Genomic DNA, 230,686 nt, shown 5'->3' with positions numbered 1-230,686 from the left:
CGACTACTTTTTTATGAAGATAAAAGCAGCGTTCCCCGGTAAGGCGCGATGAACCTTTTTTTATCCCACTTCTGGCAAAACGCCCGCCGCAATAGAGAACTGGACCAGGATAACCCCAACGCCGCAGGCGAAGACAAGCGCTAACAGGAACTTGCCCCCCCAGACCCGATAGCCAGAGTCAGGATGCTGTTGACGGCTTTTCCATGCCAGCAGGGAGGGGAGCAACAGGGCCAGGACCGCGAGCGCGACCCCCGCATACCCCAGCGCCATCACAAATCCGCGCGGATAGAACAGTGCAAACGCCAGAGGCGGCAGGAAGGTAATGATCCCTGTCTGCAGGCGCCCGGCAACGGAGCGACTGCGCTGGAACAGGTCTCCCAGGTAATCGAACAAGCCCAGCGCGACGCCCAGGAAAGAGGTCGCCAGAGCGAGATCGGCAAATAAATGTACTGCCAGTTCGACGTGCGGCGAAGCAACGACCTCGCGCAGCGCCTGCAGGAATCCGTTCAGACCGGAGTGATCTGCCATTAAGCCAATAAAGGTGGACGAATGAATGCTGCCCAATGTCACCAGTTGCCAGAAAATATAGGCAATTAATGGAATGGCGCTTCCGATAACAAAGACGCGGCGCAGCTTACGGATATCGCCATTCATGTAGCTGACGATGCTGGGCACGCTGCCGTGGAAACCAAATGAGGTGAAAATGACCGGAATCGCAGAGAGCGCCAGCCCTTTCTCCAGCGGCAGCGTGAGCAAATTCACTTTATGAATATGTGGAGCGAGTAGCGCGAGCATCACAACGAGGAAAATAATTTTTGCGCTGAACAGAAAACGGTTAAACAGATCGACCAGCGACGTCCCCACGCATACCACTCCACCGCCAATGAGCGTGAAGAAGATAACCCCCGTGGACGGAGAAATATCTGTCCCGAACCAGTCATTGATGCTGGAGGCGATCAGTTCGCCCGCGCCGCTCATGTAAGCCGCAGTGAGGGCATACATCAGGAACATCATACTCAGGCCGGTGATCCACTGGCCGTAGCGACCGAGATAGCGCGCAGCCAGCGAGCCCAGCCCGGTATCCGCCGGGACGTGCTGATACACTTCGAGCAGCAACAATGCGGTATAACACATAAGCGCCCACAGACAGCCTAACAGCAGCAACGTGACGCCAAAGCCGACGCCAGCCGCAGCCAATGGCATCGCCAACATTCCTGCGCCAATTGTCGTGCCCGCAACGATAAAAATACTTCCCAGAGTTCTGTTCTTCACGCTTTCCTCTACCACGACAACAAATCGCAACCCAATCTGCGGCGCAGAGTAAGGGAAAATGGGGTCTTCGTCAAATCAGCGTTACAACAGGTGTAATGATATTTATACACTTTATTGAGCGCGATTCCCTTTGGGCAAGTGGCTGATACTTTTGAGGGTTTTGCCTACTTCATAAGGGCAATGTTATAGGGTGAAAATCAGGCGTACCTTAAACATTCACGATAAATAATCAACAAAAGTGAGAGGCTGATGGCAGGGGAGAATCCATTTACTGCGGCATGGAGTCGTTCAGGTAATCTGTTATGCCATGGACACTGGATCATTCGCTGGAACGGGCAGGCGCTTGAGCTGCCGGAACCGCGACGGGAAAAGGATATGGGGACGTGGGCTATCTACAATATCATCGATCCGGAAGATGAACTGTATGCCCAGGGATTAACGGAAGATGACTGGATTATTGAAAACGTCGACTGGTTAACCGATCTGTTCTTTGAAAATGCGATACCGCTTGAGACTGACAGCTATCGTCATTTTTATCAGGCGATCAATCCTCATGACTGGCGCTGTACCAGCTGTGCGGGGTGCATGTAAACCTGTGCCAGCGCAATGTGTTTGCGGGTCAAAGCGTTTAGCCTGTGCCTTTTAATGGGAGGGGTTATGACGTCAATCCACGGGCACGATGTGCTCAATATGATGCTTGAGTCCGGCGAACAGTACACCGAAAAGAGTCTGATTCAGGCTATTGATTTACGCTTTGGAAACAACGCGCGCTTTCATACCTGTTCGGCTGAAAATATGTCGGCGGGGGAGTTGGTGACATTCCTTGCTGCGCGAGGCAAGTTTATTCCGGTTGAAGAGGGATTTTCGACGCACGAAAGTAAAATCTGTCGCCATTAACGCGCTAAAAAAAGGGTGTCAGCTGAATGACACCCTGAAAAAATTAATTCTGGGTATCGAGGGTCGAAAGTTCTTTATCAATAAAGTAAAGACCTTCGCCTGATTTTCCTGCCAGAGATAATTTATCAATAACTGATTTAAACAGTTTTTCTTCTTCGTGCTGTTCTGCAACATACCACTGCAGGAAATTAAATGTCGGATAATCCTGACTCATCATAGCCGCATGGGTCAGCTCATTAATTTTTTGAGTGATTAACTGCTCATGTTCGTAGGTCGCGCGGAACAGTTCATCCAGAGAGGTGTACTCGGCAAACGGCGACTCGACAGGGTTGATGCGCGGCAGGCTGCCGGTATCAGCCAGGTAGTCAAACAGGCGCTGCATGTGGGTCATCTCTTCCTGCGCATGGCGGCGCAGGAAAGCCGCCGCACCTTCGAAGCTGTGATAGCTGCACCAGGCACTCATTTGTTGATAAAGCAGGGATGAAAAAAGCTCAAGGTTCATTTGCTCGTTGAGCTTATCGATCATTTCAGTTTTCAGCATGGTGCAGCTCCATTCATTATTTCATCGCCGAGAGAAGCGTCACTATAATTTGTTATTTAATTATTTGCAAAAGGTAAAATAAATATATTAATTATTAAAAATACGAATGGGAATAAAACGCATTGGCAGTGATAATTAAATTAATGAGAATTGTTCTGTTTCTTATTTGAATGCGCTGCCAGTGTGCATCTGGCAGCAACAGGATTAATACCAGGCTTGCGTCGCTGAAGGGTTCACGGCGTAACCCAGGCATTTATACTGGATAGTGACGCTTTCATTCAGACAGACCGAACCGCTGAAAATGCTACAGGTTTTGATGGGTTGCCCGTAAAACGAGGCCGTCGCATATCCCATGCTTTGACATTCACGCGTGGCCGTCCCATTGGTCACATAGGCATCATAATGGGCGTTCTGCAGCATCGCCTGACCGTAGTTAAGCCTGACGATCCCGTTTGGCGCATCGGTATGACTCACTTCCGCCTGACGGGTGACACTGCAGCCCGCAAGCAGCAAAAGTAAGCCAGCAACGAGTAATCTCTTCATAATTTGCTCTGAGTCGGAGGGGGACACGTTATCCTAACGCCTGTTGAGGAGCACAATGCCTCGAATAGCCGGAGGATTTTCCCTTTCTCTTTTCAACGGCATAAGTTAGTCGGCCAGACTGTCGAATATCATACAAAACTTAAGATGATGCTGACGGAAGAGAGCGATGAGCTGCGGGTCAAAGTGTTTTCCGGTACCGTCGAGGATAACTTCGCACGCCAGCTCATGGCTAAAACCTGGCTTATAGATCCGCTTTTGCCGCAACGCATCATAGACGTCGGCTAACGCCAGAATGCGCGCCTCAAGCGGAATATTCTCCCCGCGTAGTCCTTCGGGATAGCCACTTCCGTCCCATTTTTCGTGATGGAAATGGATAATATTTTCTGCCACCGGCCCCAGCCCAAGCCCCTGGATAATCATATATCCCTTGGTGGTGTGCAGTTTCATCTCACTGAATTCCTGCTCCGTCAGCGGGCCTTGCTTGCGCAGAATACGATCCGGAACCGCAATCTTTCCCACGTCGTGCAGCGAGGCAAAGCGTTCGATTTCGCTAATCATTTTGCGCGACAAATTCAGTTCACGGGCCATCATGCCGCAGTATTTTGCCACCCGCTGAATATGGCTGCCGGTCTCGTCATCGTGGGCCCGATTAACCTTCTCCAGCGCCTGGACGATATTGCGGTTAACCAGCCGGTTTTCTTTGATATGGCGTCGCATCATCACCAGCATTCCTGAGCTAAACAGCGCGGTGATGAGCAGCACAACGCTGATCACTTTTAAGGTGTTTTTCGTCAACGCCGGGAAGAACTCTTGATCACCGGAACGCTCAAGCTGGGTGCGGAACCCGGACAGCCGGTGCGCCTGCGTCAGCAGATGAAACAGAGGATGGTCTGGCTCTACCCACGGGCCGATCACAAATTCACTGCGGGTGACGCCGGCCACTTTGAGTACACCACGAAACAGTTCGTTGCCGCGAAGCCTCGATTCCAGTGAACTCAAATCGCCCAGAATATAGTCAATCTTGTTGTTGTCGATGGCGTCGATCAGTTCGTTAATACCGCGTTGTTCAACAATCACGACATCGTTGCCAAATCGCGCCTGTAAATATTGTCCGGAGAACGAACCCGCCAGTACCCCCACGCGCTGGCTGCGAATACTCTCTTCATCCCAGAGAAAGGGCTGGTTGATTCGGTTGTAATAGACGTTATGCCAGGCGGCATCCGGGCCGATACGGCCTGCGGCATGTCCGGTATCTCTGTTTTCAGCAACATCCACCATACGGATTGGCCAGCGCTGTTTTTGCAATGCTTCTGTATAATTATCAATAAAATGAACATCCACCTCCATTCCCAGCAGCTCGCGCATGTCGTGGATCATGTTGATGGCAGTACCCTGATAACCGCGGCTATCTTTCCAGATAATCGGCGCAAAGTTCTCGTTTTTGGGAAGCCAGACCTGCAGGCGATGGCTGGCGAGCCAGGCCTGTTCTTCTGGTGAAATAGTGATGCGGCTTAAAAGGTAGTCGCGTTTGCTCTCTTCCAGCGCGTTGCGCATTTTTCCGCTGCGATACCATTCGCCAATAAACGCATTCACTTTTTCACGCAGGTCGCGCAGCTCCGGGCTGAACCCCAGAACCACGGGGATACGCAGCTCCGGGAAAGGGCGCGAGAGAAGATAGTAGCGCTGGGTATTTTCCATCTCGCTGGCATCATTAATGTAGAAGTCGGCTTTATGCTCGCTGAGTAAACGAAAGGCCTCTTCACTGCTGGCAACCAGTCGAAGCGAACGAAACTTCAGGTCTGGGTAGCGCTTTTGCACGCTGTCGAGGGTGGCGTCACTCTGGCGAAACAACACTCGGGCGTTGCGAAGCTCTTCAGCGGTATTGACCGACAGCGACGGACTGGCCGCCACCACTTCATTATTGAAAAGCTGTGATGAGAGAATTTTGGACCGCGCCCGGGCCTCGGTGCGCAAAACGCCGGCATATACGCCGTAGCTGTCGGTGTTGAAACGCTGCCCGATTTCAGGGCCACTTATGGGCTGTAGCTGGAGTTGAGTACGATATTTTTGATTGATAGCGCGGATCAGTTCAGGATAGAAACCGGCCATTTCGCCTTGCGGTGTTCGCCAGAATTCAAAACTGTCGGCATTGTAAATCCAGACCGGGATAATGGGGGGCTCAGGGGTCGGTTGTGCACAAAGCGATCTGGCCCATAGCAGGCCAGCGAGGAGAGCAATCCACACAAGCGGTGTCATGCGAGGCGTCCGGCAGCGCATATTCACAGGTCTTCCCCAAAGGATTTTTATTGTCTTTTAAAAGCAGTCTAGCTAACAGAGGGAAGTGAGAGTAGAGATTTCTTCACTTTATCCTCTGGCAGAGAGTTTCCCTCTCTTTGCATGATTATGTGAACTCACCTTAATTTTTTAAAACATTTTTTCAGTAAATTTGAAAGTATGTTTGCATGATAGTAAGGTTGAGTCGATTAGCTATCTGTGGCGGGAAAACCCGCAACGCATTCAGGAGATGAAGAATGAAAATTGCACTGATGATGGAAAACAGCCAGGCAGGCAAAAACGCCACTATCCTCAATGAATTGAAATCCGTTGTCGATGAGAAAGGCTTCCCGGTCTACAACGTCGGGATGAGTGATGAGAACGATCACCACCTGACCTACATCCATCTGGGTATCATGGCCAGCATTCTGTTGAATTCTAAGTCGGTTGACTTTGTGGTGACCGGTTGCGGTACTGGCCAGGGCGCGCTGATGTCTCTGAACATCCACCCGGGCGTGATCTGCGGTTACTGTATCGACCCGGCAGATGCGTTCCTGTTTGCCCAAATCAACAACGGCAACGCGCTCTCTCTGCCATTTGCTAAAGGATTTGGTTGGGGCGCGGAGCTGAACGTTCGCTTTATCTTTGAAAAAGCGTTCACCGGCCGCAAAGGCGAAGGTTATCCGCCAGAGCGTAAAGAGCCACAGGTCCGTAACGCGGGCATCCTGAACCAGGTTAAAGCCGCTGTGGTGAAAGAGAACTATCTGGATACTCTGCGCGCCATCGATCCGGAACTGGTGAAAACAGCCGTTTCTGGTCAGCGCTTCCAGCAGTGCTTCTTTGAAAACTGCCAGGACAAAGAGATTGAAGCCTTTGTTCGCGGTATCGTAGGTTAATCCAACGCCACCCAAAGACCCCAATCAAAAGCCAGCTATGCTGGCTTTTTTTATGACTTGTTCGACACGGCACTTCCCGCATCTTTTGACAGCCGTAGAGTGTCAAACATGCCCACCAGGCAGATCAACGCGATGGCGACAAAGGCCAGGCGGAAACTCATCCCAGGAATGGCGGCGATATTTAGCGCATCACTCACCTTTTCACCGATACGAATCCCAATCGCTCCAAGTGTAATTCCCAGCCCTACCGCCAGCTGCGTCGCGGTTGAAAACAGCGTATTCGCATAGCTCATCTGCGCAGAGGGCACATCGGCAAAGGCCAGCGTGCTGACGGCGGTAAACTGGATGGAACGAAAAACCCCACCGAGATAGAGAATCAGCATTATCAGCCAGACCGGCGTGTCAGGCGTGATGAGTGCGCAGGCGAGCAAAGACAAAACGTTTAATGCGCCATTGATCAGCAATAATTTCCTGAATCCCAGGCGGCGTATGAGCGGTGTGGTCGCGGGTTTGATGGTCAGATTGCCGACAAACACGGCCAGCACCAGCAGACCGGAGTGAAAGGCATCCATGCCAAAACCCACCTGGAACATCAGCGGCAGCAAGAAAGGGACGGCGCTGATTGAGGCGCGAAACAACGAGCCGCCGTACATGGTCACGCGAAATGTCGGGACCTGCAGCGCGTCGAGACGGATCATCGGCCACTCGGCGCGTTGAAAATGACGCAGAGCATAAATTAACGCCATAGCTCCCGCCGCCAGAAGCGCGACGAGCAGCAGACCTTCCGTCTGCCGGGCTCCCATCGTCTCCATCGCATACACCAGGCAGACCATGGCAATGGTGGTGGCGATAAACCCCGGCATATCAAAAGGACGCCGCGCATCTTCATGGAGGTCAGGAATGATACGTAGCGCCAGAATAATCGCGATAATGCCCAGGGGAACATTGATAAAGAATATCCAGCGCCAGTCAGCGTAGCTGGTGATAAACCCCCCGAGTGGCGGACCGATAATCGGGGCAACCAGCGCAGGCCACGTTAAGGTCGCGATAGCGGTAATCAGCTGATGTTTTGGCGTGGTGCGAAGCACCGCCAGACGCCCGACGGGAACCATCAGCGCACCGCCCATACCCTGAAGCACACGCATGGCGACAAACTGATCGACCGTGGTGGAAATACCGCAGAATACCGACGCCAGCGTGAAAATGGCCAGCGCAATAGCAAAGACTTTACGCGCGCCAAAACGATCGGCAATCCAGCCACTGGCGGGAATTAACACTGCCAGTGTGATCAGGTAGGCGCTGATGCCTATGTTCAGGTCAACCGCCTGCACGCCAAAACTTTTCGCCATCTCCGGAAGCGCCGTGGCAATCACGGTTCCGTCGAGAAACTCCATAAAGAACGCCCCGGCAACTAACAGCGCCGCAGGTGACAGCCCGCGACTCTCCTTTCCGGTGATGTTTTCAGCCATTTTTATCCTGCCATATCAAAAAATTTTATAAAAATTTACTGGAACTTATAAGTGCCTAAGCCACGGATTTATCGTTGTTTTCTGTAACAAATCAGCAGCATCTCGGTTCTTTTGTATGTGACTTGCATCACATAACCGTTGATTTTTGTGATGGTGGTCATATTATATGCGCATAGACAATAACACCTGCATAACACGTTACCGGAGCATCAAATGAAACTGCGCAAAATCCTGAAAAGCATGTGGGAAAACTACTGCAATACATTTAAAGACGTCCCGCCAGGCGCAATGTTCTGATGGAAAAACCTGCTTCGGCAGGTTTTTTTATGCCTGCGAACGACGTGAGGGAAGATGAAAGGGCTGTGGTTTTGCTACTATGGCGGTCTTTTAATTAAGGAGCAGCCTATGTCTCAAAATCTGAGCGCCGATCAGGAACTGGTTTCTGACGTCGTCGCATGCCAGTTGGTTATCAAACAGATCCTGGATGTGTTAGACATTATTGCGCCGATCGAAGTGCGCGAAAAAATGTCTACCCAACTGAAAAACATCGATTTCACCAGCCATCCTGCTGCAGCGGATCCGGTTACGCTTCGTGCGATTCAAAAAGCCATCGCGCTTATCGAACTGAAATTCACACCGCAGGGTGAGTCTCACTAAAATAAACCGATGTTTCGAAATTAGAAACTGTTTTTGATAATATGCTGACGGGCGACAGAGTGTGTCGCCCTGTGGGCGGGTCAGAAGAAGGTTTGCACCAGCAGATAACTTGCCGCGCAGGCGCAGCTCACGCCAATAAGCCCCGGCAAAATGAAGCTGTGATTGATAATAAATTTGCCGATACGCGTGGTGCCTGAACGGTCAAAGCCGATACAGGCCAGGTCGCTGGGATAGGTCGGCAGCACGAAGTAACCATAAGAGGCCGGGAAAAAGGCAATCAGCATTTTCGGCTCAATACCCAGCATTAATCCCATAGGCGCAACGGCTGTCAGCGCCGCCGCCTGGCTGTTTACCAGCTTTGAAACCAGGAACAATACGATGGCATAGGTCCAGGGGTGACTTTTGACCACGCCTTCCAGCGCCATTTTCAGCTCGTCGAGATGCGCCTGAAAAAACGTATCACTCATCCAGGCAACGCCAAACACTGAAAAGATAGCCACCATGCCGGCTTTAAACACGGCACCACTGGAAATCGCAGAAGCATTGACCTTACAGGCAATCAGCATCACCGCCCCGGCAATCAGCATCATCATCTGAATCACCAGGTTCATCGACAGCGCCGTCATTTTACCTTTTATTTCGAACGCTGGTCGCAGATCGGGTAAGGCGCCCAGCAAGACTACCACCGCGATGCCGGCAAAGAAAATCCACGTTGACCAGTACGCCTCTTTTGGGAAGCGTTGGTTCATGAGCGTTTCGGTGCTGCCGTAAATAAATTCACGCTGTTTCGGATCGTTGAGCTTTTCCTGAAATTCAGCGTCATCGGCCAAATCTTTCCCCCGGCGTAAGCTCCATAGTGCGGCAACCATCACTCCAAAGAGCGACGCAGGTACTGAAATCGCTAAAATCTCGAGAATGCCCCAGGCCTGGCCGATCCCGTGCTGTGCCCCAATAATGGAAACCAGCGAGACCACGGCGACAGAGACCGGTGACGCGGTGATCGCCATTTGAGACGCTATCGACGCTACCGCCATCGGTCGCTCGGGACGAATGCCTTTCTTGAGCGCAATATCGGCGATAATCGGAAACATGGTGTAAACCACATGACCCGTTCCGCATAAGAAGGTCAGCATCCACGTGGTGAAGGGAGCCAGCAGGGTAATATGTTGCGGGTGGCGTCTGAGTAAGCGTTCAGCAAACTGCATCATCACATTCAGGCCGCCAGCCGTTTGTAGCGTTGCGGCACAGCCGATCACGGCCAGGATGGTCAGCATGACATCGACGGGCGGTTTCCCTGGCTGCAGGCCAAAAACAAAACTTAAAATGAACAGGCCGATACCGCTTATCAACCCCAGTCCCATGCCGCCGAACCGCGTTCCGACCAGCAGACAGGCAATGATGACAATAAACTCAATGGTGATCATGAAACCCTCGTCATTAATAATGAAATGAATTAAATCATTTCACTTTGTGTGGTTAACGATTGGGAGCCAGATCGAATTTGTAAAAATATAATAAAAGCAAAGAGTTGGTAACGATAATTTAACATGAAAAGGGTGATGGCCTGCAAAACGGGTTAAGCAGGCCGACCAATTAGTGATGCTGGTAATTTACCAGATTCAGTAGATGCTGATCGGTCTGCTCAAGACACATCCCGGCCCGCCTGGCGTGACGAACTTCTTCAAGAATAGTTTGCAGCAACACGCCGTCTTGCTGCTGCTCCTTTCCTATATCCTGTAAGAAATCGAGGGTGGTTTCATCTTTCAGGGCTTTGGCCTCACTGGCGAGGGTGTTCAGCATGGTCAGGCGCTGCTTGTACTCGTCGAGCGTTTTTTGGAAAAGCTCTTCAAGTGAAGAACAGGTTTCATCCTCCATTTCGAGGGCCTTAACGATTGGATTCGCGCCGGATTTTTTCATAAATTCGAAGACGCGCATCATTTGCGTAATGTTGCTTTGAGCTTGTGTACGCAGGAAAGTGGCGGTTCCATTGAGGCGGTGCTCTGAACACCAGTCGCTGAGGTGGAGATAGAGATTAGAGGCATTAAACTCAAGATTCATTTGCGTGTTGAGTTTTTGAATCATTCCAGAAGTAGTCATTATTATATCCTTATTTCGGGGCGGGATGATTAACCTCAGAATAGGACTGTTTGCGGCGTACTGAATGTGATCAACGATTCATTTCCGTTTATACATATCTTTCGGGAACACAAAGGAATAATTGAATCATTCACCGCGACTACATTGTAATGCTGGGTGATAATACCCACCCGGAATCAGTTTGATCAGCGGTAGTTAGTGAAGGTGTGTATTTAACTTACTGATTATTCACTTCTTTTTTATTTATTACATTAATAATTTAATCTGCGCTAAACAAATTAAAAATTTTTAATAGTCAGCATGATTCATCAAATCAGAATGAAATTCTGCCATCAGTCATTTTTTAAAATGACAAAATTGTGATCCAGTCGCAACTTCACTCCAGGTCTTTTTGTGAAAATGAAACGATGTTTTAAGTGTCGTTCATTTATGGGGAACATGATGACTAAAGTGGCGGTGTTGTTAGCACCCGGATTTGAAGAAGCAGAAGCCATTATCACCATTGATATTCTGCGTCGTATGCATATTGAGGTGGAAATGCTGGCCTGCGCAGAGTCGCGGGCGGTCGTGAGCTACCATAATATTCCAATGGTGGCCGACAGTACGCTGACTGAGCGTCTTGATACGCTTTACGATGCGGTTGTGCTGCCGGGAGGGCCTCAGGGTAGCGTGAATCTGGCGGCCAACAAAGATGTCATCCGCTTTGTGACTGCTCACGACGAGGCGGGAAAACTGATATGCCCTATTTGTTCTGCGGCGGCCCGCGTGTTGGGTGGCAATGGCCTGCTGAAAGGGCGTCGCTATGTCTGCTCCGGTGAGTTATGGGAGTCGGTGCAAGGGGGGGAGTATGTCGATGCGCCGGTGGTAGAAGATCAAAATCTCCTTAGCGGGAAAGGTCTTGGCCACGCGTTTGATTTTGCCCTGACTCTCGCGGCGCGTTTGCTTGGCGACGAAGCGCCGGTTCGCGAACATGCCGAACACATCTATTACCCGTGGTAATGGTTTGCCGGACGTGAAAGCGTCCGGTTTCCAGGGACTTCTTTGCTGACCTCATGGATAATCCTGCTTCACCCGCCTCTATTTGTCCGACAATACCCGTCTGATTTATGTCATTTATCGCTGAATCTATGTACGCAATTACTGTAATTCTGCGGTGTGATGGCGCTCTCTTATGGATGATTAATTTCCCGCTAAAACTATCTCCAGCACTATCGCTTATTACATGGTGAGCGCTAATGCCTTGTTTTAAGTCTGATTCTCTTAAAAGCACTTAACGATACCCTACATAAAAGAATGCTAAAGCTGGAGTGAACCATGCACAAATTTACTAAAACGCTGGCGGCCATCGGTCTGGCTGCGGTTATGTCACAATCCGCTATCGCAGAGAATTTAAAGCTCGGTTTTCTGGTCAAACAGCCTGAAGAACCCTGGTTCCAGACCGAGTGGAAATTCGCGGATAAAGCCGGGAAAGATCTTGGTTTCGATGTCATTAAAATTGCGGTTCCGGATGGTGAGAAAACCTTAAACGCGATTGATAGCCTGGCAGCCAGTGGTGCAAAAGGCTTCGTGATTTGTACGCCGGATCCGAAGCTGGGCTCCGCTATTGTGGCAAAAGCCCGCGGCTATGGCATGAAGGTCATCGCGGTTGACGATCAGTTCGTCAACGCCAAAGGCAAACCGATGGACACCGTTCCATTGGTCATGATGGCGGCCACCAAAATCGGTGAACGCCAGGGCCAGGAACTTTATAAAGAGATGCAAAAACGCGGCTGGGACGTGAAAGAGACTGCGGTTATGGCGATCACCGCGGATGAACTTGATACCGCACGCCGTCGTACCTCTGGCTCCATGGATGCCCTGAAAGCAGCAGGATTCCCGGAAAAACAGATCTACAAAGTCCCCACCAAATCCAACGATATTCCGGGCGCCTTTGATGCAGCGAACTCCATGCTGGTTCAGCATCCGGAAGTGAAACACTGGCTGGTGGTCGGGATGAACGATAACACCGTGCTGGGCGGCGTACGCGCCACAGAAGGCCAGGGCTTTAAAGCCGCTGACGTGATTGGCGTGGGGATTAATGGCGTCGATGCGGTAAGCGAACTGTCTAAAGCGCAGGCGACCGGCTTCTACGGATCGCTGCTGCCAAGCCCGGACGTACACGGCTATAAATCAAGCGAAATGCTCTATAACTGGGTCACCAAAGACGCAGAGCCGCCGAAATTTACCGAAGTCACCGATGTAGTGCTGATTACCCGCGACAACTTCAAAGAGGAGTTAGCCAAGAAGGGCCTGGGCGGGAAGTAATTTGTTGTGATTGCGCCCCTCGTCATCGAGGGGCCAGACGTACACTACTGGAATCACGGAGACGTTATGCAACAGTCTGACCCGTATCTCTCTTTTCGCGGCATCGGTAAAACATTTCCCGGTGTTAACGCGCTGACCGATATCAGTTTCGACTGCTATCCCGGCCAGATCCACGCTCTGATGGGGGAGAACGGCGCGGGAAAATCCACGTTGTTAAAAATCCTCAGCGGGAACTATGCCCCCACTACCGGTTCGCTTGTTATTCGCGGCGAAGAGGTCACTTTTGCCGATACCACCGCAGCGCTGAATGCCGGGGTCGCCATTATTTACCAGGAACTGCATCTGGTGCCGGAGATGACCGTCGCGGAAAATATTTACCTCGGGCAACTCCCGCATAAAAGCGGTTTCGTGAATCGCTCACTGCTGAATTATGAGGCGGGCCTGCAGCTGAAACATCTCGGGCTGGATATCGATCCGCAAACGCCGCTCAAATATCTCTCCATCGGCCAGTGGCAAATGGTGGAAATCGCCAAGGCGCTGGCGCGAAACGCCAAAATCATCGCCTTTGACGAACCCACAAGTTCGCTGTCGGCAAGAGAAATCGACAATCTGTTCCGGGTGATCCGCGAACTGCGTAAAGAAGGGCGCATCATTTTATACGTCTCACACCGTATGGAAGAGATCTTTGCCCTTAGCGATGCCATCACCGTCTTTAAAGATGGTCGTTACGTGCGCACGTTTACGGATATGCAGCAGGTCAATCATGACCAGCTGGTACAGGCGATGGTCGGGCGGGAGTTGGGCGATATCTATCACTGGCAGCCAAGACAGTACGGAACCGAACGGCTGCGGCTGGAAGGGGTTAAAGCGCCAGGCGTGCGCATGCCGATCAGTCTGACGGTGCGCAGCGGCGAGATCGTCGGACTTTTCGGGCTGGTGGGGGCAGGGCGCAGCGAACTGATGAAAGGGCTGTTTGGTGGCACGCGCATCACCGCAGGCCAGATTTATATTGATGACCAGGCGGTGGATATTCGTAAGCCGGCACACGCTATCCGGGCGGGCATGATGTTGTGTCCTGAAGACCGAAAAGCGGACGGGATCATCCCGGTTCACTCTGTGCGGGACAACATTAATATCTCCGCGCGTCGTAAATTTATTCGCGCCGGATGCCTGATTAACGACAGCTGGGAGACGAATAACGCGGATCACCATATTCGCTCTCTGAACATCAAAACCCCCGGAGCCGAGCAGCTGATTATGAATCTTTCCGGCGGCAACCAGCAAAAGGCGATCCTTGGCCGCTGGCTGTCGGAGGAGATGAAAGTCATTTTACTCGATGAGCCGACGCGCGGAATCGACGTCGGAGCCAAGCATGAAATCTACAACGTCATTTATGAGCTGGCAAAACGCGGCGTGGCGGTGTTGTTTGCCTCAAGCGATTTGCCCGAAGTGCTGGGCGTAGCCGATCGCATTGTGGTGATGCGTGAAGGTGATATTGCGGGTGAACTACACCATGAACAGGCGAATGAACAACAGGCGTTGAGTCTCGCCATGCCGAAAGTCAGCCAGGCTGTCGCCTGATTAAGGAGTTAACGATGTCATCTGTTTCTACATCCCGGGCGCCGAAATCGGCTTTTAGTCTCGGGCGCATCTGGGATCAATACGGCATGCTGGTCGTGTTTGCCGTCCTGTTTCTGGGGTGCGCGATATTCGTGCCTAATTTCGCCAGCTTCGTGAACATGAAAGGGCTGGGGCTGGCCATTTCCATGTCCGGAATGGTGGCCTGCGGGATGCTGTTCTGCCTGGCCTCCGGCGATTTTGACCTCTCAGTGGCGTCGGTGATTGCCTGCGCGGGAGTCACTACCGCCGTGGTCATCAACCTGACAGAAAGCCTGTGGATTGGGGTTTTCGCTGGTTTGATGCTGGGTATGCTCAGCGGGCTGGTGAATGGCTTTGTGATTGCGCGCCTGAAGATTAACGCGCTGATTACCACGCTTGCCACGATGCAGATTGTGCGCGGCCTGGCCTATATCATTTCCGACGGTAAAGCGGTGGGTATTGAAGATGAACGTTTCTTCACGCTCGGCTACGCCAACTGGTTGGGTCTGCCGGCGCCAATCTGGCTGACGGTGGGTTGCCTGATCATTTTCGGTTTCCTGCTCAACAGAACCACGTTTGGGCGAAATACGCTGGCCATTGGCGGGAATGAAGAGGCTGCCCGTCTGGCGGGTGTGCCGGTGGTGCGCACCAAAATTATTATCTTCGTGCTGTCCGGTCTGGTGTCGGCTGCGGCGGGGATTATTCTCGCATCGCGAATGACCAGCGGCCAGCCGATGACTTCGATTGGTTACGAGCTGATTGTCATCTCCGCCTGCGTTTTAGGCGGGGTTTCCCTCAAGGGCGGCATCGGAAAAATCTCATATGTGGTGGCGGGTATCCTGATCCTCGGCACGGTTGAAAACGCGATGAACCTGCTGAATATCTCCCCGTTTTCTCAGTACGTGGTGCGTGGCCTGATCCTGCTGGCAGCCGTGATATTCGACCGTTACAAGCAAAAAGCGAAGCGCACCGTCTAACGCTTTTCTCTTCTTCAGGCGACCCAACTTTTAAGCTTAGTCGCATCTCCTTACTGCCCGCCAGCTACGCTGGTGGGCGTTTTGCTAAATGGCGAGCAGCGTCACACTGTCTATACTTACATGGCTACTGAGATGTAAACCGTTTCCACATCTCGTAAACCGTAAGGAGGACAAGGGTGGCAGATACGTTAACCGCACCGCCTGCACTGACCGGAGAATGTGCATTCTTTTTTGATCTCGACGGAACGCTCGCCGAGATCAAACCTCATCCTGATCAGGTGGTTTTACCCGCAACCATTCTCCGGGTTTTGCATCAACTTTCGCAGAGCAGCCAGGGAGCACTGGCATTGATATCAGGGCGCTCAATGGCCGAGCTTGATGAGCTGGCCAGACCTTATCGCTTTCCGCTTGCCGGCGTGCACGGTGCGGAGCGCCGCGACATCCATGGCAACGCGCATATTGTTTCACTCCCCGCGCCGTTAATTCAGACGCTGCAGGCGAAGCTGACGACAGCGCTGGCTCATCTGCCGGGGGCAGAGCTGGAAGCAAAAGGGATGGCTTTTGCGCTTCACTACAGACAAGCCCCGGAGCATGAGAAGGCCGTCATCGCGCTGGCAACATCGGTTGTTGAGGCGAACGACAGGTTGGCCATACAGCCGGGCAAATGCGTGGTGGAAATCAAACCGCGTGGAATTAATAAAGGAGAAGCCATCAAGGCATTTATGGCCGAGGCGCCATTTAAGGGCAGAATTCCGGTATTTGTGGGTGATGACCTCACCGATGAAAGCGGTTTTAGCGCCGTAAATCAGGCAAACGGGGTATCAGTAAAAGTTGGACAAGGTGAAACCAGTGCCAGGTGGCGACTGGATAATGTCGCCAGCGTCTGGCAATGGGTAACTGAAGTCGCTAACCAGCAACAAGAAGAAAAAATAGCGGATGAGAACAGGAGAAAACATTATGGGTCGCTTAGTCGTAGTCTCTAATCGTATCGCGCCACCGGACGATAAAAAATCCAGCGCAGGTGGCCTGGCGGTGGGGATATTGGGTGCCTTAAAAACAGCAGGCGGTTTATGGTTTGGCTGGAGTGGCGAAGTGGGTGATGAGGATCAGCCGCTGAAAAAGGTCACCCGGGGCAATATCACCTGGGCATCGTTTAATCTCGGCGAAAAGGATTATGAAGAGTACTACTCTCAGTTTTCCAACGCCGTACTGTGGCCTGCTTTCCACTATCGTCTTGACCTGGTTAAATTCCAGCGCGATTCGTGGGATGGCTACCAGCGAGTCAACGCCCTGCTGGCGGATAAACTGCTGCCATTAATCGAGGAAGACGATATTTTATGGATCCACGATTATCACCTGCTGCCATTTGCCAGCGAGCTGAGAAAACGCGGGGTCAATAACCGAATCGGCTTCTTCCTGCATATCCCGTTCCCGACGCCGGAAATCTTCACCGCATTGCCGCCGCACGAAGAGTTACTCGAAGGTCTGTGTGATTACGACTTACTCGGTTTCCAGACTGAAAACGACCGCCTGGCATTTCTCGACAGCATCTCTGGTAAAACGCGCCTGACAACGCGGAGCGGGAAATCCCATACCGCGTGGGGGAAAACATTTGAAACCGAAGTGTATCCCATCGGTATCGAACCGGACGAGATCGCCGCCGACGCTTCAGGGCCGCTGCCCACCAAGCTGGCACAGCTCAAAAATGAGCTGAAGAACGTCAAAAATATCTTTTCGGTAGAGCGTCTGGATTATTCCAAAGGCCTGCCAGAGCGCTTCCAGGCTTACGAGAGATTGCTGGAAAACTTCCCTCAGCATCATGGCAAAATTCGTTACACCCAGATTGCGCCAACTTCCCGTGGTGAAGTCCAGGCCTATCAGGATATCCGCCATCAGTTAGAAACAGAGGCCGGGCGAATCAACGGGCGTTATGGTCAGTTGGGCTGGACCCCGCTCTATTACCTGAACCAGCACTTCGATCGTAAAGTCCTGATGAAGGTATTCCGCTACGCCGAAGTCGGGCTGGTGACGCCACTGCGCGACGGGATGAATCTGGTGGCCAAAGAGTATGTTGCGGCGCAGGATCCGAAAGATCCCGGCGTGCTGGTGCTGTCACAATTCGCGGGCGCAGCCAATGAACTGACTTCCGCGCTGATCGTCAATCCTTACGACAGTGATGATGTGGCGAACGCCCTGGATCGTGCGCTGACAATGCCTCTCACGGAGCGTATTTCACGTCATGCCGAGATGATGCAGGTCATTCGCAAAAACGATATTAACCACTGGCAAGAGAGTTTTATTCGCGATCTTGAACGGATAACGCCCCGAAGCAAGGAGAGCAACCTGCAAAAAAAGGTCGCAACCTTCCCTAAGCTTGCCTGAATCACCCCCTCGGTGGCGCTAGCTGCCGAGGGGAACCAGCAACACATCGACCTGGCTCGACCCGACGATCGCTTTCGCTGAACACGCCGCGCGTGAGAAGAAGCTTTGGTTATGGTTGCCGCAAATCACCAGGTCGATGTGCTCTTTACGGCAAATATCCAAAATATGCTCGCTGAGTTCGCCGGTAGCGATAAACGTTCTGGCGATGGGGTAGCGGGCCTTTCCTTCCAGTTCATGCAGAAATTGCTGCGTTTCTTCCTGTAACAGACCCCGAATGTCCTCCAGCATTGGCGCGGCCAGCTGGTTATACATTTCGGGTTCGGCGGCAAGTGTAATCAAACTCACCCGGGCGTTGAGCGGTTGCGCGATAGAGACCGCCCGCGCGACAAGCTGATGGCTTTCTGGTGAAACTGCCACAGAAACAAGAATATGAGAGTAACTCATCACTCACTCCTCACATGACCAGAAAAAGAGTATTCATCACCATTAGCGCGATTTCTCCCGCTTCGCAAGGGGACAATACGGCATTGGTGTGACGCTTATCATAATTATTCATTAATTATTCTTATAAAAAGAATAGTGGCATAACTGCGCTCGGCATTGGAAATGAGGAACTTAACTTAAATTGCACAAACCTCATCACCAGGCGCTAAATCCTTGTAACCGGTTTTCTACATCAGAGTGATGATCACGCAGTGAAATCAAATTAACTGAATTCATGGTTAACATATTGTTTTATATGTGTATTATTATTTTGTTTCTAACACAGAAATGCGATATTAACCGCTAATAGAGTAAGGGTAAGCCTCGGGCAAAATCCGTGCCCAAAAGAATGCCTCTTCTGCATGAGTATTCGTTCATTAAGAATATAAAAGTATGCGAGGTGAGCATAAAATGAGCAAATTACAAGTTGCGCTGATGGATTTATCGGTCGTTTTCACTCAAATTATGTGACGTGGATCACATTTTTTTCAAATTTCGGCATGGGCTGGATTGTATGTCGGAATACTGACGAGTAGAGTTGCCTCGAATTAGGAAAAATCTTAGTTATTTGTAAGAAATGATAAAACATGTAAGCGAAATCTCCTTCTAAAACGCCCCATGTTTTGTCTTGTCTCACCCTTAATTCAACTATGCATTTTCGCCTTTTCTTTTTTTTACCGGGGTTTTCCCGGCGACATCACGGGGTGCGGTCTGACCGCATAAAAATAATAGTTGGTTATTCTGGATGGGAAAAATGCATACATCCGAGATGCTGAAACATGTCTATGACATCAATTTGTCATATTTATTACTTGCCCAACGTTTGATCAGTCAGGACAAAGCGTCCGCTATGTTCCGCCTTGGTATCAGTGAAGAAATGGCCACAACACTGGGGGGATTAACACTCCCGCAGATGGTCAAACTGGCGGAAACCAATCAACTGGTGTGTCAATTCCGTTTCGACAGCCACCAGACGATTACGCGTCTGACTCAGGACTCTCGCGTTGACGATCTGCAACAGATCCACACCGGAATTTTGCTTTCAACCCGCCTCCTCACCGAAATCAGCCAGCCTGACGACGTGGCCCGTAAGAAAAGGGCATAACGATGAGCGAAAAAAGCATTGTTCAGGAAGCTCGCGACATTCAGTTGGCAATGGAACTGATCACGTTGGGCGCTCGCTTACAAATGCTGGAAAGCGAGACTCAACTGAGCCGCGGTCGACTTATCAAGTTATACAAAGAATTACGCGGTAGCCCGCCGCCGAAAGGCATGCTGCCGTTTTCAACAGACTGGTTTATGACCTGGGAACAAAACATCCATGCCTCGATGTTTTGTAACGCCTGGCAGTATCTGCTTAAAACCGGTTTGTGTAGCGGCGTCGATGCCGTCATCAAAGCTTACAAACTTTACCTTGAACAATGTCCGCAGCCTGAGGAAGGACCTCTGTTGGCGCTGACGCGTGCATGGACCCTGGTGCGTTTCGTTGAAAGCGGCCTGTTACAATTGTCGCGCTGTAGCTGCTGCGACGGCAACTTTATCACCCATGCTCATCAGCCTGCAGGCAGCTTTGCCTGTAGTTTATGTCAGCCGCCATCGCGAGCGGTAAAAAGACGTAAACTTTCCCCGGAAGCTGCCGATATTAATCCACAACTGCTGGATGAACAGATCGAACAAGCTGTTTAACCCGAACGTATGGGCAAGATTCCAGCAGCGGTAAGCCATTACCGCTGCTTTTTTTTACCCTGCGATCCGGTTATCCACCCGAACTGAACATCCTGCCATAGTCACTAGCGGAAGGATGATGTCGTGCTTATCTTATTAGGTTACCTGGTTGTTATCGGTACAGTTTTCGGCGGTTATATGATGACCGGCGGGCACCTGGGAGCACTCTATCAACCCGCTGAACTGATTATCATCGGCGGCGCAGGGATAGGTGCTTTTATCGTTGGCAACAACGGTAAATCAATTAAGGGAACGCTCAAAGCAATCCCATTACTGTTTCGTCGTTCGAAATATACCAAAAGCATGTATATGGATTTGCTCGCGTTGCTCTATCGCCTGATGGCGAAGTCGCGCCAGCAGGGCATGTTCTCGCTGGAAAGGGATATTGAAAACCCGAAAGAGAGCGAAATTTTCGCCAGCTATCCACGTATTCTCGCCGACGCGATGATGCTGGATTTTATTGTCGATTATCTGCGTCTGATCATCAGCGGCAACATGAATACCTTCGAAATTGAAGCGTTGATGGACGAAGAGATCGAAACGCACGAAAGCGAATCCGAAGTCCCGGCTAACAGTCTGTCGCTGGTGGGCGATTCATTACCCGCTTTCGGTATCGTGGCGGCGGTGATGGGTGTGGTACACGCGCTGGCATCCGCTGACCGTCCGGCGGCAGAACTGGGGGCATTGATTGCCCATGCAATGGTGGGGACCTTCCTCGGTATTCTTTTGGCCTACGGATTTATTTCACCGCTGGCAAGCGTGCTGCGACAGAAGAGTGCCGAAACCACCAAGATGATGCAGTGCGTGAAAATTACGCTGCTCTCGAATCTGAACGGTTACGCACCGCCAATCGCGGTGGAGTTCGGGCGTAAAACGCTGTATTCCAGCGAACGTCCGTCGTTTATCGAACTTGAAGAGCACGTGCGCGCTGTCAAAAACCCAAACCAACAGACGACGACTGAGGACGCATGAAAAATCAGTCCCATCCCATCGTCATAGTTAAAAAACGCAAACACAAATCCCATGGAGGCGGATCCCATGGCTCGTGGAAAATCGCGTATGCGGACTTTATGACCGCGATGATGGCGTTTTTCCTGGTGATGTGGCTGATTTCCATCTCCAGCCCCAAGGAGCTGATTCAGATTGCGGAGTATTTCAGAACCCCGCTGGCAACGGCGGTCACGGGCGGACAGCGTATTTCTAGCAGCGACAGTCCGATCCCCGGTGGCGGTGATGATTTCACCCAGCAGAAGGGTGAAGTAAAAAAAGAACCGAATATTGATGAGCTGAAAAAGCGGATGGAGCAGGCGCGGCTCAAAAAACTGCGGGGCGACCTTGACCAGTTGATTGAGGCTGACCCGAAACTGCGCGCGCTGCGTCCGCATCTGAAAATCGATCTGGTGCAGGAAGGTCTGCGTATCCAGATTATTGATAGCCAGAATCGTCCAATGTTTAAAAACGGGAGTGCTGAAGTAGAGCCTTACATGCGCGATATTTTGCGCGGTATCGCACCGGTGCTGAACGGTATCCCAAACCGGATCAGCCTCTCCGGTCATACGGATGACTATCCGTATGCCAACGGTGAGAAAGGCTACAGCAACTGGGAACTCTCTGCCGATCGTGCCAATGCCTCGCGTCGCGAGCTGGTGGTCGGTGGGCTTGATGAGGGCAAAGTCCTGCGCGTCGTCGGCATGGCCGCCACCATGCGGGTGACCGACCGCGGACCGGAAGATGCCATCAACCGTCGTATCAGTCTTTTAGTGCTCAATCAGCAGGCGGAGCAGACCATTCTGCACGAAAACGCCGAGAGTCAGAGTGAGTCACTGGACGATTTAAAACAGCCTGGGGCAGTTCCTTCGGCTGCCGTTCCAACATCGCCACCAGCCAATCCGAGGTGATAGCGTGAGCATGGATATTAGCGATTTTTACCAGACATTTTTTGATGAAGCCGACGAGTTGTTGGCTGATATGGAGCAACATCTGCTGGATTTAGTGCCTGAAGCACCGGATTCAGAACAGCTTAATGCCATTTTCCGTGCGGCACATTCCATTAAAGGGGGCGCCGGAACGTTTGGTTTTACCATTCTGCAGGAAACGACCCATTTAATGGAAAACCTGCTGGATGAAGCTCGTCGCGGTGAGATGCAGCTCAACACCGACATTATTAACCTGTTTTTGGAAACCAAAGATATTATGCAGGAACAGCTCGACGCCTATAAAAGCTCGCAAGAGCCGGATGCTGCCAGCTTCGAATATATCTGCAACGCGCTGCGTCAGCTCGCGCTCGAAGCAAAAGGTGAAGTCGCTACACCGGCTGTTAATGCAGCAAAATTAAGCGTGGTAGATGCGCTTGCGCCGGAAGAGGCGGCCGCACCGGCAGCAGAACAAAAGCTGCGGGTAGTGCTTTCTCGTCTGAAAGAGAGCGAAGTCAATCTGCTGGAAGAAGAGCTGGGCAATCTGGCGACGCTGAGCAATGTGGTGAAGGGCAAAGATAGCCTCGCCGCCACGATTGACGGCGGTATTGGCCAGGATGATATCGTTGCGGTGCTCTGTTTTGTTATCGAAGCCGATCAGATCGCGTTCGAAACCGAAGTGCCTCAGGAAGCCCCGGCTGAAGTGGCTGAGATCGTTGCTGCGCCAGAAGTTGCAGCGCCTGTCGTCGTCGCAACCGCTCCGGCACTGAAAGCCGTTCCCAACGAAAACGCCGCGCCAAATCGCGCTGAACGCGAAAAACCTGCCGCCCGTTCCAGCGAATCAACCAGCATCCGCGTGGCGGTTGAGAAGGTCGATCAGCTGATTAACCTGGTCGGCGAACTGGTGATCACCCAGTCGATGCTGGCGCAACGTTCGAATGAGCTGGATCCGGTCACGCACGGCGATCTGATTACCAGTATGGGTCAGTTACAACGTAACGCCCGCGATCTGCAGGAATCGGTGATGTCCATCCGTATGATGCCGATGGAATATGTGTTCAGCCGCTTCCCGCGTCTGGTACGCGATCTGGCCAGTAAACTGAATAAGCAAATTGAGCTGACGCAGCTGGGCAGCTCGACGGAGCTGGATAAGAGCCTGATTGAGCGCATTATCGATCCGTTAACGCACCTGGTGCGTAACAGTCTCGACCACGGTATCGAGTCTCCGGAAAATCGAATCGCAGCGGGCAAGTCGCCTGTCGGCAATCTGATTCTGTCTGCAGAACATCAGGGCGGTAATATCTGCATCGAAGTGACGGACGACGGTGCGGGTCTGAATCGCGAACGCATCCTGGCGAAAGCACTGTCGCAGGGCATGCAGGTGAACGAGAACATGACCGATGAAGAAGTCGGGATGCTGATCTTCGCCCCAGGTTTCTCGACTGCCGAGCAGGTAACTGATGTGTCGGGTCGTGGCGTGGGCATGGACGTGGTAAAACGTAACATCCAGGAGATGGGCGGCCACGTTGAGATCAAATCGAAGCAGGGGGCGGGCACCACTATCCGTATCCTGTTGCCGCTGACGCTGGCGATCCTCGACGGTATGTCGGTGAAAGTTGCCGATGAGGTCTTTATTCTGCCACTGAATGCGGTGATGGAATCCCTGCAGCCGCGCGATGAAGATTTACATCCGCTGGCGGGTGGCGAGCGCGTGCTGGAAGTGCGTGGCGAATATCTGCCGCTGGTGGAGCTGTGGAAAGTGTTTGAAGTCGACGGAGCAAAAACCGAAGCGACTCAGGGTATTGTGGTCATTCTGCAAAGCGCCGGCCGCCGCTATGCGCTGCTGGTCGATCAGCTGATTGGTCAGCACCAGGTGGTGGTGAAAAACCTCGAAAGCAACTACCGCAAAGTGCCGGGAATTTCAGCTGCCACCATCCTTGGCGATGGCAGCGTCGCTCTGATCGTCGACGTGTCGGCGCTTCAGGGTTTAAATCGTGAACAACGTGTGGCGTACACAGCCGCCTGATTAGTTAAGAAGGTAAAAACATGACCGGTATGAGTAATGTAACGAAACTGGCCGGCGAGCCATCAGGGCAGGAATTCCTGGTTTTCACTTTAGGCGATGAAGAATACGGCATCGATATTCTTAAAGTGCAGGAGATTCGCGGCTACGATCAGGTGACTCGCATTGCCAACACGCCTTCCTTTATTAAGGGTGTGACCAACCTGCGTGGGGTAATTGTCCCTATCGTCGATCTGCGCGTGAAGTTCAGCCAGGGTGACGTGGAATATAACGACAATACCGTGGTTATCGTCCTGAACCTGGGTCAACGCGTGGTGGGCATTGTGGTGGATGGCGTTTCTGATGTACTGTCCCTGACCGCCGACCAGATTCGTCCGGCGCCGGAATTCGCCGTGACGCTGTCGACTGAATATCTGACCGGCCTGGGCGCGCTGGGCGATCGTATGCTGATTCTGGTGAATATCGAAAAACTGCTGAACAGCGATGAGATGGCGCTGCTGGATATCGCGGCAAGCCACGTAGCGTAACGCCGTTGATAACGGTTGAGATAAAAAAGGAAGGCTAACAGCCTTCCTTTTTTTATATCGAAAGCCTCCGCGCCAGGCTGGAGTACGTAAAGCTTTAAGAACGGAGTCCACGGTCATCCCATCCTTTCACCCTGCGTGAACTATCCCGAAAGTACAATCCTGTGCTGACCTTACTATTGTGCTTTTGGTTATCGCGTCATAGCACCAGCTCATAAAAGTCACTAAAAGTAGGTCTGATTTTTGAACCGGGGAGTAAAATTCGACCAGCACAAGGCAGTCTATTTTCAAATAAAAGGAAAGGAGATTAAGGATGAGTATCAGGAACGATATTATCGACGGGCGCCAAAGCCATCTTAAATATGGCCTTATCTATACTGAAGTTCTTGGATGGATTGATCCCGGACCTGACAAATTCTCCCATGCGTAAGTCTCATAGGGTGTTTGGTACTGCCATCATCGTTGTTGTTGGAGGGCTTATCTGTGCCTGGCCGTGGGTCAAAATGGAGTTCGCCAGTAGCGCTCATTACACCGAGCAGGATAAACGGGAATATGAATTTTATACGCCTGATATTCTGAGAAACATGCCGCGAATTTCTACCCGGTATTCCTTTGATTTTGCAAATATCACAGGGCCTGCGACACATGTATACGCGGTGAAATTTTACGGTACGCAGGATACCCGAAAAATAGACAATTATCTGATGTCCAAAGGATACAAGCGGGGTAAATGTGACTTTGATTCAGTGTGCTGGCGTAGCGCAGATCCTGCGGAATCCATCTATGTTGGTACGTTGAAGGGTGAGAAAACGGTCATCGTGCAGGTTGTTTATCACTTCACGTAATCAGCGAGGGGAATAACCACCAGAGCCGAGGTGTCAGCCCTGGTGGTTTACAATGCGACATGCGGATAAATGCCGCCTGTCGCATTGTGTCGACTGCTTTCTTCAGGACTACAATTTACGCTACCTGCTCTACCAGCTCCGGCTCTTCTTCCAGCAATCCTTCGTTTTGCGCCAGCATTGCGGTGGCAATTCCGTTACCCAGCACGTTAATCGCTGAACGGCCCATATCGAGGAAGTGGTCAATACCCATCAGCAGCAGGATCCCGGCGACAGGAATATGGAAACTCGGGATGGTTGCCGCCAGCACCACCAGTGCGGAACGGGGTACGCCAGCAATACCTTTGGAAGCCAGCATCAGCGTCAGCATCAGCACGGTCACTTCGGCAAAACTCAGCTGGATATTGTACGCCTGCGCGATAAACATCGACGCAAAGGAACAATAGACCATCGATCCCACCAGGTTAAAGGAGTAACCGATTGGGAGCACAAAAGAGACGATATTGCGCGAACAGCCGAAACGGGTGAGCTGCTCCAGCGTTTTTGGGTAGGCGGCCTCTGAACTGCTGGTGGTAAAGGCAACCAGCACCGGATCTTTCAGCATCCCCACCAGGCGGAAGACCTCATTTTTCAGCACCATGTAGCCCACGGCCAGCAGAACCAGACAGGTGAGCAGAATGGCGACGTAGTATCCGCCAATAAAGGAGGCATAGTTCAGGAGAATTCCCAGCCCCTGGGTGGCAATGACCGAAGAGATGGCCGCGAAGATCGCCAGCGGTGCAACGTACATCACATACCCTGTAACTTTCAGCATGATGTGGGAGACCACATCCAGCGCCGCAACGAGAGGGGCGTTGAATTTTTCCCCTAAAGAGGCGCCGCCAATACCGAAGAACATGGAGAACACGACAATCTGCAGAATTTCGTTATTCGCCATCGCCCCGGCAATGCTGGTCGGGATGGTGTGCGACAGGAAGCCTTTCAGCGACATTCCGCCCACAGCAAGTCCGGTATCGACAGACTCCACCGGGATCGCCAGATTCAGGCCTGCACCGGGTTGTTCCAGCGTGACAATGAATAATCCCACCAGAATCGAAAGCACGGAGGAGCTGATAAACCAGACCATGGCCTTGCCGCCGACGCGGCCAATGGTTGAGGTCTCGCCGAGTTTCATAATGCCGACTGTCAGCGTGCTAAAGACCAACGGGGCGATGACCATTTTGATCAGCCGGAGGAAAATATCGGTGAGAAGGGTGATGTTGTCTGCCCATGCTGCTATCGCGTTGGCCGACGCGTATTCATGAATAACGGCCCCTGAAAGAATACCCGCCAGCATGAAAATCACGATGAAGAGCGTGAGTTTGTTTGCACTTGCCACGAAAAAAGACCCTCTGTTATGCGCTTTAGTGTTCACCCGCGCGCTGAGTTATATTGTTTTTTTATTTCAGCGCACCAATGCATTCACCACATAAATTGAAGTAAAGAGACGGCTTATTCAACAAATTTTTAAGTATTATTAATTTAGTTGTTCAGAAAGGGCCGATATATTGTGACGCTTATCACGTTGTTATGAATATATCCTCTATGTGATATTTTTATGTAGCTTGTTAAATTATGTAACATATTGTTTGTTATGATAATAAGTCGTCAATACGGCAAACGTATTAGACTCAAACGGCCAGCTGGTTGAACCCCGATCCATAAACTAAATTCACAATGAGTATTCACTGTGAATGTTAAGTGTTGCTAACAGATTGAGTACTATCAATAAAATACGAAAAATGAAGGGCATCATTTTCTGGAGGGCTGTAAATGAAAAGTAAACTCCTTCTGATTTGTACGGGTGGTATTCTGGCATTGGCGGCACAAAATGCCATGGCGGTGACCAGTAGCGGGACAATCGGTGCAACGCTAACCCTGACCAACGGTTGCCTGATAAACGGCTCTCCGACACAAAACGGGATCAACTTCGGTAGCCTGGATTTTGGGACCCATCCCGCGACTTTTTCCACACTCACCACGCAGCTCGCCGGAGCCAGCGGGGGTAACACCTTCACCATTCAGTGTACGACGGCCAGCTACAGCGTGGCGATCACGGGCAATACCAACTCAACGGCACCGGGAACCGTGGTCGGAACGCCTGGCACGCCGGCGCGTTACCTGGTCAACACATCCAATACCGCGCAGGGCGTGGCTTATAGCCTTTTCAGCGACAGCAGCTTCAATAACATTATCGCCAATAACGCACCGCTTCCGGTGGCCTCAACGGCGGGCGGCGTAGACAGTTACACCCTGTATGGCCGAATCACCGGCGGGGGAAACAGCGTGACCGTGGTGCCGGGAACCTATACCGATACCATTAACGTTAGCGTGACCTACTGACCTAAGCGGCGGATATGATCGTTGTCATCCGATGTCTGCGACAAATCGCAGAGGGCAAACTGCGCATTTTTTTTGCCCTGATTTGCGCTCTGTGTCATGCGACGTCAACGCAGGCGGTGACCTCTCAACCCTTTCAGGTGTCGGCAACGATCGTGCCGGGTTGTTCAGTCACAGCCGGAAGCGGAGGGCTGCTCGGTACGCTGAATTTTGGCACCTTGTCAGGCGTCGCTACCGGGCAGGTCAGTACCAGTTTCGTCCCGAACGGGTCGTTATCCATCGCCTGTACGCCGGGCGTGGCCCTGAGTATGAGCATAGATGGCGGGCAACATTACGCCTCGGTGCGGCGAATGCAGCGGGCCAGCGGCACGGAGACGGTGGGCTATCGGCTCTACAGCAGCAGTTCGCTGGCGGCCAACAGTGAAATAGGGGTCAATCAGGCGGTGCCGGTGACTTATACCAATAGCAATAATATTGCGCTACCGCTTTTTGGTGTGGCGCTTTTGACGGGATTTAGCCCCGCCGGAACGTATTCAGATCAACTCACCGTGACCCTGTCATGGTGAAAAGGGAGAAGGTCGATGAAAGCATCTTATCTGCGGTATGGCGTAGTGGGGGTATGGGCCATATCGGCTGTGGCGACAGGCAGGGCCGATGCCGCGGCAACTATCTTACTGTGGCCTATCGATCCGTGGCTTTCCGCAGAGACCAAAGCCACCGAATTATGGATACAAAATCAGGGAAATCACGCGACAACCATGCAGGTGCGCATCGTGCGCTGGCGGCAGGAAAACGGCTATGAACGTTATACCGCGCAGCAGGATGTGGTTGCCAGCCCGCCGATTGTGACGATCGGTAAAGACGGAAAACAGCTGATCCGGTTGATCAAACAAAACACGATCCCGATGGGGGTTGAACAAGCCTACCGCATTATTGTCGATGAGATCCCCCAGCCCAATGATAAATCCCAGCCTGAGATCGGCCTGAAAATTCAGATGCGTTACTCCATTCCGCTGTTTGTCTACGGGCAGGGTATTCCGACCATCAAAGAAGGGGCGCATCACACGCTGGCTGATACGAAGAATTTAAGCTGGCGGGTGATTCAGGAAGAGGGCCGCTCTGCATTACAGGTGCGAAATCAAGGGGATGTCCATGTTCGCTTAAGCCAGGTGGCGATGCAACAAGGGGGGCAAACGCGCACGGTGGCTGATGGTCTGCTGGGTTACGTTCTGCCAGACAGCACCCGCAGCTGGCCTCTGCCCGCAGGGCTGCATCAACCCAACCAGATGAGTGCGCAAATTAATGCCAGGGACACGCGATGGCAGTCGGCGCCCGTCAACTGAAACCGGCGATGATAATCCTGCTTTGTATGGCGACAAGCGCGTGGGCTGAGTCCGGTGATGATAATTTACCGCCACCACCGGATGCGCAGGCGTTAGATAACGAAGCAGTATTTCAGCTCTCGGTAGTGATTAACCACTACGACACCGGACTGGTGGTCCCCGTCACGCAGCGCGACGGGACCTTTTTTATCTCCAGTGCCGATCTGCTGCGCGCCGGTTTGCCGCCAGAGCAGGTACCGACCGGTGAGGTGAATCTTTCACGACTGGCGCACGTCCGCGTGGAGTATGACAGCGCAGCTCAGCGTCTGCTGCTATCTGTACCGCGCGACTGGGTGTCGGCGCGCGTCACGCCATTCGGCGGAGAGACCACGCACAGCAAGCCCCAGTATGGTCGGGGCGCGCTGCTCAATTACGATCTTTACACCAATCACACGGAACACATTGGCGGGCAGGCGTCGCTTTGGCACGAATTCCGCTATTTCAATGAAAACGGTTCCCTCTCTTCGACGGGCTATGCCCGCAAAAGCTTTGCCGGGAATAACGGCCAGCAGGAAGGGTATGTGCGCTATGACACCACCCTGATGATGACCAACGAAGACGATGCCACGACCTGGACTCTCGGGGATGTGATCAGTGATGCGTTGAGCTGGAGCAGCAGCGTGCGCATGGGGGGCATCAGTTACGGCCGCGATTTCTCGTTACGACCAGATCTGGTGACCTGGCCGCTGCCAGAGTTTTCCGGAGAAGCGGCGGTACCGACGTCGGTGGATCTGTTTATTAACGGCTATCGTTCCGGATCCACGCAGCTACAGCCCGGTCCTTTCACCCTGACCAATCTCCCCTACATCAACGGCGCAGGCGATGCGGTGCTGATCACCACCGATGCGTTGGGTCGGCAGGTGAGTACCACCATGCCGTTTTATGTCACCAGCGACTTATTAAAAGAGGGGTTGAGCGACGGGGCCGTCACGCTGGGAAGTTTGCGTCGCAATTATGGCATCAACGATTTTGACTACGGTCCGGCGGCGGGCAGCGGATCCTGGCGCTATGGCGTGACTGACTGGCTGACGCTTGAGGGGCATGGCGAATCGGCAGAAGAGCTGGCATTGGGTGGTGCAGGTACGGTGGTAAAACTGGGCCGCTACGGTGTGGTCAACTCGTCATATACGCACAGTCGAATGAGAGGCGATGAAGGGGGGCAGGTCAACTGGGGCTATCAGTACAGTACCAGCGCTTTCAGCCTTGCCACTCAGCACTCGCGGCGCGATCGCGGATATGGCAACCTGGCGCTTTACGATCAACCCACGGTATACGATGAACACGATCAGCCGGTTGCCAGCCTCAGTCGTAATACCGACCAGTATTCGTTGACCTTTAACCTTGGGGAGTTCGGGAGTGTAGGGGCGGCATGGATTGGCGTGGAAAGTTTTGACAGCCAAAAGACCGAGCTACTGAATCTGTCATGGAGCCGCAACCTGTGGGGCAATAGCAGCATCTATCTGGCCGCCAGCCGCGATCAGCAGCGCGGTGACTGGACAATGGCGATGTCGCTGCAAATTCCGCTGGGCGAACGGGACAGCGCCGCGGTGACCTTCGAGAACACGCCGGACTCTGGCAATACGCAGCGCCTGAACTACAACCACTCGATGCCGTCGGACGGCGGGCTGAGCTGGAATATGGCATGGGCGAACCAGTCCCGGTCGCGCAATTATCAGCAGGGAACGCTGGGCTGGCGCAACAACAATATCGAAGTCCAGGGCGGGGGGTATGGCGAGCAGAACATGATGACCTGGTGGGGCGAGGCGATGGGTTCTCTTGTGCTGATGGATAACGAGCTGTTTGCCGCCAACAAAATCAACGACGCCTTTGTGGTGATCAGCACCGACGGGCATCCGGATGTGCCGGTCAATTATGAAAACCAGCCCGTCGGGAAAACCAACCGTAATGGCTATCTGCTGGTCAGCGGCGTTTCGGCCTATTACCCGGCAAGCTACAGCATCAATACCCTGAACTTACCTGCCGATACCCGCCTGAAAGAGACCGAACGACGGGTGGCGATCCGCCGTCATAGCGGTTATCTGGTGGATTTCCCGATGGAGCAGGAGCGGGTAGCCAGCGTTATTCTTCATGACCAACAGGGGCACGATATCCCGGTGGGAAGCCAGGTCAGACGCAGTTCTCAAAGCACCGCGGTGGTCGGTTATGACGGCATCGCCTGGCTTGAAAATCTCAGTGATGTTAACCCGCTGGAGGTGGTCCTGCCGGGCGGCAAGCGCTGTCATGCCACGCTGACTATCGGTGCCAATCCTGAACACAAGCTGCAAACTTTCGGCCCGCTGGTTTGTCGGGAGGGGCAATGAAGCGCCTGTGGCTGTTACTGGTGCTGCTGATGCTCTCGGGTGTCAGCCGGGCGGCGTGCACCATTAGCACGGTCAACGCCTCCTTTGGAAACGTCACCTCTTTTGCCTTAAGCGGCACGGGAGAAGTTGAAACCACCGGGACCCTGGTGGTGAGCTGCGATGCGATTCTGAATTTATTAACCAACGATTCGGTGACATTGAATTACACGGCGGCGACGGTGTCTGCCAGCAGCCGGGCCACCATGAAACGTACCGACAATGCGACGATCGCTGACGTCATCCCCACGCGGCTGTGCGGACTAAGCGGATGCTCGGGCAGCAGCGAAGTGCAAATCGCAAAAGCCTATACCTGGAGCGGCGGCACGCTGCTCAATCTGCTGGGGGCCAAGCAGTACAACATTCCGCTCTATTTTCGCACCGTTGCCGGACAAAACGTGACGGCAGGGCCGTATCAGGTGGTGTTGACCTTTAGCATCAACTACAACGTCTGTTCGGTTGGGGCGGTGGGGTTGTGTCTTACTCCGCAAACCGGTACGGCCACGACCAGCATCACGCTGAACATGAATGTGACGAATGATTGCAGCGCGATGACCACCCCCAACGTTAACTTCAACAGCGCGCCGTTGGTGCAAAATTTTCCGACCGTATCTCAGGCTATTTCGGTCACCTGCACCAAAGGCAGCGTCTATACCATCGGAATTAACAATGGTGCGAACGCCCTCAATAGCGTGCGCAGAATGGTGAGCGGCAGCAATTATATGAGCTACGACATCTATAAAGGGGCCACGACCAACCGCTGGGGCGGCAGCGGCACAGAGCGCTGGGCAAGCGCCGGCTCATCGCAAGTCAGTACCGACGGGCTACTGCGGACCTACAACTACACCGCCAAAGTCCTCACCACCCAAACCACACCTCCGGCCGGAACCTATAACGATACCCTGATTGTTGACGTTGCCTTCTGAGCTGACGCTTTTCCCTTTCGCAAATGTAAAGTTCCCGCCACCTTTGCCGATAACACCGTTAATAAATCTTAGAGAAGGTGTTGTATGTTGAACCGTATCCGCGTTGTCACAATGCTGATGATGGTGCTGGTCATTTTCGCACTTCTTCAGCTTATTTCCGGTGGGCTGTTTTTCTCATCTTTAAAACAAAACCAGGCAAGCTTTGCGGCGTCGAACGATTTACGCGTGCAGCAAAGTGAACTGACATCGACCTGGGATCTGATGCTGCAGACGCGTATCAACCTGAGCCGTTCTTCTGCCCGCATGATAATGGATCCGACCAATCAGCAAAGCAGCGCGAAAACGGATCTGCTGAAAAATGCGCGAGCCACGCTCACCGACGCCGCGAAACATTACGACGCCTTCAAAAAGATAACGCCGCTGCCCGCGATGGAGCAGGCGAGTCAGAATATTGATGAAAAATACAAAAACTACGCTGCCGGGCTGAATGAGCTTATCCAGTTCCTGGAGAGTGGCAACATGGATGCCTATTTCGCCCAGCCGACGCAGGGGATGCAAAATGCCCTCGGGGCGGCACTGAGCGAATACGCCAAAGCCAGCAGCGAGCAGTATCACGCCGCCTTTACTGAAAGCCAGAACGACTACCGCTTCGCCAAATGGCAAATGGCGATTCTGGCGCTGGCGCTGGTGATTGTGCTGATCGGCGTCTGGTATGGCATCCGCCATATCCTGCTGAATCCACTGGGTCGGGTCATCGCGCATATTCGTGAAATTGCCAGCGGCGATTTGACGAAAACGCTGACGATTTCCGGGCGCAATGAGATCACCGAGCTGGCCAGCACCGTTGATCATATGCAGCGTTCGCTGACGGAGACGGTGGCCAATGTACGTCAGGGTTCCGATGCGATCTATACCGGGACCAGCGAAATTGCCATGGGTAACAACGATCTCTCGTCCCGTACCGAGCAGCAGGCCTCCGCTCTGGAAGAGACGGCTGCCAGTATGGAAGAGCTGACCGCCACCGTGAAGCAAAACGCCGACAACGCCCGTCAGGCGGCGCATCTGGCTGACAGCGCGTCGGAAACGGCACAGCGTGGCGGCAAAGTGGTGGACGGCGTGGTGAAAACGATGCATGAGATCGCCGGCAGTTCGAAAAAGATCGCAGACATTATCAGCGTGATCGACGGTATTGCCTTCCAGACTAACATTCTGGCGCTGAATGCCGCCGTCGAAGCGGCGCGTGCGGGAGAGCAGGGGCGGGGTTTTGCGGTGGTCGCCGGTGAAGTCCGCAATCTCGCCAGCCGCAGCGCAAACGCGGCAAAAGAGATCAAAGCGCTCATTGAAGATTCTGTCGCTCGCGTGGATACCGGCTCAGTGCTGGTTGAAAGCGCGGGCGAAACCATGACTGACATCGTCAATGCGGTCACGCGCGTGACCGATATTATGGGCGAAATCGCCTCTGCTTCCGATGAGCAGAGTCGCGGTATCGACCAGGTCGCGCTGGCGGTCTCGGAAATGGATCGCGTCACACAACAAAACGCCGCGCTGGTGCAGGAGTCCGCTGCTGCGGCGGCTGCACTGGAAGACCAGGCGAGCCGTCTGAAGATGGCCGTCTCGGCGTTTCAACTTACCTCTAAGCCTGTAAATACGGCGACGTCCCGCGCAATGTCAGCCGGGACCTCGCCTGCCGCAAGGATAAGTCATACCCGCGCGACGGCAGCCGGACAAGATGAAAACTGGGAAACATTTTGATTGAAATTTAACCGCGGCTGCTTGCCGCAAGATGGGAGCGTGGATGTTAAATCGTATTCGTATCTCGACCACACTGTTTTTGATTCTGATCCTTTGCGGTGTGTTGCAGGTTGGCAGTAACGGGTTGTCTTTCTGGGCTTTTCGCGATGGATATCAGAATTTACAGGAAGTTGAGACGAGTAATCAGCAACGCTCCTCGCTCGCGCAAACTCGCGCGGTGCTGTTACAGGCCAGTACCGCGCTGAATAAGGCGGGCACATTGACGGCGTTGAGTTATCCGCCCGATGACATCAAGGCTTTGATGGTCACCGCGCGTGACAGCCTGAAGCAGGCTGACGCCCAGTTTACCGCTTTTGCCGCGCAGGAAGCGGTGAGTGAGAAAGGCAAAACCCTGAAAGCTGAAATGCAAAAGGGCTATAGCCAGTGGCACAGCGATCTGGAGCATCAGGCCACCTGGCTTGAAAACAACCAGCTCTCCGATTTTTTGACCGCGCCGGTGCAGGATTCGCAGGCCGCGTTCGATAAGAGCTTTAACACCTGGCAGCAGGATATCAACAGCTTTGTGGAAAGCGCGAGGAGCGACAGCCGTACCAGCTATCACATGTCGGGGGTGATTTTTGCCACCATGGTGATTCTGGCGGCTCTGCTGACCGGTGCGGCGCTGCTGTGGTCTCGCAAGATGATCGTGCTTCCGCTGGCGATTATCAGCAGCCATTTTGAAAGCATTGCCAAAGGCAATCTGGCCCGCCCGGTGGCGGTATATGGCAAAAACGAAATTTCAGCGATTTTTGCCAGCCTTAAAGCCATGCAGGCTTCACTGCGTGAAACGGTGACCGACGTGCGCCAGGGCAGCTACGCCATGCATACCGGTATTTCAGAGATCGCGGCGGGGAACAACGATTTATCATCTCGCACGGAGCAGCAGGCAGCATCGCTGGCACAAACGGCGGCCAGCATGGAAGAGCTGACTGCAACCGTGAGTCAGAACGCCGATAACGCCCGTCAGGCGTCGGATCTGGCGAAGCAGGCCGCGCTGACCGCCAAAAAAGGCGGCGATCAGGCGTCACATGTTGCCAGCACCATGCAGCAGATTGCCACCAGTTCGCAGAAAATTGGCGACATTATTAGCGTGATTGACGGAATTGCTTTCCAGACCAATATTCTGGCCCTGAACGCCGCCGTCGAAGCCGCGCGCGCCGGAGAACAAGGGCGCGGTTTTGCGGTGGTGGCGGGTGAGGTGCGTAATCTCGCCAGCCGCAGCGCCAACGCAGCGAAAGAGATCAAAGGGTTGATCGAAGAGTCGGTCTCCCGCGTGCAGCAGGGTTCGGAACTTGTCGACACCGCTGCGCATACCATGACGGAGATTGTCACTTCGGTGACCCGCGTTAACGACATTATGGGCGAAATTGCTTCCGCCTCGGACGAACAGCGTCGCGGAATTGAGCAGGTTGCTCAGGCCGTGACGCAGATGGATCAGGTAACGCAACAGAACGCTTCTCTGGTTGAAGAAGCGGCGGCCGCTACCGACCAGCTCGCCAGCCAGGCAGACCATCTGACCAGTCTGGTTGCGGTATTTAATGTTAAAGAGCACGTCGAAAAAGTAGCAGAAGTCGGGCGGTCACAGGCCGTGCCAGTTGTATCCTGAAAGTGATTAAGAAGGCGCTATGACAACACCACAGCCTCCGGGCCAAACGTCATTACTGATGCAAATGACACAGCGCCTCGCGCTGTCCGACGCGCATTTTCGTCGGATATGTCAGTTAATTTACCAGCGAGCCGGGATTGTCCTTGCCGATCATAAGCGAGACATGGTTTACAACCGCCTGGTTCGGCGCTTACGCACCCTTGAGCTTGATGACTTTGGTCGTTATCTGGGCATGCTGGAGGCCAATCCAAACAGTGCGGAATGGCAGGCTTTTATCAACTCGCTGACGACTAACCTGACGGCGTTTTTTCGGGAAGGCCACCATTTCCCGGTCCTGGCGGAACACGCGCGTCGTCGCAGTGGCGAATATCGTGTCTGGAGCGCGGCGGCATCCACAGGGGAAGAGCCTTATTCACTGGCGATTACCCTTGCCGACACGTTGGGAATGGCTCCCGGACGCTGGAAAGTGTATGCCAGCGATATTGATACGGAGGTTCTGGAGAAAGCGCGAAACGGCGTTTATCGCCAGGATGAGCTAAAAACGCTGTCCCCTCAGCAGCTGCAGCGCTACTTCATGCGCGGTACCGGCCCGCACGAAGGGCTGGTTCGTGTCCGGCAGGAGCTGGCCAACTGCGTGGAATTTGCCCCAGTGAATCTGCTGGACAAGCAGTACAACGTGCCGGGTCCTTTTGATGCGATTTTTTGTCGTAACGTAATGATTTATTTTGACAAAACGACGCAGCAGGAGATTCTGCGCCGTTTCGCCCCATTGCTTAAGCCTGATGGCTTATTGTTTGCCGGGCACTCGGAGAACTTCAGCAACCTCGCCCGCGAATTCAGTCTGCGCGGACAGACGGTTTATGCGCTGAGTAAGGAAAAAGCATGAGTAAGATCAGGGTGTTGTCTGTCGATGATTCAGCGCTGATGCGTCAAATCATGACTGAGATTATCAATAGTCATAGCGATATGGAAATGGTGGCTACAGCGCCTGATCCGCTCGTCGCGCGGGATTTAATTAAAAAATATAACCCCGATGTGCTGACGCTTGACGTCGAGATGCCGAGGATGGACGGCATTGATTTCCTTGAGAAATTAATGCGTCTGCGTCCTATGCCAGTGGTGATGGTGTCGTCCCTGACCGGTAAAGGTTCAGAGATTACGCTGCGGGCGCTGGAGCTGGGGGCGGTGGATTTTGTCACCAAACCCCAGTTGGGCATTCGCGAAGGGATGCTGGCGTACAGCGAGATGATCGCGGAGAAGATCCGCACGGCATCGCGCGCAAAACTGGCTGCACATAAACCTGCAGGTGTTCCCGTCACGCTGAAGGCCGGGCCGCTTCTTAGCTCGGAGAAACTGCTGGTGATCGGTGCGTCAACCGGGGGAACAGAGGCAATTCGCCATGTACTCCAGCCATTGCCGCTCTCAAGCCCCGGTATCCTTATTACCCAGCATATGCCACCGGGGTTTACCCGTTCGTTTGCTGAGCGTTTGAATAAGCTGTGTCAAATCAGTGTGAAAGAAGCGGAAGACGGGGAGCGTGTTCTGCCCGGGCATGCGTATATTGCGCCCGGGGACAAGCACATGGAACTGGCGCGCAGTGGCGCGAACTATCAAATCAAAATTCATGACGGCCCGCCGGTTAACCGGCACCGTCCGTCTGTGGATGTGCTGTTTCATTCGGTGGCCAAACATGCGGGGCGCAACGCCGTTGGGGTGATCCTCACGGGGATGGGCAACGATGGTGCCGCCGGAATGCTTGCGATGCACCAGGCTGGCGCCTGGACGATTGCGCAGAATGAAGCAAGTTGTGTGGTGTTCGGCATGCCGCGCGAGGCCATCAATATGGGTGGCGTGAGCGAAGTGGTCGATCTTAGTCAGGTAAGCCAGCAAATGCTGGCAAAAATCAGTGCCGGACAGGCAATACGTATTTAAAGAGGAGTAGTTTTTTATGGCGGACAAAGAGCTCAGATTTCTGGTTGTGGATGACTTTTCCACCATGCGTCGCATTGTGCGCAACCTGCTAAAAGAGCTGGGATTTAACAACGTTGAAGAAGCGGAAGATGGTGTCGATGCGTTGAATAAACTCCAGGCAGGTGGATTTGGTTTTGTCATCTCTGACTGGAACATGCCGAACATGGACGGTCTGGAGCTGCTGAAAACCATTCGCGCTGACGGCAACATGTCTTCTCTGCCGGTTCTGATGGTGACTGCAGAAGCGAAGAAAGAGAATATTATTGCCGCAGCACAGGCGGGCGCGAGCGGGTATGTGGTGAAACCATTTACTGCCGCGACTCTGGAAGAGAAGCTCGGCAAAATCTTCGAGAAACTCGGCATGTGAGGATGGCATGATGATTCAACCTTCTATAAAACCCGCGGATGAGCATTCAGCCAGCGAAATCATAGCCCGGATCGGGAGCCTGACGCGCATGCTGCGCGACAGCCTGCGCGAGCTGGGCCTGGATCAGGCCATTGCTGAAGCCGCTGAAGCGATCCCTGATGCCCGCGATCGTCTGGACTACGTGGTACAGATGACTGCACAGGCCGCAGAGCGTGCGCTGAACAGCGTTGAAGCGTCTCAGCCGCATCAGGATGAGATGGAAAAAGGCGCTAAAGCACTGAGCAAGCGCTGGGATGAGTGGTTCGAAAATCCGATTGAACTCTCTGATGCGCGTGAGCTGGTCACCGATACTCGTCAGTACCTGGGCGATGTTCCAGGGCACACCAGCTTCACGAATGCTCAGCTGCTGGACATTATGATGGCGCAGGATTTCCAGGACCTGACAGGCCAGGTTATCAAGCGCATGATGGATGTGATTCAGGAAATTGAGCGCCAGCTGTTGATGGTGCTCCTGGAAAACATGCCGGAACCAGCGGCGCGTCCGAAGCGCGAGAATGAAAGCCTGCTTAATGGCCCGCAGCTCGATACCACCAAGGCGGGCGTAGTAGCCAGCCAGGATCAGGTGGACGATCTGCTGGACAGCCTCGGCTTCTAATCGCACGGTTTATTCTCAGGCTGCCCGCGCAGCCTGAGAATAACTTATCGCAAATCCATTTTTACGGTGACGTTGCCTTCAAATTTCCCAGGCTCTGGCGTCTCGTTGCTGGTACTCACCGGCGCGGCTTTGATTTGCACGGACCCATTTCCCTGTTCATCCATCTTTACCGGGAACTCATAACTGCCGTCGAGCGCAACGTTGTCGTTATTCTCCGTGTAAACCCTGACCCCGATATCGTCTCTGCCGAGCATTTTAGCGATCAATGGGTCGCTGCTATCCACCACACCCTGATCGGCGCTCAGCGTTAGCTTGATTCGGTCATTATTCCCGACGGCGTTATCGTCACAGTGGTAGCTGATATCCACATTTTTCAGCCCATATCCCGTGGGGGCTTGTCCCTTACTGACAAACTGTTTGCTGACGATATTCCCAAGGTCAACTTCAATGGTACTGCCTTCGTTAATGGTACAGCTCAGCGGAGCAGACAGCGATCCACTCAGCCAGATGTTTGAGACCAGCTGGGCACTGCCGACATCACAGCTGCCTGAGTTAAAATAGAGACAGGCGTAATTTTGGACCACCAGTGTTGGGGGGATGACTTCTTTACCCAGAATTGGTTTCTTGATGTGAAAAGTTGCGCCAATCACATTCCATCGGAACGTGCGTTTTGGTGGCGGAGACGTTTCCGGGCGTGTGCTTTCGCTGCACACACTGGCACTTCCTTCCGTTGATTTAATATTCTCAATCTGCTTCGACATCGAGGAAAGCTGTGTCGGATATTGATTAATACTGAGACCTAACAGGCCCTCGCCATCAGGAGAATGGATCGCGTCACTATACCCCTGAACGTCAATATCCAGTTTATCAGTCAGATAACCGTACCCATTGGCCCCGGCACTAAGCGGACTGCCTGCCAGCGTTAACTCTGTGATTGGTGTGGACTCCAGAAGGGTGGAGGGACAATTGCAGTTGGCTTCCATGGTTGTACCTTCACCGACCAAATGTTCAGGCACATCAACATCATGGTTGGCCAGATTCTCGCTGGCATTGAGCTCGCGGTCATAATTGATATGATAATCCTGAGGCGCTGCAAAACAGTCATGCAGTATCGTGGCAGCCTGTACCGAAAGAGGAGTGGACAGAGAAAGAAATACCCACCCAAGTCGTAAAAGGGATTTGAAGTTAATAGACATGTTGTTATTCCTGCTGACAAAGGGCAGTGACGGTGCGGATACCCATCAGATTTGACGTTTGCTCAGAAGCGTTAAGAGATACCCTGGCGCTACACTGTTGATCCTGCGCATTACCCCATTTCACGCTCAACTGAACGGTATCTGATACCCCTGCCAGATAGAGTGTACCGGTATCGTCGACGATGCCGCTGATGACCGGCGAAAGTGCGGTGGCCATGGCGCCAAAGGGCACAACCTTGCCATCAGGTCGGGTCAGTTTAATCAGTACGCGATAACCGACGTGGGCATCAAAATTTGCAACAACAGCAGCATTACGTGATGGAATGACCGTCACAGCCGTTTCGCTGGTATCGACATCTTCAGGCAGGCTGGTGGTATCAACCCGAATGCTGTTTTCCTGGTAAGGACTGAGAGACGGAATGACCGCATTTCCCTGCCAGTCGGTTTGAATTCCCCGCTGGTTCTGGAAACGAACGCCGGCTGCATGGTTGGCATTGACAATGGCAAACTGGCTACCCAGCGGTTGTGCGAGAGTGATGCCGTGTGGATGCGCCACCAACGCACCGCTAACGCCATAGGTGAGCTGCCGGGAGTTGTCAGAGGAGTAGTAATAACCCGCATTCATATTGGCATACTGCGAGCGATAGGTGCCATAGACACTGCTGGTATCATCGCCATCATGGTTCGAATGACTTTGCTGTAATGAATAGCTCATGCGTTCGTCATCGAGTAACGTGCCGTTTAACCCCAGGTTTTGTTGCGTATAGCCATGTCTTGTATTGCTTAGACTGTAGCTGGTCCAGGCGCGCGGTAGCCATTTGCTTAACGGCATGCTAAACCCGAAGGAGGCCATCTGATCGCTCTCTTCTTCGTTGGTTTTACTGTAGGTATAAGCCACGTGAAGGCTGATGCCATCCACAACGGTATTCAGGCCCGCAGAGACACTGCGTTCTTTTTGCGACGTGTGCCAGTAGTCCTGTTGGTAGCCATTAATGTAAAAACTGGCGCCGGAAAGATTCTGACTAATGCTGGCCTGAATGCGGTTACGCTTGTTGTAATTAAACATAAAATCATCTTCATGATGATCGTACTTCTGATTAGCATCCGCAAAGCTATAGTAACCGCTGGTGGAGTAGCGATAGCTTGCAAGGGTGAAATTGGTCTGCGTGGTATCGATTTCACCGGAATAGAGCAGGCGGTAAGACTGCCCAGTGCTTTGCGTGTCATTATCAAGCTGCGTTTTAGCGGCGGTGACATCCGCAGAGATCGTGCCAAGCGCGCCCAGAGCGATACCGGCCCCCGTATTCACTGCCTGATAATCATCGGAAGCGGTCACACCGCCAAAGAGCGTCATGTAATTGTTCATACCGTAGATGAGGCTGCCCTGAGTAAAAAGCGGCTCATTCTGGTTGCTTCCGCTGTCGGCGCGATAGCGTGCCGCAGTGAACTCATACTTCATATGATCAGGACGCTGCATAACGGCGATACTGGAATAGGGCTGGGTGAAACGGTGTTCGCTGCCGTCGGCCTCTTTGATGGTGACGTCAAGATCGCCACTATTGGTGGTGGAGTAGAGATCTTTTATCTCGAAAGCGCCGGGGGCGACATTCTGTTGATAGATAAGATAACCATTCTGGCGTACCGACACCTCGGCGTTTGAGCTGGCAATGCCGCGGATAATGGGCGCAAAGCCGCGCTGGCTGTAGGGCAGCATCTCTTCATCAGAGGCAATGTTGACCCCACGGTACTGCAGGCTGTCAAACACCTCTCCCTTGGTGCTGTTTTCACCGCCGGTGAACTGGGCCTTCAGGGTATCCAGATCGTGCTGCACATACGTATTAATGGTCTCCCATTTGTCAGCATCATCCGTTTTACTCCACGTCGAATAGTTGCGTACGCGCCAGCCGCCCAGGTTAGCGCCGCTTCGAATATTCAGATATTGATTATCTGTAGTGTTGTGTTCACTGTCCTCATTTTGAGAGCCGGAAAACGTGTAATCGGTGAACAGCACCGAAACGCCATCGTCCCAGCGTGAGGGGGCAATATAGTCCCTGCCGTTAGCAGCAATAGCGGCCTGCGGTATGCTCAGATGCAGCGTCATGGCGGAGAAATCAAGCGTTGCAGAGGCCAGCGGGATGTAATCGCCCAGCGGGTTTGTCAGTGTTGTCGCGCCATTCAGCGCGGAAAGCTTCGGGTATTTATCAACATCAACGCCCCATTTTCGCAGCATATCCGGCGTTAATTGCGGTACCAGTTCGCCGCTTTTTGCGCTCAGGTAGGTAATGCTGGCGTCATCCACTCGGTTTTCATTGATCTTGATTTTTGAGGGATAGACGCCGGGCAGCTGGGTATTGGCGTGCGAGAAAAGTGAAAGATCGATATCCTGTTGGGTCAGCGTATCACCTTCCAGTGCGGATGGGGCAAAGTGGTATTCACGGGCACTGGCACCCGATGAGGTCACTAATAAAACACTTCCCAGGCAACGCACGAGTGACTTAATGCGCCATTGGCGCTGGCGGGACTGACGAGCCATTCCATTAGCCATTGATTGTTCTACCCCTGAGTCAGTGGTGCGGTATATTTTTCGGAGGCGTTGCCGTAATCCGTGATGCATCGCCAGCTGACATTCGATCCTGAAGCCGTCCCGGTGACAGGGACCTGAACGCTGGACAGCGGGCTAACCATGTCTGCTTTATCAAGCTTTGTTGTACCCAGTTGCAGGCTGTCGAAAGTGATGTGGAACGGACCATCATTGGTCACAGTCAACTGTTTACCATTAAGGGAGAAGCGTAGATTTTTGCATGTCTCTTCAGGCGTCCCTTTAAGGTCTTTTGGTCGCCAGAAAAGCTTTATACGGGTCTTATAGATCAGACGTAACACGTTCTTATCGTCGTCCTCATTCGCTGTTGCGGGGATGGTTCGAACGTTCATATAAAACAGCGATTCTTTGTTTTCAGGCAACGCGGTTCCATTCCAGGCGATCCTCAGACTTTGTTCTTTTTGTGGCTCAAGGCGAAACAGCGGTGGCGTAACGATGAAAGGTCCACGTGTTTTACCGTCACCTGTATCCGTCCAGGACTGTATAAGCCAGGGAAGGGTGGTTTCTTTATTGATCAGGGGCAGCGAAATCTCCTTTTTCCCGGCGTCATAGATGATTCGCGTACGCCCAACCTGAATACCAGCGGCATGACTAAGTGATGTAAAAATAACAGGCATCAACAATATGGCTAGCGAGTGAATACGCATGGTAAAACGTGTCCTGATAGAGAAAATACAAACATAAATAGTGTTTTTGAACCGTCTTGAGTTTTTTAAATGCCCACTCGAGTCAATAATTCTCAAATGAGTTATTAGTTTCAAGAATGGGCATGTATTAATTATTAACGATAAATAATGTTGACGGTCATATCCGCATCAGCAGGACCGGCAGTCACCGTTTCCGCGAAGGATTTATATCGCGCATTGAAATCAGCTTTAATTTGATCCCCTTCTTTTGTCGGCAGTTCAATAGAGACCTGGTCTTCCGAACCATCCATCTTGATTAACGTTGTATCCTTTCCCTCAGGGCTCACAGCGATACCCACGCCCGTTGCTGCCGTAGTACCCGCCGTGGTGATTGTGCTGACATCCAGCAGGTTGGTTGCTCCGGTAAGCGTCGTTGTACCGTTAAACGTTAATTGCACCGAAGGCAGGCCATCGCTTTTCAATGGGCAATCTTTCAGCGTAATGGAGAAAGGATTTAACGTGGATTCTGTACCGACTGCTTTGAATGATGTAGTTGTATAGGTTCCCAGTGGAACCGTGCTGTCCGTACCATCATCACCAGCAATTGTGCAACTTGGTTCGATAATTTCACCGGTAAAATGAATAGTGCCTGCGTTCATTTCTGCGGCGTATGTATTAAGAGCGGAAAACGTAATTAAAGTGCCTAAAATAATTTTGCTTCTGATATTCATACTAAGTTCCCTTCTGATGAAATCCATTGATAGAATGTATAAAGAGATGTGGATGAGTTATTTCATGCCAATAGCGAGTATACAATGTTATTTATTTAACGCGCCAGCGAGGAATTTGCAATGGTAATTATCATGTTTTTTATATAATATATTTTATATGTATTTGTTGATATTCAATAGTTGAATGAATAATGACGGGAAAATGTTAAATGTCGTGGTTGAGATACATGTTTTGACATTTAATTATTTGTTATGTTGCAATTTTCAGATGGACTTTATAACTTGTTGTGTTGATTTATTCACCAAAATATAAAACTAATAGATTGTTCATCATTTCAATAAATTAGGCATTTAGTCTAACTTTAGACTTTACAAAGATAAAATTCTGCGTAGTTGGAGTGATTCTACCGTTAAACAGGCTAAAAACGGCTATTTTTAAAGGCTTTTCCGTCCATTGCGTTGGTCACTCTCTGTCATGATAAGTCGACGAAATGGGCAGAGAGCGTGCACTGTGGCAGAAGACAGCGACGACAAAACAGAAGCCCCCACACCCCACCGACTTGATAAGGCGCGTGAGGATGGGCAAATCCCCCGATCCCGTGAACTGACCTCCTTACTGATATTAGTGGTAGGCGTGTGCATCATCTGGATCGGTGGGGAGGCGCTCGCCCGCAGACTGGCAGGTATGCTCTCCGCAGGCCTACGTTTTGATCACAGCATGGTCAATGATCCCAACCTGATCCTGAGCCAAATTATTCTGCTGATTAAGGACGCCATGATTGCGCTGCTGCCGCTGATTACCGGAGTGGTGATTGTCGCCCTGGTGTCACCGGTTATGCTCGGTGGTCTGGTATTCAGCGGGAAGTCACTGCAATTTAAGTTTTCCAAACTCAATCCTTTCCCGGGTATTGCTCGCATGTTTTCTGCGCAAACGGGCGCAGAGCTGCTGAAAGCCATTCTGAAGTCGACCCTGATGGGAAGCACCGCGGGATTTTATCTTTGGTATCACTGGCCCGATATGATGCGTCTTATCAGCGAATCGCCTTTGACCGCAATGAGTAACGCGATGAACCTGGTGGGCATGTGTGCGCTGCTGGTGGTGCTCAGTATCATTCCGATGGTCGGTTTTGACGTGTTCTTCCAAATCTACACCCACATCAAAAAGCTGCGGATGTCTCGTCAGGATATCCGTGACGAATATAAGCAGATGGAAGGTGATCCGCATGTGAAAGGGCGTATTCGCCAGATGCAACGGGCCGCTGCCCGGCGTCGAATGATGGAGGATGTGCCGAAAGCTGACGTTATCGTGACCAACCCGACGCACTATTCCGTCGCGTTAAAGTACGACGAAAACAAAATGAGTGCGCCAAAAGTGGTGGCGAAGGGCGCTGGCCTTATTGCGTTGCGCATCCGTGAGATCGCGAGTGAGAACCGCGTACCGGTACTTGAAGCACCGCCGCTGGCGCGTGCGTTGTATCGGCATGCTGAAATTGGTCAGCAAATTCCAGGCCAGCTGTATGCCGCGGTGGCGGAAGTACTGGCGTGGGTATGGCAGCTGAAACGCTGGCGTTTAGCAGGCGGTCAACGACCTGTGAAACCTGAAAATCTTCCGGTGCCTGAGGCGCTGGATTTTATGAACGAGAAGGACACTGATGGCTAATCTGGTGGCAATGTTGCGCCTGCCCAGCAACATGAAATCGACACAATGGCAAATTCTTGCCGGGCCGATTCTCATCCTGCTAATTTTGTCGATGATGGTGCTGCCGTTGCCAGCATTTGTCCTCGATCTGCTTTTCACTTTCAATATCGCGCTCTCCATTATGGTGCTGCTGGTCGCGATGTTTACCCAGCGTACGCTTGAATTCGCCGCATTCCCGACCATTCTGCTCTTCACGACGTTACTGCGTCTGGCGCTGAACGTCGCCTCGACGCGTATCATCCTGATGGACGGTCACACCGGCGGTGCAGCAGCGGGTAAAGTGGTTGAAGCATTCGGTCACTTCCTCGTTGGCGGTAACTTTGCCATCGGTATCGTGGTGTTCGTTATCCTCGTGATCATCAACTTTATGGTCATCACTAAAGGTGCAGGGCGTATCGCAGAAGTGGGCGCGCGCTTTGTGCTCGACGGAATGCCTGGCAAACAGATGGCGATTGACGCCGATCTCAATGCCGGGCTGATTGGCGAAGATGAGGCGAAAAAACGCCGTTCCGACGTGACGCAGGAAGCGGACTTCTATGGCTCGATGGACGGTGCGAGTAAATTCGTCCGTGGCGACGCTATTGCCGGCATTCTGATCATGGTGATCAACGTTGTGGGCGGATTACTGGTGGGCGTCCTCCAGCATGGGATGGATCTGGGGCACGCGGCTGAAAGTTATACGCTGCTGACCATCGGTGATGGCCTGGTGGCGCAGATCCCGGCGCTGGTGATTTCTACCGCGGCCGGCGTGATCGTGACCCGCGTCAGTACCGACGAAGACGTCGGTCAGCAGATGGTCAGCCAGCTGTTCACCAATCCGAACGTGCTGATGCTCTCTGCGGCGGTACTTGGCCTGCTGGGTCTGGTGCCGGGCATGCCGAACTTTGTTTTCCTGCTGTTTACCGCCGCGCTGTTGGGCCTTGCCTGGTGGCTACGTGGGCGGGATGCTAAACCCGCTGCTGAGCCTGTTCCCGTCAAAATGCCGGAAAATAACCAGGCCGTCGAAGCCACCTGGAATGACGTACAGCTTGAAGACTCTCTCGGGATGGAAGTGGGTTACCGCTTGATCCCAATGGTGGATTTCCAGCAAGACGGTGAGCTGCTCGGGCGTATTCGCAGCATCCGTAAAAAATTCGCCCAGGATGTCGGGTTCTTACCCCCTGTGGTTCATATCCGTGACAACATGGATCTGCCCCCTGCGCGGTACCGTATTCTGATGAAAGGTGTAGAGATCGGTAGCGGTGACGCCTATCCGGGCCGCTGGCTGGCGATTAACCCCGGTACGGCGGCGGGGACTTTACCTGGCGAACAGACTATCGATCCGGCCTTTGGCCTGGCGGCAATCTGGATTGAGAGTGCCCTCAAAGAGCAGGCGCAAATCCAGGGTTATACCGTGGTTGAAGCCAGTACCGTTGTCGCAACCCATCTTAACCATCTGCTTGGGCAATTCTCATCGGAACTGTTCGGACGCCAGGAAGCACAGCAGTTACTCGATCGGGTCACGCAGGAGATGCCGAAACTGACGGAAGATTTGGTCCCCGGGGTGGTGACGTTAACCACCTTGCACAAAGTGCTGCAAAACCTGCTGGACGAAAAAGTGCCCATTCGCGATATGCGGACCATTCTGGAAACACTGGCAGAGCATGCTCCGCTGCAAAGCGATCCTCACGAACTCACCGCCGTTGTGCGCGTAGCGTTAGGCCGTGCGATTACTCAGCAGTGGTTCCCTGGCTCTGGCGAAGTGCAGGTCATTGGCCTCGATACGCCGCTTGAGCGTCTTCTCCTTCAGGCGCTGCAGGGCGGTGGCGGACTCGAACCAGGGCTCGCCGACCGACTGCTGGCTCAGACGCAAGAAGCACTCGCACGTCAGGAGATGCTGGGAGCGCCGCCGGTATTGCTGGTGAATCACGCGCTGCGTCCGCTGCTTTCTCGCTTCCTGCGCCGAAGCCTGACCCAGCTGGTTGTGCTGTCAAACCTTGAGCTTTCCGATAACCGCCATATCCGTATGACGGCGACCATTGGAGGAAAATAATGCGCAAATGGCTGTGGATTTTACTGTTCCCACTGGTGGCGCAGGCCGCCGGTGAGGGCACATGGCAGGCGAGTAGTATTGGGATCACGCTCAGTAACCGTGGGGTGTCGGCTTCGTCGCGCCCGCTCTCTCCGCCTGAGCCGGTATCAGGGCTGATGACGCTGGTGGTCTGGCATTATCAGCTCATCGGCCCGACGCCTGCCGGATTACGCGTACGCTTATGCTCACAGACGCGCTGTACGGAACTGGATGGCGAGAGTGGATCGACCCGAGCCTTTGACAGCGTTCCGGCTCTTGAACCACTCCGCTTCGTCTGGGAAGTACCGGGTGGTGGCCGCCTGATGCCAGCCCTCAAAGTGCAAAGAAATGAAGTGATCGTCAATTACCGCTAGTTGCCTCTCTTTCCACCAGCCGTTGGCAAAATCTGACGGCTGGCTCGCAAAAATGACCCCGCCTTTTGAAGCAAGAGAAACACTGTTTTATAAATCAGTGACACGCGTACATAATCTCTTTGCATTATTGCCATCCGCCTCTGCGCAATGGCAGAAACAGAAAGGTATCAAAAGGTCGATGCTTTTACTGTAGCCGTGTAAAAACTCCCGGATGAGGTTTGCTTCCCAGGGAGTCTCCCAAAACTGACAGGGTTGACGGCAATGAAAACACGTAAAATTGGACTCGCAAATTATCTTGCTTATGGCTCGGGCGATTTCCTTGGCGCTGGTACGACAGCGCTAACCGCAGCCTGGCTTTTATACTTTTATACTACCTTCTGCGGACTCACCCCTATTGAGGCGACATTCATCTTTGCGGCGGCAAGGGTGCTGGATGCGGTGGTCAGCCCGTTAATGGGCTTTTTGACCGATAACTTTGGTACGACCTGGCTTGGCAAACGCTTTGGCCGCCGTAAGTTCTTTATCCTGCTGGGTATTCCGTTTGTGTTCAGCTACTCACTGATGTGGGTCGGCGACATGAGCTTCTGGTATTACCTGCTGACCTATCTGGTGTTTGATATTGTCTACACCATGATTCTGGTGCCGTACGAAACGCTGGTACCGGAAATGACCGACGATTTTAAACAGAAAACAAAATTCTCCGGGGCGCGTATTTCAATGGCGCAGATGTCGGCGATTCTGGCCTCTTTCCTGCCGGGCATTCTGCTGACTCATTTTGGTAAAGACAACGCGATCTCTTTCTTCTATGCGAGTCTGGTCTTCTCCGTGCTGTGCGCGATGATGCTGACTTTCGTCTGGTTCTTTACCTGGGAACGCCCGCGTGAAGAGTGGTCTGAAGCGGCGCTGCGCGCAGAAGAAGAGAAGAAAAAACTGACGCTGGGGCAGAGCCTCAACCGTCTGTTTGTTGAACTCAGCTCTACCCTGCGGGTGAAAATATTCCGCCAGCATTTGGGGATGTATCTGGGCGGCTATATTGCGCAGGATGTCTTTAATGCCGTCTTCACTTACTACGTGGTGTTTGTGCTGATGCAGGAAGCGTCTATGGCGTCCAACCTGTTGGGAACGATGGCTATCTTCCAGTTCATCGCCGTGATTGCGATGATCCCGCTGTGTATACGCTTCGGGCCTGCGCCGTCATACCGGATGGTCGTTGTGCTGTTTGGTCTGGCGTCGCTTTCCTACGCGATGCTCTACTATGCCGGACTGAGCGACATTTATTCGCTGTTGTTACTGGTATCTGCCATCGCAGGGCTGGGACGCGGCGGTATTAACTATGTGCCATGGAATATTTACACCTACATCGCTGACGTCGACGAAGTGATTACCGGCCAGCGCCGCGAGGGCATCTTTGCAGGCATTATGACGCTGACACGTAAAGCCTCTCAGGCTGGCGCCATTATGCTGGTGGGGATTGTGATGCAGATGTCCGGCTTTGTGAGCGGCCAGAAAACACAGCCTGCGGAAGTCAGCCACACCATTCTGATGATCCTGAGCGTGGGAACTATTCTGGTTCTGATCTGCGGTTTCCTGGTCTCACTGCGCTTTAAGCTGAATTTGCAAACCCACAGTACCCTGCGTGAAGAGACCGCCAAAATGCGTGAGTCGGGCCGCGCCATGCCTGAGGCAGCGACGCCACAAGCGCGCGCTACCGTTGAGCTGCTGGCCGGCATGCCGTACGAATCGCTGTGGGGTAACAACAACATTGGTTATCTGAATCGCAATAAACCTGCTGCACCTTCGCTGAAGGATCGCGCTGTACTGAATTCGACATATCACAGAGGTTAAGATTATGAAGGTTTGGCCTGTCAAACATAGCCCGTTACTGCGTCAACCTGAGCATTTCATTGCCAGGGATGAACTGAGATCGCTGATTGAAAAGGTGACGCACAATCTGGTGAACATCCACGATAAAACCGGCGAATTTTTGCTGCGGCTGGACGACGGGCGCGTGATCGACACCAAAGGCTGGGCGGGTTGGGAATGGACCCACGGTGTTGGACTTTACGGTATCTGGCAGTATTACTGCCAGACCGGCGATGACGACATGCGTAACATCATCGACAGCTGGTTTGCCGATCGTTTTGCCGAAGGTGCCACCACCAGGAACGTCAATACCATGGCGCCGTTCCTGACGCTGGCGTATCGCTATGAAGAGACCAAAAACCCGACCTGGCTGCCGTGGCTGGAGAGCTGGGCCGAATGGGCGATGAACGACATGCCGCGCACCGAGCACGGCGGTATGCAGCACATTACGCTGGCAGAAGAGAATCATCAGCAAATGTGGGATGACACGCTGATGATGACCGTACTTCCTCTGGCAAAAATCGGTAAATTACTCAATCGTCCGGAGTATGTTGAAGAAGCGGTCTATCAGTTCCTGCTGCATGTGCAGAACCTGATGGACAGGGAAACGGGGCTGTGGTTCCACGGCTGGAACTACGACGGGCAGCACAACTTTGCGAAAGCCCGCTGGGCGCGTGGAAATAGCTGGTTAACGATTGTCATCCCGGACTTCCTGGAACTGGTGGATCTGCCAGAGAACAATGCGGTACGTCGTTATCTGGTGCAGGTGCTCAATGCGCAGATTGCCGCGCTGGCGAAATGTCAGGATGAGAGTGGCCTGTGGCACACGCTGCTCGACGATCCCGAGTCGTATCTGGAAGCGTCCGCCACGGCAGGCTTTGCCTACGGAATACTGAAAGCGGTGCGCAAGCGTTACGTCAGCCCGGAATATGCCCAGGTAGCAGAAAAAGCGATTCGTGGGATAGTCAAAAATATTTCGCCGGAAGGCGAGTTGCTGCAAACGTCGTTTGGTACGGGGATGGGGAGCGACCTGGAGTTTTATCGCCAGATCCCGCTGACCTCAATGCCGTATGGCCAGGCGATGGCGATATTGTGTCTGACGGAATATTTGCGTAAATACTTCTGATAATAAAAAACCCGGCAATCGCCGGGTTTGTTGTTTCTGTATTACATACGCTCTACGGTTTCGATACCCAGGGTATCCAGACCGAGTTTCAGCGTTTTCGCGGTGAGCTGCGCCAGCTTCAGACGGCTGTTACGGACTTCTTCGCTTTCGGCTGACAGAATCGGACAGTGCTCGTAGAAGCCAGAGAACAGACCAGCCAGATCGTACAGATAAGCACACATCACGTGCGGCGTACCTTCACGGGCCACCACGGCCAGCGTCTCTTCAAACTGCAGCAGACGGGCTGCGAGCTGCGCTTCGCGATCTTCGCTGATGACCACGGTAGCATTCGCCAGCTGGCTTTCATCAATATTGGCTTTGCGGAACACGGACAACACGCGAGTGTACGCGTATTGCATGTACGGAGCCGTGTTGCCTTCGAAGGCCAGCATGTTATCCCAGTCGAAAATGTAATCGGTGGTGCGGTTTTTCGACAGATCCGCGTATTTCACTGCGCCAATACCGACCGCCGTCGCCAGTTTTTCCAGCTCGTCGGCAGGCATATCCGGATTTTTTTCGGCGACCAGACGACGCGCGCGCTCCAGCGCTTCATCCAGCAGATCGGACAGTTTCACGGTACCGCCCGCGCGGGTTTTGAACGGCTTGCCGTCTTTGCCCAGCATCATACCGAACATGTGGTGTTCCAGCGGTACGCTGTCCGGAACGTAGCCCGCTTTACGCACGATGGTCCACGCCTGCATCAGGTGCTGGTGCTGACGGGAGTCGATGTAATACAGCACACGGTCGGCATGCAGCGTTTCATAACGATACTTCGCGCAGGCGATATCGGTGGTGGTGTACAGATAGCCGCCATCCTTTTTCTGGATGATGACGCCCATCGGTTCGCCTTCCTTGTTTTTATACTCATCAAGGAAAACAACCGTTGCACCTTCGCTCTCAACCGCCAGATTTTTGGCCTTCAGATCGGCCACGATGCCCGGCAACATAGGGTTGTAAAGGCTCTCGCCCATGACATCATCGCGGGTCAGCGTCACGTTCAGACGATCGTAAGTGAGCTGGTTCTGGGACATGGTGATGTCAACCAGCTTGCGCCACATCTCGCGGAAATAGGTGTCGCCGCCCTGCAGTTTCACCACATAACTGCGCGCACGTTCGGCAAACGCGTCGTCTTCGTCGTAATGCTTTTTGGCTTCGCGATAGAAACCTTCCAGGTCTGCCAGCGCCATTTCGCCCGCGTTTTCCTGCTGTTGTTTTTCGAGGTATGCGATAAGCATCCCGAACTGAGTGCCCCAGTCGCCAACGTGGTTCGCGCGGATCACTTTATGGCCGAGGAACTCCAGAGTTCGCACCGCGGCATCACCGATAATGGTGGATCGCAGGTGACCGACATGCATCTCTTTCGCCACGTTTGGCGCGGAGTAGTCCACAACCACCGTTTGCGCTTCTGGCTGCGTCACGCCCAGACGGTCTGATTTCAGCGCGGCGTCAACATGGCTTGCGAGGAAAGCAGGTTCAAGGAAAATATTGATAAAGCCCGGACCGGCAATTTCAACTTTGCTGGCAATACCGTTGAGATCCAGATGAGTCAGCACCAGCTCAGCGAGTTGTCGCGGCGGCATGCCCAGTTTTTTAGCCACTGCCATCACGCCATTAGCCTGATAGTCGCCAAACTGTACCTTTGCTGACTGGCGAACCTGCGGTTCGCAATCCGCAGATGCACCTGCGGCAATCAGTGCCTGACTGACTTTTTCGGAGAGAAGAGCCTGAATATTCACCTGGATACCTTACTTTTATGAAGCGGGTCAGCTGCAACCCGCGCCAGTTTGAGAATTTAGGGCGGGAGTATACTGCAAATGCCACCTGGCGTCAGCATTGCACAACCGTAAGCGTGTTCAGAAAACAGGCGATGAAATAGTGCATAAGCATGCAGGCGTAAAATCCCTCAATCTGCAGTTGGTTGCCAGCAGCCAACAGAGTAAATTAGCGGCTTTGCGACCAGATAAGAGAATTTCAAATGGCGAACTGGCAATCCATTGCTGAACTGCATGATATTTCCGCAGATTTACCCCGATTCACCCAGGCGTTCACAGAACTTGCCACTCGTCTGGGGCTGGATATCACGCCTCTCGACGCCGATCACATTTCGTTGCGCTGTCACCAGAACATCACGGCCGAGCGCTGGCGTCGCGGGTTTGAACAGTGCGGTGAACTGCTGTCAGAAACCTTGATCAATGGTCGTCCAATTTGCCTGTTCAAACTGCATGAACCGGTGTGTGTTGCGCACTGGCGATTCAGCGTTGTCGAACTGCCGTGGCCGGGTGACAAACGCTACCCGATTGAAGGCTGGGAACATATCGAAATCGTGCTGCCCGGCGAGCCAGAAACGCTGAACGCACGCGCGCTGGCGCTGCTGGCAGACGAGGGACTCAGCCAGCCGGGTGTCGTCGTGAAAACCAGCTCTCCAAAAGGAGAGCGTGAACGTCTGCCCAATCCGACCCTCGCGGTCACTGACGGCACGGTGACGGTAAAGTTTCATCCCTGGTCTATTGAGCAAATTGTTGCCAGTGAGGGCTAGCCAGTAAAAGTTTGTGAACTTACGCGCTGTCCGTCGTTTTATGGCGTGGCATGATGCTTTGATACCGTAAAAATTAAGGAGAATGATGTGGCGCTGCTGGAGATTTGTTGTTACAGCATGGAGTGTGCTGTGACTGCGCAACAGTACGGGGCCGATCGCGTTGAATTGTGCGCGGCACCGAAGGAAGGGGGGCTTACGCCGTCATATGGCGTGCTGAAGTCGGTTCGTCAGAACGTGACGATCCCGGTTCACCCGATTATCCGGCCACGCGGCGGAGATTTTTGCTACTCCGCCGGTGAGTTTGACGCCATGCTGGAAGACGTTGCCCAGGTTCGTGAACTGGGATTCCCGGGGCTGGTGATTGGTCTGTTAAATGAAGACGGTCATATTGATATGCCACGAATGCGTCGGATTATGACCGCTGCAAAGGGCATGGCGGTGACATTTCATCGTGCCTTCGATATGTGCAAAGAGCCGCTGCAAGCCTTTGAAAATCTGGCTGAACTAGGTGTGGCGCGCATCCTGACATCCGGTCAACAATCGTCTGCGGAAAAAGGACTGAAATTAATTACGGAACTAAAAGCGCATTCTGGTGTTCCAATCATTATGGCGGGTGCGGGTGTCCGTGCCAGTAATCTGGAGTCGTTTTTAGAAGCAGGGGTAGAGGAGCTTCACAGCTCAGCAGGCAAGTGGACGCCTTCGCCCATGCGATATCGCAATACAGGGTTGTCAATGTCGACAGATGCCGAAGCGGATGAATATTCCCGCTACAGCGTAGATGGAGAGTCGGTTGCGGTGATGAAATCAATGATTGATCGTTTTCACGTGTAGCAACGATTTTACCGCGCATCATGTCGCCCAATATGATGCTATTTGTACCAGGCCCCTGCAATTTCAACAGGGGCCTTTTTTTTGGTTCATCGCGGTTAAGCGTGAACCAATAGAAAACGGCGGTAAAAGTGGTTAGTTTTGTATTCGCCAAAACACTAACCAGCCACTCAACCGCCGTCTGCCATGAATGCTAATCTTTCTTCCCTCTTCTGGGAAGGTTTCACTGTTGATTCCTTCACTCATCCTGCACCGGATGCTCTGCTTATTACGCTCCGGCCTGACCCCGGTTTTGCGCCGTCCTGCCGTCGATGTGGCTGTAGAGACTGTGCTGTCCATGATGTCTCTGTGCGACGGGTTCGTGAGCGCGATTTACTTCACTGGCGCGTCACACTTCAGCTTCCCGTTCGCCGTCTGCGCTGTTCCCGCTGCGGGATTGTCACCGAGCGCATCTCATGGGTGCCTGAACGGCAACGTTACACGTCCTCGTTAGCGACCTGGGTGGAATCTCTTACCCGGTTATTGCCGGTTAAGCATGTGGCACAGTTGACCGGTCTGCACTGGCACACCATTAAAAATATCGACTGCCGACGCCTGCGGCGGGAACTCCGGGAGCCTGAACGGCACACGCTGCGCCGCCTGATAATGGATGAGTTCGCGCTGTTCAAAGGGCATCGCTATGCCACGGTTGTGGTGGATGCAGATACACAACGGGTGCTGTGGGTCGGTGAAGGGCGCAGCCGGGTAGCCTTCCGTCCGTTCTTCACCTGGCTGGGCCCGGAAGGATGTGCCGCCATCGAATCTGTCGCGATGGATATGAATACGGCGCTGGACCTGGAAGTGAGAGCGCAGTGCCCGCAGGCGGAAGTGGTGTATGACCTGTTCCATGTTGTGGCGAAGTTCGGCCGGGAAGTCATCGACAGAGTGAGGGTCGATCAGGCGAATCAGTTGCGTGACAACAGCAAGGCGCGGAAGGTTATCAAACGCGGCCGCTGGTTGCTGTTGCGTAATCCAGAGAACCTGCCGGCCGGGCATGATGTGAAACTGGCAGAGTTGCTGGCGGCGAACCAGCCGTTAAATACGGTGTATGTGATGAAAACAGCCCTGAAAGAGCTGTGGTATGCCCCGGATAAAGACGTTGTGAAGCGTCGCTGGAATGAGTGGTACAGGCAGGCACAGGAAAGTGGCATCAGGGCGTTGCAGCAGTTCGCTGATAAGCTGAAGGGTTACGTGAGCGGCATAATCGCGAGTGCCACGCATCGTCTGAATACCAGCGTACTTGAGGGAATGAACAACAAGATCAAAGTGATAAAACGAATGGCATACGGATACCGGGATAACGACTACTTTTTTATGAAGATAAAAGCAGCGTTCCCCGGTAAGGCGCGATGAACCTTTTTTTATCCCCCTCACCCCGGCCCTCTCCCCAAAGGGGCGAGGGTGAAAAGACCGCACCGCGCAATCCCCGCTCCCCAAAGGGGCGAGGGTGAAAAGACCGCACTGCGCAATTGCCTCTCCCCAAAGGGGCGAGGGTGAAAAGACCGCACTGCGCAATTGCCTCTCCCCAAAGGGGCGAGGGTGAGATGACCGCACCGTGCAATCCCCGCTCCCAAAAGGGGCGAGGGTGAAATGACCGCACCGCGCAATCCCCGCTCCCCAAAGGGGCGAGGGTGGAAAGACCGCACCGTGCAATCCCCGCTCCCAAAAGGGGCGAGGGTGAAATGACCGCACCGCGCAATCCCCTCTCCCCAAATGGGCGAGGGTGAAAAGACCGCACCGTGCAATTGCCTCTCCCCAAAGGGGCGAGGGTGAAAAGACCGCACTGCGCAATCCCCTCTCCCCTATGGGGAGAGGGTTAGGGTGAGGGGGTGAAAATCTACGGCTTCGTCGCGATCAGCACTGCACGCATCGGCGCCGGATAACCTTCGATAGTTTTGGTCTGGTCATTCGGGTCGAGGAATTCGGCCAGCGATTCCGTCGTCAGCCATTCGGTGCGACGCTGCTCGTCGGTAGAGGTGACGGACGCATCCACGATGCGAATATCCACAAAACCACACTTCGCCAGCCAGTTTTTCAGCGCCAGCGCAGAAGGAATAAAATAGACATTTCGCATTTGGGCATAACGATCGCCCGGCACCAGTACGGCATTTTCATCGCCTTCGATCACCAGCGTTTCAAGCACCAGCTCGCCGCCACTGACTAACTGATCTTTTAACTGCCACAGATGCTCAAGCGGTGAACGGCGATGATAGAGCACACCCATCGAGAACACGGTATCAAACGCGTTCAGCGCAGGCAGTTGCTCAATGCCAAGCGGTAAAACATGCGCACGCTGGTCGTTACCCAGTAATTTACGTACCGCTTCAAACTGGCACAGGAAAAGCTGCATCGGATCGATACCGACCGCCAGGTGCGCGCCCGCGCCAATCATGCGCCAGAGATGATAACCGCTGCCACAACCCACATCCAGAATCGTGCGGCCCGTTAAATCGGACAGATGGGGTAACACGCGGTCCCATTTCCAGTCGGAACGCCATTCGGTATTAATATTCAGGCCGTACAGTGAAAACGGGCCTTTACGCCACGGCATCAGGTTGCGCATCAGTTTCTCAAGGCGTAGCAATTGTCCCGGGCTTAGCGGCTCTTCGCTTTCCGCCGTCACGCTGTGCAGCAAATCCAGCCTGTAGGGCGTCATCTCTGGCAAAAATTCGACCGCATTACTCCACTGCTTAAACTGACCGTGCAGCGAGTCGCGCTGCCAGGCGGCAACTTGCGCAGGCAGGGTTTCCAGCCAGTGAGAGAGAGGGTTCTTAGCGATAAGCTGATAAAAATTGCTGAAATCGATCATGCCTTACCGCCTTTGAGCGCCACCAGCGAACCAAAATTAAAGCACTGGAACCACAGCTCGCTATGCTCAAAACCGGCTTTCCGCAGACGCGCTTTGTGCGCTTCGACGGAGTCCGTCAGCATGACGTTTTCCAGCATACTGCGCTTTTGACTGATCTCCAGCTCGCTGTACCCGTTGGCACGTTTAAAGTCGTGGTGCATGTTAAACAGCAGTTCACCGACGTTTGCGTCTTCGAAGCTGAATTTTTCCGAGAGGACCAGGGCGCCACCGGGGTTAAGCCCCTGATAAATTTTGTCCAGCAACAACTGGCGATCTTCAGGCACCAGGAACTGCAGGGTAAAATTCAGCACGACCATTGAGGCATTTTCAATCTTAATGTCACGGATATCGCCTTCAATGACGTCAACAGGGGTAGGCGCTTTATAGGCATCTAAATGACGGCGGCAGCGTTCTACCATGGCCGGGGAATTATCGACGGCAATGATCCTGCAGCCTTCGTGATGCACATTACGGCGAACGGACAGCGTCGCGGCGCCCAGCGAACAACCCAGGTCATAGACCTGCGTGCCTGGCTGAACGAAACGTTCAGCCAGCATGCCGATCATCGAGATAATATTGGAATAACCTGGAACAGAGCGCTGGATCATATCCGGGAAGACTTCAGCTACCCGTTCATCAAAGGTCCAGTCGCCCAGACTGGCGATAGGCGCAGAAAAAAGCGTGTCGCGATCAGACATAACGTAAAAATCCGGGAAAAATAAAGTGGCGTATTGTGCGCTAATGGAAAGAGAAAACCAACTCCCACGGCATATACCAAAGGTTAGCCAGCACCATCAGCAAAAGCGAACACCAGGTTGCGCTCATACCGGAACGACGCCAGCGGAATAAGCGGTGGTGAAAGCCGTAATAATGCATTAAACGTCCGGCGATCAGTAACAGCCCGCAGACGTGAACCATCCAGGTTTCCGCACCATCCATTTCCATTAACAGCAACAGAATCAGCGCAACGGGAATATATTCCACCGCATTGCCGTGAATACGGATTGCACTTTGTAACTCCGAAAATCCGCCGTCACCATAAGAGACGCGGTACTGCATTCTCAGGCGCACAACATCAAACGAAAACTTAATCAGCAGTAATGCACCTAATACGGCATACAGCGCGCTGACCATACAAACTCCCTGTTTTTGGCAGATGGCACTTCTATGATAGGGGTTGCGTTCAGAAAAGAGAAGATTGTTGTGGAATAGCGGGGGCGGGTCCAACCGACGGAGCCGCAGTCTGCAAGGCCTGCCAGAGAGCATCGACCAGTTGAGGTGCCTGAGCGATATCGGGCGTATGCAGGAAAAGGTAAGGTGTGGTGGTCTTTTCCCATTTCGCCAGAGTGTGCAGCCAGATGGCAAAAAACTCGCGGTTTTGCTGCATGGCGTCGCTGCCGATAAACCGCACCATCGGATGACCTGCCGTCACAACCGCATGCACTGGCACTTTGGGTTTTTTACGTTGAGCCTCAATAATCGCTTCGTTATGAGGAATGGCGCTGTGCACCGGACGGCTGTCGAGGATCACCCGGTTGACGCCGCGCTCATTCAGGCCGCGATTCAGCGCTTTTTCTTCTTCGCCTTTAGCGAAAAACGATGGATGCCGAACTTCCACACCGTATGTAAATTCACGGGGAAGGGCGTCGAGAAAATGCCAAAGTGCAGGCAAATCGCCCGGACCAAAGGTGGCAGGCAATTGCAGCCAATACTGGCCGATACGGCTGGCGAGCGGCGACATGCGGCTCAAAAATTCCTCGGTCAAATCGTCACAGTGGCGCAGCGCAGCCTGATGCGAAATGGTCGCCGGAAACTTAAAACAGAAGCGAAAATCATCGGTGGTCTGATCGCGCCAGCGCGCGACGATTTCGGCTCTGGGCAGCGCGTACAGCGTGGTATTACCCTCAACGCAATTAAAGTGTCGGGCATACTCTTCAAGACTGGTAATGCCAAGGCGCACCCATTTTGGGTGCGACCATTGGGGAAGGCCCACGTAGATCATAGGGCGTTGAGGATCTCTTCGGTTGTGCGCACGCGACCAATGCGCGGGAAGATATGCGTCATACTCCCTTGATGCTGATCGGCAGAGGCCGCGCTGCAGGCGTCTTCGGCAATAATAAGATTAAAGCCCAGCTCCCAGGCATTGCGCGCCGTCGACTCGACGCCGATATTGGTGGAAATGCCGCACAGGATGATGGTGTCGATCCCGCGACGGCGTAGCTGTAATTCAAGGTCGGTACCGTAGAATGCACCCCACTGGCGTTTGGTCACTTCAATATCGCTGTCTTGTTTGCCAAGCGCGACGGGATACGTCCACCAGTTTTCCGGCAGCGCTGCGGCAGGGGTCTTTGCGTCAACGGGCTGTTTTAACGCCTCGGCATAATCCGCAGACCAGCCAACGCGTACCATGATAACGGGCGAACCACTCGCACGGCATTTTTCGGCCAGACGCGCGCTGCGGCTGACAACGTCTTCGGCGGTGTGGGGGCCGCCAGCGAAGGGCAGGATCCCTTCCTGTAAATCAATGACGACGAGCGCTGTTTTTGTGGTATCGAGTGTTAACATCATGACTCCGGTCAAAGGAAAAGCGATGGCTACACCTTACGACGAGAAAGGCTGTTGAATATCGGATAATTTTGTTAATTTTTGTGAGAATGAGCAATAACAGCGCAGCAATCGCGCGTCTGGCAAGCTTCTCTCTTATCGTACGGCGGAATTTCCAGTATAATAGCCGCCTTTTTTCATCCAGTTGTGACATACAGAAAGCTGCGACATAGTAGCCTGAAAATCAGGCGACATTTAGCCTGCGGCTAAATTAAGGGATATCTCATGCGTACAGAATATTGCGGGCAGTTGCGTCAGTCCCACGTTGGACAGCAGGTGACCCTGTGTGGTTGGGTCAACCGTCGTCGTGATCTTGGTAGCCTTATCTTCATTGATTTGCGTGACCGCGAAGGTATCGTTCAGGTGTTCTTCGATCCGGATCGTGCGGACGCATTAAAACTGGCCTCCGAACTGCGTAATGAATTCTGCATCCAGGTTACCGGCACCGTGCGTGCGCGTGACGAAAAAAACATCAACGCCGATATGGCGACCGGCGCGATCGAAGTTCTGGCCTCTGACCTGACTATCATTAACCGTTCAGAATCGCTGCCGCTTGACTCCAACCACGTCAATACTGAAGAAGCGCGTCTGAAGTACCGCTATCTCGACCTGCGTCGCCCGGAAATGGCTCAGCGCCTGAAAACCCGCGCTAAAATCACCAGCCTGGTGCGCCGCTTTATGGACGATCACGGTTTCCTCGATATCGAAACCCCGATGCTGACCAAAGCCACGCCAGAAGGCGCGCGCGATTATCTGGTCCCTTCGCGCGTTCATAAAGGCAAATTCTATGCGCTACCGCAGTCTCCTCAGCTCTTCAAACAGCTGCTGATGATGTCCGGTTTTGATCGCTACTATCAGATTGTAAAATGCTTCCGCGATGAAGACCTGCGCGCTGACCGTCAGCCTGAATTCACCCAGATCGATGTCGAAACCTCCTTTATGACCGCCCCACAGGTGCGCGAGATTATGGAAGCGCTGGTGCGTGGTTTGTGGCAGGACGTGAAAGGCGTGGATCTGGGCGATTTCCCGATCATGACCTTCGCAGAAGCCGAGCGTCGTTATGGGTCTGATAAACCCGACCTGCGCAACCCGATGGAGCTGGTGGATGTGGCTGACCTGCTGAAAGCGGTTGAGTTCGCGGTCTTCTCCGGCCCGGCGAACGATGCAAAAGGCCGTGTGGCTGCCCTGCGTGTTCCAGGTGGCGCGCAGCTGAGCCGTAAACAGATTGATGACTACGGCAATTTCGTCAAAATCTACGGCGCGAAAGGTCTGGCTTATATTAAAGTCACCGAGCGTGCGAAAGGCATCGAAGGGATCACCAGTCCTGTTGCGAAATTCCTGAACGCAGAGATCGTGGAAGCCATCCTTGAGCGCACCGGCGCACTGGATGGTGACATGATCTTCTTCGGCGCGGACAACAAAAAAGTGGTTGCCGATGCGCTGGGTGCGCTGCGTCTCAAACTGGGTAAAGACCTGAGCCTGACTGACGAAGCCAAATGGGCGCCGCTGTGGGTTATCGACTTCCCGATGTTTGAAGACGACGGGGAAGGCGGCCTGACGGCGATGCACCATCCGTTCACTTCGCCGAAAGATATGACGGCGGAAGAGTTGAAAGCCGCGCCGGAAACCGCGATTGCGAACGCTTACGATATGGTCATTAACGGCTATGAAGTGGGCGGCGGTTCTGTACGTATTCACAGCGGCGAGATGCAGCAGACGGTATTTGGCATTCTGGGCATCAACGCACAGGAGCAGCGTGAGAAGTTTGGCTTCCTGCTCGACGCCCTGAAATACGGTACGCCACCGCACGCGGGCCTGGCGTTTGGTCTGGATCGCCTGACCATGCTGCTGACCGGCACCGATAACATCCGTGATGTGATTGCCTTCCCGAAAACCACCGCAGCTGCGTGTCTGATGACCGAAGCGCCAAGCTTTGCTAACCCGGCCTCTCTGTCTGAGCTGGGTATCGAAGTGGTGAAGAAGGAAGAGAAAAACTGATATGGCATATAAGCGTCCCGTTTCGGTCTTAGTGGTGATTTACGCGCAGGACACAAAGCGGGTGCTGATGTTGCAGCGGCGCGACGACCCTGATTTTTGGCAGTCGGTTACCGGCAGTCTGGAAGAGGGGGAGACGGCGCCGCAAGCTGCCATGCGTGAAGTAAATGAAGAGGTCACCATTAATGTTGCTCAGGAGCAACTGACCCTGAAGGACTGTCAGCGCACGGTGGAGTTTGAAATTTTTAGCCATTTACGTCATCGCTACGCTCCGGGAATCGAACGCAATACGGAATCCTGGTTCTGTCTTGCGCTTCCCCACGAACGGGAGATCGTGTTCACCGAACATTTGACCTACCGCTGGGTTAATGCGGCTGATGCCGCAGCGTTAACCAAGTCGTGGAGCAACCGGCAGGCGATTGAAGAATTTGTAATTCATGCCGTCTAAATTGACGGTTTATTGGAGATATTTTTATGGCAGGTCATAGTAAGTGGGCCAACACCAAACACCGTAAAGCGGCACAGGATGCCAAACGCGGTAAAATTTTCACCAAAATCATTCGCGAGCTGGTAACTGCAGCCCGTCTGGGTGGCGGCGACGCGGGTTCTAACCCACGTCTGCGCGCGGCGATTGATAAAGCACTGTCAAACAACATGACGCGTGACACCCTGAACCGTGCCATCGCGCGTGGCGTGGGCGGCGATGACGACGCGAACATGGAAACCATCATTTATGAAGGTTACGGCCCTGGCGGTACGGCGGTCATGGTTGAGTGTCTGTCCGACAACCGCAACCGTACCGTGGCTGAAGTGCGTCACGCCTTCACTAAAACCGGTGGCAACCTGGGAACCGACGGTTCCGTTGCATACCTGTTCAGCAAGAAAGGGGTGATCTCTTTTGAAGCGGGTGATGAAGACGCGATCATGGAAGCCGCTCTGGAAGCGGGTGCTGAAGACGTTGTGACCTTCGACGACGGTGCGATTGACGTCTACACCGCGTGGGAAGAGATGGGCGCTGTGCGTGATGCGCTTGAAGCGGCAGGTCTGAAAGCGGACAACGCTGAAGTGTCGATGATCCCATCGACCAAAGCCGATATGGATGCTGAAACGGCACCGAAACTGCTGCGTCTTATCGACATGCTCGAAGATTGCGACGACGTGCAGGAAGTTTATCACAACGGTGAGATCTCTGATGAGGTCGCAGCGACGCTCTAATGAGTGTGTTTGAAGCTCTGACCGGAGACGCGTGATGTCGATCATTCTCGGTATTGACCCAGGCTCACGTATTACCGGTTACGGCGTTATCCGTCAGGTGGGTCGGCAGTTGACCTATCTTGGAAGTGGTTGTATTCGCACCAAAGTGGATGATTTACCGTCGCGCCTCAAGTTGATTTACGCGGGCGTGTCGGAAATCATCACCCAGTTTCAGCCCGACTTTTTTGCCATCGAGCAGGTGTTTATGGCAAAAAATGCCGATTCAGCGCTGAAACTGGGCCAGGCGCGCGGCGTGGCGATTGTTGCGGCGGTGAACCAGGATTTGCCGGTGTTTGAATACGCGGCGCGTCAGGTGAAACAAACGGTGGTGGGAACGGGGAGCGCCGAGAAAAGTCAGGTACAGCACATGGTGCGAACCTTACTGAAACTCACTGCCAATCCCCAGGCGGATGCCGCCGATGCGCTGGCGATTGCGATAACCCATTGCCATGTGAGCCAAAACGCCATGCAAATGAGCGAATCACGGCTCAATCTGGCGCGGGGCAGATTACGATAATGACAAATCAGGCTGGATGTTTATCCAGCCTTTTTTTATTATGGCGCAAGTTAATTTTTTATCTCACGCAGGAGCATCATGTGATTGGCAGACTCAGAGGCATCATCATTGAAAAACAACCCCCGTTAGTCTTGCTCGAAGCGGGAGGCGTGGGATATGAAGTCCATATGCCGATGACCTGTTTCTATGAACTTCCTGATGCAGGCAAAGAGGCAATTGTCTTCACCCAGTTCGTGGTGCGTGAAGATGCGCAGCTTTTGTACGGCTTTAATAATAAGCAGGAACGGATGCTGTTCCGCGAGCTGATCAAAACCAACGGGGTGGGGCCAAAACTGGCGCTGGCCATTCTGTCTGGGATGTCCGCCCCGCAGTTTGTCAATGCGGTAGAGCGTGAAGATCCCGCTGCGTTAATCAAATTACCGGGCATTGGCAAAAAAACTGCCGAGCGTTTAATCGTCGAAATGAAAGACCGCTTTAAAGGGCTGCATGGCGATCTGTTCACTCCAGCCGCCGATCTGGTGTTGACCTCGCCGAGCGGGCCGAATACGGATGATGCAGAACAAGAAGCGGTTGCTGCGCTGGTGTCGCTGGGCTATAAGCCTCAGGAAGCCAGCCGGATGGTGAGCAAAATCGCCAAACCGGATGCCAGCAGTGAAACCCTGATTCGTGAAGCGCTCCGTGCCGCATTGTGAGGTAAAAGATGATTGAAGCAGACCGCCTGATATCGGCCGCCAGCACGGTACCAGAAGATGTGGTGGACCGTGCGATTCGCCCGAAGCTTCTGGAGGAGTACATTGGTCAGCCGCAGGTTCGCTCGCAAATGGAAATCTTTATCCAGGCAGCAAAACTGCGCGGAGATGCGCTCGATCATCTGCTGATTTTTGGCCCGCCGGGACTGGGTAAAACCACGCTTGCCAATATCGTGGCCAATGAAATGGGCGTCAATCTGCGCACCACATCAGGCCCGGTGCTGGAGAAAGCCGGAGATTTGGCGGCGATGTTGACCAACCTTGAGCCGCACGACGTGCTGTTTATTGATGAGATCCATCGCCTGTCACCGGTAGTGGAAGAGGTGCTCTATCCGGCGATGGAAGACTACCAGCTGGATATTATGATCGGTGAAGGTCCGGCTGCGCGATCCATAAAAATTGATCTTCCCCCTTTCACGCTGATTGGCGCGACGACGAGAGCGGGCTCATTAACGTCTCCGCTGCGCGACCGTTTTGGCATTGTGCAGCGCCTGGAGTTTTATCAGGTTGCGGATCTGCAGTACATCGTAGGCCGTAGCGCGCGTTTTATGGGACTGGAGTTGAGCGAAGAGGGCGCTTACGAAGTGGCTAAGCGTTCACGCGGTACGCCGCGTATTGCTAACCGTCTGCTGCGTCGCGTGCGTGATTTTGCTGAAGTGAAGCACGACGGGACCATTTCGCTGGATATCGCCTCGCAGGCGCTGGATATGCTGAACGTCGATGCTGAAGGATTTGATTATATGGACCGCAAGCTGCTGCTCGCGATTCTGGATAAATTCTTTGGCGGACCTGTCGGTCTGGATAACCTGGCCGCAGCGATTGGTGAGGAGCGCGAAACTATTGAGGATGTACTGGAACCGTTCTTGATACAACAAGGTTTCTTACAGCGTACCCCGCGCGGCCGTATGGCGACTGTACGCGCGTGGAATCACTTCGGTATTACCCCACCGGATATGCCTGGATCATCATAATGACCTCACAGGTAATGGACCGTGTTTTTAGGATTTTTGCATGGCCCATTATCTTATTCTATCTCCCTCTTACACCTTGAGCCGGTAGCCCCAGCGGCTTCCCTTTATACTCGCCATTATTTTGGCAGCAATAATCGCTGCTTCACTGGCAGCGCAAAAGGGACAGGGAGAGGGATATGGTTAAGAAACTGGGGATTGCAACTTACGTCGATAACACGCCAAATATGATCGAAGAATTTGGCTGGTTGTATAAGAGCTGGATTTACAGCGGATGTTGGCAGACCTCGGATTTAATTATCGTCCATCATCCCGACCTTAAAAATATCTTCCCTGATGAACCCGGAATTGTTCTTATTCCTTGCTTACCCCATTCCCAAACGGATCCGCTCTTCCATGGTTATCACTTTATCAATTCGATCGCCTGCCTGAGTGGACCTCACATTGATGAGATATTTCAGCGCTACCAATGGATACTGCGCACAGATGCAGACGTTTTTTTGACGCATCACTTGGTTAATTTTGAACCTCTTTATCCGGTTCATGGCCGCGGTAATTATCATTTCATGAGTGACTTCAGAGAAAAAATGCTGGATTTTTGCCAGCGACATAATGTCGCTCACCACCATCGTTTCGGGTGCGGTAGCTCAATATTATTAAGCTCAGAGATGATGGTGCGATTCTTACAGAGGCAAATGCACTGGGCGAAAAAGCTCATTGAATATTTTGGTGAGGATCGAAATGGCTGGGGTAAGTGGCCTGGCTGGTACAGGAGCGTACTGTCTATGTATGCCGCGGAGATCGCCGCTAATGAACGCTGGGGGGATTATCTGCAAAACTGTCGCGAGCGTATTCTGGACATGGAGAGCAATAATAAGGGCAACATTGACACTCTGACCTTACATATTCATGCGACGCCGGGGAGTACTGTATTTTCTAAATTCGGCTACAGGAATGGAGAATACAGTGAGATTGAAAAGGAGACTCTCGATGTACGCCGCGTGGGGGAGTATTGCATGTGGATTGCTATGACATCTCCTGAAATGATAAAGCTGCAGGCGCTTTACCCCTACTGAATACGCCAAAAATATAAAAGTACCGCGTTAATGTTATCAACGCGGTACTTATAAAACTACTGGGCTGTTTTTTTCATCATGCTGAAGATAAACATCAGCGCCGCGCTAAGGACCACTGACGGACCCGCTGGCGTGTCATAAAACGCCGAGAAGGTTAATCCCCCGGTGACGGCAATCATGCCGATGACTACGGCAATAGCTGCCATTTGCTCCGGTGTACGGGCGAAACGACGTGCGGTCGCTGCCGGGATTATCAGCAGTGAAGTGATGATCAAGGCACCGACAAACTTCATTGCAACGCCAATGGTTAACGCAGTCACCAGCATCAGCAGCAATTTCACCCGTTGAAGCTTCACGCCATCAACAAAAGCCAAATCTGCACTGACGGTCATCGCCAGCAGATTACGCCACTGCCACAGCAAAATACCCACCACAAGCACAACGCCGATGGCGATAGAGATGAGGTCTTCCGGGGTGACTGCCAGCAAATCGCCAAACAGATAAGCCATCAGGTCGACGCGAATATTGGACATCAGGCTGACCACCACCAGACCGAGCGAGAGCGCGCTGTGCGCCATGATACCCAGTAAGGTATCCACGGCGAGGTGAGGGCGTTTTTCCAGCCAAACCAGACCGGCGGCAAGCAGTAACGTCACCACTATGACAGCGTAAAACGGATTCACATCGAGCAATAAACCAAACGCTACGCCCAGCAGAGAAGCATGCGCCAGCGTATCGCCAAAATAGGACATCCGGCGCCAGACGACGAAAGAGCCGAGCGGGCCCGCCGCGCAGGCGAGCATAATACCGGCCAGCCAGCCGGGTAATAACAGTTCAATCATGAGTGTCCATTTCCCCGGCGCAGAACAATCCGTCCCTGTAAATCATGGCGATGATTATGGTTATGGCGATAAATGCCCAGCTGTTCCGCTCCCCGGGAGCCAAACATCGAGATAAATTCCGGATGCATCGACACCACTTCAGGGGTACCAGAACAGCAAATATGATGATTCAGGCACAGTACTTCATCGGTTTTCGCCATCACCAGATGCAGGTCATGCGACACCATCAATACCGCGCAATCCAGCTCACGACGCAGCTGATCGATTAAGTCATAAAGAGCGACCTGGCCATTCACATCCACTCCCTGGGTCGGCTCATCGAGCACTAACAGCTGCGGCTGACTTAGCAGCGCACGAGCCAGCAGAACGCGCTGGGTCTCACCGCCGGAGAGTTTCTGCAGGGGAGCTTCAAGCAGGTGTCCTGCCTGAACGCGTTTAAGCGCGGGCAGAATATCGTCTTTACGGGTATTGGGCCGCAGCCGGAGAAAACGACTGACCGTGAGCGGCAAAGTGGCGTCCAGATGCAATTTCTGAGGGACATAACCAATTCTCAGCTTCTCGTCGCGCTTGATGACACCAGAATCCGGTGCTACCAGGCCGAGAACCACGCGTACCAGCGTCGATTTGCCCGCGCCGTTAGGGCCAAGCAACGTTAAGATTTTGCCGGGTTTAAGATCCAGCGACACGTCAGAAAGGACGCGGCGCTGACCAAAAGAGACCGAAATGTTTTCAAGAGAAACTAAAGTTGTCATGTCAATTTAAGCTTGCAGAAGTCAACGAATGTTATAATATCACATTCCACGCATTCATTACGATCATAAGTTGCATTATGTTACATAAAAATACGCTTCTTTTCGCAGCATTATCCGCTGCCCTTTGGGGTTCAGCAGCACAAGATGTTAACGCCGCTGTTGTCGCTTCGCTTAAGCCGCTGGGATTCATCGCCTCCGCCATTGCTGATGGAGTCACTGAAACGCAGGTTTTACTCCCTGACGGTGCATCAGAACATGACTATTCGTTGCGCCCTTCGGACGCAAAACGCTTACAGAACGCGGACTTAGTGGTTTGGATTGGTCCTGAGATGGAAGCGTTCATGCAGAAATCAGCCGGGCAGGTTCCGTCGCAAAAGCGGGTCACTATTGCTGAGCTGGCGGGTGTGAAACCGCTGCTCATGAAAGGTACTGATGACGACGAGCACGAAAGTGACCACAACCATGCTCATGGCGAAAAAGGTGACGACCATCACCATCACGGTGAGTACAACATGCATCTTTGGCTTTCTCCAGAGATAGCGCGGCTCTCAGCGGTTGCAATCCATGACAAATTAGTGGAACTTATGCCGCAAAGTCGAGCCAAACTAGACGCCAACCTGAAGGATTTTGAGGCACAATTAGCCGCAACCGATAAGCAGGTTGGTAACGAGCTCGCACCGTTGAAAGGCAAAGGGTATTTCGTTTTTCATGATGCCTACGGCTACTACGAAAAACACTACGGTCTGACCCCGCTGGGTCACTTTACCGTCAACCCGGAAATTCAACCTGGTGCGCAGCGTTTACATGAAATCAGAACACAGTTGGTTGAGCAAAAAGCAACATGCGTTTTTGCTGAGCCACAGTTCAGGCCAGCGGTCGTTGAAGCCGTGGCCAGGGGAACTTCCGTGCGCATGGGAACCCTGGACCCGCTTGGAACCCATATTCAGTTGAGCAAAGCGAGCTACTCGCAGTTCCTCAGCCAATTGGCGAACCAGTATTCGAGCTGCCTGAAAGGAGATTAACGAGGAAGTGAACACGTGCAACAGATAGCCCGCTCTGTCGCCCTGGCATTTAATAATCTGCCTCGACCCCATCGCGTTATGCTGGGGTCACTTACCGTTCTCACATTAGCGGTCGCCGTCTGGCGACCCTATGTGTACCACCCACATTCAGCCCCCATCGTTAAAACCATTGAGCTGGAAAAGAATGAAATCCGCTCTCTGTTGCCAGAAGCCAGCGAACCTATCGATCAGGCGCCTCAGGAAGATGAAGCCATTCCGCAAGATGAACTGGATGATAAAACCGCCAATGAAGCAGGTATTCATGAATACGTTGTCTCTACCGGCGATACATTAAGCAGCGTTCTGAATCAGTACGGCATTGAAATGGGCGATATCAGCCAGCTCGCCGCATCCGATAAAGAGCTGCGTAACCTCAAAATTGGTCAACAGCTCTCCTGGACACTGACGAACGATGGCGATTTGCAGCGTCTGACGTGGGAAGTGTCACGTCGTGAAACGCGCACCTACGATCGTTCTGGCAACGGTTTCAAGATGACCAGCGAAATGCAGCAGGGCGACTGGGTCAACAATGTGCTGAAAGGCACGGTGGGCGCAAGCTTTGTGGCCAGTGCCCGCGATGCCGGCTTGACGAGTGGCGAAATTAGCTCCGTCATCAAAGCCATGCAGTGGCAGATGGACTTCCGTAAACTGAAAAAAGGCGATGAATTCTCGATTTTGATGTCGCGTGAAATGCTGGACGGCAAGCGCGAGCAGAGCCAATTGATGGGCGTGCGTCTCCGCTCAGAAGGCAAAGACTACTACGCGATTCGTGCCGAAGACGGTAAATTCTACGACCGCAATGGTACGGGTCTGGCCAAAGGCTTCCTGCGCTTCCCGACCGCGAAGCAGTTCCGCGTCTCGTCTAACTTCAACCCGCGCCGTTTGAATCCGGTAACGGGCCGCGTGGCGCCGCACCGTGGCGTTGACTTCGCCATGCCGCAGGGGACACCGGTGCTGTCTGTGGGCGATGGCGAAGTGGTTATCGCTAAACGCAGCGGGGCCGCGGGCTATTATGTTGCCGTTCGTCATGGCCGCACCTATACCACTCGCTATATGCACCTGCGTAAACTGCTGGTTAAGCCTGGCCAGAAGGTGAAACGCGGTGACCGCATCGCGCTTTCTGGTAATACCGGACGCTCAACCGGCCCGCATCTTCACTATGAAGTGTGGATTAACCAGCAGGCGGTGAACCCGTTGACGGCTAAACTGCCGCGCACCGAAGGGTTGACCGGCAAGGATCGCAGCGACTACCTGGCGCAGGTAAAAGAAGTTATGCCGCAACTGCGCTTCGACTAGTTTCCCGATATCAGCAAAGCCGGTGCATGCGTGCGCCGGCTTTTTCTTTTGTGCGTTGAAGTCTGCCTCGCTACACTAACTCATTATTATTATTTCTGCGTCACCAGACCCTGGAACCAGCATGGAAACCAAAAAAAACAATATTGAATACATTCCTGAGTTTGAGAAATCATTTCGTCACCCGCGCAACTGGGGAGCCTGGCTTGGCGTCTATGCGTTCGCGGGCCTGGCGTTGTTGCCCGCTTCGGTACGCGATCCGGTGCTGGGTAAAATCGGTCTGATCGCCGGGCGACTGGGGAAAAGCGCGCGCCGTCGTGCGCAGATCAACCTGCTTTACTGCTTCCCGGAGAAAAGTGATCAAGAGCGCGAAGCGATCATCGACGAGATGTTCACCACCGCGCCGCAGGCAATGGCGATGATGGGTGAGCTGGCGCTGCGTGGCCCTGAAAAGGTAATGAAACGCGTTGAGTGGAAAGGGTTGGACATCATTGATGAGATGCGCCGCAACGATGAAAAAGTGATTTTTCTCGTTCCGCACGGCTGGGGAGTGGATATCCCGGCGATGCTGATGGCTTCGCAAGGGCAGAAAATGGCGGCCATGTTCCACAATCAGGGCAATAAAATCTTCGACTACGTGTGGAATACCGTACGCCGTCGCTTCGGTGGCCGTCTCCACGCGCGAAACGACGGCATTAAGCCGTTTATCCAGTCGGTTCGTCAGGGATACTGGGGCTATTATCTGCCGGATCAAGACCACGGCGCAGAGCACAGCGAATTTGTGGATTTCTTTGCCACCTATAAAGCCACGCTGCCCGCTATTGGTCGTCTGATGAAAGTGTGCCGCGCGCGCGTGATACCGCTTTTCCCGATTTACGACGGAAAAACGCATCTCCTGACCATTGAAGTTCGACCGCCGATGGATGATTTGCTGACGGCGGACGACCACACGATTGCGCGCCGGATGAATGAGGAAGTGGAAATTCTGGTTGGGCCCCATGCGGAGCAGTACACCTGGATACTCAAGCTCCTCAAAACGCGCAAGTCGGGCGAAAAAGAGCCTTATAAGCGTAAAGAGCTTTTCCCGAAGAAATAAAAAATCCCCCGGAAACGGGGGATTTTTTTAACTCACGATCCGCATGGTGATTATTCGACGGTCATCACGCGTGTGGTATTGGTGGAGCCAATAGTGCTCATTACATCACCCTGGGTGACGATCACGATGTCACCAGAGACCAGATAGCCTTTGTCGCGCAGCAGGTTAACGGCATCGTTCGCTGCCGCAACGCCGTCATTGGTGCTGTCGAAATACACCGGCGTGACGCCACGGTACAGAGCCGTCAGGTTCAGAGTACGCTCATGACGAGACATTGCGAAAATCGGCAGACCAGAACTGATACGGGATGTCATCAGCGCGGTACGACCGGATTCCGTCATGGTGATGATGGCCGTGACACCTTTCAGGTGGTTAGCGGCGTACATTGCAGACATGGAAATCGCTTCTTCCACGTTATCGAACTGAATGTCCAGACGGTGCTTAGAGACGTTAATGCTTGGGATCTTTTCCGCACCCAGGCAGACGCGCGCCATCGCCGCCACGGTCTCTGCCGGATACTGACCGGCAGCGGTTTCCGCAGACAGCATCACGGCATCTGTACCGTCCAGCACGGCGTTCGCGACGTCCATGACTTCTGCACGGGTCGGCATCGGATTGGTGATCATTGACTCCATCATCTGAGTCGCGGTGATCACGGAACGGTTCAGCTGACGCGCGCGGCGAATCAGCGCTTTCTGGATACCGACCAGCTCTGGATCGCCGATTTCAACGCCGAGGTCGCCACGAGCAACCATCACCACGTCAGACGCCAGAATCACATCATCCATCGCTTCCTGGCTGCATACGGCTTCTGCACGCTCAACTTTCGCGACGATGCTCGCATCGCAACCCGCGTCACGCGCCAGGCGGCGAGCGTAGTTAAGATCTTCGCCGCAGCGCGGGAAGGAGACCGCCAGATAGTCGACGCCAATCTGCGCTGCCGTGAGGATGTCGGCTTTATCTTTTTCGGTCAGCGCTTCAGCGGAGAGACCACCGCCCAGTTTGTTAATGCCTTTATTATTGGAAAGCGGTCCACCGACAGTCACTTCGGTAAACACTTTCATACCCTGAACTTCGAGTACTTTCAGCTGTACGCGACCGTCGTCGAGCAGCAGGATGTCGCCAGGCACGACGTCAGCAGGCAGACCTTTATAGTCGATACCCACTTTTTCTTTATCGCCTTCGCCTTTACCCAGGTTGGCGTCGAGGAGGAATTTATCGCCAATATTGAGGAAAACCTTCCCTTCTTTGAAGGTTGAAACGCGGATCTTCGGACCCTGCAGGTCGCCGAGGATAGCCACGTGACGTCCCAGTTTTGCCGCGATCTCACGGACCTTATCTGCACGTAATTTATGATCTTCCGGCGTACCGTGAGAGAAGTTCATGCGTACCACGTTCGCGCCCGCAGCGATAATCTTCTCAAGATTATTATCGCGGTCAGTTGCCGGGCCTAAGGTGGTAACGATCTTGGTTCTGCGAAGCCTTCTGGACATGTAATACTCCGTTGACTGAAACAACTTTGGTGTTGCGTGAACATTGATTCGGTGCTGTGTAGAAACTTACCGAATACCGAAAAAAGTAACAACCTTATAACAACATTTAGGGTACATCGCCCTTAATGAGCAATTCTTTATCAAAACGCGATTCCTTGAGCGCTTCTTTGACCCGCTTCAAGTTATCTCTGAATTTTGCGCCGCGACGGAGTGTAAAACCGGTCGCCAGAACATCAATGACGGTTAACTGCGCAAGACGAGAAACCATCGGCATATACATATCGGTATCTTCTGGCACATCCAGCGTGATGGCCAGCGTAGATTCACGGGCCAGCGGTGAGCCAGGCGTGGTGAGCGCGATGACCATGGCATCGTTTTCACGCGCCAGCTGAGCCAGCTCCACCAGACTTTTGGTACGTCCAGTATGCGAGATAAGCACCACCACGTCATCTTCGTTACAATTCATACAGCTCATGCGTTGCAGGACAATGTCATCGGAGTAGATAACCGGCACGTTGAAACGAAAAAACTTATTCATCGCGTCATGAGCCACTGCCGCAGAAGAGCCAAGCCCAAAGAAGGCGATTTTTTTCGCCTGGGTGAGCAGATCGACGGCGCGATTGACCGCAGCCTTATCCAGCGACTGGCGAACGTGATCGAGCGTCGCCATCGCCGATTCAAATATTTTTCCGGTGTAGGCCTCGACGCTGTCATCTTCATCGACATTACGATTTACATAAGGCGTGCCGTTTGCCAGACTTTGCGCCAGATGCAGTTTAAAATCGGGAAAACCGCGCGTTTCAAGACTCCGGCAGAAACGGTTGACGGTAGGCTCGCTAACCCCAGCCTCTTGCGCGAGGGTAGCGATGCTTGAATGAATGGCCTGAGCAGGGGACGCGAGAATAACTTCAGCCACTTTTCGCTCGGATTTGCTAAGGTGTTCCAGTTGAAACTGGATTTTTTCCAGCATATTCATGATGACCAGGCGCTCATGGGTGGAAACGATTTCATTAATGGGTGAAATCGTGATTCGAATTAGGAAGAATATACCCCTCCAGGCGGACAGAAGGGTAATCCACGACAAGAAATGTTGTTGTTTTTTTTCATTACTTGATCGCTGTCGAGTTTTAGCCATCGCCGGGCAGAATAAAGATTCAACGGTTTCAAGGTGATTGCCGTGACTAAAGCGTGAAACCATCGAAAAATCGCGGTATCGCACGCGAGGATAAGCGCTAATGGTTTCGGGAATGCCGTAAAAGCAGTACAGTGCATTGTAATAAAATTACAACGATATTCTGGCAAAAGCACCAGGGTATCCAACTGAGGAGAATGACATGGCGGTAACGCAAACAGCCCAGGCATGTGACCTGGTCATTTTCGGCGCGAAAGGCGATCTTGCACGCCGTAAATTGCTGCCTTCCCTGTATCAACTGGAAAAAGCAGGCCAGATCCACCCGGACACTCGCATCCTGGGTGTTGGCCGCGCTGACTGGGATAAAGACGCGTACACCAAAGTGGTACGTGAAGCGCTCGAAACTTTCATGAAAGAGAAGATTGATGAGAGTTTATGGGATGCGCTGAGCGGTCGTCTTGATTTCTGCAACCTGGATGTCAACGATACCACCGCGTTCGAACGTTTGGGTGAGATGCTGGACCAGAAAAACCGCGTCACCATTAACTATTTCGCGATGCCGCCAAGCACCTTTGGCGCGATCTGCAAAGGCCTGGGTGAAGCGAAACTGAACGCCAAACCGGCGCGCGTGGTGATGGAAAAACCGCTGGGCACCTCTCTTGCCACCTCTCGCGAAATCAACGACCAGGTGGGCGAGTACTTTGAAGAGTGCCAGGTCTATCGTATCGACCACTATCTGGGTAAAGAGACCGTACTGAACCTGCTGGCGCTGCGCTTTGCTAACTCGCTGTTCGCCAACAACTGGGATAACCGCACCATCGATCATGTGGAGATCACCGTGGCCGAGGAAGTGGGTATCGAAGGTCGCTGGGGTTACTTTGACCAGGCCGGTCAAATGCGCGACATGATCCAGAACCACCTGTTGCAGATCCTCTGCATGATCGCCATGTCCCCGCCATCCGATCTCTCGGCCGATAATATTCGCGACGAAAAGGTCAAAGTGCTGAAGTCACTGCGTCGTATCGATCGCTCGAACGTCCGCGAGAAAACCGTCCGCGGTCAGTACACCTCCGGTTTCGCACAGGGCAAAAAAGTCCCTGGTTATCTGGAAGAAGAGGGCGCGAACAAGTCCAGCAACACCGAGACGTTTGTGGCCATCCGTGTCGATATCGACAACTGGCGCTGGGCGGGGGTTCCGTTCTATCTGCGCACCGGTAAACGTCTGCCGACCAAATGTTCTGAAGTGGTCGTGTACTTCAAAAACCCGGAGCTGAACCTGTTCAAAGAGTCGTGGCAGGAACTGCCGCAGAACAAATTGACCATCCGTTTGCAGCCTGATGAGGGCGTAGATATTCAGGTGCTGAATAAAGTGCCGGGCCTTGACCATAAGCACAACCTGCAGACCACCAAGCTGGATCTGAGCTACTCCGAAACCTTCAACGAGACGCACCTTGCAGATGCTTACGAGCGTCTGCTGCTGGAAACTATGCGTGGGATTCAGGCGCTGTTTGTTCGTCGCGATGAAGTGGAAGAGGCCTGGAAGTGGGTCGACTCTATTACGGAAGCGTGGGCGGCCGATCAGGATGCGCCAAAACCGTATCAGGCAGGCACCTGGGGACCGGTCGCTTCTGTCGCGATGATCACCCGCGATGGCCGCTCCTGGAACGAGTTCGAGTAAATCCGACAGGTAATCCAAACGGGTTATTTTACCGGTAACATGATCTAACACAGATTGTGGCATAATTTTTAAACATTTAAGCTCCGCGTGGATTCACCCGCGGAGCTTTTTTTATTACACTGGCTGAAGCGATTTTGCCCCCGGACTACGGACAGCAAGCGTTTCAGCCTTGTTAAGACAAGCGATTCATCTTGTTAACTCCCGAGCCTGGACAAATAAATTAGAGGAGCTTCTGTGAATCCTGTATTGTTACGCGTAACACAACGCATTATTGAACGCTCGCAAAAGACACGTTCTGCCTACCTCGCCCGCATTCAGCAGGCAAAAACCGACACGGTGCATCGTTCGCAGCTCGCCTGCGGAAACCTGGCGCATGGCTTTGCCGCCTGCCAGCCGGACGATAAAGCCTCGCTGAAAAGCATGCTGCGTAACAATATTGCGATCATTACCTCCTACAACGATATGCTCTCCGCCCATCAGCCGTATGAGCACTACCCGGAAATTATTCGCAAGGCGCTGCACAGCGCAAATGCGGTGGGTCAGGTGGCGGGCGGCGTGCCCGCCATGTGCGACGGTGTTACCCAGGGCCAGGACGGGATGGAGCTTTCCCTGCTGAGCCGCGAAGTGATCGCCATGTCTGCGGCAGTGGGGCTGTCTCACAACATGTTTGACGGCGCTCTGTACCTCGGCGTCTGCGACAAAATTGTCCCGGGCCTGGCGATGGCTGCACTCTCCTTTGGTCATCTGCCTGCGATTTTTGTGCCGTCAGGGCCGATGGCGAGCGGTCTGCCAAATAAAGAAAAAGTGCGTATCCGCCAGCTGTATGCCGAAGGCAAAGTCGATCGTACTGCGCTCCTCGAAGCCGAAGCCGCCTCTTACCACGCCGCGGGGACGTGCACATTTTACGGCACGGCCAACACCAACCAGATGGTGGTGGAGCTTATGGGCATGCAGCTGCCGGGATCGTCATTCGTCCAGCCAGATGCGCCACTGCGTCAGGCCCTGACGGAAGCCGCCGCTCGTCAGGTAACCCGTCTGACAGGGAACGGCAATGAGTGGATGCCGCTCGGTAAAATGGTTGACGAAAAAGTGATCGTCAACGGCATCGTGGCGCTGCTGGCAACCGGGGGTTCAACCAACCACACCATGCACCTTGTGGCGATGGCCCGCGCGGCAGGCATCATCATTAACTGGGATGATTTCTCTGAGCTTTCTGACATCGTGCCGCTGATGGCGCGTCTTTACCCGAATGGCCCGGCGGATATCAACCACTTCCAGGCTGCGGGCGGCGTACCGGTACTGATCCGCGAGCTGCTGAAAGGCGGCCTGCTGCATGAAGACGTCAACACCGTCGCCGGATTCGGCCTGCAACGTTACACCCTGGAGCCGTGGCTGAACGATGGTCAGCTTGACTGGCGTGAAGGCGCGCAGGACTCTCTGGATGAGCAGGTGATCGCCACCTTTGCGAAGCCGTTTTCGCACCACGGTGGCACCAAAGTGCTAAGCGGAAACCTTGGCCGTGCGGTGATGAAGACCTCTGCCGTTCCGGTTGAGAATCAGATTGTCGAAGCTCCGGCGGTTATTTTTGAAAGCCAACACGATGTTTTACCCGCTTTCGAAGCGGGGTTATTGAATAAAGACTGTGTGGTGGTGGTCCGTCATCAGGGACCGAAAGCCAACGGCATGCCAGAATTACATAAACTTATGCCACCACTTGGTGTATTATTGGACCGCTGTTTCAAAATTGCGTTAGTCACCGATGGACGACTCTCTGGCGCATCAGGTAAAGTGCCATCAGCGATTCACGTCACACCCGAAGCCTATGACGGCGGGTTACTGGCAAAAGTCCGCGATGGCGACATCATCCGCGTAAATGGCCAGACAGGCGAACTTACCCTGCTGGTGGATGAGGCTGAACTTGAAGCCCGTAAGCCGCATATTCCTGACCTGAGCGCGTCGCGTGTGGGCACAGGGCGCGAAATGTTCAGTGCATTGCGTGAGAATCTCTCCGGTGCTGAGCAGGGCGCAACCTGTATTACGTTTTAAGACGACAAGAATTATCGATCTGGCGAGAGAAAAACTCTGATGAAAAACTGGAAAACAAGTGCAGAAGCAATCCTGACAACTGGCCCGGTAGTGCCGGTTATCGTGGTGAACAAACTGGAGCACGCCGTACCGATGGCGAAAGCGCTGGTTGCTGGTGGGGTTCGTGTTCTTGAAGTGACGCTGCGTACCGCATGCGCGATGGATGCTATCCGCGCCATCGCCAAAGAAGTGCCGGACGCGATTATCGGCGCCGGTACAGTGCTGAATCCACAGCAGCTGGCTGAAGTGACCGAAGCGGGCGCGCAGTTTGCGATCAGCCCGGGCCTGACCGAGCCACTGCTGAAAGCAGCAACCGAAGGCACTATCCCGTTGATCCCGGGTATCAGCACCGTGTCAGAACTGATGCTGGGTATGGACTACGGCCTGAAGGAGTTTAAATTCTTCCCGGCTGAAGCCAATGGCGGTACAAAAGCGCTGCAGGCAATTGCAGGTCCATTCTCGCAGGTTCGTTTCTGCCCGACTGGCGGTATCTCCCCGGCAAACTACCGCGACTACCTGGCGCTGAAAAGCGTACTGTGTATCGGTGGCTCGTGGCTGGTTCCGGCGGATGCGCTGGAAGCAGGCGACTGGGACCGCATCACTAAGCTGGCGCGTGAAGCTGTCGAAGGCGCGAAGCTGTAAAATTGTCGATGAACATCTAAAAACGGGCCATTTGGCCCGTTTTTTTATCCTTCCACTTTCACCTGCGCGGCAGCCATCTTCGCTCGCTCAATGGCAATTTCGACGTTATCGCCGGTGGCTAATGCCACGCCCAGACGACGGGTTCCGTCAATCTCCGGTTTAGCAAACAGACGCAACTGCAGACCCGCGCCGACGGCAGCATCCACATTATCAAACGTGACGTTCTGGCTGGTGAGCTGAGGCAAAATCACCGCCGATGCCGCCGGACCATACTGACGAATCCCGCCGACCGGCAGGCCCAGAAACGCGCGAACGTGCAGGGCAAACTCAGAGAGATCCTGAGAAATCAGCGTCACCATGCCCGTATCATGCGGACGCGGAGAGACTTCGCTGAAAATCACCTCATCGCCACAGACGAACAATTCCACGCCAAACAGACCGTAACCGCCCAGCGCCAGCACCACTTTTTGCGCAATCTCCTGCGCACGCTTCAGCGCCAGCGCACTCATCTGCTGCGGTTGCCACGACTCACGGTAATCGCCGTCTTCCTGACGATGACCAATCGGATCGCAGAAATGAACGCCGTCCACGGCGCTGACCGTCAGCAAGGTTATCTCAAAATCAAATTTGACGACGCCTTCAACGATGACGCGTCCGGCTCCCGCGCGACCACCCTGTTGGGCATAATCCCACGCGTGGTCCAGCGATTCAGCGCTGCGAATAAAACTCTGACCTTTACCGGAGGAGCTCATCACCGGCTTAATGATGCACGGGTAGCCAATCTCATCGACGGCCTGAAGGAAATCGGTTTTGCCGTCAGCAAAGCGGTAGCTTGAGGTGGGTAAATCCAGTTCTTCTGCCGCGAGGCGGCGGATACCTTCACGGTTCATGGTCAGTTTTGCCGCTCTGGCGCAGGGCACCACGCGCTGGCCGGCCTGTTCAAGTTCGATCAGCGTATCGGTGGCGATGGCTTCGATTTCAGGCACCACATAGTCCGGTATTTCCTCGGCAATCAGCGCGTGCAGCGCTTCGCCATCAAGCATATTGATGACGTGCGAGCGATGCGCGACATGCATTGCTGGTGCATCGGCGTAGCGATCGACTGCGATGACTTCGATCCCCAGACGCTGGCACTCAATAGCCACCTCTTTTCCCAGTTCGCCTGAGCCCAACAGCATTACGCGCGTCGCTGCCGGACGCAGCGCAGTTCCTAAACGAGTCATAAAATCCCCCTGAAAAAGTTGCGCGCAGTATAAACGAAAACGTTTGCGTGTGTCTTCCTTCGGGACCGTACCGGTAGAAGGAAAGACGCGGAAATTTGCGCATCTTTAGCGCGGCCAGACATTTCCTGACATCTCCTCGCTTAGGCTGTGATGAATGCGAACCGTTAAGTGGGGAAAATCATGTCAGGCTGGCTAAATCAATTGCAATCCATGTTAGGTCAAAAAGCGTCATCATCATCCGGTGAACAGGGGCTAAGTAAGTTGCTGATGCCTGGCGCGTTGGGCGGCCTGGCGGGCCTGCTGGTGGCGAATAAATCTTCACGTAAGCTATTGGCCAAATACGGCACTGGCGCGCTGCTGGCCGGCGGGGGAGCGATAGCCGGAACGGTGCTGTGGAATAAGTACAAAGATAAAATTCGCACTGCGCATCAGGGAGAGCCACAGTATGGCCAGCAAAGTTCACCGCTGGATGTGCGTACGGAAAGATTGATTCTGGCGCTGGTGTTTGCCGCCAAAAGCGACGGACATATCGACGATCAGGAGCGCGCTGCCATTGAACAGCAACTGCGGGAAGCGGGGGTGGAGGAGCAGGGCAGAACGCTGGTCGCCCAGGCCATCGAACAGCCACTCGATCCGGCGCGTCTGGCGCAGAGCGTGAAAAACGAAGAGGAAGCGCTGGAGCTCTATTTCCTGAGCTGCGCGGCCATTGATATTGACCACTTTATGGAGCGCAGCTATCTCAACGCCCTGGGCGACGCGTTGAAAATTCCACAGGATGTGCGTGAAGGGATTGAACAGGATATTCGGCAGCAAAAACAGGCATTACCGGGGTAAATTGAGCCTGCTGATGTCACGTTTCGCTTGCATCATGCGCGCGTTTTGCCACCCTTATAGGGTGTAAACGCAAAAGAAAAACTGACATGTATCCAAAAGCCCGACGCATTCCGAAAGCGATCACCATTCACGGTGATACGCGCACAGACAACTACTACTGGCTGCGGGACGACTCTCGCTCGCAGCCTGAAGTCCTCGATTACCTGCATCAGGAGAATGACTACGGCCGCAAGGTGATGTCGTCACAACAGGCGCTGCAGGACGATCTGCTGGGCGAAATGGTGGCACGCGTGCCGCAACGAGATATCTCCGCGCCGTGGACCCGAAATGGCTATCGCTACCGCCATGTTTACGAGCCGGGCAAGGAGTATGCCATTTACCAGAGACAGTCTGCGCTCAGCGCGGAGTGGGACGACTGGGAAACGCTCCTTGATGCCAATCAGCGCGCATCGCACAGTGAGTTTTACACCCTCGGCGGAATGGGGATTTCGCCCGATAACGCGATTATGGCGCTGGCGGAAGACTACCTTTCAAGACGCCAGTACGGGCTGCGATTCCGCAATCTGGAGACCGGAAACTGGTATCCGGAAATGCTGGATAACGTGTCGCCGGGATTCGTCTGGGCCAACGATTCTGAAACCGTCTACTACATCAAAAAACATGCCTCTACGCTGCTGCCTTATCAGGTCTGGCGACACACGGTCGGCACGTCGTCCCTCAATGACGAGCTGGTTTACGAGGAGAAAGACGAGACCTTTTACGTCAGTTTGCATAAGACAACTTCACTTCACTATGTGATTATCTCGCTTGCCAGCGCTACGACCACGGAAGTGTTGCTGCTGGATGCTGAACTGCCGGATGCCCAGCCACTCTGTTTTCTGCCACGACGTAAAGATCATGAGTACAGCCTCGATCACTTCCAGCACTCTTTTTATCTGCGTTCAAACCGCGAAGGTAAAAATTTTGGCCTTTACAAAACCAAAGTGCGCGACGAGCGTAAATGGGAAGTGCTGATCCCTGCTCGTGAACAGGTGATGCTGGAGGGCTTTACCCTGTTTACCGACTGGCTGGTGGTGGAGGAGCGTCAGCGCGGGTTAACCAGCATCCGGCAAATTAACCGTAAAACCCGTGAGGTGGTGGGGATCGCTTTTGACGATCCGGCCTACGTGACGTGGATTGGCTACAACCCGGAGCCAGAATCCTCGCGTCTGCGCTATGGCTATTCGTCGATGACCACTCCCGATACGCTGTTTGAGCTTGATATGGATACCGGCCAGCGCAAAGTGCTGAAACAGGCGGAAGTGACGGGTTTCGATGCCAGCCGCTATCGGAGCGAGCACGTTTGGATCACCGCTCGCGATGGCGTTGAAGTGCCTGTGTCGCTGGTGTATCACAAAGACCATTTCCGCAAAGGAAAAAATCCACTGCTGGTTTATGGCTACGGCTCTTACGGCTCCAGTATGGATGCCGATTTCAGCAGCAGCAGGCTGAGTCTGCTCGACAGGGGCTTTGTGTTTGCTATCGCGCATATTCGCGGCGGCGGGGAGCTGGGGCAGCACTGGTACGAAGACGGCAAATTTCTGAACAAGAAAAATACCTTCAACGATTATCTTGATGTGTGCGATGCGTTACTCGCGCAGGGTTACGGCGATCCCGACCTGCTGTTTGGTATGGGCGGCAGTGCTGGCGGCATGTTGATGGGGACAGCGATCAATCAGCGTCCCGAGCTGTTTAAGGGCATTGTCGCGCAGGTGCCGTTTGTCGATGTGCTGACCACGATGCTGGACGAATCCATCCCGTTAACCACCGGTGAATTTGAAGAGTGGGGCAATCCGCAGGATGAAACCTATTATCGCTACATGAAAGCGTATAGCCCGTACGACAACGTAGAACAAAAAAACTATCCACATCTGTTAGTCACCACCGGCCTGCACGATTCACAGGTGCAATACTGGGAACCTGCTAAATGGGTGGCTAAACTGCGCGAGCTGAAAACAGACGACAACCTGCTGCTGCTCTGTACCGATATGGATTCCGGACACGGCGGTAAATCAGGGCGATTTAAATCCTATGAAGGGGTGGCGCTGGAATACGCCTTTCTGATTGGCCTGGCACAGGGGACGCTGCCAGGCCATGCTGCTGATTAGGCTTCATCCAGATAGTGACGAAGCGTCAGGCGCAGCTCTGGGCTCATGCGATCGAGGTTATTGTATAACCAGCGCAGGTAGCCCGGGTCGCGATCTGCCACTTCCGACACCGCTTTACCGCGATATTTTCCGAAGGTAAAGGTGGTCAGCAGGGCCGGACGTCCGGTGATGGTCGCCATATCATCCGGTGTCCATCCCGTGTTGTTCATTATATCGATCAGTAGCGCAGCCGTGATGTAGCAGTCATACAAGGCGCGGTGGTGATGCAAACCTTCCGGCGTTTTCACACTGAGCTTGCGGGATTTATACAGCGCCATATTGCTGTATTTAATTCCCGGCCATAAACGCCGCGCCAGCTTCATGGTGCAGATCCATTCCCCGGGCATTTCCGGCAATACCCGGCGGTCAAAGCTGGCGTTATGCGCCACATACCAGGTGCTGCCGTAATAGTGGGGAATGACCTCTTCAATCCACGGCTTGTCCGCCACCATAGATTCCGTGATGTGGTGGATGGCCATCGCCTGTGCGCTGATAGGTCGATCGGGACGAACCAGATGACTCATTGGATTGACGATTTGTCCGTTGATCACATCAACGGACGCGACTTCTACAATCCCGCCCTGAAGGTCACAGGTTTCGGTATCGATTACACGCAGCATGGCTGGCTCCTGACCGTAAAACAGTTAGCGTAATGGAATGATATCACCTTGCCAACCCTGCTGACCCCATGAGCCGGTTAATAACAGCTCGCCCTGGTCGGCGCGCACAATTAACTGACCGCTGGAATCCCAAAGCGCACTGCTGCCATGCGCATTGGCCATCAGTACTGCGATCGCGTGTTTGTGCGCAAAACGCTGCAGGCGATTAATGGCCTCACGCCAGCACGATTCCCCAACCGCCTGGCTACTGGCAAACAGGGCGGCCAGTGGGTCGAGAGTGGGAAGCTCCGCTTTGCCATCAACTATCGTGAGCTGCGGGTTTCCCGGCATCAGGCACGCCCCTCGGCCCTGGGGATAACGTATCGCTCTGGGCTGGGAGGGCGAAAATAAGGCCAGACCTTTTTGCCGCTGGCCGTGAACGTCCACGCTGAGACCGGCGATGACTGTAATTGCATGGGTTCGCACAGCCTCGACAATCGGGGCCAGCGCCTGTTCCCCGGGAGGAGAGGGCAGGCCCAGATCGCTCCCGGCGGGGCCGGTCAGCGATAGTTCAGGAAAGACCAGAAGCTGGCACTGCTGGCCTGCAGCCGCAGTGATAAAGCGAAGGTGGTGCTCGACATGATCGTCAACGCAGTCGTGAAGCGGGGCATACTGGGCAGCGGCAATATTCCAGTGGGACATCGTGACTTCCTTATACACTTAGTCGCAGGGATTCAAAGATACACCTGGTTTTATCAGGGTTTTCTTATCCTGCCAGATAACATGTAAGGAAGTGTAACCAGACGCGGCGTTTACTTAACTTTAGGTTCGTAAGATAAGCGCGACAGCGTGACAGAGGTCAGGCGATGCGCAATCAGTCGCTCACGGAACCAGTCGCGCAGATGGGCCGGTTGTTCGCGTTCAACGACTTCAGCAATTACAGGCATGTTATAACGCTCTTTGAATGCCACGCCCGCTGCGGCGAGATCGACATTCACTTTGTCCATTTCATCCTGTGGAAGAGTTGCCAGATTAATGTTCATTACCTTCTCCTGAATTTGCGCCGCCAACGTTACCGCGCTTGCCCTGTGTTGACAAGCCGTCGCAGGATGATCCTCGACTCAGATATTATACAGAGTTATCCTCTGTCATATAGACATAACCAAAAGGAATGATAGGTATGGTATCCACCGCATCCCGCGCGGCTTGCGCACTGGCATTTCTGCTTTCCGTTGGCGCGGCTCCCGCAGCGTTGGCGCATGCTCACCTCAAACATCAATACCCGGCCGCCGATGCCGCTGTGACCGCCGCACCGCAGGCGCTGACGCTGAATTTTTCAGAAGGTATTGAGCCAAAATTTAGCGGCGTATCGGTGACGGGTGATAAGCAGCAAATCGTGAAGATCGGTACGGTGAAACGCGCCGAAAATGACGACACCCAGCTTATCGCTCCCATTGAACAGGCGTTGACGCCAGGCACCTATACCGTTGACTGGCATGTGGTTTCTGTAGACGGTCACAAAACCAAGGGCAGCTACCACTTCAGCGTGAAATAAGATGCTGGCATTTTGCTATGTCGCCCTGCGCTTTGTGCATTTCGCGGCGCTAATCCTGCTTTTTGGCAATGCCTTATACAGCGCATGGCTGGCACCGTTTTCCTTGCAGCGGCTTATGACCCGCCGTTTTCAGGGGCAGCAAAAAGTGGCAGCGCTGGTGAGTCTGAGCGCTGCCGTGCTAATGCTCGCCATTCAGGGCGGTCAGATGGGCGACGGCTGGGCTGATGTCATCGCCCCGTCAATCTGGCAGGCTGTCGCCAGCACCCGCTTTGGCGGCGTCTGGGTCTGGCAAATCATCTGTGCGCTCCTGACTGCCGGTGCGGCCTGGATTGCACCGGGGAAAAACGCGCGTCTGCTGCTGTTGCTGGCAACCGTCCAGTTCATCTTGCTGGCAGGTGTCGGGCATGCGGCGATGCGTGACGGCATTCCGGGCGTTTTGCAGCGCTTGAATCACGCCACTCATTTGCTCTGCGCGGCGATCTGGACCGGCTCTCTGTTACCCCTGGTGTTTTGCATCCGGCTCTCGAAAGGGCGCTGGCGTGTGGCCGCCATTTATACCATGATGCGTTTTTCGCGCGTGGGTCACGTCGCCGTGGCTGGGGTTATCCTCACCGGGATCGCCAATACGCTGCTGATCCTGGGGGCGAACCTGCCGTGGCACACGGAGTATGGGCAACTCCTTTTGTTGAAATGTGCGCTGGTGGCCATGATGGTGGTCATTGCGCTGGTGAACAGGTATTTTCTGGTTCCGCGATTCCGTCATGACGACGGGCGCGGACAACAATGGTTTATCTGGCTAACACAGGCAGAGGTTGTTCTGGGGGCACTGGTGCTGGCCGCTGTCAGTCTGTTTGCGACCTGGGAGCCTTTTTAACAAGGTTATAAACGAATGAAAAAAACAGTTCTTGCTCTTATCTTGCTGGCCTCTGCCGGCTCCGCCTTTGCGGCCCCACAGGTGATCACCGTGAGTCGCTTCGAGGTTGGAAAAGAAAAATGGGCGTTCAATCGCGAGGAAGTCATGCTGACTTGCCGCCCGGGCCATGCGCTGTATGCGATTAACCCGAGCACGCTGGTGCAATACCCGCTTAATGATGTGGCGCAGCAGCAAGTCGCCAGTGGAAAAAGCAACGGCCAGCCGATTAGCGTGATCCAGACGGACGACCCGGCAAATCCCGGTCAGAAGATGAGTCTGGCGCCGTTTATCGAGCGCGCCGACAAGCTCTGCTAACAGCGAGTTTCCCATAAAAAAACCGCAGGCTTCTCAACGGAAGCAGTGCGGTTTTTTTGTTTATGGATGTTCAAACGCTTTTTTTGCGACCACTTTTGCTGCGGACTGGAAAACCTGGCGTCGTCATCTATTCTTAAAGTGTCAGGCGACTTAGCCTGCATTAATGCCAACTTTTAGCGCACGGCTCTCTCCCAAGAGCCATTTCCCTGGACCGAATACAGGAATCGTATTCGGTCTCTTTTTATCTAGCTTTAATCTCAGTCACTTACGGATCTCCGTCCGAAAACGCCCTGAAATTACCCGAATCTCACACTTCGGTATTTCTCGTTATACCACACCGTTTTTAACATTCACAATTCATTTACACGTAAAAGTTAAAACACCCTGCGTCTGCGAAACGGCGTTCCCATGACCTGTACACCCTGCCAGCAAGCAAACCAAAAGCGAGAAAAGCCGCGCGCCCGATCCGTCGCTCCTGAGTTTTAAGTTAAAAAACGACGCTTATCCTCATCGCCACTTTTTGACGCCCGCACAGGGCTGCAAACCCGGTCTTAGAATCTTCTTCTGCGGAGAAATGCTGTTAAAAGTTGATGTTTAATTAATGGTAAAGTTATCTGTTTTTTTATAAGATAATTCTTAATTCGGCAAAATCGCATCAATTTAACTTTAGTTGGCAATATCCGCCATTTCTGGGGCACATTTCTCATGTCGTTTCGTGACACGATCAATCCTACTGGCATGTTCATTCTTGCGAACATGGTATTTTCTTTCCTTTTCAACTCTGCTTTCGGCTATGGTCTCGCAACGGTATACAGTTTGTTTACTTTTGTTCTACTACTAACATTAAGGGGTAGGGGAGTATATTCGGTCGCCTGTATATCTGGGGCAATTATAGCGTTCCTTTATTGCCCGATAGGATTGACGTTTGGCCCGCCCGATCTGAATGCCATGACTTCCATGACCTATACAGATAAAGCCGAAACGTTAGAGTTCTTCCTCTCTATATCAATATGGAAGTGGTTGATTTCTGTCTCTATTTTTCTTTCGGCTGTCTCATGTTGTCTGCTGAAACCTAAAGCGTCCTTTGTGTTGCCCCGAATCCTTTCTCTTGTGAGCGTGATTACTTTTTTCAGTACGCCTATTAAAGCGGCGTATCAGGAGAATATTTTATCTCCACTTGATTCACATTATCCGCCGATTAGATTCGTCAACGATGCGTACAGTGCTTATAAGCAGGTGAATTCAGATAAAAGCTTTTATGAAAAAAATGTAAAAAAAACCGATAGCTGGAATGCTGACATTAAAAACGATAATTATGACACCGTAGTAATTATTATCGGAGAAAGCGTTCGCCGTGATTTTATGTCGGTTTATGGTTTCCCGGTAAATAATACCCCGTTTATGCAATCAACACCGGGAATTACCTTTACTGACTATATTTCAAGCGGCCCTGCAACGGTATTATCCTTGACCCACTCCCTGTACCGCTTCAAAGATGGACGCGTCGAATACAACAACAGCATTGTGCGGTTGCTGGGCAAAAGTGGCTACCACACCAACTGGATCTCCAACCAGGGGGTCTTTGGCGGTGCGGACAGCCCCGTCTCGCTCGCGGGGAAGCAGGCCGAGGATTATCATTTCGTTAAGAACGGTTCTTCTAATAAGTTTCTCTATAGCCCGGATGAGAAGATGCTCCCCCTGATTTCAGACGCTCTGAATCGCAAAGGGAAAAAAGCGGTTTTCATTCACCTGATGGGTTCGCATCCGGTGGCCTGTGTTCGCACTAACGGTCATTACGACAATTTCTTCCGCTCCAGAGAAGAGTCGTGCTATATCCAGAGCATCAAAAATACAGACGCTTTACTCGACAGTGTGCATGGGATGCTTGGCAAAAATTCCGGAAGTTGGGCAATGATGTACTTTGCGGATCATGGCCTTCAGATCGTCGATAAGGGGACAAGCGAGGAGCGCCTGCAGCATTCGGATAAGTACCAGAATAATTATGATGTTCCGCTTTTTGTGACGACGTCGGACATGGCCGAGAGAAAGGTCATCACTGCGCCGCGTTCAGGTTTTGATCTTATTCCTCTTATCACCCAGCTGCTGGGTATCAGTGAACCTTCCACTGACCTGCAGTGCAATCTTTTTTCGGATGAGATCTGCAATGAAGAAAGGGTGGTTTTGAAGAAAGACGGGTCGCTGATTCCCTATAACACATTACCCAGAGAAGAAGCGCTACAGTAGTCGCCACATACAGTCAATCGTGCAGCAATGTCTCGTAAAAAACGAACGGGCAGAGCTAAATGATAAAAAGGCTATAAAAGATAAAGTTACGTGGTGGCGAAGCCACCACTAACGTTAAAAGCGGGCGTTAATGCCTTCTGCAATCTCGTCCAACAGGCCAAAACGGCGGCGGTATTCGGCGCGTTTTTTACTGGCGATACTTTCAAGGGATTTGCGTTCCATCTGTAACGGCAGCTCCCAGCGGAAGGCGGACAGCTTCTTCCCCTCAACTGATGCCCAGAATTCATCGTAGCTGGCATGAAAATGCCGGCCTTTACTCAGGCGATAGCGCAGGGCGCGGAACACGTGGCCTTCATCACTGACGCCGTATATCGCTTTGATATCGCTTCGCGCGGCAAGATGAAAAATGACCTCCATCAGGACTCGTTTCGGAAACAGGCCATAGCAGGCGCGAGTGGCTTTTTTGATCGTTTCTCGCGTCACACCGCGACGTGGACCCTGAAGCCCACCGATCACCAGAGCGGAATGCTCTCCCTGTGGAACCACGCTGAACGTCAGGCTTGTCAGCAGTGTATCCTCTTCATCGCGCAGCCAGAGGGTGCTTTCACCTTCGCGCTCCGCTTTGCTGGCGGAGGAGGCATAGACGTTATATTGCGCGCCATCTTTCGCCTGGAAGTGGACAACCGGCTGAGCCACCGGATGGGTCAGCGCGTTTACCAGACTCCTGTCCGGCAGGGCATCCAGCCATTCATAGTGGTGAACGATGGCTTCAGCACGCTGGTTAGCGCTTAATCCACGGGTCAGATACTGACGATGCGTTTTGCTCGGGAGCGTTATCTGGGCTGCCAGCAGCTTATCGAAATCAGCCCGATGCGCCAGCGCACTCAGCATGCGTTTTGTCGAAGACCAGAACAGCAATGAGCGCAGGAAGAATTTGATGCGATAGTCTCGTTTCGTCCAGATTGGCCCAGGAATAAGCTGCCCATGGGTCAGGGCGGAAATAATATTTGCGGGCTGCACTTCCGGAATATCAATTTGCAGGCTGGTATTAGACACGATGAAGTCCTCATTAGAATTATGCTTCTATTCTAAGGTTTTCCATGGAGTGATTTAAGAGCTGCTAAACCTTTATTTCCGCTTCGTTTACTAAAGATTTAAACTGGCAACAATAATGCGTCTGATCCCGAAGGCGAGGTATTGGCTATACTCCTTAGTGGAGGCGCTATGTATCAAATTATCGAGGGTAATCGTTGGCGAAATATCTGGGTGGTTGGCGACATTCACGGGTGTTATCAATGCCTTATGGATGAATTAAAGGGCCGTCATTTTAATCACCATGAGGATTTACTCATTTCCGTCGGAGACCTGATCGATCGTGGGCCGGATAGCGTTAAATGTCTGCAGTTAATCCGGCAGAAATGGTTTTATGCGGTACGGGGCAATCATGAACAAATGGCCCTCGATGCGCTCCGTAATAATGATTTTGCGCTCTGGACAATGAATGGCGGTATATGGTTTTCCAGACTGACAAACCCGCAAAAATTAGAAGCTATCGCGCTTCTCGAAGCCTGTCGGCAATTACCGCATATTATTGAAATTAACTGTATAAATGGGCGCAATATCATCGCGCATGCGGACTATCCTTCTTCGGTTTATCTGCGCGATAAACCGGTCAGCGCGCAGCGCGTGTTGTGGGATCGTGCGCGATTGACGGACTGTTTCGCAGGTAAAGGGGAGGGGATTTCCGGTGCGGATCATTTTTGGTTTGGTCATACGCCGGTCGATAAACGCTACGACTTTGAAAATTTACACTATATCGACACCGGCGCAGTGTTTGGCGGCGTGTTGACCTTTGCGCAGATACAGTAACTAAAAGTCACTGTACTCCTGAGCAGGCATCCAGAATCCATCAATAAATTCTTCAACCGGATAGCAGCCGCCATGGCGAATTCGCTGTTCTTTCTTTGACGCAACACACTGGCGTTCAGTGTTGTAGACATCAATCACAATGTCGTCGCAGCCGCCATCCAGATAACAAACAAAAAGTACCAGTGCAAACATCTCATCCCCTGATCTGGCTTCCGTACTGATAGTGTAGGGGATGATTGGGGGCAGGGGAAATATGCGGGATAAATAACCCGCCTTCGGGCGGGTTCCTTTGAGTCAGGCAAGGCGCATGACCCAGGCGTCGGACTGTTGATCGTAGTGCTCACGGTACAGGACGGAATGTTCGCCATCGAGGATAGCCGGAATGCTGGTATCGGCATCCCAGGCGTCAAGTTGCATACATAAATCCGGATCGGATTTACATGGAATGGTTAACGTTCGATCGCCTTGATTATCGCCGCGTAACTCGGCATCGTCGATTTCAAAAGCGCCAATGCGCACATTGGTTTTCGTCATAATGCTCTCCCCGGTTTGCCTGAAATCTGGTACGACCAGTATGATCGCCCATTTTTCAGCGTAGTGCAGGAGAGCAAAATCGCCAGTGAAAACGTGCTGTTTTTTTTATTCGCTGAGCGGGTTACCGGTAAACAGGCGACCATCACGAACCAATTCCCGCGGATAGCTGTTCTTGAGTCGTGACCCTACTTTTTTCGCCAGCCCTAACGGAAAGCCCTGATAGGTGACAATCATTTCATCTGCCGGCGGCGACTGCTCCGGATACACATCACGACCGCGATACCACTCTTCTGCTTCGCTGTGGGTCAGAGCGAAAGTATTCTCTTCTGTGGCGAGGGCGATCACCGCTTCGTGCTGCCATCGGTACCCTTTGTTGTGCACTTCAGCTAACCGCATTCCGATGCGCGAGAAACGCACTTTACCGATCAACGGCTCGATCCCGACCGGGAAGAGCCAGATCTCTTTATCGCGCTGCCACAGGCGAAGGTGTTCATCCCAGTTGATTCCCACTTTTTGCGCGGCCGCCACAATCTGGGCCGTCTCACGTCCTTTCAGCGGAGCGAAGGGGAAATTGCCCGTTTTGAATGTCGGCGCTGGCAACGGTTCAACCGCGGCAGTTTTACGCAAGCGCGCAACAAAGAATCCTTCGCAGTCAAAAATTTGCGGGAAAACATGCAGAAAACCTTCGGGGGTTAACGCTTCTTTTGCAGAATCAAAAAGGGAGCCTAACGGCAGAAACTCAACGGCTTGCGGATATTGTTCTTTAAGCCACAGGCAGACCGATTCGTTTTCGTCACGGTTAAGCGTGCAGGTTGAATAGACCAACGTACCGCCCGGGCGGAGCGCGTGAAAGGCGCTGTCAATGAGCTCGCGCTGAGTGGCGGCAATCTCAAGGTTGCTGGCAACCGACCAGTTTTTAAGCGCATCGGGATCTTTACGCACCACGCCTTCGCCGGAACAGGGGGCATCAAGCAGAATCGCGTCGAAAGATTCCGGTAAAGCCGCACCAAAGACGCGGCCATCAAAGTGGGTCAGCGCCACATTGCTAATGCCGCAGCGGCTGATATTGGCATGAAGTACCTTTACCCGGCTCGCAGAAAACTCATTCGCCAGAATGGCACCATGATTTCCCATACGGGCGGCTATCTGGGTGGTTTTGGAACCCGGCGCTGCGGCGACATCCATCACCCGCTGCGGCTGATTGTCATCCGCGAATAGCGCCGCGACAGGCAGCATCGAGCTGGCTTCCTGAATATAAAACAAACCACTCAAATGCTCGGCAGTGCTTCCCAGCGGCAGGCTGTCTTCATCCTCACGCTCAATCCAGAAACCCTCTTCACACCACGGAACGGGCGTGAGTTGCCAGTGATAAGGGGCAACCAGCGTCAGAAAATCCGCCACGCTGATTTTTAAGGTATTGACGCGAATACTGCGGCGTAATGGCCGCTGGCAGGCAGCGATAAACGCGTCGAAAGAGAGATGAGCAGGAAGCGCCTCGCGCATCTGCGCCAGGAATTCGTCAGGAAAAAATACAGAGTTTTGAGCCACGCTGGTACCACAGGGAATCGGTCGGGCGCGCAGTGTATCATAAACGCTCCGGTGCGTTGACACCGGAGCCTGAGTTTAACGTGGCAGAGCGGTTCCCCATTCCCGCCACTCTTTCGGTTCACTTTCGAGTAACAGGAAATGCTTGCCTGCCTGCGCTTTCGGCGCAAGAGGAGTGCCCGGCGGCGTTGCAAACGCGATACCGCCGCGAATGAACTGGTTAAAGGTGCCGGTTTTCACCACGCCGCCTGTCAGACCAAAGTCGAGAGAGTAACCCGACGCCAGCCAGAAGACGGAGTTGTTGCGGACCAGATGCTGAAAACGTTCGCTGATACGTAAACCGACCATCACGCGATCTGACAACGTGCCCAGCGTCAGTCCCGTCACGGTCCCTACCTCAATACCGCGGAACAGCACCGGTGTGCCGATACTCATGGAACCGGCCTCTGGCACTTCAACCACAATGCTTAGCCCGTTCAGATAGCGCGAGTCAGCGATGGTCGCTTCCTGTAGCTCAAAGTCGCGACGCGCATTGCCGTTGCCCGGCTCGACGTTGATATAGGGCTGCAGAATGGTGTCGAGATGCTCAACCCCGGCCGCTGAAATCTGCGGTGTGACCACGGAGAAGCGTGTTCCCGTGCGGGCAAAGTTCTGCATATATTCAGGGTAGAGTACCGCTTTGGCCTGCACTTCGTTGCGCGCAGTGATAAGCGTCAGCTTCTGCACTTGCCCGATATCAATGCCCAGATAGCGGATAGGCATGCCTTCTGCGAGCTTGCCTGCATCGAAAGCATGGAGCGTAATCTGACCACCCACCGCGCGCGCTGCGGTTTCTGAAGGATAGAGAATCCGCTTATCGCCTTTGCGCTGGCTGGCCCCTGCGCCGCTTAAATTATCAAAGCTAATCGCTCCCTTAAGGGCGCGGGAGAGGGGAGATGCCTGTACGGTCAGTCCACTGCCGTTGAGTTGCACTTTCGCCCCGCCTTCAGCCCAGAATACGCTGTTGCCGGTGAGCAAATGGCGATACTCCGGTTTGATATGCAGTTCGATGTCAAAGGCATCGGCGCGCGGGCGCACGGTGATGACTTCACCCACTTCAAACTTACGGTACAACACGACGGAACCGGCCTGAACATCAGGCAGCGTTTCAGCGCTTAACGTGAGCGTTGTGGTCGGCATATCGCTCAGGCTATTTTCAATCGCTTTGTCCAGATTTGCATACAGCGGATAGCTGTCGCGCATCGCCCCTTTTTGCCCCGGGAGAATACGAATGCCGCCGTTAATCCATTCGCTGGCGCTGGCACCGAGGAATTCGACGCCATCCAGCCCGACTTTGACATCCACACGACTATTGACGACAAATTTGCTGTCACCACGAACCAGGTCGCGGTACTGCGGATCGATGGCAACGGAGAAGGTGACGCCTTTTTCCAGGAGCTTGCGTTCCAGCACCTGACCGACCTGCACCCCGTGCAAGATCAGCGGCTGTCCGGCATCAATACCGTAGCTTTCCGGCGCGCTCAGGGTGAATGTTAAGACGCCAGGTTTTTGCAGAAGGGCTTTATCCGCGGGAGCGATAACAAAGGTATTGTTTGGCTGCCCTTCGCCAGGAATCAGCTCAAACGTACTGCCAGTCAGCAGGCTGCTGATATTGGCATCGCTTAATGAGAGTTTCGGATTGCGCAGCTCAATGCGCGTTTTTTCGCGCAGCAGATCCACCACGCTTGGATCAACCGTCATTTCGCCGGTGACGGAACCGCCCGCGTTGAGTGTCAGTTTCGTGAGTTGTCCCACCTCCAGCCCCTGATACATCAGCGGGGTCGAACCGGCTTTCAGCCCTTTAGCATCCGGTAAAGCCAGCTTCACGATAACGCCGCGCTGGCTGTGGGCCAAATCGGCATACAGACCAAAGCTGTCATCCACTTCGGCTGGTTTTGACCCGTCGGGGGAGTCGAAGGCGATCGCGCCATTAACCAGCGCCGCAAGGCTTTCGAGCTTCACTTTGGCTCCGCTCAGACTGACGTCAGCATCCACTCCTGAAACGTTCCAGAAACGACTGCCTTTTTTGACCAGCGGGGTGAAGCGACGATCGATCAGCACATCAATCGTTACGCCCTGTTTGTTCGGGTTAATGGCATAGTCATACACGCGTCCGACAGGGATTTTACGGAAATAGACCAGCGATCCGCTATTGAGTGAGCCCAGATCCGGTGACTGGAGATGGATCATCAGATCGCCGTTGTTCAGCCGATATTTTGGCTGAGTGTCGAGGGCGGTAAAATGTTCCTGAGGCTCACCTTTGCCGGGCATCATGCCGATGTAGTTCCCGCCTACCAGCGCATCCAGACCGGAAACACCCGCCAGAGAGGCTTTAGGCGTCACCAGCCAGAACTGGGTTTCGCTGCGTAACGCGTCCTTCATATCGGCCTTAATGCTGGCCCGAACCTCAATTTTGTTGAGGTCCTTACCAAGGCGGATATCCTGGACAGTGCCCACCTCAACCCCCTGGAAACGGACAGGCGTTCGTCCCGCGACGATACCGTCAGCGGTCAGGAAGTCGATAGTGATGGTGTTACCGCGATCTTCGTAGCTCGTCCAGATAAGCCAGCCTGCAATCATCAGAGCGATAACCGGCAGCAACCAGAAAGGCGAAATACGGCGTTTAGTTTTAATTCTCGCTTCAGTCGTCGAAGCGGGCGTTTCCTGACTCATGTGCATCCCAAAGTAAGCGGCTATCCAGCCATTCCACAGCAAGAATAGTCAATATCACCGCAGAGCCGAAATAAAAAGCCGCGGGTCCCATGGTAAAAGCGAGTAGCTGATCGCGATTAATCAGCGACATCGTCAACGAAATGACAAACAGATCCAACATTGACCAGCGGCCAATCCACGTCACAAAACGGAGCAGCAGCATCCGGGTGCGTAACCCTTGCTCACATTTGAACTGGATACTGATGAGCAAGGTAAACATCACAATAACTTTAGTAAAGGGCACCAGAATACTGGCAATAAACACGACGCCGGCCACCGCGAGGTTACTGCTGGCCAGCGAAACAATGCCCGACATAATGGTATCTTCCTGCCGCGCGCCGTTGACATAAATAACGGAGATCGGCAGCAAGTTGGCGGGCAGAAGGAACACCACTGAGGCAATCAGCGCTGCCCAGCACTTTTGCAGGCTATGATTGCGCCGCAAACGCAGGGGAATATGACAGCGTGGACAGCGGCCTCGCGCATCAGGCAACCCGGTAAAATGACAGCCAAGGCACGCTCTAAGATTGGGATCCGGCCGGGTCGCCGGGCGCTGCGGATAAAAGCGCTCCCAGAGCTGTTCCACATTCAGGTGAATCAACGTCAGGATGCTCAGCAAAACGAGCGCGATAAACGAAATCAGGCCGACGCCCGGCTGCAAAAAAGCATAGTCCTGAACTTTGATCGAGGCGACGCCAATCCCCACCAGATAGATATCCAGCATCACCCACTCTTTGAGTTTTTCCAGCATAAGCAGCACCGGCCGGAGATTCATCCCCAGAATATTACCGAACCAGAGATAGGCAATGGCTGCCACCAGCACCGTCGGGGCGCCCACGGTGCAAAACAGCACCATCGCGCCTGTCAGCGGATCGCCCTGTCGGGTCATCTGCCAGATCCCCTGCAGCAGGTTGACGTCGATACGAACCCCCAGCAGATAGAGCTTAAGCAGCGGTTCGCTCCAGGCAAAAGGCATCAGCAGAATCATGGTGACAGCCATCGCCGCCAGCCGGGTCAACGACCAGTCTCGCCCGTCGCGGATTTTTGCGTCACAGCGTGGGCAATATGCACTCTGATGCGATTTCATCTTAGGCAGCATAAAAAGCGTATCGCACTGTGGGCAACGCTGATAATGTGCACGAGGTAGCGCATCGCTCACCGAGTGGATAGTGATCTTTTTTGCCGGCGTAATTTTTGAAGTATTGAGTGCCATGAGTCGCGCATTAAAGGATTAATTAACGTTATATTAACTCATCTCGGGATTCATCTTGAGAATGAGCGCATTTAATGTTTATTTTAATAGGCTATGCTCTATTTTTTGTACGACAACCAAGTGATTGATTAATGAACAAAACAGAATTCTACGCGGATTTGAACCGCGATTTCCAGGCATTGATGACAGGTGAAACCAGTTTTTTAGCCACGCTGGCTAATACCAGCGCGCTGCTGTTTGAGCGTTTGTCTGATGTTAACTGGGCGGGTTTCTATCTGCTGGAAGGGGATACGCTGGTGCTGGGGCCATTCCAGGGTAAGCTTGCTTGCGTGCGAATCCCGGTTGGCCGCGGTGTGTGCGGTACTGCCGTTGCTCAAAATCAGGTACAGCGCGTTGCAGATGTGCATGCCTTCGATGGTCATATTGCGTGCGATTCCGCGAGTAATTCCGAAATTGTGCTGCCGCTGACCGTCAAAAATCAGATTATTGGCGTACTGGATATCGACAGCACGGTGTTTGATCGCTTTAGCGCCGAGGATGAGCAGGGCCTCCGCGAGCTGGTCTCTCATCTCGAAAACGTCTTAAATGCGACCGATTATCAAAAATTCTTTGCGAGCGTCGCAGGATAATCAACGGATAACGTAGCAATTACTGATGGCGTCATTATAATGACGCCTGTTCATGCCTGCGCTTGTTGGCAACGTCCGTTGTAATCAGGAAATTTCATGGAAAATCAACCTAAGTTGAATAGTAGTAAAGAAGTTATCGCCTTTCTGGCAGAGCGTTTCCCACAGTGTTTCAGCGCTGAAGGCGAAGCTCGCCCCCTGAAAATTGGTATTTTTCAGGATCTGGTAGCGCGCGTTGAGGGTGAGATGAATCTCAGCAAAACTCAGCTGCGCTCCGCATTACGTCTTTATACTTCAAGCTGGCGTTACCTTTACGGTATCAAGCTGGGCGCTACCCGTGTCGATCTCGACGGCAATCCTTGCGGTGAGCTGGACGAGCAACACGTTGAGCATGCGCGTAAGCAGCTTGAAGAAGCCAAAGCACGCGTTCAGGCACAGCGTGCTGAACAGCAGGCGAAAAAACGCGAAGCAGCAGCGGCAAATGGTCAGGAAGACGCGCCTCGTCGCGAGCGTAAACCGCGTCCTGCTCCACGTCGCAGCGAAACGAGCGAGCGTAAGCCGCGTGCTGATAAGCCAGCCGCTAAAGCCCAGCGCGCGCCTCGTGAAGAGCCGCGTCTCACTCCGGTTTCTGACATCAACGCGCTGAGCGTCGGTCAGGCTCTGAAGGTGAAAGCGGGTAACAATGCGATGGACGCCACCGTACTCGAAATCACCAAAGATGGCGTTCGTGTGCAGCTGACTTCTGGCATGTCAATGATTGTACGCGCAGAACACCTGGTGTTCTGAAACGGAGGCCAAGCCTGGCATGAACACTCTTTTTAGGATCACCGCGCTGGCTGGCCTGTTTGTTATAACAGGCCATGCTTTCGCTGTGGACGATATTACGCGTGCTGATCAAATTCCGGTATTAAAGGAAGAGACTCAGCATGCAACGGTGAGTGAGCGCGTAACCTCGCGCTTCACCCGTTCTCATTATCGTCAGTTCGATCTCGATCAGGCCTTTTCGGCCAAAATTTTCGATCGTTATCTGAACCTGCTGGATTACAGTCATAACGTATTGCTTGCGAGCGACATCGAGCAGTTCGCAAAGCGTAAAACCGATGTGGGCGATGAGCTGCGCAGCGGTAAACTGGATCTGTTCTACGATCTGTACAATCTTTCGCAGAAACGTCGTTTTGAGCGCTATCAATACGCGCTGAAAGTGCTGGAACGTCCTATGGACTTCACCGGCAATGACAACTTTAATCTGGATCGCAGCAAAGCCCCCTGGCCGAAAGACGAAGCCGAGCTGAATGCGCTGTGGGACGGCAAAGTAAAATTCGATGAGCTGAGCCTCAAACTCACCGGTAAAGATGAGAAAGAGATCCGCGAAACGCTGACCCGACGTTATAAATCGGCGATTCGTCGTTTGGCTCAGACCAACAGCGAAGACGTGTTCTCACTCGCCATGACGGCGTTTGCCCACGAAATCGACCCGCATACCAACTACCTTTCCCCGCGTAACACCGAGCAGTTCAATACTGAAATGAGTCTCTCTCTGGAAGGTATTGGTGCAGTGTTGCAAATGGATGAAGACTATACGGTCATCAATTCCATGGTGGCAGGCGGTCCGGCATCAAAAAGCAAAGCTATCAGCGTGGGCGATCGTATCGTCGGTGTTGGCCAGACAGGCCAAAACATGGTGGATGTGATTGGCTGGCGTCTGGATGACGTCGTTGCGCAAATCAAAGGCCCGAAAGGTAGCAAGGTTCGTCTTGAAATCTTGCCGGCTGGCAAAGGCACGAAAACCCGTATCGTCACTCTGACTCGCGAGCGTATCCGTCTTGAGGATCGCGCGGTGAAAATGTCAGTGAAGACCGTTGGCAAAGAAAAAGTCGGCGTGCTGGACATCCCTGGCTTCTATGTCGGTCTGACCGACGATGTGAAAGTGCAGCTGCAGAAGCTTGAAAAGCAGAATGTTAGCAGTGTGATCATCGATCTGCGTACCAACGGTGGCGGAGCACTGACGGAAGCGGTTTCGCTGTCTGGTCTGTTTATTCCGTCTGGCCCGGTCGTTCAGGTTCGTGATAACAACGGCAAAGTGCGCGAAGATGCCGATACCGACGGTGTGGTCTACTACAAAGGCCCGCTGGTGGTACTGGTGGATCGCTTCAGTGCTTCGGCATCTGAAATCTTTGCTGCTGCGATGCAGGACTATGGTCGCGCGCTGATCGTGGGCGAACCCACTTTCGGTAAAGGAACAGTACAGCAATATCGTTCTCTGAACCGCATTTACGACCAGATGCTGCGTCCTGAATGGCCTGCGCTGGGATCGGTTCAGTACACCATTCAGAAGTTCTACCGCGTGAATGGTGGCAGTACGCAACGTAAAGGCGTGACACCGGACATCATGATGCCGACCGGTACCGAAGAGACCGAAACGGGTGAGAAGTTTGAAGATAACGCGTTGCCGTGGGATAGCATCAATGCTGCCACCTTCGTGAAATCTGGCGACATGACCCAGTTCGGTCCGGAACTGCTGAAAGCACATAATGAACGTATCGCCAAAGATCCAGAGTTCCAGTACATCATGAAGGACATTGCTCGTTTCAATGCCCTGAAAGAAAAACGGAACATCGCTTCGTTAAACTTTGCTCAGCGTGAGAAAGAGAACGAGGAAGATGACGCAACGCGTCTGGCACGGATCAACGATCGTCTCAAACGTGAAGGCAAGCCGATGCTGAAAAAACTGGAAGATTTGCCGAAGGATTATCAGGAGCCCGATCCGTATCTGGACGAGACGGTACATATCGCGCTTGACCTGGCAAAGCAGGAAAAAAATAAACCCGCTTTACAGCCCACTCCGGCGAAATAACTCCTCAACAGGCACAAGAAATTGTGCCTGTTTTTTTAAGTTCTGCATCCTCCCGTCAGTAAGCCCACAAGCAATGTAAAGTTGTGTCTTTCTGGTGACTTACACATCTCGAATCCTTGAAAATAGCCAGAATACCCATACGATGTGGGTAATCGCATAGTGCGTTTTGTTAAACAGAGGTTAAAAGAAAATTATGATGCGAATCGCGCTCTTCCTGGTCACCAACCTGGCAGTGATGGTGGTATTCGGGCTCGTGCTAAGCCTGACAGGGATCCAATCGAGCAGCGTTCAAGGCCTGCTGATTATGGCGCTGCTGTTTGGTTTTGGCGGGTCATTCGTCTCTCTGCTGATGTCAAAATGGATGGCCCTGAAGTCGGTAGGTGGTGAAGTTATCGAACAGCCACGAAATGATATGGAACAGTGGCTGATGAACACTGTGGCGCAACAGTCGCGTCAGGCGGGTATCGCCATGCCTCAGGTCGCGATTTATCATGCCCCTGATATTAACGCCTTTGCCACAGGTGCGCGCCGCGATGCGTCGCTGGTTGCGGTGAGTACGGGTCTGCTGCAAAACATGAGCCGTGATGAAGCGGAAGCCGTCATCGCCCATGAAATCAGCCATATCGCTAACGGTGACATGGTGACCATGACCCTGATTCAGGGGGTGGTGAACACCTTTGTGATCTTTATTTCGCGTATTCTGGCGCAGATTGCCGCAGGATTTATGGGCGGAAACCGCGATGAAGGCGAAGAGAGTAACGGCAACCCATTGATCTATTTTGCTGTCGCGACGGTACTCGAACTGGTGTTTGGTATTCTGGCGAGCATTATTACCATGTGGTTCTCTCGTCACCGTGAATTCCATGCGGACGCGGGTTCTGCAAAACTGGTGGGTCGTGAAAAAATGATTGCCGCTTTGCAGCGTCTCAAAACCAGTTATGAGCCGCAGGAAGCGACCAGCATGATGGCATTTTGTATCAACGGGAAATCAAAATCATTGAGCGAACTGTTTATGACTCACCCGCCGCTGGATAAACGTATCGAAGCGCTGCGTAGTGGGGAATATATTAAGTAACGAGCAGTACGAAGAAAAGCCGGGTTGAGCATCGCTGCCACCCGGCTTTTTTTATGCCTGCGAACGAGGCTGCGTGACGCGTAATCCACTGATAATGGCAGCGAGGGTGGCGAGCGATCCGGCTGTGAATAGCGCCAGATGGGTGCCATTTTGTCCGGCAAGGTTGAACATCAGGGCAACCAGTGCTGCACCGGAGCTTTGCCCCAACAGACGCGCTGTCCCCAGCATACCGCTCGCACCACCGCTGCGATGGCGCGGCGCTGCGGTAATAATCGTGTGATTATTGGGTGACTGGAACAGGCCAAAACCGGCCCCGCAGAGCACCATTCGCCAGATAATATCTATATCTGTCGGCGAGGAAGGCAGCAGCGCCAGCGCAAATAAACCCGTCGCCATCACCACCAGTCCGAGCGCACCCAGCAATCCCGCGTGTACTCGTTCGATAAGGTAGCCCGCCAGCGGTGCCATGACCATCGTCGCCAGTGGCCAGGGCGTCAGCAGAAGGCCGGTTTCGACTTCGGTGCGCCCAATCACCGTTTGCAAGAAGAAGGGCAGCGAAACCATCGCCAGCATCTGGGCGCAAAATGAGCAAATCGAGGTGCCGATAGAGAGTGAAAAGAGTGGGATCCGCAGCAGATCTACCGGCAGCAGCGGCACTGGCAAAGTCAGCTGTCGGCGGACAAAGAAGAAACCAATAACCAGCATAGCGACAATTTCTGCGGCAATCAGTGACAGTGATTGTCCCTGGGCGAAGCCGCTCAGCGCGGTGATCAGCAGGCCGAACGTCAGCGCGTTCATCACTGCGCTGGGCAGATCAAAACGCGGCATGGTGTTCTTCGCGCCGTTTGCCGGAAGAAAGCGTAGCGCAAAAAGCAGGGCGACAATGCCCAGCGGTACGTTTATCAGAAACAGCCATTGCCAGGATGCGACGGAAAGAATAGCGGCCGCAATGGTCGGGCCTGCGGCCGAGGAGACTGCAACGATGAACGAGTTGATCCCCATTCCTCGCCCGAGCTGGCGCTGCGGATAAATCAATCGTATCAGCGCCGTGTTGACACTCATCAGCGCGGCGCCGCCAAACCCCTGGGCGATACGTGCGATTGTCAGCGTATGCAGAGAGTCAGAAAGAGCGCAAAAAAGAGAGGTCAGGGTAAAGACAACGAGTCCACACTGGTAAACTCGACGGTAGCCGAACATATCGCCGAGAAATGAGAATGAGAGGAGAGAGACCACAATGGCAATCTGATACGCGTTTACCACCCAAATCGAGCTGGCAGGGGAGGCGTGCAGATCGCTTGCGATGGTGGGCAGAGCAACGTTTGCAATCGCACCATCCAGTACCGCCATCGAAATACCAATAATGATGGTCGCAATCGCGCCGTACCGCTGAGGTAACGGCAAGCCGTCAGAGGGATTTTTTTCCATGGGAAATGAAACACTCAGAGTGATATTATTATCAGATTGATTATTTTAGCATTGTTATATCGGTTTTATGTCGCAGATTTGTAACGAAGTAAACGCAGATTGATTGCAGCATGACGCCCACGAATTTATAATAAAAACCGGTTCTGATTTTTATAAAACACTCGCAATGAGGTGATAAATGGCAATCGCAGATTTGGATAAGCAGCCAGATTCTGTTTCTTCCGTGCTGAAGGTGTTTGGCATCTTACAGGCGCTTGGTGAAGAGCGCGAAATTGGTATTACAGAGTTGTCGCAGCGTGTGATGATGTCGAAAAGCACCGTTTATCGCTTTCTGCAAACCATGAAGTCCCTGGGCTATGTCGCACAGGAAGGCGAGTCTGAGAAGTATTCTCTCACGCTGAAGCTGTTCGAGCTTGGCGCGCGTGCGCTGCAAAATGTTGATCTTATCCGCAGTGCGGATATCCAGATGCGCGAGCTTTCTCGTTTGACGAAAGAGACCGTCCATCTGGGGGCGCTGGATGAGGACAGCATTGTCTACATCCACAAGATCGACTCCATGTACAATTTGCGCATGTATTCGCGCATTGGTCGCCGCAACCCGCTCTACAGCACCGCAATCGGTAAAGTTCTGCTGGCATGGCGCGATCGCGAGGAAGTAAAAGAGATCCTCGAAGGCGTTGAATATAAGCGCAGTACCGAACGTACTATTACCAGCACCGATGAATTATTGACCGTACTGGATAAAGTCCGTGAACAGGGTTACGGCGAAGATAATCAGGAGCAGGAAGAAGGGTTGCGCTGCATCGGTGTCCCGGTGTTTGACCGTTTTGGTGTGGTCATTGCGGGCCTGAGTATTTCGTTCCCAACGCTGCGTTTCTCGGAAGAACATCTGCATGAGTATGTTGAGATGCTGCATACCGCCGCGCGCAAAATATCAGAACAGATGGGCTATAATGAGTACCCGTTCTAAGCGTTAATGCTTTGAACGAAAAACGCCGCATTCTGTGCGGCGTTTTTCGTTCTGCGATAATCATTTTCTGATTATCCGTTGTCCACGATCATCTGGCTTTTGCGCAGCAGCGGGCAGTTAGATAGTCCTATAAAACCGCTGTCAGTGTGCAAATATTGCGCTGTGCTGGTCCCGCTGGCAGTAAGATATTTACACTGAATGCCCAGTCCAGCCGCATTCTCTTTGCTTCCCACAAGCACGCCGTATCCCGACAAAAGTAATCCTGTCCACACAAGGGCCAGAGCAATAATTATTCTGATGAATAATCGCATCATTGCCTCAATTTTTATTGCTAATAATGTCATTCATCGTAATAGTTTTACCTGCTGAAACAAGTGCATGATTCCGAAAAAAATCTGATGAATGTACAGTTAGCCCTTGTTTAAGGTAACCGTGATAACCTGGAGATATCGGGTCATGAGACGGAGTGTGGAGTGAAAAAAATTCGCTGGGTAATTCTGATTGCTGTGCTGATCGCATGTGTCGTTCTCTGGACGCAGACGATCAACGTTCTGTGCGATCAGGATGTACAATTTTTTAGCGGCATTTGTGCAATAAATCAGTTTATCCCCTGGTAATGATGATCCATTTCTCTAACAGATGATTACCTTCAACGGCGTCAGTGGTAAAATGGCGTTTTCATTGAGGTGGTAAAATGGGTGAGTTAATGAATACGGGGTTATTGAACATAGCCTCACTGGCGATTTCCGTTATCGTGATGGTGATTGGTCTGGTTTTATGGTTCTTTGTGAACCGCGCCAGTTCCCGCACGGATGAGCAAATCGAGCTGCTGGAAGCGTTGCTTGATCAGCAGAAACGCCAGAATGCGTTGCTTCGCCGCCTGTGCGAAGCTAACGAACCAGAAGAGAAAATCGCCCCAAAAGCGCCTGAGCAAGAGGTGAAAGAAGAAGACGATGATTTTATTCGTCTGGTGGCTGAACGCTGATTCGCTAAAAAGGGGAGGTGGCTGTGGTCTGGAAGAATCCCTGGTATGACCCCTCCCTGCAGCACCATACGCCAAACGGATTTCGCAATACCCATTCTGTGGGCCATCAGCCGGGTGACGTGGAGCGCTGGCGTAAAGAGCGCAAGGCAGCGGGATTGCCCAAACCGCCTGTGCTGGGTTATGAAAACTTCATTCGTCAATGGTGGCAACCGGTTGAACTGAATGAATTATCTGAAGATGGAGTGTGGTGGCTCGGACATGCGAGTGTACTGCTCCGGTTGAACGGCCGCTATCTCCTCACCGATCCTGTTTTTTCCCGGCGTGCTTCACCGCTCTCCTTTGCGGGGCCGGAGCGCAAAACGCCGCCGCCCATCTCCGTCGATCGCCTTCCGATCATTGATGCTGTAGTCATTTCTCATAACCACTACGATCATCTTGACGATGCGACTGTTCGCCGTCTCCTGCGCCGCTTTCCGGATCTGACTATTTTTGCCCCTTTAGGCCTGGGGGACTGGTTTCGTCGTCGCGGTGCAATCAATATCGTTGAACTCGACTGGTGGCAACGTTTTGTTTTTAATGGTCTTTCGCTAACCGCCGTTCCAGCCCAGCACTGGAGTATGCGCACATTCTGGAATCGCAACCGTTCGCTGTGGTGCGGTTGGGTGATTGAAGGTACAAACCGGCGTTTTTGGTTCAGTGGCGATACCGGATATTCACCTGAGCTGGTAACCATTCCTGAACGACTCGGCAAGATTGATGCAGCGACGTTACCCGTCGGAGCGTATGCACCACGATGGTTCATGTCTGCCCACCATATGGATCCGCAATCTGCCGTTGCGCTCTGGCAGCAAATGGGGATGCCCCTCGCTTTTCCCATTCACTGGGGTGTCTTTGAGCTGGCCGACGAAGCCCTAGATGAACCCGTCACAGAGTTAAAGCAGGCACTCAATGATGTCGCCCCAATTACGGATAAGTTCAGGATATTGAAAATTGGTCAATATTTATCCCTTTGAACATGTGTCGCTCCGTTGGTATATATTCTGTATTTTCCCTCAGCCATTTGTTTTATTTTTATCGAAACGTTTTGATTGCTTTCTTTTGAAGCAGAGTCATACAAATTTCATTATTTTGGTGCATAACAGCAAATGGACACAGTCGACTTAATAGGTTCGGCGTAGGTGACAATAAGTATTGTTATTTCATTATGATGCTCTGGCCGTTACGTTCATTTCAGCATAACTTTTCGCAAATTGTTCTAACTCATGCATTGCAATAATTGAACAACTGGACATTTTTAGGGCAGTTTGAACGCCGGTAAGAGGCAAAAAAAGTCTTAGATAACAGCGTCTATGCCCGTCGGGAGGCAAGAACGTCCGTCTTAGCGGTTCTCTTATCCAGATAAGATATTTGTGCAGATTGTAGCAAGGTGACATCAGAGTTTGTGCGGCGGATCCAGGGGCGTTTAAAAATGGCTTGCCATAATTTTCGTTGTATGTAATAACACGGTTTGGGTCAAACGAGGTACAGTTCTGTTTATGTGTGGCATTTTCAGTAAAGAAGTCCTGAGTAAACACGTTGTCGTTGAATACCGCTTCTCTGCCGAACCTTATATTAGTGCCTCAAGCAGTAATGTCTCAGTTTTATCTATGTAATGCCTGCGGGCTAAGAAAATACTCTAAGGAATTTTGCAAATGGCAAAGATTAAAGGTCAAGTTAAGTGGTTCAACGAGTCTAAAGGTTTTGGTTTCATTACTCCTGCTGATGGCAGCAAAGACGTGTTCGTACACTTCTCTGCAATCCAGGGTAACGGCTTCAAAACTCTGGCTGAAGGCCAGAACGTTGAGTTCGAAATTCAGGACGGCCAGAAAGGTCCGGCTGCTGTTAACGTAACCGCTATCTGATCGGATCCCTGCTGATTCAGAGGCGCCACGGCGCTTCACACTCAGACATAAAGCCTCGCGTGAAGCGGGGCTTTTTTCATTCATTATTTTTCAGAATGTAACTTCCTGAGTTTCTGTTAGCAGTTTGTTGCAAAGCTGCGAGGTTAGAAGCATTGTTTTCTCACTCTTCAGGCTCTTTTTCCCGTTAAATCAGGGCGTTGTTTATCAGCCCTGGAGTTCGGGTGAAAAAGAAATCACTAAGTCCCGCCGGTAATTTTACCCCGGCACGCTTTGCACTGCTTTGTCTCGCTATTTTGCTCAGTCTTGCCTTCCTGTTAGGTCGCGTCGCCTGGCTACAAATTATTAAACCTGACAACCTGGTAAAACAGGAAGACATGCGCTCACTACGCGAGGTGGCGATTGATGCCCCGCGCGGCATGATTACCGACCGCGAGGGGCGGCCGTTAGCGGTCAGTGTCCCCGTCAGAGCGGTGTGGGCCGATCCTAAAACCGTGCTGGCGAAAGGCGGCGTGGGTTTTGATGCGCGCTGGCAGGCCCTGGCTAACGCCTTGCATATGTCTGTCGGAACGCTGGCAACTCGTATCAATCATAATCCTCAGGGCCGGTTTATCTATCTGGCTCGTCAGGTCGATCCTTCTCAGGCGCAGTGGATAGACCAACTCAATTTACCGGGGATTAACCTGCGCGATGAGTCTCGCCGTTTCTATCCGGCCGGACACGTAGCGGCTAATCTTATCGGCTTTACCAATATTGATGGGCAGGGGATCGAAGGGGTCGAAAAGAGCTTTAATTCTCAGCTGAGCGGAAAAGCAGGCGTCAGGCGGGTGAGGGAGGACCGCTATGGTCATGTTATTGAGAATCTGACGGAAGTCCCGCCAGTACCTGCGCACAACATCCAGCTCAGTATTGATGAGCGGCTGCAGACCATTACCGAAGATGCATTAGATAACGCTGTGGCCTGGAACAAAGCAGAGTCGGGTGCGGCGGTATTGATTAATGTCCAGACCGGAGAAATCCTCTCCATGGCGAGTTATCCGGACTTTAATCCTAATAATCGTGAAGGGGCGACGATTAATGATTTTCGCAATCGCGCCATTAGCGATACCTTCGAACCGGGTTCAACGGTTAAACCACTGGTCCTGATGACGGCGTTGCAGCAGGGAATTGTCCAGCCAGACAGCGTTATTGATACCCATCCTTATACGCTGGATGGCCATCGGATCCGGGATGTCGGCTACTATCCCGAACTCTCTCTGACAGGCATTTTACAAAAATCGAGTGATACGGGCGTCTCACGTCTGTCACTGGCGATGCCTGTCCAGCATCTGCTGGATACCTACCGAGGCTTTGGTTTTGGCACATCCACGGGGCTGGGGCTGACCGGAGAGAGTAGCGGCCTGCTTCCGGAACGTAAATTCTGGAGCCAGCTCGATCGCGCGACCTTTGCCTTTGGTTATGGTCTGATGGTTACGCCGCTGCAACTGGCGCACGTGTATGCCACGATTGGTAGCTACGGCCTTGAGAGGCCGCTGTCGATTACGCGTATTGATCCCCCGGTCATCGGGCATCAGGTGATGCCTGAAGAAATTGTTCACCAGGTGGAGCATATGATGGAAAGCGTCGCCTTGCCCGGCGGCGGCGGGATCAAAGCGGCGGTTCGCGATTATCGTGTGGCCATTAAAACCGGCACGGCCAAAAAAATCGGCGATGACGGAAAATATGTTGATAAATATGTCGCTTATACCGCAGGCGTGGCTCCCGCCAGTCATCCTCTGTTTGCGCTGGCGGTGGTGATTAACGACCCGCAAAACGGCAGCTATTATGGCGGTGCCGTATCTGCGCCAGTGTTTAGCCAGATAATGGGGGATGTGTTGCGCCTCGAAAACGTCGAACCCGACGGAATTGCTCATGATTCCACTCATCTTATCGTGATGCGATAAGGCAGGCGTTTTATAGCAGGGCGAATAGCGGTACACTTTCGCCCTTTGATATTGCCTGGAGTTACCATGTCATTCAGTTGTCCCTTATGTCACGCGCTGCTGACGCACGCAGAAAACAGCTTTACCTGTCCACAGGGACACCGTTTTGACAAGGCGAAAGAAGGGTACGTCAATCTGCTGCCCGTCCAGCACAAACGTTCTCGCGATCCGGGTGATTCAGCTGAAATGATGCAGGCACGCCGGGCATTTCTCGAAGCCGGGCATTATCAGCCCCTGAGGGATGCCGTTGCGAAATGGCTTTCAATGACTTTGGATGAGAAGGCGTCCTCGATTCTGGATATCGGCTGCGGTGAAGGCTATTACACAGCTGCATTTGCCAAAGTGGCGGCCAGTAAAGGAGCACAGACCTTTGGTCTCGACGTCTCGAAATCTGCCATTCGTGCAGCGGCAAAACGCTATCCACAAGTCACATTTTGCGTGGCGTCCAGCCATCGTCTTCCTTTCGAAGAGGCCAGCCAGGATGCCATCATCCGTATCTACGCACCTTGTAAAGCCGAGGAGCTGGCGCGAGTGGTCAAGCCGGGCGGCTGGGTCGTGACCGTGACGCCGGGTCCAAAGCATTTAATGGAAATGAAAGGATTGATTTACGATGAAGTCCATCTGCATGCCGCGCACTCTGAACAGCTTGCCGGTTTTACGCTGAAAGAAGAGCAGTCGCTGGGATATGAGATGCGCTTGAAGGGCGAAGAGGCCGTTGCATTGTTGCAGATGACGCCGTTTGCCTGGCGGGCAAAACAGAGCGTCTGGGATACATTAGCGAAACAAGAGGATTTTCACTGCCAGACAGATTTTAGTCTTCACTGCTGGCAGCGCGACCTTTAACCGGCGAAGTGCGACCAGAGGATTTGACCGCCAATTCCGATCAGGACAATACCACCGAGGATCTCGGCTCGCTTGCCAAGCAGCGGGCCGATAAATCGCCCGACCATCATTCCCAGCGTCGACATAATCAGCGTGGCACAGCCGATCGCCAGCGCCGTGGCGATGATATTGACCTGCAAGAATGCCAGGCCGACGCCGACGGCCATCGCGTCAAGACTGGTGGCGATCGCGGTGGTGACCAGCAGCCAGAAGCCGTGGCGATGAACAGGCGCATCATCTTCATCCGAATTACCGCGACAGCCTTCAATTACCATTCGCCCGCCGAGGAACGCCAGCAGAATAAAGGCAATCCAGTGGTTCCACTCCAGCACAAACTGACTGGCCAGCATGCCCAGCGCCCAGCCGATGAGGGGGGTCAGGGTTTCGATAGCGCCAAAGATAAGACCCGTACGAAGGGCTTCGGAGAATTTAGGTTTGTGAAGCGTGGCACCTTTACCCATGGAGGCGGCGAAAGCGTCCATAGACATGCCGAAAGCGAGAAGGATCGTGGCGGAGATATTCATAAAAGCGTCCAGACCGGGGATATCCATATGACACATCACTGCCCCCAGTAAACAGCAGTTGATGTATCAATGGTCTCGCCTGATCTCTGCGCGCATATAAAATGGCACAGTAAAAAATCCGTACGCACCACGTTTTGCAACGAGTATGTTGACACGTACATTTCCCGGAGACAGGAAATCGGCTACTCCCCAACGACGGGCGCAACCTTAACATATTTTGAGAATATAAAACAACAACAGAAAGATATTATACTATTGACTAGTTGATAACGATTTTCATTTAGATTTATGCGTGAAAATAACGTTAAGAAATATAAGTTAAATACCGAAGTAATATAGCTATGGCTATATATCGATCGCAAAAAAAGGACAATATATAGCCAATGCTATAAATGTAATTTATTGAATTTTAACCATTAATTTGTATATTTTTTCTAGGTCGTCAATATTCTTTACCCGGATAAGCAAACGGCGTTGTTCTAGCTGCATCACCAGCACGCCATCTTCAGATAAATTCATCTCTTTAATACGGTTATATTCTATCCACACATTGGCGAAGAAAAAACCTTGATGTTTGAAGATGATTTTAGGTGCCCGGATCCAGAACAGATAAACCGCCATTAATGCCAGCGCACATAATAACCATGTGGTTAATAATGCACCGTGATTGATCGCGTTATTGTAAATCAGAATGGCGAGCAGACCGGCAAAGATAAAGGCATCGATCCGACCACGTCGCAGGAGGGGGATGGTGAGCAGTGTCTCGCCGTGGCGGCGGGGCATGATGAATTCGTCATAAATGGCGTACGCCAGAAGGGCAACAATAAACAGAACCAGTACGATGTCCGTAACCGTCATTCGTCCTCCAGATAAAAAAACCGGGGGCAAGCCCCCGGTGTATAAAGCCTGAATTTACAGACCCAGCAGGCCGATTGCGTAACCGACGATACCGATAACGAAGAAGCCAACGATGATCCACAGGGCGTTAACTTTCTTACGCAGCAGCCACATACAGGCGAAGGTCAACAGCAGCGGTACCAGGCCTGGCATCAGCTGGTCGAGGATCGTCTGCACGGTGGTGACGCGCGTTTGTCCGTCCTGACCGGTGATAGTCGAGACCACAAGCGGGATGTTAACGTGCGTCCACTTGTTGACCAGGGCCCCCATGACAAACAGGCCGAGAATTGACGCCCCCTCGGTCAGTTTTTGCAGGAAGCCACCGCCCATATCAGAAACGATATCGACACCTTTACGATAGCCGTAGGCAACACCGTAGTAACGGGTAGCCAGACGAACCGCGTTAAACAGGATAAAGAACAGCAGTGGACCGAGCAGGCTGCCGCTCATCGCGATACCCGCGCCAAGCGCCGCGAACACCGGACGTACTGTACCCCAGAAAATGGGGTCGCCCACGCCTGCCAGCGGGCCCATCAGACCGACTTTAATACCGTTGATGGCACCATCGTCAATCTCTGCACCGTTTGCACGCTGCTCTTCCATTGCCAGCGTAACGCCAAGAACCGGCGCGGCGACATACGGATGCGTGTTGAAGAATTCCAGGTGACGCTTAATTGCCTGGCGACGCGCTTCGTTATTCTCCGGATACAGGCGTTTGATAGCCGGTACCATAGAGAAGCAAAAGCCCAGCGCCTGCATACGTTCGAAGTTCCATGATCCCTGGAACAGGTTAGAACGCAGGAATACGCCACGAATATCACCCGGAGTGAGTTTTTTCTCTGTGGTAGTTTTAGTCATATCAACCATTTCGCTCACCTGCTAGTCCAGTTCGTTATCGAGATCGTTGCTACCAGCAGCCTGCGCTGGCGCACCCGCGACGCGGTTATATTTCGGGCTCAGCTGGATATAGAGAATAGCCATTACTGCACCAATCACACCCAGAGCAACCAGGTTGAAGTTAGTGAACGCCGCGGTAACAAAACCGAGGTAGAAGAACGGCATCAGGTAGCCTGCGCGCATCATGTTGATGACCATCGCGTAACCGACCACCACAATCATGCCACCCGCGATGTTCAGACCGCCGGTCACGACTTCAGGAATCGCGTTCAGCATGCTCTGGACTTCGCTGGTACCGACAGAAATCGCCACGATAACTGCCGGAATAGCAATACGCATCGCCTGCAGGAACAGAGAGGAGACGTGGATCCACGACAGGGCCGTCAGGTTGCCAGTCTCCGCTGCCTTATCCGCCGCATGCTGGAACGCAACGGTGATAGTACGCACGATAATGGTCAGTACCTGGCCAGCAGCGGCCAGAGGGATAGCCAGCGCGATACCCGCGCCGATGCTTTGGTGACCCGCGATAACCAGAACGGTAGAGATGATAGAAGCCAGCGCGGCATCAGGCGCAACAGCGGCACCGATGTTCATCCAGCCCAGGGCGATCATTTCCAGCGTACCACCGATGATAATACCGGTTTTCATATCGCCAAGAACGGCGCCAATCAACGTACAGGCCACCAGCGGGCGGTGGAACTGAAATTCATCAAGTACGGATTCCATACCCGCAATACACGCGACGATGAACACCAGCACAATCTGAAGAGTGGTAATCTCCATTGTACTTCTCCTATAACATAAGCTTTATGTGAAAAATCAGCGCCGGGTTATTTCGCCACTTTGCCGATCAAATCCATCATTTTCAGTTGCTGATCTGTGGAAACCTTACGGGCTTCCAGCTCAATACCGCGTGCATTCAGCTTATTGAATGCTTCGATATCTTTTTCATCGACTGAAATCGCGTTATTCACCTGCGTTTTACCCTGACGGAACGCCATACCACCAATGTTTACGGAGGTGATTTTGACGCCGCCCTCGACCACACGTTCAACGTCAGTCGGGTTAGTAAACAGCAACATCACGCGCTCGCCGGCATACTTCGGATTGTTATAAACGCGGATCATCTTAGCGACGTCCACGACGTGTGCGGTAACGCCCGGAGGAGCAACCTGGGTCAGAAGTGTTTTACGAACATGATCGGCGGCCACTTCGTCGCTGACGACGATAATGCGTTTCACGTTTGTCTCTTTGGTCCAGCGTGTTGCCACCTGGCCGTGGATTAGACGGTCATCAATACGCGCCAGACCGATAACCATGTAATCATCCGCGCCCATCGGTTTAGCGGGTACGGCGGCCTTAACGGCAGCGGCGACCGGGGCGGGTTTCTCTGCCGGTTTCGCTTTCAGCGCTTTCACGCCTTCACGACCGGTTTCGACTGCGATAGCAACCAGTTCGTCAAAACCTGGATTGTCATCGCGCGCCATCAGCGTTTCTACCAGCATGGGAATGTTGACGCCCGCGACAACTTCATAATGCTCTTTATCGACGACAATGCGGCTGGCGGCATTGAACGGACTGCCACCCCATGTATCTACGAGAAACAGCACGCCTTTACTGGTATCCAGTTTTTCCAGTTGAGCAGTGTATTTTTCAATCAGCGTTTCAGCGTTTTCGCCAGGGACGAAATCGATCCAGCCGACGTTTTCCTGCTCACCCAACAGCATTTCTGCGGTTTTGAGTAACTGCTCTGCAGCCCAACCATGTGTGCCTATCACAATAGCAATGGTCACTTGCTACCTCCTTTTATTATCATTGATACGCCTGCCAGGCAGTCGTACTGAGAATCTACTCCGGGGTACCGAATCGATTCAGATAAAGGGTTAGAGTTAAACTTAATAAGACTTCCGGGAATTATTTTAGATAGTGAAAAAATAATTTATGTGATGAAGATCCGTAATTTAGGTATGTGTGCGAGATTTATCTCAAAAGAAAATCGAGTCTGTAACAGATGTTTGCAAAGGAAAGTAAATCTTTGCTAAAAACCTATTGTCTCTGATATGTTTAGCCTCCGTTTAATTACCAGGAGTATAGGGCACAGCCCACTGTATGGACCGTCACCGACGTCAGTCATCTACCAGGCCATTTCGCGCCTCGCTTATCGGCGATTCTCGCCACACGTTGAACATGTTTACCGCCATTTCGCCCACTTTTTCCGGGGCGCCGTTTTGTCATTCCTTTAGCAGGAGCTTGCCATGGAATTCTTAATGGACCCGTCAATCTGGGTGGGATTACTCACGCTGGTTGTGCTGGAAATTGTTCTCGGTATCGACAACCTGGTGTTTATCGCCATCCTCGCGGATAAGCTGCCGCCAAAACAGCGCGATAAAGCGCGTTTAATCGGCCTTTCGCTGGCGCTGATCATGCGTCTTGCGCTGCTGTCTGTGATTTCGTGGATGGTCACGCTGACCAAACCGCTGTTCACCGTCTGGGATTTCACCTTCTCCGGCCGTGATTTGATCATGCTGATCGGGGGACTGTTCCTGCTCTTCAAAGCGACAACAGAGTTGCATGAGCGGCTGGAGAACCGTCAACACGACGATGGTCATGGCAAAGGTTATGCCAGTTTCTGGGTGGTGGTTCTGCAAATTGTGGTGCTTGATGCCGTCTTCTCACTGGATGCGGTGATTACCGCTGTCGGTATGGTTAACCACCTGCCGGTGATGATGGCCGCGGTGGTGATTGCGATGGCTGTTATGCTGCTGGCGTCTAAACCGCTGACGCGGTTTGTGAATGAACATCCTACCGTGGTAGTGCTCTGTTTGAGCTTCCTGTTGATGATCGGTCTGAGTCTGGTGGCTGAAGGTTTCGGCTTCCATATACCGAAAGGCTATCTGTACGCGGCGATTGGCTTCTCGATTATTATCGAGTTGTTCAACCAGATTGCACGTCGTAACTTTATCAAACAACAGTCTACGCAGCCGCTGCGTGCGCGTACCGCAGATGCCATTTTGCGTCTGATGGGCGGTCGCCGTCAGGCTAACGCCCAGCCCGAAACGGCCAATCGTAACCCTGTGCCCGTGCCGGAAGGCGCGTTTGTCGAAGAAGAGCGCTACATGATTAACGGCGTGCTTTCGCTGGCATCACGTTCATTACGCGGCATTATGACGCCGCGCGGTGAAATCAGCTGGGTAGACGCCAGTCTGAGCGTCGAAGAAATTCGCCAGCAGTTGCTCTCCTCACCGCACAGCCTGTTCCCGGTTTGTCGCGGTGAGCTGGATGAAATCATCGGCGTTGTCCGTGCAAAAGAGATGCTGGTGGCGCTGGAAGAGGGCAGCAATGTCGAAGCGATCGCGGCGACTTCGCCGGCCATTGTGGTGCCCGAAACGCTGGACCCAATCAACCTGCTGGGCGTTCTGCGTCGTGCTCGCGGTAGCTTTGTGATCGTGACTAACGAATTTGGCGTGGTGCAAGGTCTGGTGACCCCGCTGGACGTGCTGGAAGCTATTGCCGGTGAATTCCCTGATGCAGACGAAACGCCGGAAATTGTCGCCGATGGTGACGGTTGGCTGGTCAAAGGGACAACCGACCTGCATGCCCTGCAGCATACGCTTGGCTTCGATAACATCATCAACGATGAAGAAGATATCGCCACGGTTGCCGGGTTAGTCATTGCCATCAATGGCCAGATCCCGCGTACCGGCGATATCCTTGAGCTACCGCCGCTGAAGATCACCATCGTCGAGGCGAACGATTATCGCGTTGATATGGTGCGCATTGTTAAAGAGCAGTCGGCCCACGACGACGAAGAAGAGTAATCAGGCTTAACGTAACGGCATAACCGGCATGATGTGGCGGTTATGCCGCGCTGGCGGAGGTGAACTCTCCGCCAGCCATTTTGGAAAATCCCTCAGCGGCATGGGCCGCGCGTACAAAAAACCCTGCATGATACTGACGCCATGCTTGCGCAAATAGCGAGCCTGCTCCTGCGTTTCGACTCCCTCCGCTACCAGCTCAATATTCAGCCGCTTACCCAGCGCGATAATCATGTCGGTCACGGTTGAGTTGACCGCATCGGTCCCCAACGCCATGGTGAATGATTTATCAATTTTAAGGACATCCGGGCGCAATTTTTCCAGCCACGAGAGCGAACTGTTGCCAGTCCCAAAATCATCAATCGCCAGTTTTACCTCTTTGCGATGCAACTCCCGCACCATGCGATAATCGACATCCAGCAGGGCATCACGCTCGGTCAACTCAATAATCAGCTGCTGGGTCGGATGCGTACTGAACCAATAGCGGTTGAGATCGTGGAGTAACACGCCGTTGCGAAAATGGCTGGCGGCAACGTTAATGCCAATATGAAATCCCTTATTGGCCGGGAAATAGCCAATCTGGCGGACCGTTTCCATAATCACGTAGCGCGTCAGCGGGGCAATCAGGTTATGTTCCTCGGCCAGCGGGATAAACACGTCAGGAGAGATCCATCCCTGGCGGGGATTATTCCAGCGCAGGAGGATCTCCACGCCGACGCATTTCTGCGTGCGGGCGTTGAGCAACGGCTGACAAAACAGTTCAAATTCCCGTGCCGCGATCCCGAGATTAATTTCCCACGTAAAACTCATACGGCTGGCGGTGGCAAGCCAGGCGATATAGCCCAGCAGCAGACTTAACAGCACCGCCAGCGGCAGCTGCGAAGGCAGGTTTTTCAGCGCCAGCTCGCCGGCTCCAGGTCCACTGACGATAATCGTGAACGGAAAGTGCGCGGAGGTCTGGCGCATCACCATCGCGTCTTCTTTCAGGGTCAGGGTATCTGTCACATTTTGATCATAGCGAAGATAGCGATTGCCTACATTCAGGCTCACTTCGGTGATAAGCGGGCGCTGTGGCTCGAGCATGATTCGGGTCAACAGATCGATATTCACCACCTGCATCACCCCATCTTCACCGTTACTGGAGACGGGATACCACTGGATCAGAATAGGGCTGCCTTTGAGCAGTGACTGGTCAGTAGACAGCACGAGCCGGGGCTGGCTGGATGGCAGGTCAGGCTGGAGCTGACGTAGGGGGACGTCGCGGTTGCCGAAGATGCTGGAGCAATACAATATTCCTTCTTTTATCAAAGCAATGGAGCGAACGGTTTGAAGCGTGGCCGCCTGTTTTCGCAGCGTCAGATGGGCTTCAGAGCATGGCGAGCCGACCAAATTTTGTAAGGTTTCGCGGCCCGTCTTGAGAGGAAGAAGGATCTTGTCGAGCGCGCTGACCGAATGGCTGGCAAAGGCGAGAACGCGCTCCTGATTTAAATTACGCTGTGAAATAAAGCGAATGCCCAGCGTTAAAAAAAGCGTAATAAGCGCAACCATCGCACAGACGATAATGCGGTTTCGGCGGTAATTTTTAATAATCCTTTGCGCAGTCTGCATGAAAGGGCGCCTGATACGCCGCCAGCACCAAACGCCAGAGGCAACAAAGCAAGTGTAGTGGGGAAACGTTAAGGTGACGAGAAAGGGGGGAAAATTCGCCCATCCGTTGCAGATGGGCGTATAGCCGTCATACTTCAAGCCGCAGGTGCGTTGATTGCCCTCGTTCACCCCAGTCACTGACTCAAATCAGCTCCCGGAGATTCTCGCTTGCCGCCTTGCTGCAACTCGCCGTATTTAGCGTGTAGACACGGTACTTAGTCGCACTGCACCTTGATAGCCAGACCGCCGCGCGAAGTTTCACGATACTTGGCGTTCATGTCTTTGCCGGTTTCGTACATGGTTTCAATGACTTTATCCAGCGACACGCGTGGCTCGCTGGTGCGGCGCATCGCCATGCGCGAGGCGTTGATCGCTTTCACGGAGGCGATAGCATTACGCTCGATGCACGGTACCTGCACCTGGCCGGCGACCGGATCGCACGTCAGACCAAGGTTATGTTCCATGCCGATTTCCGCTGCCACGCAAACCTGTTCCGGGCTGGCACCCAGCAGTTCAGACAGGCCCGCAGCCGCCATCGAGCAGGCCACGCCTACTTCACCCTGGCAGCCCACTTCGGCCCCTGAGATGGACGCATTCATTTTGTACAATGCGCCCACCGCACCTGCTGCGAGGAAATAGCGGATGTAAATATCGGGCGTCACCGGCTCGATAAAGTGATCGTAGTAGGCCAGCACTGCCGGAACGATACCGCATGCACCGTTGGTCGGTGCCGTCACAACGCGGCCACCGGCGGCGTTCTCTTCGTTGACCGCCAGCGCAAACATATTCACCCAGTCCACCACATTCATCGGGTCGTTGGAGAATTTATCGGTGGTGACCAGCATACGACGCAGGGCAGAAGCACGGCGCGGAACGCGCAGTGGACCCGGCAGTACGCCTTCCGTGTTGATCCCACGATCGATACAGGCCTGCATGGTCTGCCAGACATTGGCGAAATAGTCTTCGATCTCTTTTTTGCTGTGCAGCGCCAGTTCGTTTTGCATCACCATGCCAGAGAGCGACAGGCCGGTTTCTTTGCAATAGCCCAGCATCTCTTGCGCGGATTTGAACGGATAAGGGACATTGACGTCGCCGACAGCGTCTTTACCAAAATGCTCTTCATCGACGATAAAACCACCGCCGATAGAGTAATAGGTTTTGCTGTAGATCACTTTATCGCCGTTGAAGGCGTGGATCTGCATGCCGTTTTCGTGCAGCGATAAGTTATCACTACGGAAGCGCATCCCGTCGTCCTGCGGGAAATCGACCTCATGCTGACCGTTAGCCAGCAGCAGGCGACCGCGCGTTTCGACGTCACGAATAAACGCCGGAATGGCGTCAATATCTACAGTGTCCGGCATGTTTCCTGCCAGACCCATAATAATGGCGATGTCGGTGTGGTGGCCTTTACCCGTTAAAGAGAGCGAACCGTACACATCGACGGCCACGCGGGTAACGCTTTCCAGTAATCCTTTTTCGACCAGATCATCGACGAACTGTTTACCGGCCTTCATCGGCCCTACAGTGTGGGAAGAAGATGGACCAATCCCCACTTTGAACATGTCGAATATACTAATCACTTTCTCACTCCTGACAGGGTTACCGGGGTTCCAGTAACGATGTTATAACTGCGCATAGTGTAAGAGGGAACCGGGATCACAGTGGAACTATTCACATGAATTAAACTAATGAATAACCCCTGTTTTACTAATGATGCGATGCCTCTCGCAAACCCGCAGAAAAAACCGGAATGTAAAGTATAGTCAAGGCTTCAGGCCGATTTGCAGCGCCAGCTCACGGATAATGCCCGCCGTCATGCCCCAGACAAAATAATGCTGATACCACGATAACCATATCCGATGATCGTGCCCACGACGCTGAATATCCAGAGGATGATAGCGCCCCAGGCGCAGGGCTTCGGCCAGCGGCATTTCAAAAACCGCTGACACTTCGTCTACGTTCGCGTGATAGCGCAGATTCGGCGGGATAATGCCCACGACCGGCGTCACCTGAAAACCGGTCACACTGTCCACCGGGGGAAGCACGCCGATAACGTCCACTGACTCGGGGGGAATAGCCACTTCTTCCTGCGCCTCTCGCAGCGCGGCAGCAATTAACGAGGCGTCCGTCGCATCGACCGCCCCGCCAGGGAAAGCAACCTGACCGGCGTGTTTACGCAGATGAGACGATCGTTTCGTGAGTAACAGGCCCGGCTGTTCGCGTCGTACCACCGGTATCAGTACCGCAGCCTGCCGGCTGTTCAGCGCCTCGCGATTGACCTGCGGACGCAAAAGCTGAAAACGCGACAAAAAATTATCCAGGCTCAGATCGTGGGTATCCACCAGTTAACTCTCCAGTTGTTGCAGGATGCGGTTCACTTTATCAAATGTTTCCTGATACTCGGCCTGGACCCTGCTGTCTGCCACAATCCCTCCGCCCGCCGAGCAATACACCTGCCCGTCACAGGCCGTCAGGGTGCGGATGGTAATGCTGGTATCCATCGTGCCGCAAAAGCTGAGGTAACCGATGCTGCCACACCACGCATTGCGGCGATGAGGCTCCAGTTCGTCGATGATCTCCATCGCGCGCACTTTGGGCGCACCGGTGATCGAACCGCCAGGAAACGCCGCGCGCAGTAAGTCGCAGGCGGAACGCGTAGCCGGAAGCCGGGCCGTAATCGTACTGACCAGATGATGGACCGCCGGAAACGGCTCCACGACAAACAACTCGGGAACGCGAACGCTACCCGGGACCGCCACGCGCCCAATGTCGTTACGCATCAGATCGACAATCATCAGATTTTCCGCGCGATCCTTAGGAGAAGCGGCGAGTTTTTCCGCCTGCATTCGGTCGGCGTCTGGCGCTTCCAGGCGCGGCAGGGTGCCTTTAATCGGACGCGTTTGAATCACGCCCTCTGCCAGGTGAATAAAGCGCTCGGGCGACACGCTCAGGATCGCGCCCTGTTCGAGGCGCAGGAACGCGCTGAATGGCGCGCGATTGCTGGCGTTGAGACGTCTGAAAGCCTGCCACTCATCTCCCTGATAAGATGCCTGGAAACGCTGGGCGAGATTCACCTGGTAGCAATCGCCACTGTGCAGATAATCCTGCACTTTTGCGAATTTATCGGCATAGTCCCCGGCGCTCATATTGGAGCGCCAGGCGGATGTCAGTGTAAAATCCGACGTCGGAGCAGGCTGCTGGGCCTGAAGCCAGGCCAGTCGCGCGTCCGCATCGTTGTGGCTCAACAGCGAGACGGTTTGATGGCGATGATCGACAATCAAAGCCCAGTCGTAGAGCCCGACAGCCATATCCGGCAGCGTGATATCACGCTGTGCGTTATCGGGTAAAGTTTCAAAACGGCGACCCAAATCGTAGCCAAAAAGGCCCAGCGCACCGCCCTGAAAAGGGAGGTCCGGATGAGGGTTAGCAGGCAGCGCCAGCGCGGCAATTTCCTGCTCAAGCAATGACAGGGGATCGTCGCCAGAAATCCGGACGCCATTGGCCGAAATTTGCGTGGTTTCGCCGTGGGTGACCAGCGTGGTTAACGGGTCAGCAACGAGGATATCAAAGCGACTGTACGGATGCTCCGCATGTCCTGAATGCAACAACATTGCCCAGGGGAGCGCGCTAACGCGTGCAAACCAGAATTCGGCGGCATCTTGACGCCACGGTAACGAAATGATAGTGGGGGATAACGGGTTCATGTGTGGCATACTACCGGGCAGCGTGAAGTTATTAGCGCAGATAATTTAGCAGGAGTTAACGATGTTTGCAGGTTTACCTTCCCTCAGTCACGAACAGCAGCAAAAAGCGGTAGAGCGAATTCAGGAGCTGATGTCCCAGGGGATGAGCAGCGGACAAGCCATTACTCTGGTCGCACAAGAAATTCGCGCCACCCACACCGGCGAGCGGACAGTGGCGCTTTTTGAGGACGATGAAGACGAAGAGTAATCGGGTTATACCGCCGCGATTATCTTAATCTCTACCTTATACTGCGGTTTCATCAGCGTGGCCTGTACCGTACAGCGTACAGGCGCGTGACCCGCGACTACCCAGGCGTCCCAGGCTTTATTCATTGCCGCGAAATCGTCTTTATCAGCCAGGAAAATAGTGGCATCCAGAATGCGTGATTTGTCGCTGCCCTGTTTTTCCAGCACTGCATCAATCTGCACCAGAGTATTGGCCGTTTGCTCAAACGCCTCTGCGTCCAGATTTTCCGGTACGCCAGTGTAATAGAGCGTCTGATTGTGAATCACAACATCAGACCAGCGGGCTTCGGCATCAATGCGCACAATAGTCATAAACTTTTCCTCGTTATTTTCCGTTGCAGGTCGCAAGACTGCCATAATGTTCCGTCAACGTCTATTTCGACTGGCACAGGAGAAGACAGGCTGACATAATCCCTGTGTAAAAATACAGTGAGAGAGAAACGTGGCAGACGATTTTTCAGAAGAGGGTCAGTTAGCACAGGCGATCCCCGGTTTCAAACCGCGTGAGCCGCAAAGGCATATGGCGGAGGCGGTGACCCGCGCCATCAAAAACACGCAACCGCTGGTCGTTGAGGCGGGAACAGGCACCGGGAAGACCTACGCGTATCTGGCGCCAGCGCTGCGTGCCAAAAAGAAAGTGATCATCTCGACGGGCTCGAAAGCGTTGCAGGATCAGCTCTACAGCCGCGATCTGCCTACGGTGGCAAAAGCGCTGAAGTACAAAGGGCGTATGGCGTTACTCAAAGGGCGCTCCAACTATCTGTGCCTCGAACGTCTTGAGCAGCAGGCGCTGGCGGGGGGCGATCTTCCGGTGCAAACCCTTAGCGATGTCATCATTTTGCGCGCCTGGGCGAACCAGACCGTTGACGGGGATATCAGCACCTGCGCCAGCGTCGCCGAGGACTCGCAGGCGTGGCCGCTGGTGACTAGCACCAACGACAACTGCCTCGGCAGCGACTGCCCGCTGTATAAAGATTGTTTCGTCGTCAAAGCGCGTAAAACCGCGATGGACGCGGACGTGGTGGTGGTGAACCACCATCTTTTTCTCGCCGATATGGTGGTCAAAGACAGCGGTTTTGGGGAGTTAATTCCCGAAGCTGAAGTCATGATTTTCGACGAAGCCCATCAACTGCCTGACATCGCCAGCCAGTATTTCGGACAGTCGCTCTCCAGCCGTCAGTTGCAGGATCTCGCCAAAGATTTCACCATTGCCTATCGCACTGAATTAAGAGATACCCAGCAGTTGCAAAAATGTGCCGACCGCCTGGCGCAAAGCACTCAGGATTTCCGTATGCAGCTGGGGGAGCCGGGTTTTCGCGGTAACCTGCGTGAGCTGCTGGCCGACAGCAATATTCAGCGTGCGCTATTGCTTCTCGATGACGCGCTCGAGCTCTGCTACGACGTGGCCAAATTGTCGCTGGGCCGCAGCGCGTTGCTGGATGCCGCCTTCGAACGAGCCACGCTGTATCGCACGCGTCTCAAACGTCTCAAAGAAATTAACCAGCCGGGTTTTAGCTACTGGTATGAATGTACTGCGCGGCAATTCACGCTGGCGCTGACGCCGCTGACCGTCGCAGACAAATTCAAAGAAGTGATGGCGCAAAAGCCCGGGAGCTGGATATTCACCTCCGCGACGCTCTCGGTGAACGACGATCTGCACCACTTCACGGAGCGACTGGGTATTGAGCAGGCTGAGTCGTTGTTGCTGGCCAGTCCGTTTGATTATCAGACGCAGGCGCTGTTGTGCGTGCCGCGCAATTTGCCGCTGCCTAACCAGCCCGGCGCCGCGCGTCATCTGGCGGCGATGCTTAAACCGATGATCGAGGCCAACAATGGTCGCTGCTTTATGCTCTGCACGTCGCACGCCATGATGCGCGATCTGGCCGAGCAGTTTCGGGCCACCATGACTCTGCCGGTGCTGTTGCAGGGCGAAACCAGCAAAGGCCAGCTGCTGCAGCAGTTTGTGACCGCCGGGAACGCGCTGCTGGTCGCCACCAGCAGCTTCTGGGAAGGGGTCGACGTGCGCGGCGATGCGCTCTCACTGGTGATCATCGACAAACTGCCGTTTACCTCGCCGGACGATCCGCTGCTGAAAGCGCGCATGGAGGACTGCCGGCTGCGTGGCGGCGATCCGTTTGACGACGTACAGTTACCTGATGCCGTCATTACGCTGAAGCAGGGCGTCGGGCGATTGATTCGTGATACCGATGACCGCGGCGTGCTGGTGATCTGTGATAACCGTCTGGTGATGCGGCCTTACGGCGCGACATTCCTTGCCAGCCTTCCGCCAGCGCCGCGCACGCGGGATATTAATCGGGCCGTGCGTTTCCTGGCGAACCCAACGGCGGAGTAATTTGCCGGGGAGTGTGCTAAGATGCGCGCCATTTTGTGACTGACCATTGCGAGAGCGCGAGACCCATGCGAATTCTGGCTATTGATACCGCTACAGAGGCCTGCTCCGTTGCCCTGTGGGATAACGGTAACCTCTTTGCCCATTTTGAAGAGTGCCCCCGGGAACATACCCAACGTATTCTGCCGCTGGTGAAAGAGATCCTCCACCAGGGCAACACCACCTTAACTGAACTTGACGCGCTGGCGTTTGGCCGCGGGCCAGGCAGCTTTACCGGCGTGCGTATTGGCATTGGCATTGCACAAGGCCTGGCGCTGGGCGCTAATCTGCCGATGATTGGTGTCTCAACGCTTGCCACCATGGCGCAGGGTGCATGGCGCAATACCGGCGCTACACGCGTGCTGGCGGCGATTGATGCGCGCATGGGTGAGGTCTACTGGGCCGAATATACCCGTGATGAGCAGGGCATCTGGCACGGTGAAGAGACCGAGTCGGTGCTCAAACCGGACGCTGTTGCTGAACGGTTGAAGCATCTTTCTGGTGAATGGGCTACTGTCGGAACCGGGTGGGTAGCCTGGCCGGAGATGGCTAACGAAAGCGGTCTGACGCTGGTAGATGGCAAAGTGTTGCTCCCGGCCGCAGAAGACATGCTGCCGGTTGCCTGTCAGTCGCTGGCGGCGGGAAAAACCGTTGCCGTTGAACAGGCGGAACCCGTTTATTTACGAAATGAGGTGGCCTGGAAGAAACTTCCGGGCAGGGCGTGAATCTCAGTAATAAGCACTGAGAAAAGGGAGTCGCATCATGGCGGTTCAAACTAAAGCTGTACGCCTTATCATGGCGGGCGTTGTGGCCGTGGCGTTAAGTGGGTGCGTTACTGTACCTGACGCGATCAAGGGAAGCAGTCCCACTCCGCAGCAGGATCTGGTGCGGGTGATGAATGCGCCTGAGCTGTACGTCGGCCAGGAAGCCCGCTTCGGCGGTAAAGTGGTTGAAGTCTCTAACCAACAGGGCAAAACTCGCCTTGAAATTGCGACAGTGACGCTGGACAGCGGAGCACGGCCTCAGCTGGGCGAACCCTCCCGCGGGCGTATTTACGCCGACGTGAACGGTTTCCTCGACCCGGTTGATTTTCGTGGTCAACTGGTGACGGTCGTTGGGCCGATTACCGGTACTGTGCAGGGGAAAATTGGCAACACGCCTTATAAATTTATGACCATGCAGGCAACGGGTTATAAACGCTGGCGCGTGACGCAGCAGGTAATGATGCCGCCGCAGCCGATCGATCCCTGGTTCTGGGGCCCTCATCCTTACCGCTATGGTTACGGTGGGTGGGGCTGGTATAACCCAGGCCCGGCACAGGTTCAGACAATCGTTACAGAATAACTCACTGTTTTTATTAGATAAGAGACAGCGGCTCAGCCGCTGTCTCTGTTTTTTACGGCTATAACACAAAAAAAAGAGTGACGCGCTTCGCAACCTTAAATCTGAACAATTAATAAACTGGTACGCTGAGTTAATATAATGTTAACGAACTGTTTATTATCGGGGTTGTGATGACGACGAACACTCATTTCAGAGGTGATGCATTGAAAAAGGTTTGGCTTAACCGTTATCCCGCAGATGTTCCTGCGGAGATCAATCCTGACCGTTATCAATCCCTGGTTGAATTATTTGAGCACTCCGTCACGCGCTATGCGGATCAGCCTGCGTTTGTGAACATGGGCGAAGTCATGACCTTCCGCAAACTCGAAGAGCGCAGTCGGGCATTTGCCGCATATTTGCAGGAAGGACTGGGCCTGAAGAAAGGGGACCGCGTGGCGCTGATGATGCCCAATCTCCTTCAGTATCCGGTCGCGCTGTTCGGGATTTTGCGTGCTGGCATGATCGTGGTAAACGTAAACCCGCTGTATACGCCGCGTGAGCTTGAGCATCAGTTGAATGACAGCGGCGCGGCGGCGATTGTGATCGTCTCCAACTTCGCCCATACCCTGGAAAAAGTGGTCGATAAAACGCAGGTTCGCCACGTTATCCTCACCCGCATGGGCGATCAACTTTCGACGGCCAAAGGGACACTGGTTAACTTCGTCGTCAAATACGTTAAGCGTCTGGTGCCGAAATATCATCTGCCGGATGCAATCTCGTTCCGCAGTGCCTTGCACAACGGCTATCGTATGCAATACGTGAAGCCGGAAGTGGTCGCAGAGGATCTGGCCTTTTTACAATACACCGGCGGGACGACCGGCGTGGCTAAAGGTGCGATGCTGACCCACCGCAACATGCTGGCGAACCTTGAACAGGTCAATGCCACCTATGGCCCGCTGTTGCATCGTGGCAAAGAGCTGGTGGTTACGGCGCTGCCGCTGTATCACATTTTCGCGCTCACCATGAACTGCCTGCTGTTCATCGAACTCGGCGGACAAAACCTGCTGATCACCAACCCGCGTGATATTCCGGGGCTGGTCAAAGAGCTGGCGAAATACCCGTTCACGGCGATGACCGGCGTGAACACGCTCTTTAATGCTTTACTGAACAACAAAGAGTTCCAGCAGCTGGATTTCTCGACGCTGCACCTCTCGGCAGGCGGTGGAATGCCGGTGCAACAGGCGGTGGCAGAACGCTGGGTCAAACTGACCGGACAATATCTGCTTGAGGGCTACGGCCTGACGGAGTGTGCTCCGCTGGTCAGCGTTAATCCTCACGATATTGATTATCACAGCGGCAGCATTGGCCTGCCTGTGCCATCGACCGAAGCGAAGCTGGTGGATGACGAGGGCAATGAAGTTCCGCATGGCGAGCCGGGTGAACTGTGCGTAAAAGGCCCGCAGGTTATGCTGGGCTACTGGCAGCGTCCGGACGCCACGGACGAGATCATCAAAGATGGCTGGCTTTACACCGGCGATATCGCAGTGATGGACGATGAAGGATTTTTACGCATCGTGGACCGCAAGAAAGACATGATTCTGGTCTCCGGTTTTAACGTTTATCCTAACGAGATAGAAGACGTGGTGATGCAGCATAACGGCGTGCAGGAAGTGGCCGCGGTTGGCGTGCCTTCCGGCAGCAGCGGGGAAGCGGTGAAAATCTTCGTGGTCAAAAAAGAGGCGTCTCTCACCGAGGATGAACTGATTACCTTCTGTCGTCGCCAGCTCACAGGCTATAAAGTGCCGAAGCTGGTGGAGTTCCGCGATGAACTGCCAAAATCGAACGTCGGAAAGATATTACGACGAGAATTACGTGACGAAGCGCGCGCCAAAGTGGACAATAAAGCTTAAGCTTCGAGTGAGTCGTTCTGGACGCCGGTTTAGCCGGCGTTTTTTATGGACGCAACCTAAAGAGAAACCGTTTTGAATTACCAGATGATCACAAGCAACGACGAACTGGCTTCGCTGTGCGATGTCACCCGCGACTTTCCTGCCATCGCCCTGGATACCGAGTTTGTCCGCACGAGAACCTACTATCCGCAGTTGGGTTTGATCCAAATGTACGATGGGAAGAAGGTCTCCCTGATCGATCCGCTGGGCATCACCGACTGGACGCCGATGCGCGAACTGTTGCTCGACACAGCCGTCACCAAATATCTGCATGCCGGCAGTGAAGATCTGGAAGTGTTCCTCAACACGTTCGGCGTGATGCCTGAGCCCTTAATTGATACGCAAATTCTGGCTGCGTTTTCAGGCCGTCCGCTGTCATGGGGATTTGCTGCCATGGTGGAAGAGTACACCGGGATTGCACTGGACAAGAGCGAATCACGCACCGACTGGCTGGCGCGTCCACTGACAGAACGCCAACTGGACTACGCCGCCGCTGATGTATTTTACCTGCTGCCGATTTGTGGCCAGCTGATGAAAGAGGCGGAAGAAGCCGGCTGGCTGGATGCGGCGCTCAACGAATGCCGAATGACACAGCAGCGCCGTCAGGAAGTGGTCGACCCGAAAGACGCCTGGCGCGATATCACCAATGCCTGGCAGCTACGCACGCGTCAGCTTGCCTGTCTGCAACTGCTGGCCGACTGGCGTCTGCGTAAAGCACGCGAGCGCGATCTGGCGGTCAACTTTGTGGTGCGTGAAGAGCATCTCTGGGCGGTCGCGCGGTATATGCCGGGCAGCATGGGCGAACTGGACAGCATTGGTCTGTCCGGGAGCGAGATCCGTTTCCACGGTAAAACGCTGCTCGCACTGGTGGCGAAAGCGCAACAACTGCCGGATGACGAGCTGCCTGAGCCATTGCTGAATCTGATGGATATGCCTGGCTATCGTAAAGCGTTCAAAGATATCAAAGCGCTGGTGCTGGAAGTGGGGGCTGAAAACAAAGTGAGCCCGGAACTGCTGGCTTCACGTCGTCAGATCAATCAGTTGCTGAACTGGCACTGGAAGTTAAAACCGCAAAACGGCTTGCCGGAACTGATTGCAGGCTGGCGCGGGGAGTTGATGGGCGAACGTCTGAAAGCCCTGCTGGCAGACTATCCGCAGTAAGAAATTTGCCGGGTGAGCGAAGCGCCACCCGGCATTGACACGATCATATCGCTATGGACGTGACTCTTCGGCTTCTGGCAGCGTGACGTTCAGCTCCAGAATCGAAATATCTCCGTCCTTCTGCTCCAGCTGCACGGTGACCATTTCCGGGTCGATCTGTACGTATTTACAAATCACTTCCAGAATGTCTTTGCGCAGCTGCGGCAAGTAGTGCGGTTCAGCATCGCTGCGGCGACGTTCCGCGACGATAATTTGCAGTCGCTCTTTTGCGATGTTGGCGGTGCTTTTTTTCCGCGAGAGAAAAAAGTCCAGTAATGCCATAACTTATCCTCCGAACAGGCGTTTGAGGAAACCTTTCTTCTCTTCTTCAATGAAGCGGAAAGGACGTTCTTCTCCCAGCAGACGATCAACGGTATCGGCGTAGGCTTTACCCGCGTCTGCCATGGTGTCGAGGATCACCGGCTCACCCTGGTTTGAGGCACGCAACACGGATTGATCTTCCGGGATGACACCCACCAGTTTGATGCGCAGGATCTCGAGCACGTCTTCCATGCTCAGCATATCACCTTTGTTCACGCGACCCGGATTGTAACGGGTTAGCAGCAGGTGCTCTTTAATCGGGTCCTGGCCATTCTCCGCACGGCGGGACTTGGACGCGAGGATCCCCAGAATTCGGTCGGAGTCGCGCACAGACGACACTTCGGGGTTGGTGGTGATGATTGCTTCATCGGCAAAATAGAGTGCCATCAGCGCACCGGTCTCGATACCCGCAGGGGAGTCACAGACCACGAAGTCAAACTCCATTTTCTTCAGTTCGTCGAGCACTTTTTCCACGCCTTCGCGGGTCAGTGCGTCTTTATCACGCGTCTGAGAGGCGGGGAGAATAAAGAGGTTCTCAGTGCGCTTATCTTTGATCAGCGCCTGGTTTAACGTGGCATCGCCCTGAATCACGTTGACGAAATCGTAAACCACGCGACGCTCGCAGCCCATGATCAGGTCGAGGTTACGCAGGCCAATATCGAAATCAATAACAACAGTCTTCTTTCCCTTCTGGGCCAAACCAGTAGCGATGGCCGCGCTGGAGGTGGTCTTGCCAACGCCTCCTTTACCCGAAGTCACAACAATAATGCGTGCCATAGAAATTCCTTGTTAAAAAGGGATCAATTCAACGGTTGAACAGTCAAAGCGTTCTCTGCCAGACGCAGACGCGCCGCTTTGCCATAAAATTCGGCTGGAATTTTGTCACTCAGCCAATATTCCCCTGCGATAGAAACCAGTTCTGCCGTCAGGTGGGTACAAAAAATTTGCGCATCCCGATCGCCACTGGCACCGGCCAAAGCGCGACCTCGCATCATACCGTAGACATGGATATTGCCATCGGCAATCAGCTCAGCGCCAGCGCTAACGTGGCTTGTAACAATCAGATCACAGTTTGGTGCATAAATGCGTTGACCGGAACGAACCGGCACATCAATCATTCGCGTTTTTGTGACAGGTGTAACATTCTGCGCAGGCGGTGGGGGAGTTGGTGTATCCCTGGACCCGGAACGGGTGGTTTTTTCTTTACCTTCATTGAGAAGAGGAAGACCCGCGCGCTCAATTTCGTCTTTCAGTCGCGCATCTTTACAGCCGCTAATCCCGACGATACGAAGCCCCGTCGAGGAGACAGCCTGTTGAAGATGCTGCCAGTTAACAGGCGCTTGCAGGCCACTGACGTTCACGACTACAGGGGCATGTTTCAAAAAAGCGGGCGCCTGAGCGATTTTGTCTTCTAACGCCTGACGAATAACCTCGGGTTTTGCATCATGCAAATGAACCACTGATAAGGTGAAGCTACTGCCTTTAAGCTCGATGGGCGTGTTTGACATCCTGGCCTTACTCAATTTGCTGTTAATCGCAGCACAATCGTTGCGATATTCCGAAGAGTATCAGGCATGTTATAGTCACTGGTATATTGAGGCAAGCAACCACCCGTTAATTCAGAGTAAAAACATGTTTTGTGTGATCTATAAAAGTAGTAAACGCGACCAGACTTATCTTTATGTCGAAAAGAGAGACGATTTTTCTCGTGTACCTGAAGAGTTGATGAAAGGCTTCGGTACGCCGCAGCTGGCGATGCTTCTGCCGCTGGATGGTCGCAAACAGCTGGTGAACGCCGATCTGGAAAAAGTGAAAACAGCGCTGAAAGAACAGGGCTATTATTTACAGCTTCCGCCACCTCCAGAGAATTTATTAAAACAGCATCTCGAAGGTAGCGGGAAAAAATAACCCCGGTCAATGCCGTGGGTGACATATCAACCGTTTAGGGGACGAGCATGTATCAACATCACAACTGGCAAGGCGCATTACTGGATTATCCTGTGAGCAAAGTGGTCTGCGTGGGCAGTAACTATGCGAAGCATATTCAGGAAATGGGCAGTGCCGTGCCAGAAGAACCCGTGTTGTTTATCAAGCCGGAAACCGCACTCTGCGATATCCGTCAGCCGCTGGCGCTGCCACAAGGCCTGGGGTCGATCCATCATGAAGTTGAGCTGGCGGTGCTGATTGGCGCGACGCTGCGTCAGGCCTCGGAAGAGCATGTACAGAAAGCCATCGCAGGCTACGGTATCGCGTTAGATCTGACGCTGCGTGATGTCCAGGGCAAAATGAAGAAAGCCGGACAACCGTGGGAAAAAGCGAAAGGGTTTGATAACTCATGCCCGATCTCCGGATTTATCCCGGCGGCAAAATTTAACGCCGACCCGCAAAATACGCCGCTCAGCCTGAAGGTTAACGGCGATGTACGCCAGCAGGGCAGTACCGCGGATATGATCCATAAAATCCTGCCGCTAATCGCCTATATGAGCCGCTACTTCACCCTTAAACCGGGCGATGTCATTCTCACCGGCACCCCGGAAGGCGTAGGACCACTCGCCAGCGGTGACGAGCTTGAAGTCGGTTTTAACGGCCAGTCGGTGAAAACTCGCGTGCTGTAAAATCCTGTTGCCGCCTTTTTATCGGCGGCAAAACTTGCATCCACGTGCCAGACTCGTTATAAGGTGCGCTTTCTTCTGACGTGTGGACATCCCTATGAGCGAAATCCCTTTCTGGCAAAGCAAGACTCTCGACGAAATGACCGACGTGGAGTGGGAATCGCTGTGTGACGGCTGCGGGCAGTGTTGTCTGCATAAGCTGATGGATGAAGACACCGACGAGATCTATTTCACTAACGTTGCCTGTAAACAGCTGAACATCAAGACCTGCCAGTGCCGTAACTACGAGCGCCGTTTCGAGTACGAGCCGGATTGCATCAAGCTGACTCGCGATAATTTACCCACCTTTGAGTGGCTGCCGCATACCTGTGCGTATCGCCTGCTGGCGGAAGGGAAAGGGCTGCCGGACTGGCATCCGCTGCTGACGGGTTCAAAAGCGGCGATGCATGGAGAACGTATTTCGGTACGCCATATTGCGGTCAAAGAATCGGAAGTGCAGGACTGGGAAGATCATATTCTGAATCATCCCAAACGTGCATAAACAAAAAACCCGCCGGAGCGGGTTTTTTGTTGGGGTTGTGCGGCTGATGCCCTTACCCCGGCCCTCTCCGACAGAGAGAGGGAAAAGACTTACCTGCCAAACAAATCGCGTTTTTTCGGTTTGAAGGGCTGGGCAATCAGTACCAGCAGCGCCACCACGAAGTAGGCGACAAAAATACCCACCAGCCACTGCGGCATCTCCAGCGTCAAAAATTCCCACTGACGCACAGAACAATCACCGGAAGCGACGAACACCTGCGGCAGCCATTTGTCCAGCGGTAACCAGCTCGGGAAGCGCGCCGCAAAATCACAGGTCAAAAACGGCGACGGATGCAATTGCATCATGGTGTGCTGCCAGGCAAGCTCAATGCCTTTCCAGGCGCTGTACAGCCAGATGGCAATCCCGGCATAGCGTAAAGGCGATTTCGGCGCAATGGCACCGACCAGCCCCGCGCCCATAATGCCGAAAAGCGCGCAACGTTCGTAAATACACAACACACAAGGTTTCAGCAACATCACATGCTGGAACCAAAGCGCTACCATTTCCAGCGCAAAGGCGGTCAGGGCCATCAACAACCACGCTCCGCGACCGCGAGAGCACTGGTTCAAATATCGCAACATAATTATATCCCTGGGACAGGCGTAGAAAGCGCAGTGTAAACCAAAACGATTTAAGCGCCAGATGCTCCTGGCAAAATAAAGCGTAAATGGATGTTTATCATGCAGAAAGTCAAACCGGATGGCGAACCACCCGGTTTCCGGGGCTTAATGCGCCGCCAGTATACCTATTTGCATTAACCATTGCGTATAAGGAATGAGTGTAAATTTGACGCACAGCAAGCCAACGAGGGTTAAGACCAGCGTATAAGGCAGCGCCATCCATACCATTCTTCCATATGAAAGTCTTATCAGCGGCGCAAGTGCCGAAGTCAGCAGGAACAGAAACGCCGCCTGACCGTTTGGCGTGGCGACAGATGGCAGATTGGTGCCGGTGTTGATCGCCACCGCCAGCAGCTCAAACTGGTTGATGCTAATAGCGCCGTGTTCCAGGGCCGCTTTGGCCTCGTTGATATAGACCGATCCGACGAAAACGTTGTCCGATATGGACGACAGCAGACCATTGAACAGATAGAAAAGGGAAAGCTGAGAATCGGGCGATGCCTGTAGAACAAACTCAATCAACGGCGAGAAAAGCTGCTGATCGATGATGACCGCGACGATGGCAAAAAAGACGGCCAGTAGGGCGGTAAAAGGCAACGCCTCCGTAAACGCTTTGCCAATGGCGTGTTCGTCTGTCACGCCCGTGAAAGAGGTGGCCAGAATGATCACCGACAGGCCAATTAATCCCACTTCCGCCAGGTGAAATGCCAGCGCGACAATCAGCCAGACGCCAATAATGCCCTGCGCAATAAGTGCCAGCTTCTCCTGACGGGTGAGCTGGCTGCGGTTGTTGAGATCGTACTCCTGCAGAATGTCACGCACCGCGCTGGGGAGCTGTGCGCCGTAACCAAAGCTTTTGGTTTTTTCCAGCAGGAAGCAGGTGATCAAACCGCAGATGAAGACCGGAACACTCACCGGGGCGACGCGCAGGAAAAATTCAGTAAAATTCCAGCCGGCCGCTTTGGCGATAATCAGGTTTTGCGGCTCGCCGACCATCGTCATGACGCCGCCGAGTGCAGTCCCGACCCCCGCGTGCATCATCAGGCTGCGCAAAAAGGAGCGGAATTGTTCCAGAGTTTGACGTCTTTGCCCGTCAAGCTGGCTGTCGTCCTGCAGATCGTCATGGTTCTGAGCCGACGCGACCCGGTGATAGATAGTGTAAAAACCGACGGCCACGCTAATGACCACCGCAACGACCGTCAGGGCATCGAGAAACGCCGAGAGAAACGCGGCCGCAAGACAAAAAGAGAGCGCCAGTACCGTTTTGGAACGAATGCTCAGCAACAGCCGCGTAAAGATAAACAGCAAGAGCTGTTTCATGAAATAAATACCTGCCACCATGAACATCAGTAACAGTAATACTTCGAGATTGGTGGCCAGTTCGTGTTTCACCCGTTCCGCGCTGGTCATGCCGACCATCACGGCCTCTATCGCCAGCAGCCCTCCAGGCAGGAGCGGATAGCATTTCAGCGCCATCGCCAGGGTAAAGATAAACTCTGCCACCAGCAGCCATCCGGCAACAAACGGATGAAAAATAAACACCAGGGGATTAATAATCAAAAAAGAGAGCAATGTCAGCTTATACCAGTCAGGAGACTGGCCTAAAAAATTGCGCCACAAAGCGCGGCCATAAGATATTTCCACGAGAGACTTCCTTCTCCGCCAACGTTAAGCAAAACATTATTATACGCACATAATTGAGGAATAATGGTCACCGACCAGGCACGGGTATTTGATAAAAATGAAACGGCGATCCCTTTTTTCCCTTCTTGCCGCGCTACCTGCGTCTGCAAGCCTCTGGTATGATGAGTCCATTAGTTAAAGCTGTGTAATGGAAATCTCACTATGGTCATAAAGGCGCAAAGCCCGGCGGGTTTCGCTGAAGAGTACATCATTGAAAGTATCTGGAATAACCGTTTTGCTCCAGGGACCATTCTTCCTGCTGAACGCGAACTCTCTGAACTAATTGGCGTGACTCGTACGACTCTACGCGAAGTTCTGCAACGTCTGGCGCGTGATGGCTGGTTGACGATTCAGCACGGCAAACCGACCAAAGTGAATAACTTCTGGGAAACGTCGGGTCTGAATATTCTTGAAACGCTCGCACGTCTCGATCACGAGAGCGTTCCACAGCTCATTGATAACCTGCTGTCGGTACGAACCAACATTTCCACGATCTTTATCCGCACCGCGTTCCGCCAGCATCCGGAGAAAGCGCTGGAAGTTCTCGCCACGGCGTCGGCCGTTGACGATCATGCGGATGCTTTCGCGGCGCTGGATTACAACATTTTCCGTGGTCTGGCATTTGCCTCTGGCAACCCGATCTACGGGCTGATCCTCAACGGGATGAAAGGCCTGTATACGCGCATTGGTCGCCATTATTTTGCCAATCCCGAAGCCCGCAGCCTGGCGCTGGGCTTCTATCATAAACTGAGCGAACTGTGCACCGAAGGCCTGCACGATCAGGTCTATGAAACCGTGCGTCGCTACGGCCGCGACAGCGGCGAGATCTGGCATCGGATGCAAAAAAATCTGCCCGGTGATTTAGCGATCCACGGGCACTGACAGTAAAAAGCCTCTCGAATGAGAGGCTTTTTTTTGCCCGCCACCGTTGTGCTACAGGGCGTTTGGCCGGGCCGGGCAGCGCTCCAGTAATTCCACGCTACCATCTTCGTTTTGCTGCTCCATCAGCACATCAAAGCCCCACAGCCGATGAACATGCTTAAGGACCTCTTTACGCCCTTTATCCAGCGGAGCGCGGTTATGCGGAATATAACGCAAGGTGAGGGAGCGATCGCCGCGTAAATCCACATTCCAGACCTGAATATTAGGTTCCAGATTGCTCAGATTATACTGGGAGGAGAGGCGCGAGCGGATCTCCCGATACCCTTCCTCGTTATGAATGGCCGAAATTTCGAGATAGTTATTTCGGTCGTCATCGAGCACGGTGAAGAGGCGGAAATCACGCATGATTTTTGGCGACATAAACTGGCTGATAAAGCTTTCATCTTTAAAGTCGCGCATCGCGAAATGCAGGGTGTCGAGCCAGTTGGAACCCGCAATATCCGGGAACCAGTATTTGTCTTCATCCGTCGGCGACTGGCAGATGCGTTTGATGTCCTGGAACATCGCAAAGCCCAGCGCATACGGATTAATACCGCTGTACCACGGGCTGTTATACGGCGGCTGAAACACCACGTTGGTATGGCTGTGCAGGAACTCGAGCATAAACCGCTCGGTCACTTTCCCTTCGTCATACAGATGGTTAAGGATGGTGTAATGCCAGAAGGTTGCCCAGCCTTCGTTCATCACCTGAGTCTGTTTTTGCGGGTAGAAATACTGACTCACCTTACGCACAATGCGCAAAATCTCACGCTGCCACGGCTCCAGTAGCGGCGCATTTTTTTCCATAAAATAGAGCAAGTTCTCCTGCGGTTCGGAGGGGTAGCGGCGTGCCTCGGCGACGGTCTTCTCCTCCTCGCGTTTTGGCAGGGTTCGCCACAGCATGTTCACCTGGCTTTGCAGATACTCCTCGCGACTTTTCTGGCGAGCTTTCTCCTCCTGCAGGGAGATTTTTTGCGGGCGTTTGTAGCGATCCACGCCGTAATTCATCAGCGCATGGCAGGAGTCGAGCAGTTTCTCTACTTCGTCCACACCGTAGCGCTCTTCACATTCGGTAATGTATTTACGGGCGAAAATCAGATAATCGACAATCGAGCTGGCATCGGTCCAGCTGCGGAACAGATAGTTATTTTTGAAGAATGAGTTATGCCCATAGCAGGCATGCGCCATCACCAGCGCCTGCATCGTGATGGTGTTCTCCTCCATCAGATAGGCGATACACGGATTGGAGTTGATGACGATCTCGTATGCCAGCCCCTGCTGGCCGTGTTTGTAGAGGCGCTCGGTCTCGATGAATTTTTTGCCGAATGACCAGTGCGGATAGTTAATCGGCATCCCGATGCTGGAATAGGCATCCATCATCTGTTCTGAGGTAATCACTTCGATCTGGTGAGGATAGGTATCCAGGCGATACAGTTTCGCTACCCGGTCAATTTCTGCCAGGTAGACATCCAGCAATTCAAAGGTCCAGTCGGGTCCATCGCTCAGACGTGTGCTGTCCTTGTTCATGGGGTCAATTGTAGCCATTAGCGCGCCCTCATTGTTGGGAGCCCTCTCTGTCTGGAGAGCCTCATTTCAAGCATAGAACAACGCATTCAAAAGCGTGCTGGCGCAGAAATTTTTTTCTTTGCGATTTCCCGTTTTTGATACCGCATAAAAAGGATGTGATACAGAATTTTGTGCTGGTTAAAAATAACGCGCAGCAGGAGATCCCAAATAAGCCCTGTCGCCCTGGCGTAGGGGAGGTGTGAGGTAAGTCACCATAAAAAAGTCGTATGTTGAATAATATTTTCAACTAGGTTATCAATCTGTAATTAGAAGATTGTTCTTTTGCACATAATGGAGTGACTATGCGTGTTGTCATACTGGGAAGCGGTGTCGTTGGCGTAACCAGCGCCTGGTATCTGAGTCAGGCCGGGCATGAAGTGACGGTCATCGATCGTGAAGCCGGTCCGGCACTTGAAACCAGCGCGGCGAATGCCGGGCAGATCTCCCCCGGGTATGCAGCACCATGGGCTGCGCCGGGTGTCCCGCTGAAAGCGATTAAATGGATGTTCCAGCGCCATGCGCCGCTGGCGATAAGCCTCGATGGCACGCAGTTTCAGCTCAAATGGATGTGGCAGATGCTGCGCAACTGCGACACCCGACATTACATGGAAAACAAAGGGCGAATGGTGCGGCTTGCGGAATACAGCCGCGACTGCCTCAAAGCGCTGCGCAGCTCCACCGGCATCGAGTATGAAGGGCGTCAGGGCGGCACGTTACAGCTGTTCCGTACGGCCCAGCAGTATGAAAACGCCACCCGCGATATTGCCGTGCTGGAAGACGCCGGCGTGCCGTATCAACTGCTTGAGGCAAGCCAGCTTGCGCAGGTCGAACCCGCACTGGCGGAGGTCTCGCATAAGTTAACGGGCGGGCTACGTCTCCCCAATGATGAAACCGGCGACTGCCAGCTCTTTACCCAACGTCTGGCGCAGATGGCGGAACAGGCCGGCGTCACGTTCCGCTATAACACCTCTGTCGACAAGCTGTTATACGAAGGCGAGAAAATCTACGGCGTGAAATGCGGCGATGAAGTGATCAAAGCTGATGCCTATGTGATGGCCTTCGGCTCTTACTCCACGGCGATGCTGAAAGGCATTCTCGATATCCCTGTCTACCCCCTGAAGGGCTACTCGCTCACCATTCCGGTGAAAGAGGACAGCGGAGCGCCAGTTTCAACTATCCTTGATGAAACCTACAAAATCGCCATTACCCGCTTTGATAACCGTATTAGGGTGGGGGGGATGGCTGAAATCGTGGGCTTTAACACGGAATTGCTGCAACCGCGCCGCGAGACGCTGGAGATGGTGGTTCGCGATCTCTTCCCGCGCGGCGGGTTGGTCGAAGAGGCCACATTCTGGACCGGATTGCGTCCAATGACGCCGGACGGCACGCCGATTGTGGGTCGTACGCCGTTCAGGAACTTATGGACCAACACCGGGCATGGCACCCTTGGCTGGACGATGGCCTGCGGATCAGGACAATTGCTCAGCGATTTGATCTCGGGCCGAACCCCGGCGATTCCGTTTGATGATTTAAGCGCCGCGCGCTATCAATCTGGTTTTTCGCCTTCTCGCCCGCAGCATCTGCATGGCGCGCATAATTAACAAGGAGTCGTCATGTCACGTCCTATTCTGGCTCAGCTGGATTTGCAGGCCCTGAAAAATAACCTGCAAATTGTCCGCCGTGCTGCGCCAGGCTCTCGCGTATGGTCGGTGGTGAAAGCCAACGGCTACGGCCACGGAATTGAGTCCATCTGGAGTGCGCTGAACGCCACAGACGGTTTTGCCTTGCTTAATCTGGAAGAAGCGATTCTGCTGCGCGAGCGCGGCTGGAAAGGGCCGATTCTGCTGCTGGAAGGGTTCTTCCACGCCGATGAACTCCCGCTGCTGGACAAATATCGCCTCACGACCAGCATTCACAGCAACTGGCAGATAAAAGCGCTACAAAATGCAAAACTGCAGGCGCCGCTGGATATCTATCTCAAAGTCAACAGCGGTATGAATCGCCTTGGCTTCCAGCCTGACCGCGTCCATACGGTCTGGCAGCAACTTCGCGCCCTGAAAAACGTCAGTGAAATGACCCTGATGGCCCACTTCGCTGACGCCGAGAAGCCGGAAGGGATCGCGGATGCTATGGTGCGTATCGAACAAGCCGCGGAGGGGCTGGAATGCCCTCGCTCGCTGTCGAACTCCGCGGCGACGCTCTGGCATCCAGAGGCCCATTACGACTGGGTGCGCCCGGGAATCATCCTCTATGGCGCGTCGCCGTCCGGTCAGTGGCAGGACATTGCCAACAGCGGGCTGAAACCCGTTATGACGCTGCGCAGTGAAATTATCGGTATTCAAACGCTAAAAGCTGGCGACACGGTGGGCTATGGCAGCCGCTATCGTTCGACCGGTGAACAGCGCATTGGCATTGTGGCGGGCGGATATGCTGACGGCTATCCACGTCTCGCGCCAACCGGCACGCCCGTGTGGGTCGATGGCGTGCGTACCGGCACCGTTGGCACGATTTCAATGGATATGATGGCGGTGGATTTAACCCCTTGCCCGCAGGCCGGTATCGGCTCGCCGGTCGAACTGTGGGGTAATGAGGTGAAAGTGGACGATGTAGCCTCCGCGGCAGGAACGGTGGGGTATGAACTATTGACCGCACTCGCGCCAAGAGTCCCCGTTGTGACGGTGTAACGGACCATAAGCAAAAGGCAACCGTCAGGTTGCCTTTTTAGCGTGTGCTCTCTGCGGGTCCTGCAGTCCAGCCGTATTAATGGATAACGGCCAGGGGAAAGAAAGAGTGAGTAACCTTCAGCCCTCTGAAAGATCGGGATGTACCATCCTGATTTCTTCTATACGCCTGATTGCCATATTGACCTGGCAGCTTAAAGCTATTGAGCCGTAGCCATCAACACCTTCAGCCCCTGCGCTGGCAGCCTGGCAATAGGCCTGGCGATACTTGAGCCACAATGATTGACTAAGAATAAATGATTTCTTCATCTCTTCGCGTCGCTCTTTATCGCCCATCCACCATTGGTTGTCATCGTTATTTGAAATCTCTTTTAATTTATTCTGGTATTCGTCATTTAACTCTTTTTCTGTTCGTTTACTTAATGAACCCAGACACTCACTGTTAATATCACCGTTTTTGTCGGTGCATGCATCCACATCATTGTTTTTGATAATGGTCGCTGAATATAATTCAGCATGACTGTTTATCGCTAAAACGGACAGCACCACGCCAAAGATGCACAGCGAAAAACATCTCATCATCTCCTTAGACTCCTCACCCTTATTTCATTTCTGCGTCGGTCGCCGCTCAAAACAGGTTCATTTTTAAGATATTGTGCCGCCACCGGCCAGTCCAGTGGGAAGCCCTTGCCTTCTGCTTTGGCTGACCTGACAGGGTCTAAAATATTTTTCGCTTGCTGGATCCCCTCTCCCAGGGAGAGGGGGCCGCGCACAGTAAACGTTACTCTGATTCGTCTTCCATCGGGCGTACGCCAACTTTACGCACGGCGTTATCTTCTTTCTCGGCAACGGTCCAGATCATGCCTGCAAACTCCACCTGGTCACCGACTACCGGGGCGGCGCCCAGGAGCTGCTGGATGATCTCACCCAGGGTTTGCTGCTTGTCGCGATACTCCAGACCCTCATCAAGACCATAAATGAGCGCTACATCGGCAAACTTAGCACTGGCTTCCAGAATAAAATCACCAAAGAAGCGTTGATCCAGCGCGACCGGCGGCGACTGGCTGAACAGCTTACCCAGCGCGGGTAAATCGGTTTCGCGGCCAATCACGCACAGGATATCGCCTTCGCGCAGGCGCGTACTGCCCGTCGGATGAAGCAGGGCGTTATCGCGGAATAGCGCTGCAATCCGCGTTTCCGTTGGCATATGCAGGTCGCGCAGCGACGCACCTACGCACCATTTATCGGCGCTCAGCTGGTAGACGAACTGCTCCCACGGGTTTTCCGGATGAATATCCAGCCCGACGCGCGACACGGGTAATCCGACCGGCGGAACGACGACTTTGGCCTTTTTCGCAGCCCATCCGAGCGACGTGCCCTGGAACAGGAGCGACACCAGCACCACGAAAAACGCCACGTTAAAGAACAGCCGTGCGTTATCCAGTCCCGCCATCATCGGGAAGACGGCAAGAATGATTGGCACCGCGCCGCGGAGTCCCACCCAACTGATAAAGATGCGCTCGCGAAGATTAAACCCGCGAAACGGCAGCAGACCGGCAAAAACGGACAACGGACGGGCAAAGAAAATCATCCACGCCGACAGGATCAGCGCCGGAACGGCAATAGGCAGCAGATCGGATGGGGTGACCAGCAGGCCCAGCACCAGGAACATGCCGATTTGCGCCAGCCAGGCCAGCCCGTCAAAGTTCTGCAAAATAGCATGACGGTTACGAATAGGACGATTACCCAGCAGGAAGCCGCACAGGTAGACGGCTAATATGCCGCTGCCGTCCATTGCGGTGGTGAGGGCGAAGATCAGAATACCGCCGCTCAGCGCCAGCAACGGGTAGAGACCCGCCGGCAGTGAGATACGGTTGATCATCTGCTGCAGGAGATAGCCTCCTGACAAGCCGATCAGGATCCCCAGGCCAAACTGCTGCAGAATATGCCAGGCAAACATCCAGCTTAAGCCGGTTTCGTGCTGCTGAATCATCTCAATCAGCGTAATGGTGAGAAATACCGCCATCGGATCGTTGCTGCCGGATTCGATTTCCAGCGTCGAGCCGACACGCTCGTTCAGCCCTTTACCGCCAAGCAGAGAGAACACCGCGGCTGCGTCGGTTGAACCGACAATCGCCCCGATGAGCAACCCTTCCATAATATTCAGGTGAAACAGCCAGGCGGCCATCATGCCGGTCAGCCCGGAGGTGATCAGCACGCCAACCGTCGCCAGTGACAGCGCCGGACCCAATGCCACCCGGAAGGAGCTGGCCTGCGTGCGCATTCCGCCATCAAGCAAAATGACCGCCAGCGCGAGGTTACTCACCATGTAGGCGAAGGGGTAATTATCGAAAGGGATACCGCCGATGCCATCAATGCCCGCGAGCATGCCAATGGCCAGAAAGATAACAAGGATGGGTATGCCGAGACGCGAGGAAAATGAACTTAATAAAATACTACAGGTTACTAATACCGAACCCAGAATGAAAAGACTGATTATCGCTGCGGCATCCAATGTTGTCTTACTCCCACCTCAATGTTGTTACTGATAATAAAACCCTACCATATTAACGACAGAAACAGCGTTTAATTGAGGTGGTTTGATTGGTTTTTTATGCCTTTATGACCGGATGGCCGCTGATTGTTAACCGGCTCTCGCCCGTTTTGTGGGTCAGCGTCGCCTGCGCCCCGAGCGGAAGGGTGACAGTTTGCTGTTCATGACCAAATGACAGGCCGCCGATCACCGGAACAGTCACGCGTGAGCGCAGGTAATCGATCATCGTTTCCAGCGTGTACCCGGCATCGTAATCGTTCGGCGTCGCGCCACTAAAACTGCCCAGCACAATCGCCCGCTGGCGCGAGAGAACGCCGGCGTGGAGCAGTTGCAGTAACATCCGCTCGACGCGGAACGGATGCTCGTTGATATCCTCCAGCACCAGAATGCCGTTCTCAATATTGGGTAACCATGGCGTGCCGATAAGCGACACCAGCATCGCCAGATTGCCCCCCCACAGCTGGCCCTCGCAGTCGCATTGCGGACCGTCGCCCTGCCACTCAATGCTGAAGGAGTCGTTTTGCAACGCGCGCCAGAAATGCGTCTGGGTAAAATCATCCAGCGTAGGTGCGCCGAAATTACCCGCCAGCATCGGGCCGCTAAAGGTAATGACGTTGTGCAACGCCAGCAGCCCGAGTTGAATCGCCGTAAAATCGCTATGCCCGCAAATCAGCAGTGGATCGCGCTGCTGGCGTTTTGCCAGTCTCGCCCAGTCGATGGTTTCCAGTAAACGACTCGCGCCGTAGCCGCCGCGCACTGCCAGAATAATCTGGTTTTTGCCCGCCAGGGTGACCAGATCGTTGATATCAGCCACTCTTTGCTGCTCGGTACCAGCAAAACGCTGCAGACGGCGGGGGATGATCGTCTGATTCGCCACCCGATGGCCGGACGCCTCTAAACGCTCAACACCGCGCCAGGCGGCGTCCTGGTTGATGCAGTAGCCGGAAGGGGCGATCAGATGAAACTGAGACATGGCAATTCCTTGCTGAATGAGAAACTAAATGCCTATATCATGCCGCCTGTATGCTGTCTGCTTCAAGGGGCGGATGCGTAACCGCGATGATCGGCTATAAGGATAGATGACGTGAAATTGAGATGGTTTGCCTTTTTGATGGTGTTGCTGGCTGGCTGTAGTTCAAAACAGGACTACCAAAATCCGCCGTGGAATCCGGAAGTTCCTGTGAAACGTGCGATGCAGTGGATGCCGATCAGCGAAAAAGCCGGAAAGGCATGGGGCGTCAGCCCGCGGCTGGTCACGGCGATAATTGCGGTAGAATCCGGGGGGAATCCTTCGCTGGTGAGTAAATCGAATGCGGTCGGCTTAATGCAGCTTAAAGCCTCTACGGCAGGGCGGGAAGTCTATCGTTATATGGGCTGGAGCGGGCAACCGTCCACCAGCGAACTGAAAAACCCGGAACGGAATATCTCAATGGGCACCGCGTATTTGAGTATTCTGGAGCATGGCATCCTGAAAGGCATCGAGGATCCGGAAGTGATGCAATATGCGCTGGTGGTCTCTTATGTGAACGGGGCTGGCGCGCTGTTGCGCACCTTCTCATCGGATCGTAAAGAGGCCATTGAGGAGATTAACGGGATGGACAAAGACGAGTTCTTCGATCACGTCGTGAAGAATCATCCGGCACCACAGGCGCCTCGCTATATCTGGAAAGTCCAGAAAGCCATGGACGCCATGTAATGCCGTTGCCGGACAGCGCCTGGCTGTCCGGCGTCGCTCAGAGAACTTTATTCGCGCGTTCGCGCGCTTCTCGTTCCAGCGAGAAAATAATGCGCTGAAGCTCACGCTCCGGACCCGGTCCGACATTCAGAAAGCGGAAGCTCAGTCGCGGTGTGGTAATGGTTTCGTTTTTGCTGTCCACGACTTTGCGTTCGCTAATGGCAATCAGCTGCGCGTCAAAGTAAAACCGCCCCCAGCCGCCCATATCCAGCTCAATCTGTGAAAAACGCATCCCTTCAACCAGTCCTTCCGGCCTTGGCGTATCCATCAGCGCGCCCATTCCCCCTAACGAGAGATCGAACAGGCGGAAGCGGATCTCTTTTTTATCCGGCATTTTGGCCTTACAGAAATAGGGCGGGTGAAGCGGGGCGTTGATACGGAAATATTCGCGACGCTGTACAAACCACAGGCTGTCCGGCAACGTGGTAATAAACGCTGGCAAACTGAGATAATTACCCTGTTCCACGCGAGGCAGGACAAATTCGACTTTTGCCCCCCGGGTTTCCGCCAGCACGGAGATGTTTTCTGCGCGCAGTATCGCCCGATTTTCATACTCCTGACTGCCCAGGTCGATCACCAGACGCTCCGGCGTGGCTTCAAGGATCTTGCTGATAAACTGATTCGTAGACCAACTGATGCGCACAGGCACTTCACCCTTGTGCAGGTCGCGTAATACCCCTAATACAGCCAGCGGATTTTGCTTCAGGAACTGCTCACTGTAATGACTCACGCCGAATGGCTCCTCGAATATCTGATAGATCGTCATTGCAGTATCGGCAAAGGCGGGCGGAACTTAATACAAACCGGTGAGTTTTTTTTAAAAATGAGAGGTAATTAAGTCGGTGAGAAAAAACAGTTTTAGCGCCTTGTCCTATACTTAGATCACTTGCGCGGGAGGATTTTTCGGCGCATGCGTTTAATCTGCAAGAGGGCATCGCTATGGGTATCATCGCCTGGATTGTTTTTGGTCTGATTGCCGGCGTCATTGCAAAATTCATCATGCCTGGACGGGATGGTGGCGGCTTCATTCTGACCTGTGTCCTTGGGGTTATTGGGGCAGTTGTCGGAGGCTGGCTGGCGACGATGTTTGGCGTCGGAGGCAGTATTAGTGGCTTTAACCTGCACAGTTTCCTGGTCGCTGTGGTGGGCGCAATTGTTGTGCTTGCGGTATTCAGATTACTCAGGCGCGCATAAACACACAGAAACGGCTCTCTCTGAGGGCCGTTTTTTTTGATAGTGATATTGCTTTGTAAATCGAAATGATAATAATTGTCGTTCTTGGTATCAGCTCATAATAAGACGACAATATGAACACCTCAAAGTTTGCGATTTGTGCGTTAGCAGGCGCGGTTACACTGGCATTAAACGGCTCGGCGCTGGCGCAAGAGTCCACCATCGTGGTCACCGATTCGGAACAGGGCAGTGCGCTCCCGATGTGGACAAACAGCGCGACCAAATCCGCCGTTGCGGAGAGTAAAACCCCACAGGTCATCAATACGATTTCCGCGACTGATATCGAACTGCGCCATGCTAACTCGGTCAATGAAATCCTGCGCTACGCCCCGGGCGTCTCGACCGAAGTGCGCGGCAACACCTCGTATATGAGCGAATATAAAATTCGCGGTTTCACCGTTGAGCAAGAGTATTACAACGGACTTCAGCTGCCCTATAACGTCACCGGGAACACCAAAGCGCGCATCGATCCCCTGCTGATTGACAGCGTGGATATTCTCAAAGGGCCCGCGTCGGTGCTCTATGGCGGCGGTTCTCCTGGCGGACTGGTGAATATTCAGGGTAAAAAACCGCAAAAAACGCCGCACACCGAAGTGGGTTTCAACACCGGGACGCGCAATCTGAAAGAAGGCTATCTCGATTCCACCGGACAAATTGCGGACAGCGACTGGAACTATCGTTTACTCGGTAAAGCGGTGGAAGGCGACGATCAACCGCACACCACACGCACCGAGAATTACCTGGTTGCGCCCTCTGTGACCTGGCAGCCAGACAGCCAAACGCGCCTGACAATCGACGCACTGGCGCAAAACAGCCCAAGCCTGACCCCATCTAATCCGCTTCCGCTCTCCTGGCTGCGCTCAAAATACGCCGATCGCCGTGACTATGCGGGGGATGAGTGGAGCGGGTTTAAACAGCGTCAGTGGATGCTGGGCTACAGCTTTGAACATGAATTCGATAATGGCTGGGGCTTTAATCAGAAAGCGCGCTATTTCGATGTGGACACCCATCAGCGCAGCATCTACTCCACCGGTCCGGGCGCTGAAGTCGGGCAACTTAACCGCTTTGCCTACACCACCGATGAAGATCTGAAAAGCGTTAATATTGATAACCAGGTCACCAAAACGGTCACGCTGGGCGACTGGAAGCACCACCTGCTGGCAGGCTTCGACTACCAGAAACTGAATTCCCACTTCCACTATCGCTACGCGGCGAATACGCCGGGTATTGATATGCGCCACCCGGATTATTCACAGGTCAACGAGGGCGATCTTGGGCTTTACACCGCGCAGAAAAACCGCCTGAGCTATCAGCAAAATGGATACTACTTACAGGATCAGATCGAATTCGGCGGGCTGAATTTGCTCGGCAGCCTGCGTTATGACGACTACCGCTCAGTCACCACCGATTACCTGCAAAACGGTGAAAAGGCGTGGGTATCGCAGGATCGCGTTACGAAACGCCTCGGCGCGCTTTATGCGTTTGAAAACGGCATTTCGCCGTTTATCAGCTATTCAGAAGGTTTTGCGCCAGTGTCACCGCAGGGCACTCTGACGGCAAAAGACGTTAAACCCACCACCAGCAAACAGGTTGAGGGCGGGGTGAAATATCTGCTGGAAGAGTACGCCACGACCTTTACCGCGTCGGTGTTTAACATTCGCCAGAAGAATGTCGTGACCACCGACCCCGGTTTCCTCAACTATCGTCAGACAGGGGAAGTGGAATCTAAAGGGGCCGAACTGTCGGTCATCAGCCGTCCGACGGATAACGTGACGTTGATTGCCAACTATGCGTATACCCACGCCATCAACACCGAAGATGACAAGTATCAGGGCAAACGTCCGACGCAGGTTCCGGAGAATGCGTTTAATCTGTGGGGCGATTACACCTTTGATAGCACACCGCTGAAGGGGCTGAACCTGGGCGCCGGCGCCCGCTATACCGGGCCGATGGAAATCGCGCCGGGCAACGATCAGGGAAAACTGGGGGGGACAACCCAGTACGATCTGGCGGCGTCTTATCAGATGGGTGAAATTCTGCCATCGCTGGCAGGACTGACGCTTAAAGCCAGCGCGCAGAACATCACCAACAAAGAGACCTTTACCTGCTACGACGCGACAAACTGTTGGATTGGTCGCGACCGCACGGTTCAGGTTGGGGCAAGTTACAGCTTCTGATCCGTACTTCTTCCTCTCCCCACTGGAGAGAGGGAGAAAAGTCCGTATCAACTTTACTGCGCTGCACTCTGCTGCGGCGCAGGCTCATCGTTTGCCGCTGGCTGTGCGGATGGCAAACTGTCGCACGGTTTCTCTTTCGGGCAGACCCAATCCAGCATCTTCAGCGTCACGCCGTTGGTCCAGCCGAATCCATCCTGCAACGGATATTCGCCGCCGCCACCGCCGGTTCCGGTCGTTGACACATCATACTTCTCCACCAGTTTCTGTTCACGATCGTAGGTATGCTGAACGTTGGTCAGGAAGCGCCAGGTGACGTCCATGGCCACTTTTTTGTGACCGTAGTTTTGCAGGCCTTCTGCCGCTACCCATTGCAACGGCGCCCATCCGTTTGGCGCATCCCACTGCTGGCCGCTGTTGATGGTGGTGGTGGTGATCCCACCCGGTTTTAACAGGCGCGTGGCGGTGGCGTTAGCCACTTTAGCCGCACGTTCTTGCGAGGCGGCACTGACGTACAGCGGGAAGAGCGCAGCGGCGGTAAGCTGATTACGCACTTTTTTGCTCTTCAGATCGTAATCGGCGTACCAGCCCTCTTGTTCATTCCACAGGTGACTTTCCATCGCCTTCTGCCGCGACGTCGCCAGCGTTTCATATCTGTTTGCGCTGGCGGCATCGCCAGCTGCCTGGCTTGCTTTGGCCAGCAGTTTTTCCATTTTGAACATCAGCGCGTTCAAATCGACGGGAACAATGCTGGTGGTGCGGATTGTGCCCAGTTTTTGCGGATCGTCCATCCAGCGGGAGCTAAAGTCCCAGCCGGAGGCGGCCGCTGAACGCAGATCGCGGTAAATCTCGGTCGCCGGGCGATTCGGGTTGTTTTTAGCGGTCGTGACGTCATCGAGCCAGGATTCCGGGCGCGGCGTATCGCGATCGTCCCAGTAGCGATTCAGGATCGACCCGTCATCCAGTTTGACCACACGTTTATTCGCCTGGCCCGGCTGGAGTGCCTCGACGCCCTCCATCCAGTAGGCGTACTCTTTTTCCATCTGCGGGCGGTATTTTTGCAGCGCATCGCTGTCATGGGTGGCCAATAACTCAACCATTAAGGCGAAGAAAGGCGGCTGCGAGCGGCTTAAATAGTAGCTGCGGTTGCCGTTGGGAATATGGCCCCAGGTGTCAATCTCATAGCCAAAGTTCGCGACCATATCGCTGATCTTGTCCCAGTGACCGCTCTCCGCCAGCCCCAGCATCGTGAAGTAGCTATCCCAGTAATAGACTTCGCGGAAACGACCGCCCGGCACGACGTAAGGCTCAGGCAGCGGCAGCAGAGAGTCCCATTTTGCGGCCGTGTCGGTAGTGCGTGTCAATACGGGCCACAAACCGTCGATATGTTCCCGCAAGCTTTGCCCGGCGGGCGGCACATATTTTTCGCCTTCGCCCGGCAGGGTGAAGTTCATCTCGACAAAATGGCGCAGGTCAAAACCAGACTGACGATGTTGCATCCGGTAATCGGCCAGGATCATCAGCGGATCGCTTTTGGGCACCGCGTCAGCGAAGGTTTTTTGATCCGGGAATAATTTGGCGCTTTGCACATCGCTAAAAAGCGGGCCGAGCAGAATATCCGGCGACTGCTTTTGCACGGCAGGTGCGTCGTCGGCGTAGCTGAGGGCGGCTGCGCCCAGCAGTGCGCCCCCCAGGGCAATGCGAAGCGCAAGCGGTAAAGTGGCAGGACGGCGCATTTCATTTGTCATGGATTCTTCTCCTTTTATCGCGAACAGCGTGACCGCTGTCGTCAATCACCTGAAAACCTTAGACGAATATCGTCGGCTTCGTGTGTCGAATATCTCATTTTTTGCATAACCAGACTCTTTACCACCACGCAAAAAGGGAATACTACGCGTTAATATATTTATTATTTGTATGTTTTTATATGATTAATAAACCTCGGTGTTATATATTTCATTTGTTAATACAGGTTGTTGTCATTATATTTGTGATCGCTGATGCGTCATTTTTGCATTATTGAATAATATTCCCGCTCACGGTCACATAAATAAAAAAACATAATTAAATGGTGAAAAAACATAATGGAACCTGTCACTATGTTTGGGCGAAATACCCGTGCTGGACCGTCAGAATATTCATCATTTACAGGGAGGAATCTATGAGAATTAAAGCTAGTGCTCTGGTTATCAGTGCCCTTTGCTCGGGCAGTCTTTATGCCGCACAAAATTCGCTGAGCCTGGAGGAGAAACTGGCGCAGCTGGAAGCACGACTGGAACAGTCGGAAAGCCGCGCGGCGAAAGCCGAGGCACAAATACAAAGCCTGCAACTGCATCAGAATGAGATCGCAAAAAGCCAGCCGACCGTTTCCGTTCAATCCGCTGAACCCGTCACCAAAACCGCAGAACCCAAATTGACGCTCTCGGGCTACGGCGATATTAAGTTTTATGGCGATGTGGAATTTAATATGGACGCGGCCAGTAAATCGGGTGCATTAACGTCTGTTAAAACAAGTGCGAATAAGGACTGGGCAGCGGGAAATAATGAACGATGGGATATTAATGGCCGTATTTTATTAGGCTTTGACGGCTATCGTCGAATGGATGACGGTAATTTTGCCGGATTCTCCGTACAACCGCTGGCGGATCTCGGCGGTAAAATGAATCTTGATGATGCCATCTTCTTCTTCGGCAACGAAAACAACTGGAAGGTTAAAGTGGGCCGTTTTGAAGCCTACGATATGTTCCCGCTCAATCAGGATACATTCATCGAGTATTCCGGGAATACCGCCAACGATCTCTACAGCGATGGCTATGGCTATATCTACATGATGAAAGAGGGGCGTGGCCGTAGTAACAGCGGCGGTAACTTCCTGATGAGTAAAACCCTTGATAACTGGTATTTCGAACTGAATACCCTGCTGGAGGACGGCAGCACGCTGTATGTCGACAAGCAGTACCACGGCGCTGAACTGGATAATGAAAAAAATGTGGCTTACGTCCGACCGGTCATCTCCTGGCAGAACGGGCGTTTCAGCACGGCAGTCGCGATGGAGAGTAACCTGGTTAACAATGCGTACGGCTATCGTGACGCTAACGGTAAATGGATCGATGAGTCGGACCGCACGGGCTATGGCTGGACCATGACCTGGAACGGACAACAAACCGACCCTGACGATGGCGTGGTGGTGAATGTGAATACCGCTTATATGGATGCCACCGATGAAACGGACTTTACCGCCGGGACGAATGCCTTATGGCATAATTTTGAACTGGGCTACATCTATGCTCATAATCAGGTGGATAAATTTAACTCCACTAACCTTGATGCCGATTGCGATGATGACTGCTGGATTACCGATCCGGGTAAATACGATCTTCATACTATTCACGCGTCTTATCTGATTCCGAACGTGATGAAAATGAAGAATTTCAATATCTACCTCGGGGCGTACGCCTCCTGGGTGGAGGCGCATCCAAAAGCGGGCGATGCCAACAACGACGATCGCTACGGTGGTCGCGTGCGCTTTAAATATTACTTCTGACGATCGCCCCGGTCAGACTTCTTCTGGAGTCTGGCCGGTTTCCCGTAGTGTCCCCGGTGCCTGACCTACAATGCGCTTAAACGCCCGACTGAACGCCGCCAGCGAGCCATAGCCAAGGCGCAGCGCCACCGTTTCAATCGCCTGATGCTCATGACGAATATACTGAATGGCGAGACGCATGCGCAGCTCGCTCAGATATTTCGCCGGTGTGGTGCCAGTGGCTGATAAAAAGCGCTCGGCAAACACGGAACGGGAGGTTCCCGCCTCTTTTGCCAGCTCCGCGACGCTCCAGTTCACTCCCGGCTGCTGATGCATGGCGTAAATGGCGCGACTCAGGCGCGGATCGCGCAGCACCTGCACCCAGCCCGTCGCTTTACCGCAGCCCGCTTCCACCCATCCGCGTACGATAAGCGCCGCGACCACATCGGCCAGACGCGCCAGTATCCCGGCAAACCCCACCTGACGAGTCATTGATTCGCGCTCCATCGCCGCCAGCAGCGGGTGGATCTCAGGCCAGGTTGACATCAGGCGGCTCACCATCATCACCTCCGGCATCGCTTTGATCAGCGGCTGCATTCCCCCCAGCTCAAAATCCATACATCCGCTAAATATCACCGTACTTTCGTTCTCCGGACAGGGTTTGCAGGTGATAGCACACACCGAGTTGCAAATCGGCTCGCTGGGAAACTCCGATACCGGAGTGACGGGCGCCTGTTCATCGGACATAAGCACGTGCGCGTTGCCGTTGGGGATAAACAGCGCATCCCCCACGCTCAGGTGAAAGGTCGCGCCACTCTCCATCCTCAGCACCGCCGGGCCGCGGCTGATGAAGTGAAACTGTGCTTTGCCCGCGGCCTGATGGAATGCCAGGCCAAACGGTGCGCGGGTTTCGATCCGGCGATATTTGACGCCTGACAGACGCATGCCACGCAAAAGCTCACTGATTAAATCGGGCGACTGTACAGTCATCGCAGCAACTCCGGACGAATTATCAATAAGTGGAGATTATATGTCATAGATCGTCCACGGGGAACACTCTATGCTTTGCGACGGTTGTCACATTTTTCTAACGGGAGAGCAACAGATGAATTCATGTATCGCGGCGAGCGAGGCCATCGCGCCGGCAAAACCCGCCTGGCGAGCCGTCTATTCACTGGGACTGGGCGTGTTTGGCCTGATTACGGCGGAATTTTTACCGGCCAGTTTATTAACCCCTATGGCGGCAAGCCTGGGCGTCAGTGAAGGGATGGCCGGACAGGCGGTGACGGCGACGGCGCTGGTCGCGCTGGTGACGGGCTTGCTCATCACCCCCGCCACCAAAAGTATCGACCGTCGTTGGGTGCTGATGTTTTTCTCATTGTTGCAAATTATCTCCAGCCTGCTGGTGGCATTTGCCCCCACGCTGCATGTGCTGCTGATGGGACGCTTGCTGCTGGGAATTGCAATTGGCGGATTCTGGGCAATGTCGACCGCGACAGCCATGCGCCTGGTGCCGGCGGATAAAGTGCCGCAAGCGCTGGCGGTGATTTTCTCCAGCGTCTCTGTCGCGACCGTGGTGGCCGCGCCGCTTGGCAGCTATCTGGGCAGTCTGATTGGCTGGCGTAACGTCTTTATTCTCTGCATTCTGCCAAGTGTGCTGGCCCTGCTCTGGCAGCTGTGGGTATTGCCGTCGATGAAGCCGGAAAGCAGCGGCGGTCTGGGGACCTTACTGCGCGTGCTGCGTCGTCCGGGAATGGTCGGAGGATTGCTGGCAACGGTGCTGATCTTTAGCGGGCATTTCGCCTTCTTTACCTACCTGCGTCCGTTCCTCGAAACGGTCGGTCAGGCCAGCGTGGAAACGATTTCGCTGATATTACTGGGCTTCGGGTTGGCCAATTTTGTCGGCACCTCGATTGCCGGACACCTGCTGGCGCGCAATCTGCGCCTGACCCTGGCGTTCGTGCCCTTTGTGATGGGCGTTCTGGCTCTGACGATGGTGTTGTTTGGTCATCTGGCGATGCTGGACGGGCTGCTGGTGGCGCTCTGGGGCTTTGCTTTCGGGCTGGTGCCCGTCGGCTGGTCGACCTGGCTTGCGACAACCGTACCGGACGAAGCCGAAAGCGCGGGCGGGCTACTGGTGGCATCGATCCAGTTTGCGATCGGCGCGGGAGCGGCTGGCGGTGGCGCGGTGTTTGATCTCAACGGTGCCAGCGGCGTATTTGCCGGTAGCGGATTATTGCTGGTTTCGGCAATGGTGATTGTCCTGATTGGCGTAAAAGCGCAGCAAAACCCAGCATAATCGGTCCTGAAATTTCTGGAACGGGGGCCCGGGTGACGAACGATTGCCCTGGCTACCCGGCGTTTCTGGCAAAGCATAGCCATTTAAATTCTTTGTGATTTCCGACACTATCTCACATCTTCGTGAGATAGCGTAATCATGTGGAAATAGCGTTGGATCAAATGGGTAAAAGTTCGTCCCACTATTTGCATGCGGAACAACGCGACCGGCTCTGCCGTCTTCGCAAAAGCTGGCTGTGGCAAAGTGAATGGCCGACGTGGATGCTGATGGTTGTGGTCTACGGTGGCTGGTTCGGCACACTCTGGTTCTGGCCCGTCGTGGGGCGTTTTCCCGCCACGCTGATGCTTATCTGGTTTACCGCCTGGTATATGTCCCTACAGCATGAATTGATCCATGGTCATCCCACTCGTCTGCCGTGGCTTAATCAGCTTTTTGGCATTCTGCCGCTGGCGGTCTGGTATCCGTACGGTCTCTACCGCGATTCCCATCTGGCTCACCATCGTCACGATAGTCTGACAGTGCCGCAGGACGATCCGGAGTCGTACTATTTCACTGACGTAAGCTGGGCAAAATTCTCGCCGTGGCGGCGAAAAATAATTCATGCGCGGAATACTTTTGTCGGGCGCCTGGCTCTGGCTCCGCTGCTGGACATTGTGCAGACGCTGGGGGAGGCGGTCGCGGCGTTTCGCCAGCTCAAGATGAAAGCGATGGCGATGTGGCTGGTTCACGGCGTATTGCTGGCGCTACTGCTGGCCTGGATTGAGACGATCGGATTCTCCGCGCTCTGGTTTGTGCTGGCGGTGAGCTATCCTGCACTGGCCCTCACCAAAGTGCGCTCTTTTCTTGAGCACCGCGCTGCGGACGACCCGCTGGCCCGTTCGGTGATTAACGAAGCTGCGCTGCCCTGGCGCGTGCTCTTTCTGAATCTCAACTATCATTCTGTGCATCACGATCTTCCCGGCGTGCCCTGGTATGGCCTGCGGGCGATCTATCTGCGTGACAAAGCGCACTATCAGCAGCGCAATCAGCAATTTGTGGTGCGGGGTTATGGCGAATGGTTGCGCCAGTTTTGGGCGAAAGCCGTGGAGGTGACCGTGCATCCCGGCGTGAAAAAAAGTGATGCCAATGAGTGACCGACTTGCATTTCCTATGTATGCCATTAACCGCGCCGAGACGCTGGCGCTGTGGCGGGCCGTACAGCACCTGCTGATTGCACACGGCGTACCGGCGGACGATCTCAAGCCGAGCGTGCCAGAAGGGGACCTGCTTTCCCACTGGCGTCACCCCGATCTGTTGCTGAGCCAGACCTGCGGTTTTCCGCTGGTGACGCAGCTTGCAGAGGTGCAGACCGTGGGATGTTTTCATTACACTGCGCCTGGCTGCGAAGGGATTAACTACCGCAGTTTTCTGGTCGCACGGGCGCAAGACAACACCCAAACGCTCGCCGATTTTCGCGGCAAACGGGTGGTGTGTAACGCAGAGGAGTCGCAGTCGGGCTACAACGTGCTGCTGAAAAGGGTGGCTCCGTTGTCCCGGGAAGGGCGATTTTTCTCGCAGGTGGTATTGAGCGGCAGCCACCGCCAGTCGGTAATTGATCTGGCGCGGGGAGCGGCAGATATCGCGGCTATCGACTGTGTGACCTGGGCATTACTTCAGCGCCATGAACCGACGTTGCTGGATGGGCTGACCGTCATCGAACACACTCCGCTGACGCCCGGATTACCGCTCATCACCGCAGGCCGCACGTCGGCGCAGACCCTCACAGCGATCAGAGCAGCGCTGGATGCGCTGGTGAATGCCCCGGAATATCGTTCGCTGTGCGAGGCCGCATTTATTGGCGGATTTAGCGCAGTGTCGCGCGAGCCCTATAGTTTGTTACTGGACTGGCGCAAAGAGGCCGCTGAGGCCGGCGTCACGCGGCTCTGACCGGCAAAAAACTGGAATTACGCCAGCCAATACCCCAGCCCGGAAAACGCCACCATCCCCGCGATCACCGTCGCAAACAGGCTGCGCGAGAGGATCCCCGCCAGCGTGGCGACGGCGGCGGCCAGTAGCGAGATGCTGATCCCCGAGGCCGTCAGCGCCGGTTTGCCAGCCAGTTCTGCCGTCACAATCGCCGCCATAATGGCGGAAGGGATAAAACTCAGCCATTGCTGGGCGATGGGGGCCAGTCGAAATCGCGAGAGCAACAGGATCGGCACGGTACGCATCAGCGCCGTAACCACCGCGCAGGCGATAATCGCCAGCAAGATATTCCTTTCCATGCTATTTCTCTCCTTTGCTGAAGAGGCGTAACCCGATCGTTGCGAGGGTGGCCGAGACTGACGCTGCCGCGATCACCACCACACTCATGTCGGTGTGGCTGGCGGTTAACAGGGTGATCAAGACGGCGGCGGCAATGCTGAAAGTCTCCAGCACCTTTCGCCGACTGGCAAACCAGATCATCAGTACCAGCCCGATAAACATCGACACCAGGCTAAAACTGAGTCCTTCCATTAATGAAGGCGGAAGGGCGGAGGCCAGCCATGCGCCGACCACGCAGGCGAGGATCCAGTTAAGCCATGCCGCCAGGTTCAGACCGAGCATCCAGGCGAAGGGAACTTTGCTTTGCTGGCTTCCCTGTTGGACCGCAACGCCAAAGGTCTCGTCGGTGAGCAGCAATCCGCTAACGATTTTTTGCAGCGTGCTGTAGTCGCGAAAGAACAGGCTCATCGCAGAACTCATCAGCAAATAGCGCAGGTTAACCAGAAACACGCTCAATACCACAGAGGCGATCTCGGCTCCGGTGGCCCACAGCGAATAAAACAGAAACTGCGCTGAACCGGCGTAGAGGGCGCTGGCGAGGAGCGCGGTCTGGAGAGTGGAAAATCCGGAAAGCGTGCCAATCGCACCGGCGGCAAAACCAATGCTCCAGTATCCAGGGATGGTCGGCAAACAGGCGGTAATGCCTGCGCGAAATTCCGTGCTGGCCTCATCTCGCGGCAGGGTCTTTATTTTCATCAACATCAATTTGTCTCGTGTATCGGTCACTGAAGGATAATCTAAATAAACAGCGGTAATCGCTATAGAAGAATCTTGCTCATTTTGATGATTAAGATGACCCCTGCTATTGCCTGAGCGCGACGCGCAGGCGGATTGCTGCGGCGTCGGCATCATGGCTATAACGCGCGTATCTCTTTTGATCGCAACGTCACGCGGATCGGCACTGATTTATAGGACGGCGTTCCACTCTCTTTATCCAGATAATCAAGCGGAACCAGCACGTTAGCTTCTGGATAGTACGCGCCCACCGTGCCTGAGGCGATGTTATACGCCACCACGGTGATGTCTTCCAGACGCTGAACACTTCCTTCTAAAGCGGTGGTGATATCGACCCGATCGCCATGTTCCAGGCCAAGCTGCGCCATATCGCCCTCGTTCATAAACAGCACATCACGGCGACCAAACACCCCGCGATAGCGATCGTCCAGCGCATAGATCGTCGTGTTGTACTGATCGTGGCTACGCAACGTGACCAGACGCAGGATGTTTTCGCCTGTACCTTTGCGATTCTCATCCACTCCTTCGAATACAGAGAACATGGCTTTTCCCGTCGGGGTCGGCCAGATGCGCTCGGTGGGCGGCAGCGGCATACGAAAACCGCCGGGAATACGTATGCGCTCGTTATAGCGATCAAAACCGGGCAGGGTCTTTTCAATCAACTCACGAATACGATCGTAATCAGCCACCAGATCTCTCCAGTTGACTCGGGTGCGGGAGAGCGTCGCGCTCGCCAGACCCGCGACAATCGCAGGCTCTGAGCGAAGCTCGGGTGAGGCCGGCTTTAGTTTTCCGGAAGAGGCATGCACCATCGACATCGAATCCTCGACGGTAACGGACTGTCGGCCCGTGAGCTGCATATCCAGCTCGGTACGGCCAAGGCACGGGAATATAAACGTTTCTTTTGCGGTCAGCAGGTGCGTGCGGTTCAGCTTGGTGCCGACGTGGACGCTCAGATCCAGGGTTCTCATGGCGGGGAAAACGCGCTCATGATCGGGCATCGCCACTGCAAAATTTCCGCCCAGACAGAGCAGGGCTTTCGCCCGCCCGTCGATCATCGCCTGTGTGGCCTGAACCGCGTCATGCCCGTGTTCAGCGGGCGGCGTAAAGCCAAATACCTCTTCCAGCCGGGAGAGGAAAGCGGCGGTGGGTTTCTCGGTGATGCCGACGGTGCGGTTTCCCTGAACGTTGGAGTGCCCGCGCAGCGGACAAATCCCGGCGCCGGGCTTGCCGATATTTCCGCGCAGCAACAGCAGATCGGCAATCAGGCGCACGTTAGACGTGCCTTTGTTGTGCTGGGTAATGCCCATTCCATAGGTGATGATGGTGGCGTTGGATTTGGCGTAGGCGTCTGCCACTTTTTCCAGATCGTTACGGGACAGGCCCGATTCGCTTTCAATCGCTTCCCAGGCGGTGGCGGCAATATCCGCAGCAAAAGCCTCAAATCCGTGGGTGTGGCTGGCGATAAAGTCATGATCCAGCACGCCACCGCGAAGGCTTTCGAACTGAAGCAGATGTTTGGCGATGCCTTTCAGCGCGGCGGCGTCGCCTCCCGCCTTAACCTGAAAATAGGTCGAGGCAATATCGGTCGAGCCGTAGGTCGCCATTTCAATGACGCTCTGCGGATCGGCAAAACGCTCCAGCGCGCGTTCACGCAGCGGATTGAAAACGATCACCGGAACGCCACGACGCGCCAGCTCGTGCAGCGTCCCCATCATTCGTGGATGGTTGGTTCCCGGATTATGGCCGATTGAAATGACTAATTCTGTCTTGTCGAAATCCTCCAGCGACACAGTCCCTTTGCCGATGCCGATTGAGCGGGGCAGGCCGACGCTCGTAGCTTCGTGGCACATATTGGAACAATCCGGGAAATTGTTGGTACCCAGCTCGCGGGCGAAGAGCTGAAACAGATACGCGGCTTCATTTGAGGCGCGACCCGAGGTGTAAAACTCAACCTGATCGGCAGGAAGCCCCCGCAATATTTCGCCGATACGGGCAAAAGCCTGTTCCCATTCAACCGGGCGGAAGGTGTCGCTTTGCGGGTGATATTGCAGCGGATGGGTAAGACGGCCGTACCCTTCAAGTTCAAAATCGCTTTTTGCCAGCAGCGAAGTGACGGTATTTTCAGCAAAAAAAGCCGGGGTAACGCGCTTGCTGGTGGCTTCCCATGTCACCGCTTTGGCGCCGTTTTCACAAAACTGGAAGGTTGATTTGTGCTCTTTATCCGGCCACGCGCAGCCTGGGCAGTCAAATCCGTCGGGCTGATTGGTCCGTAGCAACGTGGCCGGCGCGTCGAAGGTATCCATTTGCGTGCGCACGGCAATGGCGGTGGCTTTCAGCGCGCCCCATCCACCGGCAGGACCATCATAGTGCCTGATTCCTGGAACTGAACGTCTTTTGTTATTCATATAAGCTCCTGACTATGCGGGTCAACGGATCGATTCTACACCGCCGGAGTTAACGAAATAACAACAAAAATGCATCATTTTTGCGATAAAGGGGTGGTCTGTATGTGTGCTGTGAGAAGGGGGTGACGAATCAAAACAGACGAAAAAGGGTGGCACAAGCCACCCGCAGGAATCATTCAGCAGACATGGCGGCAATCAGCTGCGAATAAACGCCAGAAGATCGCGGTTGATTTGGTCGGCATGCGTGGTATGCATCCCGTGCGGATAGCCGGGATAGACCTTGAGCGTGCTGTGGGCGATCAGCTTCTCCTGGAGCAGGGCGGCATTTTTGTACGGAACGACCTGGTCATCATCGCCCTGCAGGATCAGCGTGGGTACCGTGATCGCTTTTAAATCCTCGGTCTGGTCCGTTTCCGAGAACGCTTTAATCCCCTCCAGGTGCGCTTTCGCACTGCCCGTCATCCCCTGACGCCACCAGTTCTGAATCGTCCCCTGGGAGATCTCCGCGCCATCCCGATTAAATCCGTAGAACGGACCTGATGCGACGTCGAGATAAAATTGCGCGCGGTTGGCGGCCAGCGCTTTTCGGAAGCCATCGAACACGTCAATGGGTGTACCGCCGGGGTTATCGGGGGTCTGCACCATCAGCGGGGGCACGGCGCTGATTAACACGGCTTTCGCCACCCGGCCCTGCGGCTGGCCGTACCTGGCGACGTAGCGGGCAACCTGACCTCCACCGGTGGAGTGCCCGATATGAACCACATTTTTCAGATCCAGATGTTCGACCACCGCCGAAACGTCGGCAGCGTAATGGTCCATATCGTGGCCTTCACTGACCTGGCTGGAACGACCGTGTCCGCGACGATCGGAGGCAATAACGCGAAAACCCTCTGACAGGAAGAACAGCAGTTGCGTATCCCAGTCGTCAGCACTTAATGGCCAACCGTGGTGGAAGAACACCGGCTGTGCCTCTTTGGGACCCCAGTCTTTATAGAAGATGTTGACGTTATCTTTCGTGGTGACAAATGACATGATTTAACCTCTCGGGTGGCGTGAAAGGACGAAGCGGAAAAATGCAGGTTGATGTGAAAACCGCTGGCGAATAGCCGCTCTCAAGTCTAGTTGAGAACGTTGTCGTTTGCCTTTGCCGCGAGGATCTCTTGTGAGCGCTCTGTCGGGACAGGTTTCATTAAGCCGAAAAGGCAGCCATAAAAAAATCCACGCAACCGCGTGGATTTTGGGATTTGTCAGCGTTGATGAGATTCAATGAAATCTCATGAGACGAAAGACTTAGACGTTGAACAGGAAGTTCATCACGTCGCCATCTTTGACGATGTAGTCTTTGCCTTCAGCACGCATCTTACCGGCTTCTTTCGCACCTTGTTCACCCTTGTAGGTGATGAAGTCTTCATACGAGATGGTCTGCGCACGGATAAAGCCTTTCTCGAAATCGGTGTGGATTTTACCCGCCGCCTGAGGAGCCGTGGCGCCAACAGGGATGGTCCATGCACGCACTTCTTTCACGCCAGCGGTAAAGTAAGTCTGCAGATTCAGCAGCTCGTAACCTGCGCGAATCACACGGTTCAGACCCGGCTCTTCCAGGCCCAGTTCCGCCATGAACTCTTCGCGATCGGCGTCGTCCAGCTCGGCGATGTCAGACTCAACGGCAGCACACACCGCTACAACCACAGAGCCTTCGCCAGCGGCGATTTCACGCACTTTGTCCAGGTATGGGTTATTTTCGAAACCGTCTTCGTTGACGTTAGCGATGTACATGGTGGGTTTCAGCGTCAGGAAGCTCAGGTATTTGATCGCCGCTTTATCTTCTTCAGTCAGATCCAGCGCACGCAGCATACCGGCGTTTTCGAGCTGTGGCAGGCATTTTTCCAGTGCTGCCAGTTCCGCTTTCGCGTCTTTATCGCCGCCTTTGGCTTTCTTCTGCACGCGGTGAATCGCACGTTCGCAGGTATCCAGATCCGACAGGGCCAGCTCGGTATTGATAACGTCAATGTCGTCAGCCGGATCGACTTTATTGTTCACGTGAATGATGTTGTCGTTTTCGAAACAACGCACAACATGACCAATCGCTTCGGTTTCACGGATATTGGTCAGGAACTGGTTACCCAGACCTTCGCCTTTGGAGGCGCCTTTTACCAGGCCGGCGATATCCACGAATTCCATCGTCGTTGGCAGAATACGCTGTGGTTTGACGATTTCCGCGAGCTTGTCCAGACGCGGGTCAGGCATAGGAACCACGCCGGTGTTCGGCTCAATGGTACAGAACGGGAAGTTAGCTGCTTCGATACCCGCTTTAGTGAGCGCGTTAAACAGGGTGGATTTGCCCACGTTTGGCAGACCGACGATACCGCATTTAAATCCCATCTTTAAATCACCTTAATATCTTGATATTCAACCCGTTAGCATTAACCGATTGAAGAAAAGTAAATAACTTTGCCTATTATACACGTAACCCGCGTCACGCGCGGTAAAAAAGGCTGTTGCGCGGACTATTGCGCTTTAAAGGCGTGCAAACGATTGGTGGCTTTGGTCAAACCGTCCTGCAGCCAGATCTCGGTGCAGCGCGCCGCTTCGTCTACTGCTTCGTCGATAAGCTTTTGTTCAGAAACCGGCGGTTTACCGAGGACAAAACCGACAACCTTGTTTTTATCACCTGGATGACCGATTCCCACGCGTAAACGATGAAAGTTGGGGTTATTGCCGAGCTTGCTGATGATGTCCTTCAGGCCATTATGGCCGCCGTGTCCGCCACCGAGTTTGAATTTCGCGATCCCCGGTGGGAGATCCAGCTCATCGTGGGCGACCAGAATTTCATCCGGATTGATGCGATAAAAAGTCGCCATCGCTGCCACGGCTTTGCCACTCAGATTCATAAAGGTGGTTGGAACAAGCAGACGCACATCGGCACCCGCCAGATTAATGCGCGAGGTATAGCCGAAGAACTTCGGTTCTTCACGCAGGGGAGCACGTAACCGCTCAGCCAGCAAATCAACATACCAGGCACCGGCGTTATGACGAGTGGCAGCGTATTCCGCGCCGGGGTTGGCAAGGCCGACAATCAATTTAATCGTCACGTTTCAATTCCTAAAGGTTCAAGATTTTGCGCGTAGTTTACTGTTTGCCGCGCCGGTTGACAAAATTCTGCGAGAGGTAGACTGAGACCGGAATAATTACTCATCTGAACCATTAGAATTTCAAGCTGTTCAGACGCTTATTTGTAAACTTTTGTCGCGATACCGCTCATTATTGTGATCATTCACGCAACTCATAAAAGACGCGTTGTCTATACTTTACACACAAGGATTAGGGACATTTTCCCTGCAACCCAAAGTTCCGGAGGTGACACATGAAACGCAAAAACGCTTCACGACTCGGTAACGCGCTGATGGGGTTGGGCCTGTTCGTGATGGTCGCAGGTGTGGGTTATTCTATTTTAAACCAGTTGCCGCAGCTTGACCTCCCGCAATATTTCGCGCACGGCGCGGTTCTCAGTATTTTCCTGGGGGCGGTGTTGTGGCTGGCAGGTGCGCGTGTGAGTGGTCATGAACAGGTCAGCGACAGATACTGGTGGGTACGTCATTACGATAAACGCTGCCGTCGCGACCAGCATAAACACAGCTAACGCGCTGAATAAGTTAGAACAACGAAACGGTTCCTGAAGGAGCCGTTTTTTTTCATCATGTGACGGTGATGAAACCTGAGGCCCGGGGTGGCCTCAGGGGGTTCACAGCATCAGACCCGTCAGATGTCGGCCAGTGCGGCCTCGCGGTTGGGATAGAACGCCAGCCGGCCCGGGACGGGCTGTACACCGGCACGAGCCATGGTGCGCAATGGCTGGAATTCGAGGTTAGTCACCCGCAGCTCACACCCTTCCGGCAGACGGTTCACAAACCGCTGGAAGGCATCCAGCCCGCCGGCGTCCAGCACCGGTACGGCATCCCATTTCAGTACCACAATCCTTTTACCTTCAAGACGAGACGCCAGATCGCTGAACAGTCCTTCTGCTGCGGCAAAGAACAGAGGGCCGATGACACGGAGCACCAGGACGTCGTCGGGCACATCGACATTCACTGGCGCCAGGCGCGTCATCTGCGCAATTCGGCGCATAAACAACAGCGATGCCAGCACAATCCCTACGCTAATGGCGATGACCATATCGAAGAGCACGGTCAGCGACATGCAGATCAGCATCACGATAATGTCATCTTTTGGCGCGCGGCGAAGCAGATGCACCACTTTGTGCGCCTCACTCATATTCCACGCCACCATCAGCAACAGCGCGGCCATAGCGGAAAGGGGCAGCCACGAGAGCAGTGGGGCGAGCGCCAGCAGGGCGAGGATCACCAGAAGTGAGTGAATGACCGCGGAAACGGGCGAGGTTGCCCCCGCACGCACGTTAGCCGCTGAACGGGCAATCGCGGCAGTTGCGGTGATGCCGCCAAAAAATGGCGCGATAATATTGCCAAGCCCCTGACCGACCAGTTCGCTGTTGGCCTTGTGTTTAGTGCCGGTCATACCATCAAGCACTACCGCGCAGAGCAGTGATTCAATCGCCCCCAGCATGGCCATTGAGAAGGCGGCTGGCAGCAGCGCGCGCAGAGAATCCCAGCTCAACGTGAAGCTGGAACCGGGTAAATCCCACGGCAGAACCAGTTGAGGTAATAGCTGCGGAATGCCGTTACCCTGTGAACCATCCGCCAGAATATAGTGGAACTGCGAGCCAATCGTTGCCACGTTTCCACCCAGCAGATTGACCACGCCCATGACCGCGCAGCCTAAAAGCAGCGCAGGAAGATGTCCCGGCAGGCGGATACCCAGACGTGGCCACAGGATGAGCGTGCCGAGAGTGACAATACCGATCGCGGCATCCCCCGGATTGGCCGTTGGCAATGCGGTCAACAGCGCACCCACTTTTTGCAGGTAATGCTCTGGAACATGCGCGAGCTGTAAGCCCAGGAAATCCTTAATCTGCATGGTCCCGATGGTAATCCCAATCCCGGAGGTGAAGCCGAGCGTCACAGAAAGGGGGATGTACTCTATCAGTCTGCCAAAGCGTGCCAGGCCGAAAAGGATTAAAAAGACGCCGGACATCAGGGTGGCGACCAGCAGTCCCGCCAGCCCGAACTGCTGCGAAACCGGGTAGAGGATCACGACAAACGCGGCAGTCGGCCCCGAGACGCTGAAGCGAGAACCCCCCGCCAGCGCGATAACAATCCCCGCAACAGCAGAGGTATAAAGCCCGTACTGTGGAGCGACACCGCTACCAATCGCCAGTGCCATCGCAAGAGGGATGGCAATAATACCGACGGTGATACCGGCAATCAGGTCACGTACAAAGCGTGATGAGGTGTACTTCTCTTTCCAGCAGGCGTCGATGAGGGCGCGAAAGGGCAGAACATGTGAGTTGGCTATGTTTTTCACAATTATCTTTCATCCGAGTGCGCATCATCTGTCATGTGAATGGCAGGTGAAGGAGGCATTAATCATACAAATAAATATGACAGACAAAAAAACCCGCCGCAGCGGGTTTTTGGGCCGTGTTCGATTAGTGTTCGAACATTGCAGAGATGGATTCTTCGTTGCTGATACGACGAATCGCTTCGGCCAGCATTCCGGACAGCGTCAAGGTGCGGACGTTAGGCAGCGCTTTGATCTCTTCACTTAATGGAATGGTATCGCAAACCACGACTTCGTCGATGACGGAGTTGCGAAGGTTATTGACCGCATTACCCGAGAAGATCGGGTGAGTTGCATAGGCGAATACACGCTTAGCACCACGTTCTTTCAGTGCTTCTGCTGCTTTGCACAGCGTACCACCGGTATCGATCATGTCATCAACCAGCACGCAGTCACGGCCAGCAACGTCACCGATGATGTGCATCACCTGAGAAACGTTAGCGCGCGGACGACGTTTGTCGATGATAGCCATGTCGGTATCGTTCAGCAGTTTAGCGATCGCACGAGCACGAACCACGCCACCGATGTCCGGAGAAACCACAATCGGGTTGTCCAGGTTCAGCTGCAGCATATCTTCGAGCAGGATTGGGCTACCGAATACGTTATCAACCGGAACGTCGAAGAAGCCCTGGATCTGCTCAGCGTGCAGGTCAACGGTCAGAACGCGGTCTACACCTACGCTAGACAGGAAGTCAGCAACGACTTTCGCGGTGATGGGTACACGAGCGGAACGGACACGACGGTCCTGGCGGGCATAACCAAAGTAAGGAATAACAGCCGTGATACGGCCTGCGGAAGCACGGCGCAGGGCATCGACCATAACAACCAATTCCATCAGGTTGTCGTTAGTTGGAGCACAGGTGGACTGGATGATGAAAATATCACCACCGCGTACATTTTCGTTAATTTGTACGCTGACTTCGCCGTCGCTAAAGCGACCTACAGCGGCGTCGCCGAGGGAAGTGTACAGGCGGTTGGCAATACGTTGTGCTAGTTCCGGGGTGGCGTTACCAGCAAAAAGCTTCATATCAGGCACGAGAAGAACCTCAGGCATGCGTCCAATGGTGGATAACATTCGCCACTAACTGTGCGGGCCAGGCGAACGCTATCCAGGCGGTGTATTAAAGAGCGCGATGCAACGTCTGGAACAGGGTGACGTTGTCACCGAAACTCAGTCTGCGCCAGAATGGCCTGCTGTAGCGGGGAGGTGTTCATCCCACGCGCCACAAAACCATGCAGCCAAACCGGCGCTTGCTCTAGCACCTGACGTGCGGCGGATTCGGTGTCAAATTCAGCAAAAACACAGGATCCGGTGCCAGTCAGGCGCGACGGCGCGTATTCTAACAGCCAGGAAAGCACCGCATCAACCTCGCGAAAACGTTTTCTTGCGATAACCTCGCAATCGTTGGCGAATTCACATTTTAGTAACGTTTCTATTGACCGTACAGGCGTATCGCGTGGCAACGCCGGATCGTTAAAAATAACCGGGGTCGGAATGCTCACGCCTGGGTGGGCAATCAGATACCATTTTTCCAGCGGATTCACCGGGGTAAGGATTTCGCCCACCCCTTCAGCCAGCGCCGCATGACCGCGCACAAACACCGGAACATCCGCACCGAGCGTCAGCCCGAGCGCGGCCAGCTCGTCCTGCGATAACCCACAGCCCCACAGATGATTCAGTGCGACGAGCACGGTGGCGGCGTTCGACGAGCCACCGCCAAGACCGCCGCCCATCGGCAACCGCTTCTCGATGCGGATATCGGCGCCGCTCCCCGCAGGAAGACGACTCGAATCGGCGGCGGTGGTCATCAGCAGACGCGCCGCGCGAACGATCAGGTTATCTTCATTGGCAACGCCTTCAATCGGCGTCAGCAGGTGAATCTGTCCATCATGGCGAACGTCGATGCTAATGGTGTCGCCATAATCGACAAACTGAAACAAGGTCTGCAGCGAGTGATAGCCGTCAGCACGCCGCCCGGTAATGTACAAAAACAGGTTCAATTTTGCCGGGGAGGGCCAGTGACTCATCATTTAACGATCCAGTTGTCCATTTTCAACTTAATACGCTGGCTACCTTCGGTCAGTTCCATGTTAGAAGGTAAAGCGGGTTTGCTGGCGCTGTCGTACCCGCCATAAACCACTTTCCACGTTTTACCGTTTTGGGTGTAGTTCACCTCGCTCAAACGATATTGGTCGTCGAGCTTATAATCGGTGGCGTCACCCGGCAGACCGAGGATCCACTGGCGCAGGCTGTTGAGGGGAATCGGCATTCCGGTCAGTTTGCCAATCATCTCTTCGGCATCCGTGGCGTTATAGTGCTGGCCTTTGTTATCGGTGATCTGCGCGGTGCCCGGCTGCGCATTCAGCTCCAGCTCGGTGCTGCCCAACGGATTAAGCAGCAGCAGGCGGTAGCGATCCTGCCCGGTTTGTTGCCAGAAGAAGCGGGCGTACACTTTTTGCTGATCGGAGAGGTAAGCAAAGGCGCCGCGCGTCTGATATTGACTAAGATTGCGCACCTCTTGCTGATGCTGTCGCCACTGCGGCGAGTCAGGACTTTTGCCGGGGCCCTTGGGCGGAGTAATCGAGCAGGCGGAGAGTACCAGCGCCGCCAGCGGTAACAAGCGAGTTAATCGGGCCATAGTCGTGACAAATCCTTGAGATGCGTTGCAGTTATAACCCTTAATGCTAGCGCCGGGCGGTGGCAGCGTCTACGTTCATATTGTCTTAAATCATGAAATTAGCCGGAAACGGCTATTACTCCGAAAGGGGGCGCTCTCTTTTATTGATCTCGCGCATCCTGTATGATGCGACCTGCTAACCTTATTAACGCTGGTACTACTCCCGCTCACATGACCCTTTTAGCACTCGGTATTAACCACAAAACAGCCCCGGTTTCGCTGCGAGAACGCGTTACGTTTTCGCCGGATACGCTCGACCAGGCGCTGGATAGCCTGCTTGCACAACCTATGGTGCAGGGCGGCGTTGTGCTTTCTACCTGTAACCGTACCGAGTTATATCTGAGCGTTGAAGAGCAAGATAACCTCCACGAAGCGCTGATCCGTTGGCTATGTGATTACCACAATCTGAACGAAGAAGAGCTGCGCAACAGCCTGTACTGGCATCACGATAACGATGCTGTCAGCCATCTGATGCGCGTGGCCAGCGGCCTGGATTCACTGGTTCTGGGCGAACCGCAGATCCTCGGGCAGGTCAAAAAAGCGTTTGCTGATTCTCAGAAAGGCCATCTCAAAGCCAGCGAGCTGGAACGCATGTTCCAGAAATCCTTCTCCGTAGCCAAGCGAGTGCGAACCGAAACCGACATTGGTGCCAGTGCGGTTTCCGTTGCCTTCGCGGCCTGTACGCTCGCGCGTCAAATCTTTGAATCCCTCTCGACCGTCACCGTGCTGCTCGTGGGTGCGGGGGAGACGATCGAGCTGGTGGCGCGTCATCTGCGTGAACATAACGTGAAGCAGATGCTGATTGCTAACCGCACCCGTGAAAGGGCGCAGGTACTGGCTGATGAAGTGGGTGCCGAGGTGATCGCGCTGAGCGATATCGACGAACGTTTAAAAGACGCGGACATAATCATCAGTTCGACCGCCAGCCCCCTGCCAATTATTGGTAAAGGGATGGTTGAACGGGCGCTCAAATCGCGCCGTAACCAGCCTATGCTGCTGGTGGATATTGCGGTTCCGCGCGATGTCGAACCCGAAGTCGGCAAACTGGCGAATGCCTATTTGTACAGCGTGGACGATCTGCAAAGCATCATTTCGCATAACCTCGCGCAGCGTAAAGCGGCGGCGGTGCAGGCGGAGACGATTGTTGAGCAAGAGTCCAGCGAATTCATGGCCTGGCTGCGTGCGCAAAGCGCCAGCGAGACCATTCGCGAATATCGCGGCCAGGCTGAACAGATGCGTGACGATCTGACGGCCAAAGCGATGGCGGCCCTGGAACAGGGCGGCGATCCGCAGTTGATTATGCAAGACCTGGCATGGAAACTGACTAACCGCTTGATCCATGCCCCAACCAAATCACTTCAACAGGCAGCCCGTGACGGGGATGACGAACGCCTGACTATTCTGCGCAACAGCCTCGGGCTGGAATAGCGCCCTATACCCATTTTCTATTACAAGGTGCATTTTACGCCTATGAAGCCCTCTATCGTCGCCAAACTGGAAGCTCTGCACGAGCGCCATGAAGAAGTTCAGGCCTTGCTCGGCGATGCCGCGACTATTGCTGACCAGGACCGCTTTCGCGCGTTGTCGCGCGAGTATGCGCAGTTAAGTGATGTTGCACGCTGCTTCACAGAATGGCAGCAGGTGCAGGAAGATATTGAAACCGCGCAGATGATGCTCGACGACCCTGAAATGCGCGAAATGGCGCAGGAAGAGTTGCAGGACGCCAAAGCGCGGGCCGAAGAGATGGAGCAGCAGCTCCAGGTGCTTCTGCTGCCGAAAGATCCCGATGATGAACGCAATGCGTTTGTCGAAGTCCGCGCGGGCACGGGCGGCGATGAAGCGGCGCTGTTTGCGGGCGATCTGTTCCGCATGTACAGCCGCTACGCTGAATCCCGTCGCTGGCGGGTTGAAATCATGAGCGCCAACGAAGGCGAGCATGGCGGCTACAAAGAAGTGATCGCCAAAATCAGCGGCGAAGGCGTATACGGTCGGCTGAAATTTGAATCGGGCGGCCATCGCGTACAGCGCGTTCCGGCGACCGAATCTCAGGGCCGTATCCACACCTCGGCCTGTACCGTTGCGGTGATGCCGGAGCTGCCGGAGGCAGAACTGCCGGACATCAATCCGGGCGATTTACGTATTGATACCTTCCGCTCCTCCGGTGCGGGTGGTCAGCACGTTAACACCACCGATTCTGCGATCCGTATTACCCACTTGCCGACCGGTATTGTGGTGGAGTGCCAGGACGAACGTTCCCAGCACAAAAACAAAGCCAAAGCCCTGGCGGTGCTCGGCTCACGTATCCGCGCCGCCGAAATAGCGAAGCGTCAGCAGGCCGAAGCTTCTACGCGTCGTAACCTATTGGGCAGTGGCGATCGCAGCGATCGTAACCGTACCTATAACTTCCCGCAGGGGCGTGTCACCGACCACCGTATCAACCTGACGATCTATCGTCTGGATGAGACAATGGAAGGCAAGCTCGACTCGCTGATTGAACCGATTGTTCAGGAATACCAGGCCGATCAGCTGGCGGCGCTGGCAGAGCAGGACTAATGGATTTTCAGGCCTGGTTACGTCTTGCCGTGAACGCGCTTTCCGACAGCGAAAGCCCGCGCCGCGACGCCGAAATCTTGCTGGAACATGTGACCGGCAAAGCGCGCACATATATTCTGGCGTTTGGCGAGACGGAACTGACCGCGCAGCAGGACGCGCAGCTCTCTGCGCTGCTTGACCGCCGCAAATCCGGCGAGCCGGTGGCTCATCTTACCGGCGAACGTGAATTCTGGTCGCTGCCCCTGTATGTGTCAGCAGCCACGCTGATCCCCCGTCCCGATACCGAATGTCTGGTTGAACAGGCATTGGCCCGTTTACCTGCTCATGCCTGCCGGATCCTGGATTTGGGCACCGGAACAGGCGCAATCGCACTGGCGCTGGCGAGCGAGCGTCCGGATTGTCAGGTTACAGCGGTCGACGTAATGCCTGACGCGGTAGCCCTGGCGCAACGCAATCTTGAGCGCCTGGGTTTGCGCAATGTTCAGATACGCCAAAGCAGCTGGTTTGCTGCGCTGGCGGGAGAACGGTTCGGGATGATTGTCAGTAATCCCCCTTATATTGACGAGCACGACCCGCATCTGTCGCAGGGCGATGTGCGTTTTGAGCCGCTCACCGCGCTGGTGGCTGCCAACGATGGGCTGGCCGATATCGAACACATCGTTACGACCGCCCATGAGCACCTGGTGCCCGGCGGCTGGTTACTGCTGGAACACGGCTGGACGCAGGGCGAGGCGGTTCGCACGCTCTTTTCCGCCGCGGGTTATGACCACGTCGAAACCTGTCGCGACTATGGCGATAACGAACGGCTGACGCTGGGAAGACTGGCATGACTCCGTTTAGCGTCCTGATCGTGCTTCACATCACCGCGGTGGTGCTGACCATCAGCTTTTTCGTGGTGCGTTACTGGTGGCGTTACAGCGATAACCCGCTGATTGACGCCCGCTGGGTGCGCGTGGCGCCGCACGGTATCGACACGGTTCTGTTTCTTTCTGGCGCCGGGTTAATGTGGGTAACCGGCTATCTGCCATTTACTGATAAAGGCACATGGCTGACTGAAAAGCTGTTTGGCGTTATCATCTACATCGTTTTGGGTTTTATCGCGCTGGGACGTCGTCGTCCGCGCAGCCAGCAAATGGGCTTTATCGCCTTTCTGCTGGGGCTGGTGGTGCTGTACATCATCATTAAACTCGCCACCACAAGAATACCGTTACTGGGGTAAGTCATGAGGTCCTTAGCCGATTTCGAATTTAATAAAGTACCGCTTTGCGATGGAATGGTCCTGATATCGGAGATGATCCGCGACGATTTCACGTCGCAATGGGTTTACGATGAGCTGGAAAGTCTGGTGAGCCTGGCGCGCGAAGAGATTAATCAGGCGCGTCCTCAGGACTGGCAGCTGGAGAAGCTGATTGAACTGTTCTACGGCGAATGGGGTTTCTGCGACACGCGTGGCGTGTACCGCCTTTCCGATGCGCTGTGGCTGGATCAGGTACTGAAAAACCGTCAGGGCAGCGCTGTTGCTCTGGGGGCTGTTTTACTGTGGGTTGCGAACCGTCTGGATATTCCGCTGGTTCCGGTCATTTTCCCGACGCAGATGATTTTGCGTGCCGAGTGGCTGGACGGTGAGATGTGGTTAATTAACCCGTTCAACGGCGACACGCTGGACGAGCATACGCTGGACGTCTGGCTGAAGGGGAATATCAGCCCGGTTGCTGAGTTGTTTAACGAAGATCTCGATGAAGCGGATAACGCGGAAGTGGTCCGTAAACTGCTGGATACGCTGAAATCAGCGCTGATGGAAGAGCGGCAGATGGAGCTGGCGTTACGCGCCAGTGAAGTGCTGCTGCAGTTTAATCCGGAAGATCCGTACGAAATCCGCGACCGTGGCCTGATCTACGCGCAGCTTGAATGTGAGCACGTTGCGCTCAGCGATTTGAGTTATTTCGTTGAGCAGTGCCCGGAAGATCCGATAAGCGAAATGATTCGCGCGCAGATCAACTCGATCGCGCATAAACAGATTACATTGCATTAATCTTAATTCCGATTCACACCTGAATAAGGCGATCCTATGAAACAAAAAGTGGTTAGCATTGGTGATATCAACGTGGCAAACGACCTGCCGTTCGTGCTGTTTGGTGGCATGAACGTTCTGGAGTCCCGCGACCTCGCCATGCGTATCTGCGAGCACTACGTGACTGTGACCCAGAAACTGGGTATTCCGTACGTGTTTAAGGCCTCTTTTGACAAAGCCAACCGCTCCTCAATCAACTCTTACCGTGGCCCTGGCCTGGAAGAGGGGATGAAAATCTTCCAGGAGCTGAAGCAGACGTTTGGCGTGAAAGTGATCACCGACGTACACGAAGCCTCTCAGGCGCAGCCAGTCGCTGACGTGGTGGATGTGATTCAGCTGCCGGCGTTTCTCGCCCGTCAGACCGATCTGGTTGAAGCGATGGCGAAAACCGGCGCGGTGATCAACGTGAAAAAACCGCAGTTCGTCAGCCCTGGTCAGATGGGTAATATCGTCGATAAATTTATCGAAGGCGGTAACGACCAGATCATTCTCTGCGACCGTGGCGCGAACTTCGGTTACGACAACCTGGTGGTCGACATGCTGGGCTTCAGCGTGATGAAGAAAGTCTCCAACAACTCGCCGGTCATCTTCGACGTGACTCACGCGCTGCAGTGCCGCGACCCGTTTGGTGCGGCCTCCAGCGGTCGTCGTGGGCAGGTGACTGAACTGGCGCGTGCCGGTATGGCGACGGGCCTGGCTGGCCTGTTCATCGAAGCACACCCGGATCCAGCCAATGCAAAATGCGATGGCCCGTCCGCGCTGCCGCTGGATAAACTGGAACCGTTCCTGAAGCAAATCAAAGCGATTGACGATCTGGTGAAGAGCTTTGACGAGCTGGATACCAGCAACTAATCGAACTCCGCAACGAAAAGCAAAACGGCAACCAAAGTGGTTGCCGTTTTTTTATGTCTGCATTTTAGCCCGCAGGACACGCGAGCAGAGGGGCAGCAAACTCAGGCGAATATGGTCATCAAATAGGCAATAAACAGCGCCAGATGAGCGGAGCCATTCAGCACATTGGTGCGTCCGGTCGAGAACGAAATCTGGCACAGCAGCAAGGAGGCCACCATCACAATCATCTCTGGCGCACCCAGCGCAAAGTGCAGGTCATTGCCGGTCATAAAGGCAATCAGCGTCACGACCGGGACAGTCAATGAAATCGTGGCCAGTACCGAGCCAAAGAACAGATTCATCGCCCGCTGAACCTGATTATTCAGTACCGCTTTCAGGGCGCCTAAACCTTCAGGCGAGAGAATCAGTAACGCCACCAGGAAGCCGGTGAACGCGACGGGGGCGTTCAGCTCAGTCAGCAGCGTCTCAAGCGGGTTGGCGTTCATCTTGGTGACCGCGATAACCGCAATCAGATGCACGATCAGCCAAAGGGTATGCCACATACTGCTGTGCGCGGACGGTTTACCGTGATGCGGATCGTCACCATCGTCTTCATGCTCGTACACAAACAGGCTCTGGTGAGTTTTGGTCTGGATGAGCAGAAACACGCCGTACATCGCGGCAGAAATCAGTGCCACCAGCAGCGCCTGACCGGTGGTGAAGTTCGCACCCGGCAGCGCCATGGGAAACACCAGCACGATAATGGCCAGCGGGAAGAGGGCAATCAGATACTGTTTGATGCCAAACAGGTTCATATATTGCGTGGCGAATTTTCCCCCGCCCAGCAGGAGCGAAAAGCCCACCAGACCGCCGGTGACAATCATGATGATCGAATACAGCGTATCGCGCATCAGCGTGGGTGCCGCATCGCCGGTGGCCATTAAAGCCGAAATTAAGCTAACTTCGAGAATAACAACGGAAAGACTTAAAATGAGGGAGCCATAGGGTTCACCGAGGCGGTGAGCCAGTACGTCGGCATGGCGTACGACGCTAAAAGCACTGGATAAAATACCGATAAGAGCAAGAATATTAATCCCAACGACCACTGGCAGTGACTGACTGCTTCCCCAGAAGAGCAGCACAGCCAGTGCCACAATCGGGAAAATGAGTGACGTCTCCTTGTGGCGGGTTTTTACCGCCTCATGTGTTGTTGTCATGCGATTCTCCGTCGATGCAGATGATTGTAATTATAGAGTGAAATTAAAGGCCATTAAACTAACAGAAAACCGGTAAATTCCAGCAATGTTTTACTTAATTTTACGGTATTGCTGTTTTTTATCGTTAAGGGCCTGTAATTCTGACTTTATGATAAATAAATATGTAATAACAAAGTATTAGAGTACTTCATTTAACACTCTTTTGATCGTGACTGGCGGTGAACACACCTCTCGACCACACTTATCTTTTGTTTAAAAGAGAGGTTTGCCATGCCATACAAATCGAAAAGCGATTTACCCGACAGCGTTCAGCACGTCCTGCCTGCTCATGCGCAGGAGATTTACAAAGAAGCCTTCAACAGCGCCTGGGACCAGTATAAAGATAAAGAGGACAGACGTGATGATGCCACCCGGGAAGAGACCGCCCATCGCGTGGCCTGGGCGGCGGTGAAGCATGATTACGAAAAGGGCGACGATGATAAATGGCATAAAAAGAGATAGCTGCCTTATGATTCGCCCCCTCTGTTTTGACTTTTCCGGCTGTTGAACTTCCGTTGTATTGCAACTGGCCTGTGAATTGCTTATCGTTTGTGGACTGCTGTCAAAATGAGCAGTCAACGAATATGCCGGGAAGGCGCTAAAAGATGTCGCAAGGAAGCATGCAGTGGCGGAGGTGGAAAGTGTTAACGCGTGATTTCTTAATGAAGGCAGATTGTAAAACAGCATTTGGCGCTATTGAGGAATCGCTTCTCTGGTCGGCTGAACAACGTGCTGCGTCGCTTGCCGCGACCATTGCCTGTCGCCCGGATGAAGGCCCGGTATGGATATTTGGTTATGGTTCGCTGATGTGGAATCCGGCGCTGGAGTATGAGGAATCCGCAACGGGTACGCTCCCTGGCTGGCACCGCGCCTTTTGTCTGCGCCTGACCGCCGGACGCGGTAGCGCCTGTCAACCCGGGCGAATGCTTGCACTAAAAGAGGGCGGGCGCACCACCGGTGTGGCCTATCGTCTGCCTGACGAAACGCTTCAGGACGAGCTGTCGTTGCTGTGGAAGCGTGAAATGATCACCGGCTGCTATATGCCGAGCTGGTGCAAGCTTGAGCTGGACGACGGACGCACCGTGAATGCGCTGGTGTTCATTATGGACCCGCGCCATCCGCTGTACGAATCGGACACCCGAACGCAGGTGATTGCGCCATTAATTGCTGCCGCCAGCGGCCCGCTGGGAACTAATGCACAGTACCTGTTCTCACTGGATCAGGAGCTCACGCGTTTAGGGATGCAGGATGAATGCCTGAACGAACTGGTGGCGAAGGTTAAATCTCTGACCGAGGAAGCCCCCCAGGATGCGCCATTGCGCCGGGGCGTGGCCTGATAAAAAACGCCCGGTGCGCGATGCAGCCGGGCGAGATTGCGACTTACGCAGCGACGTAGCTGACGGAGTGTTCCAGCGACTGGCTGTGGCTGTCGATCAGCACATCCCAGGTGCCGGTATAGGGCACGGTCAACCACGCATTATCTTTATCCTGCACACTCAAAATATCGGCCTGCGTGCTTTTCTGCGCTTTTGCGCTCATCAAATGAATATGACAGCGCTCTGAGCAACGCACCACCACCGTATCCCCGCCAAACAATTTCAAACTTGTTTTCACCAGTGCCATTTTTTACCCCATCGTCCGAAAATAACGCTCTCCCTGCGGTTAATCCTGAGCGTGATGTTGTTCACAATTCACTCATGGCATAACACCAAAGGGGAAGGGGAGAGATGCTGATTTTGATCAAAAAATGGCATAACGTTTAAACAAAAATGACAAAATGCCTGAAAGGGTTCAGCTGGCGCGTATTTGACCAGGCAAACACGCGCCGCAAGAAAATTAAATGCGGAAATGTCCTGCCGTTTCAGCAAGGTCGCCCGCCTGACTTTGCAGGGCGCTGGCCGCGGCGGCGGATTCCACCACCAGTTCGGCGTTCTGCTGCACCATCCTGTCGAGATGTGTCACGGCATGGTTAATCTCGTGAATGCCTTTCATCTGCTCGCTGGTGGCGATGGTAATTTCACGCATAATCCCTGACACGCTGCCGATGGTCGAGCGGATCTCATCCATGCTTTCCCCCGCCAGATGCACGTAGCGTGAACCGGTAGCCACGCTGTCGGCGGTCGAATCGATCAGCGTTTTAATCTCTTTGGCCGCCTGTGCGCTGCGACTGGCGAGGCTGCGCACCTCACCGGCGACAACCGCGAATCCGCGCCCCTGTTCACCGGCGCGCGCGGCTTCCACCGCGGCGTTAAGCGCCAGGATATTGGTCTGGAACGCGATGCCGTCGATGACGCTGGTAATATCGCCAATTTTTGCCGACGCCACTTCGATGGACTGCATGGTGCTGATGGCCTGAGACACCACTTCACCCCCGCGCGAGGCGGCGGCAGAAGCTTTGCTCGCCTGATCGTTCGCCTCGGCTGCGGACTCGGTGGACTGCGTCACCGAAGCGGTAATTTGCTCGACGGCGCTGGCGGTTTCGCGCAGGCTGGAGGCGGCCTGCTCGGTGCGCCCGGAGAGATCGTGGTTGCCGGCGGCAATTTCTTGTGCGGCGTTTTTCACCGAGGAGCTGGCATCGCGTAACTGCACCATCACGGTGGCGAGCTTGTCGCTAAAGGCGTTAAAAGCGTGTGCAATTTCGGCGACTTCATCCTGGCCGCTTTCAGGCAGGCGGCGGGACAGATCGTTAGTCCCGTTCGCGATAGCGTGCATAGCGTCGCGAATGTTCGACAGACGTTTAAGCAATCGCGCAATCAGGAAATGGACAATTGCGCCGCTGAGCAGCACCAGAATCACCAGCGACAGTGCCGATGCTTTCAGCAAGGAACGCATTCCGGAGGTGGCATCGTCACTGTCGAGCGCCACGAGCAACAGCCAGTGGGTGCCCGCGACGGGGGTGGCGACAAAGGTTTTCTCCGCGCCGCCGATCGCGCCGTTAAGCTCGTGGCCGTTTTTCAGCTCACTAAGATCGACCCCTGTGATGGCCTCATTGAAGGGTTTCAGCGTCAGCGCCGGATCGTTAGCCGCGATAATCGTGCCATCGCGGTCAATCAGCAAACCGCTGCTGGCCGGCGTCGGATGGATGCCGCGCACGTTAGCGACCACGCTGTCCATCGCCACATCACCGGCAACGACCGCTTTCAACGCGCCGTTCTCTTTAACCGGAACGGCAAAGGTCACCACCAGCTTACCGGTCCCTGCATCCACGTAGGGTGCGGTTACAACGGGAGCATCAGCGCTGACCACCTGCTGATACCACGGGCGGACGGTGGGATCATAATCAGCGGGTACACCCGCCGGATCCGAGAATTTTGCCGTTTTGCTGGCATAGCCGACGTAGACGTTGGTGAAACCGCCCGCCTGTGCCAGCTGTTTAAAGACCGGAACCGGATCGTCGCTCAACGCAACGGACTGGGCGGACGCAATCACCGTCAGTTTGCTGTTAACCCAGTCGGCGATGGCCAGATTATGGCTGGCACTGGTACTGGCAAGGATATCGCGCTGCGACTGCTGGTTATCCTGGCGCGTTACCTGGAAGTTAATCACAGTGTTAAGAAGAAGGGCGACGATCAGACAACCTGTCGTCACGGCGATAATACGAGCACGAATTGACCTTAACATACGCTTGATACCTGCTGAGTTGACTTAAGATGCCTATCGGCAACCCGGCAGGGAACTTGATGCTGCAACCGCGTCCATAAGAAAATAATATTTCCGCGGCTTTATTATTAAAAAGTTAATACTTTATCGGCGGCCAGGGTCCACTCTGCCAGTTCAACCAGCGTACCAATTTCGACGCCGTCAATAAGCGGCAGGGCGGTGATGCCGCGCCCGTCGGTGCAGGTTTTACACAGCTTCACCGGGACATCCTGCGTGGTAAGGATCTCCAGCATCTGCTGAATGTTGTAGCCTTCCGCGGGCTTCTGCCCTTTCAGACCGGCGGTGACCGCATCTGACATCAGAAACAGCCGCAGCTCCAGCTCGCCTGGCTGTTCACGCAGGGCGATAGCGAGTCGCAGGCTGTTAAAAAGTGATTCGCTTCCATAGGCCGCCCCGTTGGCGACGATAACGATTTTCTGCATTTCTGACTCCTGACAGGTAAAGGGGCACGGTAATTGCTTACTTCTACGGATAATGGGATCCGGGAGAGAAAGCATGACCATCAACGTTGAAAGTCCACCGGGCGCGGCCGAATGGATTGCGCGCGCAAGGCAAATGCGTCAACAGCAATTCAGTAATCTTGCCCGGCTCGGTGCGCTGGTGCGTTCCATCAGCACGCTGACGCATATGCTACAGTGCGAGCGCGGGGCGTCAAATATCTGGCTCTGCTCCGGAGGCCAACTCTATGCCGCAGAGTGCCGAGCCAGCCGGGCACTGGCGGATGAAAGCCTGGCGGCGTTTCACTTTTCGCTGGCGCAACCCTCACCGTTGTCCGGCAGTGCCGTCTGTGAACGTGTTGCCAGTGCTCTCAGCCATCTTGAGCAACTGGGCGCCCTGCGCGACGCCGTGATATCGCAGAACATCAAAGCCAGGCTGGCGATGGAGCAGTACAGCCGCACGCTCCGCCATCTGCTCAGTATCATCCCGCAGCTCAACGACAGCATTGACGATCCGCAAATAGCGAGTCGCTTTGTGGCGCTTTACAGCCTGATGCAGGGGAAAGAGCTGGTCGGTCAGGAGCGCGCGCTGGGAGCGATTGGATTCACTCAGGGGCATTTTAGCGATGAGATGCGCCAGACTTTGGTTGACCGCATTGATGCCCAGCAGGCCTGCTTTGATGTCTTTTTGTCGCGGGTCAATCCTGACGTACAAGCCACTTTTACCGGGCACTGTTTAGCGGATGCGCAAACCGAGCAGCTGCGCCGAGTCGCCTGTACCCGCCAACCGGCCGCCGATCAGGGGGCCACCGCCCTTAACTGGTTTGCCCTGCAAACGACGCGTCTTGAGCATCTTCGCACGCTGGAGGAGATCGTGATTGCCGATCTCATGACCGCCGTGGAGGAGAGGCTTCATGCCGACAATGAACCCTTTATGGGCGTCGACGACAACGATGATCTCTTTGCAGGCTGGCCGGAAAAGCCGTTGCTGTCGCTGGTGCGCCAGCAGGCGCGTGAGATTGAACTCCTCTCCCGCCAGCTGGCCTCTCTGCGCGATACCCTGGAAGAGCGCAAGCTGATCGACAAAGCAAAAAGTATTCTCATGACCCATCAACAGATGAGTGAAGATCAGGCGTGGTATGCCTTGCGAAAAATGGCGATGGACAAGAATCAGCGGATGGTCGATATCGCCCGCGCGCTGCTGACGGTGAAAACCCTCTGGCAGGTAACACCAAAGGAGTAGATGCACAATTGGTGGGCATTTAGTGCCTGTTTGCGGTGCGAACAACGGCCATTTAACCCGTTTTTAGCGGGGAGCCGGGCAGGTAAACCTGGCATCTTCTTTGCAATATCAGATTAACCATTTTTGACGACGCGCCAACGGCGGTGCGATCGTTTCGGGATAAAGGCGTCCTGCAATGCTCCGGCATTGTCGGGCGCTTTTTTTTGGCTTTTTTTCAGGAGTGGGCATGGTGGACTGGACGAGACGGCGATTTTTACAGGCAAGCGCGCTGGCGGGCGGCGCAATGCTGCTTCCTGGCGTCATGCAGGCGGCGTGGGCGGCAGGCTCCGATAAGCCGGAGCAAGAAACGGTTCGCGTGGGATTCATTCCGTTGACCGACTGCGCGCCCATCGCCATCGCGGCGCTGAAAGGCTTCGATAAGAAATATGGCATCACCATTGTGCCGACCAAAGAGGCGAGCTGGGCGGCAGTGCGCGACAAGCTGGTGGCCGGTGAACTGGACGCCGCACACATTCTGTATGGCCTGTTGTATGGGCTGGAGCTGGGCATCGCCGGCAAGACGCAGCCGATGGCCAATCTGATGACCCTCAACCACAACGGCCAGGCGATTACGCTATCCAACGATCTGCTGGACAAGGGCGTACGCGATATCGACGGTCTGAAAAAACTGATCCACCAGCAGGCTCCGGGAACCTACAGCTTTGCGCATACCTTCCCGACAGGCACGCACGCCATGTGGCTCTACTACTGGCTCGCCAGCGCAGGTATTAACCCGTTCGATGATGTGCGCACCGTGGTTGTCCCGCCGCCGCAGATGGTGATGAACATGCGGATTGGCAACATGGTCGGTTTTTGCGTGGGCGAGCCGTGGAATGCCCGTGCCATTAACGACCGAATTGGATTTACCGCCGCCACTTCACAGTCCATCTGGCCTGAACATCCGGAGAAAATCCTCGGCACGCGTCGTGACTGGGTAGAGAAAAACCCCCACACCGCCAGGGCGCTGGTCGCGGCGGTGATGGAGGCGGCGCGCTGGATTGATGCTTCAGAAGAGAACAAACGCGAAACCGCGCAGATCCTGGCGCGACGCGCGTGGCTAAATACCAAAGAGCAGTATCTCACCGGGCGGATGCTGGGCCAATACGACAACGGTATCGGTCAGCGCTGGCAAGATGCCCATCCCATCCGCTTCTTCAATGAGGGCGCGGTCAGCTACCCGTGGCACTCCGACGGAATGTGGTTCTTAACCCAGTTCCGCCGCTGGGGCCTGTTAAAAACCGAGCCGGATTATGCCGGTATCGCCCGGCGTATCAATCAGACCGCCGTCTGGCAGGATGCCGCAACCGCAGTCGGCGGGATCTCTGCGCCAGCCTCACCGATGCGCAGCAGTACTTTGATGGACGGCACGGTCTGGAACGGCACCGATCCGCAAGGCTATGCCCGTCGCTTCGCCATTCACCGTACAGGGGCTTGATATGAAACAGATGCAAAACCGCAAAACAGGGGTTGAAAAACCCGCCAGTGGCGACGTTATCCCATTGCCACCCATTCAGGTTCGCCGTCGTTCACCGGCATTTACCCGCCGCGTGAACGATCTGTTGCAGCGAGCGATCCCGGCGTTCCTCGGGCTGGGGCTGCTGGTGATGCTCTGGCAACTGGCGGCGATCAACAGTAAAGGTTTTCCTACGCCGTACAGCACGCTGGAGTCCGCCATCACGCTGTTTGCCGATCCGTTTTATCGCGACGGGCCAAATGACATGGGGATCGGCTGGAACGTCCTCGCCTCTTTGCAGCGCGTGGCAATAGGCTTTGGACTGGCGGCGATGGTCGGGATTCCGCTCGGTTTTCTGATTGGTCGCTTTCTCTTTTTATCCCGCATGTTTACGCCGCTGATCGCGCTGCTGCGCCCGGTGAGCCCGCTGGCGTGGCTGCCGATTGGCCTGCTGCTGTTTCAAAAAGCGGAGCCTGCCTCAAGCTGGACCATTTTTATCTGCTCTGTCTGGCCGATGGTGATCAATACGGCCGAAGGCGTGCGCCAGATCCCGGAGGATTATCTCAACGTGGCGCGCGTCCTGCGGCTGTCCGAATGGACCATTATGCGGCGCATTCTTTTCCCTGCCGTATTGCCGGCGGTATTGACCGGCGTGCGCCTCTCTATCGGCATCGCCTGGCTGGTGATTGTCGCCGCCGAGATGCTCACCGGAGGCTTAGGGATCGGCTTCTGGATCTGGAATGAGTGGAACAACCTGAACGTCGAAAACATTCTCATCGCCATCGTCATTATTGGCGTGGTCGGCTTACTGCTGGAGCAAGGGCTGATGCTGATCGCCCGTCGCTTTAGCTGGCAGGAAAAATAAGGAGCGAAGATGAAACCATTAATTCAGGTCCAGGGCGTGAGCCAGCGTTTTTCTACCGCCAGCGGCGAGTTTCTGGCGCTGCAAAATGTCTCTTTCGATATCCATGAAGGTGAAACCGTCAGCCTGATTGGCCACTCCGGCTGCGGCAAATCGACGCTGTTAAATCTGATTGCGGGGATCACGCTGCCAACGGAAGGCGGCCTGATTTGTGATAACCGCGAAATTGCCGGCCCCGGTCCGGAACGTGCCGTGGTGTTTCAAAACCACTCTCTGCTGCCGTGGCTGACCTGCTTCGACAACGTGGCGCTGGCGGTGGATCAGGTTTTTCGCCGCACCATGAGCAAAGCGGAACGCAGGGAGTGGATTGAACACAACCTCGACCGCGTGCAGATGGGGCATGCGCTGCACAAACGCCCGGGAGAGATCTCCGGCGGGATGAAGCAGCGCGTCGGTATTGCCCGTGCGCTGGCGATGAAACCCAAAGTGCTGCTGATGGATGAACCGTTTGGCGCGCTCGATGCCCTCACTCGTGCGCATCTTCAGGATTCGGTGATGAAAATCCAGCAGGAGCTCAATACCACCATTGTGCTGATCACCCACGATGTGGACGAAGCGGTGCTGCTATCTGACCGTGTCCTGATGATGACCAACGGTCCCGCCGCGACCGTAGGGGAGATTTTACAGGTCGATCTGCCGCGTCCCCGCAACCGTGTGCAGCTGGCGGACGAAGCGCGCTATCACCATATGCGTCAGCAAATCCTGCATTTCCTCTATGAAAAACAGCCCAAAGCGGCCTGACGGGGAGACAGCCATGCGACTGGTGATTATTGGCAACGGTATGGCGGCAACGCGGCTGATTGAGTCGCTGACCGGGCGTGCTCCCGGTCGCTTCACCATCACCGTCATCGGAGAAGAGGCAGAACCGGCGTACAACCGCATCCAGCTCTCACCGGTGCTGGGCGGAGAAAAAAGCGCAGCGGCCACGCGGTTTCACGAGGCGAGCTGGTATCAGGAGCGGGGCGTCACGGTGATCAGTGGCGAACGGGTCACGGCGGTGGATCTCCAGGGGCGTGAAGTGCGGACGGCGACGCGCAGGCTGGCGTGGGATGAACTGGTGTTCGCCACCGGTTCGCGTCCCGTTGTCCCGCCTATTCCCGGCAGCGAAAGCGGCCACGTCCTGACCTTTCGCACGCTGCGGGATGTGAACGCCATTCTGGCATCGACGGGACCAGTGGTGGTACTCGGGGGCGGCGTGCTGGGCGTTGAGGCGGCCGCGGCATTACGCCATTCATGTGACAACGTCACGATTGTTCATCGCGGCCCGTGGCTGATGGATCAGCAGATCGACCAGCGGGCGGGCGTCTTGCTCGAAGAAGCGTTGAGCGAGCGCGGAATCGGCTGCGAGCTGGCATCGGGGATTTCGGCCATTACGCCGCATAGCGTCACGCTGACTGGCGGGCGAGAGATTGCGGCCACTCGCGTGGTGCTGGCGACCGGAGTGATCCCTGATATCTCACTGGCGAAGGCCAGCGGCCTGACCTGCGATAAAGGCATCGTGGTGGACAACATGATGCAAACCTCGTACCGCGGGGTGAGCGCGGTGGGGGAATGCTGTGAAATGGACGGCCAGACGTGGGGACTGGTCGCCCCGTGTCTGGCACAGGCGGATATTCTGGCCGCGCGTCTGGCGGGCCAGCCCGGGGAGGTGTTTGAACCCTGCGACAACGGGATGCGCCTGAAGGTGACCGGCATTGAGCTTTTTAGCGCCGGATGCACCACGGGAGAGGCGGAGGATGTGGTCTGGCAGTCATGGGATCCGCTCACCCGCCATTACCGCCGCTTACTGATTCGTCACGGCACGCTAAAGGGCGTGCTGCTGATGGGCGATTGCCGCAGTGCGGCGACGTTTACCGATTTACTGGCAAAGCCGGTTCCCGCCCAGGCGGACTGGTTGTTCGATCAATTCACTTCGCAACGGCAGGTTGCAGGACAGAACGCTATGACAAAACCTACTCTGGTGGTGGTTGGGCACGGTATGGTCAGCCATCATTTTCTCGAAAATTGCGTCAGCCGCAATCTGCATCAGCACTATCACATTATCGTCTTCGGCGAAGAGCGCCATGCGGCCTACGACCGTGTGCATCTTTCGCAATATTTCGCCGACCGGGACGCCGCGTCACTGTCGCTGGTGCAGGGGGATTTCTTTGCTGAAAACGGTATTGAGCTGCGTTTATCCCGGCAGATCGTCGATATCGATCGCGACGGCCACCTCGTGCGTACCGCCAGCGGACATGAAACCCACTGGGATAAACTGGTGCTGGCGACGGGCTCATATCCTTTCGTTCCGCCGGTTCCCGGGCATGAACAGGCCGGCTGCTTTGTCTATCGTACGCTGGACGATCTGGACGATATTGCCGCTTATGCGGCGAATGTACGACGCGGCGTGGTGATCGGCGGTGGTTTGCTGGGGCTGGAAGCAGCGAATGCGCTTCGCCAGCTCGGGCTGGAGACCGCGGTGGTGGAGTTTGCGCCGAATCTGATGGCCGTTCAGCTGGATAACGATGGCGCGTCAATGCTGCGTCGCAAGATCGAGGCGCTCGGCGTCGGGGTGTATACCAGCAAGTCAACCACGGAGATTGCCACCGTCGATGACGGCCTGGTTCTGCGTTTTGCCGATGGCGGCGAACTCGCCACCGATATGGTGGTGTTTTCTGCCGGGATCCGCCCGCAGGATGCTCTGGCGCGCCGTAGCGGTCTGGCTGTCGGGGAACGTGGCGGGGTGTGTATCGATCATCACTGTCGCACCTCGGATGAAGATGTCTTTGCTATCGGCGAATGTGCGCTCTGGGAAGGCAAGGTTTTTGGCCTGGTCGCGCCGGGATATCAGATGGCGCGGGTGACAGCGGCGATACTGGCCGGAGAGGAATCGGCGTTTTCCGGTGCGGATATGAGCACCAAACTGAAGTTGCTCGGCGTGGATGTTGCCTCGTTTGGTGATGCTCATGGCCGCACACCGGGGGCACAAAGCTATCAGTGGACGCACGGCCCGCAGCAGATCTACAAAAAAATTGTGGTCAGCGAGGACGGCAAAACGCTGCTCGGCGGCGTGCTGGTGGGCGATGCCAGCGAATACGCCACGCTGGTGCAGATGATGCTTAACGGCATCAGCCTGCCGGAAGAACCGGAAACGTTAATTCTGCCCGCCGCGACGGGTAGCACGCCCAAAGCGCTGGGTGTGGCGGCATTGCCGGACAGCGCGCAGATCTGTTCCTGCCATAACGTCAGTAAACGCGACATCTGCCAGGCGGTCAGCGCCGGGGCGACAGAGATAGGCGCGATTAAGCAGTGCACCAAAGCGGCGACCGGCTGCGGCGGCTGTAGCGCCCTGGTCAAACAGGTGATGGAATTCCAGCTTGCAGCCCAGGGTGTGGAGGTGAAAAAGGATATTTGTGAACATTTCCCGTACTCCCGTCAGGAGATTTATCACCTGGTGCGCGTTAACCGTATCCACACCTTTGAGCAGCTGATCGCCCGTTACGGCCAGGGGCAGGGCTGCGAAATCTGCAAACCGCTGGTGGGGTCGGTGCTGGCATCGTGCTGGAATGAGTATCTGCTCAAGCCCGCGCATCTGCCGCTGCAGGACACCAATGACCGCTACTTTGCCAATATCCAGAAAGACGGAACCTACTCGATTGTGCCGCGCATGCCGGCCGGCGAGGTGAGCGCCGACGGCCTGATCGCCATCGGTCAAATTGCAAAGCGCTATCAGCTGTACAGCAAAATCACGGGCGGACAGAGGATCGATCTGTTTGGCGCGACGCTCGACCAATTACCCGAGATTTGGCAGGCGCTGATCGAGGCCGGTTTTGAAACCGGGCATGCTTACGGCAAGTCGCTGCGGACGGTGAAATCCTGCGTGGGCTCCACCTGGTGCCGGTACGGTGTGCAGGATTCTACCGGTCTGGCGGTGACGCTGGAGCACCGCTACAAAGGCCTGCGAGCCCCGCACAAAATCAAGATGGCGGTCTCGGGTTGCACCCGCGAATGCGCCGAAGCGCAAAGCAAAGATGTCGGCGTCATCGCCACCGACAAGGGCTGGAATGTATATCTGTGCGGCAACGGGGGGATGAAACCGCGTCATGCTGATCTCTTTGCCAGCGACATGGACGACGAAACCCTGCTGCGCACGATCGACCGTTTCCTGATGTTCTATATCCGCACCGCCGATCGTCTGCAGCGCACCAGCACCTGGATGGACAATCTGGAAGGGGGGATCGACTATCTGCGCGAGGTGATTATCCACGACAGCCTCGGCATCGCGCAGGAGCTGGAACAGGAGATGGCGCGGATCGTCGAAACGTATCAGTGCGAATGGCAAACCACTCTCGCTGACCCGGACCGTCTGGCGCTGTTCCGGACCAGCGTGAACTCGCCTGTGCGCCACGGGGCAAAGCACTGGCAGGAGATTTGCGCGGTGGATGAGATCCCGGAGCAGGCGGGGATTGGCGCGCACCTTGGCGAACAGCAGATCGCGCTCTTTCGCGTGGGTAAGACGGTGTATGCGCTGGAAGATCGGGAACCCGGCAACAACGCACCTGTGCTTTCCCGCGGCATTCTGGGGGATGCAGGCGGAGAGCCGGTGGTGATCTCACCGCTGTATAAACAGCGCATTCGTCTGCGCGACGGACGGCAGTTTGAGACCGGTGAAGCTGCCGTCCGCGCCTGGCCGGCGAAAATCGAAGGCGGAAAAGTGTGGGTCAGCAGTGAAGAGCTGGTCCTGCGTGCGGAGGCATCATGACAGAAACCCGAACAACCTGTCCTTATTGTGGCGTGGGCTGCGGCGTGGTGGCCAGTGTCGAAGCTGGTGAAGTGCGGGTTCGTGGCGATGAAACGCATCCCGCCAATTACGGCAGATTATGCGTAAAAGGCTCGGCGCTCGGCGAGACAACGGGCTTGCAGGGGAGATTGCTGCGTCCGATGCTGAATGATGAGGAGGTTGACTGGGCGCAGGCCCTGACGGCAGCGGGCAGCCGCTTACGCGAGATTATCGCCACATATGGGCCACAGGCTGTGGCGTTTTATGCCTCCGGCCAGCTTCTGACGGAGGACTACTACGCCGCCAATAAGCTGATGAAAGGCTTTATCGGTGCGGCCAATATCGACACCAATTCGCGGCTGTGTATGTCATCGGCGGTGACGGGCTATAAACGTGCGTTCGGCGAAGACATCGTGCCGTGCAGCTATGAGGATGTAGAGAACACCGATCTGGTGGTGCTGGTGGGGTCGAATGCGGCATGGACGCATCCGGTGCTGTTTCAGCGGCTGGTGCAGGCGCGACAGGCTAATCCGGCGCTGAAAGTGGTGGTCATTGATCCGCGCCGCACGGCGACCTGCGATATTGCCGATCTGCATCTCGCCCTGACGCCGGGAAGCGATGCGGGGTTGTTTGTGGGGTTACTGGAACGCATTCAGGGTGGGGAAAGCTGGCCCGCCGAGCGCGTGGCGGCGTTTTGTGGTCTGTCGGTGACGGAGGTGAACGCGTTTTATCACGCGTTTATCACCGCGCCGCGCGCCGTCACGCTCTACACCATGGGCATCAATCAATCTTCCAGCGGTAGCGACAAATGTAACGCCATTATTAACGTCCATCTGGCCAGCGGGAAATTTGCCCGTGAGGGATGTGGCCCCTTTTCGTTGACCGGACAGCCAAACGCGATGGGCGGTCGCGAAGTGGGCGGGCTGGCGAACCAGCTGGCCGCGCATATGAATTTCGAACCCGACGATCTTTCGCGCGTGGCACGCTTCTGGGGAACCGAACGTCTGGCGCAGACGCCGGGGCTGATGGCCGTTGAGTTGTTCGATGCGATAGCGCGCGGTGAGGTTAAAGCGGTGTGGATCATGGGCACCAACCCGGCGGTGTCGCTGCCGGATAGCCATGCCGTGTGTCAGGCGCTGGCGGCCTGTCCGCTGGTGATCGTCTCTGAAGTGATGCGGGATACCGATACCAGTCGCTTTGCGCATATTCGTTTTCCGGCGTTAGGCTGGGGAGAGAAAAATGGCACGGTGACCAACTCTGAACGCCGCATCTCACGCCAGCGCGCTTTTCTGGCGGCGCCGGGTGAGGCTAAACCGGACTGGTGGATCATCGCGCAGGTGGCGCATCAGCTGGGCTACGGCGAGGCATTTCGCTGGCAGCACCCGCAGGAAATTTTCTGCGAGCACGCCGCATTATCGGCATTTGAGAACGACGGGGCACGGGCGTTTAACCTGCGTGACCTTGTCACGTTAACCCGCGAACAGTGGGATAATTTGCCACCGTATCAATGGCCTGCCGGAGCGCTGGTGCAACGTCGTATTGTCGCGGTTGAACCGCAGATACATGGCGCAAGGCCGGATGCGCTTTATCCTTTGCTTTTGAACAGCGGTCGAATTCGTGATCAGTGGCATACCATGACCCGCACGGGGTATGTCGCCCGACTGATGCAGCACATTGCTGAGCCGCAGGTGGAGGTGTCTGTCGCCGATGCTGCTCGTTTTGCGTTGCAGGATGGGCATCTTGCACGCCTGAGCTCCCCGCGCGGGGTGATGGTGGCCAGAGTGCATATCTGCGCCGGACAGCCGCAGGGACAGCTTTTTGCGCCAATGCACTGGAATGGCTGTTTTGCCCGCCAGGGGAAAGTGAACGCGCTGGTGGAAGGGCGCTGCGATCCTCATTCCGGGCAGCCGGAAAGCAAGCAGACGGCGGTGCGAATCACGCCCTGGCAGCCGGGATGGCAGGGGGAACTTTACGCCCGCACGTTGCCTGAACTTCCAGCGTTTGTTTACTGGTGGCGTAAGGCCGCAGCGGGCGTGGAGCATCTGACGCTGGCAAGTGATAAACCGCTGCTGGACTGGATAATGACGCACTGCAACGCCCACGGATGGCAACTGCACATCGCCCGGACCAGCGAGCGGAGCAGCGTGCTGGCCTGGCATCACGGTGAATTGATGCTGGGGTACTGGGAAGGAACAACGCTTCCCGAGCTGGCGCATTCCTCTGTTGTCCCGGCGTTCAGCCATCCGCCGGTTGGTCTCGTTGAGCGTCATACGCTGCTGGCAGGACGCGCCGCTGGAGAACGCGTCGAGCAGGGGCGGATTATCTGTAGCTGTTTTGGGATCGGTGAAACGGTCATTCGCGAAGCCATTGCGGACGGATGTCATTCCCCGGCGGCCCTGGGCGCGAAACTGCGCTGCGGCACGAATTGCGGCTCGTGCGTGCCGGAGTTGAAGGGGCTGATTGCAGAATGCTCTGCGAAGCAGAAAGTGGCGTAATTGCGATGTATTGTCTGCATCCGACGATGTGCAGCCGGATAAAAACGCAGCGGCCGGTTTTGCACTGACATGGACCAATTCATTGCTGTGAATGACGTGAAGAGGGGCTCGCGGCGATTCAGGATATTCCTGAAATTCCCCATAAGGCTGCAAAAAATTCCATAACACGCTAAGGTAACGACTGCTCTCAAGTCAGATCTGGATCACAGTTACGACATTAATGGTTGCTTCACCCCATCTTCGCTCGCGGTTTTTACTCCTCCTTTTTCTGGCCGGAGGCGTTTGCGCTGCGCCGAATTCCTTCGTGCAACAGGCGCAAAATCCCTTTGATAACAATGGCGATAGCCTGCCGGATCTGGGCATGGCAACCCCCACGGGCGAAAGCGAAAAACATCTGGCGGAGATGGCGAAAGCCTTTGGCGAGGCGAGTATGACCGATAACGGCCTGACCACCGGTGAACAGGCTCGTCAGTTTGCATTCGGGAAAGTCCGTGATGCGGTCAGCGGCGAGGTCAACCAGCAGATCGAATCCTGGCTTTCGCCCTGGGGGAACGCCAGCGTCGATTTGCTGGTGGATGACGAGGGCAAATTTACCGGCAGCAGCGGCAGATGGTTTATCCCGTGGCAGGACAATAATCGCTATCTGAGCTGGAGTCAGCTTGGCCTGACCCAACAAAGCGACGGACTGGTGAGCAATGCGGGAATTGGCCAGCGTTGGGTCGCGGGGAGATGGCTGCTGGGTTACAACACGTTTTACGACAATCTGCTGGATGAGAATTTACAGCGCGCCGGGCTGGGGGCAGAAGTCTGGGGCGAAAACCTGCGTTTATCGGCAAACTACTACCAGCCTTTCGCCAGCTGGCGCGACAGCTCGGACGTGCAGGAGCAGCGAATGGCGCGCGGCTATGACGTAACGGCCAAAGCCTGGGTGCCGTACTTTCACCATTTCAACACCAGCGTCAGCTTTGAACAGTATTTCGGCGATAACGTCGATCTGTTTCGCAGCGGGACGGGATATCACAATCCCATGGCGGTCAATCTGGGGCTTGATTACACGCCGGTTCCGCTGCTGACTTTCTCTGCGGCCCATAAACAGGGCGAGAGCGGCGTCAGCCAGAATAATCTGGGGATGAAGCTCAACTATCGTTTCGGCGTGCCGTTGAAAAAACAGCTGTCTTCGGACGAAGTGGCGGTAACGCGTTCGTTGCGCGGCAGTCGATATGACGCCGTGGAGCGGGCAAGTCTGCCGGTGATGGAGTTCCGTCAGCGTAAAACGCTGTCGGTGTATCTGGCGACGCCGCCGTGGGATTTACATCCGGGTGAGACCGTGAACCTGAAGCTGCAGGTGCGCAGCACTCACGGGGTTCGACAGCTTCACTGGCAGGGCGAGACACAGGCGCTGAGCCTGACGGCACCAGCACAAGCCAAAAGCACTGATGGCTGGAGCGTGATAATGCCAGCCTGGGATGACCGTGAAGGGGCGACGAATCGCTGGCGTCTGTCGGTGGTGGTAGAGGATGAAGATGGGCAGCGTGTCTCTTCCAATGAGATCACGCTCTCTCTGTCGCAACCGCTGGTGGCGTTGCCTGATAACGATCCGCGATGGAACCTGCTGCCAGAAGAGTGAAATTAGAAAATACGTTCCTGATGTACCCATACCGCGGCTTCGACGCGTGATTTCAGCTTCATTTTCTTCAGCATATGTTTCACATGGACTTTAACCGTGCTTTCGGTGATATCCAGACGACGGGCGATCATTTTGTTTGGCAGACCCTGCGCAATCAGCTTCAGGATGTCGCGTTCACGCGGGGTCAGCTGTGTGACATCCCGGTCAGAAGTGGCGCGGTTGGCGCGCAGGCTGGCGGCTAATACCGGGGTCAGCGCTTCGCTCAGCACCATCTCACCCGCGGCGGCCTGTTGCAGCGCTTTGAGCAGATCTTCCGGCTCCATATCTTTGAGCAGATAACCATCCGCGCCGCGTTTAAGTGCGGTGACTACGTCTTCTTCATGGTTTGATACGCTAAACACCACGATACGACCGGACAGCGATTTTTCCCGCAGTTTATCCAGCGTTTCCAGACCATTCATGCCAGGCATATTGAGATCGAGCAGGATCAAATCAGGATCGAGAGACTCGGCAAGTTCAATGCCTTGCTCGCCGTTGCTGGCCTCTCCCACGACGGTAATATCTTCCGCCATGCTGACAAGTTGTTTTACACCGGTGCGCAGCATCGGATGATCGTCGATCAACAGAATGGTTGCCGGCTCCTGATTAATCATGGTTTTCTCCTTGAGAAGTGATAAGGGGCTTTTCGGGAATAAAGGTCACCACTACTTCAGTCCCGCCAGTCTCAGCCCGGCGAATCTGGCAATCACCGCGCAAGCTTTGGGCGCGGTCTCGCATAATGATTAAACCATAGTGGTTAGTTCTTTCAGCGTTTTCCGGCACGCCGCGGCCGTTATCCTGAACAACCAGTTTTACCTGATTGTTGTGTTGATTGACGGTAACGGTCACCGCCGTCGCGCCAGCGTGTTTAAGGACATTGCTCAGGGCTTCGCGGGCGATCTGTAATAAATGAATCGCCTGATGCGAAGGCACAAAACGCGGCGGAAGCTGGTAATCGAGCTTCACCGGGAACCCGAGCCGGGCGCTGAACTCATTGCAGCTCGACTCCAGCGCCGGGCGTAAACCCGGCTCGGTGAGCTGCAGACGGAAGGTGGTGAGCAGCTCACGAAGCTGTACCCATGAGGTATTCAGCTCATTGCGTATCTGGCCCAACAGCTGTTTGCTGCTTTCGGGCAGGGCGTCATCCTGCATTTGCAGGCAGCTGACCTGCATCTTGATACAGGATAGCGACTGGGCGATGGAGTCGTGAAGCTCGCGGGCGATGGTGGCGCGTTCTTCCATCACGATCAGTTGCTGCTGTTTTTCCTGGTGTCTGTCGAGCGCCAGCGTCGCGGTCAACTGCTCGACCAGGGTATCGACGAGCTGCTGTTGATCGTGGCTCAAATGGCGGCCGGTCGGGAGGGTCGCCAGGAGAATACCGTATTGGGTATGGCTGTCCGTGAGACGCCATTTTAGTGTGGTCCCACCGCTGGTCAAAGGAGGCAGCCCGCGCGGGCAGAGATGACAGCCTTTATCGTCGCAGGAGAGATCGGACTGACAGGTAAATTCCTGATGGTTTTCTTCATCTTCGACGTCATAAACGCGCAGTTCGATGTCGTGGAGAAGTGTCAGATTTTGCAGGCCGTTGAGCACCGGTGAAAGGCGCTCACAAAGCGGAACCTGTGAATGCAGGCGACGGTTTGCCTGCCATAAGAAAGAGAGAATTTCGTTCTTTTGCTCCAGGCCGGCCGTTTTTTCCTGTACGCGTTTTTCCAGCACCGCGTAGCTTTCGGCCAGTTCGCCTGACATATCATTCAGCGCCTGGCCGAGCATTGCCATCTCGTTGCGACCGCTGACGTGGGCGCGTTGGGTAAAATCACGCGCCGTTACGGCGCGTGCGACGGCCAGCAATTGCTGCCACGGATATAATAAGCGCGCCCGTAGCCAGACAATGGTGAAAAGCAGCAGTAAGGCCATAAAGGCCGCCATCACCCGATGCACCATCACCACCCGTTCGATGCGCAGTTCAGTGGTGTGATCGAAAGAAGAGACCAGCGTGTCGATGCGGCTGACAAAACTCGCGACGTCTCCGGCAACCGTGTCGGCGCTGTGCGCCTGCTGCAAGCCGGGTTCGAGTTGGCCGCGCCAGTAGGCCTGTAAGGCCCTTAACTGCGTCTGTTGACCGTCCCGACGGGCGGCGAATTCCAGCTCGGGGCTGAATGCGGTGCGCTCCATCTCATCCAACAGCGGTTTATCCTCCGCCGTGAGCGGCACAGCGGCCAACAGGCGATAACTCTGCATACGCAACGAGCCTGCCTCGTTAATGGCATGCGCGCTACCCTGTACACCCTGTACCAGCCAGCCAGAGATCGCCATGCCGGTCACACCAATAACGGTGGACAGCAAGACGATAAGGGCTAACTGATTAACCAGTGTCAGCGGGGAGAAGAGTCGTTTTAACATGGGTTTGCCTGGCTCCTGATTTTGTCTGCCTCCAGGAATGGCGCTATTCTCGTGCATACCCTGGAGTATACCCATACCAACAAAGGATTACTCCTAAATTGCCGCAGGGGTAATAGTCAGGGAGCGGTTTCGACCGTAAACCGTCAGCACTGTGAAAAACCACACCTTTTTTACCGAAAAAGCCTACTCACTAAGGGTGATGGCGTTTTTTTGACCGTCAAACCGTCAACTTTTCCTTTGATTTATATCAACTTAGATCCAGCCTAAACCCCTAATGTTTGCGGCATCATTCGAAAATCAGAGGTGTCTATGAGTCACTCAACTGCCCCCGAAAGGGCATCCGGTGCTGTTATCACAGAGTGGCGTCCGGAAGATCCGGCGTTCTGGCAACAGCGCGGGCAACGTGTAGCAAGTCGTAATCTATGGATTTCTGTTCCGTGTTTGTTGTTGGCATTCTGCGTCTGGATGCTGTTTAGTGCTGTGGCAGTGAATTTACCCAAAGTTGGCTTCACCTTTACGACCGATCAGCTGTTTATGTTGACGGCTTTACCGGCGCTTTCTGGCGCGCTGCTGCGCGTTCCTTACGCGTTTATGGTTCCGCTGTTTGGCGGACGTCGCTGGACGGCATTCAGCACCGGTATCATGATTGTGCCTTGCGTTTGGCTGGGCTTTGCGGTGCAGGACACTTCCACCCCTTTTAGCGTGTTTGTGATCATCGCACTGCTGTGCGGTTTTGCCGGGGCAAACTTTGCCTCCAGTATGGCGAACATCAGTTTCTTCTTCCCGAAAGAGAAGCAGGGCGGCGCACTGGGCATTAATGGCGGCCTGGGCAATATGGGCGTCAGCGTGATGCAGTTGATTGCGCCACTGGCCATTTCGATGTCTATCTTTGCGGTCTTCGGCGGAACGGGCGTTGAACAGGCCGACGGCTCTAAGCTGTTCCTGGAAAACGCGGCGTGGATTTGGGTTCCCTTCCTGATTATCTTTACCCTGGCATCGTGGTTCTTTATGAACGACCTGTCAGCGTCTAAAGCCTCTTTGAGCGAGCAGCTGCCGGTTCTGAAACGCGCGCATTTGTGGATCATGGCGCTGCTGTATCTGGCAACGTTTGGCTCGTTTATCGGCTTCTCCGCCGGTTTTGCGATGCTGTCGAAAACCCAGTTCCCTGATGTGCAGATCCTGCATTTTGCCTTCTTCGGTCCGTTCATTGGCGCACTGGCGCGTTCAACCGGCGGGATGATTTCCGACCGTCTGGGCGGCACGCGCGTCACGCTGGTGAACTTTATCCTGATGGCGGTTTTCTGTGCGCTGCTGTTCCTCACCCTGCCAACCAACGGCCAGGGGGGTAACTTTATCGCGTTCTTCGCGGTGTTCATGGGGCTGTTCCTGACGGCCGGTCTGGGAAGTGCTTCTACCTTCCAGATGATCTCCGTGATCTTCCGTAAACTGACCATGGATCGTGTGAAAGCGCAGGGCGGTACTGAAGAGCGCGCGATGCGTGAAGCCGCAACCGACACCGCAGCCGCACTAGGCTTTATCTCAGCGATTGGTGCCATCGGTGGCTTCTTTATCCCGAAATCATTCGGCATCTCTCTGGAGCTGACTGGCTCCCCGGCGGGTGCGATGAAAGTCTTCCTTATTTTCTATGTCGCCTGCGTGGTGATCACGTGGTTGGTATACGGCCGGAATACTAAGAAAAATAAGTAAGTTTGATTATCCGTTTGCGCGGCCTCAGGGCCGCGTTTTTTTTAGCATGAGTTTAGTTACAACATACTTTATTAACGTCAACGGGCATGCAGCTTGGGCGCTGTGATCGCCATCGCTTTGCAGCAGCATCTACTCCTTAATACCTGAGATGTTAAAAAAACCCGTTCTATTTGTACGATAAATAAAAAATACATATATAAAACAGATAGATAAAAAATAAGGTTTTATACCGCTTTGGTGGTATTTGTTCTAATACCCCGTTGAAAAGACGCCGCCCGTCTTGATCGTTATCAATTCTCACCATCTTTCATAGCGTTACCTTCGCTGCAAATCAGCAATGTCGATTTAGAGAGCCACAGGCTCCATACAGGAGATACCCGATGAGCAAATTTTTGGACCGGTTTCGCTACTTCAAGCAGAAGGGCGAAACATTTGCCGATGGGCACGGCCAGGTTCTGGAAACTAACCGGGACTGGGAAGACGGTTACCGTCAACGTTGGCAGCACGATAAAGTCGTGCGTTCTACCCACGGTGTAAACTGCACCGGTTCTTGTAGCTGGAAGATCTTCGTGAAGAATGGTCTGGTGACCTGGGAGATGCAGCAGACCGACTATCCGCGCACTCGCCCCGATCTACCGAACCACGAACCGCGCGGCTGTCCACGCGGCGCGAGCTACTCCTGGTATCTGTACAGTGCTAACCGCCTGAAATATCCGCTGATGCGTAAACGCCTGATGAAAATGTGGCGTGAAGCAAAAGTGCAGCACAGCGATCCGGTGGATGCCTGGGCTTCTATCATTGAAGATGCCGACAAAGCGAAAAGCTTCAAACAGGCGCGTGGACGCGGCGGTTTTGTCCGCTCGTCCTGGCAGGAAGTGAATGAGCTGATTGCCGCCTCTAACGTCTACACCGTCAAAACTTACGGCCCTGACCGCGTGGCCGGTTTCTCGCCGATCCCGGCGATGTCAATGGTCTCTTACGCTTCCGGCGCGCGCTATCTGTCTCTGATCGGCGGAACCTGCCTGAGCTTCTACGACTGGTACTGCGATTTACCGCCAGCGTCTCCGCAGACCTGGGGCGAGCAAACTGACGTTCCTGAATCCGCCGACTGGTACAACTCCAGCTACATTATCGCCTGGGGTTCAAACGTTCCGCAGACCCGTACGCCGGATGCCCACTTCTTTACGGAAGTGCGTTACAAAGGCACCAAAACCGTTGCGGTGACGCCTGACTATGCCGAGATCGCCAAACTGTGTGACCAGTGGCTGGCACCGAAGCAGGGTACTGACGCCGCAATGGCACTGGCGATGGGCCATGTGATGCTGCGTGAATTCCATCTGGACAAACCGAGCCAGTATTTCACTGACTATGTGCGTCGCTATACCGACATGCCGATGCTGGTGATGCTGGAAGAGCGCGATGGCTATTATGCGGCAGGTCGTATGCTGCGTGCGGCTGACCTGGTGGATGCGCTGGGCCAGGAAAATAACCCGGAATGGAAAACCGTCGCCTTTAACAATGATGGCGATATGGTGGCGCCTAACGGCTCTATCGGTTTCCGTTGGGGTGAAAAAGGCAAGTGGAACCTGGAGCAACGTAACGCGACCACGGGCGAAGAGACTGAACTGCGCCTGAGCATGCTGGGCAGTCAGGACGATATCGCAGAAGTGGGCTTCCCTTACTTCGGTGGTGAGGGGACTGAGCACTTCAAGAAAGTGGAGCTGGAAAATATCCTGCTGCACAAACTGCCGGTGAAGCGTCTGCAACTGGCTGACGGCTCCACCGCGCTGGTAACCACCGTTTATGACCTGACGATGGCCAACTATGGTCTGGAACGCGGTCTGAATGACGAAAATTGCGCTACCAGTTACGACGACGTGAAAGCGTATACGCCGGCGTGGGCGGAGCAGATCACCGGCGTTCCGCGGGCCCACATCACCCGTATCGCACGTGAATTTGCTGACAACGCCGACAAGACGCACGGTCGTTCGATGATTATCGTGGGTGCCGGTCTGAACCACTGGTATCACCTCGATATGAACTATCGTGGGCTGATCAATATGCTGGTGTTCTGCGGCTGTATCGGCCAGAGCGGCGGCGGTTGGGCACACTATGTTGGCCAGGAAAAACTGCGTCCGCAGACCGGCTGGCAGCCGCTGGCGTTTGCCCTTGACTGGCAGCGTCCAGCGCGTCACATGAACAGCACCTCCTACTTCTATAACCACTCCAGCCAGTGGCGTTACGAAACCGTGACGGCGCAAGAACTGCTGTCGCCAATGGCGGATAAATCTCGTTATAGCGGCCATTTGATCGATTTCAACGTACGCGCCGAGCGTATGGGCTGGCTACCATCTGCGCCACAGCTGGGCACAAACCCGCTGCGTATCGCTGAAGAGGCGAAAAAAGCAGGGATGTCACCGGTGGATTACACCGTGAAATCGCTGAAAGACGGCTCGATTCGCTTTGCGGCGGAACAGCCTGAAAATGGTAAAAACCATCCGCGTAATCTGTTTATCTGGCGTTCAAACCTGCTGGGATCGTCCGGTAAAGGCCATGAGTACATGCTGAAGTACCTGCTGGGTACTGACCACGGTATTCAGGGTAAAGATCTGGGCAAACAGGGTGGCGTTAAACCAGAAGAAGTCGAGTGGAAAGATAACGGTCTCGACGGCAAGCTGGATCTGGTGGTGACCCTGGACTTCCGTCTGTCGAGCACCTGCCTGTACTCCGATATCGTGCTGCCAACCGCGACCTGGTATGAAAAAGACGACATGAATACCTCGGATATGCATCCGTTTATTCATCCGCTGTCTGCGGCCGTTGACCCGGCGTGGGACTCCAAAAGCGACTGGGAAATCTACAAGGACATCGCGAAGAAATTCTCAGAAGTATGCGTTGGACACCTCGGCGTTGAAACCGACGTGGTGACGCTGCCCATCCAGCACGACTCCGCCGCCGAACTGGCGCAGCCGCTGGATGTGAAGGACTGGAAAAAAGGCGAATGCGACCTGATCCCAGGTAAAACCGCGCCGCATATCATTCCTGTCGAGCGTGACTATCCGGCCACCTGGGAGCGTTTCACCTCCATTGGTCCGTTGATGGAGAAAATCGGCAACGGCGGGAAAGGTATCGCCTGGAATACCCAGAGCGAGATGGATCTGCTGCGTAAGCTCAATTACACCAAAGCAGACGGTCCGGCCAAAGGCCAGCCGATGCTGAACACCGCGATTGATGCAGCGGAAATGATCCTGACGCTGGCTCCGGAAACGAACGGTCAGGTGGCAGTGAAAGCCTGGGCTGCGCTCAGCGAGTTTACCGGTCGCGACCATACGCATCTGGCGCTGAACAAAGAAGACGAGAAAATCCGCTTCCGCGATATTCAGGCCCAGCCGCGCAAAATTATCTCCAGCCCGACCTGGTCTGGTCTGGAAGATGAGCATGTGTCCTACAACGCCGGGTATACCAACGTTCACGAGCTGATCCCGTGGCGCACACTGACCGGCCGTCAGTCCCTGTATCAGGACCACCAATGGATGCGTGATTTTGGTGAAAGCCTGCTGGTCTACCGTCCGCCGATTGATACGCGTTCGGTGAAAGAGGTGATGGGCGAGAAGTCCAACGGTAATCCGGAGAAAGCGCTTAACTTCCTGACACCGCACCAGAAGTGGGGGATCCACTCTACCTACAGCGATAACCTGCTGATGCTGACCTTAGGTCGCGGCGGGCCTATCGTCTGGATGAGCGAAGTGGATGCCAAAGATCTGGGCATCGTGGATAACGACTGGATCGAAGTCTTCAACAGCAACGGTGCATTGACCGCTCGTGCGGTAGTGAGCCAGCGCGTTCCTGCGGGGATGACCATGATGTACCACGCTCAGGAACGTATCGTGAACCTGCCAGGTTCAGAGATTACGCAACAGCGCGGCGGTATTCACAACTCGGTGACCCGCATTACGCCAAAACCGACCCATATGATCGGCGGCTATGCGCAACTGGCGTACAGCTTTAACTACTACGGCACTGTCGGCTCGAACCGCGATGAGTTCGTGGTGGTGCGTAAGATGAAGAATATTGACTGGTTAGACGGCGAAGGTAATGACCAGGTACAGGAGAGCGTAAAATGAAAATTCGTTCACAAGTCGGCATGGTGCTGAATCTGGATAAATGCATCGGCTGTCATACCTGCTCAGTCACCTGTAAAAATGTCTGGACCAGCCGTGAAGGTGCCGAATACGCGTGGTTCAACAACGTTGAAACCAAACCGGGCACCGGCTTCCCGACCGACTGGGAAAACCAGGAAAAATGGAAGGGCGGTTGGATCCGTAAGATCAACGGCAAACTGGTGCCGCGCATGGGTAACAAAGCGCTGCTGCTGGGGAAAATCTTCGCCAACCCGCATCTGCCGGGTATTGATGATTACTACGAACCGTTTGATTTTGATTACCAGAATCTGCACAACGCACCGGAAAGCAAGCATCAGCCGATTGCTCGTCCGCGCTCACTGATCACCGGTCAGCGCATGGACAAAATCAGCAAAGGCCCGAACTGGGAAGATGATCTGGGTGGCGAATTCGAAAAACTGTCGAAAGATCAGAACTTCGAAAACATGCAGAAAGCGATGTACGGCCAGTTCGAAAACACCTTCATGATGTATCTGCCGCGCCTGTGCGAACACTGCCTGAACCCGGCGTGTGTCGCGACTTGCCCGAGCGGTGCCATCTACAAGCGTGAAGAAGACGGTATCGTGCTGATCGACCAGGACAAGTGCCGCGGCTGGCGGATGTGTATTACCGGTTGTCCTTATAAAAAAATCTACTTCAACTGGAAGAGCGGCAAGTCCGAGAAGTGCATCTTCTGTTATCCGCGCATCGAAGCGGGGATGCCGACCGTCTGTTCTGAAAGCTGTGTAGGCCGTATTCGTTACCTCGGCGTGCTGCTGTACGACGCGGATGCGATTGAGACCGCGGCAAGCACCGAGAACGAAAAAGATCTCTATCAGCGTCAGCTGGATGTGTTCCTCGATCCGAACGATCCAAAAGTCATCGAACAAGCGCTGAAAGACGGCATTCCGCAGAGCGTTATCGACGCTGCACAGCAGTCGCCGGTGTACAAAATGGCGATGGACTGGAAGCTGGCGCTGCCGCTGCATCCTGAATATCGCACGCTGCCGATGGTCTGGTACGTGCCGCCGCTGTCACCGATTCAGTCCGCTGCCGATGCGGGTGAACTGGGCAGCAACGGTATTCTGCCGGATGTGGAAAGCCTGCGTATTCCGGTTCAGTACCTGGCAAACTTGCTGACGGCCGGTGATACCCAGCCGGTGCTGCTCGCGTTGAAACGTATGCTGGCGATGCGCCACTTCAAACGTGCTGAAACCGTGGACGGGGTCATTGATACTCGTGCGCTGGAAGAAGTGGGTCTGAGCGAAGCGCAGGCGCAGGAGATGTACCGTTACCTGGCAATTGCGAACTACGAAGATCGTTTCGTGGTGCCGAGCAGCCACCGTGAACTGGCTCGCGAAGCCTTCCCGGAGAAAAGCGGTTGTGGCTTTACCTTCGGCGATGGTTGCCACGGTTCAGACAGCAAATTCAACCTGTTCAACAGCCGTCGCATTGACGCGATGGATGTGACCAGCAAAACGGAGCCGCACCAATGATTGAACTCGTCATTGTTTCGCGTCTGCTCGAGTATCCGGATGCTGCCTTGTGGCAGCATCAGCAGGAACTCTTCGATGCACTCGCGTCATCTGAAAACCTGGATAAAGAAGATGCCCAGATGCTGGGCGTTTTCCTGCGCGATTTGCTGTCGCAGGATCTTCTGGACGCGCAGTCTGACTATAGCCAGCTGTTTGATCGCGGCCGCGCAACGTCATTGCTGCTGTTCGAACATGTTCACGGTGAATCACGCGACCGTGGTCAGGCGATGGTCGATCTGATGGCGCAGTATGAAGCGCATGGTTTGCAGCTCGACAGCCGCGAACTGCCGGATCATCTGCCATTGTATCTGGAGTATCTGGCGCAGTTGCCACAGGCAGAAGCGTTGGGCGGATTGCAGGATATTGCCCCGATTCTGGCGCTGCTTAGCGCGCGTCTGCAACAACGTGAAAGTCGTTATGCGGTGTTGTTCGATCTGCTGGTGAAGCTCGCCAATGCGGCAATCGACACGGACAAAGTCGCCGACAAAATCGCCGATGAAGCGCGTGATGATACCCCACAGGCGCTGGATGCAGTCTGGGAAGAAGAGCAGGTGAAATTCTTTGCTGACCAGAATTGCGGCGAGTCTGAAATTTCTGCTCACCAGCGTCGTTTTGCCGGAGCTGTCGCCCCGCAATATTTGAATATCTCTAACGGAGGACAGCAATAATGCACTTCCTGAATATGTTCTTCTTCGATATCTATCCGTACATTGCGGGTACCGTGTTCCTGGTGGGGAGCTGGTTGCGTTACGACTATGGTCAATATACCTGGCGTGCGGGCTCCAGCCAGATGCTGGATCGCAAAGGCATGAACCTGGCATCAAACCTGTTTCATATCGGGATCCTCGGTGTGATTGCGGGCCATGCCTTTGGGATGCTGACGCCACACTGGATGTATGAAGCATGGCTGCCGCTGGAAGTGAAACAGAAGATGGCGATGTTTGGCGGCGGTGCTGCCGGCCTGATGTGTCTGGTGGGCGGTCTGCTGCTGCTCAAACGCCGTCTGTTCAGTCCTCGCATCCGGGCGACCACAACGGCGGCTGACATTCTGGTGATGTCGGTGCTGGTTATCCAGTGTGCGTTGGGTCTGGCGACGATTCCTTTCTCTGCCCAACATATGGACGGCAGCGAAATGATGAAGCTGGTGGGCTGGGCGCAGTCCGTGGTGACCTTCCACGGTGGTGCATCTGAGCATCTGGAGGGTGTCGCGTTTATCTTCCGCATGCATCTGGTGCTGGGTATGACTCTGTTCGTGATATTCCCGTTCTCGCGCCTGGTGCATATCTGGAGCGTGCCGGTCGAGTATCTGACGCGTAGATATCAGATCGTTCGCGCGCGTCGCTGATCGATTTCCTGATGATTCAAACCCTGCTGCGGCAGGGTTTTTTTTTGCCTTTTTGCCGGGTGGCGGCGTTGCCTTACCCGGCCTATAGGTTCGCAGACCGGTTTTGTCGCCCCGGTAAGCGCAGCGCCACCGGGGAAAGCAGGTGTGCGAAAGCCGGATAAAAAAAGGAGTTTTCGGATTTGTGCAGAAAGATGGTGGCGGGGGAAGGATGACTCAGCGCGTTGCGCTTCGCCCTTCGGGTCGTTGCCTGCGGCAACGCTTTCTCGCTTTGCTCGAATCGAACCTTTGTCGAAGCTTCTCATCCTTCCCTGCATGGGCAGAATATGACAATGCTAAGCGATTATTTAACTGGGGAGTTTTCAAAGCGATGGTGGCGGGGGAAGGATGACTCAGCGCGTTGCGCTTCGCCCTTCGGGTCGTTGCCTGCGGCAACGCTTTCTCGCTTTGCTCGAATCGAACCTTTGTCGAAGCTTCTCATCCTTCCCCAGTGGGAATATGAAATATTGTTCGATTAGCAAAGTTGGGATGCGATCTGCGAAATGGTGGCGGGGGAAGGATTCGAACCTTCGAAGTCGATGACGGCAGATTTACAGTCTGCTCCCTTTGGCCGCTCGGGAACCCCGCCAGGGGTATGATGCTGTGAGCGTGAGATGGTGGTGGGGGAAGGATTCGAACCTTCGAAGTCGATGACGGCAGATTTACAGTCTGCTCCCTTTGGCCGCTCGGGAACCCCACCACGGGATAATGCTTTACTGGCCTGCTCCCTTTTGGGAAGCGGGGCGCATCATATCAAATGACGCGCCCCTGTAAAGCATTCCTTTCAGGAAAATGAACCGTTTGCGTACTTTTTACACGTAACGTTTAAAAGCACTGCAACAGCCATTCTTCATTACAGAATGATTGTCCGGTTACCATAAACAAACACCCGCTGAGCCAGTACCTGATACAGCGCGCGGCTGAGGACGTTTTTCTCAACGTCGCGTCCGGCGCGCATCATATCTTCGGCCGTGTAGGTGTGATCCACATGAATCACGTCCTGCATAATGATCGGACCTTCATCCAGGTTGTCGTTCACGTAATGCGCCGTTGCCCCGATGATCTTCACGCCGCGTTCGTACGCCTGGTGATAAGGGCGCGCGCCAATGAAGGCAGGCAGGAACGAGTGGTGAATATTGATGATTTTATTCGGGAAGCGGGACACAAACGTCGGGGTCAGCACGCGCATGTATTTTGCCAGGACCACGTAATCCGGATTATGCGCTTCAATCGCCTGCGCCATCAGATCGTCATGCTCTTCGCGGGTGTGTCCTTCATGGCTTACCAGCTCGAAAGGAATATCAAAACGTTCAACCAGCGTACGTAATGTATCGTGATTACCGATGACGGCAGCAATTTCCACGTCCAGACCGCCGTAATTGGCTTTCATCAGCAGATCGCCGAGACAATGGGCTTCTTTCGTCACCAGAATGACCACCCGGCGACGTCCGGCAGGGGTCAGCTCCCGAACAGAGCCTTCCGGCAATGCGCCGTCGAGGTCCGCGAGCAGGGTCGTATCGTTAAAAATCCCCTCCAGCTCAGTGCGCATGAAGAAGCGGCCGGTGCGATGATCAACGAACTCGTTGTTCTGCACGATGTTCAGCTCATGCTTGTAGCAGATGTTGGTGATACGGGCGATTAAACCCTTCTGATCCGGACAAATGGTACGCAGAACTTTGCGTTGTAGTGATTGCATTGCGAGTCAATCCTGTTGAGTGTTTGCTTATTATTTGTGGTCAGGCGCTATTGCCCGCAACACTTTTTAAATTTATGGCCTGAACCGCAGGGGCAGGGGTCATTACGACCAAACTGCGGACGAGTTCCGTCTATATAGTACCACTGTCCGCCCTCGTGTAAGAACCGCGAGCGCTCAATGATGGCTCCGGCTTTACCGTGTTCAGTAAAACGGGCAACAAAACTGACAAAACCTTCATCAGGCGTACTGCCGGCAGAAGCCTCATAGAGCGTCAGGCCGAGCCATTGCGTATTGGCGAACCCGGCCACGATCTCCTGACGAAAATCAGCGGCATGGCAGGACGGATGCCAGGTTTTAATCAGGTAGTCTGCGTTTTTGGTCACAAAAGCAGTGTATCGGGATCGCATAAGGTGTGACGGATCCGGAGCAACCTGTTCGCCAGAAAGATATCGCTGACAACATAGGCTATACTCCAGAGCGCTACCACAGGGACAGAGTTGAGACACAATTCTCTTCCTGGAATAAAAAGTAATGGCATATAACGCCTGGGTAGCACTATGTTAACTGAGCGGTAGCTATGACGCTACGCCGGGAATTCAGGGGAAGTCTTCAGGACTCATGAGAAAGGTTAAAATTGGACTGGCGCTGGGATCAGGAGCTGCCCGGGGTTGGTCGCATATTGGCGTAATAAACGCGTTGAAACGGCTCGGTGTCGAAGTCGATCTGGTGGCAGGTTGTTCTATTGGTTCGCTGGTAGGCGCTGCTTACGCCTGCGATAAGATGCCTGAACTGGAATCATGGGTGCGTTCCTTCAGCTACTGGGACGTGCTGCGTCTGATGGATCTCTCATGGCAGCGTGGCGGATTGCTGCGCGGGGAACGGGTTTTTAACCAGTTCCGCAAAATCATGCCGTTCAAAGACATCAATAATTGCCAGATGCCGTTCGGCGCAGTGGCAACCAATCTCAGTACGGGCCGAGAGTTGTGGTTCACCGAAGGTGATATCCACCTGGCTGTGCGTGCGTCATGCAGTATGCCGGGTCTGATGGCACCGGTTCCCCATAATGGTTATTGGCTGGTGGATGGCGGCGTGGTCAATCCTGTCCCCATCTCGCTGACGCGCGCAATGGGGGCTGACATCGTCATTGCGGTGGATTTACAGCATGACGCCCATCTGATGCAGCAAGATTTGATGCCGGTGAATCTCCATAATGATGACGTGGAGGGCGAAAAGCTTGCCTGGCATGAACGATTACGCGAGCGGTTAGGCCGCGCGGCTGCACGTCGAAGCGTTTCTGCGCCGACGGCGATGGAGATTATGACCACGTCGATTCAGGTACTGGAAAATCGCCTGAAGCGAAATCGAATGGCAGGAGACCCACCGGATATTCTGATTCAACCGTTCTGTCCGCAAATATCCACTCTCGATTTTCATCGTGCTTCGGCGGCTATTGACGCCGGTGCGCTGGCGGTCGAGAAAAAAATGGATGAACTGTTACCTTTGGTGCGGACCTCTGTCTAAGCACCGTTTTTTATGACTTCAGCAAATTCTGACAGGCGATAGTACCAATAGCATGCCACTATTCATTTATCGTCAGCCAGGGGAGAGACCATGACGCAGCCATTGTCCGGAAAACAGATTCTGATAGTTGAAGACGAACCCGTTTTCCGCTCGCTGCTGGAGTCGTGGTTATCCTCTCTGGGAGCTGACACTGCCCTTGCCAGCGATGGCGTTGATGCGCTCGAAAAAATGCGTGAAATCACACCCGATCTGATGATTTGTGATATTGCCATGCCGCGTATGAACGGCCTCAAACTCGTTGAGCATTTACGCAACGAGGGAAACCAGATACCCATTCTGGTCATCTCTGCGACCGAGAACATGGCGGATATCGCCAAAGCACTGCGACTGGGCGTGCAGGATGTTCTGTTAAAACCCGTTAAAGATTTAAACCGGCTGCGCGAAACGGTGTTTGCTTGTCTCTATCCCAATATGTTCAATTCTCGGGTAGAAGAAGAGGAACGTCTTTTCCAGGACTGGGATGCCCTGGTCAGTAATCCGCATGCCGCGTCAAAGCTTCTGCAGGAACTTCAGCCGCCGGTTCAGCAAAATATATCGCATTGCCGAATTAACTATCGCCAGCTGGTTGCTGCCGACCAGCCTGGACTTGTGCTTGATATCGCGCCGTTATCCGATAACGATCTCGCGTTTTATAGTCTTGATGTCACCCGCGCGGGTGATAACGGCGTATTAGCGGCATTATTATTGCGGGCATTGTTTAATGGCTTGCTGCAGGAACAACTCTCGCATCAGCGTCAGCGGCTTCCGGAATTGGGCGCTTTGCTTAAACAAGTGAATCATCTTTTCCGTCAGGCCAATTTACCGGGGCAATTTCCGCTGTTGGTGGGTTATTACCATAGCGAATTAAAAAATCTTATCCTGGTCTCTGCTGGTCTTAACGCCACGCTTAATACTGGCGAGCATCATATCCAGGTGAGTAACGGCGTTCCGTTAGGTACGTTAGGAACAACTTATCTCAACCAAATAAGCCACCGCTGCTCTTCATGGCAGTGCCAAATTTGGGGAGCAGGCGGACGTTTGCGCTTAATGTTGTCCACGGAATAAGCAGTTGGATTTTATTCGTCAGATAGCTTTACCTTCGTTTTACCGGCGGTGCTACTATCACTGCCAGTTTGATACGTATTTATCCTAATTGATCGGTAACGCGTCCTTTTCAGACCTGGCTTACAGGGTGAGACTGATATACTCGATGCGTTATTCATTGCATAAAGTTCAAAACTTGAACAGTTCAGGAGATTTCAATGGCTGCCCTAAATTCGAAAGTAACAAAGGCCGTTATCCCGGTAGCGGGATTGGGAACAAGGATGCTACCGGCAACAAAGGCTATTCCGAAAGAAATGCTGCCTTTGGTTGATAAGCCATTAATCCAGTATGTCGTCAATGAGTGTATTGCCGCAGGCATCACTGAAATTGTGCTGGTGACTCATTCTTCCAAAAACTCTATTGAAAACCATTTCGATACCAGTTTTGAACTGGAAGCCATGCTGGAAAAACGTGTGAAACGTCAGCTGCTGGAAGAGGTGCAGTCTATCTGTCCACCTCACGTGACCATCATGCAGGTGCGTCAGGGGCTTGCTAAGGGCCTGGGACACGCGGTGCTGTGCGCGCATCCGGTAGTAGGTAATGAGCCAGTGGCCGTTATTCTGCCGGACGTGATCCTCGATGAGTTCGAATCGGACCTGTCTCAGGACAACCTCGCTGAGATGATTAAACGCTTCGACGAAACTGGCAGCAGCCAGATCATGGTTGAGCCTGTAGAGGACGTGACGGCTTACGGTGTTGTTGACTGTAAGGGCGTTGAGCTGAAGCCGGGTGAGAGCGTGCCGATGGTGGGTGTGGTTGAGAAACCTAAAGCCGACGTAGCACCGTCTAACCTCGCGGTTGTTGGTCGTTACGTTCTGAGCGCTGAAATCTGGCCACTGCTGGCGAAGACCCCTCCGGGAGCCGGCGACGAAATTCAGCTGACCGATGGCATTGATATGCTGATCGAGAAAGAGACCGTGGAAGCCTATCATATGAAAGGTAAGAGCCACGACTGCGGTAATAAACTCGGTTATATGCAGGCATTCGTAGAATATGGTATTCGCCACAATTCACTGGGCGAAGAATTTAAAGCCTGGCTGAAAGAGACCATGGGCATTAAAAACTAATTTGCCTGCTTAGATCAACAAAGCCGGTGTCAGCTATGCTACACCGGTTTTTTTACGTCTGGTGTACGGGACGGGAGAGTGATGCCAGAATGTTTACATGATTGCCGGGTGCTATGTGACAGGAGAGATGGAGCCAGGGGGTAATTACGGGCAAAAAAAATCCCGTATAAAACGGGATTCTTTTGAAGGCGTGGTGATTAATCCTTGATCAGGAAATCGTCCAGTTGTTTGCCTTGCTCATCCATGGCTTTCTTGATTACCGCAGGCGTACGGCCCTGACCGGTCCAGGTTTTAGTTTCGCCATTCTCATCAACGTAGCTATATTTAGCCGGACGAGCAGCGCGTTTTGCTTTGGTACCTGTTTTTGCTGCAGCCATGCTGTTCAGTAATTCGTTTGGATCGATACCATCAGCAATCAGCATTTCACGATATTGTTGCAGTTTACGAGTGCGTTCTTCGATTTCAGCAGCAGCAGCGCTTTCTTCTTCACGACGTTCATTAACAACGACTTCTAATTTTTCCAGCATTTCTTCCAGCGTTTCGAGGGTACATTCTCTGGCCTGCGCACGAAGAGTACGGATGTTGTTCAGAATTTTAAGTGCTTCGCTCATTGTAGTAATCTCAAACTTATATTGGGGTGGTTTGTTGTCCTAATAATAGAGTGATAATTTGAGATGTGCAATAGGTGGGAATGTAAGGAATTCAAAAAATAGTTAATATCCCGCATCACTATTTATTACGCTAACTTAAATTTCATTGCCAACAAGGTCGGTTTTTTATCACCGCAATTGGTGCAGAGCAGCAGTGACTGTGTTTGATTTTGTGACGACACGCTAATCGATTTTAGTTTCGGCGGATAAATATCAACCTTTTGTATTACTCACTTCAGGCGTCAGGTTGCAGCAATAGTTAATAAATATTGAATCCTGAATCGGGTTGATTCCACTATAAGCATCAGGTCTTGCTTAGAGACATACCCCGATTGAGATAAATCTTGAGTATGTTTACTTCCTGTTTTACCGCATTATTTTGTTAATCAGATCGAATGTTGACAATACATTTGCCACATCGCCTGTGCGTTGCGTCGCTGATGGTAAGACAAAATATGGTACAATCAACCATCGGGAATATTACACATTGATTAGGGTTTAGGGGCCAATGGCACAACTTTATTTCTACTATTCAGCAATGAATGCCGGGAAGTCTACGGCGCTGCTGCAATCTTCCTATAATTACCAGGAAAGAGGCATGCGTTCTATCGTCTATACGGCGGAGATTGATGATCGCTTCGGCGCGGGTAAAGTGAGCTCACGTATAGGCTTGTCGTCCCCTGCAAAGCTCTTTAATAACCAGACCGACCTGCTTACTGAAATCCGTGCAGAACACGCGCGAGCGCCTGTACATTGCGTTCTGGTGGATGAAAGCCAGTTCTTAACCCGCCATCAGGTACATGCGCTGTCAGAAGTTGTCGATCAGCTGGATATTCCCGTGCTGTGCTACGGATTACGTACCGATTTTCGCGGTGAACTGTTTATTGGCAGCCAGTATTTACTCGCCTGGTCCGATAAACTGGTTGAACTGAAAACAATATGTTTCTGCGGACGTAAAGCCAGCATGGTGCTTCGTTTGGATCAAGAAGGGAAGCCCTACGCAGAGGGTGAGCAGGTGGTGATTGGTGGCAATGAACGCTATGTATCGGTCTGCCGCAAACATTATAAAGAAGCGTTGGTGACAGGCTCATTGACGGCTATTCAGGAACAAGAGCGGCGATAAAACGCATCCGGACATTTATTGCTAAGCCATCGTCAGATATAAAAAAACCCGCCAGAGGCGGGTTTTTTATTCAGGCTATCAATTAAGCGCTTTTCTTCGCTTTCTTGTCAGCTTTAACCGGTGCGTCAACTTTCGTCGCAACGGTATTATCTTCGCTGAATTCACGGCCGTAGTAGGTATCCAGCAGAATCTGTTTCAGCTCGGAGATCAGTGGGTAGCGTGGGTTAGCACCTGTACACTGGTCATCAAACGCATCTTCAGACAGCTTGTCAACGTGCGCCAGGAAGTCAGCTTCCTGAACACCTGCTTCACGGATAGACTTAGGAATGCCCAGTTCAGCTTTGATGCTGTCCAGCCATGCCAGCAGTTTCTCAATTTTCGCAGCGGTACGGTCACCAGGAGCGCTCAGACCCAGGTGGTCAGCGATTTCAGCGTAGCGACGACGGGCCTGTGGGCGGTCGTACTGGCTGAAAGCAGTCTGTTTAGTTGGGTTATCGTTAGCGTTGTAACGGATAACGTTTGAAATCAACAGGGCGTTCGCCAGACCGTGTGGAATGTGGAACTGTGAACCCAGTTTATGAGCCATCGAGTGACAGACGCCCAGGAAGGCGTTCGCAAACGCAATACCTGCGATAGTCGCGGCACTGTGTACACGTTCACGGGCGACCGGGTTTTTGGAGCCTTCATTGTAAGATGCTGGCAGGTTCTCTTTCAGCAGTTTCAATGCCTGCAATGCCTGGCCGTCTGAGAACTCAGACGCCAGCACGGAAACGTAAGCTTCCAGGGCGTGAGTCACCGCATCCAGACCACCGAAAGCACACAGTGATTTCGGCATATCCATTACCAGGTTGGCGTCAACAATCGCCATATCCGGGGTCAGGGCGTAGTCAGCCAGTGGGTATTTCTGACCCGTAGCGTCATCGGTCACAACCGCAAATGGTGTTACTTCTGAACCGGTACCGGAAGTGGTGGTGACGGCAATCATTTTTGCTTTCACGCCCATTTTCGGGAACTTGTAGATACGTTTACGGATGTCCATAAAGCGCAGCGCCAGTTCTTCGAAGTGGGTTTCCGGATGCTCGTACATCACCCACATGATTTTGGCCGCATCCATTGGGGAGCCGCCGCCCAGCGCGATAATCACGTCTGGTTTGAAGGAGTTCGCCAGTTCCGCACCTTTACGAACAACGGTCAGCGTTGGGTCAGCTTCAACTTCGAAGAAGACTTCAGTTTCTACGCCTGCAGCTTTCAGCACAGAGGTGATCTGGTCTGCATAGCCGTTGTTAAACAGGAAACGGTCAGTCACGATGAGCGCACGTTTGTGGCCATCAGTAATCACTTCATCCAGCGCGATTGGCAGAGAGCCACGGCGGAAGTAGATAGATTTCGGAAGTTTGTGCCACAACATGTTTTCAGCTCGCTTAGCAACGGTTTTCTTGTTGATCAGGTGCTTAGGACCAACGTTTTCAGAGATGGAGTTACCACCCCATGAACCACAACCCAGAGTCAGGGAAGGCGCGAGTTTGAAGTTATACAGGTCACCGATACCACCCTGAGAAGCAGGGGTGTTAATCAGGATACGGGCAGTTTTCATCATCTGACCGAAATGAGCCACACGTTCTGGCTGGTTATCCTGGTCGGTGTACAGGCAAGAGGTATGACCGATACCGCCCATCGCCACCAGTTTTTCAGCTTTAACCACCGCATCTTCGAAATCTTTCGCACGATACATCGCAAGCGTAGGAGACAGTTTTTCGTGTGCGAACGGTTCGCTTTCATCAACAACTTTCACTTCACCGACAAGGATCTTCGTGGTTGCCGGAACGGTGAAACCTGCGAGTTCTGCGATTTTATAAGCGGGCTGACCCACGATTGCGGCATTCAACGCACCATTTTTCAGGATGATATCCTGAACGGCTTTCAGTTCTTTGCCCTGCAGCATGTAAGCGCCGTGGCTTGCGAAACGTTCGCGAACTGCGTCGTATACCGAGTCAACAACCACAACTGACTGCTCAGACGCACAGATGACGCCATTGTCGAAGGTTTTGGACATCAGAACAGAAGCGACAGCACGCTTGATATCAGCCGTTTCGTCGATAACAACAGGGGTGTTACCTGCGCCTACGCCGATGGCTGGTTTACCAGAGCTGTATGCTGCTTTAACCATGCCTGGGCCACCTGTTGCCAGGATCAGGTTAATGTCAGGGTGATGCATCAGCGCGTTGGACAGTTCAACAGAAGGTTGGTCAATCCAGCCGATCAAATCTTTAGGCGCGCCAGCAGCGATAGCGGCTTGCAGCACGATATCTGCAGCTTTATTGGTGGCATCTTTAGCGCGTGGGTGTGGGGAGAAGATGATTGCGTTACGGGTCTTCAGGCTAATCAGTGATTTGAAGATAGCAGTAGAAGTTGGGTTAGTTGTCGGAACGATACCGCAAATAATGCCGATAGGTTCAGCAATCGTGATCGTACCAAAAGTGTGATCTTCTGACAGCACGCCACAGGTTTTCTCATCTTTATAGGCGTTGTAGATATACTCAGAAGCAAAGTGGTTTTTGATCACTTTATCTTCAATGATACCCATGCCGGATTCGGCAACGGCCATTTTAGCGAGAGGGATTCGAGCATCTGCAGCAGCCAGTGCGGCCGCGCGGAAGATTTTATCAACCTGTTCTTGGGTGAAATTGGCATATTCACGCTGGGCTTTTTTCACGCGCTCGACGAGTGCGTTCAGTTCAGCGATGTTGGTAACAGCCATAATGCTCTCCTGATAATGTTAAACTCTTTTAGTAAACCAGCGCTCGATACGACACCAGTATAGTAGAGGTGGTCGTCATTGCGTAACACACAATAAAACAATGGGTTATGCAAACACGTGCACACTAATTTACTAAAAGAGCCTTACCTTAGCATCATACCTTTTGAGGATTGATCTCCCTGGCGGCGTCATCAAGATTACTCACTTCTGAGTACGGAAAATATGATCTACATCAATTTATACCTAAGCTGATACCTTTCAGCACGGTATTTTGGACATTATTTTCAAGTGTTAAATAATTACAAAAGTAATGGGGCCAATACTAGCATTGATTCACATATGATTAACACATGAAAATCATAGCGTTTTGGCGGAGATTTCTGGTGAAGTATGCTGATAAAAAGCGTATCTTCAGCGCGGATTTAACCCTATTTCATTTGTTGTCCGGGCATGCTGATTTGCGGAGTTAACTGTGACCCCATTGCTCTTTGATTTTTCGACCTATTTTAAATTTTTTATTGGTTTGTTTGCGCTAGTGAACCCGGTCGGGATTATCCCGGTCTTCATTAGTATGACCAGTTACCAGACGGCAGTGGCCAGAAACAAGACCAACCTGACGGCAAACATGTCGGTCGCCATTATTCTGCTGACATCCCTTTTTCTCGGTGATTCCATTCTGCAGATCTTCGGGATATCCATCGACTCCTTCCGTATTGCCGGCGGCATTCTGGTCGTGACCATCGCGATGTCGATGATCAGCGGTAAACTGGGGGAAGATAAGCAGAATAAGCAGGAGAAATCAGAAACGGCGGTCCGCGAAAGTATCGGCGTGGTGCCGCTGGCGTTGCCGCTGATGGCCGGGCCGGGGGCGATCAGTTCAACCATCGTCTGGGGAACCCGCTATCACAACTGGGTGCATCTGCTGGGCTTTTCTATCGCCATCGCGCTCTTTGCCCTGTGCTGCTGGGGGGTGTTCCGTATTGCCCCGTGGCTTGTGCGTTTGCTTGGTCAGACCGGGATTAACGTCATTACCCGTATTATGGGGTTACTGCTGATGGCGCTGGGCATCGAATTCATTGTCACCGGAATAAAAAGTATTTTCCCGGGTTTACTGAATTAGCGGTTTCATATGAAAGAACGGAGTCCGTGGCTCCGTTCTTTACGTTATTATCAGTAAATCATATAAATAAAGTTGAAATTTTCACAAGACATAATAAATTCTGCTAATAAAACCGTTTTCTTACATTTCAGCAACTTAGTGTTTTTCTGTCCTTTCCCCTGCACATAAACCGCGCAATCACTCTGTTATTTTACTCACACCATACTCTTGGGCTTGCTGTGGGATTACTGAAATGATATTAGTAATTTCAACATTTCCCCAGTCGAATGTGCTAAATAATAACCAATTGTTAATTTTTTGTACAAATGCCAGTCAGAACCAGCGCCCCGAGGCGTTTGGTGAATGCGATTGAACTATCACATTGAATCACTGGTGTTTTTTGCATGTTAGATGTGTGGCAGGACGCCCTCCAGAAAAACGGTACTCACCGTAAAAGAGAATTGCTTAACAAATTTGCAAAATGTATTGGCGCGAATTTAAGCCATTTGGTACTTTCCGGCCTTATATTTCGTCAGCGCATTAATCCCGGATGAGAATGATTTTCAAATAAAACGCTCGTCCCGCCAGATACCACACGCCTCAGAACAGGGGAGGCGTGTTAAGAATCGACGCAAGGTGGCCAAACGAGTCATCAGTAATAAGTACAGTCGGTGATAGCAAGAAGTACACGACCTGACAGCAGCTAAACTCCTGCGTTGTTCAGGACCCCACAGGGGAATTAAACAGGCTGGAAATAAAACCAGTAATAATAATGAGTGGAGTATCAACACAATGTCCATCATCACAAAAAAAAGTCTGATTGCCGCGGGAATTTTCACTGCGCTAATCGCGGGTAACATGGCAATGGCTGCCGATGTCCCGGCTGGTATCACGCTGGCAGAAAAGCAGACCATGATTCGCAACAACGGCGCTGAACCACAGTCGCTGGACCCGAATAAAATTGAAGGCGTTCCGGAAGCAAACATCAGCCGCGATCTGTTTGAAGGTCTGCTGATTACTTCGACAAAAGATGGCCACCCGATTCCGGGCGTGGCGGAAAGCTGGGATAACAAAGACTTTAAAGTCTGGACATTCCACCTGCGTAAAGACGCAAAATGGTCCAACGGTGAGCCTGTCACCGCACAAGATTTCGTATATAGCTGGCAGCGTCTGGTCGATCCTAATACTGCCTCTCCTTACGCCAGCTATCCGCAGTATGGCCACATCCTGAACGTTGATGAAATCATCGACGGCAAAAAGAAACCTTCTGAGCTGGGCGTTAAAGCGGTCGATGACCATACCCTGGAAGTGACCCTGAGCGAACCGGTTCCTTATTTCTACAAACTGCTGGTTAACCCGGCCATGTCACCGGTCAACAAAGCCGCCATCGAAAAATTCGGTGAGAAATGGACTCAGCCAGCCAACATCGTGACCAACGGTGCGTACAAGCTGAAAGACTGGGTTGTAAACGAACGTATCGTGATGGAGCGTAATACTAACTACTGGGATAACGCGAAAACCATCGTCGATCAGATTACCTATCTGCCGATCTCCTCGGAAGTGACCGACGTTAACCGCTACCGCAGCGGTGAGATCGACATGACCTATAACAACCTGCCGATCGAACTGTTCCAGAAACTGAAAAAAGAGATCCCGGCCGAAGTCCACGTTGACCCGTATCTGTGTACTTATTACTACGAAATCAACAACCAGAAAGCACCGTTCAATGACGCTCGCGTACGTACCGCGCTGAAACTGGGTCTGGATCGCGATATCATCGTGAATAAAGTAAAAGCGCAGGGCGATCTGCCAGCGTTCGGTTACACGCCGCCGTACACTGACGGCGCGAAGCTGACCAAGCCAGAGTGGTTCTCCTGGACTCAGGAAAAACGTAACGAAGAAGCGAAAAAACTGCTGGCTGAAGCAGGCTACACCGCAGACAAACCGCTGACGTTTAACCTGCTGTACAACACCTCCGATCTGCACAAAAAACTGGCCATCGCCGCGTCCTCCATCTGGAAGAAAAACCTGGGTGTGGATGTGAAGCTGGTGAACCAGGAGTGGAAAACCTTCCTGGATACCCGTCATCAGGGTAACTACGACGTGGCGCGTGCTGGCTGGTGTGCGGACTACAACGAACCGACCTCCTTCCTGAATACCATGCTGTCCGACAGCTCGATGAACACCGCGCATTATAAGAGCCCGGCCTTTGACGCGATCATGAAAGATACGCTGAAAGTGACCGACGAAGCGCAGCGTACAGCACTGTACGACAAAGCGGAGCAACAGCTGGGTCAGGACTCTGCGATTGTGCCGGTTTACTACTACGTGAACGCGCGCCTGGTGAAACCATGGGTTGGCGGTTATACCGGCAAAGACCCAATGGATAACATCTATACCAAAGATCTGTACATCATTAAGCATTAATGGCAATCCGTGGGGCAAAGCGATTTGCCCCACCGTGTCTTAATTCATCGCACAATATACACGGCAACGTTCAGGAATATCTGGACGAGCTGGTGTAAAAGGCACACGCCAGAAGGTACGGGCAATGTTGAAATTTATCCTACGTCGCTGTCTTGAAGCGATTCCGACGCTCTTTATTCTTATTACAATTTCGTTCTTCATGATGCGACTCGCTCCCGGGAGTCCGTTCACCAGCGAACGCGCGCTGCCGCCAGAAGTGATGGCGAACATCGAAGCCAAATATCATTTAAACGATCCTATCTCTACGCAGTATTTCAATTACCTGAAACAACTCGCGCATGGGGATTTCGGGCCTTCGTTTAAATATAAAGACTATTCCGTAAACGACCTGGTGGCTTCAAGCTTCCCCGTTTCGGCTAAATTAGGCGCCGCGGCATTCTTCCTCGCCGTTATTCTTGGCGTGAGTGCAGGCGTTATCGCCGCGCTTAAACAAAATACCAAATGGGACTATACCGTCATGGGGATCGCCATGACCGGGGTGGTTATCCCGAGTTTTGTTGTCGCGCCATTACTGGTGATGATATTCGCCATCACCCTGAAGTGGCTGCCCGGAGGCGGCTGGAACGGTGGGGCACCGAAGTACATGATCCTGCCGATGGTGGCGTTATCCCTGGCGTATATTGCCAGTATCGCGCGTATTACTCGTGGCTCGATGATTGAAGTGCTTCATTCCAACTTCATCCGCACCGCGCGGGCAAAAGGCTTGCCGATGCGTCGCATTATTCTCCGCCATGCGTTAAAACCTGCGCTGCTGCCGGTACTCTCCTATATGGGGCCCGCATTTGTTGGGATCATCACCGGGTCTATGGTTATCGAAACCATCTATGGTCTGCCGGGTATCGGTCAGCTGTTTGTGAACGGTGCGTTGAACCGTGACTACTCGCTGGTGCTGAGCCTGACCATTCTGGTCGGTGCGTTAACCATTCTCTTTAACGCCGTTGTCGATGTGCTCTATGCCGTTATCGACCCGAAAATTCGTTACTAATACTGGAGTTCGCCATGATGTTGAGTAAGAAAAACAGCGAGGCGCTGGAAAACTTCAGTGAAAAGCTCGAAGTCGAAGGGCGCAGCCTGTGGCAGGACGCCCGCCGGCGTTTTATGCATAACCGCGCGGCAGTCGCCAGCCTGGTGGTGTTGGTCTTTATCGCCTTGTTTGTGACTCTGGCGCCGATGCTGTCGCAATTCACCTACTTTGATACCGACTGGGGCATGATGTCGAGTGCGCCGGACAGTGTCTCCGGCCACTACTTTGGTACGGACTCCTCCGGGCGCGATCTGCTGGTGCGCGTGGCCATTGGTGGGCGTATCTCCCTGATGGTTGGTATCGCCGCGGCGCTGGTGGCCGTTATCGTCGGCACGCTGTACGGCTCACTTTCCGGCTATCTGGGCGGGAAGGTCGACTCCGTCATGATGCGTCTGCTTGAGATCCTGAACTCCTTCCCGTTCATGTTCTTTGTGATTCTGTTGGTCACCTTCTTCGGTCAAAACATCCTGCTGATCTTTGTGGCTATCGGGATGGTTTCCTGGCTGGACATGGCGCGTATCGTGCGTGGTCAGACGCTTAGTCTCAAACGTAAAGAGTTTATTGAAGCGGCCCAGGTGGGCGGCGTCTCCGTCAGCGGTATCGTGGTGCGCCATATCGTTCCTAACGTGCTCGGTGTGGTGGTGGTTTACGCTTCGCTGCTGGTCCCAAGTATGATCCTGTTTGAATCTTTCCTGAGCTTCCTTGGCCTTGGTACGCAAGAGCCGCTGAGCAGCTGGGGCGCGCTGTTAAGCGATGGCGCGAACTCAATGGAAGTTTCACCGTGGCTGCTGCTGTTCCCGGCTGGTTTCCTGGTGGTAACCCTGTTTTGTTTCAACTTTATCGGCGATGGCCTGCGTGATGCCCTCGACCCGAAAGACCGCTAAGGAGCGCCGCGATGACTATTATTGAAACGGCAGCTGCGCCACAGGCGCAACAGCAGAAAAACGTTCTGCTGGATGTGAAAGATCTGCGCGTCACCTTTAAAACGGCCGACGGCGACGTCACGGCGGTTAACGATTTGAACTTTGATCTGCGCGCGGGCGAAACGCTGGGGATTGTAGGTGAGTCTGGCTCCGGTAAATCGCAAACCGCATTTGCGTTAATGGGCCTGCTGGCCCCCAATGGGCGCATCGGCGGAACGGCGACGTTCAACGGCAAAAACATTCTTAATCTGCCTGAGCCGGAGTTGAACAGACTGCGCGCAGAGCAGATCTCGATGATTTTCCAGGATCCGATGACCTCGCTTAACCCCTATATGCGCGTGGGTGAACAGCTGATGGAAGTCCTGATGCTGCATAAAGGCATGAACAAAGCCGAAGCCTTTGAGGAATCGGTCAAAATGCTGGATGCAGTAAAAATGCCGGAAGCGCGTAAGCGTATGCGCATGTTCCCGCATGAATTTTCAGGCGGGATGCGCCAGCGCGTAATGATCGCGATGGCATTACTCTGCCGCCCTAAACTGCTGATTGCCGATGAGCCAACAACGGCGCTGGATGTGACCGTTCAGGCGCAAATCATGACGCTGCTCAACGAGCTGAAGCGTGAGTTTAACACCGCCATTATCATGATTACCCACGACCTCGGCGTGGTGGCGGGGATATGCGATAAAGTGCTGGTGATGTATGCCGGTCGTACGATGGAGTATGGCAAGGCGCGCGATGTGTTCTATCATCCTGCGCATCCTTATTCGATCGGTTTGCTGAATGCGGTTCCGCGTCTTGATGCGGAAGGCGAATCACTGCTGACCATTCCGGGCAACCCGCCAAACCTGCTACGTCTGCCGAAGGGCTGCCCGTTCCAGCCGCGTTGTCCTCACGCGATGGAAATCTGTAACAGCGCTCCGCCGCTGGAAGAGTTTGCACCAGGCCGTCTGCGCGCCTGCTTTAAGCCGCTGGAGGAGCTGGTATGAACGCAATAGATGAAAAAAGAAATGTGTTGCTCGAAATCGCCGATCTCAAAGTCCATTTCGACATCAAAGATGGCAAACAGTGGTTCTGGCAGCCATCGAAAACGCTGAAAGCGGTCGATGGCGTCACGCTGCGCCTCTACGAAGGGGAAACTCTTGGGGTGGTGGGCGAGTCCGGCTGCGGTAAGTCGACCTTTGCCCGCGCGATCATTGGGCTGGTTAAAGCAACAGACGGTAAAGTGGCATGGCTGGGTAAAGATCTGCTTGGGATGAAGCCGGACGAGTGGCGCAACGTGCGCAGCGACATCCAGATGATTTTCCAGGATCCGTTAGCATCGCTGAACCCGCGTATGAATATCGGCGATATTATTGCCGAGCCGCTGCGTACCTACCATCCGAAAATGCCACGCCAGGAAATTCGCGATCGCGTAAAAGCGATGATGATGAAAGTCGGCCTGTTGCCGAACCTGATCAACCGTTATCCGCACGAGTTTTCCGGTGGTCAGTGTCAGCGTATCGGTATCGCGCGTGCGCTGATTCTGGAACCCAAGCTGATCATTTGCGACGAACCGGTCTCGGCACTGGATGTCTCGATCCAGGCACAGGTCGTCAATCTGCTGCAAAAACTGCAGCGTGAAATGGGACTGTCGCTCATCTTCATCGCGCACGACCTGGCGGTGGTGAAGCACATCTCTGACCGTGTGCTGGTGATGTATCTGGGCCATGCCGTTGAGCTGGGAACCTACGATGAGGTGTACCACAATCCGCTGCACCCCTATACGAAAGCTCTGATGTCTGCCGTGCCGATCCCCGATCCCGATCTGGAAAAAAATAAGACGATCCAGCTGCTGGAAGGGGAACTGCCTTCACCGATCAACCCGCCTTCAGGCTGTGTATTCCGCACACGCTGCCCAATGGCAGGCCCGGAATGCGCGCAAACCCGGCCGGTTCTTGAAGGAAGTTTCCGCCACGCGGTTTCCTGCCTGAAAGTAGACCCGTTATAATCGCAAGGGCTGACATGATGTCAGCCCTTAATTTTTGCGAGGTTAACGTGTCGCTACTCGTTTCTTCTGTTCGCCGCCGGATGTATCGCCTGTTATTTGATTTAAATACCCCATCGGGGCGTCGGTTCGAAGGCCTGTGCGCGCTGTTTGCATTACTCAGCGTTTTCATCATTTTTATTGAGTCAGGCCTGGGGACGCAGTATCACCTGACATTCAACGAATGGCATCTGTTTGTCTGGCTGGAGCTGTTTGTCACGCTGGTCTTTACCCTGGAATATGTGCTGCGTGTGTTGAGCTGGCCAAATCCGGCGAAATACGTATTTAGCTTCTGGGGTATTATTGATTTAGTCACCATCCTGCCGCTGTACGTGATGTGGCTTTGGCCGGAAATTAGCATTAATTATGTCTTTGCCTGGCGGGCAATGCGTGCCATACGTGTGTTGCGTATATTGAAGTTGCTGCGATTTATGCCGTCGCTGCGCGTGTTCTGGCAGGCAATTAATAGCGCCCGACACCAGTTAATTTTGTTCTATTCTTTTATCGCGATTGTGATGATTGTGTTCGGCGCGCTGATGTATCTGATTGAAGGGCCAAAATATGGCTTTACCACGCTGAACGCGTCAGTTTACTGGGCTATTGTGACGGTCACGACGGTAGGCTATGGCGATATTACGCCGCATACGCCGCTCGGCAGGATTGTTGCGTCGGTGCTGATTCTGATCGGTTATTCCGTTATTGCTATTCCGACCGGACTGATTACGACTCATATGAGCGCGGCGTTTCAGAACCGTTCACGTCGTTGCCCCAACTGCAAACAGGGGAACCACGAACACAGTGCACGCTTTTGTAACCGGTGTGGCAGCGAACTGCCGGACTAAATAAAAAAGGCTGCGTTGGCAGCCTTTTTTATTATTCGCGCCAGAGGATATGGCACAGCTTGTGATCTTTTTCCCGACACAACAGCACCCGGGCAAAAATATCGTTAAGCTCACCGCCATCGGTATCAGCAAGACCGATCACCACCTCGGCGAAAAAGTCCGGATTGAGATCGAAATCAACATGCTCGCTCCAGTCTTCGGACGGATCGAAAAGCTCTGCACCCCCGCGTTCTTCAAACTGGAGGTTAAAGAGGATCACGTCAGCGGGATCGAGATTATCGACCGCCAGTTCGAGAAAAATATCATAAGCCTGCTCGAGCGTTTCGTCTTCGGTCAGGCGATTGTTCAGATCCATTTCCATGATGACTACCTGTTAAACATCGTTGGGCACGTTTTACAGCAACGGACTAAAGAAGTAAAACAGTCGTTCGGTGATCCGCTGCCAGAGAGGGCGTTTGTTCCAGAGGTGTTCATCCAGCAGACGGGAGCGGGAGATATAGTCATCCTGAACCGCAGCCAGATCGCCGCCGAAACCCGCATCGTCAATCACCAGGGTTATCTCAAAGTTTAGCCAAAGGCTGCGCATATCCAGATTCACCGTACCCACCAGGCTCAGTTCGCCATCCACCAGGACGCTTTTGGTGTGCAATAGTCCACCCTCAAACTGGTAAATTTTGACGCCCGCTTCCAGCAGCTCAGAAAAGAAGGCCCGGCTTGCCCATCCCACCAGAACCGAATCATTTTTACGCGGCATAATAATGCTGACATCCACGCCGCGCTGGGCGGCAGTGCAAATCGCATGCAGCAGATCGTCACTGGGGACGAAGTAGGGCGTGGTCATAATCAAATATTCACGCGCCGAATAGGCGGCGGTGAGCAGCGCCTGATGGATCAGATCCTCCGGGAAGCCCGGACCCGAGGCGATAGTGTGAATGGTATGACCGCTCTCTTGTTCAAACGGCATGATATTCGCATCGGGCGGCGGGGGCAGAATGCGTTTACCGGTTTCAATCTCCCAGTCACAGGAGTAGACAACCCCCATGGCGGTGGCGACCGGGCCTTCCATTCGCGCCATCAAATCAACCCACTGGCCGACTCCTGAGTCTTGCTTAAAGAAACGGGGGTCTACCATATTCATGCTGCCGGTGTAGGCAATGTAATTGTCGATCAGGACCATCTTACGGTGCTGACGTAAATCCATTCGTCGCAGGAAAACACGCAGCAGATTGACCTTCAGCGCTTCGACCACCTCAATCCCGGCATTGCGCATCATCGCTGCCCACGGACTGCGGAAAAAGGCGACGCTACCGGCTGAGTCCAGCATCAGTCGGCAGTGAATACCGCGACGAGAGGCCGCCATCAGCGATTCCGCGACCTGATCGGCCATTCCGCCAGGTTGCCAGATATAAAACACCATCTCAATATTGTGACGGGCGAGCTGGATATCGCGGATCAGGGCCTGCATGACATCGTCAGAGGTGGTCAACAGCTGCAGCTGATTGCCTTTAACGCCACCGATCCCCTGGCGGCGTTCGCAGAGCTTGAAGAGCGACGTGGCGACGCTACTATTCTCTTGCGCAAAAATATGCTTACAGGACTTGAGATCGTTAAGCCATTTCGCCGTCGATGGCCACATCGCGCGCGCGCGTTCTGCCCGGCGCTTACCCAGATGCAATTCACCAAAAGAGAGATACGCGACAATCCCCACCAGCGGCAGGATGTAGATGATCAGTAGCCAGGCCATGGCAGAGGGAACGGCTCTGCGTTTCATCAGGATGCGAAGTGTCACACCTGCGATCAGCAGCCAGTATCCCAGAATGACCAGCCAACTCACCACGGTGTAGAAGGTTGTCATAATTTAAAAATCCTTTTGAAAGCGTATTGTTAAGAGTGTACGCATCAGAATTCATCTGGCAAATAAAAAGGGTGGCTAAAAGCGCTGGTTTACCGCAGTCAGGGGTTTATAATGGCATTTCTGTTAAGGAAAGAGTTGTAGACATGAAGCGCAGCAGAACAGAAGTAGGGCGCTGGCGCATGTTGCGACAAATGAGTCGTCGTAAAGCTCGCTGGCTTGAGGCTCAATCTCGCCGCAATATGCGTATTCACGCCATCAGAAAATGTGGGCAAAGCCACCATCGCACTGCGCTGGTGTTCGCTGTTCGCGAGATCTGAATCCCCTGAAGGCACCGTCAAAGGTGCCTGATGTTTTTATGCCCGTCCCCCTACCTGATCTCGTGATATTTTCCGTTCCTGATGTTAACTCTCCACACCGCTGCTGTATGATGTCCGGCGATTAACGTCATGAATAAGAAAAATGAATCCTTTCCTTTGGGTATTAATTGCAATCTTTGCCGTGGATGCATTAAGGGAATATTTAGGGCTCTCGTCGCTCGCGCAGTTAGCTGACTTTGTTTTTGCATTTTGTCTGCACGGGTGACGGTTTAAGGACGAACGGTATTGGCGACAGCGACTATTTCGCCGTCGACGGAATGACATAGACATAGCATTCACGGGGGCCCGGATAGGCCAGCGCGCTTGTGAGTCGCTATTTTAAAAGGAGCAAGTGGTGTTTGCGGAGTTTGGTGTACTCAATTTCTGGACCTATGTTGTCGGGGCTTTCTTTATTGTTCTGGTTCCAGGGCCCAATACGTTATTTGTATTAAAAACCGGTATCGGTCACGGTGTGAAAAAAGGCTATCTCGCTGCGACGGGCGTGTTCATCGGTGATGCCGTGTTGATGTTTCTGGCATGGGCGGGAGTGGCTGCGCTGATTCAGACAACGCCGGTGTTGTTCAATATTGTTCGCTACCTCGGTGCGCTGTATCTGCTGTGGTTAGGGGGCAAAATGCTCTGGTCCGTGATGATGCGTCAAAACAGCGCGCAGGCCAGCGGGAGTGAACCCGCAAGCATGATAATGAAACGCTCGCTGGTATTGAGCCTGACCAATCCCAAGGCGATTCTGTTTTACGTCTCGTTTTTCGTACAGTTCATTGATGTCAGCGCCAAAAATACCGGTACCTCTTTCCTGATCCTCGCAACGACGCTTGAGTTGATCAGCTTCATGTACATGAGCTTCCTTATTTTCTCAGGCGCGTTTGTGACGCGCTATCTGAAGACCAAAAAGAAACTGGCGAAGCTGGGGAATGGTCTGATCGGTCTGCTGTTCGTCGGATTCGCCGCGCGACTGGCATCGCTTCACTGATAAAAGGCTCCTGCGGGAGCCTTTTATCCTGTTAAAACACTTTCTTATACGGGCGCACGGTGACTTTAGCGTAAACACCGGCTGCGACATATGGGTCTGCTTCGGCCCAGAATTGTGCCGCTTCCAGTGATTCAAATTCTGCAATCACGGTGGAGCCGCTAAAACCTGCCGCACCAGGATCGTTGCTGTCAACCGCTGGCATCGGGCCTGCGGTCAGTAATTTTCCTTCATCATGCAGTAGTTGCAGGCGCGCAAGATGGGCAGGGCGCACGGAAAGTCGTTTTTCCAGGGAATCAGCAACATCTTCAGCGTAAATGACGTAAAGCACGGCGGAGCTCCTTAACCATAAAAAGTGGCAATTACGTTATGTGAAAGCATCGATGACTGCAATGTAAAGATGACGGCCTTGTTAAAACCTTAACAAATACGTGTCTTTTTTCGTCCCCTTGTGCAGTTAAATCGCGTGAAGATGGAGTGTCTTATTGAATATGATTGCTATTTGCATTTAAAATCAGGGCCTGGTTTTTTAACTGAAACGATTATGACTTCGATGACCCTGGATTTACCTCGCCGCTTTCCCTGGCCGACGCTGCTGTCCGTTGTGATTCACGGCGCTGTCGTGGCGGGGCTGCTATACACTTCGGTTCATCAGGTTATCGAAATGCCAGCGCCCGCGCAGCCGATTTCTGTGACCATGGTGACGCCTGCAGAGCTAGAGCCGCAGGTTGTCCCGCCGCCGCCAGCACCAGTTGTCGAACCGCAGCCTGAACCAGAGCCGGTTCCGGAGCCGCCAAAAGAGGCGCCAGTGGTGATTCACAAGCCGGAGCCCAAACCGAAACCAAAGCCTAAACCTAAGCCGGTTAAGAAGGTGGAAGAGCGTCCGAAGCGTGAAGAACGTCCGGTAGAAACGCGGGCCACCCAGCCAACAGAGAACACCGCACCAGCAAAACCGGTGATGAATAGCGCGCCTTCCACGTCGAAGCCTGTTGTCGCGGCACCATCCGGCCCACGAGCCCTGAGCCGCAACCAGCCGCAATATCCTGCACGCGCGCAGGCGCTGCGCATTGAAGGGCGTCTGCGTGTGAAATTTGACGTCACGGCGGATGGGCGGGTGGATAACGTCGAAGTCCTCTCCGCGCAGCCTGCGAATATGTTCGAGCGCGAAGTTAAAGCCGCAATGCGCAAATGGCGCTATGAGCCAGGCAAACCCGGCAGCGGGATCATCGTGAACATCGTTTTCCGCCTGAACAGCGGGGCACAGATGGAATAAATAAGAAAGCCTCCAGGATGGAGGCTTTTTTTAGGTTCATCGCGCCTTACCGGGGAACGCTGCTTTTATCTTCATAAAAAAGTAGTCGTTATCCCGGTATCCGTATGCCATTCGTTTTATCACTTTGATCTTGTTGTTCATTCCCTCAAGTACGCTGGTATTCAGACGATGCGTGGCACTCGCGATTATGCCGCTCACGTAACCCTTCAGCTTATCAGCGAACTGCTGCAACGCCCTGATGCCACTTTCCTGTGCCTGCCTGTACCACTCATTCCAGCGACGCTTCGCAACGTCTTTATCCGGGGCATACCACAGCTCTTTCAGGGCTGTTTTCATCACATACACCGTATTTAACGGCTGGTTCGCCGCCAGCAACTCTGCCAGTTTCACCTCATGCCCGGCCGGCAGGTTCTCTGGATTACGCAACAGCAACCAGCGGCTGCGTTTGATAACCTTCCGCGCCTTGCTGTTGTCACGCAACTGATTCGCCTGATCGACCCTCACTCTGTCGATGACTTCCCGGCCGAACTTCGCCACAACATGGAACAGGTCATACACCACTTCCGCCTGCGGGCACTGCGCTCTCACTTCCAGGTCCAGCGCCGTATTCATATCCATCGCGACAGATTCGATGGCGGCACATCCTTCCGGGCCCAGCCAGGTGAAGAACGGACGGAAGGCTACCCGGCTGCGCCCTTCACCGACCCACAGCACCCGTTGTGTATCTGCATCCACCACAACCGTGGCATAGCGATGCCCTTTGAACAGCGCGAACTCATCCATTATCAGGCGGCGCAGCGTGTGCCGTTCAGGCTCCCGGAGTTCCCGCCGCAGGCGTCGGCAGTCGATATTTTTAATGGTGTGCCAGTGCAGACCGGTCAACTGTGCCACATGCTTAACCGGCAATAACCGGGTAAGAGATTCCACCCAGGTCGCTAACGAGGACGTGTAACGTTGCCGTTCAGGCACCCATGAGATGCGCTCGGTGACAATCCCGCAGCGGGAACAGCGCAGACGGCGAACGGGAAGCTGAAGTGTGACGCGCCAGTGAAGTAAATCGCGCTCACGAACCCGTCGCACAGAGACATCATGGACAGCACAGTCTCTACAGCCACATCGACGGCAGGACGGCGCAAAACCGGGGTCAGGCCGGAGCGTAATAAGCAGAGCATCCGGTGCAGGATGAGTGAAGGAATCAACAGTGAAACCTTCCCAGAAGAGGGAAGAAAGATTAGCATTCATGGCAGACGGCGGTTGAGTGGCTGGTTAGTGTTTTGGCGAATACAAAACTAACCACTTTTACCGCCGTTTTCTATTGGTTCACGCTTAACCGCGATGAACCTTTTTTTATGCCTTTGGCAGCGGCCGCGGCGTACCCTGGTTGTCCACTGCAACATAAATGAACAGCGCTTCGGTCGCTTTATAACGCTGACCGATAGGCTCGGAAGAGACCTTTTTCACCCAGACTTCAATATTGATTGAGATCGACGTATTGCCCCGCTTTACACAGCGCGCGTAACAGCAGACAACGTCACCTACCGCGACCGGACGTAAAAAGGTCATTCCATCAACCCTGACCGTCACCACGCGACCATGGGCTATCTCTTTTGCAAGGATCGCCCCACCCATATCCATCTGCGACATTAACCAACCGCCAAAAATATCACCGTTCGCATTGGTGTCAGCGGGCATTGCAAGTGTGCGTAAAACCAGTTCGCCCTGAGGGGCATCGTTCGTTGTCATTGTTTCTTAAGCTCGTTACGGAAGACGACAGGCGGGATGCTACTATGATTTGCAGTCGGTGGGAAACACGAAAAGCAGGCAGGGCGGTGAGGTAAAAGGCCAAACAGCGTCACTGTTTGGCCTGGATAATCAGTGCTTGTCGTCCTGAGGCATATGGCGGTAGATGTAAACACCGCTCAGCAGCGTGAAGATCAACGTCAATGCCGTCAGACCAAATACTTTGAAATTGACCCAGATATTCTGCGGCAGCCAGAAGGCGATATAAATGTTCGCCAGCCCACAGAGGATAAAGAACAGCGCCCAGGCAACATTCAGGCGCGACCAGACATGCTGAGGAAGGGTAATTTCTTTTCCGAGCATGCGCTGAATCAACGGCTTATTCATCACCCACTGGCTGATCAGCAGTGCGCCCGCAAACAGAGCGTAGATGACCGTAACCTTCCATTTAATAAATTCATCGTTATGGAAGAACAGGGTTAAACCGCCAAACACTGCGACCAGAACGAAAGTCACCAGCGCCATTTTTTCGACTTTGCGGTAGCGGAACCAGCTGTAAATCAGTACGACAGCGGTCGCGACGATTAAGGCCGCGGTCCCGGCGTAAATGTCATACAGCTTATAAAAAGCGAAAAACACGACCAGGGGTAAAAAATCAAGAAACTGCTTCATTCTACGATTCCATCATCTGCGTTGAGCGGAGGATTAATAGAGCCTCCGCCATCATGAAAACTATTGACGAATCAACATGTAAAGGCGGAAAAGGTAAACCAGTAATACCGCCGAAATCAGGTTGCTCAGGGTGTTCGCTACCACTGCGCCAACGTTGGGCGTCAGGACCGCAAAATTAGGGGCAAACAACAGTAACAGCGTTTTTGCCAGCAACCAGCTAATCACGGCTGGCGCAACCAAACGCATATTAGACCATGCCAGTTTTGTACTGCTGCGCATGGCGGTAAATATTCCCATCTTATCCTGCACCAGCATGACAGGCGCAAAGGAGAGGACAATGGCGAGCAACACGCCAGGCACCACCACCAGCATAATCCCCATCTGCACCAGCATTGTGGTTAAGAAGATCAGGATGAACAGCTTCGGTAATACCGGTGCGCTGGCCCCGATCGCGCGCAGGGCGCTGACACGGTGTCCGGCAGAAATAAGCTGGACCATCAACAATACGCCACCGGCCAGAATCGCGTTGCCGATCAACCCTGAGAAGGTTGACGCCGCTGAGGCACGCAGCAATATCTGCTGCTGTTCCGGTGTCATGTTCTGGACCAGATCAAACAACCCTACACTTCCCGCAAGATGATCGCCCTGGCTGAGGGTGGCAATTTGATCATCACTTGGCGAAAACGCATGGCCAAGCACCACCGTGATAAACGCACATAGCAGGGCGATCAGTAAAAAGGTAATGAACTGATTGCGGAAAAAATTCCCGGTGTCACGGTAGACGGACTTCGCCGTGATAGACATGCACTCTCCTTGAGTATTGCAGGTATTGTTAAGCGGGCAATTGTACCCTGGATAACTCTGTCGTGGCAGCACCATGACTTGTATGGAAAAGCATATCTTTGTAAAGCAGTGATCATTGGTAAAAATTGACCTGTACGCGACATACGCATTCTGTTGCGTATGGCAAAAATTAATCTGGATCAATGAATGTTAAATTACTGGCACTAGTGTGATCTGAGTTAGATCACTTGTTACTCATTTATGAGTATATTCTCCGCGCCAATAAAACCACAACGATGGAGCGGATATGAAAAAGTTAGCAGTGGCAGCCCTGATTTTAAGCAGTATTTCTGGCGGCGCTTACGCGCATGAAGCAGGCGAATTTTTTATTCGTGCGGGGTCGGCAACGGTACGGCCGACAGAAGGTTCTGACAATGTGCTCGGCAGTTTGGGTGGCTTTAACGTCAGTAACAATACTCAGTTGGGTCTGACGTTTACCTATATGGCAACCGAAAACATCGGCGTTGAGCTGCTTGCCGCCACGCCGTTCCGCCACCGGGTGGGAACAGGCCCGACGGGAGATATCGCGACCGTACATCATTTGCCACCAACGCTGATGGCGCAATGGTATTTTGGTGATGCTAACAGCAAGGTGCGTCCTTATATCGGCGCGGGCGTAAACTACACCACGTTCTTTGATGAGAAATTTAACGACACCGGTAAAGAGGCCGGTCTTTCCGATCTGAGCCTGAAAGACTCCTGGGGGGCGGCGGGGCAGGTTGGGATGGATTATTTGATCAACCGCGACTGGCTGTTGAACATGTCGGTCTGGTACATGGATATCGACACCGACGTGCGCTTCAAAGCGGGTGGCGTGCAGCAGAGCGTCAGTACCCGTCTGGACCCGTGGGTGTTTATGTTCTCCGCCGGTTACCGCTTCTAAAGCTCTTCTGCAAAACTGGTCGTACTGCGGCCAGTTTTCTCTCCTCTCTGCCGGGGATACAGCATTCCTGGCAATAACAATAAAATGAGCGCTAAAGCAACGTGTCGGGTGTTTTAAGCGGGAAGCGCTAACGCCCCAAAAGGGCGTTAGCAAAGAACATTACTTCTGAATTAAATAGCGAATGGTTGGCCCATCCTGCTGGATATCTAACACCGTATAGCCGTGATTTGCCGCATCCAGTGGAATATTGTTAATCGACTGAGGGCAGTCGCTGACCACCTCCAGAATTTCACCCTTTTTCAGCTGCGGCAACGCCTCGAGCGTGGCGACGGCCGGATAGGGGCAAGGTTCACCCACCATGTCGAGGCGGTAATCGGGAACGATCTGTTTCATGCCACATTCTCCTGAATATCAGCTTTACGCGCGGTACGACGGAAAAAACGCTTCTCCTGCGCGATAACCAGCAGAAACGCGATCAACAGCAGGGCATAAGTCACCAGCAGTCCGCCCAAAGGACCAAACGTATTCAGCAGATTGACTTTATCCCAGCTAGTGGCCAGTGCCGGAGACAGGTCATCCCAGTAATAAGCCAGAAGGGTTGAGCCGATAACATTGCCCAGCCCGACCCACCAGTAATGCACCTGGCCCTCAACCGCGCGGTACATCCAGCCGGTTTCACAGCCGCCGGCCAGGACGATACCAAAACCAAACAGCAGGCCGCCAATAACCGCATTCGGACCGGCCCACATGATCTTCGGCTCAACACCCAGTTGCACATAGCTGAAAATACCAATGGCACTGACCGCCATCCCGGCAATAATCGCTTTCGCCATCATGGTGCGCCCGGTGATCCACATATCGCGAAACGCCGAGGTAAAGCAGATTTGCGCCCGTTCAATCAGCAATCCAAAACCGACGCCAAACAGCATCGCCAGCCCCAGTTTCGGCTGATTAAATGCGGTACACAGCGCCCAGGCAATCATCGCGAAAAAGACCAGCATACCCAGACGGAAGCGACGCCGGGCCTGAGCTGGCTTTTGCGTCAGTGGAGACGCGGCGCTGACTTTGGTCATTTTGACCGGAATGCGGAAGATCGGCAGCAGCGTGAATCGTGCGCCGAAGTACGAGCCAATGGCAGTGGCGACGGCAAAAAACCACGCATGGAGAGAGAACTGAGGAATACCCGTGAAGAACGCGGCAAGGTTACACCCCATGGCCAGACGGGCGCCAAATCCGGCGATGATTCCACCCGCAACCGCCTGCACAATGCGAATACGGCTTTTCGGCATCCGCAGCTTCACATTATTGGCCCACAGTGCGGCGGCAAAACAGCCCCCGAACATACCAATAATCATCATTCCGTCGATGCGGGTAAGCGGAGTACCTTCCAGGTGAATGAGTTTAAAATATCCCCACTCTTCGGCGTGCACGCCTGTCAGCTGTAAAAGCTGTCCGCCCCAGCGGGTGAATTCGCCGGTAACGGCCCAAAAGGTGCCGGTAATGCCAAAATAATAGGTCGAGAGAATACCCGCAGCGATGACTGCAGGCACAGGGGACCAGAATTTAATCAGGTACGCCTGTTTGAAGTGTTGCCATGACATGATAAGCCTCTGAACTCAGAAGGGGTTAAGGCGGCCAGGAGCCGAAAAGAAAACCGGATAATACGCTGAAGGTAATATTTGAAAAGGTTGACGGGCCGAAAAGCTCGAACAGATCAATTCTGCGCTACCCCTGAGAGGCATTCCAGGGTATCACGATGGCGGTAGAGGGGGACAGGCCGCCCGGAAACCCGGGCGGCAAGGGAATCAGCCGCGGCGGGTGGCGGCTTTCATTGCAGCGACAAAATCGTGCAATTCCTTGAGCATTTGCTCGGGCTTATCAAGATTGTTCTCGATAATTTTCACAATCGCTGAGCCGGAGATCGCCCCGGCGGCATTTGCATCAATGGCCGCAGTCACTTGATCCGGGGAGGAGATACCGAACCCCTGCAACGCTGGCGCAGCATGATATTCGGTCAGTTTCTCTACCAGATGATGTAGCGGAACGGCCGCTTTGTTTTCTGCACCGGTGACGCCTGCGCGGGACAACAGATAGGTATAACCGCGCCCGTAAGAGGCAATCTGGCGTAACAGCTCATCATCGGCATTCGGCGGGCAGATGAAGATAGGGGCGATATTGTGACGCATCGCAGCCTGACGGAACGGTGCAGATTCTTCAACCGGCACATCCGCAACGAGAACGGAATCGACACCGACGCGTGCGCATGCGGCGTAAAACTCATCAATACCGCGGCTGAACACCAGATTGGCATACATCAGCAGGCCAATCGGAATGGTCGGATGCTTCTGGCGAATGGCCGCCAACATCTCAAAGCACTGGGTTGGCGTCACACCAGCGGCAAAGGCGCGCAGGGTGGCATTCTGGATCGTCGGACCATCTGCCAGAGGATCGGAGAAGGGGATGCCCAGCTCTAATGCGTCAGCGCCAGCGGCGATCAGCGTGTCGATAACTTTCAGCGACTGCTCGGGTCCGGGGTCGCCCAATGTGACGAAGGGAACAAACGCGCCTTCCTTGCGGGCCTTCAGTTCAGCAAATGCGTTGTCATAGCGTTCCATCAGATTTCCCCTCGTGCTTTCAGAATATCGTGAACGGTGAAGATGTCTTTGTCACCGCGACCGGAAAGGTTAACCACCAACAGCTGCTCTTTTTCCGGGTTTTCTTTGATCATCTTCAGGGCGTGAGCCAGCGCATGAGACGACTCCAGCGCCGGGATGATCCCTTCATTGCGGCACAGGGTTTTGAAGGCTTCCAGCGCTTCGTCATCGGTTATCGAGACATAATCCGCGCGGCCGATACTGTTCAGATGCGCGTGCTGTGGCCCGACGGACGGGAAGTCCAGACCCGCAGAGATAGAGTAAGACTCTTCGATTTGTCCTTCGTCAGTTTGCATCATCGGCGACTTCATGCCGAAATAGATCCCCACGCGACCATGTTTCAGCGGCGCGCCATGCTCGCCGGTTTCAATGCCATGCCCGGCAGGTTCCACCCCAATCAGACCAACCTGGGTATCATCAATAAAGTCGGCAAACATACCGATGGCGTTAGAACCACCGCCCACGCAGGCGATCACTGCATCCGGCAGACGCCCCTCTTTTTCGAGGATCTGCGCTTTGGTCTCTTCACCGATCATGCGCTGGAATTCACGCACAATGGTCGGGAACGGGTGCGGACCCGCAGCGGTGCCGAGCATGTAGTGTGCGGTATCGTAGCTGCCAGACCAGTCTCGCAGCGCTTCG

General features: G+C 53.8%; 216 protein-coding genes, 2 tRNA genes, 2 other RNA genes and 1 pseudogene (2 of these 221 running past the window's edge). 128 read left to right on the top strand and 93 right to left on the bottom strand.

Going from position 1 to position 230,686, the window contains the following annotated elements:
- Positions 1-52 carry the 3' portion of an ISL3 family transposase gene (locus tag SOM82_RS12505; protein ID WP_501083526.1) on the top strand. Its footprint begins 1,154 nt before the window's first position, so only the last 52 of its 1,206 coding nucleotides appear in the window; the start codon falls outside the window, past its left edge; it ends in the stop codon at positions 50-52.
- 8 nt (positions 53-60) lie between these two features.
- On the opposite strand, the gene tyrP is transcribed toward SOM82_RS12505, so the two are convergent.
- On the bottom strand, positions 61-1,272 hold the full coding sequence (gene tyrP, locus SOM82_RS12500; RefSeq protein ID WP_320461634.1) for a tyrosine transporter TyrP: 1,212 nt from the start codon (positions 1,270-1,272) through the stop codon (positions 61-63).
- Positions 1,273-1,521: 249 nt separating this feature from the next.
- On the opposite strand from tyrP, the gene SOM82_RS12495 reads away from it, so the two are divergent.
- On the top strand, positions 1,522-1,863 hold the full coding sequence (locus tag SOM82_RS12495; protein ID WP_154125823.1) for a PM0253 family protein: 342 nt from the start codon (positions 1,522-1,524) through the stop codon (positions 1,861-1,863).
- A 66-nt stretch (positions 1,864-1,929) separates the two neighbouring features.
- Positions 1,930-2,169, top strand: a complete 240-nt coding sequence (locus SOM82_RS12490) for a YecH family metal-binding protein (protein WP_320461633.1) — start codon at positions 1,930-1,932, stop codon at positions 2,167-2,169.
- Positions 2,170-2,212: 43 nt separating this feature from the next.
- On the opposite strand, the gene ftnA is transcribed toward SOM82_RS12490, so the two are convergent.
- From ftnA to SOM82_RS12475, 3 genes are all read right to left on the bottom strand, one after another.
- Positions 2,213-2,710 carry a non-heme ferritin gene (ftnA, locus tag SOM82_RS12485; protein WP_320461632.1) on the bottom strand — a complete coding sequence of 166 codons (498 nt, stop codon included), beginning with the start codon at positions 2,708-2,710 and terminating at the stop codon, positions 2,213-2,215.
- Between the two features lie 204 nt (positions 2,711-2,914).
- Positions 2,915-3,253: a YecR family lipoprotein gene (gene yecR, locus SOM82_RS12480; protein WP_320461631.1), complete on the bottom strand. Its 339-nt coding sequence runs from the start codon at positions 3,251-3,253 to the stop codon at positions 2,915-2,917.
- A gap of 105 nt (positions 3,254-3,358) precedes the next feature.
- On the bottom strand, positions 3,359-5,509 hold the full coding sequence (locus SOM82_RS12475) for an HD domain-containing phosphohydrolase (protein ID WP_320461630.1): 2,151 nt from the start codon (positions 5,507-5,509) through the stop codon (positions 3,359-3,361).
- A 275-nt stretch (positions 5,510-5,784) separates the two neighbouring features.
- On the opposite strand from SOM82_RS12475, the gene SOM82_RS12470 reads away from it, so the two are divergent.
- Positions 5,785-6,423, top strand: a complete 639-nt coding sequence (locus SOM82_RS12470; RefSeq protein ID WP_154125819.1) for an RpiB/LacA/LacB family sugar-phosphate isomerase — start codon at positions 5,785-5,787, stop codon at positions 6,421-6,423.
- Between the two features lie 50 nt (positions 6,424-6,473).
- On the opposite strand, the gene SOM82_RS12465 is transcribed toward SOM82_RS12470, so the two are convergent.
- A complete protein-coding gene (locus SOM82_RS12465) occupies positions 6,474-7,892 on the bottom strand; it encodes an MFS transporter (RefSeq protein ID WP_320461629.1) in 1,419 nt (472 codons plus the stop codon).
- A gap of 213 nt (positions 7,893-8,105) precedes the next feature.
- On the opposite strand from SOM82_RS12465, the gene azuC reads away from it, so the two are divergent.
- Together azuC and SOM82_RS12455 are read left to right on the top strand one after the other, a co-directional pair.
- Complete coding sequence (gene azuC, locus SOM82_RS12460; protein WP_154125957.1) at positions 8,106-8,189, top strand: stress response protein AzuC; 84 nt, start codon at positions 8,106-8,108, stop codon at positions 8,187-8,189.
- Positions 8,190-8,297: 108 nt separating this feature from the next.
- Entirely contained in the window at positions 8,298-8,549 is a 252-nt protein-coding gene (locus tag SOM82_RS12455) for a DUF2766 family protein (protein ID WP_015959482.1), read from the top strand.
- A gap of 80 nt (positions 8,550-8,629) precedes the next feature.
- Here SOM82_RS12455 and SOM82_RS12450 read toward each other — a convergent pair whose 3' ends face one another.
- Positions 8,630-9,973 carry an anaerobic C4-dicarboxylate transporter gene (locus SOM82_RS12450; protein WP_154125816.1) on the bottom strand — a complete coding sequence of 448 codons (1,344 nt, stop codon included), beginning with the start codon at positions 9,971-9,973 and terminating at the stop codon, positions 8,630-8,632.
- A gap of 169 nt (positions 9,974-10,142) precedes the next feature.
- Complete coding sequence (locus SOM82_RS12445) at positions 10,143-10,646, bottom strand: non-heme ferritin-like protein (RefSeq protein ID WP_154125815.1); 504 nt, start codon at positions 10,644-10,646, stop codon at positions 10,143-10,145.
- 441 nt (positions 10,647-11,087) lie between these two features.
- Here SOM82_RS12445 and SOM82_RS12440 point away from each other — a divergent pair, with 441 nt between their 5' ends.
- The 6 genes from SOM82_RS12440 (at position 11,088) to otsA (ending at position 17,908) form a co-directional block, all read left to right on the top strand.
- Complete coding sequence (locus SOM82_RS12440; RefSeq protein WP_320461635.1) at positions 11,088-11,645, top strand: DJ-1 family glyoxalase III; 558 nt, start codon at positions 11,088-11,090, stop codon at positions 11,643-11,645.
- Positions 11,646-11,960: 315 nt separating this feature from the next.
- A complete protein-coding gene (gene araF / locus SOM82_RS12435; RefSeq protein WP_154125814.1) occupies positions 11,961-12,950 on the top strand; it encodes an arabinose ABC transporter substrate-binding protein AraF in 990 nt (329 codons plus the stop codon).
- A gap of 66 nt (positions 12,951-13,016) precedes the next feature.
- The gene (gene araG / locus SOM82_RS12430) at positions 13,017-14,531 is read left to right on the top strand and encodes an L-arabinose ABC transporter ATP-binding protein AraG (protein WP_320461628.1); all 1,515 of its coding nucleotides are present in this window, start codon (positions 13,017-13,019) and stop codon (positions 14,529-14,531) included.
- Between the two features lie 14 nt (positions 14,532-14,545).
- Positions 14,546-15,526, top strand: coding sequence for an L-arabinose ABC transporter permease AraH (gene araH / locus SOM82_RS12425; protein WP_320461627.1), 981 nt, complete (start codon positions 14,546-14,548; stop codon positions 15,524-15,526).
- Between the two features lie 176 nt (positions 15,527-15,702).
- Complete coding sequence (gene otsB, locus SOM82_RS12420; RefSeq protein WP_320461626.1) at positions 15,703-16,509, top strand: trehalose-phosphatase; 807 nt, start codon at positions 15,703-15,705, stop codon at positions 16,507-16,509.
- Positions 16,484-17,908 carry an alpha,alpha-trehalose-phosphate synthase gene (otsA, locus tag SOM82_RS12415; protein ID WP_154125811.1) on the top strand — a complete coding sequence of 475 codons (1,425 nt, stop codon included), beginning with the start codon at positions 16,484-16,486 and terminating at the stop codon, positions 17,906-17,908. Before otsB ends, otsA begins: the two co-directional genes overlap by 26 nt.
- An 18-nt stretch (positions 17,909-17,926) precedes the next feature.
- Here the strand turns inward: otsA and uspC are convergent, their stop codons facing one another.
- Entirely contained in the window at positions 17,927-18,352 is a 426-nt protein-coding gene (gene uspC / locus SOM82_RS12410; RefSeq protein WP_154125810.1) for a universal stress protein UspC, read from the bottom strand.
- Between the two features lie 793 nt (positions 18,353-19,145).
- Here uspC and flhD point away from each other — a divergent pair.
- From flhD to SOM82_RS12375, 7 genes are all read left to right on the top strand, one after another.
- On the top strand, positions 19,146-19,496 hold the full coding sequence (flhD, locus tag SOM82_RS12405; RefSeq protein ID WP_320461625.1) for a flagellar transcriptional regulator FlhD: 351 nt from the start codon (positions 19,146-19,148) through the stop codon (positions 19,494-19,496).
- A 2-nt stretch (positions 19,497-19,498) separates the two neighbouring features.
- Entirely contained in the window at positions 19,499-20,077 is a 579-nt protein-coding gene (gene flhC / locus SOM82_RS12400; RefSeq protein ID WP_320461624.1) for a flagellar transcriptional regulator FlhC, read from the top strand.
- A 123-nt stretch (positions 20,078-20,200) separates the two neighbouring features.
- Positions 20,201-21,088: a flagellar motor stator protein MotA gene (gene motA, locus SOM82_RS12395; protein ID WP_320461623.1), complete on the top strand. Its 888-nt coding sequence runs from the start codon at positions 20,201-20,203 to the stop codon at positions 21,086-21,088.
- A complete protein-coding gene (motB, locus tag SOM82_RS12390) occupies positions 21,085-22,014 on the top strand; it encodes a flagellar motor protein MotB (RefSeq protein ID WP_320461622.1) in 930 nt (309 codons plus the stop codon). Before motA ends, motB begins: the two co-directional genes overlap by 4 nt.
- A gap of 4 nt (positions 22,015-22,018) precedes the next feature.
- A complete protein-coding gene (gene cheA, locus SOM82_RS12385; protein WP_320461621.1) occupies positions 22,019-24,055 on the top strand; it encodes a chemotaxis protein CheA in 2,037 nt (678 codons plus the stop codon).
- A 20-nt stretch (positions 24,056-24,075) separates the two neighbouring features.
- A complete protein-coding gene (cheW, locus tag SOM82_RS12380; protein WP_095282421.1) occupies positions 24,076-24,579 on the top strand; it encodes a chemotaxis protein CheW in 504 nt (167 codons plus the stop codon).
- A gap of 419 nt (positions 24,580-24,998) precedes the next feature.
- Positions 24,999-25,421, top strand: a complete 423-nt coding sequence (locus SOM82_RS12375) for a hypothetical protein (RefSeq protein ID WP_320461620.1) — start codon at positions 24,999-25,001, stop codon at positions 25,419-25,421.
- 115 nt (positions 25,422-25,536) lie between these two features.
- Here the strand turns inward: SOM82_RS12375 and SOM82_RS12370 are convergent, their stop codons facing one another.
- The gene (locus tag SOM82_RS12370) at positions 25,537-26,796 is read right to left on the bottom strand and encodes a dicarboxylate/amino acid:cation symporter (protein WP_320461619.1); all 1,260 of its coding nucleotides are present in this window, start codon (positions 26,794-26,796) and stop codon (positions 25,537-25,539) included.
- Between the two features lie 434 nt (positions 26,797-27,230).
- On the opposite strand from SOM82_RS12370, the gene SOM82_RS12365 reads away from it, so the two are divergent.
- The 11 genes from SOM82_RS12365 (at position 27,231) to cheZ (ending at position 38,852) form a co-directional block, all read left to right on the top strand.
- Positions 27,231-27,800, top strand: coding sequence for a Csu type fimbrial protein (locus SOM82_RS12365; RefSeq protein ID WP_154125805.1), 570 nt, complete (start codon positions 27,231-27,233; stop codon positions 27,798-27,800).
- A 14-nt stretch (positions 27,801-27,814) separates the two neighbouring features.
- A complete protein-coding gene (locus SOM82_RS12360) occupies positions 27,815-28,363 on the top strand; it encodes a Csu type fimbrial protein (RefSeq protein ID WP_154125804.1) in 549 nt (182 codons plus the stop codon).
- A gap of 15 nt (positions 28,364-28,378) precedes the next feature.
- Entirely contained in the window at positions 28,379-29,140 is a 762-nt protein-coding gene (locus SOM82_RS12355; protein ID WP_320461618.1) for a fimbrial biogenesis chaperone, read from the top strand.
- The gene (locus tag SOM82_RS12350) at positions 29,116-31,500 is read left to right on the top strand and encodes a fimbria/pilus outer membrane usher protein (RefSeq protein WP_320461617.1); all 2,385 of its coding nucleotides are present in this window, start codon (positions 29,116-29,118) and stop codon (positions 31,498-31,500) included. Before SOM82_RS12355 ends, SOM82_RS12350 begins: the two co-directional genes overlap by 25 nt.
- The gene (locus tag SOM82_RS12345) at positions 31,497-32,462 is read left to right on the top strand and encodes a Csu type fimbrial protein (protein ID WP_320461616.1); all 966 of its coding nucleotides are present in this window, start codon (positions 31,497-31,499) and stop codon (positions 32,460-32,462) included. Before SOM82_RS12350 ends, SOM82_RS12345 begins: the two co-directional genes overlap by 4 nt.
- An 84-nt stretch (positions 32,463-32,546) precedes the next feature.
- The gene (gene tar, locus SOM82_RS12340; protein WP_320461615.1) at positions 32,547-34,214 is read left to right on the top strand and encodes a methyl-accepting chemotaxis protein II; all 1,668 of its coding nucleotides are present in this window, start codon (positions 32,547-32,549) and stop codon (positions 34,212-34,214) included.
- Between the two features lie 43 nt (positions 34,215-34,257).
- A complete protein-coding gene (gene tap / locus SOM82_RS12335) occupies positions 34,258-35,859 on the top strand; it encodes a methyl-accepting chemotaxis protein IV (protein WP_320461614.1) in 1,602 nt (533 codons plus the stop codon).
- A gap of 19 nt (positions 35,860-35,878) precedes the next feature.
- Entirely contained in the window at positions 35,879-36,745 is an 867-nt protein-coding gene (gene cheR / locus SOM82_RS12330) for a protein-glutamate O-methyltransferase CheR (RefSeq protein WP_154125798.1), read from the top strand.
- Complete coding sequence (locus SOM82_RS12325; protein ID WP_095282411.1) at positions 36,742-37,791, top strand: protein-glutamate methylesterase/protein-glutamine glutaminase; 1,050 nt, start codon at positions 36,742-36,744, stop codon at positions 37,789-37,791. The genes cheR and SOM82_RS12325 overlap by 4 nt, the downstream gene beginning before the upstream one ends.
- 16 nt (positions 37,792-37,807) lie before the next feature.
- Positions 37,808-38,197, top strand: a complete 390-nt coding sequence (gene cheY / locus SOM82_RS12320) for a chemotaxis response regulator CheY (RefSeq protein ID WP_095282410.1) — start codon at positions 37,808-37,810, stop codon at positions 38,195-38,197.
- 10 nt (positions 38,198-38,207) lie between these two features.
- The gene (gene cheZ, locus SOM82_RS12315) at positions 38,208-38,852 is read left to right on the top strand and encodes a protein phosphatase CheZ (RefSeq protein ID WP_154125951.1); all 645 of its coding nucleotides are present in this window, start codon (positions 38,208-38,210) and stop codon (positions 38,850-38,852) included.
- A 44-nt stretch (positions 38,853-38,896) separates the two neighbouring features.
- On the opposite strand, the gene SOM82_RS12310 is transcribed toward cheZ, so the two are convergent.
- From SOM82_RS12310 to SOM82_RS12295, 4 genes are all read right to left on the bottom strand, one after another.
- Positions 38,897-40,048, bottom strand: coding sequence for a fimbrial protein (locus SOM82_RS12310; RefSeq protein ID WP_320461613.1), 1,152 nt, complete (start codon positions 40,046-40,048; stop codon positions 38,897-38,899).
- A 4-nt stretch (positions 40,049-40,052) separates the two neighbouring features.
- Complete coding sequence (locus SOM82_RS12305; RefSeq protein WP_501083525.1) at positions 40,053-42,593, bottom strand: fimbria/pilus outer membrane usher protein; 2,541 nt, start codon at positions 42,591-42,593, stop codon at positions 40,053-40,055.
- A gap of 8 nt (positions 42,594-42,601) precedes the next feature.
- Positions 42,602-43,294 (bottom strand): fimbrial biogenesis chaperone, encoded by a 693-nt coding sequence (locus tag SOM82_RS12300; RefSeq protein WP_320461611.1) that lies wholly within the window; start codon positions 43,292-43,294, stop codon positions 42,602-42,604.
- Positions 43,295-43,428: 134 nt separating this feature from the next.
- Complete coding sequence (locus SOM82_RS12295) at positions 43,429-44,004, bottom strand: fimbrial protein (RefSeq protein WP_320461610.1); 576 nt, start codon at positions 44,002-44,004, stop codon at positions 43,429-43,431.
- 511 nt (positions 44,005-44,515) lie between these two features.
- On the opposite strand from SOM82_RS12295, the gene flhB reads away from it, so the two are divergent.
- The 5 genes from flhB to bglB all read left to right on the top strand — a co-directional run bounded on the left by flhB (position 44,516) and on the right by bglB (position 51,116).
- Complete coding sequence (gene flhB, locus SOM82_RS12290) at positions 44,516-45,664, top strand: flagellar biosynthesis protein FlhB (RefSeq protein ID WP_320461609.1); 1,149 nt, start codon at positions 44,516-44,518, stop codon at positions 45,662-45,664.
- Complete coding sequence (gene flhA / locus SOM82_RS12285) at positions 45,657-47,735, top strand: flagellar biosynthesis protein FlhA (RefSeq protein ID WP_154125792.1); 2,079 nt, start codon at positions 45,657-45,659, stop codon at positions 47,733-47,735. Before flhB ends, flhA begins: the two co-directional genes overlap by 8 nt.
- Positions 47,735-48,127, top strand: coding sequence for a flagellar protein FlhE (gene flhE / locus SOM82_RS12280; protein WP_320461608.1), 393 nt, complete (start codon positions 47,735-47,737; stop codon positions 48,125-48,127). Before flhA ends, flhE begins: the two co-directional genes overlap by 1 nt.
- Positions 48,128-48,388: 261 nt before the next feature.
- The gene (locus SOM82_RS12275; protein ID WP_154125790.1) at positions 48,389-49,972 is read left to right on the top strand and encodes an MFS transporter; all 1,584 of its coding nucleotides are present in this window, start codon (positions 48,389-48,391) and stop codon (positions 49,970-49,972) included.
- Between the two features lie 4 nt (positions 49,973-49,976).
- Positions 49,977-51,116 carry a beta-galactosidase BglB gene (gene bglB / locus SOM82_RS12270; RefSeq protein ID WP_154125789.1) on the top strand — a complete coding sequence of 380 codons (1,140 nt, stop codon included), beginning with the start codon at positions 49,977-49,979 and terminating at the stop codon, positions 51,114-51,116.
- Between the two features lie 41 nt (positions 51,117-51,157).
- Here the strand turns inward: bglB and argS are convergent, their stop codons facing one another.
- On the bottom strand, positions 51,158-52,891 hold the full coding sequence (gene argS / locus SOM82_RS12265; protein ID WP_320461607.1) for an arginine--tRNA ligase: 1,734 nt from the start codon (positions 52,889-52,891) through the stop codon (positions 51,158-51,160).
- A 239-nt stretch (positions 52,892-53,130) separates the two neighbouring features.
- Here argS and SOM82_RS12260 point away from each other — a divergent pair, with 239 nt between their 5' ends.
- From SOM82_RS12260 to SOM82_RS12250, 3 genes are all read left to right on the top strand, one after another.
- Entirely contained in the window at positions 53,131-53,691 is a 561-nt protein-coding gene (locus SOM82_RS12260) for a VOC family protein (protein WP_320461606.1), read from the top strand.
- A gap of 87 nt (positions 53,692-53,778) precedes the next feature.
- The gene (gene cutC / locus SOM82_RS12255) at positions 53,779-54,522 is read left to right on the top strand and encodes a copper homeostasis protein CutC (RefSeq protein ID WP_320461605.1); all 744 of its coding nucleotides are present in this window, start codon (positions 53,779-53,781) and stop codon (positions 54,520-54,522) included.
- A gap of 183 nt (positions 54,523-54,705) precedes the next feature.
- Entirely contained in the window at positions 54,706-55,911 is a 1,206-nt protein-coding gene (locus SOM82_RS12250; RefSeq protein WP_501083524.1) for an ISL3 family transposase, read from the top strand.
- Between the two features lie 484 nt (positions 55,912-56,395).
- On the opposite strand, the gene cmoB is transcribed toward SOM82_RS12250, so the two are convergent.
- Genes cmoB through SOM82_RS12225 form a run of 5 tightly spaced genes read right to left on the bottom strand, consistent with a single transcriptional unit; the run spans position 56,396 to position 59,971 of the window.
- Positions 56,396-57,367: a tRNA 5-methoxyuridine(34)/uridine 5-oxyacetic acid(34) synthase CmoB gene (gene cmoB / locus SOM82_RS12245; RefSeq protein ID WP_320461037.1), complete on the bottom strand. Its 972-nt coding sequence runs from the start codon at positions 57,365-57,367 to the stop codon at positions 56,396-56,398.
- Positions 57,364-58,104, bottom strand: a complete 741-nt coding sequence (cmoA, locus tag SOM82_RS12240; protein WP_154125786.1) for a carboxy-S-adenosyl-L-methionine synthase CmoA — start codon at positions 58,102-58,104, stop codon at positions 57,364-57,366. The genes cmoB and cmoA overlap by 4 nt, the downstream gene beginning before the upstream one ends.
- Positions 58,105-58,144: 40 nt before the next feature.
- Entirely contained in the window at positions 58,145-58,540 is a 396-nt protein-coding gene (locus SOM82_RS12235; protein WP_095282395.1) for an MAPEG family protein, read from the bottom strand.
- A 49-nt stretch (positions 58,541-58,589) separates the two neighbouring features.
- A complete protein-coding gene (locus SOM82_RS12230) occupies positions 58,590-59,408 on the bottom strand; it encodes a DUF72 domain-containing protein (protein WP_320461038.1) in 819 nt (272 codons plus the stop codon).
- Entirely contained in the window at positions 59,405-59,971 is a 567-nt protein-coding gene (locus SOM82_RS12225; protein WP_154125784.1) for a hydrolase, read from the bottom strand. The genes SOM82_RS12230 and SOM82_RS12225 overlap by 4 nt, the downstream gene beginning before the upstream one ends.
- Positions 59,972-60,235: 264 nt before the next feature.
- Between SOM82_RS12225 and aspS the strand changes: the two genes are divergently transcribed.
- From aspS to SOM82_RS12190, 7 genes are all read left to right on the top strand, one after another.
- Entirely contained in the window at positions 60,236-62,008 is a 1,773-nt protein-coding gene (gene aspS, locus SOM82_RS12220) for an aspartate--tRNA ligase (protein ID WP_320461039.1), read from the top strand.
- A gap of 1 nt (position 62,009) precedes the next feature.
- Positions 62,010-62,453, top strand: a complete 444-nt coding sequence (gene nudB / locus SOM82_RS12215) for a dihydroneopterin triphosphate diphosphatase (protein ID WP_154125782.1) — start codon at positions 62,010-62,012, stop codon at positions 62,451-62,453.
- Positions 62,454-62,479: 26 nt separating this feature from the next.
- Entirely contained in the window at positions 62,480-63,220 is a 741-nt protein-coding gene (locus tag SOM82_RS12210; RefSeq protein ID WP_100779777.1) for a YebC/PmpR family DNA-binding transcriptional regulator, read from the top strand.
- A gap of 34 nt (positions 63,221-63,254) precedes the next feature.
- Entirely contained in the window at positions 63,255-63,776 is a 522-nt protein-coding gene (gene ruvC, locus SOM82_RS12205) for a crossover junction endodeoxyribonuclease RuvC (RefSeq protein ID WP_154125781.1), read from the top strand.
- Positions 63,777-63,856: 80 nt separating this feature from the next.
- A complete protein-coding gene (gene ruvA, locus SOM82_RS12200; protein ID WP_320461040.1) occupies positions 63,857-64,468 on the top strand; it encodes a Holliday junction branch migration protein RuvA in 612 nt (203 codons plus the stop codon).
- 8 nt (positions 64,469-64,476) lie between these two features.
- On the top strand, positions 64,477-65,496 hold the full coding sequence (gene ruvB / locus SOM82_RS12195; protein ID WP_154125779.1) for a Holliday junction branch migration DNA helicase RuvB: 1,020 nt from the start codon (positions 64,477-64,479) through the stop codon (positions 65,494-65,496).
- A gap of 176 nt (positions 65,497-65,672) precedes the next feature.
- Positions 65,673-66,569, top strand: a complete 897-nt coding sequence (locus SOM82_RS12190) for a DUF7164 domain-containing protein (RefSeq protein ID WP_320461041.1) — start codon at positions 65,673-65,675, stop codon at positions 66,567-66,569.
- A gap of 56 nt (positions 66,570-66,625) precedes the next feature.
- On the opposite strand, the gene znuB is transcribed toward SOM82_RS12190, so the two are convergent.
- Together znuB and znuC are read right to left on the bottom strand one after the other, a co-directional pair.
- Positions 66,626-67,411 carry a zinc ABC transporter permease subunit ZnuB gene (gene znuB, locus SOM82_RS12185; RefSeq protein ID WP_154125777.1) on the bottom strand — a complete coding sequence of 262 codons (786 nt, stop codon included), beginning with the start codon at positions 67,409-67,411 and terminating at the stop codon, positions 66,626-66,628.
- On the bottom strand, positions 67,408-68,163 hold the full coding sequence (gene znuC / locus SOM82_RS12180) for a zinc ABC transporter ATP-binding protein ZnuC (protein ID WP_320461042.1): 756 nt from the start codon (positions 68,161-68,163) through the stop codon (positions 67,408-67,410). The genes znuB and znuC overlap by 4 nt, the downstream gene beginning before the upstream one ends.
- A gap of 77 nt (positions 68,164-68,240) precedes the next feature.
- Between znuC and znuA the strand changes: the two genes are divergently transcribed.
- The 3 genes from znuA (at position 68,241) to lpxM (ending at position 71,613) form a co-directional block, all read left to right on the top strand.
- Entirely contained in the window at positions 68,241-69,185 is a 945-nt protein-coding gene (gene znuA / locus SOM82_RS12175) for a zinc ABC transporter substrate-binding protein ZnuA (protein ID WP_320461043.1), read from the top strand.
- A 15-nt stretch (positions 69,186-69,200) separates the two neighbouring features.
- On the top strand, positions 69,201-70,520 hold the full coding sequence (mepM, locus tag SOM82_RS12170) for a murein DD-endopeptidase MepM (protein ID WP_320461044.1): 1,320 nt from the start codon (positions 69,201-69,203) through the stop codon (positions 70,518-70,520).
- Positions 70,521-70,641: 121 nt separating this feature from the next.
- Positions 70,642-71,613, top strand: coding sequence for a lauroyl-Kdo(2)-lipid IV(A) myristoyltransferase (gene lpxM / locus SOM82_RS12165; protein WP_320461045.1), 972 nt, complete (start codon positions 70,642-70,644; stop codon positions 71,611-71,613).
- A gap of 50 nt (positions 71,614-71,663) precedes the next feature.
- Here lpxM and pyk read toward each other — a convergent pair whose 3' ends face one another.
- Both pyk and SOM82_RS12155 read right to left on the bottom strand, forming a co-directional pair.
- Complete coding sequence (gene pyk, locus SOM82_RS12160) at positions 71,664-73,106, bottom strand: pyruvate kinase (protein ID WP_320461046.1); 1,443 nt, start codon at positions 73,104-73,106, stop codon at positions 71,664-71,666.
- A 106-nt stretch (positions 73,107-73,212) separates the two neighbouring features.
- The gene (locus SOM82_RS12155; RefSeq protein ID WP_154125772.1) at positions 73,213-74,082 is read right to left on the bottom strand and encodes a MurR/RpiR family transcriptional regulator; all 870 of its coding nucleotides are present in this window, start codon (positions 74,080-74,082) and stop codon (positions 73,213-73,215) included.
- Between the two features lie 358 nt (positions 74,083-74,440).
- Between SOM82_RS12155 and zwf the strand changes: the two genes are divergently transcribed.
- From zwf to kdgA, 3 genes are all read left to right on the top strand, one after another.
- Entirely contained in the window at positions 74,441-75,916 is a 1,476-nt protein-coding gene (zwf, locus tag SOM82_RS12150) for a glucose-6-phosphate dehydrogenase (protein WP_320461047.1), read from the top strand.
- Between the two features lie 234 nt (positions 75,917-76,150).
- Positions 76,151-77,962: a phosphogluconate dehydratase gene (edd, locus tag SOM82_RS12145; RefSeq protein WP_320461048.1), complete on the top strand. Its 1,812-nt coding sequence runs from the start codon at positions 76,151-76,153 to the stop codon at positions 77,960-77,962.
- Positions 77,963-78,001: 39 nt separating this feature from the next.
- Positions 78,002-78,643, top strand: coding sequence for a bifunctional 4-hydroxy-2-oxoglutarate aldolase/2-dehydro-3-deoxy-phosphogluconate aldolase (gene kdgA / locus SOM82_RS12140; RefSeq protein ID WP_154125770.1), 642 nt, complete (start codon positions 78,002-78,004; stop codon positions 78,641-78,643).
- Between the two features lie 44 nt (positions 78,644-78,687).
- Here the strand turns inward: kdgA and purT are convergent, their stop codons facing one another.
- Complete coding sequence (gene purT / locus SOM82_RS12135; RefSeq protein WP_320461049.1) at positions 78,688-79,866, bottom strand: formate-dependent phosphoribosylglycinamide formyltransferase; 1,179 nt, start codon at positions 79,864-79,866, stop codon at positions 78,688-78,690.
- A gap of 180 nt (positions 79,867-80,046) precedes the next feature.
- Between purT and SOM82_RS12130 the strand changes: the two genes are divergently transcribed.
- A complete protein-coding gene (locus tag SOM82_RS12130) occupies positions 80,047-80,700 on the top strand; it encodes a tellurite resistance TerB family protein (protein ID WP_320461050.1) in 654 nt (217 codons plus the stop codon).
- 86 nt (positions 80,701-80,786) lie between these two features.
- Positions 80,787-82,847 (top strand): oligopeptidase B, encoded by a 2,061-nt coding sequence (ptrB, locus tag SOM82_RS12125; protein ID WP_320461051.1) that lies wholly within the window; start codon positions 80,787-80,789, stop codon positions 82,845-82,847.
- Here ptrB and exoX read toward each other — a convergent pair.
- From exoX to SOM82_RS12110, 3 genes are all read right to left on the bottom strand, one after another.
- A complete protein-coding gene (gene exoX, locus SOM82_RS12120; protein ID WP_154125766.1) occupies positions 82,844-83,506 on the bottom strand; it encodes an exodeoxyribonuclease X in 663 nt (220 codons plus the stop codon). The genes ptrB and exoX overlap by 4 nt on opposite strands.
- Before the next feature lie 24 nt (positions 83,507-83,530).
- Entirely contained in the window at positions 83,531-84,187 is a 657-nt protein-coding gene (locus SOM82_RS12115) for a nitrilase-related carbon-nitrogen hydrolase (protein ID WP_320461052.1), read from the bottom strand.
- Positions 84,188-84,297: 110 nt separating this feature from the next.
- Positions 84,298-84,528: a DNA polymerase III subunit theta gene (locus SOM82_RS12110; protein WP_320461053.1), complete on the bottom strand. Its 231-nt coding sequence runs from the start codon at positions 84,526-84,528 to the stop codon at positions 84,298-84,300.
- 137 nt (positions 84,529-84,665) lie between these two features.
- Here SOM82_RS12110 and yobA point away from each other — a divergent pair, with 137 nt between their 5' ends.
- The 4 genes from yobA to SOM82_RS12090 all read left to right on the top strand — a co-directional run bounded on the left by yobA (position 84,666) and on the right by SOM82_RS12090 (position 88,512).
- The gene (gene yobA, locus SOM82_RS12105; RefSeq protein WP_154125763.1) at positions 84,666-85,040 is read left to right on the top strand and encodes a CopC domain-containing protein YobA; all 375 of its coding nucleotides are present in this window, start codon (positions 84,666-84,668) and stop codon (positions 85,038-85,040) included.
- 1 nt (position 85,041) lies between these two features.
- Positions 85,042-85,914: a copper homeostasis membrane protein CopD gene (gene copD, locus SOM82_RS12100; protein WP_320461054.1), complete on the top strand. Its 873-nt coding sequence runs from the start codon at positions 85,042-85,044 to the stop codon at positions 85,912-85,914.
- A gap of 15 nt (positions 85,915-85,929) precedes the next feature.
- Entirely contained in the window at positions 85,930-86,268 is a 339-nt protein-coding gene (locus SOM82_RS12095) for a YebY family protein (protein ID WP_154125761.1), read from the top strand.
- Between the two features lie 957 nt (positions 86,269-87,225).
- Positions 87,226-88,512, top strand: a complete 1,287-nt coding sequence (locus tag SOM82_RS12090; protein ID WP_501083523.1) for a sulfatase-like hydrolase/transferase — start codon at positions 87,226-87,228, stop codon at positions 88,510-88,512.
- A gap of 114 nt (positions 88,513-88,626) precedes the next feature.
- Here the strand turns inward: SOM82_RS12090 and SOM82_RS12085 are convergent, their stop codons facing one another.
- Complete coding sequence (locus tag SOM82_RS12085; protein WP_320461056.1) at positions 88,627-89,568, bottom strand: VirK/YbjX family protein; 942 nt, start codon at positions 89,566-89,568, stop codon at positions 88,627-88,629.
- 168 nt (positions 89,569-89,736) lie between these two features.
- Here SOM82_RS12085 and pphA point away from each other — a divergent pair, with 168 nt between their 5' ends.
- Positions 89,737-90,381: a protein-serine/threonine phosphatase gene (pphA, locus tag SOM82_RS12080; protein ID WP_320461057.1), complete on the top strand. Its 645-nt coding sequence runs from the start codon at positions 89,737-89,739 to the stop codon at positions 90,379-90,381.
- Here the strand turns inward: pphA and SOM82_RS12075 are convergent, their stop codons facing one another.
- The 5 genes from SOM82_RS12075 to yebS all read right to left on the bottom strand — a co-directional run bounded on the left by SOM82_RS12075 (position 90,382) and on the right by yebS (position 96,424).
- Positions 90,382-90,573: a YdfD/YebW family protein gene (locus tag SOM82_RS12075; RefSeq protein ID WP_154125758.1), complete on the bottom strand. Its 192-nt coding sequence runs from the start codon at positions 90,571-90,573 to the stop codon at positions 90,382-90,384.
- Between the two features lie 102 nt (positions 90,574-90,675).
- Positions 90,676-90,915, bottom strand: coding sequence for a YebV family protein (locus SOM82_RS12070; protein WP_154125757.1), 240 nt, complete (start codon positions 90,913-90,915; stop codon positions 90,676-90,678).
- 105 nt (positions 90,916-91,020) lie between these two features.
- A complete protein-coding gene (gene rsmF / locus SOM82_RS12065) occupies positions 91,021-92,463 on the bottom strand; it encodes a 16S rRNA (cytosine(1407)-C(5))-methyltransferase RsmF (protein WP_320461058.1) in 1,443 nt (480 codons plus the stop codon).
- 75 nt (positions 92,464-92,538) lie between these two features.
- Positions 92,539-95,172, bottom strand: coding sequence for a PqiB family protein (locus tag SOM82_RS12060; protein WP_320461059.1), 2,634 nt, complete (start codon positions 95,170-95,172; stop codon positions 92,539-92,541).
- On the bottom strand, positions 95,141-96,424 hold the full coding sequence (gene yebS / locus SOM82_RS12055; protein WP_154125755.1) for a membrane integrity lipid transport subunit YebS: 1,284 nt from the start codon (positions 96,422-96,424) through the stop codon (positions 95,141-95,143). The genes SOM82_RS12060 and yebS overlap by 32 nt, the downstream gene beginning before the upstream one ends.
- Positions 96,425-96,555: 131 nt before the next feature.
- Between yebS and msrC the strand changes: the two genes are divergently transcribed.
- The 4 genes from msrC to htpX all read left to right on the top strand — a co-directional run bounded on the left by msrC (position 96,556) and on the right by htpX (position 100,979).
- Positions 96,556-97,053 (top strand): free L-methionine (R)-S-oxide reductase MsrC, encoded by a 498-nt coding sequence (gene msrC / locus SOM82_RS12050; RefSeq protein ID WP_154125754.1) that lies wholly within the window; start codon positions 96,556-96,558, stop codon positions 97,051-97,053.
- A 96-nt stretch (positions 97,054-97,149) separates the two neighbouring features.
- A complete protein-coding gene (gene proQ, locus SOM82_RS12045; protein WP_154125753.1) occupies positions 97,150-97,836 on the top strand; it encodes an RNA chaperone ProQ in 687 nt (228 codons plus the stop codon).
- Positions 97,837-97,855: 19 nt separating this feature from the next.
- Complete coding sequence (gene prc / locus SOM82_RS12040) at positions 97,856-99,904, top strand: carboxy terminal-processing peptidase (protein ID WP_320461060.1); 2,049 nt, start codon at positions 97,856-97,858, stop codon at positions 99,902-99,904.
- Positions 99,905-100,097: 193 nt separating this feature from the next.
- On the top strand, positions 100,098-100,979 hold the full coding sequence (htpX, locus tag SOM82_RS12035; RefSeq protein ID WP_154125751.1) for a protease HtpX: 882 nt from the start codon (positions 100,098-100,100) through the stop codon (positions 100,977-100,979).
- A gap of 51 nt (positions 100,980-101,030) precedes the next feature.
- Here the strand turns inward: htpX and SOM82_RS12030 are convergent, their stop codons facing one another.
- Positions 101,031-102,404 (bottom strand): MFS transporter, encoded by a 1,374-nt coding sequence (locus SOM82_RS12030; protein WP_320461061.1) that lies wholly within the window; start codon positions 102,402-102,404, stop codon positions 101,031-101,033.
- Positions 102,405-102,582: 178 nt separating this feature from the next.
- Between SOM82_RS12030 and kdgR the strand changes: the two genes are divergently transcribed.
- Positions 102,583-103,374: a DNA-binding transcriptional regulator KdgR gene (kdgR, locus tag SOM82_RS12025; RefSeq protein WP_154125749.1), complete on the top strand. Its 792-nt coding sequence runs from the start codon at positions 102,583-102,585 to the stop codon at positions 103,372-103,374.
- Positions 103,375-103,445: 71 nt separating this feature from the next.
- Here the strand turns inward: kdgR and SOM82_RS12020 are convergent, their stop codons facing one another.
- Positions 103,446-103,685 carry a YobH family protein gene (locus SOM82_RS12020; RefSeq protein WP_154125944.1) on the bottom strand — a complete coding sequence of 80 codons (240 nt, stop codon included), beginning with the start codon at positions 103,683-103,685 and terminating at the stop codon, positions 103,446-103,448.
- A 162-nt stretch (positions 103,686-103,847) separates the two neighbouring features.
- Between SOM82_RS12020 and mgrB the strand changes: the two genes are divergently transcribed.
- The 7 genes from mgrB (at position 103,848) to rlmA (ending at position 109,082) form a co-directional block, all read left to right on the top strand.
- On the top strand, positions 103,848-103,991 hold the full coding sequence (gene mgrB, locus SOM82_RS12015) for a PhoP/PhoQ regulatory lipoprotein MgrB (protein ID WP_320461062.1): 144 nt from the start codon (positions 103,848-103,850) through the stop codon (positions 103,989-103,991).
- 77 nt (positions 103,992-104,068) lie between these two features.
- The gene (locus SOM82_RS12010) at positions 104,069-104,359 is read left to right on the top strand and encodes a YebO family protein (RefSeq protein ID WP_320461063.1); all 291 of its coding nucleotides are present in this window, start codon (positions 104,069-104,071) and stop codon (positions 104,357-104,359) included.
- A gap of 23 nt (positions 104,360-104,382) precedes the next feature.
- Entirely contained in the window at positions 104,383-105,372 is a 990-nt protein-coding gene (locus tag SOM82_RS12005) for an MBL fold metallo-hydrolase (protein ID WP_320461064.1), read from the top strand.
- A 522-nt stretch (positions 105,373-105,894) separates the two neighbouring features.
- Complete coding sequence (locus SOM82_RS12000; protein ID WP_154125746.1) at positions 105,895-106,011, top strand: DUF2627 domain-containing protein; 117 nt, start codon at positions 105,895-105,897, stop codon at positions 106,009-106,011.
- 39 nt (positions 106,012-106,050) lie between these two features.
- Complete coding sequence (cspE, locus tag SOM82_RS11995; protein WP_001062678.1) at positions 106,051-106,260, top strand: transcription antiterminator/RNA stability regulator CspE; 210 nt, start codon at positions 106,051-106,053, stop codon at positions 106,258-106,260.
- A gap of 221 nt (positions 106,261-106,481) precedes the next feature.
- Complete coding sequence (ftsI2, locus tag SOM82_RS11990) at positions 106,482-108,200, top strand: peptidoglycan DD-transpeptidase FtsI2/PBP3(PARA) (protein ID WP_320461065.1); 1,719 nt, start codon at positions 106,482-106,484, stop codon at positions 108,198-108,200.
- A gap of 66 nt (positions 108,201-108,266) precedes the next feature.
- On the top strand, positions 108,267-109,082 hold the full coding sequence (rlmA, locus tag SOM82_RS11985; RefSeq protein ID WP_320461066.1) for a 23S rRNA (guanine(745)-N(1))-methyltransferase: 816 nt from the start codon (positions 108,267-108,269) through the stop codon (positions 109,080-109,082).
- On the opposite strand, the gene mntP is transcribed toward rlmA, so the two are convergent.
- From mntP to manX, 5 genes are all read right to left on the bottom strand, one after another.
- A complete protein-coding gene (gene mntP, locus SOM82_RS11980) occupies positions 109,079-109,645 on the bottom strand; it encodes a manganese efflux pump MntP (RefSeq protein WP_320461124.1) in 567 nt (188 codons plus the stop codon). The genes rlmA and mntP overlap by 4 nt on opposite strands.
- Before the next feature lie 399 nt (positions 109,646-110,044).
- Entirely contained in the window at positions 110,045-110,503 is a 459-nt protein-coding gene (locus SOM82_RS11975; protein ID WP_320461067.1) for a DUF986 family protein, read from the bottom strand.
- Between the two features lie 54 nt (positions 110,504-110,557).
- Positions 110,558-111,409: a PTS mannose transporter subunit IID gene (locus tag SOM82_RS11970; RefSeq protein WP_154125742.1), complete on the bottom strand. Its 852-nt coding sequence runs from the start codon at positions 111,407-111,409 to the stop codon at positions 110,558-110,560.
- A 12-nt stretch (positions 111,410-111,421) separates the two neighbouring features.
- On the bottom strand, positions 111,422-112,222 hold the full coding sequence (locus SOM82_RS11965; RefSeq protein ID WP_154125741.1) for a PTS mannose/fructose/sorbose transporter subunit IIC: 801 nt from the start codon (positions 112,220-112,222) through the stop codon (positions 111,422-111,424).
- 47 nt (positions 112,223-112,269) lie between these two features.
- On the bottom strand, positions 112,270-113,232 hold the full coding sequence (gene manX / locus SOM82_RS11960) for a PTS mannose transporter subunit IIAB (protein WP_320461068.1): 963 nt from the start codon (positions 113,230-113,232) through the stop codon (positions 112,270-112,272).
- A 316-nt stretch (positions 113,233-113,548) separates the two neighbouring features.
- Between manX and SOM82_RS11955 the strand changes: the two genes are divergently transcribed.
- A complete protein-coding gene (locus tag SOM82_RS11955; protein WP_414672124.1) occupies positions 113,549-113,707 on the top strand; it encodes a protein YoaL in 159 nt (52 codons plus the stop codon).
- A complete protein-coding gene (gene yoaE / locus SOM82_RS11950) occupies positions 113,695-115,257 on the top strand; it encodes a CNNM family cation transport protein YoaE (protein WP_320461069.1) in 1,563 nt (520 codons plus the stop codon). The genes SOM82_RS11955 and yoaE overlap by 13 nt, the downstream gene beginning before the upstream one ends.
- Positions 115,258-115,263: 6 nt before the next feature.
- On the opposite strand, the gene pdeD is transcribed toward yoaE, so the two are convergent.
- The 4 genes from pdeD to pabB all read right to left on the bottom strand — a co-directional run bounded on the left by pdeD (position 115,264) and on the right by pabB (position 120,605).
- Complete coding sequence (pdeD, locus tag SOM82_RS11945) at positions 115,264-116,862, bottom strand: cyclic di-3',5'-guanosine monophosphate phosphodiesterase PdeD (RefSeq protein ID WP_320461070.1); 1,599 nt, start codon at positions 116,860-116,862, stop codon at positions 115,264-115,266.
- Positions 116,863-117,116: 254 nt separating this feature from the next.
- Positions 117,117-118,481 (bottom strand): L-serine ammonia-lyase, encoded by a 1,365-nt coding sequence (gene sdaA, locus SOM82_RS11940; protein ID WP_320461071.1) that lies wholly within the window; start codon positions 118,479-118,481, stop codon positions 117,117-117,119.
- 183 nt (positions 118,482-118,664) lie between these two features.
- Positions 118,665-119,243: a CoA pyrophosphatase gene (locus SOM82_RS11935; RefSeq protein WP_320461072.1), complete on the bottom strand. Its 579-nt coding sequence runs from the start codon at positions 119,241-119,243 to the stop codon at positions 118,665-118,667.
- A 3-nt stretch (positions 119,244-119,246) separates the two neighbouring features.
- Positions 119,247-120,605, bottom strand: a complete 1,359-nt coding sequence (gene pabB, locus SOM82_RS11930) for an aminodeoxychorismate synthase component 1 (RefSeq protein ID WP_320461073.1) — start codon at positions 120,603-120,605, stop codon at positions 119,247-119,249.
- Between the two features lie 61 nt (positions 120,606-120,666).
- Here pabB and SOM82_RS11925 point away from each other — a divergent pair, with 61 nt between their 5' ends.
- Positions 120,667-120,852: a YoaH family protein gene (locus SOM82_RS11925; protein ID WP_154125736.1), complete on the top strand. Its 186-nt coding sequence runs from the start codon at positions 120,667-120,669 to the stop codon at positions 120,850-120,852.
- A 5-nt stretch (positions 120,853-120,857) separates the two neighbouring features.
- On the opposite strand, the gene SOM82_RS11920 is transcribed toward SOM82_RS11925, so the two are convergent.
- A complete protein-coding gene (locus tag SOM82_RS11920; protein ID WP_320461074.1) occupies positions 120,858-121,202 on the bottom strand; it encodes a RidA family protein in 345 nt (114 codons plus the stop codon).
- A 130-nt stretch (positions 121,203-121,332) separates the two neighbouring features.
- Here SOM82_RS11920 and yoaA point away from each other — a divergent pair, with 130 nt between their 5' ends.
- The 5 genes from yoaA to rnd all read left to right on the top strand — a co-directional run bounded on the left by yoaA (position 121,333) and on the right by rnd (position 127,712).
- The gene (yoaA, locus tag SOM82_RS11915) at positions 121,333-123,243 is read left to right on the top strand and encodes a DNA repair helicase YoaA (RefSeq protein WP_320461075.1); all 1,911 of its coding nucleotides are present in this window, start codon (positions 121,333-121,335) and stop codon (positions 123,241-123,243) included.
- 65 nt (positions 123,244-123,308) lie between these two features.
- The gene (gene tsaB, locus SOM82_RS11910) at positions 123,309-124,004 is read left to right on the top strand and encodes a tRNA (adenosine(37)-N6)-threonylcarbamoyltransferase complex dimerization subunit type 1 TsaB (protein WP_320461076.1); all 696 of its coding nucleotides are present in this window, start codon (positions 123,309-123,311) and stop codon (positions 124,002-124,004) included.
- A gap of 37 nt (positions 124,005-124,041) precedes the next feature.
- Positions 124,042-124,623, top strand: coding sequence for a Slp/YeaY family lipoprotein (locus SOM82_RS11905; RefSeq protein ID WP_154125733.1), 582 nt, complete (start codon positions 124,042-124,044; stop codon positions 124,621-124,623).
- Positions 124,624-124,826: 203 nt separating this feature from the next.
- Positions 124,827-126,512 (top strand): long-chain-fatty-acid--CoA ligase FadD, encoded by a 1,686-nt coding sequence (fadD, locus tag SOM82_RS11900; protein WP_154125732.1) that lies wholly within the window; start codon positions 124,827-124,829, stop codon positions 126,510-126,512.
- Between the two features lie 72 nt (positions 126,513-126,584).
- Positions 126,585-127,712, top strand: a complete 1,128-nt coding sequence (gene rnd, locus SOM82_RS11895; RefSeq protein ID WP_320461077.1) for a ribonuclease D — start codon at positions 126,585-126,587, stop codon at positions 127,710-127,712.
- 51 nt (positions 127,713-127,763) lie between these two features.
- Here the strand turns inward: rnd and minE are convergent, their stop codons facing one another.
- Genes minE through minC form a run of 3 tightly spaced genes read right to left on the bottom strand, consistent with a single transcriptional unit; the run spans position 127,764 to position 129,580 of the window.
- Positions 127,764-128,033, bottom strand: coding sequence for a cell division topological specificity factor MinE (gene minE, locus SOM82_RS11890; RefSeq protein WP_010432714.1), 270 nt, complete (start codon positions 128,031-128,033; stop codon positions 127,764-127,766).
- Between the two features lie 3 nt (positions 128,034-128,036).
- Complete coding sequence (minD, locus tag SOM82_RS11885) at positions 128,037-128,849, bottom strand: septum site-determining protein MinD (RefSeq protein WP_100779834.1); 813 nt, start codon at positions 128,847-128,849, stop codon at positions 128,037-128,039.
- A gap of 23 nt (positions 128,850-128,872) precedes the next feature.
- Positions 128,873-129,580: a septum site-determining protein MinC gene (gene minC / locus SOM82_RS11880; RefSeq protein WP_320461078.1), complete on the bottom strand. Its 708-nt coding sequence runs from the start codon at positions 129,578-129,580 to the stop codon at positions 128,873-128,875.
- Positions 129,581-129,704: 124 nt separating this feature from the next.
- Between minC and SOM82_RS11875 the strand changes: the two genes are divergently transcribed.
- The 3 genes from SOM82_RS11875 (at position 129,705) to ycgN (ending at position 131,225) form a co-directional block, all read left to right on the top strand.
- On the top strand, positions 129,705-129,980 hold the full coding sequence (locus SOM82_RS11875; RefSeq protein WP_320461125.1) for a YcgL domain-containing protein: 276 nt from the start codon (positions 129,705-129,707) through the stop codon (positions 129,978-129,980).
- A gap of 47 nt (positions 129,981-130,027) precedes the next feature.
- Positions 130,028-130,687, top strand: coding sequence for a fumarylacetoacetate hydrolase family protein (locus SOM82_RS11870; RefSeq protein WP_320461079.1), 660 nt, complete (start codon positions 130,028-130,030; stop codon positions 130,685-130,687).
- Positions 130,688-130,781: 94 nt separating this feature from the next.
- Positions 130,782-131,225, top strand: a complete 444-nt coding sequence (ycgN, locus tag SOM82_RS11865; protein ID WP_320461080.1) for a cysteine cluster protein YcgN — start codon at positions 130,782-130,784, stop codon at positions 131,223-131,225.
- Positions 131,226-131,314: 89 nt separating this feature from the next.
- On the opposite strand, the gene dsbB is transcribed toward ycgN, so the two are convergent.
- Together dsbB and nhaB are read right to left on the bottom strand one after the other, a co-directional pair.
- Entirely contained in the window at positions 131,315-131,845 is a 531-nt protein-coding gene (gene dsbB / locus SOM82_RS11860; protein WP_154125726.1) for a disulfide bond formation protein DsbB, read from the bottom strand.
- 144 nt (positions 131,846-131,989) lie between these two features.
- Positions 131,990-133,528 (bottom strand): sodium/proton antiporter NhaB, encoded by a 1,539-nt coding sequence (gene nhaB, locus SOM82_RS11855; RefSeq protein ID WP_320461081.1) that lies wholly within the window; start codon positions 133,526-133,528, stop codon positions 131,990-131,992.
- A gap of 201 nt (positions 133,529-133,729) precedes the next feature.
- Here nhaB and fadR point away from each other — a divergent pair, with 201 nt between their 5' ends.
- Entirely contained in the window at positions 133,730-134,449 is a 720-nt protein-coding gene (gene fadR, locus SOM82_RS11850) for a fatty acid metabolism transcriptional regulator FadR (protein ID WP_320461082.1), read from the top strand.
- Positions 134,450-134,500: 51 nt separating this feature from the next.
- On the opposite strand, the gene SOM82_RS11845 is transcribed toward fadR, so the two are convergent.
- Positions 134,501-136,033, bottom strand: a complete 1,533-nt coding sequence (locus tag SOM82_RS11845) for a SpoVR family protein (RefSeq protein WP_154125724.1) — start codon at positions 136,031-136,033, stop codon at positions 134,501-134,503.
- A gap of 323 nt (positions 136,034-136,356) precedes the next feature.
- On the opposite strand from SOM82_RS11845, the gene SOM82_RS11840 reads away from it, so the two are divergent.
- On the top strand, positions 136,357-137,655 hold the full coding sequence (locus SOM82_RS11840) for a D-amino acid dehydrogenase (protein WP_320461083.1): 1,299 nt from the start codon (positions 136,357-136,359) through the stop codon (positions 137,653-137,655).
- Between the two features lie 12 nt (positions 137,656-137,667).
- Positions 137,668-138,738, top strand: coding sequence for a catabolic alanine racemase DadX (gene dadX, locus SOM82_RS11835; protein ID WP_320461084.1), 1,071 nt, complete (start codon positions 137,668-137,670; stop codon positions 138,736-138,738).
- Between the two features lie 117 nt (positions 138,739-138,855).
- Here the strand turns inward: dadX and SOM82_RS11830 are convergent, their stop codons facing one another.
- From SOM82_RS11830 to ldcA, 3 genes are all read right to left on the bottom strand, one after another.
- Positions 138,856-139,317: a lysozyme inhibitor LprI family protein gene (locus tag SOM82_RS11830; protein WP_320461085.1), complete on the bottom strand. Its 462-nt coding sequence runs from the start codon at positions 139,315-139,317 to the stop codon at positions 138,856-138,858.
- Between the two features lie 199 nt (positions 139,318-139,516).
- Positions 139,517-141,250 carry a potassium/proton antiporter gene (locus SOM82_RS11825; RefSeq protein WP_320461086.1) on the bottom strand — a complete coding sequence of 578 codons (1,734 nt, stop codon included), beginning with the start codon at positions 141,248-141,250 and terminating at the stop codon, positions 139,517-139,519.
- Between the two features lie 97 nt (positions 141,251-141,347).
- On the bottom strand, positions 141,348-142,262 hold the full coding sequence (gene ldcA / locus SOM82_RS11820) for a muramoyltetrapeptide carboxypeptidase (RefSeq protein ID WP_320461087.1): 915 nt from the start codon (positions 142,260-142,262) through the stop codon (positions 141,348-141,350).
- A 111-nt stretch (positions 142,263-142,373) separates the two neighbouring features.
- Between ldcA and emtA the strand changes: the two genes are divergently transcribed.
- On the top strand, positions 142,374-142,985 hold the full coding sequence (emtA, locus tag SOM82_RS11815) for a membrane-bound lytic murein transglycosylase EmtA (protein ID WP_320461088.1): 612 nt from the start codon (positions 142,374-142,376) through the stop codon (positions 142,983-142,985).
- Between the two features lie 37 nt (positions 142,986-143,022).
- On the opposite strand, the gene ycgR is transcribed toward emtA, so the two are convergent.
- Complete coding sequence (gene ycgR / locus SOM82_RS11810; protein ID WP_320461089.1) at positions 143,023-143,754, bottom strand: flagellar brake protein YcgR; 732 nt, start codon at positions 143,752-143,754, stop codon at positions 143,023-143,025.
- A gap of 209 nt (positions 143,755-143,963) precedes the next feature.
- On the opposite strand from ycgR, the gene SOM82_RS11805 reads away from it, so the two are divergent.
- Complete coding sequence (locus SOM82_RS11805; RefSeq protein ID WP_154125718.1) at positions 143,964-144,218, top strand: GlsB/YeaQ/YmgE family stress response membrane protein; 255 nt, start codon at positions 143,964-143,966, stop codon at positions 144,216-144,218.
- Positions 144,219-144,331: 113 nt separating this feature from the next.
- Positions 144,332-146,434 carry a TonB-dependent siderophore receptor gene (locus SOM82_RS11800; RefSeq protein WP_320461090.1) on the top strand — a complete coding sequence of 701 codons (2,103 nt, stop codon included), beginning with the start codon at positions 144,332-144,334 and terminating at the stop codon, positions 146,432-146,434.
- 53 nt (positions 146,435-146,487) lie between these two features.
- Here SOM82_RS11800 and SOM82_RS11795 read toward each other — a convergent pair whose 3' ends face one another.
- Positions 146,488-148,167 (bottom strand): alpha,alpha-trehalase, encoded by a 1,680-nt coding sequence (locus SOM82_RS11795; RefSeq protein ID WP_320461126.1) that lies wholly within the window; start codon positions 148,165-148,167, stop codon positions 146,488-146,490.
- A gap of 425 nt (positions 148,168-148,592) precedes the next feature.
- Here SOM82_RS11795 and SOM82_RS11790 point away from each other — a divergent pair, with 425 nt between their 5' ends.
- A complete protein-coding gene (locus SOM82_RS11790) occupies positions 148,593-149,975 on the top strand; it encodes a carbohydrate porin (RefSeq protein WP_154125716.1) in 1,383 nt (460 codons plus the stop codon).
- A 12-nt stretch (positions 149,976-149,987) separates the two neighbouring features.
- Here the strand turns inward: SOM82_RS11790 and SOM82_RS11785 are convergent, their stop codons facing one another.
- Positions 149,988-150,944: an AraC family transcriptional regulator gene (locus SOM82_RS11785; protein WP_320461091.1), complete on the bottom strand. Its 957-nt coding sequence runs from the start codon at positions 150,942-150,944 to the stop codon at positions 149,988-149,990.
- A 115-nt stretch (positions 150,945-151,059) separates the two neighbouring features.
- Between SOM82_RS11785 and SOM82_RS11780 the strand changes: the two genes are divergently transcribed.
- The 3 genes from SOM82_RS11780 to SOM82_RS11770 all read left to right on the top strand — a co-directional run bounded on the left by SOM82_RS11780 (position 151,060) and on the right by SOM82_RS11770 (position 154,179).
- The gene (locus SOM82_RS11780; RefSeq protein ID WP_154125714.1) at positions 151,060-152,253 is read left to right on the top strand and encodes an MFS transporter; all 1,194 of its coding nucleotides are present in this window, start codon (positions 151,060-151,062) and stop codon (positions 152,251-152,253) included.
- A 161-nt stretch (positions 152,254-152,414) separates the two neighbouring features.
- Positions 152,415-153,386: a fatty acid desaturase gene (locus SOM82_RS11775; RefSeq protein WP_320461127.1), complete on the top strand. Its 972-nt coding sequence runs from the start codon at positions 152,415-152,417 to the stop codon at positions 153,384-153,386.
- Positions 153,379-154,179, top strand: coding sequence for a phosphate/phosphite/phosphonate ABC transporter substrate-binding protein (locus SOM82_RS11770; RefSeq protein ID WP_320461092.1), 801 nt, complete (start codon positions 153,379-153,381; stop codon positions 154,177-154,179). Before SOM82_RS11775 ends, SOM82_RS11770 begins: the two co-directional genes overlap by 8 nt.
- A gap of 17 nt (positions 154,180-154,196) precedes the next feature.
- Here SOM82_RS11770 and SOM82_RS11765 read toward each other — a convergent pair whose 3' ends face one another.
- The 6 genes from SOM82_RS11765 to pth all read right to left on the bottom strand — a co-directional run bounded on the left by SOM82_RS11765 (position 154,197) and on the right by pth (position 160,792).
- Complete coding sequence (locus SOM82_RS11765; protein ID WP_320461093.1) at positions 154,197-154,517, bottom strand: AzlD domain-containing protein; 321 nt, start codon at positions 154,515-154,517, stop codon at positions 154,197-154,199.
- A 1-nt stretch (position 154,518) separates the two neighbouring features.
- Positions 154,519-155,259: an AzlC family ABC transporter permease gene (locus tag SOM82_RS11760; RefSeq protein WP_320461094.1), complete on the bottom strand. Its 741-nt coding sequence runs from the start codon at positions 155,257-155,259 to the stop codon at positions 154,519-154,521.
- A 152-nt stretch (positions 155,260-155,411) separates the two neighbouring features.
- Positions 155,412-157,700: an FdhF/YdeP family oxidoreductase gene (locus SOM82_RS11755; protein ID WP_320461095.1), complete on the bottom strand. Its 2,289-nt coding sequence runs from the start codon at positions 157,698-157,700 to the stop codon at positions 155,412-155,414.
- 195 nt (positions 157,701-157,895) lie between these two features.
- Complete coding sequence (locus SOM82_RS11750; protein ID WP_154125709.1) at positions 157,896-158,732, bottom strand: alpha/beta fold hydrolase; 837 nt, start codon at positions 158,730-158,732, stop codon at positions 157,896-157,898.
- A gap of 258 nt (positions 158,733-158,990) precedes the next feature.
- The gene (gene ychF, locus SOM82_RS11745) at positions 158,991-160,082 is read right to left on the bottom strand and encodes a redox-regulated ATPase YchF (protein ID WP_320461096.1); all 1,092 of its coding nucleotides are present in this window, start codon (positions 160,080-160,082) and stop codon (positions 158,991-158,993) included.
- Between the two features lie 125 nt (positions 160,083-160,207).
- Positions 160,208-160,792, bottom strand: a complete 585-nt coding sequence (gene pth / locus SOM82_RS11740; RefSeq protein WP_320461097.1) for an aminoacyl-tRNA hydrolase — start codon at positions 160,790-160,792, stop codon at positions 160,208-160,210.
- 272 nt (positions 160,793-161,064) lie between these two features.
- Between pth and ychH the strand changes: the two genes are divergently transcribed.
- Positions 161,065-161,340 (top strand): stress-induced protein YchH, encoded by a 276-nt coding sequence (gene ychH / locus SOM82_RS11735; protein ID WP_154125707.1) that lies wholly within the window; start codon positions 161,065-161,067, stop codon positions 161,338-161,340.
- A 119-nt stretch (positions 161,341-161,459) separates the two neighbouring features.
- Here the strand turns inward: ychH and dauA are convergent, their stop codons facing one another.
- The 4 genes from dauA to lolB all read right to left on the bottom strand — a co-directional run bounded on the left by dauA (position 161,460) and on the right by lolB (position 165,814).
- Positions 161,460-163,139: a C4-dicarboxylic acid transporter DauA gene (gene dauA, locus SOM82_RS11730; RefSeq protein WP_320461098.1), complete on the bottom strand. Its 1,680-nt coding sequence runs from the start codon at positions 163,137-163,139 to the stop codon at positions 161,460-161,462.
- Positions 163,140-163,263: 124 nt separating this feature from the next.
- Positions 163,264-164,211 carry a ribose-phosphate diphosphokinase gene (gene prs, locus SOM82_RS11725; protein WP_012017724.1) on the bottom strand — a complete coding sequence of 316 codons (948 nt, stop codon included), beginning with the start codon at positions 164,209-164,211 and terminating at the stop codon, positions 163,264-163,266.
- Positions 164,212-164,336: 125 nt separating this feature from the next.
- Positions 164,337-165,206, bottom strand: a complete 870-nt coding sequence (gene ispE / locus SOM82_RS11720; RefSeq protein ID WP_320461099.1) for a 4-(cytidine 5'-diphospho)-2-C-methyl-D-erythritol kinase — start codon at positions 165,204-165,206, stop codon at positions 164,337-164,339.
- The gene (gene lolB / locus SOM82_RS11715; RefSeq protein ID WP_320461100.1) at positions 165,203-165,814 is read right to left on the bottom strand and encodes a lipoprotein insertase outer membrane protein LolB; all 612 of its coding nucleotides are present in this window, start codon (positions 165,812-165,814) and stop codon (positions 165,203-165,205) included. Before lolB ends, ispE begins: the two co-directional genes overlap by 4 nt.
- Positions 165,815-166,024: 210 nt before the next feature.
- Between lolB and hemA the strand changes: the two genes are divergently transcribed.
- From hemA to kdsA, 6 genes are read left to right on the top strand one after another with little or no spacing between them, the layout of a single operon-like run.
- The gene (hemA, locus tag SOM82_RS11710; protein ID WP_154125704.1) at positions 166,025-167,281 is read left to right on the top strand and encodes a glutamyl-tRNA reductase; all 1,257 of its coding nucleotides are present in this window, start codon (positions 166,025-166,027) and stop codon (positions 167,279-167,281) included.
- A gap of 42 nt (positions 167,282-167,323) precedes the next feature.
- Complete coding sequence (prfA, locus tag SOM82_RS11705) at positions 167,324-168,406, top strand: peptide chain release factor 1 (RefSeq protein ID WP_154125703.1); 1,083 nt, start codon at positions 167,324-167,326, stop codon at positions 168,404-168,406.
- Entirely contained in the window at positions 168,406-169,236 is an 831-nt protein-coding gene (gene prmC / locus SOM82_RS11700) for a peptide chain release factor N(5)-glutamine methyltransferase (protein ID WP_320461101.1), read from the top strand. The genes prfA and prmC overlap by 1 nt, the downstream gene beginning before the upstream one ends.
- Entirely contained in the window at positions 169,233-169,625 is a 393-nt protein-coding gene (gene sirB2, locus SOM82_RS11695) for an invasion regulator SirB2 (protein ID WP_154125701.1), read from the top strand. Before prmC ends, sirB2 begins: the two co-directional genes overlap by 4 nt.
- 3 nt (positions 169,626-169,628) lie before the next feature.
- Entirely contained in the window at positions 169,629-170,438 is an 810-nt protein-coding gene (sirB1, locus tag SOM82_RS11690) for an invasion regulator SirB1 (RefSeq protein WP_154125700.1), read from the top strand.
- 36 nt (positions 170,439-170,474) lie between these two features.
- Positions 170,475-171,329, top strand: coding sequence for a 3-deoxy-8-phosphooctulonate synthase (kdsA, locus tag SOM82_RS11685; protein ID WP_154125699.1), 855 nt, complete (start codon positions 170,475-170,477; stop codon positions 171,327-171,329).
- 101 nt (positions 171,330-171,430) lie between these two features.
- Here the strand turns inward: kdsA and chaA are convergent, their stop codons facing one another.
- A complete protein-coding gene (chaA, locus tag SOM82_RS11680) occupies positions 171,431-172,525 on the bottom strand; it encodes a sodium-potassium/proton antiporter ChaA (RefSeq protein ID WP_154125698.1) in 1,095 nt (364 codons plus the stop codon).
- Between the two features lie 270 nt (positions 172,526-172,795).
- Here chaA and chaB point away from each other — a divergent pair, with 270 nt between their 5' ends.
- Together chaB and SOM82_RS11670 are read left to right on the top strand one after the other, a co-directional pair.
- Positions 172,796-173,026, top strand: a complete 231-nt coding sequence (chaB, locus tag SOM82_RS11675; protein ID WP_320461102.1) for a putative cation transport regulator ChaB — start codon at positions 172,796-172,798, stop codon at positions 173,024-173,026.
- Positions 173,027-173,205: 179 nt separating this feature from the next.
- Positions 173,206-173,901 carry a gamma-glutamylcyclotransferase gene (locus SOM82_RS11670; protein ID WP_320461103.1) on the top strand — a complete coding sequence of 232 codons (696 nt, stop codon included), beginning with the start codon at positions 173,206-173,208 and terminating at the stop codon, positions 173,899-173,901.
- A 43-nt stretch (positions 173,902-173,944) separates the two neighbouring features.
- Here SOM82_RS11670 and SOM82_RS11665 read toward each other — a convergent pair whose 3' ends face one another.
- From SOM82_RS11665 to SOM82_RS11655, 3 genes are all read right to left on the bottom strand, one after another.
- On the bottom strand, positions 173,945-174,187 hold the full coding sequence (locus tag SOM82_RS11665; RefSeq protein WP_154125696.1) for a DUF1883 domain-containing protein: 243 nt from the start codon (positions 174,185-174,187) through the stop codon (positions 173,945-173,947).
- Positions 174,188-174,400: 213 nt separating this feature from the next.
- Positions 174,401-176,185, bottom strand: a complete 1,785-nt coding sequence (locus tag SOM82_RS11660) for a methyl-accepting chemotaxis protein (RefSeq protein ID WP_320461104.1) — start codon at positions 176,183-176,185, stop codon at positions 174,401-174,403.
- 107 nt (positions 176,186-176,292) lie between these two features.
- Positions 176,293-176,646: a DsrE/DsrF/TusD sulfur relay family protein gene (locus tag SOM82_RS11655; RefSeq protein ID WP_320461105.1), complete on the bottom strand. Its 354-nt coding sequence runs from the start codon at positions 176,644-176,646 to the stop codon at positions 176,293-176,295.
- 73 nt (positions 176,647-176,719) lie between these two features.
- On the opposite strand from SOM82_RS11655, the gene nasR reads away from it, so the two are divergent.
- The 7 genes from nasR (at position 176,720) to SOM82_RS11620 (ending at position 189,199) form a co-directional block, all read left to right on the top strand.
- A complete protein-coding gene (gene nasR, locus SOM82_RS11650; RefSeq protein WP_320461106.1) occupies positions 176,720-177,904 on the top strand; it encodes a nitrate regulatory protein NasR in 1,185 nt (394 codons plus the stop codon).
- A gap of 226 nt (positions 177,905-178,130) precedes the next feature.
- Entirely contained in the window at positions 178,131-179,378 is a 1,248-nt protein-coding gene (locus SOM82_RS11645) for a CmpA/NrtA family ABC transporter substrate-binding protein (RefSeq protein WP_320461107.1), read from the top strand.
- Between the two features lies 1 nt (position 179,379).
- A complete protein-coding gene (ntrB, locus tag SOM82_RS11640; protein ID WP_320461108.1) occupies positions 179,380-180,261 on the top strand; it encodes a nitrate ABC transporter permease in 882 nt (293 codons plus the stop codon).
- A 9-nt stretch (positions 180,262-180,270) separates the two neighbouring features.
- A complete protein-coding gene (locus SOM82_RS11635) occupies positions 180,271-181,059 on the top strand; it encodes an ABC transporter ATP-binding protein (protein ID WP_154125690.1) in 789 nt (262 codons plus the stop codon).
- 13 nt (positions 181,060-181,072) lie between these two features.
- The gene (gene nirB, locus SOM82_RS11630; RefSeq protein ID WP_320461109.1) at positions 181,073-185,059 is read left to right on the top strand and encodes a nitrite reductase large subunit NirB; all 3,987 of its coding nucleotides are present in this window, start codon (positions 181,073-181,075) and stop codon (positions 185,057-185,059) included.
- Positions 185,056-187,572, top strand: a complete 2,517-nt coding sequence (locus SOM82_RS11625) for a nitrate reductase (protein WP_320461110.1) — start codon at positions 185,056-185,058, stop codon at positions 187,570-187,572. Before nirB ends, SOM82_RS11625 begins: the two co-directional genes overlap by 4 nt.
- A gap of 220 nt (positions 187,573-187,792) precedes the next feature.
- Positions 187,793-189,199: a YchO/YchP family invasin gene (locus tag SOM82_RS11620; RefSeq protein ID WP_320461111.1), complete on the top strand. Its 1,407-nt coding sequence runs from the start codon at positions 187,793-187,795 to the stop codon at positions 189,197-189,199.
- A gap of 2 nt (positions 189,200-189,201) precedes the next feature.
- Here SOM82_RS11620 and narL read toward each other — a convergent pair whose 3' ends face one another.
- Together narL and narX are read right to left on the bottom strand one after the other, a co-directional pair.
- Positions 189,202-189,852 carry a two-component system response regulator NarL gene (gene narL, locus SOM82_RS11615; RefSeq protein ID WP_154125686.1) on the bottom strand — a complete coding sequence of 217 codons (651 nt, stop codon included), beginning with the start codon at positions 189,850-189,852 and terminating at the stop codon, positions 189,202-189,204.
- Positions 189,845-191,641: a nitrate/nitrite two-component system sensor histidine kinase NarX gene (gene narX / locus SOM82_RS11610; protein WP_320461112.1), complete on the bottom strand. Its 1,797-nt coding sequence runs from the start codon at positions 191,639-191,641 to the stop codon at positions 189,845-189,847. Before narX ends, narL begins: the two co-directional genes overlap by 8 nt.
- 309 nt (positions 191,642-191,950) lie before the next feature.
- Here narX and SOM82_RS11605 point away from each other — a divergent pair, with 309 nt between their 5' ends.
- The 5 genes from SOM82_RS11605 to narI all read left to right on the top strand — a co-directional run bounded on the left by SOM82_RS11605 (position 191,951) and on the right by narI (position 200,388).
- A complete protein-coding gene (locus SOM82_RS11605; RefSeq protein WP_320461113.1) occupies positions 191,951-193,348 on the top strand; it encodes a NarK family nitrate/nitrite MFS transporter in 1,398 nt (465 codons plus the stop codon).
- Positions 193,349-193,728: 380 nt separating this feature from the next.
- On the top strand, positions 193,729-197,472 hold the full coding sequence (locus SOM82_RS11600) for a nitrate reductase subunit alpha (protein ID WP_320461114.1): 3,744 nt from the start codon (positions 193,729-193,731) through the stop codon (positions 197,470-197,472).
- Positions 197,469-199,004 carry a nitrate reductase subunit beta gene (narH, locus tag SOM82_RS11595; RefSeq protein WP_320461115.1) on the top strand — a complete coding sequence of 512 codons (1,536 nt, stop codon included), beginning with the start codon at positions 197,469-197,471 and terminating at the stop codon, positions 199,002-199,004. Before SOM82_RS11600 ends, narH begins: the two co-directional genes overlap by 4 nt.
- Entirely contained in the window at positions 199,001-199,711 is a 711-nt protein-coding gene (gene narJ, locus SOM82_RS11590) for a nitrate reductase molybdenum cofactor assembly chaperone (RefSeq protein ID WP_320461116.1), read from the top strand. Before narH ends, narJ begins: the two co-directional genes overlap by 4 nt.
- Positions 199,711-200,388, top strand: coding sequence for a respiratory nitrate reductase subunit gamma (narI, locus tag SOM82_RS11585; protein WP_320461117.1), 678 nt, complete (start codon positions 199,711-199,713; stop codon positions 200,386-200,388). Before narJ ends, narI begins: the two co-directional genes overlap by 1 nt.
- A 192-nt stretch (positions 200,389-200,580) precedes the next feature.
- Here the strand turns inward: narI and SOM82_RS11580 are convergent.
- From SOM82_RS11580 to SOM82_RS11555, 6 genes are all read right to left on the bottom strand, one after another.
- Positions 200,581-200,711, bottom strand: a non-coding RNA gene (locus SOM82_RS11580) — RtT sRNA.
- A gap of 45 nt (positions 200,712-200,756) precedes the next feature.
- A non-coding RNA gene (locus SOM82_RS11575) (RtT sRNA) lies at positions 200,757-200,887 on the bottom strand.
- A 41-nt stretch (positions 200,888-200,928) separates the two neighbouring features.
- A tRNA-Tyr gene (locus SOM82_RS11570) sits at positions 200,929-201,013 on the bottom strand.
- A gap of 26 nt (positions 201,014-201,039) precedes the next feature.
- Positions 201,040-201,124, bottom strand: a tRNA-Tyr gene (locus tag SOM82_RS11565).
- Positions 201,125-201,277: 153 nt separating this feature from the next.
- On the bottom strand, positions 201,278-202,120 hold the full coding sequence (purU, locus tag SOM82_RS11560) for a formyltetrahydrofolate deformylase (protein ID WP_154125679.1): 843 nt from the start codon (positions 202,118-202,120) through the stop codon (positions 201,278-201,280).
- 47 nt (positions 202,121-202,167) lie between these two features.
- The gene (locus SOM82_RS11555; RefSeq protein WP_320461118.1) at positions 202,168-202,626 is read right to left on the bottom strand and encodes a YchJ family protein; all 459 of its coding nucleotides are present in this window, start codon (positions 202,624-202,626) and stop codon (positions 202,168-202,170) included.
- Positions 202,627-202,738: 112 nt separating this feature from the next.
- Between SOM82_RS11555 and rssA the strand changes: the two genes are divergently transcribed.
- The 3 genes from rssA to galU all read left to right on the top strand — a co-directional run bounded on the left by rssA (position 202,739) and on the right by galU (position 205,851).
- Positions 202,739-203,641 (top strand): patatin-like phospholipase RssA, encoded by a 903-nt coding sequence (rssA, locus tag SOM82_RS11550; RefSeq protein ID WP_154125678.1) that lies wholly within the window; start codon positions 202,739-202,741, stop codon positions 203,639-203,641.
- Positions 203,642-203,731: 90 nt separating this feature from the next.
- Positions 203,732-204,745, top strand: a complete 1,014-nt coding sequence (rssB, locus tag SOM82_RS11545) for a two-component system response regulator RssB (protein WP_154125677.1) — start codon at positions 203,732-203,734, stop codon at positions 204,743-204,745.
- Between the two features lie 197 nt (positions 204,746-204,942).
- The gene (gene galU, locus SOM82_RS11540) at positions 204,943-205,851 is read left to right on the top strand and encodes a UTP--glucose-1-phosphate uridylyltransferase GalU (protein WP_154125676.1); all 909 of its coding nucleotides are present in this window, start codon (positions 204,943-204,945) and stop codon (positions 205,849-205,851) included.
- A gap of 197 nt (positions 205,852-206,048) precedes the next feature.
- On the opposite strand, the gene hns is transcribed toward galU, so the two are convergent.
- Positions 206,049-206,462, bottom strand: a complete 414-nt coding sequence (gene hns / locus SOM82_RS11535) for a histone-like nucleoid-structuring protein H-NS (RefSeq protein ID WP_008502781.1) — start codon at positions 206,460-206,462, stop codon at positions 206,049-206,051.
- Positions 206,463-207,009: 547 nt separating this feature from the next.
- Between hns and tdk the strand changes: the two genes are divergently transcribed.
- The gene (gene tdk / locus SOM82_RS11530) at positions 207,010-207,624 is read left to right on the top strand and encodes a thymidine kinase (RefSeq protein WP_154125675.1); all 615 of its coding nucleotides are present in this window, start codon (positions 207,010-207,012) and stop codon (positions 207,622-207,624) included.
- Positions 207,625-207,706: 82 nt separating this feature from the next.
- On the opposite strand, the gene adhE is transcribed toward tdk, so the two are convergent.
- On the bottom strand, positions 207,707-210,382 hold the full coding sequence (adhE, locus tag SOM82_RS11525; protein WP_154125674.1) for a bifunctional acetaldehyde-CoA/alcohol dehydrogenase: 2,676 nt from the start codon (positions 210,380-210,382) through the stop codon (positions 207,707-207,709).
- 472 nt (positions 210,383-210,854) lie between these two features.
- On the opposite strand from adhE, the gene SOM82_RS11520 reads away from it, so the two are divergent.
- The 7 genes from SOM82_RS11520 (at position 210,855) to SOM82_RS11490 (ending at position 218,780) form a co-directional block, all read left to right on the top strand.
- Positions 210,855-211,502, top strand: a complete 648-nt coding sequence (locus SOM82_RS11520; protein WP_320461119.1) for a YchE family NAAT transporter — start codon at positions 210,855-210,857, stop codon at positions 211,500-211,502.
- A gap of 771 nt (positions 211,503-212,273) precedes the next feature.
- A complete protein-coding gene (gene oppA / locus SOM82_RS11515) occupies positions 212,274-213,908 on the top strand; it encodes an oligopeptide ABC transporter substrate-binding protein OppA (RefSeq protein ID WP_320461120.1) in 1,635 nt (544 codons plus the stop codon).
- A gap of 124 nt (positions 213,909-214,032) precedes the next feature.
- Complete coding sequence (gene oppB / locus SOM82_RS11510) at positions 214,033-214,953, top strand: oligopeptide ABC transporter permease OppB (protein ID WP_154125672.1); 921 nt, start codon at positions 214,033-214,035, stop codon at positions 214,951-214,953.
- Between the two features lie 14 nt (positions 214,954-214,967).
- Positions 214,968-215,876, top strand: a complete 909-nt coding sequence (gene oppC, locus SOM82_RS11505) for an oligopeptide ABC transporter permease OppC (RefSeq protein WP_154125671.1) — start codon at positions 214,968-214,970, stop codon at positions 215,874-215,876.
- Between the two features lie 11 nt (positions 215,877-215,887).
- Positions 215,888-216,901: an ABC transporter ATP-binding protein gene (locus SOM82_RS11500; RefSeq protein WP_154125670.1), complete on the top strand. Its 1,014-nt coding sequence runs from the start codon at positions 215,888-215,890 to the stop codon at positions 216,899-216,901.
- On the top strand, positions 216,898-217,902 hold the full coding sequence (gene oppF / locus SOM82_RS11495; protein WP_154125669.1) for a murein tripeptide/oligopeptide ABC transporter ATP-binding protein OppF: 1,005 nt from the start codon (positions 216,898-216,900) through the stop codon (positions 217,900-217,902). Before SOM82_RS11500 ends, oppF begins: the two co-directional genes overlap by 4 nt.
- A gap of 47 nt (positions 217,903-217,949) precedes the next feature.
- Positions 217,950-218,780: an ion transporter gene (locus SOM82_RS11490; protein WP_320461121.1), complete on the top strand. Its 831-nt coding sequence runs from the start codon at positions 217,950-217,952 to the stop codon at positions 218,778-218,780.
- A 31-nt stretch (positions 218,781-218,811) separates the two neighbouring features.
- Here the strand turns inward: SOM82_RS11490 and SOM82_RS11485 are convergent, their stop codons facing one another.
- Together SOM82_RS11485 and cls are read right to left on the bottom strand one after the other, a co-directional pair.
- Entirely contained in the window at positions 218,812-219,141 is a 330-nt protein-coding gene (locus SOM82_RS11485; protein WP_154125667.1) for an HI1450 family dsDNA-mimic protein, read from the bottom strand.
- Between the two features lie 33 nt (positions 219,142-219,174).
- Complete coding sequence (cls, locus tag SOM82_RS11480; protein WP_154125666.1) at positions 219,175-220,635, bottom strand: cardiolipin synthase; 1,461 nt, start codon at positions 220,633-220,635, stop codon at positions 219,175-219,177.
- 143 nt (positions 220,636-220,778) lie between these two features.
- Here cls and SOM82_RS11475 point away from each other — a divergent pair, with 143 nt between their 5' ends.
- The 3 genes from SOM82_RS11475 to leuE all read left to right on the top strand — a co-directional run bounded on the left by SOM82_RS11475 (position 220,779) and on the right by leuE (position 221,982).
- Positions 220,779-220,952: a YciY family protein gene (locus SOM82_RS11475; RefSeq protein WP_154125665.1), complete on the top strand. Its 174-nt coding sequence runs from the start codon at positions 220,779-220,781 to the stop codon at positions 220,950-220,952.
- A 142-nt stretch (positions 220,953-221,094) separates the two neighbouring features.
- Entirely contained in the window at positions 221,095-221,217 is a 123-nt protein-coding gene (locus tag SOM82_RS11470; RefSeq protein WP_414672125.1) for a KPN_01571 family protein, read from the top strand.
- A gap of 129 nt (positions 221,218-221,346) precedes the next feature.
- On the top strand, positions 221,347-221,982 hold the full coding sequence (gene leuE, locus SOM82_RS11465) for a leucine efflux protein LeuE (protein WP_320461122.1): 636 nt from the start codon (positions 221,347-221,349) through the stop codon (positions 221,980-221,982).
- A gap of 31 nt (positions 221,983-222,013) precedes the next feature.
- Here the strand turns inward: leuE and SOM82_RS11460 are convergent, their stop codons facing one another.
- Positions 222,014-222,310 carry a YciI family protein gene (locus SOM82_RS11460; protein ID WP_320461123.1) on the bottom strand — a complete coding sequence of 99 codons (297 nt, stop codon included), beginning with the start codon at positions 222,308-222,310 and terminating at the stop codon, positions 222,014-222,016.
- A gap of 222 nt (positions 222,311-222,532) precedes the next feature.
- On the opposite strand from SOM82_RS11460, the gene tonB reads away from it, so the two are divergent.
- Positions 222,533-223,252 (top strand): TonB system transport protein TonB, encoded by a 720-nt coding sequence (tonB, locus tag SOM82_RS11455; protein ID WP_320461128.1) that lies wholly within the window; start codon positions 222,533-222,535, stop codon positions 223,250-223,252.
- Positions 223,253-223,288: 36 nt separating this feature from the next.
- On the opposite strand, the gene SOM82_RS11450 is transcribed toward tonB, so the two are convergent.
- The 5 genes and pseudogenes from SOM82_RS11450 to SOM82_RS11430 form a co-directional block, all read right to left on the bottom strand.
- On the bottom strand, positions 223,289-224,494 hold the full coding sequence (locus SOM82_RS11450; RefSeq protein WP_320461766.1) for an ISL3 family transposase: 1,206 nt from the start codon (positions 224,492-224,494) through the stop codon (positions 223,289-223,291).
- A 105-nt stretch (positions 224,495-224,599) separates the two neighbouring features.
- On the bottom strand, positions 224,600-224,995 hold the full coding sequence (gene yciA, locus SOM82_RS11445) for an acyl-CoA thioester hydrolase YciA (RefSeq protein ID WP_320461565.1): 396 nt from the start codon (positions 224,993-224,995) through the stop codon (positions 224,600-224,602).
- A 129-nt stretch (positions 224,996-225,124) separates the two neighbouring features.
- On the bottom strand, positions 225,125-225,664 hold the full coding sequence (locus SOM82_RS11440) for a septation protein A (protein ID WP_154125659.1): 540 nt from the start codon (positions 225,662-225,664) through the stop codon (positions 225,125-225,127).
- Between the two features lie 60 nt (positions 225,665-225,724).
- Positions 225,725-226,468 carry a YciC family protein gene (locus SOM82_RS11435; RefSeq protein WP_320461564.1) on the bottom strand — a complete coding sequence of 248 codons (744 nt, stop codon included), beginning with the start codon at positions 226,466-226,468 and terminating at the stop codon, positions 225,725-225,727.
- Positions 226,469-226,496: 28 nt separating this feature from the next.
- A pseudogene (locus tag SOM82_RS11430) lies at positions 226,497-226,574 on the bottom strand (YkgJ family cysteine cluster protein); the annotation flags it as partial.
- Positions 226,575-226,754: 180 nt separating this feature from the next.
- On the opposite strand from SOM82_RS11430, the gene ompW reads away from it, so the two are divergent.
- Positions 226,755-227,390 carry an outer membrane protein OmpW gene (gene ompW, locus SOM82_RS11425; protein WP_154125657.1) on the top strand — a complete coding sequence of 212 codons (636 nt, stop codon included), beginning with the start codon at positions 226,755-226,757 and terminating at the stop codon, positions 227,388-227,390.
- 159 nt (positions 227,391-227,549) lie between these two features.
- On the opposite strand, the gene yedF is transcribed toward ompW, so the two are convergent.
- The 4 genes from yedF to trpB form a co-directional block, all read right to left on the bottom strand.
- Entirely contained in the window at positions 227,550-227,783 is a 234-nt protein-coding gene (gene yedF, locus SOM82_RS11420; RefSeq protein WP_154125656.1) for a sulfurtransferase-like selenium metabolism protein YedF, read from the bottom strand.
- Positions 227,780-228,991, bottom strand: coding sequence for a selenium metabolism membrane protein YedE/FdhT (yedE, locus tag SOM82_RS11415; RefSeq protein WP_320461563.1), 1,212 nt, complete (start codon positions 228,989-228,991; stop codon positions 227,780-227,782). The genes yedF and yedE overlap by 4 nt, the downstream gene beginning before the upstream one ends.
- Before the next feature lie 204 nt (positions 228,992-229,195).
- Positions 229,196-230,005, bottom strand: coding sequence for a tryptophan synthase subunit alpha (gene trpA / locus SOM82_RS11410; RefSeq protein WP_320461562.1), 810 nt, complete (start codon positions 230,003-230,005; stop codon positions 229,196-229,198).
- Positions 230,005-230,686, bottom strand: partial view of a tryptophan synthase subunit beta gene (gene trpB, locus SOM82_RS11405; protein WP_320461561.1) — the 3' portion only. 512 nt of this gene lie beyond the right edge of the window; 682 of the gene's 1,194 nt are visible here — the last part of the coding sequence; the start codon falls outside the window, past its right edge — the gene reads right to left on this strand; it ends in the stop codon at positions 230,005-230,007. The genes trpA and trpB overlap by 1 nt, the downstream gene beginning before the upstream one ends.

It is taken from the genome of Lelliottia sp. CFBP8978, from assembly GCF_034046055.2.
In the GTDB taxonomy this organism is placed as follows: domain Bacteria; phylum Pseudomonadota; class Gammaproteobacteria; order Enterobacterales; family Enterobacteriaceae; genus Enterobacter.
This window is presented reverse-complemented; position numbering and strand designations above follow the sequence as displayed.

Coding starts and splice junctions, on each gene's coding strand:
- SOM82_RS12495 (WP_154125823.1), top strand. CDS start 1,522: ATGGCAGGGGAGAATCCATTTACTGCGGCATGGAGTCGTTCAGGTAAT.
- SOM82_RS12490 (WP_320461633.1), top strand. CDS start 1,930: ATGACGTCAATCCACGGGCACGATGTGCTCAATATGATGCTTGAGTCC.
- ftnA (WP_320461632.1), bottom strand. CDS start 2,710: ATGCTGAAAACTGAAATGATCGATAAGCTCAACGAGCAAATGAACCTT.
- yecR (WP_320461631.1), bottom strand. CDS start 3,253: ATGAAGAGATTACTCGTTGCTGGCTTACTTTTGCTGCTTGCGGGCTGC.
- SOM82_RS12475 (WP_320461630.1), bottom strand. CDS start 5,509: ATGACACCGCTTGTGTGGATTGCTCTCCTCGCTGGCCTGCTATGGGCC.
- SOM82_RS12470 (WP_154125819.1), top strand. CDS start 5,785: ATGAAAATTGCACTGATGATGGAAAACAGCCAGGCAGGCAAAAACGCC.
- SOM82_RS12465 (WP_320461629.1), bottom strand. CDS start 7,892: ATGGCTGAAAACATCACCGGAAAGGAGAGTCGCGGGCTGTCACCTGCG.
- azuC (WP_154125957.1), top strand. CDS start 8,106: ATGAAACTGCGCAAAATCCTGAAAAGCATGTGGGAAAACTACTGCAAT.
- SOM82_RS12455 (WP_015959482.1), top strand. CDS start 8,298: ATGTCTCAAAATCTGAGCGCCGATCAGGAACTGGTTTCTGACGTCGTC.
- SOM82_RS12450 (WP_154125816.1), bottom strand. CDS start 9,973: ATGATCACCATTGAGTTTATTGTCATCATTGCCTGTCTGCTGGTCGGA.
- SOM82_RS12445 (WP_154125815.1), bottom strand. CDS start 10,646: ATGACTACTTCTGGAATGATTCAAAAACTCAACACGCAAATGAATCTT.
- SOM82_RS12440 (WP_320461635.1), top strand. CDS start 11,088: ATGACTAAAGTGGCGGTGTTGTTAGCACCCGGATTTGAAGAAGCAGAA.
- araF (WP_154125814.1), top strand. CDS start 11,961: ATGCACAAATTTACTAAAACGCTGGCGGCCATCGGTCTGGCTGCGGTT.
- araG (WP_320461628.1), top strand. CDS start 13,017: ATGCAACAGTCTGACCCGTATCTCTCTTTTCGCGGCATCGGTAAAACA.
- araH (WP_320461627.1), top strand. CDS start 14,546: ATGTCATCTGTTTCTACATCCCGGGCGCCGAAATCGGCTTTTAGTCTC.
- otsA (WP_154125811.1), top strand. CDS start 16,484: ATGGGTCGCTTAGTCGTAGTCTCTAATCGTATCGCGCCACCGGACGAT.
- uspC (WP_154125810.1), bottom strand. CDS start 18,352: ATGAGTTACTCTCATATTCTTGTTTCTGTGGCAGTTTCACCAGAAAGC.
- flhD (WP_320461625.1), top strand. CDS start 19,146: ATGCATACATCCGAGATGCTGAAACATGTCTATGACATCAATTTGTCA.
- flhC (WP_320461624.1), top strand. CDS start 19,499: ATGAGCGAAAAAAGCATTGTTCAGGAAGCTCGCGACATTCAGTTGGCA.
- motB (WP_320461622.1), top strand. CDS start 21,085: ATGAAAAATCAGTCCCATCCCATCGTCATAGTTAAAAAACGCAAACAC.
- cheW (WP_095282421.1), top strand. CDS start 24,076: ATGACCGGTATGAGTAATGTAACGAAACTGGCCGGCGAGCCATCAGGG.
- SOM82_RS12375 (WP_320461620.1), top strand. CDS start 24,999: ATGCGTAAGTCTCATAGGGTGTTTGGTACTGCCATCATCGTTGTTGTT.
- SOM82_RS12365 (WP_154125805.1), top strand. CDS start 27,231: ATGAAAAGTAAACTCCTTCTGATTTGTACGGGTGGTATTCTGGCATTG.
- SOM82_RS12360 (WP_154125804.1), top strand. CDS start 27,815: ATGATCGTTGTCATCCGATGTCTGCGACAAATCGCAGAGGGCAAACTG.
- SOM82_RS12355 (WP_320461618.1), top strand. CDS start 28,379: ATGAAAGCATCTTATCTGCGGTATGGCGTAGTGGGGGTATGGGCCATA.
- SOM82_RS12350 (WP_320461617.1), top strand. CDS start 29,116: ATGGCAGTCGGCGCCCGTCAACTGAAACCGGCGATGATAATCCTGCTT.
- SOM82_RS12345 (WP_320461616.1), top strand. CDS start 31,497: ATGAAGCGCCTGTGGCTGTTACTGGTGCTGCTGATGCTCTCGGGTGTC.
- tar (WP_320461615.1), top strand. CDS start 32,547: ATGTTGAACCGTATCCGCGTTGTCACAATGCTGATGATGGTGCTGGTC.
- tap (WP_320461614.1), top strand. CDS start 34,258: ATGTTAAATCGTATTCGTATCTCGACCACACTGTTTTTGATTCTGATC.
- cheR (WP_154125798.1), top strand. CDS start 35,879: ATGACAACACCACAGCCTCCGGGCCAAACGTCATTACTGATGCAAATG.
- SOM82_RS12325 (WP_095282411.1), top strand. CDS start 36,742: ATGAGTAAGATCAGGGTGTTGTCTGTCGATGATTCAGCGCTGATGCGT.
- cheY (WP_095282410.1), top strand. CDS start 37,808: ATGGCGGACAAAGAGCTCAGATTTCTGGTTGTGGATGACTTTTCCACC.
- cheZ (WP_154125951.1), top strand. CDS start 38,208: ATGATTCAACCTTCTATAAAACCCGCGGATGAGCATTCAGCCAGCGAA.
- SOM82_RS12310 (WP_320461613.1), bottom strand. CDS start 40,048: ATGTCTATTAACTTCAAATCCCTTTTACGACTTGGGTGGGTATTTCTT.
- SOM82_RS12305 (WP_501083525.1), bottom strand. CDS start 42,593: ATGGCTAATGGAATGGCTCGTCAGTCCCGCCAGCGCCAATGGCGCATT.
- SOM82_RS12300 (WP_320461611.1), bottom strand. CDS start 43,294: ATGCGTATTCACTCGCTAGCCATATTGTTGATGCCTGTTATTTTTACA.
- SOM82_RS12295 (WP_320461610.1), bottom strand. CDS start 44,004: ATGAATATCAGAAGCAAAATTATTTTAGGCACTTTAATTACGTTTTCC.
- flhA (WP_154125792.1), top strand. CDS start 45,657: ATGGCTAATCTGGTGGCAATGTTGCGCCTGCCCAGCAACATGAAATCG.
- flhE (WP_320461608.1), top strand. CDS start 47,735: ATGCGCAAATGGCTGTGGATTTTACTGTTCCCACTGGTGGCGCAGGCC.
- SOM82_RS12275 (WP_154125790.1), top strand. CDS start 48,389: ATGAAAACACGTAAAATTGGACTCGCAAATTATCTTGCTTATGGCTCG.
- bglB (WP_154125789.1), top strand. CDS start 49,977: ATGAAGGTTTGGCCTGTCAAACATAGCCCGTTACTGCGTCAACCTGAG.
- SOM82_RS12260 (WP_320461606.1), top strand. CDS start 53,131: ATGGCGAACTGGCAATCCATTGCTGAACTGCATGATATTTCCGCAGAT.
- SOM82_RS12250 (WP_501083524.1), top strand. CDS start 54,706: ATGAATGCTAATCTTTCTTCCCTCTTCTGGGAAGGTTTCACTGTTGAT.
- cmoB (WP_320461037.1), bottom strand. CDS start 57,367: ATGATCGATTTCAGCAATTTTTATCAGCTTATCGCTAAGAACCCTCTC.
- cmoA (WP_154125786.1), bottom strand. CDS start 58,104: ATGTCTGATCGCGACACGCTTTTTTCTGCGCCTATCGCCAGTCTGGGC.
- SOM82_RS12235 (WP_095282395.1), bottom strand. CDS start 58,540: ATGGTCAGCGCGCTGTATGCCGTATTAGGTGCATTACTGCTGATTAAG.
- SOM82_RS12230 (WP_320461038.1), bottom strand. CDS start 59,408: ATGATCTACGTGGGCCTTCCCCAATGGTCGCACCCAAAATGGGTGCGC.
- SOM82_RS12225 (WP_154125784.1), bottom strand. CDS start 59,971: ATGTTAACACTCGATACCACAAAAACAGCGCTCGTCGTCATTGATTTA.
- aspS (WP_320461039.1), top strand. CDS start 60,236: ATGCGTACAGAATATTGCGGGCAGTTGCGTCAGTCCCACGTTGGACAG.
- nudB (WP_154125782.1), top strand. CDS start 62,010: ATGGCATATAAGCGTCCCGTTTCGGTCTTAGTGGTGATTTACGCGCAG.
- SOM82_RS12210 (WP_100779777.1), top strand. CDS start 62,480: ATGGCAGGTCATAGTAAGTGGGCCAACACCAAACACCGTAAAGCGGCA.
- ruvC (WP_154125781.1), top strand. CDS start 63,255: ATGTCGATCATTCTCGGTATTGACCCAGGCTCACGTATTACCGGTTAC.
- ruvB (WP_154125779.1), top strand. CDS start 64,477: ATGATTGAAGCAGACCGCCTGATATCGGCCGCCAGCACGGTACCAGAA.
- SOM82_RS12190 (WP_320461041.1), top strand. CDS start 65,673: ATGGTTAAGAAACTGGGGATTGCAACTTACGTCGATAACACGCCAAAT.
- znuB (WP_154125777.1), bottom strand. CDS start 67,411: ATGATTGAACTGTTATTACCCGGCTGGCTGGCCGGTATTATGCTCGCC.
- znuC (WP_320461042.1), bottom strand. CDS start 68,163: ATGACAACTTTAGTTTCTCTTGAAAACATTTCGGTCTCTTTTGGTCAG.
- znuA (WP_320461043.1), top strand. CDS start 68,241: ATGTTACATAAAAATACGCTTCTTTTCGCAGCATTATCCGCTGCCCTT.
- lpxM (WP_320461045.1), top strand. CDS start 70,642: ATGGAAACCAAAAAAAACAATATTGAATACATTCCTGAGTTTGAGAAA.
- pyk (WP_320461046.1), bottom strand. CDS start 73,106: ATGTCCAGAAGGCTTCGCAGAACCAAGATCGTTACCACCTTAGGCCCG.
- SOM82_RS12155 (WP_154125772.1), bottom strand. CDS start 74,082: ATGAATATGCTGGAAAAAATCCAGTTTCAACTGGAACACCTTAGCAAA.
- zwf (WP_320461047.1), top strand. CDS start 74,441: ATGGCGGTAACGCAAACAGCCCAGGCATGTGACCTGGTCATTTTCGGC.
- kdgA (WP_154125770.1), top strand. CDS start 78,002: ATGAAAAACTGGAAAACAAGTGCAGAAGCAATCCTGACAACTGGCCCG.
- purT (WP_320461049.1), bottom strand. CDS start 79,866: ATGACTCGTTTAGGAACTGCGCTGCGTCCGGCAGCGACGCGCGTAATG.
- SOM82_RS12130 (WP_320461050.1), top strand. CDS start 80,047: ATGTCAGGCTGGCTAAATCAATTGCAATCCATGTTAGGTCAAAAAGCG.
- ptrB (WP_320461051.1), top strand. CDS start 80,787: ATGTATCCAAAAGCCCGACGCATTCCGAAAGCGATCACCATTCACGGT.
- exoX (WP_154125766.1), bottom strand. CDS start 83,506: ATGCTGCGTGTAATCGATACCGAAACCTGTGACCTTCAGGGCGGGATT.
- SOM82_RS12115 (WP_320461052.1), bottom strand. CDS start 84,187: ATGTCCCACTGGAATATTGCCGCTGCCCAGTATGCCCCGCTTCACGAC.
- SOM82_RS12110 (WP_320461053.1), bottom strand. CDS start 84,528: ATGAACATTAATCTGGCAACTCTTCCACAGGATGAAATGGACAAAGTG.
- yobA (WP_154125763.1), top strand. CDS start 84,666: ATGGTATCCACCGCATCCCGCGCGGCTTGCGCACTGGCATTTCTGCTT.
- copD (WP_320461054.1), top strand. CDS start 85,042: ATGCTGGCATTTTGCTATGTCGCCCTGCGCTTTGTGCATTTCGCGGCG.
- SOM82_RS12095 (WP_154125761.1), top strand. CDS start 85,930: ATGAAAAAAACAGTTCTTGCTCTTATCTTGCTGGCCTCTGCCGGCTCC.
- SOM82_RS12090 (WP_501083523.1), top strand. CDS start 87,226: ATGACCTATACAGATAAAGCCGAAACGTTAGAGTTCTTCCTCTCTATA.
- pphA (WP_320461057.1), top strand. CDS start 89,737: ATGTATCAAATTATCGAGGGTAATCGTTGGCGAAATATCTGGGTGGTT.
- SOM82_RS12075 (WP_154125758.1), bottom strand. CDS start 90,573: ATGTTTGCACTGGTACTTTTTGTTTGTTATCTGGATGGCGGCTGCGAC.
- SOM82_RS12070 (WP_154125757.1), bottom strand. CDS start 90,915: ATGACGAAAACCAATGTGCGCATTGGCGCTTTTGAAATCGACGATGCC.
- SOM82_RS12060 (WP_320461059.1), bottom strand. CDS start 95,172: ATGAGTCAGGAAACGCCCGCTTCGACGACTGAAGCGAGAATTAAAACT.
- yebS (WP_154125755.1), bottom strand. CDS start 96,424: ATGGCACTCAATACTTCAAAAATTACGCCGGCAAAAAAGATCACTATC.
- msrC (WP_154125754.1), top strand. CDS start 96,556: ATGAACAAAACAGAATTCTACGCGGATTTGAACCGCGATTTCCAGGCA.
- proQ (WP_154125753.1), top strand. CDS start 97,150: ATGGAAAATCAACCTAAGTTGAATAGTAGTAAAGAAGTTATCGCCTTT.
- prc (WP_320461060.1), top strand. CDS start 97,856: ATGAACACTCTTTTTAGGATCACCGCGCTGGCTGGCCTGTTTGTTATA.
- htpX (WP_154125751.1), top strand. CDS start 100,098: ATGATGCGAATCGCGCTCTTCCTGGTCACCAACCTGGCAGTGATGGTG.
- SOM82_RS12030 (WP_320461061.1), bottom strand. CDS start 102,404: ATGGAAAAAAATCCCTCTGACGGCTTGCCGTTACCTCAGCGGTACGGC.
- kdgR (WP_154125749.1), top strand. CDS start 102,583: ATGGCAATCGCAGATTTGGATAAGCAGCCAGATTCTGTTTCTTCCGTG.
- SOM82_RS12020 (WP_154125944.1), bottom strand. CDS start 103,685: ATGCGATTATTCATCAGAATAATTATTGCTCTGGCCCTTGTGTGGACA.
- SOM82_RS12010 (WP_320461063.1), top strand. CDS start 104,069: ATGGGTGAGTTAATGAATACGGGGTTATTGAACATAGCCTCACTGGCG.
- SOM82_RS12000 (WP_154125746.1), top strand. CDS start 105,895: ATGTGTGGCATTTTCAGTAAAGAAGTCCTGAGTAAACACGTTGTCGTT.
- cspE (WP_001062678.1), top strand. CDS start 106,051: ATGGCAAAGATTAAAGGTCAAGTTAAGTGGTTCAACGAGTCTAAAGGT.
- rlmA (WP_320461066.1), top strand. CDS start 108,267: ATGTCATTCAGTTGTCCCTTATGTCACGCGCTGCTGACGCACGCAGAA.
- mntP (WP_320461124.1), bottom strand. CDS start 109,645: ATGAATATCTCCGCCACGATCCTTCTCGCTTTCGGCATGTCTATGGAC.
- SOM82_RS11975 (WP_320461067.1), bottom strand. CDS start 110,503: ATGACGGTTACGGACATCGTACTGGTTCTGTTTATTGTTGCCCTTCTG.
- SOM82_RS11970 (WP_154125742.1), bottom strand. CDS start 111,409: ATGGTTGATATGACTAAAACTACCACAGAGAAAAAACTCACTCCGGGT.
- SOM82_RS11965 (WP_154125741.1), bottom strand. CDS start 112,222: ATGGAGATTACCACTCTTCAGATTGTGCTGGTGTTCATCGTCGCGTGT.
- SOM82_RS11955 (WP_414672124.1), top strand. CDS start 113,549: ATGGACCGTCACCGACGTCAGTCATCTACCAGGCCATTTCGCGCCTCG.
- yoaE (WP_320461069.1), top strand. CDS start 113,695: ATGGAATTCTTAATGGACCCGTCAATCTGGGTGGGATTACTCACGCTG.
- pdeD (WP_320461070.1), bottom strand. CDS start 116,862: ATGCAGACTGCGCAAAGGATTATTAAAAATTACCGCCGAAACCGCATT.
- pabB (WP_320461073.1), bottom strand. CDS start 120,605: ATGAACCCGTTATCCCCCACTATCATTTCGTTACCGTGGCGTCAAGAT.
- SOM82_RS11925 (WP_154125736.1), top strand. CDS start 120,667: ATGTTTGCAGGTTTACCTTCCCTCAGTCACGAACAGCAGCAAAAAGCG.
- SOM82_RS11920 (WP_320461074.1), bottom strand. CDS start 121,202: ATGACTATTGTGCGCATTGATGCCGAAGCCCGCTGGTCTGATGTTGTG.
- tsaB (WP_320461076.1), top strand. CDS start 123,309: ATGCGAATTCTGGCTATTGATACCGCTACAGAGGCCTGCTCCGTTGCC.
- SOM82_RS11905 (WP_154125733.1), top strand. CDS start 124,042: ATGGCGGTTCAAACTAAAGCTGTACGCCTTATCATGGCGGGCGTTGTG.
- minE (WP_010432714.1), bottom strand. CDS start 128,033: ATGGCATTACTGGACTTTTTTCTCTCGCGGAAAAAAAGCACCGCCAAC.
- minD (WP_100779834.1), bottom strand. CDS start 128,849: ATGGCACGCATTATTGTTGTGACTTCGGGTAAAGGAGGCGTTGGCAAG.
- minC (WP_320461078.1), bottom strand. CDS start 129,580: ATGTCAAACACGCCCATCGAGCTTAAAGGCAGTAGCTTCACCTTATCA.
- SOM82_RS11875 (WP_320461125.1), top strand. CDS start 129,705: ATGTTTTGTGTGATCTATAAAAGTAGTAAACGCGACCAGACTTATCTT.
- SOM82_RS11870 (WP_320461079.1), top strand. CDS start 130,028: ATGTATCAACATCACAACTGGCAAGGCGCATTACTGGATTATCCTGTG.
- ycgN (WP_320461080.1), top strand. CDS start 130,782: ATGAGCGAAATCCCTTTCTGGCAAAGCAAGACTCTCGACGAAATGACC.
- dsbB (WP_154125726.1), bottom strand. CDS start 131,845: ATGTTGCGATATTTGAACCAGTGCTCTCGCGGTCGCGGAGCGTGGTTG.
- fadR (WP_320461082.1), top strand. CDS start 133,730: ATGGTCATAAAGGCGCAAAGCCCGGCGGGTTTCGCTGAAGAGTACATC.
- SOM82_RS11845 (WP_154125724.1), bottom strand. CDS start 136,033: ATGGCTACAATTGACCCCATGAACAAGGACAGCACACGTCTGAGCGAT.
- SOM82_RS11840 (WP_320461083.1), top strand. CDS start 136,357: ATGCGTGTTGTCATACTGGGAAGCGGTGTCGTTGGCGTAACCAGCGCC.
- dadX (WP_320461084.1), top strand. CDS start 137,668: ATGTCACGTCCTATTCTGGCTCAGCTGGATTTGCAGGCCCTGAAAAAT.
- SOM82_RS11830 (WP_320461085.1), bottom strand. CDS start 139,317: ATGATGAGATGTTTTTCGCTGTGCATCTTTGGCGTGGTGCTGTCCGTT.
- ldcA (WP_320461087.1), bottom strand. CDS start 142,262: ATGTCTCAGTTTCATCTGATCGCCCCTTCCGGCTACTGCATCAACCAG.
- SOM82_RS11805 (WP_154125718.1), top strand. CDS start 143,964: ATGGGTATCATCGCCTGGATTGTTTTTGGTCTGATTGCCGGCGTCATT.
- SOM82_RS11800 (WP_320461090.1), top strand. CDS start 144,332: ATGAACACCTCAAAGTTTGCGATTTGTGCGTTAGCAGGCGCGGTTACA.
- SOM82_RS11795 (WP_320461126.1), bottom strand. CDS start 148,167: ATGCGCCGTCCTGCCACTTTACCGCTTGCGCTTCGCATTGCCCTGGGG.
- SOM82_RS11790 (WP_154125716.1), top strand. CDS start 148,593: ATGAGAATTAAAGCTAGTGCTCTGGTTATCAGTGCCCTTTGCTCGGGC.
- SOM82_RS11785 (WP_320461091.1), bottom strand. CDS start 150,944: ATGACTGTACAGTCGCCCGATTTAATCAGTGAGCTTTTGCGTGGCATG.
- SOM82_RS11780 (WP_154125714.1), top strand. CDS start 151,060: ATGAATTCATGTATCGCGGCGAGCGAGGCCATCGCGCCGGCAAAACCC.
- SOM82_RS11775 (WP_320461127.1), top strand. CDS start 152,415: ATGGGTAAAAGTTCGTCCCACTATTTGCATGCGGAACAACGCGACCGG.
- SOM82_RS11770 (WP_320461092.1), top strand. CDS start 153,379: ATGAGTGACCGACTTGCATTTCCTATGTATGCCATTAACCGCGCCGAG.
- SOM82_RS11765 (WP_320461093.1), bottom strand. CDS start 154,517: ATGGAAAGGAATATCTTGCTGGCGATTATCGCCTGCGCGGTGGTTACG.
- SOM82_RS11760 (WP_320461094.1), bottom strand. CDS start 155,259: ATGTTGATGAAAATAAAGACCCTGCCGCGAGATGAGGCCAGCACGGAA.
- SOM82_RS11755 (WP_320461095.1), bottom strand. CDS start 157,700: ATGAATAACAAAAGACGTTCAGTTCCAGGAATCAGGCACTATGATGGT.
- SOM82_RS11750 (WP_154125709.1), bottom strand. CDS start 158,732: ATGTCATTTGTCACCACGAAAGATAACGTCAACATCTTCTATAAAGAC.
- ychF (WP_320461096.1), bottom strand. CDS start 160,082: ATGGGATTTAAATGCGGTATCGTCGGTCTGCCAAACGTGGGCAAATCC.
- ychH (WP_154125707.1), top strand. CDS start 161,065: ATGAAACGCAAAAACGCTTCACGACTCGGTAACGCGCTGATGGGGTTG.
- ispE (WP_320461099.1), bottom strand. CDS start 165,206: ATGATGAGTCACTGGCCCTCCCCGGCAAAATTGAACCTGTTTTTGTAC.
- lolB (WP_320461100.1), bottom strand. CDS start 165,814: ATGGCCCGATTAACTCGCTTGTTACCGCTGGCGGCGCTGGTACTCTCC.
- hemA (WP_154125704.1), top strand. CDS start 166,025: ATGACCCTTTTAGCACTCGGTATTAACCACAAAACAGCCCCGGTTTCG.
- prfA (WP_154125703.1), top strand. CDS start 167,324: ATGAAGCCCTCTATCGTCGCCAAACTGGAAGCTCTGCACGAGCGCCAT.
- prmC (WP_320461101.1), top strand. CDS start 168,406: ATGGATTTTCAGGCCTGGTTACGTCTTGCCGTGAACGCGCTTTCCGAC.
- sirB2 (WP_154125701.1), top strand. CDS start 169,233: ATGACTCCGTTTAGCGTCCTGATCGTGCTTCACATCACCGCGGTGGTG.
- sirB1 (WP_154125700.1), top strand. CDS start 169,629: ATGAGGTCCTTAGCCGATTTCGAATTTAATAAAGTACCGCTTTGCGAT.
- kdsA (WP_154125699.1), top strand. CDS start 170,475: ATGAAACAAAAAGTGGTTAGCATTGGTGATATCAACGTGGCAAACGAC.
- chaA (WP_154125698.1), bottom strand. CDS start 172,525: ATGACAACAACACATGAGGCGGTAAAAACCCGCCACAAGGAGACGTCA.
- chaB (WP_320461102.1), top strand. CDS start 172,796: ATGCCATACAAATCGAAAAGCGATTTACCCGACAGCGTTCAGCACGTC.
- SOM82_RS11665 (WP_154125696.1), bottom strand. CDS start 174,187: ATGGCACTGGTGAAAACAAGTTTGAAATTGTTTGGCGGGGATACGGTG.
- SOM82_RS11660 (WP_320461104.1), bottom strand. CDS start 176,185: ATGTTAAGGTCAATTCGTGCTCGTATTATCGCCGTGACGACAGGTTGT.
- SOM82_RS11655 (WP_320461105.1), bottom strand. CDS start 176,646: ATGCAGAAAATCGTTATCGTCGCCAACGGGGCGGCCTATGGAAGCGAA.
- nasR (WP_320461106.1), top strand. CDS start 176,720: ATGACCATCAACGTTGAAAGTCCACCGGGCGCGGCCGAATGGATTGCG.
- SOM82_RS11645 (WP_320461107.1), top strand. CDS start 178,131: ATGGTGGACTGGACGAGACGGCGATTTTTACAGGCAAGCGCGCTGGCG.
- ntrB (WP_320461108.1), top strand. CDS start 179,380: ATGAAACAGATGCAAAACCGCAAAACAGGGGTTGAAAAACCCGCCAGT.
- SOM82_RS11635 (WP_154125690.1), top strand. CDS start 180,271: ATGAAACCATTAATTCAGGTCCAGGGCGTGAGCCAGCGTTTTTCTACC.
- nirB (WP_320461109.1), top strand. CDS start 181,073: ATGCGACTGGTGATTATTGGCAACGGTATGGCGGCAACGCGGCTGATT.
- SOM82_RS11625 (WP_320461110.1), top strand. CDS start 185,056: ATGACAGAAACCCGAACAACCTGTCCTTATTGTGGCGTGGGCTGCGGC.
- SOM82_RS11620 (WP_320461111.1), top strand. CDS start 187,793: ATGGTTGCTTCACCCCATCTTCGCTCGCGGTTTTTACTCCTCCTTTTT.
- narL (WP_154125686.1), bottom strand. CDS start 189,852: ATGATTAATCAGGAGCCGGCAACCATTCTGTTGATCGACGATCATCCG.
- narX (WP_320461112.1), bottom strand. CDS start 191,641: ATGTTAAAACGACTCTTCTCCCCGCTGACACTGGTTAATCAGTTAGCC.
- SOM82_RS11605 (WP_320461113.1), top strand. CDS start 191,951: ATGAGTCACTCAACTGCCCCCGAAAGGGCATCCGGTGCTGTTATCACA.
- SOM82_RS11600 (WP_320461114.1), top strand. CDS start 193,729: ATGAGCAAATTTTTGGACCGGTTTCGCTACTTCAAGCAGAAGGGCGAA.
- narH (WP_320461115.1), top strand. CDS start 197,469: ATGAAAATTCGTTCACAAGTCGGCATGGTGCTGAATCTGGATAAATGC.
- narJ (WP_320461116.1), top strand. CDS start 199,001: ATGATTGAACTCGTCATTGTTTCGCGTCTGCTCGAGTATCCGGATGCT.
- narI (WP_320461117.1), top strand. CDS start 199,711: ATGCACTTCCTGAATATGTTCTTCTTCGATATCTATCCGTACATTGCG.
- purU (WP_154125679.1), bottom strand. CDS start 202,120: ATGCAATCACTACAACGCAAAGTTCTGCGTACCATTTGTCCGGATCAG.
- rssA (WP_154125678.1), top strand. CDS start 202,739: ATGAGAAAGGTTAAAATTGGACTGGCGCTGGGATCAGGAGCTGCCCGG.
- rssB (WP_154125677.1), top strand. CDS start 203,732: ATGACGCAGCCATTGTCCGGAAAACAGATTCTGATAGTTGAAGACGAA.
- galU (WP_154125676.1), top strand. CDS start 204,943: ATGGCTGCCCTAAATTCGAAAGTAACAAAGGCCGTTATCCCGGTAGCG.
- hns (WP_008502781.1), bottom strand. CDS start 206,462: ATGAGCGAAGCACTTAAAATTCTGAACAACATCCGTACTCTTCGTGCG.
- tdk (WP_154125675.1), top strand. CDS start 207,010: ATGGCACAACTTTATTTCTACTATTCAGCAATGAATGCCGGGAAGTCT.
- adhE (WP_154125674.1), bottom strand. CDS start 210,382: ATGGCTGTTACCAACATCGCTGAACTGAACGCACTCGTCGAGCGCGTG.
- oppA (WP_320461120.1), top strand. CDS start 212,274: ATGTCCATCATCACAAAAAAAAGTCTGATTGCCGCGGGAATTTTCACT.
- oppB (WP_154125672.1), top strand. CDS start 214,033: ATGTTGAAATTTATCCTACGTCGCTGTCTTGAAGCGATTCCGACGCTC.
- oppC (WP_154125671.1), top strand. CDS start 214,968: ATGATGTTGAGTAAGAAAAACAGCGAGGCGCTGGAAAACTTCAGTGAA.
- SOM82_RS11500 (WP_154125670.1), top strand. CDS start 215,888: ATGACTATTATTGAAACGGCAGCTGCGCCACAGGCGCAACAGCAGAAA.
- oppF (WP_154125669.1), top strand. CDS start 216,898: ATGAACGCAATAGATGAAAAAAGAAATGTGTTGCTCGAAATCGCCGAT.
- SOM82_RS11485 (WP_154125667.1), bottom strand. CDS start 219,141: ATGGAAATGGATCTGAACAATCGCCTGACCGAAGACGAAACGCTCGAG.
- cls (WP_154125666.1), bottom strand. CDS start 220,635: ATGACAACCTTCTACACCGTGGTGAGTTGGCTGGTCATTCTGGGATAC.
- SOM82_RS11475 (WP_154125665.1), top strand. CDS start 220,779: ATGAAGCGCAGCAGAACAGAAGTAGGGCGCTGGCGCATGTTGCGACAA.
- SOM82_RS11470 (WP_414672125.1), top strand. CDS start 221,095: ATGAATCCTTTCCTTTGGGTATTAATTGCAATCTTTGCCGTGGATGCA.
- tonB (WP_320461128.1), top strand. CDS start 222,533: ATGACCCTGGATTTACCTCGCCGCTTTCCCTGGCCGACGCTGCTGTCC.
- SOM82_RS11450 (WP_320461766.1), bottom strand. CDS start 224,494: ATGAATGCTAATCTTTCTTCCCTCTTCTGGGAAGGTTTCACTGTTGAT.
- yciA (WP_320461565.1), bottom strand. CDS start 224,995: ATGACAACGAACGATGCCCCTCAGGGCGAACTGGTTTTACGCACACTT.
- SOM82_RS11440 (WP_154125659.1), bottom strand. CDS start 225,664: ATGAAGCAGTTTCTTGATTTTTTACCCCTGGTCGTGTTTTTCGCTTTT.
- SOM82_RS11435 (WP_320461564.1), bottom strand. CDS start 226,468: ATGTCTATCACGGCGAAGTCCGTCTACCGTGACACCGGGAATTTTTTC.
- ompW (WP_154125657.1), top strand. CDS start 226,755: ATGAAAAAGTTAGCAGTGGCAGCCCTGATTTTAAGCAGTATTTCTGGC.
- yedF (WP_154125656.1), bottom strand. CDS start 227,783: ATGAAACAGATCGTTCCCGATTACCGCCTCGACATGGTGGGTGAACCT.
- yedE (WP_320461563.1), bottom strand. CDS start 228,991: ATGTCATGGCAACACTTCAAACAGGCGTACCTGATTAAATTCTGGTCC.
- trpA (WP_320461562.1), bottom strand. CDS start 230,005: ATGGAACGCTATGACAACGCATTTGCTGAACTGAAGGCCCGCAAGGAA.